Source organism: Rhizobium sp. BK008, from assembly GCF_014197345.1.
Classification (GTDB): Bacteria; Pseudomonadota; Alphaproteobacteria; order Rhizobiales; family Rhizobiaceae; genus Rhizobium; species Rhizobium anhuiense.
This window is the reverse complement of the sequence record NZ_JACIFK010000007.1, coordinates 1-221618: the sequence shown is the minus strand read 5'-3', so window position 1 is coordinate 221618 and position 221618 is coordinate 1. Positions and strand designations below refer to the sequence as shown.

The window sequence follows — 221618 nt, the reverse complement described above, 5'->3', positions numbered from 1 at the left end:
CAGAAACACTGACGCTCTAAGCCGCTGCCGAGCGACCATCCGTTGAAGAGACCATTCGTAGCGCATTTCAGGGTTTGTGCGGTTGCAACGAGCCGGCCAGCTAGGTTTCAATCTCGAAGTTACCGCTATCCGCGCCGCAGACTGCTTGCGAGATTCAACGCTCGACGCATTCAGGTAACCTGAAAGGCTTGACAAAACCGGCCAATGCCTCGGGCTTTGCGCAGGGCGGAAAGCCGGCAAGTCGCATGGTTTCGATCAGTCGCCGCCTGTCGTTTTCATTTGTATCAGGAAGGCTCACAAATCCCTCTATGGTGAGATCGGGAAACCATTTCAGTGCTTGTGTGAGAGCCGTTTTCGCTTCCGCCGTGCGGCCGGTGGCGGCTAGCGCGGCTGGACGATATACCCACATCCGTCGACCGTAGTTTTCCGGACCCATTTGACCCTGCATGCGAAGCGCATCTTCGTAGCGTCCGGCCATGAAATAGGCAGCAGCAAAGATTCTCGTACTCCACACCGGGTAGATCGGATTAAGGCGGATTGCCTGATCGACCATCTCCGCACCGCGCTGCGGCTCGCCGAAGGTGGATGCCAAGAAGGCGTAGAAGGTCAGAATTTCGAACTGGTTCGGCGCCATGCGCAGCGCCGTGTCGAATTCCGCTTTGGCGCGTGCAAGATCGTTCCTGTCGCCGAAACTAAAGCCCAGCACGGCGTGCGCCTCGGCGTCCATCGGATCGAGCGTGACCGCGCGCTCGGCGGCCTCGGCGGCCAGTCGGAAGTTGACCTCGAAATCGGCGCCAAAACTCGGCATGACGCTATACGCGTGATAAAGTTCAACCCAGGCGCGCGCCAGCCCCGGGTCCAGTTCCGCGGCGCTTTTGAGGAGCTTGATTGCCTCCTCGACATCAGCGCGATTCATCTTCGCAAGCTTCTCCGTGCCGAGCAGGTACAGCTCATAGGCGGTAAGGTCGCTTGGCGGCTTGCGATGGGCCGCGATCCGGCCTGCCTCCTGGATCACGCGGCCTCCGCCGCCGAGCCGGTTGGAGACCTGCCCGGCAATCTCCGTTTGAATCGCAAAGAGGTCCCGGTCCGGCCGGTCCCAGCGCTGCGACCAAAGGTGCTTGTTCGTTTTGGCGTCGATGAGTTGTGCTGTAACCCGCACCCGATCGGCTTGGCGTTGAATTGAGCCTTCGACAATAAAGTTCGCGCCAAGCGTCCTGCCCACCTCATTCGGCTCGGCTGGTTTGTCCCGGTATTGTTCAGTCGAGTTGCGGGCGATCACCTCGAATTCAGGGAACCCCGCCAGATCGGTGATTATGTCCTCGACGAGGCCATCGGCGAGGCGTCCGGTCGCCTCGTCACCGCGATAATTGTCGAAGGGCAGCACCGCGATGGATGGCAGCCCCGCCTCGGGACGCTTCTCGATTGCGGAACTTGTAAAGAGCCAGACTGCACCTGCCGCCAGAAAGACCACCAGGCCCAGACCCGCAGTCCATTTCCACCTTGCCGGCGCCAAAGGCGGGTTCGCGGCGGTGATCATCAGCCGGTATCCGCGTTTCGGTACGGCCTTGAGAACTGCCTGTTGCTCATCGTGAAGAGCGCGGCGTACATCGCGCACGCATTGGACCAGGCTGTCATCGGTGACGAACACGCCTGGCCACACCGCCTGCATCAGCTCATCTTTGGTGACCAGCCGATCGGCGTTTTCGAGGAGATACTTCAGGAGGTGGAAGGCCTGCGGCCTGAGAGCGATCTCGCGCCCTTCCCGGTCACACACAATCCCTCCGGCAATATCAACGATAACGCCGTTAACCGCGAACGTCCTGGCAGCCCGGGAATCCATCCTCCGCCTCCTGCCGCGGGGACATCCATTATCATATCAGACAGCTGCAACTCCGTGAATGCCGCCGCAGCGCCTTTGTTTTTCGGCAATTTTTCACCGAACGATCACCAGTCGTTCGGGACATTGGCATTGTGCGCGTCCAACGTCGCACCAAGCGCGCGTCGCGACCATCGTCCCCAAACCATATGCAAGGTTGAATCGGTAGGAGAACCACCATGAACCTGCGAACCCTCACAGAGAGCCTGATCGGAATACTGCTCATTTCGCAGGTTGCTTTCGGTCTTACGACGTCCGCCGCGACGGCCGAAAATGCCAAATTGCTCGTCGAACCAGTGGTCGAGAAGAAGGTGAAGGAACTGCCGCCCGGACCATTGTTCTGGCGGCTGGAGAATTTCCCAACGCTGGCCCAGGCCCAAAGCGCCGCAGGCCCGACGTCACTCGCGGCCGAGGTCGCAGGCAAGGTGTGGTTGTTCACGCTTGGACCAAAGGATGGCTCTACGCCAGGCGGAACCAGGGTCGCCGCGATTGGTCCCATCCCACCGGTCAGCGCAAGCGAATATTTGCTGCGCATCAACCGCGCCGGAGGCGTGCCGGGCGCCAAGACTTCGATCCATTCACATCCGGGGCCGGAGGCCTTTTATGTGCTGGCCGGCAAGCTGGGCCAGAGGACGCCGCACGGCATGGCCTATGCCGAAGCCGGAACGACCATGGTTGGTCATGGCGCGGATACACCGATGGAAGTGTTTAATGCCGGAACAAGCGATCTCGATGAGTTCGCCATCTTTGTGGTGGACGCCAATCTGCCGTTCTCGTCGCCGGCCAAACTCGACTGAGGCCATCTGGCGGCTTGGCATACGGCACCGATCCAGTAGGACGCGACGCGCCTCATAGGCATAGCTGCGAGCTTGCGCGCACCTAGAGGATGTGCATGGGAAATAACGAACTGAAGTGCGATCAGACCCAAATGGCCAGTCCGTAACCGGGGCCTGAAGACCGATGGCATGGTAATTGGGAAGAATGGCGCACCCGAAGAGATTCGAACTCCTGACCCCCAGATTCGTAGTCTGGTGCTCTATCCAGCTGAGCTACGGGTGCGTGCAAAATGCGGCGGTGCCGCTTGCGTGGCGATCCTCTAAAACGTCCTTCGGGACAATGCAAGAGCATTTCTGAAAAAATCGCGTCTTTGCCTGTTCGCGGCTGTGCCTTGCCGGGCGAGGTCACTTTTCCAAATGCGTCCGGCTGCGATAATCCTCCAGCGAAACCGGGCGATCGGGGATCTCGATGCGGAACTGGGTGCCGACCGTCGGCTTTTCCACCAGCGCGATCGTGCCGCCATGGGCCAGCACCAGCTCGCGGGCGATGGTGAGGCCGAGGCCGGTGCCGCCGGAGCGGGCGGAACCGCGGAAGGCGGCAAAGAGGTTCTGGCGGGCCTTCAGCGGCATGCCCGGGCCGGTATCGTCGACCGTGATGCTGACGACGCTGCCGACGCGCTGGGCGGCGACGGTGATGCGCCTCAAGGTACCCGGGGCGCCCTCGCCCGGCGCGGTCAGCGCCTGCAGCGCGTTGCGGCAGAGATTGTGGATGACGCGGAAGAGCTGTTCACCATCGGCATCGACCTTGAGATCGGCGCCGATCTGCTCGACGAATTCGATGCCGCTCTGCGGATCGATCGCCAGTATGTCCTTGACCTCCTGGGTCAGTTCCAAAAGCAGGATATGGCGACGGCGCGGCGCCGATTCGCTCGCCTTGCCGTAGGATAGCACCTCGGTGGTATAGCCGACGGCGCGGTCGATGGTGCGCAGCAGCTTCGGGGCGAAGCTCTTGACCATCGGATCGTCGACATCGACGAGACGGTCCGACATCAGCTGCGCCGACGCCAGGATATTGCGCATGTCGTGATTGATCTTGGAGACGGCAAGGCCGAGAGCGGCAAGGTTCTTCTGCTGCTTCAGCGTCTTCTGCAGCTCCATCTGCATCGAGGTGAGGTTGCGGCCGGCGACCGCCAGTTCGTCGCGGCCGCCGTCGCCGATATAGATATGGGCCGGGTTTTCCGGATCGGAGGAGAATTGCTGCATGCTGCCGGTCAGCCGGCGGATCGGGCCGATCAGGATGCGGTTGATCGCAAAGAAGATCAGCGTCGCGGTGAAGACGGAGATCAGCACCGACAGAAGGAGGACGTTGCGGGAATAGGCGAACATCGCCGTGCGCAACTGCCTGTCCCTCATCACCACCTCGACGCCGGTATTGGTGTCGCCGACGGGGCCATAGACGCGGATCATCCTGCTGCCGCCGAAGATCAGCGTGTCGAGCGCATCGCGTATCGCCGTCATTGGCGGCACGTCGGTGAGATCATAGGCTTCATCGACGGAGGTCGGCATATCGGTGGTCGCCAGCAGCCGCGAGGTGCCGTCCTTGCGCAGCACGATCGCCTTGGTGCCGGTTGCCTCCAGCGTTTCCTTCTGCAGTGCTCGCGGCAGCTCGACCGGCTGCAGCCCGTCGATGACGATGGCGGCGGCGGCGGCCGTGTTCAGCCTGTCTTCCAGCCAGCGTATGCGCATGCTGGCAACCGAGGGGAAGAAGATCAGGATTTCGGCGAGCATGATGAAGAAGACGGTGAGCCAGAGCAGCTTGCCGGAGAGCCCGCCGAACATGCGGGCAGACGGGCACGGCGCCCTCGCAGCCTCGCCGGCCGCCGGGGTCTCCGCCGAAGGATTGTCACCCTGGTCTTTCATCGGCATTCGCGTCTCGCCCGATCGGCAGCATTTGCGCCGCCCTTACCGCTGGAGCTTTATATTAGACCAAGATGGTCCGCTTTCAAATCTTTGCGAGCAGCGTCACGTCGTCACAAAGAAGCGTCCAGCTTGGAGAAGGAAGGCCCTTCCCCAACCTTTCCCCACAAGAGGGAGGGACCAATTTGCGGCGCCCACGAGGCAAATATCAGCCTTTCCGCGGGTGAAACGACGAAGTTGGAAGCGCCGGTGCGACAGGTTAGGCTTGGGGCGAGGTCTTCGCCCGGCGCGGACCGGGCAGAAAAAACCAACGCCGCCCGGAGGCGGCGTTGAAAGGCGCGTGATCAGTAAAGCTTAGAACTCTTCCCAGCTCTGTTCGGCGGGCGCCGCATTGCCGCCGAAAGCGCGGGCGACCTTGGCGATCGCCCGGCGGGCAGGCGAGGCGACGGGCCGGTGCGGCTCGTTGCGGACGAGCGCCACAGGCGCCGGCGCACCGTCCGACAGTTTGAAGCGGGCAATGAGGCTCACCAGCCCATTGGCTTCGGCCGACAGCCTGTGCGTGGCGGCGGAGGTCTCTTCGACCATCGCGGCATTCTGCTGGGTTACCTGGTCCATCTGATTGACGGCGGTATTGACTTCCTTGAGGCCGGTCGACTGTTCGGTCGCGGCTGTCGCGATCGAATGGATATGGTCGTTGATGGCGATGACGCGGGTGCCAATTTCGGCGAGCGCCTCGCCGGTCGCCTGCACCAGCTTGACGCCGACCTGCACCTCGTCGCCCGACTTGGTGATCAGCGCCTTGATGTCCTTGGCCGCGGTTGCCGAACGCTGGGCCAGTTCGCGCACTTCCTGGGCGACCACCGCGAAGCCCTTTCCGGCCTCGCCGGCGCGGGCGGCCTCGACGCCGGCATTCAGCGCCAGCAGGTTGGTCTGGAAGGCGATCTCGTCGATGACGTTGATGATCTGGCTGATTTCGCGCGACGCCTGCTCGATGCGGCCCATGGCCTCGACGGCATTGCGCACGACGACGCCGGAGCGGCCGGCATTCTCCTTGGCTTCGGACACCATGATGGTTGCTTCATGCGCCCGCTCGGTGGAATTCTGGACGACAGCGGTGATCTCATCGAGGGCGGCCGAAGTCTGTTCGAGGGCAGCCGCCTGCTGCTCGGTGCGCTTCGACAGGTCGTCGCTGGCATTGCGCAGTTCGGCGGTGTTGCCGTTCATCGCTTCCGTCGTCTCGCGCACTTCGCGCATCGTCGCCTGCAGGGTGACGAAGGTATTGTTGACGTTCTGCTGCAATTCGGCGAAGGCGCCCTGGAAGCTGCCGCGCATCGTCTGGGTGAGGTCGCCTTCGGCAAGGCTTGCGATGACGCGGCGGGTCTCGCCGATGCCGGCATCGACGCTCGCCAGCAGCGTGTTGATGTTGCCGGCGAACTGGTTGAGGTTCTCGTCCTCGTAGTCCTTATCGATGCGGTGGCCGAAATCGCCGGCCGCGGCCGCAGCCACGACGACGGACATGCTCGACTGCAGGTCGTCGCTCTTGGCGCGCATCGCCGCCTCCTGAGCGTTCAGGCGCTTGATGGCAAGGCCGTTCGCCTTGAAGACGGCGACCGCTGCGGCCATCTCGCCGATTTCATCCTGGCGTCCGGCGAAAGGAACCTCGGCCTCGAAATTGCCGTCGGCAACCTCCTTGATCGCATGGGTGACGCGCTTGATCGGGCGGCTCAGATGGCTGGTGCCGATGTAGAAGCCCATGCCGATGCCGGCCGAAATGCCGATGCCGGTGATGCTGAGGACGAGCATCAGCACCCAGGAGCGGAAGCTTTCGATCTCGGCGTTGACGGTCTGCAGCGCGGCCTTGTCGATGGCGACGACCGCGTCGATTTCCGCCTGGAACGCCTTGCGGTTGGCGCGGTTGGCCTCATTGTTGCCCTGTTGGCTGGCGGCCTCGGGGCCGACCTCGGTACCGAGGCGGGCCGTTTCCGCGCGGAAGGTGCGGAATTCCGCAGCGCGGGCGACAAGCTTGGCAAAACTGTCCTTCTCATCCTCGGGAACGAGCGGCGCCCAGCCCGCGATGACCTTGTCGATCTCGTCGAGGCCGGCCAGCAGGCCCTTGGCAAAATTCGGCGTATCCTTGATCGTCTTGGCGGCATAAATGCCGCGCGATTCCATCACCACCGCCGTCACGAAACGGTTGAGACGTTCGCCGGCATAGGCGCGGGTGGCGGCCTGTTCGTAAGCCGTCAGGTTGCGACTGTATTCGTGCATCGCGGACAATGCCGTTGCGCCGATCAGAAGCGCGACCGCGCCCATCACGCACACCAGCAGATTAATTTTGCCACGGATCTTCAATGCAATGCCCTCCTAGCTACGCCACTGCCTGGAAAGCAAATTCCAGCCCATGCGCTGAATATCGGCGACATTTATTAAAGTTAGATTTCCAATATTTACGATTATGCCGAGGGAAAATTATCCCTGTTGGACGCGGTCGCGGGACGTAACCCCCTGCAAACCAGGCTTATCGATCGCTTGTGGCACCAAATTACAACCGCTCGGAGCAAGCGGAAATTCTTAACACCAGAGTGCGAAAATTACTTCGGGCCGACGGCGCAAAGTGAAATTATCGGGTATAATTGACTTTCTAAGCCTTCATCCGTATAAGCCGCCGCACGTCCGGTCACTCAGCCTTTTTGGCTCGCCCGTTCGAAAAACAACGCTCCTTGCATTATGCAAATTCAAGAAGGGCCGCACTCCGCGGTATTCAAATAAATGAAGCGTACCTACCAACCATCCAAGCTTGTTCGCAAGCGTCGCCACGGCTTCCGTGCGCGCATGTCCACGAAGGGTGGCCGCAAGGTCATCGCTGCCCGCCGCGCGCAGGGCCGCAAGCGTCTTTCGGCTTAAGGCCGGATTGCCCGGTAAGAGATGGCGGGCGAATTGACGACCAGTGAGAAGAAACACACTGTCGGGCGGCTGAAGAGCCGCCCGCAGTTTCTTGCCGCGCGCGAGGGCGAAAAACGCCGGGGCGGCCTCTTCCTTCTCGAAGTCCTCGACCGGAAGGAACCCGACAGCCAAGCCCGTGTCGGTTTTACAGTCACCAAAAAACATGGCAACGCGGTCGAACGGAACCGTATGCGCCGCCGCCTGAAAGAGGCGGTGCGGCTTCATGCGGGGTTTGCAATGCAGCCCGGACACGACTATGTGGTTGTCGCGCGCAGGGACGTGCTTCAGGCGTCCTTCAAAGAATTGGCCGCGGAACTGAAATCCCGCGTGGAAACCAGGCCGAAACACCGGCGCTCCGGAGACGGACGCCCCAGGAACGTATGATGGAAAACAACCGCAATTACTTCATTGCGATCGCTCTCTCGGTGCTGATCGTCCTCGGCTGGCAGTTTCTCTATATGAATCCGCGCATCGAGACCCAGCGCAAGGCGCAGGAAGCCCAGAAGGCGCAGCAGCAGACCGAGCAGGCGCAGCAGCCCGCAGCAAGCGGTCAGGCGCCGGCCCAGCCGAGCGGTGCGGCCCCTTCCAGCCAGGCGGCCGCGACGGCGACGCTCGAGCAAGCGCTGCAGAAGTCGCCGCGCATTGTCATCGATACCCCGGCACTTTCCGGTTCGATCAACCTTGCCGGCGCCCGCCTCGACGATCTGAAGCTCAAGGGCTATCACGAGACCGTCGACGACTCGAGCCCGATCATCACGTTGTTCAGCCCGGCCGAAACCAAGGACGGCTATTTCACCGAACTCGGCTATATCGGCAGCGATGCGACGGGCAGCGTTCCCGGTCCCTCGACGCTCTGGACCGCACCTGAGGGCGCCAAGCTCACCGAAAAGACGCCGGTGACGCTGACCTATACGAACGACAAGGGCCTGACCTTCACCCGCACCATCTCCGTCGATGAACGCTACATGTTCACCGTCGCCGACAAGATCCAGAATGCCGGCCAGGCGCCCGCTTCGCTGAATTCCTACGGCCGCGTCACGCGCTACAACAAGCCGACGACGCCATCGGTCTACGTCCTGCATGAAGGCTTCATCGGCGTCATCGGCGATGACGGCCTGGTGGAAACCAAATATACCGCCGCCGAGAAGGAAGCCGTGAAGCCGGCCAAATCCACCGGCGGCTGGCTCGGCATCACCGACAAATACTGGGCCGCGACGATCGTCCCGCCGCAGGCCAGTCCCTATGAGGCAAGCTTCTCGCATTTTCCCGACGGTCAGCCGCGCTATCAGGCCGACTACAAGGAAGATGCCTTCACCGTTGCGCCGGGCCAATCGATCGAGCTGAAGAACCTCGTCTTTGCCGGCGCCAAGGAAGTGCCCGTCATCGACGGCTATGAGGCGAGCTACTCGATTCCGAAGTTCGACCGTCTGATCGACTGGGGCTGGTTCTATTTCATCACCAAGCCGATGTTCAAGCTGATGGACTTCTTCTTCCGCTACTTCGGCAATTTCGGCGTGGCGATCCTGTGCACCACCATCGTCGTCAAGCTCCTGTTCTTCCCGCTCGCCAGCAAGCAATATGCTTCGATGGCCAACATGAAGCGCATGCAGCCGAAGATGGAGGAGTTGAAGGCGAAATTCGCCGACGACCGCATGGGGCTGCAGCAGGCGACAATGCAGCTCTACAAGGACGAGAAGATCAATCCGATCGCCGGCTGCTGGCCGGTGGCGCTGCAGATCCCGATCTTCTTCTCGCTCTACAAGGTGATCTACATCACCATCGAGATGCGGCATGCGCCCTTCTTCGGCTGGATCAAGGATCTTTCGGCGCCCGATCCGACGACGATCGTCAATCTGTTCGGCCTGCTGCCCTTCGAGGCCCCGACCTTGCTGCATCTCGGCGTCTGGCCGCTGATCATGGGCATCACCATGTTCGTGCAGATGCGCATGAACCCGACCCCGCCCGATCCGACCCAGGCGATGATCTTCAACTGGATGCCGCTGGTGTTCATGTTCATGCTGGCAAGCTTCCCGGCCGGCCTCGTCATCTACTGGGCCTGGAACAACACGCTCTCGGTGCTGCAGCAGTCGGTGATCATGAGGCGCCACGGCGTCAAGGTCGAACTCTTCGACAATCTGAAGGGTCTGTTCCGACGAAAAGAGGCGCCATCGAAATGACGCCTGCCAAGCCCCGCTCCGGCGGGGCTTTTCTTTTCCGGGCGTCGGAGAAGGACGCAGGGTACGACCCTGCAAGCCGCCTCAAAGCTTGACATCTGCCCGCAAAACCATGAAGCCCGGTAAGACACCCAACCCAGAGATTGCAGAGCCCGCATGCCCGACACCGAAAAGCCGCTCTTCGGCCACCCATGGATCTTCATCCGCGGCGTGCCATCCCTAAACTTCCTGCCGCCGGAAGGGCCGCTGGAGGTGGCCTTCGCCGGGCGCTCGAATGTCGGCAAATCCTCGCTGATCAACGCACTGGTCGGCCAGAAGGGCCTGGCGCGCACCTCGAACACGCCGGGACGCACGCAGGAACTCAACTATTTCGTTCCCGACGGCTATTCCGGCGAAGGCGGCGACCTGCCGCCGATGGCGATCGTCGACATGCCGGGCTATGGTTATGCGCAGGCGCCGAAGGAGCAGGTCGACAAGTGGACCAAGCTGGTTTTCGATTATCTGCGCGGCCGCGCGACGCTGAAGCGCGTCTACGTGCTGATCGACAGCCGTCACGGCATCAAGAAGAACGACGACGACGTGCTCGACCTGCTCGACAAGGCCGCCGTCTCCTACCAGATCGTGCTGACCAAGACCGACAAGATCAAGGCGGCGGGCGTGCCGAAGCTGCTGGCCGAAACAGCCGACAAGATCCGCAAGCGCCCGGCCGCCTATCCCGGCGTGCTCTCCACCTCCTCGGAAAAGGGCGACGGGTTGGACGATCTGCGCCAGGCGATTGGCGAAACCGTCGGCATCGCCCGCTGGAAGTAGAAGGCGCACGCGCCCCGGACGCGGAGCCCTGTTTGGTGTAAAGGTCTCCGCTGCACCCATAAGTTGAAGACAGCGCAATCGGAAAACTAACGGTTGACGACGCAAGCTTGATGAGCTAGATAGCGAGCATCGAATTTTGCTTGCTGGCTTGGTTATCGCGCGATTGGCACCGCGCTCTGAACGAACTTCCTTTCAAAAATCGCTATCATCATCCGCATCGCCTTGGCGTTGCGGTTCTTCAATATTGCTATGAAAGGGTTCATCATCATGGCCACTGGCACAGTTAAATGGTTCAACTCCACCAAAGGCTTCGGCTTCATTCAGCCTGACAATGGCGGCGATGACGCCTTCGTTCACATCTCCGCCGTCGAGCGCGCCGGAATGCGCGAACTCGTCGAAGGCCAGAAGATCGGCTTCGATCTCGAGCGTGACAACAAGTCGGGCAAGATGTCCGCCTGCAATCTCCAGAACGCTTAAATCGGTATCTGCTTCCCTTTGACCACGGATGTACTGGCACTGCCGGAAGCACGTTATCAATCCAAGGCCAGGCGATTTGCCTGGCCTTTTTTGTTTTCGCTCGCGCGTCGAGCCCTCCAATATCGGAGCCAACATGACTGAGACATACAGCAAATCTCGCCAGCGGGCGGAGATTGCCTTCGGCAACGTCCAGACCCAATTCTTCGCGAAGAACCAGGCGGCCGAAGAGCTTGAATCCGACGCCCAATCGCAACAGGCGAAGACGTTGCGGCTTCGGGAAGCCCGGCTTGCTAGGGAACAGAGTGACCGGGTATCGGCAACCTCGGCCCTCATTGCCAAACGCGCCAGGGCCCGCTGAGATCACAACCCGATCGACAAGGCTCGGGATTTAAACCGCATCTGAAATGACGGGCTTGCAGATCGCGCGCTGCAGCATGCCGAAGGCGTGCTCGCATTCACTCGCACCAAGGAAGCGTCAATGGCAGAGACTGCGAACGAACTTCAATCGATCAATACGGCCTGGCAGATCGCCATTCAGGAGATCCTGCGCATGGTGATCAGAGACATGTATCACGGCGGCGGCGAAGCGTCGTTCAGGACCCATATCAAGCGTATCGAAGAAGCGGCCGTCGACAGCATCTACACGGATTTGCGGCTGCGCGGGACAGATGAATGGACGGAAGTGCTGGTCAAGGAAAGGGCGAGCAATTTCGTCACGACCCTGCTGACGTCATTTACCTATGACCGGGCCTAAATCATCCTGTGGCCGGCAATCGGCGGACGTGCCGCCGATCAACGCTTGCGTCCCCGCAGGTTTTAAAGCAACCCTAGTTCTCCTGCTGTGCGGGAGCAGCCGCGTCCAAGAGTAAGATTTGATGACCGATAGCAAAGACCAGCCGATTTCGCCGGAAGGCGTCGGCAACTTGCCCCATCTTGCCGAAGCCCTTGATGACGACCGGTTTCGACACTTTCTCGATCATGTGCCATTCGCAGTGGCTGTCTCCCAACTCAGTGGCGACGAGCTGCTGATTTACGTCAACCTCGAATTCGAACGGCTGACGGCGCTTGAGGCAATCGAGGTCCAGGGAAAACCTTGGCCGGAAATTAAACTGAACTCCACCGCTGTCTCCGGAGAGGCGTCGCTCACGGCCGCTGTGACAACTGCGGAGGATTATATTGGCGCCTTCTCGCTGGTGGCCGAACCCGACAGCACCGTCATTGTCGATGTCTGGTCGAATACGATCGTCGACGATGACGACACGCCACTCTTCCGATTGGTGGCCTTTGCTGCCCGCAATGAGGCGACGGCCGCTGAGAGCTTCAGCGAACTGCTGACGGAGAAAGATGTCCTTCTGCGGGAACTTCAGCATCGCGTGAAGAACAATCTTCAGATGATCACGGCGCTCATCCGAATGGAGGCGCGCAACGCTCAACAGAATGAGGAAAGCGAGAGGTTTGCACGGCTTGCCGGGCGGATTGAAGCCTTGGCCCTGCTCTATCGCTCGCTGTCAGACGAAGAGAAAGGCGCCACTGTCGATCTTGGCACCTATGTCAGCCAGATTGCCGCCTCGGTGATGGCGGCCCACGCGGTGGAAGGGATCCGGCTGGACATGAAGGTCGATACCTGGCCGGTTTCGGTCGATGTCGCCATGCCGGCCGGCCTCGTCATCAACGAACTCCTCACCAATACGCTGAAGCATGCCTTCGTGGGGCGTGATGGCGGCGAAATCACGCTCCGCTGTGTCGTCAGCGATACCGGGTGCAGGATCACCGTTGCTGATAACGGGGTCGGCCTTCCCCAAGATGTGACCTGGCCGCAGCCGGGAAAACTGAGCGCGATGATCGTACAGTCGCTGAAACAGAATGCCCGCGCCGAGGTTGAAGTAAGCTCGTCCCCTGGCACCGGCATGAGTGTCTCCCTCGTCTTCCCGAGAGCGGAAGCGGCCCAATAGCCACCTCGTCAATTTGCGTTAGGGGCGCCTCAACAGCGCCCCATGCCTTCGTCGATACGAGACTTACATCTTCGGCAGCAGCACCTTGTCGACGACGTGGATGACGCCGTTCGACTGTTTGACGTCGGCGATGGTCACATGGGAAACGCCGCCGTTTTCATCGGTCAGCGTGATCTTGCCCTTGCTTTCGCGGGCTTTCAGCACGCAGCCGCCGACGGTCTTGATGTCGTGCTCGCCGCCGTCATCCTTGATCATCTTGGCAACGGTCTTGGCCATCGCATCGGCGGCAACGACGTGGCAGGTCAGAACCTTGGTGAGCGTCGCCTTGTTTTCCGGCTTCAGCAGCGTTTCGACGGTACCCTTCGGCAGGGCGGCGAAAGCTTCGTTGGTCGGCGCGAAGACGGTGAAGGGACCCTTGCCCTCGAGCGTGCCGACGAGGCCGGCGGCCTTGACGGCTGCGACCAGCGTCGTGTGATCCTTGGAATTCACGGCGTTCTCGATGATGTTCTTGCTGTCGAACATTGCAGCACCGCCGACCATCGGGTTCTTGGCGGCAGCAAAGGCGACAGCCGACATGGCGGTGGCGAGCGCGAAGCCGCGCAATACGGACTTGATCATGATTTTCTCCTCACCGGACCCCATCCGCCGGCTTTATGCCTGAGCGTCGTCCGGACATTTCGAACTACGACGGTCCGCGCCGAAGAGTTTCAGACAGGAGAAAATGATTTTTACGGCCGGCGTGATTTTACGGCCGGTGCAGGGGGCCGCTTGCGATCACCGGGCCGGTCGCCTGGCCGGTCGGCGAGCCGCCGAAGGGCTCGAGGCTGACGGCGAGCGTTGCACCATCGGCGATATGGCTGCGCAGATCGGCGGGAATGACCAGTTCGCCGCTTTCGCCCGGCTGGAAGACGCCGAGCGATTTCGGCAGGCCGCTGCCGGGCACCAGCCAGAGTTCCAGCGACTTCTCTTCCGGCTTGCCGGCCGCGACCGGCACGATCTTCAGCCGGCCGCTCTGCAGCTCATAGGAGGCAAGAAGATTAATGGTGCTGTTCTGGCCCGAAAGCGACGCCACCAAAGGCGCCGGCCCCTGCGGCTGCGGCACCACGCCGGAGGCGAAGATGACGGCACTGACGGCGACGATGACGCAAGCAAAGCTCAGCGAGCGCCAGAAAACGGCGGAATTCCAGAGCCCATGCGAAAAGGATGCGGCCTTTTGGCTATCGCCGAAAAGCCGCGCCTCGATCTGCTTGAAGGTTTCCCGGTTCGGAGCAACACCTTCATACTCGTCATTGAAGGCGGAAAGATTGGTTTCCCAGCGGCTGACGATCGCCGCGAAAGGCCGATCGTGGCGCATGCGCTCTTCCACCACCCGGCGGTCCTGCAGCGACAGGACGCCAAGCACATATTCGCCGGCGAGAACCTCGTCGCGGGAGCGGTCTCCCTTGCTTTTGTCGGGCGATGTCATCGTTCCATGCACTCTCTCAGTTTCAAGAGGCTGCGCCTGAGCCAGGTCCGCATCGTGTTCAGCGGGACACCAAACTGATCGGCCAGTTCCTGATAGCTCAGCCCTTCGACATAAGCCCGTTTCACCGCGACCGCACGATCAGCTTCCAACTCTTCCATGCAGGTGTCAATCCGCCTTCCTTCATCCTTCGTCACCGTCTGCATTTCCGGGTCGGGTCCGGCATCGGCAAGATCGTAGGCACTGTCGAGTTCGTCGGCGACAGGCTTGCGCGCCCGCATCGCATCGATCGACCGGTTGCGGGCGATTGCGGCCAGCCACGCCGACGACGAACCCGTGGCTGGCTGGAAGCTCCGAGCGCGTTGCCAGATGCTGATATAAACTTCCTGCAGGGCTTCTTCGGCTTCCGTGCGATCCTTCAAGATACGCAGGCAGACCGCAAAAAGTTTCGGTCCGGTCTGGTTGTAGAGGGCCACGAAAGCCCTGCGGTCGCCGAGTGCGACGCGGCCGATCAGGTCTGCGATCTCATCGCCTTGCATGGCGTTCCTCATCTCAAGCTTGCGTGCGCCGGGCGGCGAAGTGCTCCGGCTCCGCGCCAGATACGAAAAACTATTACCCTCTGGATTATTCCCTCTGTCAGAAACTTGCGATAAAAGGCCGCGATCAATTCTGCGGGGTTCCCATGAACGAAACCGAAAGCGAACTGCAGGCACGGCTTCTGGCCAAGGCGCTGCCCTTCATGCAGCGTTACGAGAACAAGACGATTGTCGTGAAATATGGCGGCCACGCCATGGGCAATCCCGAGCTCGGCAAGGCCTTTGCCAGCGACATCGCGCTCTTGAAGCAATCGGGCGTCAACCCGATCGTCGTTCACGGCGGCGGCCCGCAGATCGGCGCCATGCTGAACAAGATGGGCATCGAATCGAAATTCGAAGGCGGGCTTCGCGTCACCGACCAGAAGACGGTCGAGATCGTCGAGATGGTGCTCGCCGGCTCGATCAACAAGGAAATCGTCGCGCTGATCAACCAGACTGGCGAATGGGCGATCGGCCTTTGCGGCAAGGACGGCAACATGGTCTTCGCCGAAAAGGCACGCAAGACCGTGAAGGATCCGGATTCGAACATCGAGCGCGTGCTCGATCTCGGCTTCGTCGGCGAAGTGGTCGAGGTCGACCGCACGCTGCTCGATCTGCTCGCCCGCTCCGAGATGATCCCGGTCATCGCGCCGGTGGCGCCTGGCCGCGACGGCGCGACCTACAATATCAATGCCGATACCTTCGCCGGCGCCATCGCCGGCGCGCTGAACGCCACCCGGCTGCTCTTCCTGACCGATGTGCCCGGCGTGCTCGACAAGAACGGCCAGCTCATCAAGGAGCTTTCCGTCGCCGAGGCGCATGCGCTGATCGCCGACGGCACGATTTCAGGCGGCATGATCCCGAAGGTCGAGACCTGCATCGATGCGATCAAGGCCGGCGTCCAGGGTGTCGTCATCCTGAACGGCAAGACCGCGCATTCCGTGCTGCTCGAGATCTTCACCGAGCACGGCATCGGAACGCTGATCGTTCCCTGATCGAGGCTTGCGCCCTTCGCTGCGAAGGGCGCATCGTCCTGATCTCGCGACTATCGCCAGGGATATCGGCGTCAAAGCTGGCTATAGATCGCCGCCGCTTCCTGCTTCAGCTTGTCCATCATCGACCGGTAAGGTCCCGGACCATAGCTGATGCGGCCGACGCCGAGCCCAGCCAACGTTTTCACGTCAGGGGCGCCCGTCCTCATCATGACGTTGACCGGCAGCGGCGATGCCGCACAGATTTTCTCGATCAAGTCGGGATCGATCAGACCCGGCACGAAGAAGCCGCTGCCGCCGGCCGCCGCATAGGCCCTGCCGCGCTCGATCGCCTCATCCACCAGACCGGCATGTTTGGCAAGATCGCTCTCGGCAAGGAAGAGGTCGGTGCGGGCGTTGATGAAGAAAGCTATGCCTTTGGCTTCGGCCATGGCGCGAATGGCGCGGATGCGGGCCGCCTGTCTGTCGATGGGATAGAGCCCGCTGCCGGTGACCACCTGATCCTCGAAATTGATGCCGACCGCACCGACCTCCACCAGTTTTGCCACATTGGCCGCAGCCCCCTCAGGCTCGGCCGAATAGGCGCCCTCGAAATCGACCGAAAGCGGCAGGTCGATGACCGAGGTGATGGATTTCGCGGTCTCGACCAGCACCGACATCGGCAACTTCTCGCCATCGGCATAGCCATGGGCAGCAGCGACCGACCAGCTTCCCGTCGCCAGCGCCTTGGCGCCGGCATCAGCAACCGCCTTGGCCGTCCCGGCATCCCAGATATTGTAGAGAACGACCGGGTCGCCCTTCCGATGCAATGCGCCGAATGCCTTGGCCTTTTCGTTCTGGTTCATGCTGTCTCCTCCATATCAGGTACTTGATCAGGTGCCTGGTCAGCTGCTTGCGCGCTGATTTTCTGTTCATGCCGCAGCAGCCATTGCTTGCGCCATAGTCCGCCGCCATATCCCGTCAGCGATCCGTCCGCGCCGAGGATGCGATGGCATGGCACGATGATGGCGAGCTGGTTGGCGCCATTGGCACGGCCGACGGCGCGCACCACTTCCGGCCGTTCCATCTCTCTTGCGAGATCGCCATAGGCGCGCGTCTGGCCGGCAGGGATATCAATGAGCTTTGCCCAGACATGTTTTTCGAAGGCCGTGCCGCCAAGCGCCAACGGCGTCTTGAAGACCGTCAGCCGCCCCTCGAAATAGTCCCTGATCTCAGCCTCGATCTGGTCGATCGCCGGCGTGCGGCCGATTGCGACCGAGGAGCGGACGCGCTTTTGCAACGCCTCGAGCTCGGTCGGCAGCGCCTTACGGTCATGAAATTCGAGGAGATGCAGGTGCGTCTTGTCGGCAACCGCGATCATCGGGCCGAGCGGCGTGTCGAACCAGTCGGCAAAAAGCAGTTCGCGGTTCTGCGACAGCGCCGGCGCCTTGCCGATGAGCCGCTGAAAAGCCGCTCGAAAACCACTTGGGGATTGATATCCCGCATCGAGCTGCGCATCGATGACACGCGCGCCGTCGGCCAGTTGCCGCGCCGCCTCGCCGAGCCTGATATAGCGGACGATATCGTGGAAGGTCATGCCGAGCGCCCGTTTGAAGGCGCGGCGCACGGTCGAGGGATCGTGACCCCGGCGCACGAGTTCATCCTCGCTCCAGCGCAGTTGCGGCGCGCGATCGAGCTCTGCCAGCAGTGCGTCGACGATCGGCTCCCTGCCCGGTTGCTCCAGCGGCCTGCAACGACGGCAGGGGCGGAAGCCGGAATGCATGCAGGCGGCGATCGTGTCGAAAAAGATGGTATTTTCCCGCTTCGGCTTGCGTGCCGGGCAGGTCAGCCGGCAGAAGATGCCCGTCGTCTTCACGCAGACATAGGCCTGGCCCTCATAATCGGCGCTGCGCGCGATCAGGGCGTCATAAAGCGTATCGTCATCGGGGCGTTCGAAAAGCATGCCGGCTTTCTAGCATCCTCGGCCGCGGCCGTCCGCCGAAAATCGGGCGTCTATTTCTTCTTGTCGATTTCCTTGGGCGAACAGCCGTGCCATAAGACCGCCATGACAAAGATCGACCGCAAACCTGATAAAGCCGATTTCGCGCACGTCACAGATTGGGTCTTCGACCTCGACAACACGCTCTATCCGCATCATGTCAATCTGTTCGCGCAGATCGACAAGAACATGACGGCCTATGTCGCGGCGCTCCTGCAGATGGAGCGGGAAGAGGCGCGCAAGCTGCAGAAGCAATATTATCTCGACCACGGCACGACGCTGCAGGGCCTGATGATCCATCACGGCATCGACCCGAACGACTTCCTCGAAAAGGCGCATGCGATCGACTATTCGGCGCTGACGCCGCAGCCGGAACTCGGCGAGGCGATCAAGGCGCTGCCGGGGCGCAAGTTCATCTTCACCAATGGCAGCGTCAGGCATGCCGAAATGACGGCGGAGGCGCTCGGCATTCTCGAGCATTTCGACGATATCTTCGACATCGTCGCCGCCGACTACGTGCCGAAGCCGGCGCAGGCGACCTACGACAAGTTCACGGCGTTGAAGCGCGTCGAAACCGGCAAGGCGGCCATGTTCGAGGATCTGCCGCGCAACCTGACGGTGCCCAAAGCGCTCGGCATGCAGACCGTGCTGCTGGTGCCGCGCAATCTCGAAGAGACGGTCGTCGAATGGTGGGAAAAGACCAGCGGCGAAGAGGATCATATCGATTTCGTCACCGACGACCTCGCCGCCTTCCTCAGCAAGATTACCGGCTGACAGCCAGTCTTTATTTGATGCATGTCGTTGTCCCAAAACCGCTGCACAGTTTTGGGCGACATGCATTGATTACGAAGTTTTCACTTAGCTTACCGATGTTTAACTGGGTCTTTCGGGGCTGCTGCCGTAGCTTCTTTCGTGAGGGGACACCTTACGAAAGGCAAACACGATGTACCGCAACAAGCTGATACTGGCAGCGCTTTCCTCCACCCTCATCTTCGGCGCAGCCGCCGGAGCAGGCTATGCCGCACCCGGTGACGGGCCGCGTCAGCATCCCGGCAGGCACGGTCCCATGCACGGTGGGGGACCTGCCGCCTTCCGCGAAATCACCTATGTCCGCATGCTCAAGCAGTTCGACACCAACAAGGACGGACAGATCTCCAAGGACGAGGCGACCGCCGGCATCGACAAGGTCTTCGCTGCGATCGACACCAATAATGACGGCTCGCTGACCCCGGGCGAAATCCAAGCGTACCAGAAAGCGCAGATGCAGGCGATGAGAGATCAGCGCAAGCAGGAGGCTGGGGAAAACAAGGATGCGAACGCCGCAGCCGAGACGGCGGACAATGACGACCAGGGACGGCCGCCTCGCGAAGGCCACGAGGGTCGCGACGGACATCGCTGGATGCGCCATGGCGGCAACATCATGCGTGCCTCGATCATGATGCACCGGGTCGACACCGATCAGAACGGCCAGATCTCCAAACAGGAAGCCGAAGCCGCCATCGACAAGCTGTTCACCCGGATGGACCGCAACAAGGACGGCGTCATCTCGATCGACGACATGCCGGACCGGCCGCTTCTGTAAGGCCGGACAAACCGATATCTTTCCCCGCTCCGGCGGGGAAAGAGTGGGAGGTTCGGCGAAACGCCGCGTTTCTTGTCCTTATTCGCGGTGTTCGTAGAAATCCTGGATGATCTTCCATGCGGCTTCGGCCGTATCGACGAAGCTGATCAGCTTGACGTCGTCGGGCGCGATCGTGCCGAATTCGGCCAAAGCATCGAAATTGATGATGCTTCGCCAGAAGGTCTCGCCGAAGAGGATCAGCGGCAGGCGCTCCATGCGGCCGGTCTGGATCAGTGTCAGGCATTCGAAGAATTCGTCGAGCGTGCCGAAGCCGCCGGGAAAGACCGCGATCGCCTTGGCGCGCACCATGAAATGCATCTTGCGGATGGCGAAATAGTGGAAGTTGAAGCTGAGCTCCGGCGTCACATAGACGTTCGGCGCCTGCTCGTGCGGCAGCACGATGTTGAGGCCGATCGACGGGGCGCCTTCGTCGGCGGCGCCGCGATTGCCGGCCTCCATCACGCCGGGGCCGCCGCCGGTGACGATGACATATTCGTGGAAATTCAAGGTGGCAGAATATTTCGAGCAGAGCCGGGCGAATTTGCGCGCCTCGTCATAATAGACGGAGGCCGCCTCCAGGTTGACGCGCTGGATATCGTTGCGGGCTGCCCAGGCGCTCTGGCCGGGGGCGGGAATGCGGGCGCCGCCGAACATAACGACGGTCGACTTGATGCCGCGTTCGGTCAGCATCATCTCCGTCTTCAGCAGCTCCAGCTGCAGGCGGATCGGCCGCAATTCCTCGCGGCAAAGGAAATCCTCGTCGACATAGGCAAGGCGGTAGGCCGGCGACATCGTCTGCGGCGTCTTCGGCACGGCTTCGGCACGCTGCCTGTCGGTCGAGCTGCTCTTCAGCGGGTCCCATACGCCATCCTTGCGCCGCGAACCGCCGTTTCGTCCCTTCGCCATATCGTAATGCCTTTCAGTATTGCCGGCCAAGAAGCCGGATATGTCGCTATAACGCCTTGAATCCAGATATGATCTTGTCGGAAAAATCATTCCGTTCTACGGGTTCATGCTGTAGAGCAGGATTGACCCCCGCCAACCGCAATTCCGGAGACTTCGCCGTCTCCACGATAAAGATCGAAGTTTAAGGAATTCTCATGAGCGCCACCGACCTCGCATCCCTCGAAAAGACCATCGAAGCCGCCTTCGACAATCGCGACAATGTGAACATGTCGACGAAGGGCGAGGTTCGCGATGCGGTCGAGACAGCACTCAATCTGCTCGATGCCGGCACGGTCCGTGTCGCGACGCGCGGTGCCGACGGCGCCTGGACGGTCAATCAGTGGCTGAAGAAGGCCGTGCTCTTGTCCTTCCGCCTCAACGACATGGAAGTGGTCAAGGGCGGCTCGGGCAATTCCACCTGGTGGGACAAGGTTCCTTCGAAATTCGAAGGCTGGGGCGAGAATCATTTCCGCGCCGCCGGCTTCCGCGCCGTGCCGAACTGCGTCGTGCGCCGCTCGGCCTATATCGCCCCGAATGCGATCCTGATGCCCTCCTTCGTCAATCTCGGCGCCTATGTCGGCGAAGGCACGATGGTCGACACCTGGGCGACGGTCGGTTCCTGCGCGCAGATCGGCAAGCATGTGCATCTCTCCGGCGGCGTCGGCATCGGCGGCGTCCTGGAACCGATGCAGGCCGGCCCGACGATCATCGAGGACAATTGCTTCATCGGCGCCCGTTCGGAAGTGGTCGAAGGCTGCATCATCCGCGAAGGCTCGGTGCTCGGCATGGGTGTCTATATCGGCAAGTCGACCAAGATCGTCGATCGCGCCACCGGCGAGGTGACCTACGGCGAAGTGCCGCCCTATTCCGTCGTCGTCGCCGGCTCGATGCCGTCAGGCAATGCGACGATGGGCAACGGCAAGCCGGCGCCGCATCTCTACTGCGCCGTCATCGTCAAGCGCGTCGATGAACAGACCCGCTCGAAGACCGGCATCAACGAGCTGCTCAGAGATTGATGACACCGGGACATTGATCCGGTAAACAGACGGCGTCTTTTTACGCGAGGCAGCCCTGCCTTGCCATGTCTTTGCCATTCCCGCCGGATAGTTCGACCGCCATGACCGCTACCGATCCCGTCGCCAATCTCCAGACGCTGATTCGCTGCCCTTCCGTGACGCCCGCCGAAGGCGGCGCGCTCACGGCGCTGGAGGCTATGCTTGCGCCGCTCGGCTTTGCCGTCGACAAGGTGAAGGCGAGCGAAGAGGGAACAGCCGATATCGAAAACCTCTATGCCCGCCTCGGCAAGGACGGCCCGCATCTGATGTTTGCCGGCCATACCGATGTCGTGCCGGTCGGCGACGAAGCCGCCTGGACGCATCCGCCCTTTGCCGCCGAGATTTCGAAAGGCGAGCTTTTCGGCCGCGGCGCCGTCGACATGAAGGGCGGCATCGCCTGTTTCGTCGCCGCCGTCGCCCGTCATATCGAGAAAAACGGGCCGCCGGCCGGCTCGATCTCCTTCCTGATCACCGGCGACGAAGAAGGGCCGGCGATCAACGGCACGGTCAAGCTGCTGCAATGGGCCGCCGAACGCGGCGAGCGCTGGGATGCCTGCCTGGTCGGCGAGCCGACCAATCCGGACAGGCTCGGCGACATGATCAAGATCGGCCGGCGCGGCTCGCTGTCGGGCAAGATCACCGTGCATGGCGTCCAGGGCCATGCCGCCTATCCGCATCTTGCCGACAATCCGGTGCGCGGCATGCTGCAGCTGACGCAGGCACTGATGGATCCGGCCTTCGATGGCGGCACCGACGACTTCCAGCCGTCGAACCTCGAGGTGACCACGGTCGATGTCGGCAATCCGGCGACCAACGTCATTCCCGCCAAGGCGTCGGCGAGCTTCAATATCCGCTTCAACGACAGCTGGACGGTCGAGACGCTGCGGGCCGAAATCCTGCGCCGGCTGGAAGCCGCCGCCGGGGACGGGGCGCTGCGACCGGGCCGCCAACCGGTGAAATACGACATCGTCTGGGCCGACCGGCCGAGCCATGTCTTCCTGACGCGCAACAATGCGCTGATCGCCTCGCTGTCCTCGGCCGTCGAAAGCGTTGCCTGCCAGTCGCCGAAGCTTTCGACCACCGGCGGCACATCGGATGCGCGCTTCATCAAGGATTATTGCCCGGTCGTCGAATTCGGCCTCGTCGGCCAGACGATGCACATGGTCGACGAGCGCGTCGCGGTCGCCGATCTGGAGATGCTGACGGCGATCTACGAGACCTTCATCGCCCGCTGGTTCGCCAATGCCGGGCTTTAGAGAAGTTCAATATTATCTGGCCGGCCTCTGGTTGCTGATCCGGCTGGATCCGCGCGGCTTCCGCTACCTCGACATGTCCGAGCGCGGCGTCAACCGCTCGTTCTGGGCAATAGCCTGGTGCCTGCCGCCGATGGGGATTTCCTGGCTCTGGTGGCGGCAGGCCTTCCTGCGGTCGATGCCGCCGGAAACCGATGTCGATGTTGCCTTCTATCTCAGGCTCGGCCTCGTCGAGATCGCCAACTGGTTCGTGCCATTGGTCTTTGCCGGGCTGCTCTTGCTTGCTTTCCGCATGGGCGAGCGTTTTGCCCCCGTCGTCGTCAGCGTCAACTGGCTCGGCGTGCCGCTCTCCTACATCAACGGGCTGCTGCTGGCGATGGTGGTCTTCCTGCCCGGCTCCGTCGGCCTCGTCTCGCTGCTGCTGCTGGCCTTCATGCTGGCGCAGGTCTTCGCACTGGCGCGCATTCTGCGGATGATCTGCCACGGTCACGCGCTGATGGTCGGGGCGATGACGCTGGTGCTGCTGGTGCCATCGATGATCCTTTCGGAATATCTTCAGCACTTCCTCGGCATCTATCCCGCCTGATCAGGCCTACGAAAGATCGGCATCATCATCGGTATCGCTGACCTGCCGGCGGCGGTCGATGATGACGTCGGGATAATCCACCTGCATGAAATAGAGCCCGTCGGGCGGCGCCACCGGGCCGCAGGCCTTGCGATCACGCGCCTGAAGCGCCGCCTCGACATCGTCGGGCGTCCATTTGCCTTCGCCGGCAAGCTTCAGCGTGCCGGCGAAGGAACGGATCTGGTTGTGGAGGAAACTCTGCGCCGTGGCGCGGATCTCGATCAATTCGCCATTGCGGGTCACATCCAGCCGGTCGAGCGTGCGCACCGGGCTGTTTGCCTGGCAATGGGCCGAGCGGAAGGTGGAGAAATCGTGCCGGCCGACCAGCCTCTGAGCGGCGGTATGCATGACCTCGTGGTCGAGCCCCTTCGGCACCCACCAGGCCTTGCCGGCGTCGAGCGCCAGCGGCGCCCGGCGGCTGACGATGCGGTAGAGATAATGGCGCCGCAGCGCCGAGAACCGAGCATCGAAGAATTCGGGAACCGCCTCGACGTCGAGAATGGAGACGCGCTCGCCGGCCAGCCGCAGATGCGCGTTCAAGGCATTCTGCAGCTTGTAGGGCGACCAGTCCTTCGAAAGATCGGCATGGATGACCTGGCCCATCGCATGGACGCCGGAATCGGTGCGGCCGGCGCCGCGCACCGACACCGTCTCGCCGGTCAGCGACAGCACCGCCGCTTCGATCGCGCCCTGCACCGAGGGACCATTTTCCTGGCGTTGCCAGCCGACATAGGGGCCGCCGTCATATTCGACGGTCATGCGGAAACGCGGCATCAGCTAAGCCTCGTGCCGGCCGCAAGCGGCGTGCCTCTCAAGAAATCGGCCGCGGCCAGCGGCTTGCCGCCGGCCTTCTGCAGCCTGGTCAGCCGCACCGCGCCCGAACCGCAGGCGACGACGAGATCGTCCGTCAGCAATTCGCCTGATGCGCCTTGCCCTTCGGCCAGCTCGGAGGCCAGCACCTTCACCCGCTCCGGCTTGCCGCCGATCGCAAGCTCGAACCAGGCGCCCGGAAACGGCGCCAGGCCGCGGATATGATTGTGCACGTCCCTGGCGTTTCTGGCGAAATCGATGCGGGTCTCGGCCTTGTCGATCTTGGCGGCATAGAGCACGCCCTCTTCCGGCTGCGGCGTCAGCGGCAGTTCGTTCATCTCGAGTTTCACCATGGCTTCCGCCATCGCCTTGGCGCCCACGAGCATCAGCCGGTCGTGCAGCTCGCCAGCCGTCATGTTCGGGCCGATCTCGACTTCGCGGGTCAGCGCCACGGCGCCGGTATCGAGACCCTTGTCCATCTTCATCACCATCATGCCGGTCTTTGCATCGCCCGCCATGATCGCCCGCTGGATGGGTGCAGCCCCTCGCCAGCGCGGCAGCAGCGAGGCATGGCCGTTGTAGCAGCCATCCCTCGTGCCGTTCAGAATCGCCTCCGGCAGCAACAATCCGTAGGCAACGACGACGCCGACATCGGCATTGAGGGCGCGAAACCTCTCGCGCTCCTCTGGGTCCTTGAAATTGACCGGGGTGAAAACCGGCAGACCGAGCAATTCGGCTGCCTGATGCACCGGCGATTTCTGCAGATCGAGCCCGCGCCGCCCGCCCGGCCGCGGCGGCTGGGTATAGACCGCAACGATCCGGTGGCCGGCATCGACGAGCAGGCGCAGGGTCGGAACCGAGAACTCGGGGGTTCCCATGAAGATGATGCGAAGAGACATTCTATCTCGCCAATTGAGGATCAGCCGTCTTCAAACGGGTTTACGAGCTTGAGATCAAGCCCCTCGAAATCTTTGACATTGCGGGTGGCGAGCGTCGCACCGTTGGCAAGGCAGATAGCGGCGATCATGGCGTCCTGGACCGAAATCGGCCGCCCGATGCTTTCGCGTTTCGCCCGCAAGCGACCAGTCACTATAGCCGTTTCCAAATCCCAGCCAACGATGCGGTCACGAAATTGGCCTTTTACCAAATTCTGGATAGCCCGGAAGAAGCGGTCCGATCCGGTCTTCAAGAAAACCCTTTCGGCTCCATAAATCTGCTCCATCAAGCCGACCGTGCAAAACCAGATTCGCGAGCTATCCTGCCGCAATATCCAAGCCTTCACCTTTTCACTTGGATATGGCCTGGCGAACTCGGAAACCACATTGGTATCGAGAACGATCATTCGAAATCCTCGAACGGCCGGCCGAAATCCTTTTTCCGCGCGGCCTCGATTTCGTCCATGATTGCAGCAAATTCATCGTCCACTGCGTTTTCGCTGACAAAAGCGGCGCGTATTGCTTCATAGGCCGACAAAGTCTCGGGCTTTGCTTCGTTTTTCCTTTTCAGCGCTTCCCGCAAAAGTTCCTTGGCCTCGTCAGAAAGGCTGTTTCCGCTCCGCTGCGCCGATTCCGCAATGTCTCGCTTCATCGCCTCGGAAATATTCCTGATCAGAAAATCACCCATGCGGCGCCTCCATCATGATATCACTGATATCATAGTGCTTTGCCGATAAGTTTTCAACGTGCTGCTCAGAGCGCCTTGGACTTCGCCGCCTTGGTGAACTTCTTGATGACCATCTCCCGCTTCAGACGTGAGATGTGATCGATGAAGAGCACGCCGTTCAGGTGGTCGATCTCGTGCTGCAGGCAGGTGGCGAGCAGGCCATCGGCTTCGACCGTCTGTTCCTTGCCGTTGCGGTCGAGATATTTGACCGAGACCACGGCCGGGCGCTCGACCTCGGCATAATAATCCGGAATCGACAGGCAGCCTTCCTCATAGACGGAGCGCTCGTCGGACGATGTGACGATCTCCGGATTGATGAAGACCTGCGGCTGCTTTTCCTCGCCCTCGCGCGAGACGTCGATGACGAGCATGCGGCGCGGCACGCCGATCTGGACTGCGGCAAGGCCGATGCCCGGTGCGTCATACATGGTTTCCAGCATGTCGTCGGCGAGACGCTGCAGGTCGGCATCCACCCGCTCGATCGGCTTGGACAGCTGGCGGAGAATAGGATCGGGAAGAATGATGAGTGGCTTGATGGTCATGGCGTTCCCATAACCCATCTTTTCCGACTATGGAATTATCCGGCAGGCGGGGAATACGCTTTTTTCCATCCCCGCCTGGAATTTTGCCATATTCTCCTCAGGCCGCCCGGCGGGCAGCGAGGGCGGAATGCCCCTCCGGCCGGGCGCGGAAGCGCCGCAGCAGCTCGATCAGCTTCTCCACCTCGTCCTTGAGGCGGCGGGTTTCGGCTGAGGAGTGCTCGACCATGTCCGAATTCTGCTGGGTGATCGCCCCCATGTTGCGGACCGCCACGCTGACCTCGTTGACGCCGGTCGCCTGATCGCGGGCGGCGGCGGCGATATCGGCGACGAAACGGTTGATGATGTCGATACGACTGATCATGTCGTTCAGCGCCTCGCCGGTGCTGGAGACGATGCCGACGCCCTGATTGACCTGGGTCGAGCTCTGCGAGATCAGGTTCTTGACCTCCTTGGCCGCATCCGCCGTGCGCTGGGCGAGCTGGCGGACCTCCTGGGCGACGACGGCAAAACCCTTGCCGGCATCACCGGCACGGGCTGCCTCGACACCGGCGTTCAGCGCCAGGAGGTTGGTCTGGAAGGCGATCTCGTCGATGACGCCGATGATCTTGGAGATCCCGGTCGAGGATTTCTCGATGCCGGCCATCGCCGAAACGGCGCTGGTGACGAGCTCACCGGAATTCTTCGCCTTCTCTTGCGTCTCGCGTACGGCGGCCGAAGCCTTCTCGGCATTGGCGGCCGTCTGGCCGACGCTGACGGAAAGCTGCTGCAGCGCCGCCGAGCTCTCCTCGACACCGGCCGCCTGCTGGGCGGTGCGCAGCGCCAGATCGTTGGTCGCATTGGCAATGACGTCGGCGCCGCTCATGATATGGCCCGAGGTCTCGCGCACGGAGGCGAAGGACTGGCTTAGCGCCCTGACGGCGCGGTTGTAATCCTCGGCCATCTGCCTGAAATTGCCCGGCAGGTCGGACGGCAGGGTGGCTTCGAGATCGCCGCGCGACAGCGCTTCCAAGCCGCGGCGCAGCTGTTCCAGCGCGACTGCCTGGTCGGATTCGGCCCGGGTGCGCTCCTCTTCCAGGGCCCGGCGCTTGGCTTCGAGCGTCTCGAGATAGACCGAGATGGAATAATCCATGTCGAGCATGCCGGCCTTGATGACGGCCGACAGCTTCTCGGCCAGCTGCTTGCCTTGCCGGCGCGCGAAGACCGACGGCCACTGTTTCTCCATGATGCCCTTGACGAGTTCGGACATGACGATGGCGTAACCGCCGATATACCAGCGCGGCTCCAGCCCGATGCGGGCATGCGTCCGCCCGACCGCCGTGACCCCGTCGACATAGCTCTCGTCGAATGCACCGCCGGCAAGATTGGCCCAATGATCCTGCTGGCGCTTCTTGGCATGGCCGACGTGGTTCTTATCGGCGAAAAAGCCTGCGACCGCAGGGGTCCTGACGATCTTGGCGTAGAATTTATCGAGGGCGCCGCCGATCAGTTCCGATATGACGGGGCGCAGATCCCGCATCGACCTGCGCGCCGCCTCATCCAGTTCGATGAAATCGAGGCGCTGCCTGAGGGCACTGTCGGTCTGCTGGGATGTCATGGAGGGTCTCTGTACTTGGCGCAAGGCGCGGGAAGGAATTTCTGCGCCACAGGTTTTGGCGAATATGGTTGAGCAATCGTTAAATCGGCCGGCGATTTCTTCTTCATCAGCTGGGAAGAGCAGCAGCCTGTGAAGATCGTAAGGGCCGGCAATTCTGTTCACGTTTTGATCTATATATTGCCGTGTCTTCTGTTATGCTCGCGGTATGACCGTCCATTCCGAATCGCTCGCCCTTTCCCTTGCCTCGATCAGTCCGGCCATGCTGGCGCTTGGCGGCGGGGTTCTCGCCGCCCTCGTCCTGCTGGTGATCGTGCTTCTGCTGCGCGGCGCCAGCCTTCGCCGCGAACAGGCCGAGGAGGCGAGCTTCCGCGCCGGGGAAACCGAAGCGCGCATGGCCGAGCTTTTGAAGATCCAGGCGGAGATGCAGGGCCGCATCGCGGCGATGACCGAGGTCTTCGGCGCGCGGCAGAGCGAACTCAACCAGACGATCAGCCAACGCCTCGACGGCATGTCGCAGCGCGTCAGCTCGACGATCACCGAACAGACGAAATCGACGCATGAGAACCTGCGGCGGCTGCAGGAGCGGCTGGCGGTCATCGATGCGGCGCAGAACAATATCCAGAGCCTCGCCAAGGATGTCGTCGGGCTGCAGGCCATTCTGTCCAACAAGCAGACGCGCGGCGCCTTCGGGCAGTCGAGGATGGAAACGATCGTCGCCGACGGCCTGCCGATGGGCGCCTACACCTTCCAGCAGACGCTCTCCAACGGCTCACGGCCGGACTGCACGATCCGCATGCCGAACGACGCGCCGCCGCTTGTCATCGACGCGAAATTTCCGCTCGAAGCCTGGAACGCGATCCGCGACGCCGGCAGCCCCGAGGCCGGCAAGATCGCCGGCCAGCAGTTCCGCCGCGACATGGAGATCCATATCCGGGACATTTCCGAGAAATATCTGATCCAGGGCGAAACCCAGGATACGGCCTTTCTCTTCGTGCCCTCGGAATCGATCTTCGCCGAGATCCACGAGCACTTCGAGGCCGTGGTGCAGAAGGCGCACCGGGCGCGCATCGTCATTGTCTCGCCGTCGCTGCTGATGCTGTCGATCCAGGTCATCCAGGCCGTGCTCAAGGACCAGCGCATGCGGGCGCAGGCGCATCTGATCCAGGGCGAGGTGGCAATACTGATGGACGATCTCGGCCGGCTCGACGAGCGGGTGCGCAAGCTGCAGGGCCATTTCGCCATGGCGCAGAAGGATATCGACATGGTGGTCACGTCAGCCGACAAGCTCACCAAGCGCGGCGCCAGGATCGAAGCGCTGGAATTCGAGGCGGGCGGCGGCGAGGCAAAGCCTGCCCGCGACAGCGAAGCCGCGGCCAAATCGATGGAAAGCCGCACCGGTCTTCTGAAGCTCCGGGTGGTTGACGAGGAGTGACCGCTTCGGGCAGTGTCTCGCCCGCATGAAACAGCAGGAGCATGACGCCGTCCGAAAACCGCGCCTAGTTTTCGCCATGACGTCGCTTGCAGGCTCCAAAAGACGGGACACCCTGATGATCACAGTTTTCGGGTCCATCAACATGGATCTCATCGCCACGACCGAGCGCCTGCCGAAGCCCGGCGAGACGGTGGCCGGCAACGGCTTTGCCACGGCCGCCGGCGGCAAGGGCGCCAACCAGGCGCTGGCAGCGCGCCGCGCCGGCCGCTATGTGCATATGGCCGGCGCCGTCGGCAAGGATGGCTTCGCCGCGGATGCGCTGGCCCTGCTCGATGATGCCGGCACCGACCTTTCTCTCGTCAAGCATGTCGACGGCCCCACGGGCACGGCGCTGATCCTTGTCGGCGGCGACGGCGAAAACATGATTGCCGTCGTTCCCGGCGCCAACGGCCTGGTCACGCCTGCCGATGCCGAGAAAGCGGTCGGCCGCATGAACGAAGGCGATCTCCTGATGCTGCAGCTCGAAGTGCCGGCGGCCGCCGTCGAACGCGCGCTGTCGGCAGCCCGCGCCAAGGGCGTCACCAGCATCCTCAACCTTGCGCCGCTCATCCCCGATGCGGCCCAACTCGGCCGGCTCGCCGATATCGTCATTGCCAACGAGACCGAGTTCGAGCGGCTGGCCGGCCAGGAGGGCATGGACGCTGAAGCGCGCGAGGCCGCCCTTACCCGCCTGCATGCGGAGACGGGCCAGACGCTGATCGTGACGCTCGGCGGCGATGGCGTCATCGCCATTCGCGACGGGGCAATTTCACGGGCACAGGGCCTCAAGATCGAACCCGTCGATACGGTCGGCGCGGGAGATACCTTCTGCGGCTATTTCACTGCCAGCCTCGACGACGGCCTCGATTTTGCCTCGGCGCTGCGCCGTGCGGCCGTCGCCGGTTCGCTCGCCTGCCTGAAGGCCGGCGCGCAACCTTCGATCCCCTGGAGCGAGGAAGTCGCAGACAGAATATAGGAAGCGTCCCTTTGCGAAGCCGCCGGCAAAACCCCCGGTAATTCAGGGTGTTCCGGCGGTTTTCCTTGCCTTGATCAAGCAAGTTTCATTCAAATTTAAGAGATCTCTGGCGATGTTGCCCGCGGTCGCAGGTTCCTCGCGCTTTCAGGAATCGGCAACCACGCGGCGGCTCCATGACGGGGCGATGCCTTCGCTCCTGCGCCGGAGAATGCCCGTTCGGCGCATCCTTGTCCGAGGACCTCATGTTCATTTTTCGAATGAAATCGCTTGCGGCGAAACTCATCGTCATCACCGGCATCGCCATCGCGCTTGTTCTCATCGTTTCGAATTTTTTCCTCATCGGTCAGACCCGGGATCGGGTCCAGATCCTGACGATGGATCAGGCCAACCTCGAGGCAAAATCGATCGCCAATGAAATCGCCGCCAATGTCGGCGAACTCGCCAGCGCCGCGCGCACCATGTCGGGCGTCGTCGGCCGCGGCCATGAAGGCAAGTCGCTCGATCGCAAGGGCATGATCAACGTGCTGAAGGCCAATCTCGAACAGAACGCCTTCGCCTTCGGCAGCTGGTTCTGCGAGCAGCTCGGCGCGCTGGATGGCAAGACCACCGAGATCGCCAACAATAATGACGAAGGCACGAGCAAGAACGGCGCCTTCACGCCCTACTGGTCGAAGACCAAGGATGGCGGCATCCAGTATTCGACCTTCGACAATGACTATACCGCCGAATGGTGGAAGCTCGCCGCCGACAGCGGCAAGGGCGCGATCACGACGCCCTATATGGCCGAAGGAACGGATGTTCCGACGCTGCTGACCTCGATCGCCTATCCGGTCATGTCGGGTGGCAAGATGATCGGCGTCGCCGGCGTCGACATTTCGCTGAAGTCGCTCACCGACAAGCTGCAGGCGCTGCATCCTTTCGGCTCGGGCCGCGTCACGCTGCTGTCGCAGGCCGGCAACTGGATCGTCGCGCCGATCCCCGACCTGATGACCAAGGAATATAGCGGCGAAGGCGCCGACATCGTCAAGACGGCGCTGTCGAGCAAGCAGCCCGGCCTCGTCAGCAACCTCACCTATGACGGCCTCGCTCCCTTCGACCGCGTCGTCTATCCCTTCGCGGTTCCCGGCGTCAACGCCACCTGGGTCGTGCTCGTCGACGTCCCGCACACGGCGATCAACGCCCCGGTGCAGGACCAGACCTACATGATGATCGTCAATGGCCTGATCGTGCTCGGCGCGGTCATGCTGGCGCTCTATTTCGCCGTCCGCTCTTTCGTGCAGCGGCCGCTCGGCGGTCTCGTCGCCAGCGTCAAGGCGCTCAGCGACGGCCAATATGCCGAACCGGTCGCCGCCCAGGAGCGCAGCGACGAAATCGGCTCGGTCGCCAAGGCGCTCGAAGGTTTCCGCTTCAAGCTCGCCGACAGCCGGCGCCTTGAGGACGAGGCGGCCCGAGAGCGTCAGGCTGCGGAAGCCGAGCGCGGCCGCTCGGAATCGGAACGCCAGGAATCGTTATCGCTGCAGCGCCATATCGTTTCGATCGTCGGCGCCGGCCTTTCCGAGCTGTCGCAGGGCAATCTCGCTCACCGCATCACCGACGACTTCCCCGGCGAATACGGCAAGCTGAAACAGGATTTCAACGCCGCCCTGGCGAGCCTGGAAGAGACCATCAACACGATGAACCTCAGCGTCGCCAATATCGGCTCCGGCACCGGTGAGATCAGCAGCAGCGCTTCCGACCTCGCCAAGCGCACCGAACAGCAGGCGGCAAGCCTGGAAGAGACGGCGGCCGCGCTCAACGAGCTCACCGCGCAGGTCGATTCCAGCGCCGAGAATGCGCGCACGGCTGCCGACAACGTCAACCTCGCCTGCCAGGATGCGGAAAAATCCGGCGAAGTGGTGCAGAAGGCGATTGCCTCGATGCAAGGGATCGAACAGTCTTCGACGGAGGTTTCGCGGATCATCGGCGTCATCGACGAGATCGCCTTCCAGACCAACCTCCTGGCACTCAACGCCGGCGTCGAGGCCGCGCGTGCCGGAGAGGCCGGCAAGGGTTTTGCCGTCGTCGCCCAGGAGGTGCGCGAACTCGCGCAACGGTCGGCCAATGCCGCCAAGGAAATCAAGACGCTGATCAACACCTCGGCTGTCCAGGTCAAGGAAGGCGTCGATCTCGTCGGGCGCGCCGGCGGCACGCTGCACAAGATCGCCGAACAGGTGATGGGCATCAACGACCTCATCCGGCAAATCTCGGCATCGGCCAGCGAACAGGCTGTCGGCCTGAAGGAAATCAACCAGGCCATGAACCAGATGGACCAGGTGACGCAGCAGAATGCGGCCATGGTGGAGGAAGCGACCGCCGCCAGCATGGTCCTCAATGACGAAGCGCAGACGCTGAAGACGCTCGCCACCCGCTTCAGCGTCTCGGGGGGTAACTCCGCCGCACTCGCCTCCGTCGCGCAAAGGATGCGTGCCCCTGTTGCCGCGGTCTCTTCGCATCGGGTGGCCGCGCCTGCGGTTCGCCACGCAGCCGCCCCGTCGCGCGGTTCGGCGGCCGTTGCCCAGGACAGCTGGGAAGAATTCTGATCGTTTCAGCCGCTCATCCTGAAAAAGGCGCCTGGGGAACCCGGCGCCTTTTCACATGTCAGCGTTCATCGATACGGCGTTAAGCGGCGTTCGACGTCTGCTCTTCGTTGAGGAAGGCATAGATCGCCGAGGCGGAATCGGTTGCGCGGAGCTTGGCGACCAGATCGTGATCGCGCAGGACGCGGGCGATACGCGACAGAGCCTTGAGATGGTCGGCGCCCGCGCCCTCCGGCGCCAGCAGCAGGAATACGAGATCGACAGGCTGGTCATCCAGCGCCTCGAAATCGACCGGCTGCTCCAGCCGGGCGAAGATGCCGACGATCGAATGGATGTTGACCAGCTTGCCGTGGGGAATGGCGATACCGTTGCCGACGCCGGTGGAGCCCAGGCGTTCGCGCTGCAGGATGACGTCGAAGATCTCCCGCTCGGAAAGCCCGGTGATCCTGGCGGCTCTTGCAGCCAATTCCTGAAGCAACTGTTTCTTGGAATTTACTCTGAGGGCGGGAATGATCGCATCCTGATGGAGCAAATCTGCCAATGCCATTTCTTTTTCCTTCTGTCGCCGGGATCAGATGATGCAAGGAGCGGCGGCAACACCGCCGCTCATCACCCTGATCTCAGCCTTTGATATTGGCTGAATCGATCCAGCCAATATTTCCGTCGTGCCGACGGTAAACGATGTTCAGATGTTCCTTGCCGGGGCTGCGGAACAGGAGAAGCGGCTCATCGGTCATGTCGAGCGCCATTACGGCGGTGGCGACCGACATGGTCTTCAGCTGCTTCGTGCTTTCGGCGACGATCGCCGGAGCGAAATCGTCGGCAATTTCATCTTCGTGATCAGGAACAGAATCCATGACCGTGTAGGCGACTTCTGCAAAACCATTCAGGTGGTTTCCGGCGTGATGGTCCTTCAGTTTGCGCTTGTAGCGGCGCAGGCGCTTTTCGATGCGCTCCGAAGCGGCGTCGAAAGCAAGCTGCGGATCGGTCGCCTCGCCGGCTGCATGCAGCACCACCCCGCTGTCGAGATGAAGCTTGCAGTCTGCGGAGAAACGAGAACTCGCTTTTTCCACGGTCACTTGGCCGGAATACCCCCCGTCGAAGTATTTCGTGATGGCCATACCAATTTGGTCCTCGATCTTTTGACGGAAGGATTCACCAATTTCCATATGTTTCCCGGATACACGCACACTCATGGAGTTTCCCTTCTTATGGTCGTTTGCGGGTATCAGTTTACGCCAAGCCTCAGGTTCATCCAAGCACTTCGCGCAATCTCAAGCAAGATCGGCTTAGGCCTGCGGGTCCTTGGTGCCTTGGGGATGATGGGGATAACTCCAGACGCCGTTCACGGCATCGATTGCGGCGCGCTTCTAGCCAGAGGTTACCAAAAAGTCAATAGCGTGGAAATTCCCGATAAGTGATGCTCGATAAACGTGCATGGAAGGCGCGGTGAGGCAGGTCCATCGCGAATCGCCATCTGATCGGCTTTAAGCACTTCGCGCTTTCGTTGTGCCCGCCTTTGCGGGGACCGTCATGGCGGCCACACCGGACATGACGCAGACGAGGCCGATCCAGGCTGTCGGGCTGAGGCTTTCGCCGAGGAAGACCAGGCCGATCGCAACACCGATCGGCACTCTGAGATAGGCTTGCGCGGTGGTGCCGACCGAACCCAGCGTCTGGACGAGGCGGAAATAGATCACAAAAGCCAGCGCCGTCGAAAAGGCGGAGAGGCCAAGCAGCGCCAGCATCGATGCCGCCGACGGATCGAGTTCCCACGGCCGGTCGACGACGAGGCTGACGGGCAAGAGGATGACCGCGCCTGAGATCAACGAGCCGGCGGCCGGCACGGCGGGATCGAGCCCCTTGAAGTTTCTGCCGAATATCGCGGCACCTGCATAACAAATGGTCGCCAGGATGATGGCAAGCTGCGCCATCAGGTTTTCGCCGAGACCGCCGAGCGCTTCGATGCCGATGACCAGGCAGATGCCGGCGAGCCCGGCCATGACCCCGCAAAGTTTTCGCGACGTCACCTGCTCATGGCGGGTAATCAGCACGGTCAACAGGAAGGTGAAGATCGGCGTTGCCGAATTCAGGATCACCGCCAATCCGGCATCGACGGATTGTTCCGCCCAGGCGATCAGCGTGAAGGGGACGACGCTGTTCAGGCAGGCCTGAAGCAGGAACCGGCGCCATGTCGCGTGATCGCGCGGCAGGCGGACACGCCGGTAGCGGAGGACGGCCAGCAGAAGACCGCCGGCAATCAGCGTGCGTGCGGCGATCAACGTCACGGGCGGAATCGTCTCGACGCCGATCTTGATGAAGGTATAGGAGGAACCCCAGAGGGTCGCCAGCACCAGCAGCAGGACAAGCTCTCTGGCAAAGCTGGAATTTTGCGGCTGCATGGTCGGCATTCGATGTTGGTTCAAGACATCAGCGTAATAGTGGGGATTTGGAGATGGATGCTTCGATCAAGCTCGAAGTATGCCGCCTCAGAAGCCAGCGACCTTGGCGAGCGCCCGCTTCTCGCGGCGACGCTGGACCGAGGAGGCGATGTTCATCGCTTCCCGGTATTTGGCAACCGTGCGGCGGGCGAGATCGACGCCGCCCTTCTTCAGCATGTCGACGATATCGTCGTCGGAAAGCACCGCGTCCGGGCTCTCCTGCATGATCAGCGCGCGGATCTTGTGGCGGACGGCCTCGGCCGAATGGCTGTCGCCGCCCTCGACGGCGCTGATCGAGACGGTGAAGAAATATTTGAGTTCGAAGAGGCCGCGCGGCGTCAGCATATATTTGTTCGATGTGACGCGGCTGACGGTGGATTCATGCATCTTGATCGCCTCGGCGACCGTCTTCAGGTTCAGCGGCCGCAGGTGGTCGACGCCGTGCAGCAGGAAGGCGTCCTGCTGGCGAACGATTTCGCTTGCCACCTTCATGATGGTTTTTGCCCGCTGGTCGAGGCTGCGCGTCAGCCAATTGGCGCTCTGCAGGCAATCGGCGAGAAAGGCGTGATCCTCGCCGTTCTTTGTCACGCGGGAAAAATAGGACTGGTTGACCAGAACGCGCGGCAGCGTATCCGGATTGAGCTCGACCAGCCAGCCGCCCTCCGAGGAGGACCTGACGACCACATCCGGCATGATCGCTTCGGAAACACCCGCCTCGAAACCGCTGCCGGGCTTGGGATTGAGCTGGCGGATCTCGCCGAGCATGTCGAGAAGATCTTCCTCGTCGACGCCGCATATCCGCTTCAGCGTGGCGAAATCGCGCCGCGCCAGAAGTTCGAGGTTTTCGACCAGCGCCTGCATGGCGGGATCGTACCGGTCCTTCTGTCTGAGCTGGATCGCCAGGCATTCGGCAAGGCTGCGGGCGAAAACACCCGGCGGATCGAGTGTCTGCAGGGCGGCAAGCACGCGCTCGGCCTGCGTGACGCTGGTGCCCAGCCTCTCGCCCGCCTCGACGATATCGGCGTGCAGGTAACCGGCGTCGTCGAGCTGGTCGACGAAATTCTGCGCGATCAGCCGGTCGGCCATGTCAGGCAGGACGAAGGGGATCTGCTGGCCGAGATGATCGCGCAGCGACACCTGGCCGGCGACGAAATCGTCGAGATCGTAATCGGCGCCCTCGCCGCTGCCCGGCATCGATTTCCACTGGCTGACGAGCTCCGGCGCATCGAGGCGCTGCGGGGCACCGTCATCAGGAAAGACATTGGTGTAGTTGGCGTCGAGTTCGTCGTTCAGCCGGCTGGTGCTGGCGCTGCCGCCATTGTCGTACCAGTCGCTGGAGAGCGCGTCGGTGCGGTTGTCGTAGCCGTCGTCGGAACCGGCATCCTCCGGCTGATGAGCATACTGCTCATCTTCGCTTTCGCCGCGTTCGCCGCCCGCCTCGCCGTCATTCGACGGGAATTCGAGCAGCGGATTCTTCTCCACTTCCTGGGCAATGAACTGGTTGAGTTCAAAATGCGTCATCTGCAGCAACTGGATGGATTGCATCAGTTGCGGTGTCATCACCAGGGACTGGGTCTGGCGCAGGAAAAGATTGGCGGACAGTGCCATGACGGACGCGAAACTCCCCTCAATTCCTCCGGGAAACCGCGTCTGATCAAGGCCTCAGGCCGCGGAAATCCAAGTTGGCCCAAAAATTGCTTTTTTATTCTATTTGGTCAAGCGGAACTATGCCAACAAGGTGAATTTCTGCGGCTGGAGACTTTCCTGGTCAGATTGAAGCAATCTGTTGGCTCAAACCGAGTCGCATGGGCGAGCGGCCGGGGCGTGTGAGCCGTTTTCGAACGACATCATACTCTCATTCCTGGATTTCGATCCAGATCCAGATTTCAGGCCGATCCGGGCCAAAATCATCCGGATCTGGCGTCAGAGGCTGAAATTGTCGCCGAGGTAAAGCCGCCGCACTTCCGGATTGTTGACGATGTCGTTGGCCCGGCCGTGGGTCAGCACCTCACCGGCATGGATGATATAGGCCCGGTCGATGAGGCCCAGCGTCTCGCGCACATTGTGGTCGGTGATGAGAACGCCGATGCCGCGCGCCGTCAGGTGGTGAACGAGGTTCTGGATGTCGGCGACAGAGATCGGGTCGACGCCGGCGAAAGGTTCGTCGAGCAGCATGAAGGTCGGATCGGTCGCAAGCGCACGCGCGATTTCAAGGCGGCGGCGCTCACCGCCCGACAGGGCGACGGCGGCACTCTTGCGCAGCTTCTGGATATGGAATTCCTCCAGAAGCTCGTTCAGCTTCTGCTCGCGCTCGGCCTTGTCCTTCACATGCACTTCGAGGACGGCGCGGATATTCTCCTCCACCGTCAGGCCGCGGAAGATCGAGGCTTCCTGCGGCAGGTAACCGACGCCGAGGCGCGAGCGGCGATACATCGGCATGGTCGTGACATCGTTGCCGTCGATCTCGATCGTGCCTTCATCCACCGGCACGAGGCCGGTGATCATGTAAAAACAGGTGGTCTTGCCGGCGCCGTTCGGGCCGAGCAGGCCGACGGCCTCGCCGCGGCGCACCACCAGCGAGACGCCGTTGACGACGCGTCGCGTCGCATAAGTCTTCGTCAGACCGCGCGCGATCAGCGTTCCTTGATAGCGGCTCTTGTCGGCGGCACCCGCAGCTTGTGGCCCGGGCTTGCCGAACATGGTGGATAGCGATGATAATTTCACGTGGGAGGCCGGCTTCTCAGTTCTGCTTCTGCTGCGTACTCGGCTGCGACTTCGGATCGAGCTGAATCTGGACACGCCCGCCGCAGCTTTCAAGCTCCGCCTGGCCGGTTTGCATGTGAACCGTGAGTTTGCAGCCGGTAAAGACGTTCGGCCCGTCCGACAGAATGACCTTATTCCCCTCATCCGCGGTGAGGATGAAGGTCTGCGAGGCCATGTCGAAATTGCCGTCATCGGCAGTCGCCGTCTGCGTGCCCGAGGTCAGGAGGACCTTGTCGGTCACCAGGATCTTGTCGATATCAGCACTTCCCGATGCAAGCGAGCCCGACTGCTGCGGCTGGGCCGCAGGTTGCGCCCCGTCAGCGGCCGGCTTTGCCGCCTTGTCCTTGTAATAGACGGTCATCTTGCCGGACTGCATCGTCGTCGTGCCCTGGACGACCTTGACCTTGCCGGTGAAGAGCGCGGTGTGCTCCTGGTCGTGGATCTCCAGCTTGTCGCTTTCGATCTGGATCGGCTGGTCGTTGGAAAGCTTCATGCCCGACATCGTGGCCGCCTGCTGCGCGGGCGCGCCCGAAGCCGTCAGGATAAGGGCAAATGCGCCGGCAATGAATGCCATGCCAGTCTTGCAAGTGGATATGCGACAATCTTTTGTCATGGTGACCCGGCTGGTTAAGTGCCCTGTTTATGGATGGTGGATGGATCGACATTCATGCGAACATTCCCCTCGAATGTGATCACCCGCCCCTTATCGGTTATCTCCATCGTCCGCGCAACAATGGAGGCATTGTCCTTGGTGATGGTGACGGGATCGTCGCTCCGCATGTTTCCGCCCTTGATGTCGAGCCGGGCGGACTGGAACTGCGCATTGAGGCCACTGCTCAGCACGAGGGTGAAGGGGGCCGTCATATGCAGATTGTCGGTGGCGCGATTGTAATCGGCGGTCGAGGCGACGACGCGCGCGATCAGCCCGTCATTCATCGGCACGGCGGCCTTGATGGTCTCGAGCGTGATGAGATCGGGATTGCGGATATCCTGCAGCGCCCTTTCGGCCAGCATCGAATAGTTGATGCCGTCTGAATTGCGTCCTGATATCGCCGGCTTCTCCATCACGACCTTGCCGTTTTCGATCTTGGCGCCTTCCATCTTGATGTTCTCGGGCAGATAGATGCTGATCAACGCCACCGCGGTGAGGCCTGCCGCGACGATGAGGGCGGCCACCGGCAGCAATATCTTCAGCCGGCGCACGCGGGCAGAATGGAACAACGCGTCGCCATAGGCGCTTCTGCCGGACCCTGTAAAGGCGGCATTTCCGTTGTTCTTCAGGGTGTCGAGCATAGGCCTCGTCCATGTGCGGTGATCGCCGCGCCTCTCTAACAAAGCCGGCCGCCAATCACAGTTCGTTTCGCATTATTACATTGGCTTGCCAATATGGAATTTTTTCTGCAACAAGCAACAAAACGGAAAAACATCAAAAAGTGGCATTCGTACGCGCCGCGGCCGCCTTATTTTACCGGACCTCTCGGCGGCATGCCGAAGCCGGGCCAGCGCTGGAGGTTTCTATGGACAGTTCGATCATCGCGGATCGCCGGCGGTTGCGCCGCAAGCTCGGCTTCTGGCGCCTCATTGCCGTTGCCCTCATCGTGGCGCTTGGTTTCGCCTTCTACCACTTCGCCGTCGGCGATGCCGGGACGCAGCGCCCACATATTGCCCATGTGACGATATCGGGACTGATCGTCGACGACGACGAGCTTCTGGAGCGGCTGAAGAAGGTCGAGACCAGCGACCAGGTGAAGGCGGCGGTGATTTCGATCTCCTCGCCCGGCGGCACGACCTATGGCGGCGAAAAAATCTTCAACGCCATCCGGGCAATATCAGCCAAGAAGCCTGTGGTCTCCGACGTGCGCACGCTTGCCGCCTCCGCCGGCTACATGATCGCCACCGCCGGCGATACGATCATTGCCGGCGACAGCTCGATCACCGGCTCGATCGGCGTCATCTTCCAGTATCCGCAGATCCAGCCGCTGCTCGACAAGATCGGCGTCTCGCTGCAGGAGATCAAGTCCTCGCCGCTGAAGGCCGAGCCCTCGCCCTTCCATGAGGCGAGCGAAGAGGCCAAGGCGATGATCCGCAACATGGTGGTCGACAGCTATAACTGGTTCGTCGACCTGGTCGCCGACCGGCGCAAGCTGCCGCGCGACGAGGTGCTGAAACTCGCCGACGGCACAATCTATACCGGCCGCCAGGCGCTGAAGGTGAAACTCGTCGATACGATCGGCGGCGAGCCCGAAATCCGCGCCTATCTCAAATCGCGCGGCGTCGATGCCGACCTGCCGATGGTCGACTGGGACAAGAAGAGCAATACGCCGTTTCTGCTCGCTGGGGCTGTTTCGCGGTTGATTACGATCTTCGGTTATGATGATCTCATGAAAACCCAGGATATTAATGGAATCCTGCCCCCAAAGTTGCTTCTTGACGGGCTGCTTTCAGTTTGGCAGGTTGGCCGCGATTGATAAGAAATCAATAATTTAAGGGGGCGACTGTGATCAAATCCGAATTGGTGCAGATAGTTGCGGCACGCAACCCGCATCTCTATCACCGCGACGTCGAAAATATCGTCAACGCGGTTCTCGACGAGATCACGGATGCACTGGCTGCGGGTAACCGAGTCGAATTGCGCGGCTTTGGGGCCTTTTCGGTCAAGAATCGCCCTTCCCGCTCCGGCCGCAACCCGCGGACCGGCGATACGGTGTTCGTCGAGGAGAAGTGGGTTCCCTTCTTCAAGACCGGCAAGGAGCTGCGCGAGCGGCTCAATCCCGGCCAGGCCGACGAAGAGGATTGAGCAGCGGCTGCCGCCTGCGGCGAAACCGCACTTGAATTCGAGAGCCGTTTTCCTATCCTGCCAAGCATCAAACGCGCCCTTCAAAAAAACCAGCGCAATATGCCGCGTGGAGACCTCAAATGGCCAAGAAGATCGTCAACCTGCTGATTCTGCTGCCGCTCGGCGTCATCCTCATCGTCTTCTGCGTCGCCAACCGGCAGAGCGTCACGCTCGCCTTCAATCCGTTCCGGCCGGAGGACCAGGTGCTTGCGGTTTCCGCGCCCTTCTTCGTCTTCCTGTTCATCGCGCTGATATCAGGCATGCTGATCGGCTCGGCCGCCACCTGGTTCAGCCAGGGCAAACACCGCAAGCGCGCCCGCACCGAGGCCAAGGAAGCCATCCGCTGGCAGGGTGAGGCCGATCGTCACAAGAACCGCGCCGAAGAAATCGCCGGGCAGCTGCCGTCGCGGTAAGATCGGCTCGATTTCAACGGCTTTGGGCGCCGTCAAACCGGAAAAAAACTCAGTTCCTCATAGTCGCCTTCCGGCGAGGCGCCATTGCCGGTCACCTGGAAGCCGTGGGAGAGGTAGAACGCCTTCGCCCGCCGGTTCTTCACCAGGCATTTCAGCCGGTACCGGTGCTGCGGCCATTCCGGCAGCGCCTGCAGCAGCGCCGTGCCGGCGCCCTTCCCTTGGAATTCCGGTCTCAGGTAGAGCATGTGGATGAAATCGTCCTCCGGCCAGAGCGACAGGAAGCCGGCGACACTGCCATCCGCATGCTCGCAGACCAAGACCGTCTCGCCGTTGGTATGGGCGGCGAAATCCTCGCGATGGAACTTGCCGGGATCGACCCAGACAAATGTTTCGCGGCGCACGGAAAGATAGATCTCCGCGAGCATTTCCTGGTCTTCCGCCCGCGGCGGCCTGATGGTCCACGTCATGACGTCGATTTAAACAAACCCTGTGCTCGCGCCAAGCCTACCCCGCCGTCATCTTCGCGATGACCGCGGCGTTGAAATCCGAAAAGAACCCTTCGGCGAGCTTCTGCGAGGTCGAATCGAGCAGGCGAGCGCCGAACTGGGCAAGCCTTCCGCCGAGCTCGGCCCTCGCCCGATAGTGCAGGATGGTCTCGACGCCGCTTTGCTCGAGTACGACATCGGCGCTGCCCCTGGCGAAACCGGCAAGACCGCCCTTGCCTTCGGCCGACAGCGTATAGCTCCTCGGCGCATCGACATTGGAAAGCGTCAGCAAGCCGTGGAAGGTGGCCGACAGCAGGCTGAACTTGACCTTGATCGTCGCCTCGAAGGCATCAGGCGACAGCCGCTCGATGCCCTGGCAGCCTGGAATGCAGCCGCGCATGATCTCGGGATCGTTGAGCGCTGCCCAGACGACGTCCCGCGGTGCGGCGATGCGTTCTTCGCCGGTGAAATCCATTCGGCAGCCCCATCTTCGATTCGCTCAACTTATCCAGCGGGAAAGCGCTTTGCCAAGGCGGAGGGGAATGTTATCTGCGTGACCATACCGAGCGAGGAATTGGCCGATGAACGAACTGAAGCCCTGGAGCGTGACGGCAAGCCGCATCACCTATGAGGACCGCTGGATCCGGGTGCGGAGCGACGATTGTGTCACCGCCGACGGAATCGTCATCGCGCCATTCCATGTGCTCGATTATCCCGACTGGATCAACGTCATCCCTGTCATGCCCGACGGGCGGGTGCTGCTGACGCGGGAATACCGGCACGGCCGCGGCGAGATCGTGCTCGGCCTCGTCGCCGGCGGCGTCGAACCAGACGATGGCAAGACTGGCCACGGCGAGACCGGCGACGCGGCGTTGGCGGCGGCACAGCGCGAACTGCGGGAAGAGACCGGCTATGAAGCCTCGACCTTCGTCAAGCTGCTCACCTCCTATCCGAATGCGGCCAGCCACAGCAACGCGGTGACGAGCTGGCTGGCGCTCGGTCTGAGCCGGGCCGGCGAACCGCGTTTCGACCCTGGCGAGAAGGTCGAGCTGCTGTTTGCCGATCTTGCCGCCATCCTCAGCGACCTGCAATCCGGCGCCGTCATCATGCAGTCGATGCATGTCGCTGCACTTTATGCGGCGGAAAGCTGGCTTCGAAGAGAGGCGTCCGAGGGCTTGAAATAGGCGCTGTGCCCGCAGAACCCGCCCTCTCGCGGGGGCCAGCCAGCGCGCAGTTGATCCGGCACGGTCTTCTGGGCTACTGCATAGCCTAAAGACACCCCGACAGAGACGCGGAAGAGCACGTTGAAACAAAGAGAACGCCGGCCGGGCCAGAAGAAGACATCCGGTCCCTCCGGTGAAAGCCGCAGGGACGATCGGGCCGGCCGGCCGCCAAAGCCGGTCGCGCGACCACCGGCGACCCGCGAGACTGTGCGCGAGGCTGCCGCGCAGGCTGCCGTCATGCGCCCCCTGATGACGCGCAGCGGCGAGCGTCCGGCTGAGCGCGTGCCTGTCATCCTCGAATCGCTCGGCGCCGGCGACTTTCACCTGATCGACAGCGGCAATGGCGAAAAGCTGGAGCAATACGGCCCTTACCGCATCATCCGTCCCGAGGCCCAAGCGCTGTGGCGGCCATCGTTGCCGGCCCATGTCTGGGAAAAGGTCGATGCCGTCTTCACCGGCGATACCGACGAGGAAGGCACCGGCCGCTGGCGCTTTCCGAAAGAAGCGCTCGGCGAGACCTGGCCGCTCAATCTGCTCGGCGTCGATTTTCTCGGCCGCTTCACCTCTTTCCGTCATGTCGGCGTCTTCCCCGAGCAGATCGTGCACTGGAGCTGGATGAAGGAGCAGGTCGAAAAGGCCGGTCGGCCGCTGAAGGTGCTGAATCTCTTCGGTTATACCGGAGTCGCCTCGCTGGTTGCCGCCGCTGCCGGCGCCGAGGTCACCCATGTCGACGCCTCGAAGAAGGCGATCGGCTGGGCGCGCGAAAACCAGGCGCTCGGGCGGATGGAGAAGCTGCCGATCCGCTGGATCTGCGAGGATGCGATGAAATTCATCCTGCGCGAGGAACGCCGCGGCAGCCAATACGACATCATCCTCACCGATCCGCCGAAATTCGGCCGCGGCCCCAATGGCGAGGTCTGGCATCTGTTCGAGCATCTGCCATTGATGCTCGACATCTGCCGCGAGATCCTGTCGCCGAAGGCGGTGGGCCTGGTGCTGACGGCCTATTCGATCCGCGCCAGCTTCTATTCGATCCACGAGCTGATGCGCGAGACGATGCGCGGCGCCGGCGGCGTGGTCGAATCCGGCGAGCTGGTGATTCGCGAAGCCGGCACTGACGGCAAGACTGAGGGCCGCGCCCTTTCCACTTCCCTCTTTTCCCGCTGGGTGCCGAAATGAGCAAGGACTTCCACGATCAGGGACCGCGCAGGGTCGGACAGGTGAAGGAAGTCACCTCGCTCGCCAATCCGATCATCAAGGACATCAAGGCGCTGACGAACAAGAAGTCGCGCGAGGAAAGCGGTACTTTCCTCGCCGAAGGACTGAAGCTCGTCATCGATGCGATCGAACTCGGCTGGACGATCCGCACGCTGGTCTATGCCAAGGCCGCCAAGGGCAAGCCGCTGGTCGAGCAGATGGCGGCCAGGACCGTCGCCTCGGGCGGGCTGGTGCTCGAAGTCAGCGAAAAGGTGATCGCCTCGATCACCCGCCGCGACAATCCGCAGATGGTCGTCGGCATTTTCGAGCAGCGCTGGAAGCCGCTGCGGGATATTCGGCCAAGGGATGGCGAGACCTGGGTGGCGCTCGACCGGGTGCGCGACCCCGGCAACCTCGGCACGATCATCCGGACAGCGGATGCGGCCGGCGCTTCCGGCATCATTCTGCTGGGAGAAACGACCGATCCCTTCTCGCTCGAAACGGTGCGGGCCACCATGGGCTCGGTCTTTGCCGTTCCGGTGGCGCGGGCGACCCCCGAGGAATTCATCGCCTGGCGGAAATCGGCCGGCGTTTCCATCGTCGCGACGCATCTGGCCGGCGCGGTCGATTACCGCACGATCGACTACCGGAAAAAGCCCGTCGTGCTCCTGATGGGCAATGAACAATCCGGCCTGCCGGACCAGTTGGCGAGGGAAGCCGATGCGCTTGCCCGCATTCCGCAGCAGGGCCGCGCCGATTCCCTGAACCTCGCCGTCGCCACCGCCGTCATGCTTTTCGAGGCGCGCCGCCATCTCCTCTCACTTGCCGAGGGCAAATGACCGAACAGACGCTTGCACGCCCCGCGCTGTTTTCGCGCCCGGCGCCGATTCTTTTCTTCATCGTCGTCGCCGTTCTTATCGACCAGATCGTCAAGATCGCCGTCGATCACTACCTGCCGCTGCAGGAGGTCGTGCCGGTCGTTCCGATGCTGGCGCTTTACCGCACCTACAATCTCGGCGTCGCCTTTTCGATGCTGTCGGGCATGGACGGCTGGTTCATCGTCGGCATGCGGCTCGTCATCGTCGCCTTCGTCATCTGGCTGTGGTACCGCACGGCGAAGGACCGCTGGCTCGCCCATCTCGGTTATGCGCTGATCATCGCCGGGGCGATCGGCAATCTCGTCGACCGCTTCGCCTATGGGCATGTGATCGATTACATTCTTTTTTACACCGAAAGCTGGTCCTTCGCGGTGTTCAATCTCGCCGACAGTTTCATCACCATCGGCGCCGGTTGTGTCATTCTCGATGAGTTGCTGCTGCCGAAAAAGACCGGCCGCTAAAATCTTATCGAATTCCTGAAGGCATTCGGAAGAGGCCTCATGTTATCCAGGTACCATGCACAACCTGGGACAGTTGCACGAAAGATTGTCCGCCGCCTTCGGTGGACCCGCCGCCAAGCCGCATGAAGAGCGGATCGGGGCCATCTTTTCACGACCGAAAGCATCGGCACCCCGGGGAACCGAAGACCGCCAGAACGGGCCTGCCGCGACGCGGCGCTTGCTGTTCTACTGGCTGGGCGGCGCCGGCCTGCTTGCCGCAACGATCCTGATGCTGCTTGCCCATGCCGGCGATCCGCTGCTGCTTTCGGGCGGTCTCGTCGTTCTTGGCCTTGCCGTCATCGCCAGCTACGCCCTGCTGATGGTACGGTCGCGCACGGCCGGACGGCGCAACGGCAAATCCACGGATTCGAACGATGGCGCAAAGCTGTTTGCCGACGTGCACGACGTGCTCGGCGACATCACCCTCGGCCGCACCATGGACCGGCGCATCATCTCCGCCAACGACACGTTTCGCCGCCTGACCGGGCGGCTGCGTCCGGAGGGCAAAACCTGTGAGGAGATCGGGCTTGCCTTCCGCCCCGGCCCGATCCCGCACTGCTACGACGTCGAGATCTCGACGCCGGAGGGCCAGCGCATCTTCCTCTGGCGCGACGTCGTCACCCGTGACCCGGCAAACGGTCGCCTGCTGCTGCAGAGCGTTGCCCGCGACGTCACCGACGAGCGGCTGATCGCACAGGGCCGCGAGGAGGCGCGGCAGAAGGCCGAATATAACAGCGCCGCCAAATCCAGGCTGCTTGCCACCGTCAGCCACGAGGTGCGCACCCCGCTTTCCGGCATTCTCGGCATGACGCATCTGATCGCCGAGACGCGGCTGACGCAGGAGCAGCAGGACTATCTGGCGAACATCCGCCAGTCTGGCCACGCGCTGACCCAGCTGGTCGAGGACCTGCTCGATTTCTCCACCATCGAAGTCGGCCGCTTCGCGCTGCACCCGCGCTCGGAATCGCTGCGCAAGCTTCTGGAAAGCGTCGTCGAGATGCTCGCCCACCGGGCGCATGAAAAGGGTATCGAGATCGGCGCCACCGTATCGTCCGACGTGCCGGAGAATATGAGCTTCGATCCGGCGCGGCTGCGCCAGGTTCTCTTCAACGTCATCGGCAATGCCGTGAAATTCACCCAGGTCGGCGGCGTTTTCATCCGCGTGTCGCTCGACGCCGGCGATCTGCTGATCACCGTGACCGACAGCGGTCCCGGCATGACGGCCGAGGAACAGGCGCGCGTCTTCGGCGAATTCGAGCAGGGCGGGACCTTTGCCGACAAGAGCAGCGGCACCGGGCTCGGCCTTGCCATCTCCGCTCGCATCATGCGCGAATTCAACGGCGCGCTGACGGTTGCCAGCGAAAAGGGCAGAGGCAGCGAATTCACCATCCGCTTCCCCGTCGACATCGGCAGCGAGCGCCCCGACCGGCGAAACACGCTGCTTGCCGGCAACAGCGTCGTGCTGCTGGCGCCGGCAGGTGCGGCCCGCACCGCCATTGCCGAGACGATCAGCACACTCGGCGGCTTCTGCCATCTCGTCGGCGATGGCGAAACGGCGCGGGCAACGCTGCTCGGCTTGGCAAAGAGCGGAAAGCGGCCGACGGATATCATCATCGACCACCGGATGTCGGCGGAATTTTCCACCCATCTTGCCGACCGCGCCGACATCGCCGCTCTTGGCCTGCGCAAGGTCCTGCTCGTCAATCCGGAAGAGCGCAGCGCCCATCCGCTCGACCTCTTCGACGCCTGGCTGATCCGGCCGCTGCGCGAGCAGTCGCTGATCGACGTGCTGCGCGGGCGCATGCGCGGCATGGAGAAACGCGACGCGCTGAACGACAACCAGCCGGGCTTCGGCCTTTCGGTGACGGAGACGCTGGTTGCGGCGAGCGGGCTCAGCATCCTGCTCGGCGAGGATGATCCGATCAATGCCATGCTGGTGCGCGTCGTCCTGGAAAAGGGCGGGCACAAGGTGCGCCATGTCGAGGATTTCGAGTCGCTGCTCGACTATGCGCTCTGCGAAGCGAATGCCCGGCCCGACATCATCATCAGCGACCTGTCGATGCCGGGCGGGAACGGCATCGACATGCTGGGGCGCCTGCGGGGCCATGAAAGACGGCTCGATCTTGCCCCGGTGCCGGTGATCGTTCTCACCGCCGACAAGAGCGACGAATCACGCCGGCAGGTCTTGCTCAACGGCGCCAACCGCGTCATGGTTAAGCCGGTCGACCCGGTGCGGCTGCTGACCGAAGTTCAGGCTGTCGCCGCACTTTCCGCCCGCCGTGCTGAGGCGCGGTAAGGCGCGTCGAAACCGGTACGCTCCTTGCGTTTGGGAAATTCAAAATGTCACTTTCCTGTCGTATAGAAGTGTTTTATGGCGTCGATAAGCCGGCAACGGGAGAATCGCCATGTCCGCCATCGACATCCTGAATCGTGACACCACGGCGGAGGCTGCGCGACCTTCGACGGCTGCTGCACAGAAGGACGGCGACATTCTCGGCCGCATCGGCAATCTGGAAACCCGCCTGGCCCGCACGGCACGAGAGATCGATGCCGCCCAGGCTGTGCGCTACCGCGTCTTCGTCGACGAAATGAAGGCGCAGCTGCCGCTGGAGGCCATGCGCCGCCAGCGCGACGTCGACGCGTATGACGCTTTCTGCGACCATCTTCTCGTTCTCGACCGTGCAATCGAGGGCGATCCGGAAGACCAGATCGTCGGCACCTACCGGCTGTTGCGCCAGGATGTCGCCATCGCCAATGGCGGTTTTTACTCGGCTTCCGAATTCGAGATCGAGGGCCTCATTGCCAAACATCCGGATAAGCGCTTCATGGAACTCGGCCGTTCCTGTGTGCTGCCGGAATATCGCACCAAGCGCACCGTCGAACTTCTGTGGCAGGGCAACTGGGCCTATGCGCTGAAGCACGGCGTGAGCGCCATGTTCGGCTGCGCTTCCTTCCCCGGCGTCTATCTGGAAAGCCATGCGCTGGCACTGTCCTTCCTCTACCACAATGTGCTGGCGAAGAACGAATGGGCCGTCGGCGCCCTACCGGACCTCGCCCGCAACATGGACCTGATGCCGGTCGAAGCCATCAACCCGAAGCGGGCGCTGATGGCCCTGCCGCCGCTGATCAAGGGCTATCTGCGCCTCGGCGCCATGGTCGGCTCCAGCGCGGTCATCGACCATGCCTTCAACACGACCGACGTGCTGATCGTGCTGCCGATCGCCAGCATTTCCGACCGCTACCTGAATTATTACGGCGCCGACGCCGGCCGCTTCGCGAGCTAACTTGGTCTACTTCGAGTGACGATCGTCCGTCACAGATCGGCTCGCCTTCTGGTGTCCGACGGGTTCTCTCCATAGGCCGCCCGATAGGTTGCCGCAAAGCGGCCAAAGTGAAAGAATCCCCACTTCAAGCAGATGTCCCGCAATGGCTGCCGGTTTGAAGGATCGCGCAGATCCTCTCGCACCGCCTGCAAGCGGATCGTCCTGAGGTAGGCAGCCGGTGTGGTTCCCTTGAAGGCACGAAAACCGCTTTCAAGCGCGCGAATAGAAATGCCGGCCGCCTCCGCGACGCTCTGCATCGTCAACGGCTGTGCGATGTTCGCATGCATGAATTCAACTGCCCGACGGACATGCCGGGGTGCGATCAGGTGGATTTTCCTGTCGAGAAGGTGCGAGAGCCGATGAGGAACCGAGCGCACCAGCAGATCGGCAAACCCCTGGGTCAGGTTCAACATGGCGATTGGCGAGTGAAGGAGCGGCCCGTTGTTGCGCATGCCGATGATGATCGTTTGGGCGAGGCTGCCGATCAACTGTCCGGCTGCGGTGGAAAGATCGACGAGCGGCGCCAGGTCCATTGGCCCGGTCAGGGGTGTCTCCAGTATGGAGGCGACGGTTTGAGCGATGATCGTCCAGTTCAGGCTCAGTGTATCCGACCGGTGAGGCGCTGCCCGTACGGAAACCCGTTCCGGCTCGAGATTGTTCATCAACAAGAGCCGCCCAGGTGTCCCTTGGATCACGTTCCGACCCAGCGTTACATCCAGAGCGCCCCTCCGCGGCATGATGATTGCCAGCGTTTCCGGCGTTCCATGGGCCGTTCTTGCACCCCAGCCGCCGGAATCCTGGTTGCTGACCAGCGACAATCTTTCATCACCCCAGAAGCCAACCTTCCAGTCGAGCGGTTTCTCCCGACCATTGCGCCATGCATCGAACGAACCGAACCCCCTGGTCAGAGCCTCGACCATATCGTCGAAGGTTGCCCCCTGAAATCGGGCGATGAAATTGGCGGATGCGTTTTCTGGCATGGGACACCAACCGGCTGATATCAAACAACTGAGCTGCAAAACCGCATCGATTGCCCGCGGTCTTTCAATGTCCCTGCGGGCAAATTATGCCGCCCCCTACAGGCCTATTGTATCAAAAGTATGACTTATCGGAAGAGCAGACTTCATCAGCTGCCACGAAAACTTGTGCCCGGCCGACGGGCAGTCGGCCGGGCACGGAATGCCGTCTCATATGTCGCAAGAGGCGCGTTTACGAACCCGCCCCATAGGCGGCGATCGCCGCCATGTTGACGATGTCGGAATCCTTGGCGCCCATCGCGGTGATCTGCACCGGCTTGTCGACGCCGACGAGGATCGGACCGATCACCGTGGAGCCGCCAAGTTCTTGCAGCATCTTGGTCGAGATCGAGGCCGAGTGGAAAGCCGGCATGACGAGCACGTTGGCCGGGCCGGACAGGCGGCAGAAAGGATATTGCTCCATCACCTTGCGGTTCAGAGCGACGTCGGCCGCCATCTCGCCGTCATATTCGAAATCGACGCGACGCTTGTCGAGGATCTTCACAGCCTCGCGCACCCGCTCGGAGCGTTCGCCCGAGGGATGGCCGAAGGTGGAATAGGCAAGCAGGGCGACGCGTGGCGAATAACCCATGCGCCGCGCCAGACCCGCGGCCTCCTCGGCAATATCGGCAAGCTGCTCGGCCGTCGGCATGTCGTGCACCGCCGTATCGGCCACGAAGACCGTGCGGCCGCGGCAGAGCGCCAGCGACACGCCGATGATGCGGTGGCCGGGCTTCTCGTCGATGCAGCGGCGTACATCCTCGAGCGCCGTCGAATAATTGCGGGTGATGCCCGTCACCATGCCGTCGGCGTCGCCGAGCGCCACCATGGTGGCGGCGAAGTGGTTGCGGTCGTTGTGGATCAACCGCTGGGCATCGCGATAGAGATAACCGTGCCGCTGCAGCCTCGCATAGAGATAATCGACATAGGCCTCAATGCGGGTGGAGATACGGGCATTGACGATCTCGAGGCCGGGCCGGTTGAGATCGATGCCGGCGCGTTCCGCCGTCGCCCGGATCAGATCCTCACGGCCGAGCAGGATGGCGGTGCCGAGCTGCTGGTTGGCATAGGAAAGAGCTGCGCGCAGGACCTGTTCTTCCTCGGCCTCGGCAAAGACGATCCGCTTCGGGCGGCGGCGGACACGCTCGTAGAGGCTGGCGAGCGTCGAGGCGATCGGATCGCGGCGTGCCGACAGCTCGCGGGCATAACCCGCCATGTCGGTGATGACCTTGCGGGCGACGCCGCTTTCGATCGCAGCCTGCGCGACTGCCACCGGGATCGCCGAGATCAGGCGGGGATCGAAGGGAACGGGAATGATGTATTGCGACCCGAAACGCGGCCGGTTGCCCTGATAGGCGGCGACAACGTCATCGGGCACGTCCTCGCGGGCCAGGTTTGCCAGCGCATTGACAGCGGCGATCTTCATCGCATCGTTGATTGTCGAGGCACGGACATCGAGAGCGCCGCGGAAGATATAGGGAAAGCCGAGGACGTTGTTGACCTGGTTCGGATAGTCCGACCGGCCCGTCGCCATGATGGCGTCGTCGCGGATGCGGGCGACCTCTTCCGGCGTGATCTCGGGATCGGGATTGGCCATGGCGAAGATGATCGGCCGCTCGGCCATCGAGCGGATCATCTCGGCCGAAAACGCACCTTTCTGCGACAGGCCGAAAACGACGTCCGCGCCCTGCATCGCCTCTTCCAGCGTGCGTGCGTCGGTCTTTGCCGCATGCGCCGATTTCCACTGGTTCATACCCTCGGTGCGACCCTGGTAGATGACGCCCTTGGTGTCGCAGAGGATGACATTGTCAGGGGCAAACCCCATCGCCTTGATGAGTTCGACGCAGGCGATCGCCGCAGCACCGGCACCATTGCAGACGAGCTTTGTCGTCTTCAGGTCGCGGCCGGTCAGCTCCAGCGCGTTGATCAGGCCGGCAGCGGCGATGATGGCCGTTCCATGCTGGTCGTCATGGAAGACGGGAATGTCCATCAGCTCGCGCAGCCGGCTTTCGATGACGAAACAATCCGGTGCCTTGATATCCTCGAGGTTGATGCCGCCGAAGGAAGGACCGAGGAAGCGCACGCAGTTGATGAACTCGTCGACATTTTCCGTATCGATCTCGAGGTCGATGGAATCGACGTCGGCGAAGCGCTTGAAGAGCACCGCCTTGCCTTCCATGACGGGCTTGGAAGCCAGCGCGCCGAGATTGCCGAGACCGAGGATTGCCGTGCCGTTGGATATGACGGCGACCATATTGCCGCGCGCCGTGTAATCATAGGCCGTCTGCGGATCGGCGGCGATCGCCTTCACCGGCACGGCAACACCCGGCGAATAGGCCAGCGAGAGATCGCGTTGCGTCGCCATCGGCTTGGTCGGGTTGATCTCCAGCTTGCCGGGCCGGCCCATGGCGTGAAATTCGAGCGCCTCCTGGTCGGTAACAGAGGTCACCGGCCGGTCCTTCTTATCGATATCGGGCATAAATCCTCCAACGTCCTGTGGGCGACGCTTTGCTCTTCCTCAAATGCTGTTGTCATCTATAGCGGCGGGCGGATAGGGTTGGCACCTGTTTTTTTGGGAAAAACTCCACCTCCGTGAACGCACGAATAGACACAGGGAATGAAGCCTTTTCGGCTGCCGAGCTCGCCACGGCGGAAAGCCGTGCCTCGGCGACGCCGATGATGGAGCAATATATCGAGATCAAGGCGAACAATCCGGGTTCGCTGCTCTTCTACCGGATGGGCGATTTCTACGAGCTGTTCTTCGAGGACGCGCTGGAAGCGTCGCGCGCGCTCGGCATCACGCTGACGAAGCGCGGCCAGCACATGGGCCAGGATATCCCGATGTGCGGCGTTCCGGTGCATGCGGCCGACGATTATCTGCAGAAGCTGATCTCGCTCGGCTTCCGCGTCGCCGTCTGCGAGCAGATCGAGGATCCGGCCGAAGCGAAAAAACGCGGCGCGAAATCCGTCGTCAAGCGCGACGTCATCCGCCTCGTCACCCCCGGCACGATCACCGAGGAAAAGCTGCTTTCGCCCTCGGAGTCCAACTATCTGATGGCGCTGACCCGCATTCGCGGCGGGGCCGAGCCCTTGCTGGCGCTTGCCTGGATCGATATTTCCACGGGCGTCTTCCGGCTTGCCGAAACCGAAGCCTCTCGGCTGCTGGCCGATATCCTGCGCATCGATCCGCGCGAACTCATCCTGCCCGACACGATCTTCCACGATCCAGAGCTCAAGCCGGTCTTCGACGTGCTCGGCCGGACAGCCGTACCGCAGCCTTCCGTGCTCTTCGACAGCGCCAGCGCCGAGGGCCGGATTGCCCGTTATTTCGGCGTCGCGACGCTCGACGGCTTCGGCACCTTCTCGCGCGCCGAACTCGCGGCAGCGGCAGCTGCCGTCGCCTATGTCGAGAAGACGCAGATCGCCGAGCGCCCGCCGCTTGGAAAACCGGAGCGGGAAAGTGCGGCTTCGACGCTGTTCATCGACCCCGCCACGCGCGCCAATCTGGAACTTGCCCGCACGCTTTCGGGTGATCGCAATGGTTCGCTCTTGAAAGCGATCGACCGCACCGTCACCGGCGGCGGCGCCAGGCTTCTCGCCGAGCGGCTAATGTCGCCGCTGACCGACCCTGCCCGTATCAATGCGCGGCTCGATTCGATCGGTTTCCTGATCGACGAACCCCTGTTCTGCGGCAATCTGCGCGACACGCTGAAACATGTGCCCGACATGCCGCGTGCGCTGTCGCGCCTCGCACTCGACCGCGGCGGCCCGCGCGATCTCTGGGCGATCCGCCAGGGCCTGGAAGCGGCGGCGGGACTTGCAGGCCTGCTCGACAAGGCGATGCTGCCCGAAGAGCTCGGCCAGGCATTGTCCGGGCTGCAGGCGCTTCCCGCAGCCTTGGAAAAGCTGCTTGCCGAAACGCTTGCCGATGAATTGCCGCTGTTGAAACGCGACGGCGGTTTTCTGCGCGACGGCGCCAGCGCCGAACTCGACGAGGTCCGGGCGCTGCGCGACCAGTCGCGCCGGGTCATCGCCGGCCTGCAATTGCAATATGCCGAGGAAACCGGCATCCGGTCGCTGAAGATCAAGCACAACAATATCCTCGGCTATTTCATCGAGGTCACCGCCGGCAATGCTGCGCCGATGACCGATACGGCGGAGGCCAAGGCGCGCTTCATCCACCGCCAGACAATGGCGAGCGCGATGCGCTTCACCACCACCGAACTTGCCGATCTCGAAAGCCGCATCGCCAATGCCGCCGACCGGGCGCTTTCGATCGAACTTGCAGCCTTCGACAGGATGACGGCGGCCGTGGTTGCGGAAGCCGAGGCGATCAAATCGGGCGCGAAGGCGCTTGCCGTCATCGACGTCGCCGCGGGCCTGGCGCTTCTCGCCGAAGAGCAGGCCTATTGCCGCCCGCAGGTCGACGGCTCGAAGATGTTTGCCATCGAGGGCGGGCGCCATCCGGTCGTCGAGCAGGCGCTGCGGCGGCAGGCGGGCGGGCCCTTCGTCGCCAATCATTGCGATCTGTCGCCGAAGACCGGCGACCGGGACGGGGCGATCTGGCTCTTGACCGGCCCGAACATGGGCGGCAAGTCGACCTTTCTGCGCCAGAACGCGCTGATCGCTATCCTGGCGCAGATGGGCTCCTTCGTGCCGGCGACATCAGCCCATATCGGCATCGTCGACCGGCTTTTCTCCCGCGTCGGCGCCTCCGACGATCTGGCGCGCGGGCGCTCCACCTTCATGGTCGAGATGGTGGAAACGGCTGCGATCCTCAACCAGGCGAGCGACCGTTCGCTCGTCATCCTCGACGAGATCGGCCGCGGCACCGCCACCTTTGACGGCCTGTCGATCGCCTGGGCGGCCGTCGAACACCTGCATGAGGTCAATCGCTGCCGCGGCCTCTTCGCCACGCATTTCCATGAGCTGACCGTGCTTTCGGAAAAGCTTGGCCGGCTGTCGAACGCCACGATGCGCGTCAAGGAATGGGACGGCGACGTCATCTTCCTGCACGAGGTCGGGCCGGGGGCGGCGGATCGCTCCTACGGCATCCAGGTCGCGCGCCTTGCCGGGCTGCCGGCCTCGGTCGTGGCGCGGGCCCGCGACGTGCTTACCCGTCTGGAAGATGCTGACCGCAAAAACCCGGCGAGCCAGCTGATCGACGACCTGCCGCTCTTCCAGGTGGCGGTGCGCCGCGAGGACACGGCCCGCGGCCCGTCCAAGGTCGAGGAGGCGCTGAAGGCGATGAGCCTTGACGATATGACGCCGCGCGAGGCAATGGACGCACTTTACGACCTCAAGAAGAAACTGAAATAGGAGCGGCGCGCCATGTTCATGGAAAAACTGGTTCGCGAAACCGAGCGCCTCTCGCTCATCTGCTCCATGCTCGACACGATGCGGCGCGCCGATAAGGACCGCAATGCGCGTGGCTGGACCTCGCCGATCGGCATGCTGAAAATCACCCGCTGCTGCGCCGTGATCTGCGAGCTCGGCTCCGCGATCGCCAAGGCGGGTTATCGCGAATGCGACAGGCAGACGATCGAGGAGATCATGGGCGAGACACGCCAGGTGCTGCATTTGCTGAATGCGCGGGCCGCCAGCTGAAGTTTTCGCAAAAAGCCCGCGCCTTGCGTCAAAGCGCCCTCGCCTCTTGCCGTGAACCAACACCATTTCGCCAAATTTAAAGGTTCTTGCAGTATGAAAGCCCGTGTCAATCGCCGGGCAAAGGGGCTATAGCGCATGCAGACGAAACAAGCGGCAGACCGTGAACCGGCAGTCCGGCATGAACAGGAAACCGCCCCGGCGACAGCGATGCGCGACCTCGATTTCTCCAATATCCTCGATGTCGAATTGCTGCAGAAGCAGTGCGACGCCGTTGCCGAGGCCAACAGCAACCGGCCCGACCTCCTGCGCGCCGATCTTCTGGCGGTGCTGAAAAAGGCGAGCGCGGAAGGCCGGCAGAAGGCGCGCGCCGCCCTCTTGGCCGACGGCGGTGGGCTCAATTGCGCCTACCGGATTTCCTGGCTGCAAGACCAGATCATCACCGTCCTCTACAATTTTGCCACCGCCCATATCTTTCCGCGGCAGAAGGACAAGTTCGCGGTCACCGCCGTTGGCGGCTATGGCCGCGACACGCTGGCGCCGGGTTCGGATATCGACCTGCTCTTCCTCTTCCTGCCGAGACCGGCCGAAGAGACGCACAAGGCGGTCGAATTCATGCTCTACGTGCTCTGGGACATGGGCTTCAAGGTCGGCCACGCCACCCGCACGGTGGAGGAATGCATCGCGCTTTCTAAATCCGACATGACGATCCGCACCGCTATCCTCGAGATGCGCTATATCTGCGGCCTGCAGCGGCTGGAAACCGAACTCGAGACCCGCTTCGACAAGGAGATCGTCACCGGCACCGGCCCGGAATTCATCGCCGCCAAGCTTGCCGAGCGCGACGAGCGCCACCGCAAGGCCGGGGACACACGTTATCTCGTCGAACCGAATGTCAAGGAAGGCAAGGGCGGGCTTCGCGACCTGCACACGCTGTTCTGGATCTCGAAATATTATTATCACGTGCGCGACCAGGCGGAGCTGGTCAAGCTCGGCGTGCTGTCCAAACACGAATACCGTCTGCTCGAGAAAGCCGACGATTTTCTCTGGGCGGTGCGTTGCCATATGCACTTCCTGACCGGCAAGGCCGAGGAGCGCCTGTCCTTCGACATCCAGCGCGAGATCGCCGAAGCCTTCGGCTATCACACCCGCCCGGGCCTTTCGGCCGTCGAGCGCTTCATGAAGCACTATTTCCTGGTCGCCAAGGATGTCGGCGATCTCACGCGCATCCTCTGCGCCGCGCTCGAAGACCAGCAGGCGAAGACGATCCCCGGCCTGACCGGCGTCATCAGCCGCTTCACCCATCGCAACCGCAAGATCGCCGGCAGCGTCGAATTCGTCGAAGACCGCGGCCGCATTGCGCTCGCCGATCCGGAAGTCTTCAAGCGCGATCCGGTCAACATCATCCGGCTCTTCCACGTCGCCGACATCAACGGGCTGGAATTCCATCCGGACGCGCTGAAACGCGTCACCCGGTCGCTTGCCCTGATCGATAATAGCCTGCGGGAAAACGACGAGGCGAACCGCCTGTTCATGTCGATCCTGACGTCGAAGCGCGATCCGGCGCTCATCCTGCGCCGCATGAACGAGGCCGGCGTGCTCGGCCGCTTCATCCCCGAATTCGGCAAGATCGTCGCGATGATGCAGTTCAACATGTATCACCACTATACGGTCGATGAACATCTGATCCGCACCGTCGACATTCTCTCCGAGATCGACAAGGGGCGCGCCGAGGAGCTGCATCCGCTTGCCAACAAGCTGATCTCGGGCATCGAGGACCGCGAGGCGCTTTATCTCGCCGTTCTTCTCCACGACATCGCCAAGGGCCGCCAGGAGGATCATTCGATCGCCGGCGCCCGCGTCGCCCGCAAACTCTGCGCCCGCTTCGCCCTGTCGCAGAAGCAGACCGAAATCGTCGTCTGGCTGATCGAGGAACATCTGACGATGTCGATGGTGGCGCAGACCCGCGACCTCACCGACCGCAAGACGATCACCGATTTCGCCGACCGGGTGCAGTCGCTCGAGCGGCTGAAGATGCTGTTGATCCTGACGATCTGCGATATCCGCGCCGTCGGTCCGGGCGTCTGGAACGGCTGGAAGGGCCAGCTGCTGCGCACCCTCTATTATGAAACTGAATTGCTGCTCGCCGGCGGCTTTTCCGAGGTTTCCCGCAAGGAGCGGGCCAATGCCGCCGCCGAGGCGCTGCATGCGGCCCTTGCCGACTGGAGCCAGAAGGACCGCAACACCTATACGAAGCTGCACTACCAGCCCTATCTGCTCTCCGTGCCGCTGGAAGACCAGATTCGCCACGCGAATTTCATCCGTCAGGCCGACAAAGCGGGCCAGGCGCTCGCCACCACGGTGCGGACCGACAGTTTCCATGCGATCACCGAGATCACCGTGCTGTCGCCCGACCATCCGCGGCTGCTCGCCGTCATCGCGGGCGCCTGTGCCGCGGCCGGCGCCAACATCGTCGACGCGCAGATCTTCACGACATCGGACGGGCGGGCGCTCGACACCATCCATGTCAGCCGCGAATTTCCCGACGATGCCGACGAGCTGCGCCGGGCCGCGACGATCGGCCGGATGATCGAGGATGTGCTTTCCGGCCGCAAGCGGCTGCCCGAGGTCATCGCCACGCGCACGCGCAACCGCAAGAAAAGCAAGGCCTTCGTCATTCCGCCGTCGGTCAACATCACCAACAGCCTGTCGAACAAGTTCACGGTCATCGAGGTCGAATGCCTCGACCGGCCGGGATTGCTGTCGGAAATCACCGCCGTGCTCTCCGATCTGTCGCTCGACATCCAGTCGGCCCGCATCACCACCTTCGGCGAGAAGGTGATCGACACCTTCTACGTCACCGATCTGGTCGGCCAGAAAATCTCCGGCGACAGCAAGCGCGCCAACATCACCGCCCGGATGAAGGCGGTCATGGCCGAGGAGGAAGACGAGCTGCGCGAGCGCATGCCTTCCGGCATCATCGCGCCGGCCGCCACCGCCCGGACCCCGACTTCCGCCGAAAAGAAAGCCGGTTCCCCCATATGAGCATGAGCCCCAACGCATGAGCCTCGTCAAGAAATTCGCGACCGTCGGCGGCGCCACCCTCGGCAGCCGCATCTTCGGCTTCGCCCGTGAAACGCTGATGGCGGCGGCGCTGGGCACCGGACCGATGGCCGACGTCTTCTACGCCGCCTTCCGCTTTCCGAACCTCTTCCGCCGGCTGTTTGCCGAGGGCGCTTTCAACGCCGCCTTCGTGCCGCTCTTTGCCAAGGAGATCGAGGCGAACGGCACGGAGGGCGCCAAGCGCTTTTCGGAAGAAGTCTTCGGCGTGTTGTTTTCGGTGCTGCTGCTCATCACCATCGTGATGGAGCTTGCCATGCCGCTCTTGGTGCGCTTCGTCATCGCGCCGGGTTTTGCCGACGATCCCGACAAATTCTCGATCACCATCCGCATGGCGGCGGTGATGTTTCCCTATCTGATGTGCATGTCGCTGACGGCGATGATGAGCGGCATGCTGAATTCACTGCATCATTTCTTCGCCGCCGCCATCGCGCCGGTTTTCCTCAACGTGGTGATGATCGGGGCGCTGTTTTATGCGCTCTATACCGGCGCCGATCCGCTGGCGACGGCCTGGTATCTCTCCTGGGGCGTTCTTGCCGCCGGCGTGCTGCAGCTCGCCGTCGTCTATGTCGGCGTGCTTGCGGCCGGCATGAGCATCGGCTTCCGCTTCCCGAAGATGACGCCCAACGTCAAGCGGCTGCTGATCCTGGCGGTGCCGGCCGCGGTGACCGGCGGCATCACCCAGATCAACCAGCTGATCGGCCAGGCGATCGCCTCCTCGCGCGACGGCGCCATCGCAGCGCTGCAATATGCCGACCGCATCTACCAGCTGCCGCTCGGCGTCGTCGGTGTGGCCGTCGGCGTCGTGCTTCTGCCGGAGCTTGCCCGGGCGCTGAAGGGCGGCAATTTGCGCGAGGCTGGAAACCTGCAGAACCGCTCGATCGAATTCGTGCTGTTCCTGACGATTCCCGCCGCCTTCGCGCTCTGGATCCTCTCCGACGAGATCATCCGCGTGCTCTATGAGCGCGGCGCCTTCCATCAGGAAAACACCGCCGTCGTCGGCGCGATCCTGGCGATTTACGGCATCGGCCTGCCGGCCTTCGTGCTGATCAAGGCGCTGCAGCCGGGGTTTTATGCCCGCGAGGACACCAAGACGCCGATGCGCTTTTCGGCCATCGCAGTCGCCACCAACTGCGCCACGGCGCTGACCCTCTTCCCCTATATGGGCGCGCCCGGCATCGCCGTTGCCGAAGCCACCGCCGGCTGGATCAGCACCGTGCTGCTGTTCACCACGCTGTTGCGCCGCGGCCATCTGACATGGGAATGGGCGCTGGCAAAACGCGCCGCCCTGTTGGTCGTCGCCGCAGCCGTCATGGGGGCGGCCATCGTCTTCCTCAAGCAATATTGGGCGCCGTGGCTCGCCTCCGGCGCGCCGCTTCTCACCAAGATCGGCGCCCTCGGACTGCTGATTGCGATCGCCATGCTGGTCTATTTCGCCGCCGCCTTCCTGATCGGCGGGGCGGATCTCGGCATGATAAGGCGCAATCTGAACCGCAAGCCGGCCCCGGCAGAAGACGCGTAATCGCGCTGTAGCGCATCGGCCCGAAAATCGGAATCGATTTTCGGAAAGCGCGATGCGAAGATTGAAAGTGTTAGAGCGTCCTTTGTGCGTCCGAAAGGACGCACGGCGCTCTAGCAGTCGACCCAGCGCCTTTGCGGTCCGACGTCGACATGGACGATGCCATTGCAATAGGTGCCGATGCCGCCGATGCCGGGCGCACTTCTTGCCGCCGCGATGATGGTGCGTTCCGAGAGACCGGGCATCCTGATATCGGCCGCCAGGCATTTCCCATGTAGGGAGCCATGGCGGCGGGGATGCGGTCTGTGGCCAGAGGTTATTACCGGGCGTCGCCCGGTCTTTGCGGCAATATGCGACAGGATCGCCCGCAGCCGTTCGGGAAAGCAGCCGGCCCGGACGCTGACGGTCTGCACGGTGTAGGCGGTGCGCGCCTCATGTTGGGGAAGATGGACGGCGTGCCTTTTGATCTCTTGACCGACAGCACCCGTTGCTGATTGTAGGGCGAAAAGGCCTGCCATGGCGAGCAAAGTTGCGTTCTGCATGGTCGCTCCGATCGGCTATCCGGCGACCCCAACGGCACCGGCATCAGGCGGAGGATTTTCAGTTCAAAAAAAGCTTTTCTGTGAAATTTTATACTCAATTGTGAGTAAATAGCTTGATCAATTCGGCTTAAAATAACGGATATTTCCGATCCAAAATGGAATAAACGTCTCAATCGGGAGATAGACATGACGATCCAGTCGCTTTTCCTCGTCACCCTCGTGGTCGACGACTACGACCGCGCCAAGACCTTTTATTGCGATGCCCTCGGCTTCGACTGCCTGCAGGATGAGCGACAGCCAGAGGGCAAACGTTGGGTGGTGGTGAAGCCCAAGGGCGAAGACGGAGCGGCGTTTCTGCTGGCGCAGGCGGCAAATGCGGCGCAGCGGGCGGCAATCGGCAATCAAACGGGCGGGCGTGTCGGCTTCTTTCTGAAGACCGACGATTTCATGCGCGACCATGCCGCGATGCTGGCCGCCGGCGTGCGTTTTCTGGAGGCGCCGCGCCATGAGCTCTACGGCACGGTCGCGGTCTTTGCGGATCCCTACGGCAACACCTTCGATCTGATCCAGCATCACGCGGCCTGAACCCCTTGATTGCGACCGGGCGGCCGTGCATAAGCCGCGGCGTTAGCAACATGGGTGAAAACCCTGCCGCATAACGCAGCAATTTGAACTGTTACAGCGTCCTTTGCGCGCCTGAAAAGACGCGCGGCGCTGTGGGCCCTCCACCAGCCTATTGAGGACGACATGAGCGAATTCAAGAAACTCGTATTCTCCGGCGTGCAGCCGACCGGCAATCTGCATCTCGGCAATTATCTCGGCGCGATCCGCCGGTTCGTGGCGCTGCAGGAAGGCAATGACTGCATCTATTGCGTCGTCGACATGCATGCGCTCACCGCCCAGCTCGTGCATGAGGACATGCCGAGCCAGACGCGCTCGATCGCCGCCGCCTTCATCGCCGCCGGCATCGATCCGGAAAAACATATCGTCTTCAACCAGTCGGCCGTGCCGCAGCATGCCGAACTCGCCTGGATCTTCAACTGCGTCGCCCGCATCGGCTGGATGAACCGCATGACGCAGTTCAAGGATAAGGCCGGCAAGGACCGCGAGCAGGCCTCGCTCGGGCTTTACGCCTATCCGAGCCTGATGGCGGCCGACATTCTCGTCTATCGCGCCACCCATGTGCCAGTCGGTGAGGACCAGAAGCAGCATCTGGAGCTTGCCCGCGACATCGCGATGAAGTTCAACCTCGATTATGCCGAGCATATCGGCAGGACCGACTACGGCATCGACATCACCGTCGGCAACGAGCCGGTGCACGCCTATTTCCCGATGGTCGAGCCGCTGATCGGCGGACCGGCGCCGCGGGTCATGTCGCTGCGCGACGGCACCAAGAAAATGTCGAAATCCGATCCTTCCGACCTGTCGCGCATCAACCTGATGGACGACGAGGACGCGATCTCGAAGAAGATCCGCAAGGCAAAGACCGATCCGGACGGTTTGCCGAGCGAGGTCGACGGGCTGCAGGGCCGTCCGGAAGCCGACAATCTGGTGGCGATCTATGCCGCACTTGCCGACAAGTCGAAGGCGGATGTGCTGGCCGAATTCGGCGGCCAGCAATTCTCCGTCTTCAAGCCGGCGCTGGTCGACCTCGCCATCCAGGTGCTGGCGCCGATCACCGGCGAAATGCGCCGGCTGATGGACGACACCAGCCATATCGACGCGATCCTGCGCCAGGGCGGCGAGCGCGCCAGGGCACGCGCCGAGGTGACGATGCGCCAGGTGCGCGACGTCATCGGCTTCCTCTACTGAGATAGATCTCCTCTTCTCCCCGCCGCGGGAGAAGAGGATTTTGTTCTCGGACATCAGGGCAAAAACTGGGCTTGCAAATTTCCCGCTTCGGGTGTCAGAGTCCGCGCCATGGTATCGAAACGACTCTCACGGCTCGAAGGTCATCGCCGCAAATTCATGGCGGTGATCGACGGTACACCCGAATGCCAACGCGCCGTTCATTATGCCGGCCGGCGCGCGAAGAATTCCAATGGCGGGCTGGTGCTGCTCTACGTCATCCCCGACGGGGATTTCCAGCAATGGCTTGGAGTCGAGGAGATCATGCGGGCGGAAGCGCGCGAGGAGGCCGAGGCGGTCGTTGCCAAGATCGCCCAGATCGTGCGCGAAACGATCGGTATCGAGCCCGAGATCGTCATCCGCGAGGGCAGTGCGGCCGAACAGATCAATACCGTGATCGAGGAAGACCGCGACGTGGCGATCCTGGTCCTGGCCGCCGGTTCGGCCAAGGAAGGCCCGGGGCCGCTGGTCTCGTCGGTCGCCGGCCGCGCCGCCGCCTTTCCGATCCCGGTCACCGTGCTGCCGGATACGCTGACCAACGAGGAAATCGACGCCCTCTGCTAGCTTTTCTTGAGTACAAGTCTCTTGATTAGCTCAGGCAATGGGCTTATCTTCTTTTGAAGAATTCTAAAGACGGCGGAGCCGACGGGCCGTCCGCATGGAGAACCAGATGTTCATTCAGACCGAAGCCACGCCGAACCCCGCCACGCAGAAGTTCCTGCCGGGCAAGGTGGTGATGGAAAACGGCACGGCCGAGTTCCGCAGCGCGCAAGAAGCTGAAGCGTCGCCGCTCGCCGCCCGCCTGTTCGAAATCCCCGGCGTCACCGGCGTCTATTTCGGCTATGATTTCATATCCGTCTCCAAGGACAATGCCGAATGGCAGCATCTTAAGCCGGCTATATTGGGCTCGATCATGGAGCACTTCATGTCCGGCAAGCCGGTTATGGGCGATGCCTCCATCCTCTCCGAAGACGCCGATGCCGGCGACGAATTCTTCGACGAAGGCGATGAATCGATCGTGCTGACCATCAAGGAGCTTCTGGAGACCCGCGTGCGCCCGGCCGTTGCCCAGGACGGCGGCGACATCACCTTCCGCGGCTTCAAGGACGGCAAGGTCTATTTGAACATGAAGGGTTCTTGCGCCGGCTGCCCATCCTCGACGGCAACGCTGAAGCACGGCGTGCAGAACCTGCTGCGCCATTTCGTTCCGGAAGTGCAGGAAGTGATTGCCGCTTAAAAATCTTGAATTCGTCCCTGTCGTTCATCTCAGGTTCGGCCAGGCGAATTTATCGATAGGCGACACTGGTTTATTCGGAAATTGATGGCATGATCATTCTGGCGCTCGACACGGCAGGTGTAGATTGCGCTGCCGGCGTCTACGACAGCGGCAGGAATACGATGCTGGGGGAGGCATCGGACATGATCGGCAAGGGGCATGCTGAACATCTGATTGGTATCGTCGATCGCGCGCTGGATCAGGCGGGACTTGCCCTTTCTGATATCGACCGGCTTGCCGTCACCATCGGTCCCGGCTCCTTTACCGGTATCCGCGTCGGTGTTGCCGCAGCCCGCGGTTTTGCGCTTTCCCTCAATGTGCCGGCCGTCGGCGTTACCACGCTCGAAGTCATGGCCGCTGCCCAGCGCGACAAGACGCCTGATCGCGCGGTGCTCGCGGCAATGGACGCCAAGCGGGACGAAATCTATCTCCAATCCTTTGCAGCCGACGGTTCTCCGCTCGACGCCCCCCGGGCGGTCAGCATTGGGGAGGCCCAGGCTTTTGCCGCCGGCTTCGACGGCGAGATCACCGGTTCGGCAACACCGCTGCTGAAGGCGGATGCCGGCGGCGATCACGCCAACCGATTCCCGATCTCCGTGGTGGCGCGCCTCGGTGCTGCCGCCTCCCCCGATTCCGGAAAGCCGAAGCCCCTTTATCTGCGCGGACCCGATGCCAAGCCGCAGGCCGGGTATGCGATTGCCCGACGAGTATGACGATGCTGGAAGCCTATCTGACGCTGAAACCGGAATTCGAAATCATCGCCATGGAGCGCGAGGATTGCCGCGATGTCGCCATCCTGCACGGCGAGCGCTTCGCCCGGCCCTGGGGCGACGGTGAATTTCACGGCCTGCTGATGCAGGACACCGTGTTCGGCTTCGTCGCGCGCCAGACCAACGCCATCCTGAAAAAGCCGCTTCCGGGGTTCATTCTTGCCCGCCATGTCGCCGGCGAGGCGGAGATCCTGACGATCGCCGTGCAGGCGAAGGTCGCCCGCGCCGGGCTTGGCTGGCGGCTGATGCAGGCGGCGATGCGCGAGGCGCGCGCCCGCGGCGGCGAGAGCATGTTTCTCGAGGTCGACAACGGCAATACCGCAGCGCTTGGCCTCTACCGCAAGCTCGGCTTCGAAAAAGTCGGCGAGCGCCAAGGTTACTACAAGCAGGAAAACGGCGCCCTCTCCACGGCGCTTGTCATGAAGCGCGTTCTTCGGTAGTTCCCTGTCAGCGAGATGACATGCAGGCCGGCGCGAACGCCGTGCGGCGTTGTCGAAACACGAATTTCTTTAAAGGCGGGCCATGTCTGATGTAGCCAAGACCCTTGAGGAGCTTTGCACCGAACGCGGCATGCGCATGACCGAGCAGCGCCGCGTGATCGCGCGCATCCTGGAAGACTCGGAAGACCATCCCGACGTCGAAGAACTCTACCGCCGCTCGGTGAAGGTCGATGCGAAGATCTCGATCTCGACCGTCTACCGCACCGTGAAACTGTTCGAGGACGCGGGCATCATCGCCCGCCACGATTTCCGCGACGGGCGCTCGCGCTACGAAACGGTGCCGGAAGAACATCACGACCACCTGATCGACCTGAAGACCGGCACGGTGATCGAATTCCGTTCGCCCGAGATCGAGGCGCTGCAGGAGCGTATTGCCCGCGAGCATGGGTTCCGGCTGGTCGACCATCGTCTGGAGCTCTACGGCGTTCCGTTGAAGAAGGAAGACCTCTGAAGCAATGGCAGCCCGGGAGACCAGCATTTGATCGCCTGGCTGCGCATCGCCTTGGCCGCTGTCGTCATTCTCGCGGCCAGCATCGTGCTGATGCCGCTGCAGCTGCTGGCGCTCTATTTCGACTGGCGGCTGCGCCGCAGGCTCCCGCGCATCTGGCACCGCATCGTCTGCTATTGCCTCGGCATCCGCGTCCGCGTGACCGGCAGGCTGGAAGACCGCCGGCCGCTGATGCTCTGTTCCAACCATTCGTCCTGGATGGATATCATGGTGATGTCGGCCGTTGCCGACGTCGCCTTCATCGCCAAGATCGAGGTGCGCGACTGGCCGATCTTCGGCACGCTCGCCAAGCTGCAGAAGAGCGTCTTCGTCGTGCGCGAGGAGAGGCGCAAGACCGGTCACCAGGCAAACGAGATCGCCGGGCGCATGGCCGACGGCGAGATCGTCGTGCTCTTCCCCGAGGGCACGACCTCGGACGGCAACCGGCTGCTGGAGGTCAAGTCTTCGCTGTTCGGCGCCGCCGCGATGGCCGTGCCCTATTCGCCAACGGGAACCGTCGTGGTGCAGCCGGTGGCGGTTGCCTATACCCGCGTGCACGGTATCGCCATGGGCCGCTATCACAGGCCGCTCGCCGCCTGGCCGGGTGATATCGAACTCCTGCCGCATCTCCTCGATATCGTCCGATGCGGCGCCATCGACGCCGAGGTTTCCTTCGGCGAGGCGGTGGATTACCGCACCGAGACCAATCGCAAGGAGGTGAGCGCGACGATCGCCTTGCGCATCCGCAACCTCCTGAACAGCCGCCTGCGCGGGAGGGAAATCTCCTGAAACAAGATTTCGATTTTCTCGGGCGGCAAAAACCACTAAATAGCGCGCCATGACACAGGACAGCGCCCTTCTCCAGGCCCCGGAGGCAATCCCCGACGGCAGCAACAGCCGCAAGGTCTTCATCAAGACCTATGGCTGCCAGATGAACGTCTACGATTCGACGCGCATGAGCGATGCGCTCGCCCGTGACGGCTATGAGCCGACCGAAGACATGGAAGAGGCGGACCTCGTTCTGCTCAACACCTGTCACATCAGAGAGAAGGCGGCCGAGAAGGTCTATTCGGCGCTCGGGCGGCTGCGCGAGATGAAAAAGAAGAAGGCGGCGGATGGCCGGGAGATGATGATCGGCGTTGCCGGCTGCGTCGCCCAGGCCGAAGGCGAGGAGATCCTGCGCCGGGCGCCTGCCGTCGACGTCGTCATCGGCCCGCAGACCTATCACCGCCTGCCGGAGGCGCTGCGCCGGGCCAAGCAGGGTCAACGCGTCGTCGATACGGAATATGCGATCGAGGACAAGTTCGAGCATCTGCCGATCGCAGAGAGCCGAAAAATCCGCGCCCGCGGCGTCACCGCTTTCCTGACGGTGCAAGAGGGCTGCGACAAGTTCTGCACGTTCTGCGTCGTGCCCTATACGCGCGGCTCGGAAGTGTCGCGGCCGGTTTCCCAGATCGTCGAGGAAGCTGAAAAGCTCGTCGAGGGCGGGGTGCGCGAGATCACCCTGCTCGGGCAGAACGTCAATGCCTGGCACGGCGCCGGGCCGGGTGGCGAGGCGTGGAGCCTCGGCGACCTGCTCTACCGCCTTGCCGAGATCCCCGGCCTGGCGCGGCTGCGCTATACCACCAGCCATCCACGCGACATGGACGACCGGCTGATCGACGCCCATCGCGACTTGAGAGCGCTGATGCCCTATCTGCACCTGCCGGTGCAATCGGGGTCGGACCGTATCTTGAAAGCGATGAACCGACGCCACACGGCGGCCGAATATCTGACGCTGATCGAGCGCATCCGCACGGTGCGGCCCGACATCGCCCTGTCTGGCGATTTCATCACCGGCTTTCCGGGGGAGACAGACAAGGATTTTGAGGATACACTCAGGCTTGTGGAGGAGGTTCGTTATGCACAGGCCTTCTCGTTCAAATACTCGACACGGCCGGGCACTCCCGGCGCGGAACTGAAGGACCAGGTGCCGGAAGAGATCAAGGCAGAACGGCTGGAACGCCTGCAAACGCTTCTCCTGAAGCAGCAGCAGGAATTTGCCGAATCCTGCATCGGCAAAGAGATCGACCTGTTGCTCGAAAAGCCCGGTCGCATGCCGGAACAACTGATCGGACGTTCTCCCTGGCTTCAATCCGTGAATGTTGATGCAAAAGCATCGCAAATCGGTGACATTATTAAAGTGCGAATCACCGGAACCGGAACGAACAGCCTGTTTGCCGAACGCGCAGAGGCTGCGGTTTAACCCAAGGAGCCCGACCGCTTGAACGGACAAGAATTGGTTTCTTCTTCACCGCGCCACCCCCGCACGCCGAGCGATACCAATCACTTCGTCCTGACGTTCGAGAACAACCGCTTCGCTAGCGAGCTCTTCGGTCAATTCGACCAGAACCTCAAGCTGCTCGAGGAACGGCTCAATATCGATGCGCGGGCGCGGGGCAATTCGGTCGTCATCACAGGCGATATCGTGACCACCAACCAGGCGCGGCGCACGCTCGACTATCTCTATGAAAAGCTTCAGAAAGGCGGCAGCGTGGAAAGATCCGATGTCGAGGGCGCAATCCGCATGGCGGTCGCCGCCGACGATCAGCTCAGCCTGCCCACAATGGAGCGCAAGGCAAAGCTGACGATGGCACAGGTTTCCACCCGCAAGAAAACGATCATCGCCCGCACCCCGACCCAGGACGCCTATATCAGGGCGCTGGAGCGTGCCGAGCTGGTCTTCGGCGTCGGCCCGGCCGGCACCGGCAAGACCTATCTCGCCGTCGCCCATGCCGCCCAGCTCCTGGAGCGCGGGGCGGTCGAAAAGATCATCCTGTCGCGTCCGGCGGTCGAAGCCGGCGAGCGCCTCGGCTTCCTGCCCGGCGACATGAAAGAAAAGGTCGATCCCTATCTTCGCCCGCTCTATGATGCGCTCTATGACATGATCCCGGCCGACAAGGTCGATCGGGCGATCACCGCCGGCGTCATCGAAATCGCGCCGCTCGCTTTCATGCGCGGCCGGACGCTGGCCAACGCCGCCATCATCCTCGACGAAGCGCAGAACACGACATCGATGCAGATGAAGATGTTCCTGACGCGTCTCGGCGAAAATGCGCGCATGATCGTCACCGGCGACCCGAGCCAGATCGACCTGCCGCGCGGTGTCAAATCCGGCCTCGTCGAGGCGCTGCAGCTTCTGAACGGCGTCGAGGGCATCTCGATCGTGCGCTTCAAGGATACCGATGTCGTGCGCCATCCGCTGGTCGGGCGCATCGTCAGGGCCTATGATTCCACCTATGCCGTCGAAGCCGAAGACGTCAGCCGGCAGGACTGATGGCCGAACTCGACATCCAGATCAGCGTCGAGGATATCGGCTGGCCCGGCGAGGAGACGCTGCTGTCGTTTTGCGAACGCGTGCTCAGCGCCGCGGCAATCTATCTCCGCGACAGCGAGAAGCAGCCCTTCCCCAAGATGCCGCCCGAGGTTTCGCTCGTCTTTACCGACGATGCCTCGATCCAGGACATCAACGCCGAATGGCGCGGCAAGGACAAGGCGACCAATGTGCTGTCGTTTCCGGCCTTTCCGGTGCAGCCCGGCAAAATGCCCGGTCCGATGCTCGGCGACATCATCATCGCCCGGGAGACGGTGGAGCGGGAAGCCCACGAGCTCGAAAAGAGTTTCGACGACCACCTGACCCATCTTCTGGTGCACGGTTTCTTGCATCTTCTCGGCTACGACCATATGAATAGTGCTGAAGCCGAAATTATGGAGGGGCTGGAGACTCGCATTTTGGCGCAGCTCGGCCTATCTGATCCCTACGAGGGTCAAGACCTTAAAATGGAACCATGAGCGACTTTACGACGAAGCCGGCGGCAGACGCCAAGGACTCCGAGCCATCCTCCTCTTCGGACGAGGCGGGCAGTAGTAGTCGGCCATCCGGCCGATCCCAATCCTTCTGGTCGCGCGCCGCGCGCATCCTTCGCCCGCAGCAGGGCTCGCGACTGCGCGAGGATCTCGCCGACGCGCTGATGACCGATGCGGCCGGCGACGACGCCTTTTCGCCCGACGAACGGGCGATGCTGCACAATATCCTGCGCTTCCGCGAGGTGCGCGTCGCCGACGTGATGGTGCCGCGCGCCGATATCGAGGCGGTCGACCAGAACATCACCATCGGCGAATTGATGATCCTGTTCGAGGAATCCGGCCGCTCGCGCATGCCCGTCTATGCCGATACGCTCGACGATCCGCGCGGCATGGTGCATATCCGCGACCTGCTCTCCTATGTCGCCAAGCAGGCGCGCAACAAGCGCCGCGGCCCGGCGAAACCGGCCGCTGGCGTACCGGCGATCGAGGTTGCGCCTGAGAACATCCAGAAGCCCACGCGTTCGGCCAAGCCAAATTTCGATCTCGCCCGCGTCGACCTGCAGAAGACGCTGGCCGAGGCCGGCATCATCCGCAAGATCCTGTTCGTGCCGCCGTCGATGCTGGCGTCCGACCTGTTGCGCCGCATGCAGGTGAACCGCACCCAGATGGCGCTGGTCATCGACGAATATGGCGGCACCGACGGGCTCGCCTCGCACGAGGACATCGTCGAAATGGTGGTCGGCGACATCGACGACGAACATGACGACGAAGAGGTGATGTTCAAGCGCGTCGCCGAAGACGTCTTCATCGCCGATGCTCGTGTCGAACTGGAAGAGATCGCCGAAGCGATCGGGCCGGATTTCGACATCAGCGAGCAGGTCGACGAGGTCGATACGCTGGGCGGGCTGATCTTCTCGGCGCTCGGCCGCATCCCGGTGCGCGGCGAGGTCGTCCAGGCATTGCCCGGCTTCGAATTCCATATTCTCGACGCCGATCCGCGCCGCATCAAGCGGCTGCGTATCACCCGCAAGCGCCATGCGATGCGCCGCCGCGCCAAGGCGGATGGCGACTCCACTCCCGGCTCCGAGACCGGCGACGACCGGCCGGCGGAATCGGCTGCCAACTAGCGCTTCGGCCCGAAAATTGGAATCGATTTTCGGAAAGCACGATGCGTGAAGGTTGGAGCGTCGCATTCCATTTGATTGATGCGATGCCCTTCAGTTGTTGGTTTTTGTGCCTGTCGTTGTCCCGGCACCGCCGCACATCTCCGGGCGACATGCATTAACATCCATTAACAGGACAAAGAGCCGCTTTTTTGAAAGACTGCGAACGGGTTGATTCGCGGTTTGATGGGAGTGCGCATGGAGCGGCTTGCGGACAGGGTTATCCTCGTCTGGGGTTTCAAACGGTCGCTGCTGGCCATCGCCGCCGGAGCATTTGCGGTTCTGGCGCTGCCGCCCATCGGCTTTTTCGCGGCAATGTTCATCTCCTTCGCGCTGCTCGTCTGGCTGATCGACGGGGTGGCGGCTTCGCCTGAAAGCGGCTTGGTCGGCAGGCTGTGGCCGGCATTTGCAACCGGCTGGCTGTTCGGCTTCGGCTATTTCGTCGCGGGCCTGTGGTGGCTCGGCCATGCGCTGCTGGTCGATCAGGAGGAATTCGCCTGGGCGCTGCCCTTAGCCATCCTCGGGCTGCCGGCCTGTCTGGCGATCTTCTACGGGCTGGCGACCGCCCTTGCCCGCATCTTCTGGTCGGATGGCATGGGGCGGATCGCCGCGCTGGCGGCCGGCTTCGGGCTGATGGAATGGCTGCGAAGCGTGATCCTCACCGGCTTTCCCTGGAACGCCATCGGCTACGGCATGATGCCCGTTCCGCTGATGATGCAGTCGGCGCATGTGATCGGGGCGATGGGGGTGACGGCGCTTGCCGTCTTCATCTTTTCCGCCCCGGCGCTTGCCGGGACACGCCAAGATGCACGCGGCGGCATCGCGCTCGCCGTGGCGCTGTTTGCCGCCCATCTCGGTTACGGGGCCTATGCCCTCCATCTCGCGCCGCGGCCGGAAGCCTTGCCCGAGGACAAGCGGCCGGTGGTGCGGCTGGTGCAGCCTGATATCGATCAGGCGGCGAAGATGGACAACGACGCCGACCGCAATGCGATCTTCGAGACGCATCTGAAGCTGTCGGCCGAAGCGCCGAGGAATGGCGGACGCAAGCCCGACATCATCGTCTGGCCGGAAACCTCGATCCCCTTCATCCTGACAGACAATCAGGATGCGCTGACGCGGATCGCCGATACGCTCGACGACAACCAGATCCTGATCGCCGGCGCCGTCCGCGCCGAGGAGATGGGACCGGGCACGCCTGCGCGCTACTATAATTCCATCTACGTGATCGACGGCCGCGGCCAGATCATCGCCGCCTCCGACAAGGTGCATCTGGTGCCCTTCGGCGAATATCTGCCGTTCGAGGACGTGCTCACCGAATTCGGCATCCAGAATGTCGTCGAGATACCGGGAGGATTTTCGGCCGCGGCAAGCCGGCACCTGCTGGCGCTGCCCGGCGGGCTCAATCTCTATCCGCTGATCTGCTACGAGATTATTTTCCCCGATGAAATGACCGGCGACATCAAAGACGCCAATGCGATCCTCAATATCACCAATGATGCCTGGTTCGGCGCGACACCCGGACCCTATCAGCATTTCCAGCAGGCGCGGGTCCGGGCTGTCGAAACCGGCCTGCCGTTGATTCGTGATGCCAATAGCGGCATTTCGGCGCTGGTGAACGCACATGGGGAAATTATCGCCGGTCTCGATCTCGAGCAAACCGGCTTTATCGATGCAACTCTTGATAGGCTCGGCGAAGGGGACGGAACGCCAATCCCCCGGCAAACATACTTCTGGTTGACCGAGTCGCTGCTCATTTTGATTGCGCTAATTTCTCGTAGAGGTTTTATTTCCGGGTTGAATTGACCAAAAACCCCTAAAATTGCATAGTGATGACAATCGGCGTTCTTAGCGTATGTTTGAAGGTGGGTTCTTACCGCCTGCAACGTGGCGTTTTGGGATGGATCAGGGGCATGCCGGTTAGAAACAGTTGAAATTCTTAGCTAGGGCACGACCATGATTGAAAACAAGAAGAAGCCAAATCCCATCGACATCCACGTTGGCAGCCGTATTCGTCTCCGCCGAACGATGCTTGGCATGAGCCAGGAGAAACTGGGCGAAAGTCTCGGCATTACATTCCAGCAGATCCAGAAATACGAGAAGGGAACCAACCGCGTCGGCGCAAGCCGCCTGCAGAACATCTCGAACATTCTCAATGTTCCGGTTTCCTTTTTCTTCGAGGACGCGCCCGGCGAACATACCGGCTCCATGGGCGGCATGGCCGAGGCCTCCAGCTCGAATTACGTCGTCGATTTCCTGTCTTCCTCGGAAGGCCTGCAGCTCAACCGCGCCTTCGTCAAGATTTCCGATCCCAAGGTTCGCCGCAAGGTCGTGGAGCTGGTGAAGGCGCTTGCGGCTGAAGCCGACGCCGACTGAACCACATCAGGCGTGGAATTCGAAAGGCGGTCGAAAGGCCGCCTTTTCTGCGTTTTTGGGGCAAAATTTGTCACTTTGCCGCAGATATAAAGATATATTTATGTCCTTCTGCGCTTGTCATCAAGCCTCGAACTGAGTACCTACTAGCTGGCTTTTATTCTTTGAGGGGAATCCCGAAATGCGCGCGAATTATCTCTTTACCAGCGAATCTGTTGCCGAGGGTCATCCGGACAAAGTCTGTGACCGCATCTCCGACGAGATCGTCGATCTGGTCTACCGCGAAGCGGCCAAGACCGGCGTCAATCCGTGGGGCGTGCGCATTGCCTGCGAAACGCTGGCGACGACCAACCGCGTCGTCATCGCCGGCGAAGTCCGCCTGCCGCCGAGCCTGATGAAGAAGGACAAGGACGGCAAGGACGTCATCAACCCGTCGAAGTTCAAGGCCGCCGCGCGCCGCGCCATCAAGGATATCGGCTACGAGCAGGACGGCTTCCATTGGAAGAAGGCCAAGATCGACGTGCTGCTGCATTCGCAGTCGGCCGACATCGCGCAGGGCGTCGACAGCGCCGCCGACCAGCAGGGCGACGAGGGCGCCGGCGACCAGGGCATCATGTTCGGTTACGCCTGCCGCGAAACGCCGGACCTGATGCCGGCCCCGATCTATTATTCCCACAAGATCCTGCAGCTGCTGGCAGTCGCCCGCAAGAAGGGCGACGGCGAAGTCGCCAAGCTCGGCCCCGACGCCAAGAGCCAGGTGACCGTGCGCTACGTCGACGGCAAGCCGTCGGAAGCAACCTCGATCGTGCTGTCGACCCAGCATCTTGACGAGAGCTGGGATTCGAACAAGGTTCGCGCCGTCGTCGAGCCCTATATCCGCGAAGCGCTGGGCGAGCTGAAGATCGCTGACGATTGCAAGTGGTACATCAATCCGACCGGCAAGTTCGTCATCGGCGGACCGGACGGCGATGCGGGCCTCACCGGCCGCAAGATCATCGTCGACACCTACGGCGGTGCCGCTCCGCATGGCGGCGGCGCATTCTCCGGCAAGGACACGACGAAGGTCGACCGTTCGGCCGCCTATGCCGCCCGTTACCTTGCCAAGAACGTCGTCGCCGCCGGCCTTGCCGACCGCTGCACGATCCAGATCTCCTACGCGATCGGCGTCGCCCAGCCGCTGTCGATCTATGTCGACCTGCACGGCACCGGCAAGGTTACCGAGGATCAGATCGAGGCAGCGATCCGCAAGAACATGGACCTTTCGCCGACCGGTATCCGCCGCCATCTCGACCTCAACAAGCCGATCTACGCCAAGACCTCCGCTTACGGCCATTTCGGCCGCAAGGCCGGCCGCGACGGCTCGTTCTCCTGGGAGCGCACCGACCTCGTGAAGGCGCTCAAGGAAAGCGTAAAGGCCTGAGATAAAGCATGACGGATATGGAACGTCGCGGCCGGGCGACCGAAGCCTTTTTCGGTCGCCGCAAAGGCAAGGCTCTGCGCGAACAGCAGGCCGAGACGCTGAACAGCCTGCTGCCGGCATTCCTGATCGATCTCTCGGCGGCGCCCCCGGCGCCGCTGACGTCCCTCTTCCCGGTTCCGGTCGAGCGCTTGCGGCTGGAAATCGGTTTCGGCGGCGGCGAACATCTGATCCACCGCGCCCTGGAGACGCCGTCGACCGGCTTCATCGGCGTCGAGCCCTTCGTCAATTCCATGCAGAAGCTGCTGTCGCGCATCGGCGAGACCGGCACGTCCAATATCCGCGTTTATAATGACGACGCGACACAGCTGCTCGACTGGCTGCCGGACGCCTCGCTCGATCAGATCGATCTGCTCTATCCCGATCCCTGGCCGAAGCGGAAGCACTGGAAGCGGCGCTTCGTCTCGAAGACCAATCTCGACCGCTTTCATCGCGTGCTGAAGCCCGGCGGCCTGTTCTGCTTCGCCTCCGACATCGACACCTATGTGAACTGGACGCTGCTCAAATGCCGCGACCATGGCGGCTTCGACTGGGTGGCCGAGAATGCAGCGGATTGGCTCACCCCCTATGCGGGCTGGCCGAGCACGCGCTACGAGACCAAGGCCCGGCGCGAGGGCCGCTCTTCGGCCTATCTGACGTTCAGGAAGATCTGAGGCTCAAGGAAAGTCGGCGGACAGACGCAATGTTCGGCGGCGCGAAGGATTGCCCGGGGCTGCTGGAACTTTCTGGTATTCCGTCACGTCACAAGTGGCACCAATGACTGCTGATGGCTCTCAGCTGCCGTTGGCGCTCTCTGCATTCATGACCGCTTTGCGCCTCATTTCAGCCGTTCAGACACTATGGTCAGTGTTCCAAAAGCTGCCATCGAGCTGAGCGCCTATAATGAGCACTTCGGAAGCCGGTGGTACTTCCGACATTAAATCGACGGACATCCCCCCGCTCTTAATTCCCAGATGTCGAAGCCGAGACGCCGAGCCATTTCGGCCGGTGGAGTAATCGGCCACCGCAACGAAAAATTTAAGCGCGACAAGTTGCATCTTTCACTACGCGCCAAGCAAATTGCCACTGTCGGAAGCACCCTCCGGGGACGCTCCACGTACCAGCACCAACAGGTGTCACCCGGCACTGCCGGGTGACAGATCGTCCGGCCGACGTTGGATGAAGGCCGCGGTCCGGTCGATGTCGTCAAGACCTGATGAACGAGAGCAGGTCGGGGTTGAGGACATCTGCATGTGTGGTCAGCATGCCATGGGGGTAGCCCGGGTAGGTCTTCAGCGACCCGTTCTTGAGCAGGTCGACCGCACGCGGCACGGAACTTGCGAAGGGGACGACTTGATCGGCCTCGCCATGCATCACCAGCACCGGCACGGTGATCTTCTTGAGGTCTTCGGTATAATCTTCCAGCCAAGAGTCGACAGTCGCGTAGTGAGCCAGGGCACCACCGGCCATGCCCTGGCGCCACCAGTTCGCAATGATCGCCTCCGAAGGCTCGGCCCCGTCGAGGTTGTAACCGTAGAACGGGTTCTCAGGGACGAACCGGAAGAACTGCGACCGGTTGCCCAGCACGCCCGCTCGGATCGCATCGAACCACTCCGGCGGCTGACCGGACGGGTTTTCCTCGCTCCGGTACATGTTCGGCGTCAGGGAAGCGACCAGTACCGCCTTCGAGACGCGCTCCGGGTGGCGAGCGACATAGCGAGCCACCTCACCGCCACCTGTGGAGTGGCCGATGTGGATCGCGTCGCGCAGGTTGAGGTGCTCGGTCAGGGCCGCGAGGTCGGCAACCCAGTGGTCCATGTCGTTGCCGGTGCCGGGCTGGTCGGATCGGCCGTGGCCGCGCCGGTCGTGGGCGATCACCCGGTAGCCCTGGCGAAGGAAGAAGGTCATCTGGGCGTCCCAATCGTCCGCCGACAGCGGCCAGCCGTGGCTGAAAACGATCGGCTGGCCTGAGCCCCAGTCCTTGTAGAAGATGTTTACGCCGTCCGTGGTAGTGATTGTAGGCATCGAGTCTCTCCCTCTGCGCTGTTAAACATTCCTTTGAAGGTCAAAATAATCAATTAGAGCCATCCATCCACGCGCCACTGCAATAATCAACGCAATATTGCCACGCATGCCTCATCTTTCTTTTCGAAGCGCAGGCGAAATACTCCGGTGAGGCGCGTTCGATTGTATCCCGAAATTGCGACGTTAATTAAATCCCCCTTCTATCGAAGACAAATACCTTGTACGTTCGAGCTATGCCTTAAAGGTATAGCGAGGATCCGATGGAGCTGAGGCATTTGCGCTATTTTGTTGCTGTTGCGGAGGAGGGAAGCTTACTGACCGCAGCAGAGCGGCGGCTTCACACGTCCCAGCCCTCACTCAGCAGGCAAATTCGCGATCTGGAAACCGAAGTCGGTGTAAAGCTGCTGGAACGGCAGTCGCGCGGCGTGACGCTCACCGCCGCCGGTAAAGTGTTTCTTGATCACGCGCGGCTGGCGTTATTGCAAGTCGAGGCGGCTGCGGAAGGGGCCCGGCGGGCAGAACGGCCAGAAAAGCAGTCGTTCACTATCGGTTTTCTCGCAGGGCAAGAGGTCGTGTGGCTACCCCATGCATTGCGCATTATTCGTGAGGAAGCGCCGGAGGTTGAAATCATATTGTCCAGTCAGTCTTCCCCGGACCTTGCTCTGGCACTGATGCGAGGCAAGCTGGACGTCGCGTTCCTTCGCCCCGAGACGCAGAGTGTTGGTGTGTCCTTCAAGTTTTTAGCCAAGGAGCCACTGATCGCCGTACTGCCGGCGGACCATCGCTTGACGTCGCGCAAAAAGATCCGGCCGCAGGACCTTGCCCGCGAAACTTACGTCAGTTCGGCTAGAATTTCTCCCGTATTGCAATCCGTGATCCAAGATTACGCGTCGAACGTTGGGATCACCCTCAAGGCAGAGTACGAAGGCGAAGGCCTGCCGTCAGCAATGTCGCTCGTCGTGTCTACAGGTGGAATAACGCTTATTCCGCTTTATGCGCAAAATATGCTGACGCCAAATGTCGTTGCTAGAGCACTTGAGGGTGTGCCTCCGACAATTGATCTCACCTTAGGATACAACGATTCAAATTCCTCACCTTTGCTCCGCCGATTTTTGTCTCGCTCTGATGAATTAGTCGCCAACGTCCAAAATCAGAGCATCATCCGCTATGCTGAAATTCCATAGCAGAGATCAAGCTCATGCGATTTCTGCTTGTTGGCGTGCTCCCGAATCTTGTTCAGCATTCTCGAATTTCGGGTATCGACCCATCTCGACTTTTCCGATCAAGGAGCGCGAGGCAAAAGTGGACGGCAGGCTTCACCACTATCAGAGGTCGACGCTATTCAAGGGCTGTGACACCGATTCCTCGCAACCAAGCGGCAACGTCCACACCAGCTCTCCTGTGGCTGAATTCGGTTCCTCAGTCGCAATACTAACTCAGATGTCGGGGAAATGCTCTCTAGACCCAAATCCGTCGAAGCTGAAGATCTTACTCGAACAGTTGGTGTTTGGTCGCATAGTTACCGCTTGCTCACCGCTTTTGGCCGCAAAGCGGAAGAAACGCTCATAGTGATCAAGCGTCCGCATCGGTCAGGGATGGCGCTGATCTTTCCTCGCTGGATGTCTGTTATCGCGTGTGAGCGCCAAAAAGCTGCCAGTCGGCTTACGGCCCCAATGCGGTCACTAATCCAACCCGACGCCAATCTCTCCTACTGGCGCACAGTTGCCATAACCCTGTCAGTCTGGTGGGATTTGATACCGAATCCTGGAGCTTCCAACATCATCGCACGGAAAACGTCGAAAGCAGGCTACGCGCATATATCGTGACATCAGCCCCGACCGCAGCAAAATCGGATAAGCGACCGCGCACTGCAAGAGCGGTGAAACGCGACGGACACCATCTGACGGTCAGTGCAGGCTGACCGTCTTCAGTTCGTCCTCGGCAGCCTTGAAAAAGGTGCTGGAGCGGTTGTCCGTCAAGAGGATCGGCGTGCCGTCGGCGCCGAAGAGTGCCCAGAGATCGACGTTCGGATCGATATCCGGCGCCTCGGGAAAGCACTTGGCGACCTCTTCGGTGCGCATTTTTCTGATGTAGGCGACCTCGCCGTTGCCGATGTGGGCAAGCTCGGATTTGGTCAAGTGAGACGTGGCTTCTTTCATCAACATTCCTGTTCCTCCGGAAGAAGGGACCAACGGTTCGACAAACCGTTGTGCTACTGTGAAACCGAAATGTTAATTTTCTTGACCATGCGCGCGGGTTCCGGACGAATTAGATCGACGGAGAGCAGACCGTTCTTCAGGCCGGCGCCGAGCACCTGCATGCCGTCGGCAAGAACGAAGGTGCGCTGGAACTGGCGGGCGGCGATGCCGCGGTAGAGATAGTCCCGTTCGCCCTGTTCCACTTGGCGGCCGCGGATCAGAAGCTGGTTCTCCTCAATGGAGACATCGAGTTCCTCCTCGCTGAAACCGGCGACGGCAAGGGTGATGCGCAGACGTTCCGGGGCGCCGTTGTCGGCGGCGATGCGCTCGATATTGTAGGGCGGATATCCGTCGCTCGCCTTGGAAATGCGCTCCAGCGTCTTTTCCATGGCATCGAAGCCCAGAAGCAGCGGGCTGGCGAAAGGGGTAATGCGGCTCATCTCTTTTCAAGTCCTTGATGCAAGCGACCATCCCGGACCTTAAACGCAGCGTCCGGATGCCGCTAATATGGGGAGAGCAGTCCAGTGCTGCAAGGCACGGTGCGACGTGCCGGCGCCACCTCACAATTTTAAAGCGGTGCCGCCGGCTGCTTGCTTGACAAAGCGGCGGCTGCCTCGCATCAAAACATGCCCGCACGGACTGTGCTGATTTGTGACGGGAAATGAACAAATCGGTGCATGCCGAGGCAAAGCGCACCCGCGAGGATGGAACGATCGGAATGGCAAGCGCAAGAAAGATCATCATCGACACGGATCCCGGCCAGGACGATGCGGCCGCCATCATGCTGGCCTTCGGCAGTCCCGAGGAGCTGGAGGTGCTGGGGATCACGACGGTCGCCGGCAACGTGCCGCTTTCCTTCACCAGCCGCAATGCGCGCATCGTCTGCGAGCTCTGCGGCCGGCGGGAGACAAAGGTTTTCGCCGGCGCCGACGCGCCGATCGCCCGCAATCTGGTGACGGCCGAACATGTGCACGGCAAGACCGGCCTCGACGGGCCCGACCTCAGCGAGCCGACGATGGCGCTGCAGCCCGACCATTCGGTCGATTTCATCATCGAGACGCTGCGCCGCGAGCCGACAGGCACGGTGACGCTCTGCACGCTCGGGCCGCTCACCAATATCGGCCTGGCCTTCCAGAAGGCGCCCGACATCGTTCCCCGCATCCGCGAACTGGTGATGATGGGCGGCGGCTTCTTCGAGGGCGGCAACATCACGCCGGCCGCCGAATTCAACATCTATGTCGATCCCGAGGCCGCCGATATCGTCTTTCGCTCAGGCGTGCCGATCGTGATGATGCCGCTTGACGTCACTCACCAATTGCTGACCCGCAAGGACCGGGTGAAGCGCATGGCCGAAATCGGCACGGCGCCTGTTAAGGCCATGGTCGAGATGCTGGAATTCTTCGAGCGGTTCGATATCGAGAAATACGGCTCCGACGGCGGGCCGCTGCACGACCCGACCGTGATCGCCTATCTGCTGAAGCCGGAGCTCTTCAGGGGTCGGGACTGCAATGTCGAGATCGAGGTCCGGTCCGAACTCACCGTCGGCATGACCGTCGTCGACTGGTGGCATGTGACCGAGCGCAAGCGCAATGCCAAGGTCATGCGCCATGTCGATGCGGACGGCTTCTTCGATCTGCTGATCGAACGTTTCGCCCGCATCTGAAGCTTTGGTTTCCCTTCCTGAGCGGAAGGGAAACGTCCTTAAGCGTCCTTCTCGTCGAAGACGGAATTGGTTTCGGCTTCGGCCGGCTTGGGGCCGCCCTTGGCGACGCCGACCATGGCCGGGCGCAGCACGCGTTCGCCGATGGTGAAGCCTGCCTGCACGACCTGGACGACCGTATTGTTCGGCACGTCGGGGTTGGGCACCTCGAACATCGCCTGATGGAAATTCGGATCGAACTTCTGGCCGACCGGCTCCAGCTTGCGAACGCCGTGGCGCTCAAGAGCCGACAGCATGGCGCGCTCGGTCATCTCGACACCTTCGATCAGGGTGCTGAGGCCGGCATCGGCCGCGGCCTTGGTCTCCGGAGAGATGGCATCAAGCGCGCGGCGCAGATTGTCCGAGACGGCGAGCATGTCGCGCGCAAAACCCGCGACGGAATAGGACTTGGCGTCCTTCACTTCGCGCTCGGTGCGCCGGCGCAGATTGTCCATCTCGGCGGCAAGGCGCAGATAGCGGTCGCGCAGCTCACCGTTTTCGGCTTTCAGAAGCTCGAGCGGGTCCGGCTGGGCAGCCTCTTCCTGCGCAATATCGTTCTCGACGTAGGCGGCAGCGTCGGCTGCGGCATCGGCCGCAGTTGCGTCAGGTCCGTTTTTCGTCGTGTCATCGGTCATGACGGTCTCCGGTTGGTGTCTTCAGATGCGCCCGATATCGAGGTTTGACCGAAAAAAATCAAGTCTGCGTGACAAAGAAGCGAAAATTCCGCACGTTCGCCAGTTGCGGCGTCAAAGCTGATTGCGCGAAAGGCGGGAGACGAGCTGGGCGGTGTAATCCACCATCGGCACGATGCGGGAATAATTGAGCCGCGTCGGGCCGATGACGCCGACGGCACCGACGATGCGATCGTCATCGTCACGATAGGGCGCGACGATCAGCGACGAGCCGGACAGCGAGAAGAGCTTGTTTTCCGAACCGATGAAGATGCGCACGCCGGAACCGGTTTCGGCGAGATTGAGAATCTCGATCAGGCTGTCCTTCTTCTCGAGATCGTCGAACAGCAAGCGCAGCCGGTCGAGATCCTCGGCGCCGGCCAGCCCCTCGAGCAAGTTGGCGCGGCCGCGGATGATCAGTTGCGCGGGCTTGCCCTCGTCCGGGCTGCCGGCCCAGACAGCGATGCCGCGCTCGACGAGATCGCGCGACAGGGCATCGAGCTCGTGGCGGACGTCATCCTTCAGCCGGCTCAACTGCTTGCGGAGTTCCGGCAGCGTCTGGCCGGACATATGGGCATTGAGAAAATTCGCCGCCTCGGTCAGTTGCGAGGAGGTGACGCCCGCCGGCAGCTCGATGATGCGGTTTTCCACCTGATCGTGATCGCCGACGAGCACGGCCAGCGCCTTGGTCGGTTCGAGCCGGATGAACTCGACATGTTTCAGCACCGGATCGCTTTTCGAGGTGATGACGAGGCCGGCGCCGCGCGAAATGCCGGACAGCATGCGGCTTGCCTCGTTCATCATCGATTCCACCGGATTGCCGCCGCTTTCGGCCCGCACCTGCCGGTCGATGTTGGCGCGCTCCTCGGCGGAGAGGTCGCCGACCTGCATGAAGGCATCGACGAAGAAACGCAGGCCGATCTGGGTCGGCAGCCGTCCGGCGCTGACATGCGGCGAATAGATCAGGCCGAGCTCTTCGAGATCGCTCATGACGTTGCGCACCGAGGCCGGCGACAGCGACATCGGCAGAAGACGGGACAGGTTGCGCGAACCGAGCGGCTCGCCACTTTCCAGATAGCCTTCGACGATGCGCCGAAAAATTTCCCTGGAGCGCTCGTCCAGTGCGGCAACAGCATCCGAAACCGACGTCGACCTGATGCCCATGAAGCTTAAGAACCCGCGCTGATGATACTTCCCGAAAAGTAAGTCAAACTCGCACCCGTGGCAAAAGGGAATTTGCAAATAGGCGCCGCCAATCGTAGAAGCGGTCAACAAACCCCAGGAGATAAGAATGCGGCCTTCAGGCAGAAAAATCGACCAGATGCGCAAGGTCTCGTTCGAGCGCAATTTTTCCAAGCATGCGGAAGGCTCCTGCCTGGTCAAGTTCGGCGATACGCATGTGCTCTGCACGGCCAGCCTTGAAGAAAAGACGCCGCCCTGGCTGCGCAATACCGGCAAGGGCTGGGTCACCGCCGAATACGGCATGCTGCCGCGGGCAACCGGCGAGCGCATGAAGCGCGAGGCCGCCGCCGGCAAGCAGGGCGGCCGCACCCAGGAAATTCAGCGGCTGATCGGCCGGTCGTTGCGCGCCGTCGTCGACCTGCAGGCGCTCGGCGAACGGCAGATCACGCTCGACTGCGACGTCATCCAGGCCGATGGGGGTACGCGGACCGCCTCGATCACCGGCGGCTGGATCGCGCTTTACGACTGCCTGAAATGGATGGAAAGCCGCAACATGATCAAGGTCGACCGGGTCCTGAAGGATCATGTCGCCGCCATCTCCTGCGGTATCTTCGCCAGCCAGCCGGTGATCGATCTCGATTACCTCGAGGATTCCTCGGCCGAGACCGATGCGAACTTCGTCATGACCGGCACCGGCGGGATCGTCGAGATCCAGGGCACGGCCGAGGGCACGCCGTTCAGCGAGGGCGAATTCACCTCGCTGATGCAGCTTGCCAGAAACGGCATCGGCGAACTGGTGGCGCTGCAGAAGCAAGCCGTCGAAGGATGAACCCCATGCTGGAAGGCATGTTGGAAACGGCGCTCTATGCGCGGGATCTCGATCAGGCCGAGGCGTTTTACGAAGACGTCCTCGGACTGGAGAAGATCGCCCGCGCCGCCAACCGGCATGTCTTCTTCCGCTGCGGGCCCGGCGTTCTGTTGATCTTCAACCCCGAGGAAACGGTGAAGCCGCCGGCGCCTGATGCCCTGCAGGTGCCGCCGCACGGCACGACCGGCCAGGGCCATGCCTGTTTCCGGGTATCCGGCCGCAATATCGACGCCATGGCCGAGAAGCTGACGGCGGCGGGCGTGGCGATCGAATCCGAGGTGCGCTGGCCGAACGGCGGCCGCTCGATCTATTTCCGCGATCCGGCCGGCAACAGCCTGGAATGCGCAGAGGCTAAAATCTGGGGCATCGAACAGGATATCTGAATGCGCAAGCTTGAAACGAAGACCATCGTCGTCGCCAGCCACAATGCCGGCAAGATCCGCGAGATCCAGGAATTGATCGGGCCGCTCGGCTTCACCGCCAAATCGGCGGCGGAGCTGAATTTCGTCGAGCCTGACGAGACCGGCACGAGTTTCGAGGAGAATGCGACGATCAAGGCGGTCGCCTCGGCCAATGCCGCCGGCATGCCGGCGCTTTCGGACGATTCCGGACTGGTGGTCGACGCGCTCGGCGGCGATCCCGGCGTCTACACCGCCAACTGGGCGGAGAGGGCCGACGGCACGCGCGATTTCGACATGGCGATGGCCAAGGTGGAAAAGGCGCTGCAGGATGCCGGCGCGACGAAGCCGGAACAGCGCACCGCACGTTTCATCAGCGTGCTCTGCCTCGCCTGGCCGGACGGGCACACGGAGCTGTTCCGTGGCGAGGTGGAAGGCAGCGTCGTCTGGCCGCCGCGCGGCACCCAGGGCTTCGGCTACGATCCGGTCTTCCAGCCTAAGGGTTACGACATCACCTTCGGCGAAATGAGCGGCGAGGAAAAACACGGCTGGAACGTCGGCAAGCCGCAAGCGCTGTCGCACCGGGCCCGCGCCTTCAAACTCTTCGTCGAAACCTGCCTGGAGGCATAAGGTCGGTACGTGGGCACATCAGACACGCCAAGCAGCTCGCGCGATGCAGCACTTTTGCCCGATACCGGTGAGCCCGGCTTCGGCGTCTACGTGCATTGGCCCTTCTGTGCGGCGAAGTGTCCCTATTGCGATTTCAACAGCCATGTGCGCCACCAGCCGGTGGATCAGGAGCGCTTCACCGCTGCCTTCTTGAAGGAGATGGCAACGGTGCGGGCGATGAGCGGGCCGAAGACGGTCACCAGCATCTTCCTCGGCGGCGGCACGCCCTCGCTGATGAAGCCGGAAACGGTCTCGGCCATTCTCGACGGCATTGCCCGGCACTGGCACGTGCCTGCCGGCATCGAAATCACCATGGAGGCCAACCCTTCGAGCGTCGAGGCCGACCGCTTCCGCGGCTATCGGGCCGCCGGCGTCAATCGTGTCTCGCTCGGCGTGCAAGCGCTGAATGATCGGGACCTGAAATTCCTCGGCCGTCTGCATGATGTCGCCGACGCGCTGAAAGCAATCCGGCTGGCGCGCGACATTTTTCCCCGCATGTCCTTCGATCTGATCTATGCCCGGCCGCAGCAGACGGTCGAGGAATGGGAGAAAGAGCTGAAGGAGGCTATCTCCTATGCGGTCGACCATCTCTCCCTCTATCAGCTGACCATCGAGGAAGGCACGCCCTTCTACGGCCTGCACAAGGCGGGCAAGCTGGTCGTGCCGGACGGCGAGCAATCGGCATTGCTCTACGAGGCGACGCAGGAGATCACCGCGCGCGAGGGCATGCCGGCCTATGAGGTTTCCAATCACGCCCGGCCGGGTGCCGAAAGCCGGCATAACCTGACCTACTGGCGTTACGGCGATTATGCCGGCATCGGCCCCGGCGCCCATGGCCGGCTGACACGCGGCCCGGAGAAGATCGCCACGGCGACCGAGCGCAAGCCGGAAGCCTGGCTCGACATGGTCGAGCGCGACGGCCACGGCATTCTCGACGAGGAGCGGCTCGGCTTCGAGGAACAGTCCGACGAGCTCTTGCTGATGGGGCTGCGGCTCCGGGAAGGTGTCGATCTTGCCCGCTGGCAGCAGCTTTCGGGCCGCGACCTCGACCCGAAACGCGAGGAATTCCTGCTGGAACACAAATTCATCGAGCGGATCGGCAATTCGCGCCTGCGCTGCACGCCGTCGGGCATGCTGATCCTCGATTCCGTCGTCGCCGATCTCGCCTGCTGACCTCAATACGACGAGCGAATTTACAACGCGGCGGCATCGATATCGCCGCCGCGCTGGAGCGCATTTATCAGCCGTGGCTGGTCGCGCCTGATTTGAACAGGCTGCCGGTCGGCGTCTTCAAGAACATCTCCAGCGGAATATGCTCCTGGTGCAGGAAGCCGGTCGCCGGCAGCAGGCCGTCGCGGACCATTTCGATGACGGCCACGACCGAGGCCGAGGTCGTCCAGGCAATTGCGGTGCGGCGGGCGCCGGCAATCTCGATCGGGTAATAGGCGCGCACGAATTCCTTGCGGCGCAGGCTGCCATTCTCCGTCCCCTCGGCGGCGACATGGACATAGACGACATCGTCTTCAACCGGCGGCTTGGCGTTGGTCAGGATCTCGCCGGCGAGCTTGCGCTTGTCGCGCATCAGCAGTTCGTGGAAGAAGAAGTTCATCAGCTCCATATGGCCGGGATAACGCATCGTCTTGTAATCGAGATTGTCGATCTTGCCGAGCATGGTGTCGCACATGGTGCCAAGACCGCCCGAGGTGGTGAAGGCTTCGAGCTTGACGCCGCCGACATAGACGGTCTCGTGCCATTCCATCGGCGAGACCAGCTTGCGGACACCGCCCTCGATCACCTCGCAGTCGTTCAGATATTCGTTGACGACGCCCTCGGGCGACCAGTTGAAGGCGTAGCCGAGCAGCCCGGTCGGGTGCTGCGGCAGGGCGCCGACGCGCATGCGGATCGAACGGCAGCGATCGAAGCCGTCGGCCAGGCTCGCGCCGACGATACCGACGAAACCCGGCGCCAGGCCGCATTGCGGCGCCATCAGGCCGCGGGCGGTCTTCGACAGTTCGATGATGAAATTGGTTGTGGGAACATCTTCGGTCAGATCGAAATAATGAATGCCGGCAAGATGGGCGGCGCGCGCCAACTCGATGTTCAAATGATAAGGCAGGCAAGACAGCACCGCCTCGACACTGGAGAGCAGTTCGCCGATCACCGCGGGATCTGAAATATCGCCGGTGCGGCACTTGAAGGGGACGTCGCTCAGCGGCAGCTGCGCATCGACGCCGATCACCTCGAAGCCGCCTTCATGCAACAGCGTCGCCGCCAGCCGTCCGACCTTGCCCAGGCCGAGAACGGCGATCTTTTCGAAACTCATTCATTCCTCCCACGCGCTCATTTCAGCGCTTCAGTCTTTGACATGCACTGGATGCGCCGGAGGTATAGAATAAAAAACTTATAAAGGAAAACGGCCGGAATCGCTTCCGGCCGTCGAATTCAGAAGAGAATCGTCGATTATTCGTTGATCAACCGCTTCAGAAGCTCGACTTCGTGCGAAAGCTTGGTGTCTCCCGAAATCAGTTCCTCGATCTTGCGTACGGCATGCAGCACGGTCGTGTGATCACGACCGCCGAAACGGCGGCCGATCTCCGGGAAGGAGCGCGGCGTCAGCGTCTTCGACAGATACATGGCGATCTGGCGCGGCTTGACGATGACGCGGGTGCGGCGGTTCGAGACCAGTTCCTGGCGCGAGACGTTGTAGTGCCTGGCGACGATGCGCTGGATATCCTCGATGCGCACCCGGCGGGGCTCGCCGGAGCCGACCAGATGGGCGAGCAGTTCGTCCACGCGCTCGATCGACAGGTTCGGCTCGAAGGAGCGGCGGAAGACCAGCTGGTTGAAGGCGCCTTCGAGTTCGCGGCCGCTGGCCGTGACGTTGCGGGCGACATGCTGGAGCAGTTCGGCCGGAATTTCGAGTGATGGATCTTCGAGCCGGGCTGCAGCAAGGCGACGCCTGAGGATTTCGAGACGCATCTCGTAATCCGGCGCGTCGAATTCGATCGCGACACCGCCTTGCAGGCGCGAACGGACGCGGGGATCGAGCGACTCCAACTCCCAGGGCGCACGATCGGCAGCAACGACGACCTGCTTGGCGCTGTCGAGCAGCATGTTGAGGAGATGACAGAATTCATGCTGGATCATCTTGCCCTGCAGGAACTGCATGTCGTCGATGATCAGGAGATCGATGTTGCGCAGCGAATCCTTCAACGTCAGCGCATCATTGTCGCGGATTGCGGTGGCGAAGCGCCACATGAAATATTCGGCCGTCAGATAGACGACGCGCAGCGCCCTCGGGTTCTGAACCGCCGCATTGGCGACCGCCTGCAGCAGATGGGTCTTGCCGAGGCCGACCGTCGAATGGATGAAGAGCGGATTGAAGCGCACGGCGCCGGAACCGGCTTCCGCGATCGTCTTGGCAGCCGCAAGCGCGACCCGGTTCGAGCTGCCTTCCACGAAGGTATCGAAGGTGAAGCGGCTATCGAGCGGCGAGCCAAAGAGCGGCGAACCGAAGCTTGCGGGCCTTGCCGCAGCAACAGCCGACACCGCCTGCTGGACGGCCTGACCGGCCGGCTGGGCGCTCGTCGGGCGGCGCATCTGGGGGGCAACGACCGGCTCGGGCTGAACCGCCTCGTCGAGCGCCTTGGTGCCGCTGCGCGTTGCCGTGCGCACCAGGACTTCGATCTTGAGAATTTCCGGGTCCTCGGCCTGGAACAGACCGGTGATGAGATCGAGATAACGATTGTTGATCCACGACTTCAGGAAGGTCGTGGGAACCGAGAGACGAACGACGCTCTTCGATACCGAATGCAGCTTCAGCCTGGCGAACCAGCTGGCATAGACGTCAGGACCGACCTGGGCCTTCAAGCGCGCGCTGACGCGCTCAAACAAGATGCTGTGCTTCATGTCCGCCTTTGCTTCCCCCACTTCCAGGCGAATGGTGCCGAACGTCTGCGGTGCCGCATCCCCATTGTCGAGCCCGCCCGTCGTCATCGTATTCATGTGCATAATGCCGCCTTTCAATTCCACCGGGCGGCTTCCGCTAAAATAGCCGCCCGATCATTCCCCGCTTTGGCGGGCTGACGGCATCCTCATGAAGCCGCTCACCTGCCGGTTCACTCAAACACTGCCCCCGAAGGGACCGGCAACAGAATTCCGTTGCAGGGACCGCATTCATGCGGAACCTTCAGCGGCTTTCCGTGCCAGGCTGGCGGTCGATCCTCGTTTTCGGCCGACCAGCCCGAACGCAATATCACTTTAACCCTCTCCTGCGGTCTCGCCTTAAACGTGTGGCCGCTGAAGGCACAAAACATCCCCGCTCCGTAACAGCCACGTTACGGCCCAAATCCGTCAAGTGCTTGAAAAAACGGAAACGCAATGCTCCGTAACAAAGGGCACAAACTTATCGCCCTGCCGACGTGGCAGTTAAGACCGAGCCTCTGCAGGTGATGTCCGCGCCCTTTGTTGAAAGCCATTTAGGCAGGATCAAAAGGCAATATCAACGATGAATTTTACGCAAAATTAAGAAGCGGCCATTGACTCCGCCTGCCCTTTTCGGGCGTCACACCAGCGTCAAAAAAGAATCGCTTTTGAATCAAGGAGATTCCCCGTTCGGGCTATTTTGACACGCATGGAAAGAAAAAAAATAAAAATCTTCTTGACTCACCCCTGACCCCGAAAGCGTGGGGTAGAGTCGCGCGGCGTGAAAGCATCCTAGCGCAAGCCATTGTTTTTGAACAATTTTTCCTGTCATGGCACTGACACGAAACAGTCGTGAGATTAACCATGCAGGGGCTGATTGGCGGAATCGAAAAAGCCCGGTAAAATTACCGGGCTAATCATAAAGAGGAAGTCGTTAAAGGAAGATTATGCGGTCGTGGTGACCGAAAGAGCCTTCACACGAGCAGCCAGGCGCGAAACCTTGCGCGATGCCGTATTGGAGTGCAGCACACCCTTGCTGGCGGCGCGGGCAAGCTCGGGCTGAGCCGCCAGGAAAGCTTCCTTCGCCTTGGCGGCGTCACCGGATGCGATGGCCTCTTCGACCTGGCGAACGAAAGTACGAACGCGCGAGCGACGAGCCTTATTGACGTCGGTACGGCGGGCGATCTTGCGGGTCGCTTTTTTCGCCGAAGTTGTATTGGCCATGGATGCCTCTCTCAAGAATTCGAACAAACTCCGCCATTACCGCGGGCCCTGCGGCCACAAAATCCAGCAATGCGGGAGCAATCGCGGAAAACCAAACCGGCTTTCCGAACCGTGGGCGGGCATATAACTCTAAAGCCGGCCCACGTCAACGCGGATTTTCAAGCTTTACCACCGGCAAGCGCCGAAAAGCATTCAACGGTGCGTAAAAGCCGGTTTGCGCTTCTCGACGAAGGCCGCCATGCCTTCTTTCTGGTCGTCGGTGGCAAAGAGACTGTGAAACAGCCGGCGCTCGAAACGCAAGCCCTCCTCCAGCGTCGTCTCGAATGCGCGGTTGACTGCCTCCTTGGCCATCAGGACCGAGGGACGCGACAGCGAGGCGATCTTTTCGGCCGCGGCAAAAGCCTCGTCGAGCAGACGCTCGGGCGCCACCACACGCGAAACGAGTCCCGATCGTTCGGCTTCCGCCGCATCCATCATCCGGCCGGTCAGGATGAGGTCCATCGCCTTCGCCTTGCCGACGGCGCGGGTCAGCCGCTGCGAGCCGCCCATGCCGGGAATGACGCCGAGGGTGATTTCCGGCTGGCCGAACTTCGCCGTCTCCGAGGCGATGATGAAATCGCACATCATGGCGAGTTCGCAGCCGCCGCCGAGCGCAAAGCCGCTGACGGCAGCGATGACAGGCTTGCGCGCCTTGGCGACATCATCCCAGCCGCTGATGAAATCACTCTTATAGATGTCGGCAAACTGAAGCGCCTGCATTTCCTTGATATCGGCGCCGGCGGCAAAGGCGCGCTCGGAACCGGTGAGCACGATCGCGCCGACCGTCTCATCGGCGTGGAAGCCGGCATAGGCCACCTTCAGCTCCTTCAGCACGGTGGAGTTCAGGGCATTCAGCGCCTGCGGACGGTTCAGCGTGACGAGGCCGACATTGCCTCGGGTTTCGACGATCAGGGTCTCGTAGGTCATGCTGTTCTCCCGGTTTCTCACTCTTACTTCTGGCAGGCGGCGCAATAGAAGGTGGAGCGACCCGCCTGGACGATGCGGGCGACCGTACCGCCGCAGCCGGGCATGCGGCAAGCCTGACCTTCGCGATCGTAGACGGAGAAGGAATGCTGGAAATAGCCGAGCGATCCGTCGGTCTGGATATGGTCACGCAGCGACGATCCGCCGGCCGCGATCGCATCGGCGATGACGTCGCGGATCGAGGCGACGAGCAGGTCGAGCTGCGCCTTCGGCCTGCCGGCCGCCGTCACCAGCGAGCCGGCGGCGCGGACCGGCGAAAGATGCGAGCGCCACAGCGCCTCGCAGACATATATATTGCCGAGACCGGCAATGTTCTTCTGGTCGAGCAGCGCGCTCTTCAGCGGCTGCGCCTTGTCGCGGAAGCGGTCGGCGAGATAGGCGGCGCCGAGTTCGTTTCCCGTCGGCTCCGGGCCAAGTTCGCGGAAGAAGGGATGGGCGGCAAGATCGGCCCGCCCCACCATATCCATGAAGCCGAAACGACGCGGATCGTTATAGACGACGCGGCGCGGGCCGCTTGCACCCTGCAAATGGAAGACGACGTGATCGTGCTTCTCGTCCTTCGAGCGGGCATGATGGAATTCGCCTGGCGCAGCGGAGGCACCCCCCTCCTCGATGCGGCCCTCCTCGATGCGAAAGGAACCGGACATGCCGAGGTGGGAAATCAGCGTGTTGCCGTCGTCGAGGTCGACCAGCAGATATTTGGCGCGGCGGCCAAGGCCGACAATAGTGCGGCCGGAAACCCTGTCGGCGAAAGCGTCGGGAAAGGGGAAGCGCAGATCGCCGCGCCGCAGTTCCAGCCTGGTGATGAGCGTGCCTTCCATCGCCGGCGTCAGGCCGCGTTTCACCGTTTCGACTTCTGGCAATTCCGGCATCTTAACCCATCTATATCTAACGTGTTTCAACCGACGACGATGTGCGCTATAGCGCCAGTGTGCCGCGGAGAACGCGGTCCATAGATAACGTCGCGCACGGTCTTTCGCTATGGCCGCCGCGCCCGAATCTTCAGGAATGGAGCAGTCTGATGTCAGAAAGCCGCACTTCCGCCGATGGCGGCATGGAGACCTCCTACGGCTTCCGCGAGGTGCCTGACGGCGAGAAGCAGGGCCTGGTCAACCAGGTGTTCCACAAGGTCGCCAAGCGCTACGACATCATGAACGACGTCATGTCGATGGGCATGCACCGCGCCTGGAAGGATGCGATGATTTCGGCGCTGAACCCGCGCAAGGAGCCGGGTTACAAGGTGCTCGACGTCGCCGGCGGCACGGGTGATATCGCCTTCCGCATCGTCGAGGCTTCGGGCCGGCAGGCGCATGCCACCGTGCTCGACATCAACGGCTCGATGCTCGGCGTCGGTGCCGAGCGGGCGGAAAAGAAGAAGCTTTCCGGCAATCTCACCTTCGTCGAGGCGAATGCCGAGGAACTGCCTTTCGAGGCCGGCAGCTTCGATGCTTATACGATCGCCTTCGGCATCCGCAACGTGCCGCGGATCGACGTCGCGCTGTCGGAAGCCTATCGCGTCTTGAAACGCGGCGGACGGCTGCTGGTGCTGGAATTTTCCGAAGTCGATATGCCGCTTCTCGACAAGATCTACGACGCCTGGTCGTTCAATGCCATTCCGCAATTCGGCAAGGCGATTACCGGCGATGCCGAACCCTACCAATATCTGGTGGAATCGATCCGCAAGTTCCCGAACCAGGAGAATTTTGCGGCCATGATCCGCCAGGCCGGCTTTTCGCGCGTCACCTACACCAATTATACCGGCGGCATCGCCGCTCTCCATTCCGGCTGGAAGCTCTGACGCATGACGCCGAAAAATGTAGAGCGGTTTTCGGATAGCGTCGCGCGAGAATCACACAGGACATGAGCACTTTCGGGGCATATTTCAGGCTCATTCGGGTCGGCTGGATTCTTGTGCGCGAAGGCGTGATCTCGGCGCTGCCGTCGGAGGGCCTGCCGCCCCCGATCAGCCTTGCCAAATCCTTCGTCGGCGTGTTTGCGCGCAACCGCGCCAAGGCGATTGCGCGCAGCGACCGGCTGGCGCAGGCGGTCGAACGGCTCGGCCCCTCCTATGTGAAGATCGGGCAGTTCCTGGCGACGCGGCCGGATGTCGTCGGCGTCGAATTTGCCAACGACCTGTCGCAGCTTCAGGACCGGATGGCCTTCTTTCCCTCGGCCGCCGCCAAGGCCAATATCGAAGGCTCGCTTGGACGGCCGATCGGCGAGCTCTATGCGAGCTTCGGCGAGCCGATCGCCGCCGCCTCGATCGCCCAGGTGCATCCGGCCGAGGTCGAGACATCGGCGGGCCGCAAGAAGGTCGCCGTCAAGATCGTGCGGCCGGGCGTGCGCCAGCGCTTCGCCCATGACATCGAGGCGATGTATCTCGTTGCCCATATGCAGGAGCGTTTCCTGCCTTTCAGCCGGCGGCTGCGGCCGGTCGAGGTGACGAAGACGCTAGAGCAGACGACCAAGGTGGAGATGGATCTTCGCCTGGAGGCGGCCGCCCTTTCCGAGATCGCCGAGAATACCGAAAAAGACCCGGGCTTCCGGGTGCCGAAGGTCGACTGGGAGCGCACCGGGCGCGACGTCATCACCATGGAGTGGATCGACGGCACGAGAATGTCCGACGTCGAGGGCCTGCGGGCGGCCGGCCACGATCTCAACCTGCTTGCCGATACGCTGATCCAGTCGTTCCTGCGCCACACGCTGCGCGACGGCTTCTTCCATGCCGACATGCATCCGGGCAATCTCTTCGTCGATGCCGACGGCATGATCGTCGCCGTCGACATGGGCATCGTCGGGCGGCTGGGCAAGAAGGAGCGGCGGTTCCTCGCCGAAATCCTCTACGGCTTCATCACCCGCGACTATATCCGCGTCGCCGAGGTGCATTTCGAGGCCGGCTATGTGCCCGGCCATCACAATGTCGAGAGCTTCGCCCAGGCGATCCGGGCGATCGGCGAGCCGATCCACGGGCAGCCGGCCGAGACGATCTCGATGGGCAAGCTGCTGACGCTGCTGTTCGAAGTGACCGAACTGTTCGACATGGCGACGCGGCCGGAACTGGTGATGCTGCAAAAGACCATGGTCGTGGTCGAAGGCGTGTCGCGCATGCTCAATCCGCGCTTCAACATGTGGAAGGCCTCCGAGCCCGTCGTCGGCGACTGGATCCGCACCAATCTCGGGCCGAAGCGGATCGCCACCGATATCAAGGACGGGCTGAAGGCAGCGGTCAAGCTCGCCGAAGCCGTGCCGGAAATTGCGGCGAAGACCGAAAAATTCCACCACCAGCTTCTGCATATGAGCGAGCACGGGCTGCGCTTCGATGCGCAGACGGCGGATGCGATCGGCAAGGCCGAGGCGCGCCACAATCGCTCGGCCAGGATCGCGCTGTGGATCATCGCATTGACGCTTCTCTATATTGCCTGGATGCTGAGCTGACCGTCTGCCAAAAACATGCTGTGTTCGGCATTTGGGATATCCCATGTGACGGAGGGCTCGCTTAGTCTCATTTTCAAGGAGATAGGCACATGAAGCACGAACGCCTTGGCATCGAACTTTCCGGACGACCGCTCGGTTTTGCCGAGATGGTGACGATTGGTGCGGGCAAGGCTGCGATTTCGGCTTCGGCGACAGGCATGGCCCGCATCGCGATCGCCCGCGAGATCGTCGAGGATGCGATTGCCTCCGGCATGCCCGTCTACGGCTCGACGACAGGCGTCGGCGCCATGAAGGATGTGGAGTGGTCGGCCGACGAACTCGACACTTTCAATCTCGGCCTGGTGCGCGCCCATCATTTCGGCACCGGCACACCCTTTTCCTGCAACATCGTGCGCAATGCCATGGCGATCCGCATCAATACGGCGCTGACCGGCCAGGTCGGCTGCACGCCGGAGCTGATCGAGGCCTATATCCGGATGCTCGAGGCCGATCTCATCCCGGTCGTGCGCCGCACCGGCTCCATCGGCTGTGCGGATATCGGGCTGATGGGACAGATCGGCGCGGTGCTGACCGGCGTCGGCGAAGCGATCTACCGCGGCAACCGGATGCAGGCGGCCGAGGCCTTCCGGGCGGCCGGGCTGGAACCGATGCGGATGGCGCCGCGCGACAGCCTCGCCTCGCTCAGCATCAATGCAGTGAGCTTTGCCTCGGCGGCGGAAACAACGCGCAATGCCGCGGCCTCGATCCGCATCCTGCTGGCGACGGCGATGATGGCGGCCGGCGCGCTCGGCGCTTCCCGCGATCCCTGGAAGGCGGTCCGCCATGTCGGCACGGCGCGCGAAGCGCTGATCGGCGCCTGGCTCTGCAATGCCTCCGAGGAATGGAACTGGCCGGTCGCAACCCATGTGCAGGATCCGCTCAGCCTGCGCATGATCGCCCAGGTGTTCGGCGCGGTGATCGAAAACCTTTTGTCGACCGGCCACAAGATCCTTGCCGCCACCGGCCGCTCGGACGACAATCCCGTCGTCGTCGAGGGCCGGGTGATGACGTCGGGCGGTTCGCTGCCGCTCGATGTAACGATCCTGCTCGAATCGGCCGCGCTCTGCATGGCGCATGCGGCGCGCAACGCCTTCAATCGCTGCGTCATTCTCGGCAACGGCCAGCGGCGCGACCTGCCGGTCAATCTCGTGCCGCCGGGGCGGATCGCCACAGGTTTCGGGCCGATCATCAAGCTTGCCGGCGAGATCTTCTCGCGCGTGCTGTCGATGTCCAATCCTGTTTCGGCCCAGTCGCTGGTCGTCGCAGCCGGGTTGGAGGACGAGGCGGCCTTCCTGCCGCTCGTCATCGAGCGCTTCGACCGGCAGATGCGGGCGCTGAAACGCCTCGCAGCCCTCGAGGCGCTGCTGTCGGCTCAGGCGATCGACATACTCGGCGATGAACCGAAGGGTGTTGCCGCCATGCTCTACGAGGTCGTGCGCAAACATGCGGATTTCTATGTTGTCGACCGGCCGCTTTCGGCGGAAGTGGAGGCGATCGAGGAGGAGCTCGGTTCGGACGACTTCGTCTCGAAGCTGACCGAGCAGGTTCCGATCGCCTCCTTCGACGACTTCTTCGCCCTCGGCTCGCTGGAGCGTGTCGAAGAGCGGCTGACCCATCACGAGCCGGCAGCACTCTGATTTCAGTTTAGGGAGGAAGCGGCATGGACTTCGATCTCGTTCTGCAGGGCACGGTGGTGCTGCCGGACCGCATTCTTGAACAGGGCTATGTCGCCGTGCGCGACGGCAAGATCGCCGAGGTCGGCCTCGGCGTGCCGCCGGCGGGCCGCGAACGGCATTTGCTCGGAAAAGCGCTGATCCTGCCCGGCGCGATCGACGCGCAGGTGCATTCACTCTCGCAGAAGGACCAGGAGGATTTCATCTGGTCGACGCGTTCGGCGGCGGCCGGCGGCGTGACAACCCTCGTCGACATGCCCTATGACGAGGGCAATCTCGTCTGCTCGGCTGCGGCGCTACAGCGGAAGATCGACCATGCCGGCCCGCAGGCGCGCGTCGACTTCGCGCTTTACGGCACCATCGATCCGGAAGAAGGTCCGGCGCGGATCCCCGAGATGGTGGAGGCAGGCGTTGCCGCCTTCAAGTTTTCGACCTTCGGCACCGATCCCAAGCGCTTTCCGCGCATTCCGCCGGCCCTGCTCGACGCCTGCTTTGCCGCGATCGCGCCGACAGGGCTGACGGCGGGCGTGCACAATGAAGACGACGAGGCGGTGCGAACCTATATGGAGCAGGTGAAGGCGAGCGGCATCATCGACTGGCGGGCGCACGGCCTGTCGCGGCCTGCGATTACCGAGCTGCTGGCGATGCACACGATCTTCGAGACGGGTGCGGCCACCGGCTGCCCGGCGCATGTGGTGCACTGCTCGCTCGGGCGCGGCTACGATATCGCCCGCGCCTATCGCCGCGACGGATTTGCGGCAACGGTCGAATGCTGCATCCACTACCTGACGCTCGACGAGGAAAACGACGTGAAGCGCTTGGGCGGCAAGGCGAAGATCAATCCGCCGCTGCGGGCGCGCGCCGAGGTGGAGACGCTCTGGCGGAAGGTGGCCGAGGGTAATGTCTGGCTGGTCTCGACCGATCACGTCAGCTGGTCGGAAAACCGCAAGATCAATCCCGACATGCTCGCCAACGCATCCGGCGTTCCCGGCCTGGAGGTGATGGTGCCGCTGTTCGTCAAAGGCGCCAGCGAGCGCGGCATCCCCTTGACATGGGCGGCCCGGCTGATGGCGGAGAACCCGGCGAAGCATTTCCGGCTCGACCATGTCAAGGGCGCGCTGACACCGGGCAAGGACGCCGATATCACCGTGCTGGAGCCGCGCGACAGCGTCTATGATGCCGCCGCGAGCGGCAACAACGTCGTCGGCTGGAGCCCCTATAACGGCATCCGCCTGCCCTGGACCGTCTCGGCCACCTATCTGCGCGGCGAAAAGATCGCCGAGGGCGGAAAGGTGCTGGCCGAGCCCGGCACCGGCCGGTTCGTGCGGCCGCTGCCGCGCCAGGTCATTGCAGGAACTGCCGCATGAGCCGCAATCTTCCCGTCAATGCCGGCCGGATCGCTGGCGATATCGAGGCGCTGGCCGCAATGACCGAGCCGGGGCGTCCCTGGACGCGGCGGGCCTTCTCGCCGCTCTTCCTCGAGGGCCGGGCCTATATCGAAGCGCGGATGAAGGCGGCGGGACTGGAAACGCGGATCGATGCCGCCGGCAATCTGGTCGGCCGGCGGACCGGCCAGAAACCATGGCTCGGCACGATCATGATCGGCTCGCATTCCGACACCGTGCCGGACGGCGGCCGCTTCGACGGCATCGCCGGGGTGATCTCGGCGCTGGAGGTGGCGCGGGCGCTTGCTGAGCAGGATATCAAGCTCGATCACGATCTCGAAATCGTCGATTTCCTGGCCGAGGAGGTCAGCATCTTCGGCGTGTCCTGCATCGGCAGCCGCGGCATGACCGGCCAACTGCCGGAGGCCTGGCTTTCGCGCGTCAGCGACGGGCGCGACCTGGCCGAGGGCATCGCTGAGGTCGGCGGCAGGCCCGATGTGCTGATGCAGCAGAACAGGCCCGATATAGCAGGCTTTCTCGAGCTCCATATCGAGCAGGGTCCGGTGCTCGAAGCCGAGAGGCAGGATATCGGCATCGTCACCGCGATCTCGGGCATCACCCGGATCGAGATCACCGTCGAAGGGCGGGCCGACCATGCCGGCACGACGCCGATGGACCGACGGGCGGATGCGCTGGTGGCGGCATCGCAGCTGGTGCTCGACATCCGCAACGCCGCCGCAGAGCTTGCCAAAACGCCGGGGCATTTTGCAGCGACGGTCGGGGAATTCCGGATCGAGCCGAATGCCGCCAATGTCGTGCCGTCGAAGGTCACGCTGCTGATCGATGGGCGCGCGGAGATCCGCGCCGACATGGAGGCTTTCTGCCGCTGGCTCGACGGCCATGTCGAAAAGCTGGCAGGAGCCTACGGCGTGACGATCAAGACGCCGAACCGGGTTTCCGACAATCTGCCGACGCCAGGCGATGCCGGACTGCTGTCGATACTGGAGGCGGCCTGTGAGCGGGTCGGTGCAAAAAGCCGGCGCATGGCCTCAGGCGCGGGACACGATACGGCCTGGATCGCCAAGGTGGCGCCGGCGGCGATGATCTTCGTGCCCTGCCGGGAAGGCCGCAGCCATTCGGCCGACGAATGGGCCGAGAATGACGATATCGCCCTCGGCGCCGCCGTGCTGTTCGAAGCGGTGCGCGAGATGGACACGAGCTTGAGGTAGGAGAGGACCGATGGGACGCATACTCGTTGAGAAGGACGTGGAAGCTGCCGTCAAGGGCGGTTCCGTCTATGCCGCCGGCGGCGGCGGCTGGGCCGATCATGGACGGATGCTTGGGCTTGCCGCCGTCAATGTCGGCAAGCCGGAGCTGGTCTCGATCGACGAGTTGCAGGATGAGAACTGGATCGCCACCGCTGCCGCGATCGGCGCGCCGGCCTCCACCACCCCCTGGGAAATGCAGGGCATCGACTATGTGAAAGCGGTGCAATTGCTGCAGGAGGCGCTTGGGGAAAAGCTTTCCGGGCTGATCATCGGCCAGAACGGCAAATCCTCGACGCTGAACGGCTGGCTGCCGTCGGCCATCCTCGGCACCAAGGTGGTCGATGCGGTCGGCGACATCCGCGCGCATCCCACGGGCGACATGGGTTCGATCGGCATGGCCGGTTCGCCCGAGCAGATGATCCAGACCGCGGTCGGCGGCAATCGGGCGGAGAATCGCTATATCGAACTGGTGGTGAAGGGCGCGACGGCGAAGATCTCGCCGGTGCTGCGCGCCGCCGCCGATCAATCCGGCGGCTTCATCGCCAGCTGCCGCAATCCGCTGAGGGCTTCCTATGTCCGGAGCCATGCGGCGCTCGGTGGCATCTCAATGGCGCTGGCGCTCGGCGAGGCGATCATCGCGGCGGAGAAACGCGGCGGATCAGCTGTCATCGACGCGATCTGCAAGACGACGGGCGGACATATCCTTGCCGAGGGGATCATCAACCGCAAGGACGTCGTCTACACCAAGGAAGCCTTCGACATCGGCACGATCACCGTCGGCACGGGCGAAAAATCGGTGACGCTGCATGTGATGAACGAATATATGGCCGTGGACGATGCGGATGGCGGGCGGCTTGCCACTTTCCCGGCCGTCATCACCACGCTTTCGCCGGAGGGCGAACCGCTCAGCGTCGGCCAGCTTCAGGACGGCATGCACGTCTTCATTCTGCATGTGCCGATGGACATCATTCCGCTCTCGGCAAGCGTGCTCGATCCGACCGTCTATCCCGTCGTCGAAAAGGCGATGGGGATCGAGATCGCACGTTATGCGCTGGCAACGAAAGCCTGAGCCATGGCGCGCGATCCCGGTCTCGAAGAACTGATGCGCGAGGAACTCGGCGATCGGCCGGGCCTTACCGAAAAATCCATGTTCGGCGGCTGGGCCTTCATGCTGAACGGCAATCTCCTCTGCTGCGCGCGCCATGACGGCATGCTGATCCGTCTCGGCAAGGGCAATGACGGCTGGGCGCTGGCATTGCCAGGCGTGATCCAGATGCTGTCGGGCGAGCGGGTGATGCATGGCTGGGTGCGCGGTGGTGCCGAGGTTTACGGCGACGATGCCCTGAGACGGCGTTTGCTCGATGCGGCACTTGCCTATGTGGAATCGCTGCCGAGTAAGTGACGATCGAAGGCAGAGCAAAACGAGGAACCCACGATGCCGAAGGCCAATCCACGTCATCCGAAATTTCCGATTCCCGGCGGGCCGGAGCTGCGCGCCAAGGGCTGGCGGCAGGAGGCGCTGCTGCGGCTGCTCGAAAACGTGCTCTCCGTCGGCGAGGATCCCGACAACCTCATCGTCTATGCCGCGCTCGGCAAGGCGGCCCGCAACTGGGCGGCCCACAAAGGCATCGTCAAGGCGCTGACTGAAATGGACGAGGACCAGACGCTGCTTATCCAGTCCGGCAAGCCGATCGGGCTCGTTCGGACACATGCCAAGGCGCCGCTCGTCATCATGGCGAACTGCAATATCGTCGGGCAATGGGCAAAGGCCGAGGTGTTCTACGAGCTGCAGCGCAAGGGGCTGATCTGCTGGGGCGGGCTGACGGCCGGCGCCTGGCAATATATCGGCAGCCAGGGGGTCATCCAGGGCACCTACGAGATCTTCATGCGCATTGCCGAGCGGCGCTTCGGCGGCGATCTCAACGGCCGCTTCGTGCTGACCGCCGGCCTCGGCGGCATGGGCGGGGCGCAGCCGCTGGCCGGCCGCATGGCGGGGGCGGCAATCCTCTGCGTCGACATCGATCCGGAGCGCGCCCGCAAGCGACAGCAGGTCGGTTATCTCCAGGAAATCGCGCCTGATCTCGATACCGCCCTGCAGATGATCGATGCGGCAGTGAGGGAGAAACGGGCGCTGTCCGTCGGGCTGGTCGGCAATGCGGCGGAGGTCTATCCCGAAATCGCCCGGCGCGGCATCGTGCCCGACATCGTCACCGACCAGACCTCGGCGCATGACCTCGTCTATGGCTACGTGCCGAAAGGCATGAGCCTCGATCAGGTCAAGGGCCTGCGCGACGATGGCCAGGGGCAACTGATGGCGGCAAGCCGCGCCTCGATCGTCGAACATGTGACGGCGATGCTGGAATTCCAGAAGAAGGGTTCTGAAGTCTTCGACAACGGCAACCTGATCCGCACGCAGGCCAAGGAGGGCGGCGTTGCCAATGCCTTCGACATTCCGATCTTCACCGAAGCCTATCTCAGGCCGCTGTTTGCCCGGGCGATCGGCCCGTTCCGCTGGATGGCGCTATCGGGCGAGGAGAGCGATATCGCCCGGATCGATGACCTGCTGCTCGAGATGTTCCCCGACAACAAGATCATCACCAACTGGATCCGGCTGGCGCGCGAGCATGTGCCCTTCGAAGGGCTGCCGGCCCGCATCGCCTGGCTCGGCCACGGCGAACGCACGGCACTCGCGAGGCGCGTCAACACGCTGGTTGCGAGCGGCGAACTCAGAGGCCCGGTCGCCTTCTCCCGCGACCATCTCGATGCCGGCGCCATGGCGCACCCGAACATCATGACCGAGCGGATGAAGGACGGCTCCGACGCGATCGCCGACTGGCCGCTGATCGATGCGATGATGCTCTGCTCGTCGATGGCTGATCTCGTCGTCATTCATTCCGGCGGCGGCGGCTATGCCGGCTATATGACGAGCTGCGGCGTCACCGTCATCGCCGACGGCACGGATGCCGCCGACGAACGGCTCGACCGTGCGCTGACCAACGATACTGCGCTCGGCGTCATGCGGTATGCCGATGCCGGTTACGAGGAGGCGCTGGATGAAGTGGCGAAGAAAGACGTGCCCTATCTCCGGCTTGGCTGATGTGCGGGAGCAGACATCCAGACCCTTTCCAGAATTATCAGGCATCAGGCAATCAGATTGGAGACTTCGAGGAGATTGCCGTCGGGGTCTCTGAAATAGACCGAGCGCAGACGCCCGGTCGCTCCGGTGCGTTCGACCGGACCCTCTTCGATCGCAACGCCGGAGGCCTGCAGATGCGTGATGACATCGGCGAGCGTCGTCTCGGCGATGAAGCAGAGGTCGCCGGAGCCGGCTGTGGGATGACTCGCCTTGGGATCGAATTCGCGGCCGACTTGGTGCAGGTTGATCTTCTGCCGGCCGAATTTCAGCGCCTTGCGGCCTTCCGCGAAGGTTTCGACCGACATGCCGAGGATGCGGGCATAGAAATCGCAGGTGACGGCAATATCGGCGACGGTCAGCACCAGATGGTCGAGGCGGTCGATGCGGATCATGCTGTTCTCCTCGCGAGATGCTTTGCAAGACAGGCGGAGACAAAGGCCAGCGCCAGCATGGCAAGCGTGAAGATAACGACGGCGGTCCAGCCTTCAACCGCGAAGAACCAGCCGCCCGCCGAACCCATGAGGCTGGAGCCGACATAATAGGCGAGCATATAGAGCGACGAGGCGTGGCCTTTGGTGCCATGCGCCAGTCTGCCGACAAGACCGCTGGCAATGGAATGGCTCATGAAGAAGCCGGTGGTGAGCACGATGATGCCGAGGATGATGACCGGGAGCGAGGCGAACAGCGTCAGCGCGCTGCCGGCGGCGGTGAGTGCCAGACCGAAGAGAAGCACGGAAAAATGGCCGATCCGGTCTCCGAGGAGGCCGCCGATCGAGGAGGCGCCGATGCCGAAGAGATAGACGGTGAAGATCAGGCCGAGTTCGGTCTGGTTGAGGCCGTAAGGCGGCGCCACGAGGCGGAAGCCGGCATAGTTGTAGATCGTCACGAAGGAGCCCATCGCCAGGAAGGCGATGGCGAAGAGGAAGGGCAGCGCCGGACTGCTGAGATGGCCGCGCCAGGCCTTGGCATGGAAGTGCGGATCGAAGCCCGGCCGGCGGATGAAATTGCGTGACGGCGGCAGCAGGGCGATGAAGCCGATCGCGGCGGCAAGACCGACGGCGCCGATCAGAAAAAGCGCCGGACGCCAGCTGAGATATTCGGCGAAGATACCTGTCAGCACGCGGCCAGACATGCCGCCGAAGGCCGTGCCGGCGACATAGAGGCCCATGGTGGCGCCGAGGCCGCGCGGATCGATTTCCTCGGCGAGATAGGCCATGGCGACGGCCGGCACGCCGCCGAGAACGAGGCCCTGCAGGGCGCGGATGACAAGCAGCAGGTGCCAGCTCGGGGCAAAAGCGGTGGCAATGGTCAGCAATGCCGCGCCGACCAGCGATATCGACATCAGGCTGCGGCGGCCGAGACCTTCCGAGACGGCGGCGGCACAGACGATGGCGACCGCCAGGAAACCGGTGGAGAGGGAGAGCGACAGCGAGCTTTCGGCCGGGCTGACGGAGAATTGCTGCGAGAAGATCGGCAGCAGCGGCTGGACACAATAGAGCAGCGAGAAGGTGGAAAAACCGGAAAGGAAGAGCGCCAGGCTGGCGCGGCGATAGGCGCCGGTGCCACGGGTGAGATAGTGCTTCTGCCTTGGGGTCGCTGATATCTCGGAGGTCTTTAATACATGCGCTGACGTCGGCATCTCTTCATCCTTCCGGTCTCCGATCTAGTCAACGCCGCTCCATTTGTCCAATATATGAAACTGGCGATTTCGATATGTTTTGGAGATGACGATGGAGCTGCGGCACTTGCGATATTTCCTGGCGGTGGCGGAGGAATGCAATTTCACCCGTGCGGCCGCCAAGCTCGGCATCGGGCAGCCGCCGCTCAGCCAGCAGATCCGCGACCTGGAGAGGGAAGTGGGTGCGGCGCTGTTTCACCGCGTGCCGCACGGCGCCGAATTGACGGCGGCGGGCGCTGCCTTCCTCGGCGAGGCAAAGGCTTCGCTGGCGGCTGCCGAAAAGGCAAAGCTTGCGGCGCAAAGCGCCAATCGCGGCGAGACCGGCCGGCTGTCGCTCGGCTTCACCGCATCCTCCGCCTTCAACCCCGTGGTCAGCGCGACGATCCGACGATTTCGTGCCCGCTGGCCCGATGTCCGGCTGGCGCTGACGGAAATGAATACGCTGGCGCTGATGCAGAAGCTGGAAGGCGGCGAGCTCGACGCCGCCTTCATGCGCCCCAGCCTCGACGACCCCGCCGGCGTCCGGCTGCGGCGATTGCCGGATGAGCCGATGGTGATCGCCCTGCCCGCCAGCCATCCTCTGGCACGGCGCAGCAAACTGCCGCTTGCGGCACTGGCGGACGAACCCTTCATCCTCTTTCCCCGGCTCGTCGGCTTGAGCCTCTACGACGATGTCGTGCTGGCCTGCCGCAAGGCGGGATTCGAGCTGACCGTGGCCCAGGAGGCGCCGCAGATTTCCTCCGTCGTCAATCTGGTGGCGGCAGAGCTCGGCGTCTCGATCGTGCCGGCCTCGATTTCGCAGATCAGGCTCGAAGGCGTCGCCTACCGGCCGATCGAGGGGCCGCCGGCTGTGGCGCGCCTGGCGCTGGCAATGTTGAAGACACATCGCTCGCCGGTCACCGAGAACCTGATGAGCCTGCTGAGCTAAAGCGCGTCGCGATCCTTCAGATTCGCTCTTCGCGCTTTAGAGCCTTTCCGGGTTAGATTGCAGCATTCTGCCGGAGCAGGTTTTCGTCAGGGCAGAGGCGATTGGCGAAGGGCATACCTCTTGGTACGGTCGAGCCGATCGCCTTTGCCCTGGCGGAAAGATGCCCGGCCCTTCGGGTTGGCTGAAACGGGCCGGCTGATCGACCGGCCGGCTTGGCCGTAGAGCTGGGCTACGACGCGCGCCGGCCGGTCGACCATCCGACTCCGTTTGAGCCAACAGAATGCTGCAATCTAACCCGGAAAGGCTCTGGTCTTTGTTCTTGCTCATGTCGTTTTGCAAAAGCGCTGCACACTTTTGCGCGACATGCTCTAGCCCGCCGGATCCCAATAGGGCGGATCGCCAAAACTCTTCTTCAGGTGATCGGCGATGGCGCGGAGCTTGGCGGAGGGGTTTCGGCCCTCGGGATGGGCCATGTAGATGAATTCGGCCTCCGGCCTGTGACCGACATCGATTTCGGCAAGCCGGCCTTCGCGAATGGCGGGGCCGGCGATGAAGGCGGGCAGCAGCGCGATGCCGAGACCGGCAATGGCGGCGTCGCGGAGCATGTCGCCATTGTTGATGCCGAGCGCCAGTTTCGCGCGGACGACGACCGCGCCCTCCGGCGTTTGGAAGCGCCAGTCGGCAACGCCGCGATTGGTATAGAAGATTCCGCGATGGCCGTTGAGATCATCAAGCGACGACGGCACTCCCTGGCGCGCGAGATAATCCGGCGAGGCGCAGACAAGACGGCGGCTGCGCGCGAGCTTCCAGGCGACCAGCCTGTTATCGGCGATCGGACCGTTGCGGATGATGGCGTCGTAGCCGTCCGAAGCGGCATCGACACGTCGGTCGTCAATATCGAGGGTGAGTTCGATCTCGGGATGTTCGGCAAGGAAGGGATAGAGCGCCGGGCCGAGATGCATGCGGCCGAAGGTGACCGGAGCGGCGATGCGGATCGGGCCGGACAGGCTTCCGCGCCGCTCCGCCATATCGGCCGCAGCCTCCTCGATCTCGCGCACGATGCGCGCGGCACGCTCCAGGAAGACCGCGCCATCCTCCGTCAAACTCAGCTTGCGCGTCGTTCGGTGCAGCAGCACGCCGCCGAGCGACTTCTCCAGCTCGGCCAGCCTTTCGCTGACGACGGATTTCGACAGCCGCAGGCGCCGAGCCGCCTCGCTGACCGAGCCCGCCTCGACGACGGCGACGAAAGCCGTAATACCTTCGATCCTGATCATCGTTCGGCTTTTCCGAATTCGAGTTCCCCAATCTGGAGACTAATCCGAACGAGAGGAAAATGCCATCTTCCCTTCATCGAAAGAGACGGCAGGGGCCGCCTCACCTCAAGATCAGGAGATGGAACCATGAACCGCTTGAACAACAAGGTCGCGATCGTCACCGGCGCAAGCTCCGGCATCGGCCGCGCCACGGCAAAGCTCTTCGCCGCCGAAGGCGCCAGGATCGTCGTCGGTGCCCGCCGCGAGCGTGAACTCGACAGCTTGGTCGCGGAGATCAAGGCAGAGGGCGGCGAGGCCATCGCCATTGCCGGCGACGTGCGCTCGGAAGATTATCACAAGGCGCTGGTCGCGGCCGCCGTGACGCATTACGGCAAGCTCGACATCGCCTTCAACAATGCCGGCACGCTGGGCGAAGCCGGCCCGAGCACCGCCGTTTCCGAAGCAGGCTTCAGCGAGGCGCTGGCGATCAACCTGACGGCCTCCTTCCTCGCCGCCAAACACCAGATCGGCGCGATGGTGGAAAATGGCGGCGGCTCGGTGATCTTCACCTCGACCTTCGTCGGCTACAGCTTCGCCTTCCCGGGCGTTGCCGCCTATGCCGCCAGCAAATCCGGCCTGATCGGACTAACGCAGGCGCTTGCCGCCGAGTTCGGCCAGCAGGGCGTGCGGGTCAATGCCATCCTGCCGGGTGCTGTCGATACCGACATGTATCGGGACATGAACGATACGCCCGACAAACAGGCCTTCGTCACCAACCTGCATGCGCTGAAGCGCGTCGCAACTCCCGAAGAACTTGCCCGCTCGGTTCTCTACCTCGCCTCCGACGATGCGAGCTTCGTCACCGGCACGGCTTCGCTGGTCGACGGCGGCGCCTCGATCACCCGCACCTGACGAAAGCCAAGCGCGATGACCCGCTCCGGATTGTCGCGCCGCCTTTTCCGGAACATTCTCCCACTGACCCCGGGCCGCGGCCCCACATCCGATTGAAGGAACGCATCATGTCACGTCTTCCGAACAAGACAGCCCTCATCACCGGCGGCACCAGCGGCATCGGCATCGAAACCGCCCGTCAATTCATTGCCGAAGGCGCCCGTGTCGTCGTTACCGGCAGCAGTGCCGCAAGCGTCGAAGCCGCCCGTCGCGAACTCGGCGACCAAGCGATCGTCATCCAGGCCGATGCCGGCGATGCGGCCGGCCAAAAGGCCGTCGCCGATACCGTGAAAGAGGCTTTCGGCACGCTCGACATCCTCTTCGTCAATGCCGGTGTCGCCGAATTCGGGCCGCTGGAACAGTGGAGCGAAGCCGCCTTCGACAGGTCGGTAGCGATCAATGTCAAGGGGCCGTTCTTCCTGATCCAGTCGCTACTGCCGATCTTTTCGAAACAGGCCGCGATCGTGCTCAATACCTCGATCAACGCCCATATCGGCATGCCGAACTCCAGCGTCTATTCACTGACGAAGGGCGCATTGCTGACGCTTGCCAAGACCCTGTCGGGCGAACTCATCGGCCGCGGTATCCGGGTCAACGCCGTCAGCCCGGGGCCGATCGCCACGCCGCTCTACAGCAAGCTCGGGGCGTCGGAAGCCGATTCCAAGGCGATGACCGCGCAGATCCAGTCCCAAATCCCTGTCGGCCGCTTCGGGAGCCCCAGCGAAGTCGCGAAGACGATCATCTTTCTCGCCTCCGATGAGGCCGCCTATATCGTCGGCAGCGAACTCGTCATCGACGGCGGGATGAGCAACCTCTGACCCCACGAAAATGGCGGCTGACGTCCATGAACGGGGCAGCACCCGCCGACTGCGGCCGATGCCTGTCGCCGCGTGATTGCATGTTCTCCGCCAAAGGCTTAGGGTCGGGGCCGGTCAGAAAAGGCGACGGGTAGAAAAAGCCATGGCTCTCAGCGGAAAACGCATCCTCCTCATCATCTCCGGCGGCATCGCCGCCTATAAGAGCCTGGATCTGATCCGCCGGCTGCGCGAGCGCGGCGCCAGCGTGCGCCCGGTGATGACCCGCGGGGCGCAAGAATTCGTCACGCCGCTGGCCGTCGGTGCGCTGGCGGCGGACCATGTGTTCCTCGATCTGTTTTCGCGGCAGGACGAACAGGATATCGGTCATATCAGGCTGGCGCGCGACTGCGATCTCGTGCTGATCGCCCCTGCCACGGCCGATCTGATGGCGAAGATGGCGAACGGGCTTGCCGACGATCTTGCCTCGACCGTGCTGCTGGCAACCAACAGGCCGGTGCTTGCCGCACCGGCAATGAATCCGGCCATGTGGGCGCATCCGGCGACCCGGCGGAATGCCGCGATGCTCAGGGCCGACGGCATCCGCTTCGTCGGGCCGATGGCCGGCGAGATGGCGGAAAGCCGGGAGACGGGGCTCGGCCGGATGGCGGAGCCGCTGGAGATCGTGGCGGCCGCCGAAACCCTGCTCGACGACGGAGAAAAGCCGCTCAAGGGGCGCAAGGCAATCGTCACCTCAGGACCGACGCATGAGCCGATCGATCCGGTGCGTTACATCGCCAACCGCTCCTCCGGCCGGCAGGGGCATGCGATCGCCGCAGCCCTTGCAAAGCTCGGGGCGGAGGTGACGCTGGTATCGGGACCGGTGACGATCGCCGATCCGGTCGGCGTCAACGTCATCCACGTCGAGCGGGCCGAGGAAATGCGTGATGCGGTGCTTGCAGCGCTGCCGGCCGACGTCGCCGTGATGGTGGCGGCGGTAGCGGACTGGCGCGTCGCCTCGGCGGCAGACCAGAAGCTGAAGAAACATCCCGGCGAATCCATTCCGACGCTGGCGCTGACCGAAAATCCGGACATCCTGAAAACCGTCGGCCATCATACGATGCGGCCGAAGCTGGTCATCGGCTTTGCCGCCGAGACGCAGGACGTGGAAAGCAATGCGAAGGCGAAGCTCGAGAGGAAGGGCGCCGACATGATCGTCGCCAATGACGTCTCTCCCGCCACCGGGATCATGGGCGGCAGCCGCAACAGCGTCAAACTCGTTCGCCGCGACGGCGTCGAGCAATGGCCCGACCTGGCGAAGGAAGAGGTTGCCGAAAGGCTCGCGGCGCTGATCGCCCAGCGGCTCCGCTGATCGCGCGGCTCGGCTGACGTCGAGTGGCTCAGCTAATCGCGAGCGGCTCAGGCAGGAATAGCCAGGCGCTGCGGCTTGACCGCATTGCGCTTCTCCGGCCGGAAGTCGGCGACGTCGATGCCGTCTTTGCCGATGGTGACGGCGCTGCCGTCCGGAATTTCCGCCCAGGCGTCGACATCATCGTTCAACGGCTCGGAGACGAGGCAATAACCGGCGCTGACGGGTGAGGCATAGAGCGTCGGCGCCTTGCGATCGGTGGCATAACGGATCGCATAGAGCGTGCTGCCATCGGAGAAGGCAGCGGTAAAGCGCAGCAGGATCGAGCCGATGACACTTTCGGCAAGGTTCTCGACGACACCGATCATGTGAGCCATCGCGGCGACCGGCGCCTCGCGCAGACCGAACTGCAGCGCCAGCAGGAACATCAGTTCGGAATCGGTCGTGCCGCCGCGGGCATTGAACAGATCGTCGTCGAGCATCGCCTCCATCGGCCGGCGCAGCCGCTCGAAGCCGGAAATCTGGCCGTTATGCATGAAGGACCAGGTGTCATGGGTGAAGGGGTGGCAATTGTCGCGGCGCGTGCCGCCGCCGGTCGCAGCGCGGACATGGGCGAGAAAGAGCGGCGAACGGATCTGGCGCGCCAGGCTCTTCAGATTGCAATCCGACCAGGCCGGCAGGATATCGCGGTAGCGGCCGGGCTCGGGCCGGTCACCATACCAGGCGATGCCGAAGCCATCGCCATTGGTCGCCGTCTTGGCGCGGGTGGCGCAATGGGACTGCTCGATCAGGGAATGGGCAGGCGAGGATACCAGTTCCTCGAGATAGAGAGGGTCTCCACGATAGGCTGCCCAGCGACACATGGCTTTCTTGCTCCGGAACCCGCCGCCGCACCGGCGGGAATACTCTAAATTGTCTGATCTCGCGGCTAATAACAGCTTAACGCGCCGCCGGTTTGCAAGCGCAAGATGACAGTTTCGTGGCGTCCGGCATCTTCAAATTCTGCGAAACACTGTGTTCTCTCGTGAACATCCGCATTGCCCAGGGTTGCGTCCTATGTAGAATTTCTTCTTGCATCTGTGAAGAATCAGCCTAACTTTAAGTCATCAGCAACAGAACGAAAGGAAGGTGATCCAATGTCTAATGAGATTTCGGACCTCGTAACGGGCATGGAAGAGGTGAAGAAGGCGAGGCAGCCCTCGCTCTAATCCCCGCCTTCCTGGGGCTGCATAGACAGTCCAGGCCAGTTCGAGGCCAAACTCATGGAAAGGGTCGCTGAGGCGACCCTTTTTTAATGCCCGGATTTCAAATTGACGGAATTTCGAAATTCCATTACTCATAAAGTCATCGGATGACTTTATGAGTAATGGAATGCGGGCACTCAGCAAGACCAATCTCGCCGATGAGGCGATCGAGGCGATTCGCGGCGACATTCTCGGCAAACGCTGGGCGGTCGGCGAGAAACTGCCGAATGAAGCCTCGCTGTCAGCCATGCTGTCCGTCAGCCGCGGCACGGTGCGCGAGGCAGTGCGCGTTCTCGTCTCGCAAGGTTATCTCGAAACCCGCCAGGGCTCGGGAACTTATGTCCGTTCGACCCGCGATGCCGGCCGGCCGCTGACGATGGCACGGCGCGCCAGCCTGCGCGACCAGTTCGAGGCGCGATGCGCACTCGACGTCGAGGCAGCCCGTCTGACGGCGATCCGCAAGACCCCGGAAACGGTGGCCGAGCTGCGCAGGCTGCTTGCCGAACGCGGCAATTACGATGGCGGCAATCAGGCCGCCTTCATCGAACGCGACCTCGCCTTCCACAAGGCCGTCATCGCCGCTTCCGGCAACCGGGCGATGATCGAGATCTATGATTTCTTCTCGGCCTCGATTGCCGACACCATCGCGGCAACGCTCGGCAAGGATATTCCGGAACCCGATATGCAGGCGCATGCCAATATCGTCGACGCCATCGAGACCGGCGATGCCGACAAGGCGGACGCGGCGGTGCGCCGTTTCATGGCGCCGGTTCTTGCCGCACTCGACCGGATGATCCTGTCATGAACACGCCTTTCAACCATGCTGCCAGCACGCTCGAGGCGGCCGACGAACTGCTGATCGACGCCGAGACCGGCAGCCTTCCGCCGCCGCAGGCAATGTCGAAGCGGGGAGCTGCGGGTCGTTTCCTGCTCGGCGCATGCCTGGTGCTGATCGCCTTCAACCTGCGCCCGGTCTTTTCGAGCGCCTCGGCGCTGCTGCCGGAAATCCGCTCGGAGCTCGGCCTCAGCGCGCTGGGCGCCAGCCTGCTGACGACGCTTCCGGTCGTCTGCCTCGGCGCCTTTTCGCCGCTTGCGCCTCGTCTTGCCCAGCGCCTCGGGACTGAGCGCACGCTGCTCGGCGTTCTGCTGCTTCTCGCGCTCGGCACTGCATTGCGCGGACTTTCCTCGGTGCCGCTGCTCTTCATCGGCACGGCCCTTGCGGGCGCCTGTATCGCTGTCGGCAACGTGCTGCTGCCGGGGCTGGTGAAGCGGGATTTCGCCGGGCGCGCCGCGCTGATGACCGGTTTCTACACGATGGCGCTTTGCGCCGGTGCGGCAAGTGCGGCCGGGCTGACGCTGCCGATCGAGCATGGATTGGGCGGGTCTCTCGCGGGCGCGCTCGCCATCTGGGCGCTGCCCGCCCTGATCGTCAGCCTGCTCTGGCTGCCTGAGGTTCTTCGCAGCGGCCGGCAGGCAAGACGAAATGGCTTCCACGTCAAAGGCCTCTGGCGCGACCGGCTCGCCTGGCAGGTCACGCTGTTCATGGGGCTGCAATCGGCACTTGCCTATTGCGTCTTCGGCTGGCTGGTTCCGATCTTGCGCGAACGCGGACTCGACGGCGTCACCGCCGGGGCGATCGTTTCCCTGTCGGTGATGGTGCAGGCCGCATCCTGCCTGATCGTGCCGCATATCGCGGTGCGCGGCCGCGACCAGCGGCTGATCAATGCGAGCCTCTGCGGCGTCGCCGTCACCGCCCTGCTCGGCCTGCTCTTTGCGCCGCTGTCGACAGTCTGGCTGTGGGCAGTGCTGCAGGGCATCGGTCAGGGTGGGCTGATCGCGGCGGCCATGACGACGATCGTGCTGCGCTCGCGCGATCCCGATGTCGCCGCCCATCTTTCCGGCATGGCGCAATGCGTCGGTTACCTGCTTGCCGCCATCGGCCCACTCATCGTCGGTCTCATCCGCGGCTGGACCGGAAGTTTTTCCTGGTGCGCCGCCCTCTTCGTCGCGCTCGGGCTCGGCGCGGCGATCAACGGCTGGAAGGCCGGCCGGGCAATCGAAGTGAACGTCCATGCGGTCGAGAAGACAGGCTGAGCCGCACGCTCAGCTCACTCGTTCACCGGTTCGTTCATTGGTTCATTCACTGGCCCATCACCATCTCTTGATGCCCGTCGCCGGCCGCGGATGCTACGCTATCTCAGCCTCTCATTCCCATCGCCGGAGGAGACATCTTGCGCATCCGAACCCTGTTTCTGCTTGCCGCGCTTGCGGCAATGCTGGCCCCTGCCCTTTCTCATGCGCAGGAAAGCGGTCAGCCGAGGGCCAATATCCAGAGCGGCGCGCGCGACGGCGTGCTGAAGCTGCTGCCGGCCGATTCCGTCACCGAGCACGAGCTGACGATCGGCGGCCGGAAACTCGCCTATACCGCCACCGCCGGCACGCTTGAACTCTTCGGCCAGGACGGCGCGCAGACCGGCGCGATCTTCTACACTGCCTATGTCGCTGGGGATGGCGGGGCCAACCGGCCTCTGACCTTTGCCTTCAATGGTGGGCCGGGTGCGGCTTCCGCCTTCCTGCATCTTGGGTTGGTCGGGCCTGAAGTGCTCGATTTCGGGCCGGATGGACGCGACGGCGCCAATGCGAAACTCGTCGACAACAAGCAGAGCTGGCTCGATTTCACCGATCTCGTGCTGATCGATCCGATCGGCACGGGCTGGAGCCGGACGGTCAAGGCGGACGACGCCTCCAACTATTACAACGTCAATGCCGATGCTGAGAGCATCGCCAAGGCGATCGCGCTCTATGTCGCGCACAACAACCGCTCCAACTCGCCGAAATATCTTCTCGGTGAAAGCTATGGCGGCTTCCGCGCCGCCAAGGTCGCCTCGGCGCTGCAGGAAAGCCAAGGCATCATCGTCGCCGGCGCGGTGATGCTTTCTCCCTTGCTCGAAGGCCAGCTGATGTTCAATGCCGACCAGTTCGCGCTCGGCGCAGCCCTCGAACTGCCGTCTTTGGCGGCCGCCGAACTCGACCGGCATAAGGCTTTCGACGAAGAGACGCAGAAGCAGGCCGAGACCTTCGCGCTCGGCGACTATCTGACGACGCTGGCCGGACCGCCGCCGACGGGCGCCGAGGCCGCCGCCTTCTATGGCAGGGTCGCCAAGCTGACGGGCATTCCCGAGGATATTGTCACCCGCAACCGCGGCTTCCTCGGCAATTCCTTCGTCAAACATTCCGACGCGGGCAGCGGCGAGGTGATGAGCGCCTACGACGCCTCCTTTGCAGCTCCCGATCCCTATCCGGAATCGGACTACGATCGCGGCAACGACGCCATCCTCGATGGCTTCACCCGCGCCTATGGCGGCGCCTTTGCCGACTATGCCCGCAACCAACTCGGCTTCAGGACGGAGATGACCTATACGCTGCTCGAAGGCGATATCAGCCGGCGCTGGGAATGGGGCGGAGGACGCAGCGGCGGATCCCGCCTCCAGGCCAGCGCCACCGACGACATCCGGCAGCTGCTCGCCTCGAACCCGGCATTCCATCTGCTGATCGCGCATGGCTACAGCGATCTGGTGACGCCCTACAGCGTCAGCCGCTATGTCGTCGATCATCTGCCGCCGTCGCTCGCCGGCGGCCGCGTCGGGCTGAAACTTTATCGCGGCGGCCATATGTTCTATACCAAAGCCGATCAGCGGGCCGCCTTCACGGCCGATGCCAAGGCCTTCTATGCCACACGGCCAGGCGCGCAGCCGGCGGACTGAGGCGTGGGGCGATCTTTCAGGTTCGCCTGCCACGCTTTGGTTCTTTGTTTATCGCATCTCATGATCGCAAAACCGCAGTACATTTTTGCGCGACATGCTTTGAGGAAGTAACCGATGCATATCACCGGGGGATGCCATTGCGGCGCAATCCGCTATAAGGCGGAGATCGATCCGGAGCGGATTTCGATCTGCCATTGCACCGATTGCCAGCGGCTGACCGGCTCGGCCTATCGCGTCACCGCACCGGCGCGGCCGGACAGTTTGACGCTCCTGTCGGGCGAACCGAGAGGCTACGCAAAATATGGCGACAGCGGCGGTCTCAGCCGGCAATTCTTCTGCCCGAATTGCGGATCGCCGCTTTACCGCACCGACGGCGAAGGCGGCGCGATCGGCATCCGCGTCGGCAGCATCGACCAGCGGCGGGAACTGACGCCCAAGAAACAGATATGGTGCCGCTCGGCCCTGGCAGGGGTGGAGAATATCGAGCACCTGCCGCGCTTCGAGGGCGAGGATTAAAGCGGCAGGACGCTTAGCCGGGAAACCAGAGCGCCTGTCTATCCCGGCCGCGGCATATCAGGCCAGCTGTCGGTGACGCCGGCCTGGACCGGACGTTCCAGATAGGTGGAAAGGGCGATATAGCTGCGGGTGCCGGTGACACCGGGAACGGCATGGATCTGCGCCAGAAAAGCCTCCAAGTCCTGCGGGCTCGCCGTGCGGACCTTGAAGAGAACGCTGGCATCGCCGGCGACCGAATGCATCTCCTCGACCTCGGGAAACCGCAGGACCTGCATCAGCCGCTCGCTCTTGCCCCAGCCGGCCGCCTCCACATGCACGAAAGCAAGCAACGGTTTGCCAAGCGCGGCGCCATCCAGCGCGGCATGCACGCCTTTGATCGCGCCGGATTGCCGGAGACGGCGCACGCGCTCATGCACGGCCGGCGCCGACAGGCCGACCGCTTCGCCAAGCCTAGCATAACTCTGGCTGCTGTCGGTGGCGAGCGCCGCTAATATTTTTCGGTCGAAGACATCGATGGCCGGCTGCCGTGCACGTCTTTGCCGAAGATCCTCTGTATTTTTCGCCATTCGGTAAAATCCCCTTCTTGCCGAAAAATAATCGTCAATACTGGCATTCTTCAACAGAATATTAGGGGAGGCAAATCGCATGCAGATGATCGAGCGCAATCCGGCAAGCGGGATCTATCCGGCGAGCCCCGACTACATCCATGCGCTGGAGGTCAGGCATCCCACGCGGCTGCTCTTCGTCAGCGGCACGATGGGTCTCGATCAAGAGGGAATGGCGGGCGTCGACCTGGACGGGCAATTGGAGCTCATCTGGTCCAATCTGCGCACCATCCTCGCCTCGGCTGATATGACCGTCGACAATATCGTGCGGCTGACGAGCTATCTGCGCGACGGTGCCTTTGTGGAGGCGAACCAGAATGCCCGCCTTCGGGCACTTGGCGGCCGCGCCGTACCGACCACAGCCATCATCGTCGAAACGCTCAGCGACGACTGGCTGGTCGAAATCGAGATCGTCGCTGCCGGCTGATTGAACATTGGCCATCGCACCCGAAGATGCGATGGCCATGGTTTTCAGGCCGCCTGTTTCAACAGGCCGAGCGCCTCGGCCAGATCGACCTCGCCGCGGAAACCGCCGCTGCTTTTCGCCTCCTGCCGATGCTCGATCGCATGGGCAAAACGCACGGCCGGCTCCTGCTGCATGCGCTCATAGAGACGGTGCAGGCCAGGAAACTGTCGGCGGTCGACGACCTTGTGGAAATCGTTCCAGCGAGCGATCCCGACGAAATAGGCATCCGCCAGGCTCGGCCCGTTGCCGAGAAGCCATTCACGCGCATCGAGCAGACGCTCCAGCGTCTGATGCGCCTTTTCGACCGCTGCGATGCCATAGGCGGTGAGGGCCTGCTTTTGCTGCGGCTCCAGCGGGTGTTCGAACGCATACCAGAGCGGGCCGAAGGCCTTGAAGAAGGTGGTGTTGAGAAAGGCGAGCATCTGGTTCAGACGATCGAAATCCTCCGACCCCTGCGCAAAGCCCAGACCGTTGCCGATCGCTCGAGCGCCGATATGGTGGAGGATCGCCATGCTTTCGCTGATCGTCCTGCCATCCTCGAGCAGCAGCGACGGCGTTTCGCCGACTGCGTTGATCCTGACGTAGTCATCGGTGGAGACCATTTCCGGCATCTCGACGCGGCAGAGCCGATAAGGCAGGCCCGACCATTCCAGTGCGACGATCGAGCCGAAGGAGCAGCCTTCCGGCACGCCGTAAAACAATATGGGTGACATCAATCGTTCCTTTCAGAATTGACCCGTTTTTGACATGATCAATGTGCTGATGTGGACGATCTTGCGATAGAGGCTATAAATGCATCGCAATGTCTACATTGATGGAAGATGATCATGGCGCTTTTCAACCTCAACGATCTTCATCTCTTCGTGCAGGCCGTCGACAGCGGCAGTTTTACCGCCGCGGCCAGGCATCTCGGCATTCCGAAATCGACGGTGAGCAAACGGGTTGCCGAGCTGGAGGGGCGCCTCGGCGTCCGGCTGATCCAGCGCACGTCGCGCAGCTTCGCGCTGACCGAGCTCGGCCGGGAATTCTTTCAGCATGCCCAGGCCTCGATCATCGAGGCGGAGATGGCCGAGGGCATCGTGCGGCGGCATCTGGCCGAACCGGCCGGCAGCGTTCGTCTCACCGCCTCGGTGCCGACGGCGCAGTTTACCCTGACGGAACATCTGCCGGCGCTGGCGGCACGCTATCCGAAGCTCCGGCTTTCCGTGCATGTAACCGACCGCTTCGTCGATATCGTGCAGGAAGGCTTCGATATAGCGCTGCGCAGCCACCGCGGGCCGCTGCCGGATTCGGCGCTGGTGCAGCGCAAGCTCGCCAGCCACCCTTTCCTCATTCTCGCTTCGCCGGATTATATCAGCACGCACGGGCAACCGCACCGGCCGGAGGAACTGGCGGAGCACGCAACGATCATGACCAGCCTGACCGAAAATCAGTGGCGGCTCTACACCGATCACGGCGATGAGGCGCTGGTCTCGCTGCAATCCGTCATGGCGGCGGATGAGCCCTATGTCCTGATGGAAACGGCCGCTGCCGGGCTTGGCATTACCTGCCTGCCGACATCCGTCTGCCGGAAGGCGCTGGCAGACGGGCGGCTGGTGCGGGTGCTGCCGGAATGGACGGCTGGCAGTATCGAGACGACGATCCTGATGCCGCACCGGCGCGGCCAGCTGCCGGCAGTGCGCGCCGTCGTCGATTTCCTGGCGGAACAGCTCGGCGGCTAGAGCCGCTTCGCACTTTTCCTGGGATTGCCGTGATCTTTTATCCTTCCGCAATCCCGGACGGAAAACCGTTTCACACTTTTCCTGGGATTGCTTTGGCGATCACGCCGCCTTGGCGGCGTGATATTCCTTGATGGCGACCATCTTGAGCGCCGGATAACGCTCGGACTCATAAAGCAGCGAGAAACCGTCCTACGCGAGGAACACAGACCGCCGACGAGCCGTCTTCCGGCGAGACTGTAAGTCGCTGCTCGCTCCCGAGGTCACTTTAGCTTCTTCTTATCCCAACTTACCTTTCTTATCACAACCAGAAGACTGTCTTGTGTTTTCGACTATCCGTGACGCCGCGGGTACTCGGCAGATACGGATGCGATGTATTCCGCCGTGAACACACAGAAAAAGGCGCAACGCGGCTCATTATCGCTTTGCTTGCAGCTCAAACTGTCTAAGTGCATTTCAGATGAATTTGCAGTATATATAAAGTTGAGAAGAAATTCTCGCGTGGGCACGAGGGGTTGTCGCCAGTCTTTCTTAGATTTATTCCGAACCTTACCAACTATCTCTTGTATTTTTTGAGAAAGTAAGATTTGGAGTTGTTTTCAACCTCTCGATTGGGACTTTGGTCTTAATACACACATGGACTTTGGTCTTAATGCCCTCAAGCTGAAATGGACTAGTGCTCTCGATCGCCGAGACAGCGGCAGTCAATTGAGCGCCGTAAGTTCAATGCGCAAGGGGTAGACCCGGGCGGGTGCATTTTTGCACCTAAGGATTGTATCCCTCCTCTTAATGCGATCCAATCTGAGGGAGAATCTCCATGGCACTCGACATCACGACCCAAGACATCATCATCGATGAAACCGCCGGTCTGACCGACGACGATATCAGCCCCTCTGCTCCGCCGCACGTCGGCAACACCACGCTGCAATATCTGTTGGGTCTCGACGCTGCGGGCGGGCTAGCCTCACCGGAGGTCGCCTACCAGAGCAACTTCGTGGTCGCATCGGCGAGCGCTGGAGAAACCATCACCTCGGTCGTTCTCACACAGAATTCTTCCGGGACCCCGTTTTCCACCACAGTCGGCGTCAACAGCGGCATCCGGACGGTGGATGGCAATTATGTCTGGCTGTTCCAGGATCCGACGCATCCAAACGTCGTGATCGGCGTCATTGGTACTGCCAACCCGCTCGCCGAACCCGCAGAGACCGGGCCGCTTGCCTTCTCGCTCGCACTGATCAGCACCAGCGCCACCAATGCGGACCTCTATACGGTTCAATACGTGCCCTTGCTCCATACCGATGCGACCAACCCCGACGACCGCATCGATCTGACCAACAAGGTATTCGCCTCGGTCACCGGAACGTCGGTGGTGAATTTCAGCCAGCTTGACGACGCCCCGTCCGGACACAACAACTGGTATATTCTCGACGCCGATGCAGCGAGTCCGCAGAAGATTCTCGTCACGGCTCACGACGCCGACGTGCAAGCGGAAGTCAATGTCAGCACGCAAGGCTTCGGTGTCGCATCGCAAGACGTCCGCTTCGGCCGCGAGCTTCAAATCGACTTGATCACCGGCGGCACCCAGAGCGCGGGCAAAGACTTTACCGACACGCCAACCGCGCCTGACTACGGCTCTCACCTCGAGAACGTCTCCAGCGCGGGTTTTACGATCTCGCAGTCCACGCCGACCGACAGCCTGGCTGACATCGAAATCCATGCCTATAACAACAACGACAATGTTGAAGGCGCGGCGTTCCCCGGTGACGACAATGATACCGAGATCAATATCACCGGCGTGACCTTCAAACTGAACGGCGTCGCAACGACTGCCGCGGCGCTCGGCATCACCGTCAACCTCACCGGCAATGGCCTGATCCTGGAGAATGTCGGCGAGGGCGTGACGATCGATTTCACCACCGCGGGCGGGGCTGGCGGAACCTTTGACCGCTTTACCATCGCGAATATCGACACCGAGCATGACTTTTTCGATGTCAAGGAAGTGCATTATGGCGGTGAGGTCAGCAACGCTTATAACGAAGAGGTCGGCTCCTTCATCAACTTCGACGACGACGGACCGACGATGACGGCAACCGGCGTCCCCCCGGAGCTGACGGTCGACGAGACCAACCTGGCCGGCAACGACAGCGCCGACTTCTCGACCTTCTTCACCTCCAATGCCGGTGCAGATGGCGACGACATCACCTATGCGCTCGGCATCAACCAGGTCACCAATGTCAGCGGTCTCACCGACACCGAAACCGGCCAGTCCGTCCTGCTCTTCATCGAAGGCGGCAACGTCGTCGGCCGTGCCGGCTCGGCTGCTGGTGCGATCGTCTTCACCGTCAGCGTCAGCGCTGCCGGCGTCGTCACCCTCGACCAGGCCCGGGCGGTCGTTCACGCCGACGCCACCAACCCGGACGATAGCAGGACCTTGGCTGCCGCCGACCTCGTCACTCTGACGGCGACCATCACCGACGGTGATGGCGATCAGGCCACAGCCACCCACAATATCGGCCAGAACTTCAACTTCGAGGATGACGGACCGACGATCACCGTGCCGTTCGATGGCAACCCCGCTATCACGGGCATCCAGCATGAGACCCTGGCGAATGTGCTCAACGCATCGGCCAGCGGAGCCTTCGGCTACAACATCGGCGCGGATGTTCACACGGCCGCATTCTACACCGGCGGCGGTTCCGACTTCGTCGATCAGAATGGCGCGGCCGGCGTCCAGATCGGACTGACCGGCACGATCACCGGCGGCGGCGGAGGCAACCTCCTCACCTCGAATGTGACGCTTGCGTCGGAGAACCTCACCTCCGCGACGTTCAACTTCACCTTCACCTATGACAAGGACCCGGCGGCGGGCGTCCAGACGGGCACCGCAGGAGGCACCCTGGTCTTCGACAAGGTCGCCGACACCTATACCATCAACCTGACCGACCCGCTCGAAGGCTTCACCTTCGACGTTCTCCACACCAGCGAGCTCTTGTCCAAGGAGCCCACGGGCAATACCGGCCATCCGCAGATCGTGGTGGAACGGCTGCAGGCGGACGACCCGAACACGGCTGCCGATGAAGACTTCTACGTGCAGTTCACGGGCAACGCGATCGACAGATCCAACCCGTTCCGCCTGACGAACAATGGCGAAGGCACATCGGCCGACGCCACCTTCACCATCGGTGGCCACGAGATGGTCAGCAACAACAATGAGACGTGGGTGTCTGCGACGCAGAGCACCAACGGTGTCGCCGGCGACACGATCCAGAAAGACGAACTGCTCACATTGCGGTTCTTCAACAGCAATGTCGGCATTGCCAACGAGGCCACCGCCCCGACAGCGACCGCCGGCACCATGGCCATCAAGTTCGACGGCATCGGCAACAGCGAGGACCTGATGCTGATCCTCAACCTGATCGACATGAACGGCGCCGACAACATCGCCGGCACTGCGGACGACAACGCGACGATCACCCGGGCCATGTATGTGTCGAATGCCGACATCTACAGGACGGGTCAGGTGCCGGCCCCGTACAATAGCGAGTTCACGCTCGACAATAATGACGGCCTCGTGATCGTCGAGCAGAACGACTACAACGCCGCCGGCGAAGACTACGTGCTGCAGGGTGTCCAGATCATGCAGTCGGGCAACGGGATCACCGGCAACAATACGGCGATCGACCTGAACAGGACGACCGGCTCTGGCGGCGGCAGCAATGCGACCACCAGTCTGGTGAACTTCGACGCCACCGATAACGACGTGCTGAAGATCACGGATATCGGCTTCACCTCGACGGTGACCGAGACGCCGAATGCCAATCTCGACTTCGCCTTCCAGGTGGCGGACGCGGATGGGGACCAGACAGCGATGCAGCACATCCTTGTCGACGTCGCCTGACACTTGAGCAAACGGGGGCAGCCGAGGCTGCCCCCGTACTGTCTTTGCATGCTGTGTAATCTCGTACACCAGAGACATAGTGATGAAAACAAACCAACAGCCCCCTGCCCTGCAGGTGGTGATGAAAGAAGCCAGACGCGCCATCCGGCCGCTGGTCTGGTTCAGCGCCGGCATCAACATGCTGATGCTGACCGGGGCGCTTTATATGCTGCAGGTCTACCACCGCGTCTTGTCCAGCCACAGCCTGGAGACCTTGCTGATGCTGTCGCTGATGGCGGCGGCGGCCCTGGCGACAATGGCGGGGCTGGAGGTGGTGCGCGGGCGTCTTCTGGCAACCGTCGGATCGTGGATGAACGCGCGCCTGGCGCCGGTTCTCCTGACCGCATCGGTGGAATATGCCGCCACGGCGCCCGGCCAGGCCAATGCCCGGCCGCTGCGCGACCTCGACCAGGTGCGGAATTTCTTCACCAGCCCGAGCATCTTCCCTATCCTTGACGCACCTTGGGCGCCGCTGTTTTTCGCCGCCATATTCTTCATGCACCCTTGGCTGGGCTGGCTGGCGCTGTGCGGCGGGATCGTCCTGTTTGCGTTGGCGTTGCTCAACGAATACCTCACACGCAAGCCGTTGACCGAGGCTGCAAGCGCGCAGTCGCGGGCATACGTCCAGGCCGAGGCGGCAATCCGAAACGCCGAGGTCGTGCAGGCAATGGGCATGTTGAAGCCACTGCTGGAGGGTTGGAAGGTCCAGCAGGACGAGGCAAACAAAGGACAGGTTCTTGCTGCCAACCGTGGCGGCGTCATCGCAGCCCTCGCCCGTTGCCACCGGCTGGCCCTGCAAATGGCCATACTGGGCCTTGGGGCTTATCTCGTCCTTCGGAACCAGGCTTCACCCGGGATCATGATTTCCGCCTCAATCCTGATGGGCCGCGCATTGTCCCCGGTCGAACAAGCGATCGGAACATGGAAGGCGACGGTCGGAGCGCGCGCCGCTTACAAGCGTCTCACCGCCGTCGCCGGGCAGCACCCGGAGGCCACGCCGGTTCTGCCACTACCGCGACCGAAAGGCAGGTTCGAGGCCGACAATATCGTGCTTGGCCGGCAGGGCGGCGAGCCTATCCTGAAAGGCATCAGCTTCCACCTCGAGCCGGGTGAAGCAATGGCGCTGATCGGCCAGAGCGCGGCCGGCAAGACGAGTCTGGCGCGAATACTGGCCGGTGCCTGGCGCCCATCCGGAGGGCGTGCCTTGCTCGACGGCATGGACGTTGCCCAATGGGCAGCGGAGGACCGTGGTCATTATGTCGGTTATCTGCCGCAGGACATCGAGCTCTTCGCCGGTACCGTCTCCGAAAACATCTGCCGTTTCGCAAAGCTCAGCCCGGTGGTCTTCGACAAGGTGGTCAAAGCCGCGCAGCTGGCGGGCGTTCACGAACTGATCAAAGGACTGCCGAAGGGTTACCTCACCGAGATCGGCGAATCCGGCGCGGTCCTCTCAGGCGGGCAGCGCCAACGCATCGGGTTGGCGCGGGCGCTTTACGACGACCCGGCCCTCATTATCCTGGACGAGCCCAATTCCAACCTCGACCGCGACGGTGAGGAGGCGTTGATCGCAGCCCTCGGCACGGTCAAGGCGGCGGGCACGACCGTTATCCTGATCGCGCACCGACCGAACATCATGGAGACGGTCGACAAAATACTCGTGCTCAACCGAGGCCAACAGGACCTCTTCGGCCCACGCGACTATGTCTTCAATGAACTCGCCGCGCGGGTCCACAAGGTCACCCAGATGCCGACCATCGTGGCAAAATAGGCATGAAAATGAAAACAGACATGAAGGACATGAAGGTCGTCCCCTTACCCGTTTCGCCACCCGCTGCGCCGGTACCGTTGCGTCTTGCGGGCGTGACCTTCGCCGGATTCGCGATCATGTTCCTGTTCTTCGGCGGGGCCCTGGGTTGGGCAGCGCTTGCACCGCTGGACAGCGCCGCAGTGGCGCCTGGCGTCATCAAGGTTGCCGGCGACCGCAAGCTCATCCAGCACCTCGAGGGCGGCATCATCGCGGAGTTGAATGCCGCCAACGGCGATATCGTCGAGACGGGTAAGGTCCTCATCCACCTCGACAGCACACAGGCAAAGGCGAAGCTTGATCTGATCCAGAACCGGATAGCAACGCGCGAGGCGCTGGCCGCTCGCCTCAAGGCCGAGCGTGATGGCAAGGCCGAGATCGAGTTTGATCCCGCCTTGCTCGCAAACTCCGCCAAAGCGGCAAAGGATGCGGTGGCCTCACAGCGTGACGTCTTCGCGGCGAAGCACCACAATTTGCAGGACGAGCGGGAAATTCTCAGCCAGCGCCGTCGCCAGACCGCGGAAGAGATCACCGGACTGGAGGAACTTATCATCACCGAGGACAAGCAGATCGAGGCGCTCGAGGGCGAAACCAAAGACCTCGACAGTCTGCTCAAGCGGGGGTTGGTCACGCGCGAACGGAACCTGCTGCTCAAACGGCAACAGCGGGAGATCGAGGGAGAACGCGCCACCAACGTCGCGGCCATCGCTCGCGCCAAAAGCGCCATGGCCGAGATCGACATGCAAAGCTTGAACCTCGGCACGGTGCGGCTCAACGAGGCCGTCGAGGAGTTGAGCAAGGTCGAGGCGGAGTTGTTCGACCTCAGACAGGAGGAACGTACCGCCAGGGACGTGCTTGCCCGCACCAATGTGGTCGCACCCGTTGACGGCATCATCATGGACCTGAAGGTCCACACGGCGGGCGGTGTCGTGAAACCCGGCGAGACACTGATGACGGTCGTGCCGCTCGGGCAGCAGCTCGTGGTCGAGGCCATGGTCAGACCGGAGGACGTCGAGACGATCGCCCCCGGCCAGGCCGCGCGCGTCAGTTTCCCGGCCTTTGCCCGCTACAACCTCCCGCCACTCGACGGCGTCGTGGAGATCATCTCGGCTGACCGGATGGGGGAGGAGCGCAGCGGCGCGCCCTATTTCGCCGCGACCGTGCTGATCGACAAGAGCGAACTCGCCAAGCTGGAGGGCCGCAAACTGCTGCCCGGCATGTCGAGCGAGGCGATGATCCGGACGGGGGCCCGCACCGTGCTTGCTTATCTGGCTGAGCCGATCACCCAGAACTTCCGTCGGGCGCTGCGGGAAAAATAGCCCCAGGCCGCCAACCGATCACGCCGCCTTTGCGGCGTGATATTCCTTGATGGCGACCATCTTGATCGCCGGATAACGCTCAGACTCATAACGCAGCGAGAAACCGTCCTGGGCGAGGAAGACCGGATCGCCGTCGAGATCGCGGGCGATATCGCCGCGCTTGACGGTGAGGAACTTGTCGAGATCGGCCGGCTGATCGGCCGAGATCCAGCGGCAGACGGAGAAACGCGACATTTCGAAGGAGACGGGCAGGCCGTATTCGGCCATTAGCCGCTCCTTCAGCACGTCGAGCTGCAGGGCGCCGACGACGCCGACGATCGCCGGCGAGCCGTCTTCCGGCGAAAACAGCTGGACGACGCCTTCCTCGGCCATCTGCTGCAGGGCTTCCTTGAGCTTCTTTGCCTTCATCGCGTCTTCCAGGCGCACGCGGCGCAGGATTTCCGGCGAGAAGTTCGGCACGCCCTGGAAGACCAGGGATTCGCCTTCGGTCAGCGTATCGCCGATCCGGAGCGTCCCGTGGTTGGGAATGCCGACGACATCGCCGGCATAGGCGGTGTCAGCGAGCTGGCGCTGCGAGGCGAAGAAGAATTGCGGCGCCGTCAGGCCAAGCTGCTTGCCGGTGCGGGCGAGCCTGGCCTTCATGCCGCGCTCGAGCTTGCCGGAGCAGATGCGGGCAAAGGCGATGCGGTCGCGATGGTTGGGGTCCATGTTGGCCTGGATCTTGAAGACGAAGGCCGTCATCTTGTCGTCCGTCGCATGCACCGTCCTGGTATCGGCGACCTGGTCACGCGGCGGCGGCGCGAAATCGCCGAGCGCGTTGATGAGGTCGCGAACGCCGTAATTGCGCAACGCCGAACCGAAGAAGACCGGCGTCATATGGCCTTCCAGGAAGGCCTGGCGGTCGAAGGGGCGGCAGGCCTCGATCGCCAGCTCCGTCTCCTCGACGAATGCCTGGCGCTCGTTTTCCGGCAACCGGCCGGCAACGCTCTGCGGGCCGTTGACCGGCGTTCCCTCGATTTCGGTATCCGACCCGCGCACCGTGTTGGCGGCAATATTGTAGGAACCGCAGAAGGTCTTCGAGCGGCCGACCGGCCAGGTGATCGGCGCCGTATCCAGCGCCAGCTTCTCTTCCACCTCGTCGAGGATCTCGAAGGGATCGCGGCTTTCGCGGTCCATTTTGTTGATGAAGGTGATGATCGGAATATCACGCATGCGGCAGACTTCGAAGAGCTTCAGCGTGCGCGGCTCGATACCCTTGGCGGCGTCGATGACCATGACGGCGGCATCGACGGCCGTCAGCGTGCGATAGGTGTCGTCGGCGAAATCCTCGTGACCCGGCGTGTCGAGGATGTTGAAGACATTATCGTTATATTCGAAGGTCATCACCGAGGTGACGACCGAGATGCCGCGTTCGCGCTCGATCTTCATCCAGTCGGAGCGCGTCTGCATTCGATCCTTCTTCGCCTTGACTTCACCGGCAAGCTGAATGGCGCCGCCGAACAGCAGCAGCTTTTCGGTGAGCGTCGTCTTACCCGCGTCCGGGTGGGCGATAATAGCGAATGTGCGGCGGCGGGAGACCGCCTCGGCGAGACTTTCGGCCATACTTGTGAATCCTGTGGAATTGCCGCGTATCTAGCGATTAAAGCCCGGCAATGCAATTGACCTTGCCCTTCCACGCGCAAAGTAATGGCCCATGACCATTCATCACGATCTCAGCCCGACGCTGAACCTCATCCGCCTGCCGAATGGCGAAGGCCTCGACCTGCCCGCCTATGAAAGCAAGGGGGCGGCCGGCATGGACCTGCGCGCCGCCATCGACGAGGCGACACCACTGACGCTTCTGCCGGGCAAACGGGCGCTGGTGCCGACCGGCTTCATCTTCGAAATCCCCGAGCATTTCGAGGGACAGGTGCGGCCGCGCTCCGGCCTCGCCTTCAAGAACGGCATCACCTGCCTGAATTCGCCGGGTACCGTCGACAGCGACTATCGCGGCGAGGTGAAAGTGCTGCTCGCCAATCTCGGCGAGGAGCCCTTCGTCATCGAGCGCGGTATGCGCATCGCCCAGATGGTGATCGCACCGGTGACGCAGGTGCGGGTGGCGGAGATCACCGAGGCCAGCGAAACGCTGCGCGGCGCAGGCGGCTTCGGCTCCACCGGCGTGTGATGACCAGGCGCTTCGACAGCGCTGGCCTGACCTTCCGGCAGGATTATTTCGGCGATCCCGCCGGCTGGGCGGCGCTGGTCAACCTGCTTCAGGATATTTTCGGCATCGATATCGGGCCGCTGCAACAGCTCGGCGGACCCGATCCCTCCAGCATGCCTTTCGGCTGGTTTGACGGCAATGGCGAGCTTGCGGCGAATATCTCAGCCTTTGCGCTGCCCTTCGTCATCAACGGCAGGATCGTCCATGCCGCCGGGCTTCAATCAGGCGCCGTGCGGCCACGATGGCGTGGCCGCGGGCTCTATCGCGACGTGACGGTAAAGGCGCTCGACTGGTGCGAGCGGCAGGGCTTTGAAGCCGTCATCCTCTATACCGACAAGCCGTCTCTCTACGAACCTTATGGTTTCCGTGCGATACCGCTGCACCGATACGAGGGAGCGGCACCCGCCCCTTCGGCATCAGCCGCACCCGCCCGGCTGCTTGCGCCGACGCATGCGGATGATCTTGCCCTGCTGCAATCGCTGCTGAAAAGACGAAGCCCGGTTTCGACATCGCTTGGTGTCACCGTCAATGCGGCGATGTTTCTGATCAATACCCAGCTCGATCCCGATATCCGCCTCAGCTTCCTGGAAGACCGGCAGGCGGCCATCGCCTGGAAGATCGACGAGACGGGCCGCTTCCGTCTTCTCGACGTGGTGGCGGCGGAGATGCCCTCGCTTGCAGCAATCCTCGGCGGGTTGGAGATCGTGCCCGCCACGGTCGAGGTGCTTTTCTGTCCCGACAGGCTCGGCTGGGCAGGCGTCCCGCAACCGTTGGAAAGCGGCACGAGGCTGATGCTGCGCGGGCTTGGCGATACTATCCCGAATTTCCCGGCGATGCTGTCGCCGATGGCGGATTTTTAGAGCAGCTCCAGCAAAGGGACCGGTTCTGTCGACGTTTACTTTTTCCGGGAAAGCGGCGGCAGGCGGCGTTTGACCGGTGAGGCCTTGATCATCGAGGTGTTGGTTTCTGCCCTTTCGGCAACCCGGTCGAGCAGGCCGTCGAGCTCCGCCATCGAGCGGATGACCAGGCGGGCGATGAAACAATCCTCACCGGTGACCTTGTCGCATTCGACGATTTCGGGAATGTCCTGGATGATGCGCTCGACGATGTGCAGCTGCCCCGGCAACGGACGCACGCGCACGATCGCCTGCAGGGGATAACCGACGGCGGCGGGATCGAGATCAATGGTGAAAGCCTTGATGACGCCGCGCTCCTCCAGCCGGCGCAGGCGCTCGGCGGCACTCGGCGAGGACAGGCCGACCTGCTGCGCCAGCTCCTTCAGCGAGATCCGGGCATTGCCGGCCAGCGCTTCGAGGATGGCCTGATCGACCTCGTCGAGCGATTGCACATCATTAGCCATGGCGATCCACTTTCCTATGATGATTAGGCGATATCGATCATCTTCCTTTTTATCCTTATATAAAATCGCCTCCGGCCGCAATATTATCATGCCATCAAAGGCGGAGGTTATCATGGGTAGCGACATCAGACGGGGCACGGTGGAAATGACGGCAGCGATGCTGATCTCGGGGACGATCGGCTGGTTCGTCGTCATGTCGGGACAGCCCGTCAGCGGCGTGGTCTTCTGGCGCTGCCTGTTCGGCGCGCTCACCTTGCTTGTCATCTGCGGCGCTCTCGGGCTGCTGCGGCCCGGTATCATCACGCTGCGCGCCTTCGGCATCGCCATTTTTGGCGGCGTCGCCATCGTCTTGAACTGGCTGTTGCTGTTTGCCTCCTATTCGCATGCGACGATCTCGATTGCGACGACCGTCTATAACACCCAGCCTTTCATGCTGCTGGTGCTCGGTGCGCTCTTCCTCGGCGAGAAGATCACCGCCACCAAGCTGTTCTGGCTGACGCTCGCCTTCGCCGGCATGATTGCCATCGTCGAGGCAAAACCGGAGGCGGGCGGAGCGATATCGGAGGGCTACGGCCTCGGCATCCTGATGGCGCTCGGCGCCGCCTTCTTCTACGCCTTGGCAGCGCTGGCCGCGAAATGGCTCAAAGGCACGCCGCCGCATCTGATCGCGCTTATCCAGGTCGCCACCGGCATGCTGATGCTGGCGCCGATGACCGACTTTTCAAATCCGCCGCAAGATGTCGGCGGCTGGGCGATCCTCGTCACCGTCGGCGTCGTCCATACCGGGCTGATGTATGTGCTGCTCTACGGCGCGATCCAGAGGCTGCCGACGCATCTCACCGGCGCGCTGTCCTTCATCTATCCGATCGCCGCAATCCTCGTCGACCGGCTGGCTTTCGGCCACGCGCTGCAGCCGATGCAGATCGCCGGTGCGGCGATTATCCTGCTTGCCGCCGCCGGCATGAATCTCGGCTGGACGCCGCGCTGGCTGCGGCCGCGGGCGCTCGAGGGCTGAGAGCTGGGCGTCCCGACAGCGACGGCTGAGACGTCCGGTTGCCGATGTTACCTCTGCGGGCGTGTCGTTTCGAACAGGAACCAGGTGCGGCGCTCGCCCTCGTCGATCCAGTTCTCGATCAGGCTGGCGGTCGCGACGTCATTATGCTCGTCGCAAAGGCCATGCACCTCGCGCAGCAGCGAAACGAGCTGCGCATTGTCCTCGCGCAATTCCGACAACATGTCTTCGGGCGTAACGAAATCGGCGTCATTGTCCGAAAGGCGCTGCTGGCGGGCGATCTGGCCAATGGAGCGCAGCGTCGTGCCGCCGATCTTGCGGGCACGTTCGGCAATGTCGTCGGTCATGGCGAAGATCTGCTCGGCCTGTTCGTCGAGCAGCAGATGATAGTCGCGAAAATGCGGGCCGGACATGTGCCAGTGGAAATTCTTGGTCTTCAGATAAAGCGTGAAGACATCGGCAAGCAGGGCGGTCAGCGCCGCCGAGATATCGGTAATGGCGTTGGTCGACAGGCTGGACGGCGTCTTGAGCGGCGAAAGCCTGCGGGTTTCGGCTGAGCTGGGGGACATTCATTTTCTCCTTGGTGATGAAAATCTCCGCGGCGTTGCGCTCCCTTTCGGGAGACGCGGAGGACGCTGATCGCGCATTTGCAGAGGGAGAGATAGCAAGGCGGGGTCGCTTTCCAAGTAGATCATGGTTCAGCAGACCTATTCTTTATGGTTATGGACGGATCAGCGCCAAAGCATTGATGCGGCAGCAAGGCTTGCCTATAGAGGGCGGCAGAAGCCCTGTGGGTTAAGAAGATGAGCCTCACCGTCCTGATCACCTATGCCGGAGCGCTGTTGATCGCCGCGGCCATTCCCGGACCTGGGATCACCGCGATCGTCGCACGGGCGCTCGGCTCGAATTTCCGCGAGACCTTCTTCATGGGCCTCGGCCTGGTGCTCGGCGACATGACCTATCTCACCGCGGTCATTCTCGGCCTCGCCTTCGTGGCGCAGAGCTTCACCGAGGTGTTCATCGCCATCAAGATCGCCGGCGCCCTCTATCTCGGCTACATCGCCTGGAAGCTCTGGACGGCGGGATTGCTGCCGCAGGATATCGCGGCGCGCAAATCGAGCAATATCGGCCTGTCCTTCCTCTCCGGCCTGCTGGTGACGCTCGGCAATCCGAAGACGATGCTGTTCTATGTCGCCCTGGTGCCGACGCTGATCGATATCGGCCATATCGGCTTGTCAGACTATGCGCTCCTGCTCACTGTTACCTTCGTGGTGCTGATCGTCGTGCTGGTGCCCTATATGCTGCTTGCCTCGCGAGCCCGGACGATGCTGAGAGAGCCGCGGGCCTTGCAGGCGCTGAACCGGGTTGCGGCCGGTATCCTGGCGGGCACGGCGGCCTTCATCGCCACGCGGGCTGCCTGAAATAAACATTCGACAAGAAACGGTTTTCAAAGGTTTTTTTCTCCGCGGACCGCATCTCCGGGCCGAACGCGCTCTGGCCTAGACCGGCCTTTGACCCTATTCTCCCCTCGATTCCAGGGGCAGGATTTCAAAGGGAGAGCACCCATGTCGCACAAACCCGGCCGCGGCCGCATCTATTCCTCGATCACCGAAACCATCGGCGATACGCCGCTCGTGCGCTTCGACAAGCTGGCGCGGGAAAAGGGCGTCGTGGCGAACCTGATCGGCAAGCTCGAATTCTTCAACCCGATCGCCTCGGTCAAGGACCGCATCGGCGTCGCGATGATCGAGAGCCTCGAAGCGCAGGGCAAGATTACTCCCGGCAAGACGGTGCTGATCGAGCCGACCTCCGGCAACACAGGCATCGCGCTTGCCTTTGCCGCCGCCGCCAAGGGCTACCGGCTGATCCTCACCATGCCGGAAACGATGTCGGTCGAGCGCCGCAAGATGCTGGCGCTGCTCGGCGCCGAGCTGGTGCTGACCGAGGGCCCGAAGGGCATGAAGGGCGCCATCGCCAAGGCCGAGGAACTGGCGTCGTCGCTGCCCGATGCCGTCATTCCACAGCAGTTCGAAAACCCGGCCAATCCGGAGATCCACCGCAAGACGACGGCCGAGGAAATCTGGAACGATACCGACGGCACGGTCGATATCGTCGTCTCCGGCATCGGCACCGGCGGCACGATCACCGGCGTCGGCCAGGTGCTGAAGAGCCGCAAGCCCGAGATCAAGATCATCGCCGTCGAACCCGCGGATTCGCCGATCCTGTCGGGCGGCAACCCAGGCCCGCACAAGATCCAGGGCATCGGCGCCGGCTTTGCGCCGAAGATCCTCGATACCGGCATCTATGACGAGGTCGTCACCGTCACCAATGACGAAGCCTTCGAACAGGCGCGCCTCGTCGCCCGGCTCGAAGGCGTACCGGTCGGCATCTCCTCGGGGGCAGCGCTGACCGCCGCCATCAAGGTCGGCAGCCGTCCCGAAAACGCCGGCAAGAACATCGTCATCATCATCCCCTCCTTCGCAGAGCGTTATCTCTCGACGGCGCTGTTTGAGGGGCTGGGGAGCTGAGGCAGAGCTTGGCCGGGCATTCATCTTCGTACGTGGCGCGGCGCTTCGGTCATGCTCGGGCTTGTTCTGCAGCCGGTTGATATCCAGCGGATCCTCGCATCAGGCTACGGCAGTCCGGTTTGCGCCGAATGACTGCCCCTCACCCTAACCCTCTCCCCGTAAACGGGGCGAGGGGACGTGCCCTGAGAGGCGGGAGAGGAACGGAGAGGTTACGGCTATCCCCCTTCGCCCCGCGAGCGGGGAGAAGGTGGCGGCAACCGGATGAGGGGCTGGCCTCGGCAATCTCCTTGACCGAGGTGTCGAAGATGACCACACCGATCATTTTCGGTTGGCCCTCTGAGGCGGCTGCGTTCCAATCGTAATGGCATCAAGACCACGGCGAGAAGTCATGCAAGGGATCGAATTATCACGCGGTTTCTATACTGATATCGTTCGGCCCTGGTTGAGCGAGGCTGCGCCAGAGCTCCGCTATTCCGCCGCACTGATCGGCTATGGTTCGGAGCTCATCGGTTTTGACGACGAGGTTTCCAAGGACCACAATTGGGGGCCACGCGTCCACATCCTCCTGAGCCGAGATGATTTCGGCAATTGTGCACGGCGATTGGTCGATGAATTTTCCAAATTTGCGCCGGCTGACTATCTTGGAGAACCTATCGGCTGGCGCAGCCGACCACATCCGGCGTCAAATAGCGTCGAGGCAGCCGGAGCGCTTGAACACGGACTGGAATTTCATACGCTCGAAGCGCTACTGGAAGGCCACTTCGCCGTTCGGTCGGTGGGAAACCTCAACGCTCTTCAATGGCTGGGCTTCGCAGAGCAAAAGCTTCTCGCCTTCACATCAGGCGCCGTCTTTCATGATGACGACAGCCGCTTGAGCCAGGCCCGTGATCGCCTGGGATATTTCCCAGAAGACGTGTGGCTCTACAAGATTGCGTGTCAGTGGCGGCGCATCTCTGAAGAGCAGGCATTTGTCGGTCGCGCGGGGCAAGTCGGAGACGACCTGGGTTCGCGGGTCATCGCCGCGCGGCTGGTGCGGGACGTGATGAGAATGGGGTTCCTGCTCGAGCGCCGGTACGCCCCCTATTCGAAATGGCTCGGCAGCGGCTTTGCCAGGCTCCCGATCGCAGAGGCGCTCTCACCCCACCTGAAGCGGGCCTTACATTCGAATGCATGGACAGCGAGAGGACGCGCTCGCTTGGGCTTACCTGGAATTGGCGCACAGGCAAAATGCGATCGGCATCGCCTCCTTCGAGCCAATCGTGGGTCCATACCATGACCGGCCATTTACGACCATCAACGCTGACGATGCGGTAGAGACCACGTGTTCAGCGATAGCGGACGCGTCGATCAGACAGTTGCCGATTGTCGGCTCTTTGGATCAGGTCAGCGACCTTACGCCCTTGCTTGAAGACGCCAAGCTCTCTCAAAGGATGATGAGCCAGTTACGCAGTTGATCGCTCTGTCATTCCGAAAGCGGGCCGTTGCACAGCGTGTGTTACTATCCTGCGCATGACGAATTGAAATTCATTTTACAGAGTATTTGAGTGCTTCGGCGCCCCTTTTCCTACGCCGCCGCCGTCAGCCTCTCCCCGGCGATCCTGTAGGAGATCGCTTCGGCGAGATGGATGCGGCCGACCGTCGGTTTGCCGTCGAGATCGGCCAGGGTGCGGGCGACCTTGAGGACGCGGTGGTAGCCGCGGGCGGAGAATTTCATTTTCTCGGCGGCGTCGCGCAGCAGCTGCAGGCCGCCAGCATCGGGCTCGGCCAGTTTCTCGATCATGGCGGTGGAGCAGCGGGCATTGGTACCGATGCCTTTTGCGCCGGCGCTTTCGAAGCGCTCCTGCTGGATCTCGCGGGCGCGGGCGACGCGGCGGGCGACGTCGGCGCTGCTTTCGGCCGCCATCGGCCGGATGAGATCGGCGGCGGAGACGGCCGGCACGTCGATGCGGATATCGATGCGGTCCATCAGCGGGCCGGAGATGCGGGCCTGGTAGTCGCTCATGCAGCGCGGGCCGCGGGCGCAGCTATGACCGGGCTCGCCGGCCATGCCGCAGCGGCAGGGGTTCATTGCCGCGATCAGCTGGAATTTCGCCGGATAGGAAACGCGGTGATTGGCACGCGCGATGACGCACTCGCCGCCTTCGAGCGGCTGGCGCAGCGCATCGAGCGCCTGCGGCGTGAACTCTGGAAATTCGTCGAGAAACAGCACGCCGTGATGGGCAAGCGAGGCTTCGCCCGGACGGGCGCGCAGGCCGCCGCCGACGAGGGCGGCCATGGTGGCGGAATGATGCGGGGTGCGGAAGGGCCGGCGGTCGGAAAGCTTGCCGCCGGAGAGCTGGCCGGCGATCGAGTGGACCATCGACACCTCCAGCAGTTCGGCGGCCGAAAGCGGCGGCAGGATCGACGGCAGCCTGGCCGCCAGCATCGACTTGCCGGAGCCTGGAGGCCCGACCATCAGGAGATTATGGCCGCCGGCGGCTGCGACCTCCAGCGCCCGCTTGGCGCTTTCCTGGCCCTTGATCTCGGCAAGGTCCGGCAGGTTGGCGGCATTGGCGCGGATCGATGCCTCCGGCCTGGAGAGGACCTGCGTGCCGCGGAAATGATTGGCAAGAGCGATCAGGCTCCGGGGCGCGAGGATATCGACATCGGCGCCCGCCCAGGCAGCTTCGGCGCCGCTTTCGGCCGGGCAGATCAGCCCCTTGCCGAGCGCATTGGCGCCGATCGCGGCCGGCAGCGCACCTGCGATGGCGGCGATCGTGCCATCGAGGTTGAGCTCGCCGACAACGACAAAATCCGACAGCGCATCGGCGGGAATAGCGCCGAGGGCGGCCATCAGCGCAAGGGCGATCGGCAGATCGAAATGCGAGCCTTCCTTCGGCAAATCGGCGGGCGCCAGATTGACGGTTACCCGCCTGGCCGGCAGCGCCAGGCCGGAGGCATGGAGGGCGGCCTGCACCCGCTCGCGGCTTTCGGCAACCGCCTTGTCGGGCAGGCCGACGATCTGCATGCCGACCTTGCCGGGCGCGACCATGACCTGAACCTCGACCGGCACGCCTTCGATGCCCTGGAATGCCACCGTGCTGACACGCGCGACCATAAACCCATCCCCTTGCCGCAAACTCTTATACCGCCCCCGGCCCTTGAAAGCCAGCGGTTGCAATCTGGCATGGAATCGGGAATAAAACAAGAACAATCAAGGAACGTATCTGGATATCCGCGGCGACCGGGTTGTACCCGGCCGCGGGATCAAAACGGGCATGATTTGCCGGTCAGCCGCGTTTGCGTTCGATCGCATCCCAGAGCAGGCTTGATATATCGGCGCCGCCGAACTTCTTGACCTCGCGGATGCCCGTGGGCGAGGTGACGTTGATCTCGGTCATGTAATCGCCGATCACGTCGATGCCGACGAGCAGGAAGCCGCGTTCTCTCAGCGCCGGGCCGATGCGGGCGCAGATTTCCTGCTCGCGCGACGTTAGTTCGGTCGCCTCGGCGCGGCCGCCGACATGCATATTGGAGCGGCTGTCGTGCTCGGCCGGGACGCGGTTGATGGCGCCGGCAAATTCACCGTCGACCAGGATGATGCGTTTGTCGCCCTTGCGCACATCGGGCAGATATTGCTGGGCGATGAAGGGTTCGCGGAACAGCTGGCCGAACATCTCCAGCAGCGAGGAGAGGTTGCGGTCGTCGCGGGTTGAATGAAAGACGCCGGCGCCGCCATTGCCGTAGAGCGGCTTCAGGATGATATCGCCCATCTCGTCGCGGAAACGGCGGATCTCGGCCGGGTCCTTGGTGATCAGCGTCTTCGGCATCAGGTCGGAAAATTCGGTGACGAAGATCTTCTCCGGCGAATTGCGCACCCAGGCCGGATCGTTGACGACCAGCGTCTTCGGGTGAATGCGCTCGAGCAGATGCGTCGAGGTGATATAGGCCATGTCGAAGGGCGGGTCCTGGCGCAGCAGCACGACATCCATGGTGGCGAGATCGACGCGCTCCGGCGCACCAAGCTCGACGTGATCGCCCTTGACGTCGCGCAGCAGCATCGGCTCGACGCTGGCAAAGAGCTTGCCGTCGCGGAAGCTCAGGCGGTCGGGCGTATAATGGAAGAGCCGGTAGCCGCGCGCCTGGGCTTCCAGGCTCATGGCGAAGGTGGAATCACCTGCGATATTGATGCCGGCGACATGATCCATCTGGACCGCTACATTGGTGATCTTGGCCATTTCCGTCCCTTCCTGACTGCCGGACAGATGTAGGTCGGCCAGATTTCAAACGCAACGGCCAATCAAGGCCTTCCGGGGCACCCTGATCATCGCGTCTCAAGGATCCGCATCAGCCGGCCGCGATAGCTGTCGAGAATAACGGCGAGCACGATGACGGCGCCGATGACGATCGGCTTGATATTGTCGTCGGCGCCGAGCAGCTGCAATCCCGTCGACAGCACCTGCAGAATGCAGGCGCCGACCAGCGTGCCGATGATCGAGCCTTTGCCGCCGGAGAGGCTGGTGCCGCCGATGATGACGGCGGCGATGGCGTTCAACTCATAGCCGATGCCGGCAACCGGGCTGCCGACATTGAGGCGGAGCAGATAGACCATGGCGGCAATGCCGGCGGTCAGCCCGGAGATCGTGAAGACCGCGATCTTGTATCTTTTCGGCTGATGCCCCGACAGCCGCACAGCCTCTTCATTGGTGCCGATGGCAAAGACGAAGCGCCCGAAGACGGTATAGCGCAGCACGAACCAGCCGATCAGGACGACGACGATCGCAATCAGGAAGATCGACGGAAAGATGCCCCAGAAGATCAGGTTGCCGAAATCGACGAAAGGCTGCGGCAGGCCTGTTATCGTGGAGTTGTCGCTGACCACGCGGGCCAGGCCGCTGGCGACGTTCAGCATGCCGAGGGTGACGATGAAGGACGGAAGCTTCCACTTCTCGCAGATCCAGCCATTGACCGCGCCAAGGATGGCGCCGGTGCCCATCGACGCCAGACAGGCGAGAACAATCGCCTGCCATGGCGAAAACGCCGGATTGATCATGATCGTCGCACCGATGACCGTGCAAAGGGCAAGCAGCGAGCCGACGGAGAGATCGATGCCACCGACGAGGATGACGAAGGTCATGCCCGCGGCCAGCACGGTGTTGATGGCGATCTGCACGAAGATCTTCAGAAAATTCTCCGGCGTCGCGAAATAGGGCGCCGTCGCCGAGAAAAACGCCAGGATCAGGATGAGGGCGATGGCGACGCCCGCTTCCTTCATCGAGATCCGGATCAGCTTGTCCCAGACGCTCACCTCTTTCGCCCCAGTTTTCGCCTCGGTCTGTTCTTCAATGTTGGCGGACACGGCTGTACTCCTTGTAGGCGAGCGAAAGGATCCTGCTCTCGTCGAATTGGTCCCGGGCTATTTCCCCTGCGATCTTGCCGTCGGAAAAGACGATGATGCGATGGCAGATGCCGATCAGTTCCGGCAGATCGGAAGACACGACCAGGACACCTTTTTGCTCGGCCGCAAACTTCCACAGGAGCTCATAAATCTCGGCCTTGGCACCGACGTCGATCCCGCGGGTCGGCTCATCGAAAATCAGCACCTTGGGACCGCGGAACAGCCATTTGGCAATGACGACCTTTTGCTGATTGCCGCCGGAAAAGGTCCTGACGGCCTGACGGATGGACGGGGTCTTGATCCGCAGCTCACGCACGAGGCGCTGCGCGTGATCCTCCTCGGCCCTTCGCCTGATCAGGCCGTTGCGGGAGATCTTGGCGAGATCGGTGATGGTGGTATTTTCGGCGCAGCTCATATCGAGCATCAAGCCCTGCATCTTGCGATCTTCGGTCGCCAGGCAGAGCCCGGCCGCAACGGCATCCTGCGGCGAGTGGATCTCGACCGGCTCGCCATTCAGGCGAATTTCGCCGGCCGCCTTGGCGTCGGCGCCGAATATGGCGCGAACCGCCTCCGTCCGGCCGCTGCCGACGAGACCGGCAATACCGACAATCTCGCCCTTTGCCACGGAAAATGACAGTTCCGGGCTATGGCGCGTCACCTTCAGGCCGGAGACGCCGAGCGCCTCGCCTGAGACCACGCTGTCGCCGCGGAAAATGCCGTGATCCGAAAGCTTGCGCCCGACCATGAGCTCGACGATGTCGGGAATAGCCAGCCCTGCCAGCGGCCGGGTGATCACGTGTTGGCCGTCGCGCAGCACCGTCACATCGTCACCGACTTCGAAGATCTCCTCCAGCCGGTGCGAGATATAGAGCGTGGTGACGCCTCGCTGCTTCAGGCGTTTCAGAATTTCAAAGAGGCGATCGACCTCCTTGGAGGTCAGGGTTGCCGTCGGTTCATCGAGAACGAGAAGCTTGCTTTCGTAACAAAGCGCCTTGGCGATCTCGACCAGCTGAAGCTGCGCGACGCTGAGGCGGCTCGCCAGCGTGGTCGGGGCCACATCGAGGCCGACCTCCTCCAGGAGTTCGGCTGCCCTCTTATTCATTTCCTTGTAGTTCACCAGGCCGTAGCGGCGCGGCAGATGCTCGAAGAGCAGGTTTTCGGCAACCGTCAGGTTGGAAAGCGGATGCAGCTCCTGGTGAATGACCCGGATGCCCGCCTTGAACGCCTCCAACGGCGAGGCAGGATGGTATGGCTTGCCGTCAAACAGGATGTGGCCGTCATCCGGCCTGAAGACGCCGCCGAGCAGATTGATCAGGGTCGACTTTCCAGCCCCGTTCTCGCCCAGAAGAACGTGCCCCTTGCCGCGGCCGATCCGCATGGAGACATCCTTGAGCGCCACAACGCCGGGGAAGCGCTTGCCGATCCCCTCCAGCCTCAGAATGTCGTCATCTGCTGTGTCTGACACGTCGACCTCATGCATGGTCTCTTCAAACCTCGGCGCAACGCGCATCGGAGAGGCCCGAACGAGCCTCACCCGGAGCGATCAACGCGTCAATCGATTGGTGGAAATGGCGTCGGCCGCAGCCGGCGCCACATTCGCTTTTGGGGCCGGCAATCCGACTATTTCAGATCGGCTGCCGTGACCAGCTTGACGTCGGTCTTGACCCAGCCGGTGAATTTTTCGCCGGCCAGTTCCCGCATGCCATAGTCGATGCCCATGACCGCCATCTGCGCGCCATACTGCTCGACGGTGGCAAGCATCTTGCCGTCCTTGATCAGCGGCTGAACCGGCGGGATGTTGTCGAAGCCGACAACCTTGATCTTGCCGGCCTGGCCGGCCGCATCGAGCGCCTTGACGACGCCGAGGGCCATGGAGTCATTGGCCGCCATCACGCCCTGAATATCCTTATATTTCGTCAGGAAATTCGTCATGACGGTATTGGCTTCCTCGGTCTCCCAATGGGCCGTCTTGCTGTCGAGAAGCTCAAGCTTTCCCGACTTGACGGAATCCATGAAGCCTTCCTTGCGCTCCTTGGCATTGTCGGCCTCGGGATTGCCCTCGAGGATGACGACCTTGGCGCCCGGCCCCAGATCCTTGGCCAGTGCATCGCCAGCAAGCTTTGCCCCTTCCTGATTGTCGGGGCCGAAGAAAGCGAGATCGATCCCCGCCTTCTTCTTGGCATCGGCATCGAGCGGCACGTCGATGTTGATGACCTTGACGCCGGCCTTCACAGCCTTTGCCAGCGGGGTCGCCATCGCCTTGGAATCGGCGGGCGCCACGACGATGATATCGTATTTCTGCGTGACGAAGTTTTCGACGGCATCGACCTGCGAGGCGAAATCGCGCTCGTCCTTCATGCCGACGGCCTTGAAGTCGAACTTGTCCTTGTTCTCGGCCGCATATTTGTCGGCGCCGGCCTTCATCTGCTTGAAGAACTCATTGGACAAGGACTTCATGATCAGGCCGACCTTCGGCTTGCCGGCGGCAAAGGCGGGCGACACGCCGCAGGACAGCGCCAGCGCCAGGGCGCCGGCAAGTCCGACCTTCAACGCCGTACGGCGCGGCGCACTGATCAAGACGGATTCACGCTTCATAGAATGGGACATTTTTCTCCTCCCGAACGGTTCTGGGCTCAGCTCCATCTGAGTTGCCCGCGGCAATGAACCGTTTCCAACGCCATCTGGGTAACACGCTCCAAAAAATTGTCAAGCTGCCGAATTCGGGCCGGATGACCTCAAAGATGACCCCGTCGAAAACATCTAAAAGCGTGAATGATGAACCGTTTCCATTGCGCGTGGCGGTGCTCATGCTATGGATGATGGGCCGTCCCAATGAAATTCGGCCCTTTGACGAGAGCCGCAAAGACCATTAGCTGGAAGCCTCGATCAGACGCCCCGGGCGTGTTGTGAAGGCGAAGATGAAGGGCCACTGTTTCCGTTATGTCAAAGGTCGGAATTAGAGACGTTGCCAAGCTTGCGGGCGTTTCCACCGGGACCGTTTCCAGGGTTTTGAACGATCATCCCTCGGTGACGAAGGAATTGCGGGCGCGCGTTACCGGGATCATCAAAGAGCTCGGCTATATGCCGGACCCGTCGGCGCGAAGCATGCGCAGCAAGGTCAGCCGCCTCATCGGCATCATCATTCCGGATCTGACCAATCCGTTCTTCTCGGAACTTGTCCAATCCGTGGAACAGGCAGCGGCCAATCACGGCTATAATATCATCGTCATGACGTCGCTCGATCATGCGGCCAAAGAGGCTGATCGCATCAAGCAGCTGACAAGCCGAAAGGTCGACGGGATCATTCTGGTTCCGAGCATCGATTTCCATACGATCAAGCTGCCGAAAGGATTGCCGATCGTCGTCATCGACCGTCTCATGCCAGGATATTCCGGCATTGCCGCCGATCACCGCAATGGCGTTCGCCTTGGCGTCGAGCACCTTCTGCAGCTCGGCCATCGCCGCATCGGCTTCATTTCCGGGCCCAGCCACTCCGTCCCCGCCAATGATCGCCTCAGAGGCTACCTCGATGCGATCGAGCGGACTGGCGAGCAGGCTGGCGAGCAGGCGGACGGCCGCGCGGCAATGGCGGGATCACCGCTGATTGCCGAGGCGGCTTTCGACTATGAGAGCGGCCGTTCGGCAGGAAATTATCTTCTGGCGCGGGCGCGCAACGAGCGGCCGACGGCGATTTTTGCAAGTTCCGACCAGCAGGCGATCGGCTGCATGCGGGCGGCGCATGATCTGGGAATCCCGATACCGGCAGCCCTTTCCGTCATGGGCTTCGACGGCATCCCGCTCGCCAGCATGACCACGCCGCGCCTGACGACCGTGAAGCAGCCGATTCAAGACATGGCTGCAGCGGCGGTCGCCGTTCTGTTGAACAAGCAGACTGCGCCTGATCTCGACAATCCGATCCTGTTTGCGTGCGAGATTCTCAAGGGGGAGACGACCGCCCCGCCCCAGCCCGATAAGCACTAACCTCGAAAATCGAAATCGATCTTCAGGCGGCGATGCCCTGGTTGCCGCCATTGCGCAGCATGTTGCGGAGGCGGTAGGCGATCGCCAAGGGCTTTGGGAAAGGCTTGCGCAGGAAGGCGACTTTGCGGACGTAGTTGTCGACCCGCCAGCTCGCCCAGGTTCCACCGGCGAAAAAGGCGACGTCGCCGGTGCTGAGGGTTCGTTCGGTGCCGTCCTCGGCGGTGATATGGACCTCGCCCTCGAGGATCATTACCGTCTCGTCCCAGCCGAAATACCAACGGAATTCGCCCGCCGTGCAATCCCAGATCGCCGTCAGCGACGCCTCGTCATGACCGCGGGAATGTTCGGCGGTGCGGGCCTGCGGGTTGCCGCTGACGATCCAGTCCGGGTTGATCGGCGTGGACTTCAGCGGCAGCAGGCCGCTCGCATGGGCAACGAAGGATTTCCCGGCCGGCTTCGCCACGGCATAAGGCACCGAGCGCGCGGCCATGGCGACCGCACTCGCAAGCATCAGCTTCCAGGCCATGAAACAATCCCCAATTGTTATCCCTACCGAGATTTGGGGTAGCAGAGAGTCGTAAGAAGCTGGTTCACGCGGGAACTAAAAGTTTAACGATCCGGAAATCCGATGGGTCGAAAGAGGTCAGAAGGCGTCAATGAAGTGCCGCGGCAGCCGGCCCGGCATGATCGCCACGATATCGTAGCGCAGGGAAAGGCGGGCCTGATCCGCCTGGCGGGCGAGCCAGAGATCGCTTGCCGCCCTTATCCGCTTCTGCGCGGCGATGGAGACGGCGTCGACCGCCGCAGCTTCGCCCCGCCGGGCCTTGACCTCGACGAAGACGGCGAGATCGCCCTTGCGGGCAATGATGTCGATCTCGCCGAGCCGGGTGCGGTGGCGCAGCGCCAGGATGCGGTAACCCTTCAGCATCAGGAAGGCGGCCGCGACATATTCTGACATGCGGCCCCGGCGCAGCGCCTTCCTCCTGATGGCGGTGAGGTCGCTATCGGCCATCGGCGTTCTTGATCTCCAGCAGGCGCTGATAGAGCACCTTGCGCGGCAAGCCGGTGAGGCGGGCCGCCTCGGTCGCGGCGCCTGCCGTCGGCATTGATTTCGACAGGTCGGCGAGCACGGCGTCGACGTCGGCCTCATCCGTCTCGACCGGCTCCGGCGGACCGATGACGAGAACGATCTCGCCCTTGACGTTTTCCACCTGCTGATAATGGGCGGCAAGGTCGGCAAGCGTGCCGCGGCGGAACTCCTCATAGGTCTTGGTCAGTTCGCGGCAGACGGAGGCGGATCGCGTGGCTCCGAGCACGTCTGCAGCGGCGACAAGCGTAGCGCCGATGCGATGCGGCGATTCAAAGAAGATCAGCGTCGCGGGGGCTGCGGCAAGCTCACCCAGACGATCGCGGCGGGCCTTGTCCTTTGCCGGCAGGAAACCGGCGAAAAGAAACGCATCGTTCGGCAGGCCGGAGCCGACAAGGGCTGCGAGCGGCGCGGAGGCGCCAGGAATGGGAATGACGCGGTAACCTGCCGCTATCGCCTGCTGCGCCAGTCGGTAACCGGGATCGGACACCAGCGGCGTGCCGGCATCGGACACCAGCGCCACCGACCGGCCGGCTTCGAGCGCCTGCAGCAGCCGCGGGCCGGCCTCGTCGGCATTGTGCTCATGATAGGCGAAAGGGCGGTTCTGGATGCCGTAGCGGTCGAGCAGCACGCGGGTGACGCGCGTATCCTCGCAGGCGAGCACATCGGCGCCGGCCAGCGTTTCCAGCGCACGCAGCGTGATGTCGCCGAGGTTGCCGATCGGGGTGGCGACGAGATAGAGCGCCGGCTCCAGCGGCCGCGCCGGCACCGTCGCATTGTGCAGGCGGAAGCTTCGCCGGGTGGCGGCATCCGCTGTGGTTTCCTCATTCATGCCATTTGCTTTCGTCCCGCCGTCATCGAACCCTTATGGGCGAGCGGCACCACTTCGGCAAGGGTTCGGATTTCTGTGAGCATTGCTCTGGAAAACCGCAAATGCAGGCGCCCGACCGTGCATGCCTCTTGCAAAGCCATGCTGAAGTCTGCCATTTTGCCCGTCCACTCCCCCGACCTCAAGTCGGGACAGCATTCTTCGGGTGCTCGATGCGCCCGGACAGTCACGGTCGAAAGCGGTAGCATCCCATGCGTATTACTATTGAGCGGTCAAACCTGTTGAAATCGCTGAACCACGTCCACCGCGTGGTCGAACGTCGCAACACGATCCCGATCCTGTCCAACGTATTGCTCAAGGCCGATGGCCAGAACCTCGACATGAAGGCGACCGACCTCGACCTCGAAATCACCGAGGCGACGCCGGCAAGCGTCGAGCAGCCCGGCGCCACCACCGTTCCGGCCCACCTGCTCTACGACATCGTCCGCAAGCTTCCCGACGGTTCGGAAGTGCTGCTTGCCACCAGCACCGATGGCGGCGCAATGACCGTGCAGTCCGGCCGCTCGAAATTCTCGCTGCAGTGCCTGCCGGAATCGGACTTCCCTGATCTCACCGCCGGCACCTTCACGCATAGCTTCAAGCTGAAGGCGGCCGACCTGAAGATGCTGATCGACCGCACCCAGTTCGCGATCTCGACGGAAGAGACGCGCTACTATCTCAACGGCATCTTCTTCCACACGATCGAGAGCAAGGGCGAGCTGAAACTTCGGGCGGTCGCCACCGACGGCCACCGGCTGGCGCGCGCCGATGTCGACGCGCCCTCCGGCTCCGAAGGCATGCCCGGCATCATCATTCCGCGCAAGACGGTCGGCGAATTGCAGAAGCTGGTCGACAATCCCGAGGCTGTCGTGACGGTCGAGGTCTCCGACGCCAAGATCCGGCTGACGATCGGCTCGATCGTCATGACCTCGAAACTGATCGACGGCACTTTCCCGGATTACCAGCGCGTCATCCCCACAGGCAACGACAAGGAAATGCGCGTCGATTGCACGAGCTTCGCCCAGGCCGTCGACCGCGTCTCCACCATCTCCTCCGAACGCGGCCGCGCCGTGAAGCTGGCGCTTTCCGAGGGCCAGTTGATGCTGACCGTCAACAATCCCGATTCCGGCAGTGCGACCGAGGAAGTCGCCGTCGGTTACGACACCGATGCGATGGAAATCGGTTTCAACGCCAAATACCTGCTCGACATCACCGCGCAGCTTTCCGGCGAAGAAGCGATCTTCCTGCTGGCCGATGCCGGCTCGCCGACGCTGATCCGCGACACGGCAGGCGACGATGCGCTCTACGTGCTGATGCCGATGCGCGTCTGACCGGAACGAAGGCCGCCCGCCTCCGTTTTTCCTCCTGTCAAAGCGGAGGATCCGATGACGAAAAAGACGGGAACGGTGCGTATCGGCATATCCGGCTGGACCTATGCGCCCTGGCGCGGCCAATTCTACCCGGAAGACCTGCCGCAGAAGCAGGAGCTTTCCTACGCCGCCCGGCATTTCCGTTCGATCGAGATCAACGGCACATTCTACAGCTTGCAGCGGCCTGAAAGCTTCGGCCGCTGGCGCGACGAAACGCCGGATGATTTCGTCTTTGCGGTCAAGGGACCGCGCTTCATCACCCATATGCTGCGGCTGCAGAATATCGAGACGGCGCTCGCCAATTTCCTCGCCTCGGGTCTGCTGCGGCTTGGCCCCAAGCTCGGGCCGATCCTCTGGCAATTCCCGCCGAACATGGCTTTCGATCCCGATCTTTTCGAAAATTTCCTGGCGTTGCTGCCGCATAACGGCGAAGCGGCGGCAAACCTGGCCCGGCGGCACGACGGACACGTCAAGGGGCGAGCCTGGCTTGAAATCGACGGACGACAGCCGATCCGCCATGCCCTGGAGATTCGCCACGAGAGCTTCCGATCACCCGCCTTCATCGACATGCTGAGGCGCCAACAGATCGCCCTCGTCTGCGCCGATACGGTGAAATGGCCGCTGCTGATGGATATCACCGCCGATTTCATCTATTGCCGCCTGCATGGTTCCGAACAGCTCTATGTCAGCGGCTATGAGGACGAAGCCCTCGACATCTGGGCGCAACGCATCCGCGCCTGGGCAACCGGCGGAGAACCGGAGAATGCGACGCGGGTGCTGGCGCCGCTTGCGGCGCGCAGCAAGGGCCGCGACGTCTATCTCTATTTCGACAATACCGACAAGAAACTGCGCGCGCCCGTCGACGCCGATCACTTAAGCCAGAGGCTCGCCGATCTCATGCCTCGCTCCCACCCAAAAGCGGCATGAGTTGTTGATGCCGATGTCCTTGTTGCGAAAATCCTTGTCCCTTCAGCGACAAGCGGCATATTAAGGGCATTCGATCAACATGCGGATGGGTGGAGAATGAGCTTACGGGTCAAGGTGAAGGAACGGCTGGGCAAGAAGTTCGATGACGAAATCCGCTTCTTCCGGGGCATGATGCAGGGGCCGAAAACGGTGGGCTCGATCGTGCCGACCTCCTCGATCACCGCCAAGCGCATGGCAAGCGTTGTCGACATCCATTCCGGGCTGCCGGTGCTCGAACTCGGACCGGGCACAGGCGCCATCACCAAGGCCATCCTCGGCCGCGGCGTCCGGCCGGAAAATCTCGTCGCAATCGAATATTCGACGGATTTCCACAAACATCTGCTGCGGACCTATCCCGGCGTGCACTTCATCAATGGCGATGCCTTCGATCTTCAGGCCACGCTCGGCGACTACGGCGACCGGACCTTCGATTGCGTCATCTCCTGCATTCCGCTGCTGAACTTCCCGATGGCGATGCGGGTGTCGCTGCTCGAAAGCCTGCTCGACCGCCTACCGGCCGGACGGCCGGTGGTGCAAATCTCCTACGGCGCGATCTCGCCAATCGCCGCCAATCCCGACCGCTATCACATTCAGCATTTCGACTTCGTCGTCCGCAACATTCCGCCGGCGCAGCTGTGGATCTACAAGCGAGGCTGAGATGTTCGGGATCTATGTCACCCATCCGCAGGTCAAGATCGACGCGAACGTGCCTGTGCCGAAATGGGGGCTTTCCGATGTCGGCGTCGAACGCACTCGTAAGGCTGCGTCGAGCGATTGGGCCAAGCGGCTGACCCGCATCATTTCCAGCGACGAGACGAAGGCGATCGAGACGGCTGAGATCCTGGCAGTCGCCTCCGGTCTAAGCATCGAGGTCGTGCCCGCCATGCACGAGAACGACCGCTCGGCCACCGGCTTCCTGCCGCCGCCGCAATTCGAAGAGGCGGCCGACTGGTTCTTCGCCCATCCGGAACAGAGCTTCAAGGGCTGGGAGCGCGCCGTCGATGCGCAGGCCCGCATCGTCGAGGCATTCGACGCCGTTCTTGCCACGCATGATGCGGCTGCACCCATCGCCTTTGTCGGCCATGGCGGCGTTGGCACGCTGCTCAAATGCCATCTGGCCGGCCGACCGATTTCGCGCGACCGCGACCAGCCGGGCGGCGGCGGCAATCTCTATGCTTTCGGCCTTGCGGATCTCGGCCTAACATGCGACTGGACGCCCATCGAAGACTGGCGGGGGTGACTTCACATGGACGCACGCGAGCGATTGATCGTCGGCCTGGATGTTCCAACGATCGGCGAGGCGGAAAGACTGGTTTCGACGCTCGGCGACGACATTCTCTTCTACAAGATCGGCTATCAGCTGGTCTTTGCCGGCGGCCTGGAATTCGCCCGCGATCTTGCCGCAAGCGGCAAGAAGATCTTCCTCGACATGAAGCTGCTCGACATCGACAACACGGTTGCCTCCGGCGTCGAGAACATCGCCAAGATGGGCATGTCGATGCTGACGCTGCATGCCTATCCGAAAGCGATGAGGGCGGCGGTCGAGGCGGCCGCCGGCTCCGGCCTCTGCCTGCTTGGCGTCACCGTGCTGACCTCGATGGACGCCGACGACCTTGCCGAGGCCGGCTACAGCCAAGATCCGCACAGCCTGGTGCTGCGCCGCGCCGAACAGGCGCGCGCAGCCGGCATGGGCGGTATCGTCTGTTCGGCGGCGGAAGCGGCCGAGGTGCGCGAGATCGTCGGCCCCGACATGGCGATCGTCACCCCCGGCATTCGCCCGGCCGGCAGCGACAAGGGCGACCAGAAGCGGGTGATGACGCCTTTCGACGCACTGAAGGCGGGGGCGACGCATCTCGTCGTCAGCCGGCCGATCGTCAAGGCGCCCGATCCGAAAGAGGCCGCCCGCGCCATCCTCAGCGAGATGGTGAGTGCGCTCTGGCCGGCAAACCGCTAATCGTTTCAACGACAAAAGGGAGAAGACCATGGCCAAGGGATACTGGATCGCCCGCGTCGACGTTCGCGATGCCGAGCGCTACAAGGATTATGTGGCGGCCGCCAAGCCGGCCTTCGAAAAATATGGGGCGAATTTCTTGGCGCGGGGCGGCGCCTTCACCGAACTCGAGGGAAAGGCGCGCGTGCGCAACGTGGTGATCGAATTTCCCTCGCTGCAGCATGCGGTCGACTGCTATAATTCGCCGGAATACCAGATCGCCGCGAAAATCCGCCAGGAAGTGGCCGATGCGGAAATGGTCGTCGTCGAAGGCGTCTAGAGCAGCTTCGCATCCCGCAAAACTGACGGTACGATGGGCCTTCCCGTCGCGTCGGGATTGGGCTAAGACGAGAGCCAATTAAGCATCCCGCCAAGCCTCTCGAGGAGCCTGCCATGACCCTTGCCAACCTGCCGCCGCTCGTCACCGTGTTCGGAGGGTCCGGCTTCGTGGGCAGGCACGTGGTCCGGGCGCTGGCCAAGCGCGGCTACAACATCCGCGTCGCCGTGCGCCGTCCCGATCTCGCCGGCTTCCTGCAGCCGCTCGGCAATGTCGGCCAGATCTCCTTCGTGCAGGCGAACCTGCGCTATCGCAACTCGATCGACCGCGCCGTCGACGGTGCGAGCCATGTCGTCAACTGCGTCGGCATTCTGCACGAGGCCGGCCGCAACACTTTCGACGCCGTGCAGGAATTCGGCGGCCGTGCGGTCGCCGAAGCTGCGCGCGGGGCAGGCGCGACGCTGACCCATATTTCGGCGATCGGCGCCGACGCGAAATCCGATTCGGACTATGGCCGCACCAAGGGTCGCGCCGAAACGGCCATCCTCTCGGTCAAGCCCGATGCAGTGATCTTCCGTCCGTCGATCGTCTTCGGACCAGAGGACAGCTTCTTCAACAAATTCGCCGAGATGGCGCGCATGTCGCCGATCCTGCCGCTGGTCGGCGGCGGCAAGACGAAATTCCAGCCTGTCTATGTCGAGGATGTCGCCGAGGCCGTCGCCCGCGCCGTCGACGGCAAGGTCGCCGGCGGCAAGATCTATGAGCTTGGCGGGCCCGAGGTGCTGAGCTTCCGCGAATGTCTCGAGACGATGCTGAAGGTGACGTGCCGCAAGAACCCACTGGTATCCCTGCCTTTCGGCATCGCTTCAATGATCGGCAGCATCGCCTCGCTGGTCCCCTTTGTGACGCCACCGATCACGCCGGATCAGGTGCGCATGCTGAAGCGCGACAATGTCGTCTCCGGGGAAGCCGAGGCGCAAGGCCGCACTCTGAAGGGCCTCGGTATTACGCCCACCATGGTGGCATCGGTGCTCGGCTCCTACCTCGTCCACTATCGCCCGCACGGCCAGTACACCGGCACCGGCAAGGCCGCCTGACCAATTTTACAGCCTTCTGACAACGCCGTTCGCAGACAATGCGGACGGCGTTTTGCCGTCGTGGCTTCACGCAAAGCTGGCGCAAGTTTGAAATGATTGTTTGCCGGTCATATTACGCGGCGTTGCATAAAAGACGCATCGGAAATTTTGTGGAATTAACGCCAAATTTAGCAGGAACGTTTATTGCTATTTGTCATTCCACTGACTACCAAACCCGCGCGTCTTCGGACGGTTTCAACGCCTGCGATAGCGTGCGGCAATCACTGTGAAAGGCATTTCTCGATGGGCAAGTCAATCGCGCTCCTTTTTGCGTGTGCGGCGCTAATTATCCTGGCAGGCTCCTTCGTTGCGCCCGGTTCGGTCGCGGCGGTAAAGGGTGACTGCTCGCCGGCCTATGGCGTCGATCCTTGCTCGACGGCTTCGATCAGCCATTGACGAAAAGGTCGGCCCTCTGCGCCGGCATCTCATAACGACAAGCCGTCGGGAACGCCGAACAAGGGCGCTCCACAATGAACGCTCGGTATTGCCTGCTTCAAAAGCAGCGGCAGACGCCTATTCTCAATATAGCTATCTGAAAAATCGACGCTTGGCGGGGCGCGGGTATTCGTTCGCCACCTTCCGACAGGCACTGCATTCGCGCCGGGACTTGCGCGAATGCAGACTCGTAAGGAAGCCTCAACCGATCAAGCCGGTCGCAGCCATGCCGAGCAGCAAGACACCGAGAATGATGCGGTAGACGGCAAACAGCGTGAACCGGTTGCTTCTGATATAGGCAAGCAGCCATTTGACCGCGACGAAGGCGACGATGGTGGAAACGACGAAGGCGATGCCGAGCGCCGTCCAGTCTTCGCCAGCCGCGCCGCCATCCTTGAACGTCTTCAGCAATTCATAGCCGCTTGCGGCATACATTGTGGGGATGCCGACGAGAAAGGCGAATTCGGTTGCCGCAGCACGATTGCCCGTGCCGGCCAGCATGGCGACGAAGATGGTGGCGCCGGAGCGCGACGTTCCCGGGAACACGCCCGCAACGATCTGGGCGATGCCGACCAGGATGGCGACAAGCCAGGTGATCTCCTTGTGCGGTGGCCTGCGTGCGGCCGCCCATTCGGCAAAGATCATCCAGATACCGCCGATGATCAGCGCCCAGGCGATCGGCGTTGCAGTCTCGGGAAGTTCGAAGCCGAGCTTCTTGACCACAAGGCCGAGAATTGCGGTGATGAGAAATGCGACGATCAGCTTGGCGGCATAATCGCGATTCTCAGGCTCGCGCCAGCCGAGCACCAGATCCAGCAGACGACGCCAATAGATGATGGTGACGGCGAGGATGGCGCCCGCCTGAATGACGATATTGAACATGTCCGACCGGTGTCCGAGCCATTGCTCGGCGATGATCAGGTGGCCGGTGCTCGAGATCGGCAGAAATTCGGTGATCCCCTCTATGATACCGAGAATTGCAGCATTTATATAATCCATACATCGTCTCCGGTTTAAAGTTCGGCCGGGCCTGAGCGCTTGGGTCGATCAGGCTGCCGCTTCCATTCGTTCGTTAGACCGTGTTTCGCCATCGTCAGATGGGGTAAAATCCGATTCGCTTGTATTGGCGGGGCCAAGCTCCTATAGCTTCAACCAATGAGTCATGACTAGGGCGCTATAATTGAGCTGCCACACAGTCCTGTAACAACAATCACAAAGCCCGAGTATCGATGCCCACGCTTTATCATCATCCCATGTCATCCGCATCTCGCTTCGTCCGGCTGATCCTGGCGGAATACGGCTATCAGGCGGATCTGATCGAGGAGCAGACATGGGAGAAGCGCCGGGATTTCCTGGCGCTCAATCCGGCCGGCACGCTGCCGGTCTATGTCGACGACAGCATGCGCGCGCTCTGCGGCGCGAGCGTTATTTCCGAATATCTGGACGAGACCCACGGCGTGTTGAAACGCGACCGGCGGCTGCTCGCCGAAGACCCCTTTCAGCGGGCGGAAATCCGCCGGCTGACCGAATGGTTCATGCAGAAGATGGAAAACGACGTGACCAAGCCGCTCGCCCGCGAGCGTGTCTACAAGTTGCAGATGACCGCCGATCAGGGCGGCGGAGCCCCGGATTCGAAGATTTTGCGCACGGCCCGCGCGAATATCCGCCAGCATATGCGTTATCTCACCTGGCTTGCCGGCTCGCGTCAGTGGCTGGCGGGCGAGCGGATGAGTTATGCCGATCTTGCCGCTGCGGCGTCGATCTCAATCCTCGACTATCTCGGCGAAATCGAGTGGGCGGACGCGCCCGTCGTCAAGGACTGGTACCAGCGGCTGAAGTCGCGTCCCTCTTTCCGGCCGATGCTGACCGAGCGCGTGCGCGGCCTGACACCGGTTTCACACTATGCCGATCTGGATTTCTGACGAGGGCTCTTCATGCCCGAACCGAAGAATGACGACAAAGAGCGCCGCCGCCGCGACAATTTGACCGAGTTCGTTCGGGCGGAATCTGCCGCCAAGGGCTTCGATCTCTGCCGCATCACGCGCCCGGACGCGATCCCCGAAGCCAAGGAACGGCTCGGCCAGTTCATCGATGCCGGGCGCCACGGGACGATGGACTGGATGGCGGAGACGCGCGACCGGCGCGGCGATCCGCGCACACTGTGGAGCGAGGTGCGCTCCGTCGTCGTCTTCGGCCTGAATTACGCTCCGGAGGAAGATCCGCGCGGTATCCTCGACAAGTCTGATAAGGCAGCTATCTCAGTCTATGCCCGCAACCGCGATTATCACGACGTCATCAAGGGCCGGCTGAAGGAGATCGCCACGCGCTTTGCGGCGCGCGCCGGCGCCGATGTGAAAGTCTTCGTCGATACGGCGCCTGTCATGGAGAAACCGCTGGCGGCGGCCGCCGGGCTCGGCTGGCAGGGCAAACATACCAATCTCGTCAGCCGCACGCACGGTTCCTGGCTGTTCCTCGGCACGATGTTCACCACTGCCGATCTTGCCGTCGACGCGGCGGAGAACGATCATTGCGGCTCCTGCCGCGCCTGCCTCGACATCTGTCCGACGGCTGCCTTCCCGGCGCCTTACCAGATCGACGCGCGGCGCTGCATCTCCTATCTCACCATCGAGCACAAGGGACCGATCGACGCCGATCTGCGCGTGCTGATCGGCAATCGCATCTATGGCTGCGACGACTGTCTTGCCGCCTGTCCCTGGAACAAGTTCGCAAGCTCCGCCTCCGAGATGAAGCTGCAGGCGCGGGAAGAGCTGAAGGAACCGTCGATCGCCTTTCTGCTGACGCTTGACGATGCCGCCTTCCGCACCTTCTTCAGCGGCTCGCCGGTGAAGCGGATCGGCCGCGACCGCTTCGTCCGCAACGTGCTGATCGCCGCCGGCAATTCCGGCGAGACGGCGCTGATCGGGCAATGTCGCATGCTCGCGAGCGATCCCTCGCCTGTCGTGCGCGGCATGGCGGTCTGGGCGCTTTCACGGCTGATGGAGGCTGGCGAATTCTCTGCCTTTGCCGCACAAAGGGCTCACGAGAGAGATGACGACGTCTTGAACGAATGGCGATTGGCGGGAGTGGGCTGATGCATGTGATGATTTTTGGCTGCGGTTATTCCGGCACGGCGATCGCCAAGGCCTTATCAGGCGACGGCGTGCGTATTTCCGGCACGACGCGTTCGCCAGACAAGATGGACGTGCTCCGCCAGAACGGCATCGACGCATTCCTTTTCGACGGCGAGACCATGGAAGAAGGGCTGCGCCGGGCTTTGGCCGATGTCACGCACCTCGTGCAGTCGATCTCGCCCGGGCAGGCCGACCCGCTGCTGCGGCTGCTTGGCAAAGATGGCGCAAGCCTGCTGCCTCGTCTCAAATGGATCGGTTATCTCTCCACCGTCGGCGTCTATGGCGATCATAAGGGCGCCTGGGTGAACGAGGAAACGCCCTGCCTGCCCGTTTCCGGGCGCTCGAAGGAGCGGCTCGAGGCGGAAGAGGGCTGGCTGGCGATGGGCCGGGAGCGCGGTGTGCCGGCGGCCGTGCTGCGCCTTTCCGGCATTTATGGGCCGGGCCGCAACGCCTTCTGCAATCTGGAAAAGGGCACGGCGCGCCGGCTGATCAAGAAGGACCAGGTATTCAACCGCATCCGCGTCGAAGATATCGGCGCGGCGACCCGCTTCCTGTCGGAGCGCGGGCTCGGCGGTATATATAATGTCACCGACGACCGGCCCGCCCCGCCGCAAGACGTGATCGTCGAGGCAGCCCGCCTGATGGGTGTCGAACCGCCACCGGAGCAGGCTTTTGAGACCGCCGAACTATCACCGATGGCACGCTCCTTCTACGGCGAGAACAAACGCATCTCGAATGCGAAACTCAAGGCCACCGGCTTCCAATTCTCCTTCCCGAACTATCCCATGTCGCTTGCGCAATTGTGGCAGGACGGACGCTGGCGCGGCTAGAGCCTTTCCGGGTTAGATTGCAGCATTCTGTTGGCTCAAACGGAGTCGGATGGTCGACCGGCCGGCGCGCGTCGTAGCCCAGCTCTACGGCCAAGCCGGCCGGTCGATCAGCCGGCCCGTTTCAGCCAACCCGAAGGGCCGGGCATCTTTGCGCCAGGACAAAGGCGATCGGCTCGACCGTACCAAGAGGTATGCCCTTCGCCAATCGCCTCTGTCCTGACGAAAACCTGCTCCGGCAGAATGCTTCAATCTAATCCGGAAAGGCTCTAGATCAGGCTGCTGTTTGCAAACAGGGGTTACTCACCCAAAATGAGTAGGAAATTCCTACTTTCGCGCTTTGGTGGGACAATTTTCGCCGCATACTATGGTTAACGGCCTTTGAATTTGCCCAAATGTGGCAACAAATATGGCGAAATCGGAAAAATATTTTTGCGATTTTCGTGAACGCCAGGGCGTTAACTACTTCTTCGGAAAATTCGTTCGTATTTTAACTGATTTCATTATGTTTTTTCCACATTGACGATTGCCGTCGATTTCTAAAATTTCGCCGAAACACTCACGAATGTTACAGATTGTAATATTCCGTGAACGATGGCGGCACTTTTTCGCCACTTTTTAACAGATTTAAGCCCCGCCGCCTGCAAGGGCGTGAGTTCAATAGTTGAGGGATACTCTGTTTTGAAGAAAATACGTCGTTCTATTATCGCCGCGGCAACTATTGCAGCCTGTTCTTCCATGCTTCCGGCGGAAGGTTTTGCTGGCAATGGTTGCGGCGGTGCTTCATGGTACGCACTTCGCTCCAAAACTGCTTCCGGGGAACGTATGAATCCTGCCATCTTGACTGCCGCACATCGTTCGCTTGCCTTCGGCACCAAGGTGAAAGTCACCAACCGCAACAATGGCCGCACCGTCGTCGTTCGCATCAACGATCGCGGTCCGTTCATCCGCGGCCGCGTGCTCGATCTGTCGCGCGCCGCCGCCCAGAATATCGGCATGGTGAGCTCCGGCACTGCGAAAGTCTGCTACCAGGTCATCAGCTGAGCCCAACCCTTGCTCTTGCCGTCAATCGCGGCTACCACGCGGTTGAGACTTGTGAACAATCCGCCCGCGACTGTCGCGCCTGTTGCGGATCATCGCACGCCACGGCAACAGGAGACATGTGAATGCGTTTGGGCGGCCGCCTCGAAGGGGCGATTTCTGTGCTCGCGGACATCGATGCCCGCAAGCGCCCTGTCGCCGACGCGCTGAAGGACTGGGGCCTTGCGCACCGCTTCGCCGGCTCCGGCGATCGTGCTGCGATCGGCAACATCGTCTATGACGCCCTGCGCATGCGGCTTTCCCATGCCTGGCTGATGGACGACGACAGTGCTCAGGCCATCGCCCATGCCGTCATGTTCCGCCAATGGGGTTTTACCCCCGACAGTCTTGCCACCGAGCTGGCGGATGACAAATTTGCGCCGCCGCCGCTTTCGGCCGAGGCCGTCTCGGCCTTTGAAAGCCGCTCGCTTAGCGATGCGCCGCCGCATATCCGCGGCGATATTCCCGAATGGGTCCAATCCTCCTTCGAACAGGCCTTCGGCGCCGACTGGCTGGCCGAGGCACAGGCGCTTGCCGCCCGCCCGACGCTCGATCTGCGCGCCAACAGCCTCAAGGCGTCCCGCGACAAGGTCGTCAAGGCGCTCGACAGGGCCGGCGCGCATGCAGCCAGGATCGCCCGCTACGGCATCCGGATTGCCGCCGGCGAAGGCGCCTCGCGTCTTCCTAACGTCACAGCCGAGCTTTCGTTCCAGAAAGGCTGGTTCGAAGTGCAGGACGAGGGATCGCAAATCGTCGCCGATCTGGTGCTGGCCAGCGACGGCGAACAGGTTCTCGACTATTGCGCCGGCGGCGGCGGCAAGACGCTCGCCATGGCGGCGGCCATGCAGAACAAGGGACAGGTTCACGCCTATGACGCCGACCGCAAACGGCTGGCGCCGATCATCGAACGGCTGAAGCGGGCGGGCACGCGCAATGTCCAGGTGCATGACGACGCCAGGGCGCTTTCCGGCCTTGCCGGGCGCTGCGACAAGGTGCTGGTCGACGCGCCCTGCACCGGCACCGGCACGTGGCGCCGCCGTCCCGATACGAAATGGCGGCTGACGGCAAAGAACCTCGACGAGCGCACTGCCCAGCAGCAGGATGCGCTGACGCAGGCGAGCGGCTTCGTCAAATCGGGCGGCGAGCTGATCTACGTCACCTGCTCGGTCCTGCCGCAGGAGAACGAGGAACAGGTGCGCCGCTTCACGGCCGACAATCCCGATTTTCAGATCGTCAGCGCCCTGCCCGCCTGGGATCAGCTCTTTGGAAAAGACGCCCAGCGTCCGCATTCTTCCGACGGCCTGACAGTGACGCTGACGCCGGCCTCCACCGATACGGACGGCTTCTTCTTCTGCCGCATGCAGCGCAAGGGCTGAGGCGGCTCGGCCAAGGCCAATAGCGGATCGTGACGCCCGCGGCGGAATGACGCTGCCCAGCACGGCGAGACGGCGCAGATGCTGCCGACTTTTCAAACAGATGCCGTTCAAGACGGGCAGCTTTGCCAACACCTGCCCATCCTTAAAACCATTCCAAACTAGAGCGTTTGACACCAGTTTACTTTTGCGCGAAGAGACGAAGCCCGATTAGACGGAAGATCCCGTCACAGGAGAGGATCATGAAGCTCAACCGCACATTCCGCGCAGCCGTACTGGCGATTGCCCCCGCCGCCCTGCTCGCCCTTCCCGCACATGCCGAGACCGATGCTGCCGCCGTGGTGAAACACTATGCCGACGTGGCGCATGCGAAATACGAGGATTCGCTGACGACGGCTAAGACGCTCGACGCCGCCATCGACGCCTTCCTGAAGGCGCCTGATGACGCGACGCTGAAAGCCGCCAGGGACGCCTGGATCAAGGCGCGCGTTCCCTATCAGCAGACCGAAGTCTATCGCTTCGGCAATCCGATCGTCGACGACTGGGAAGGCAAGGTCAACGCATGGCCCCTCGATGAAGGCCTGATCGACTATGTCGCTGCCTCCTACGGCAGCGAGAGCGACGAAAATTCTCTCTATGTGGCCAATGTCATCGCCAACAAGACGATCAAGATCGACGGCAAGGATGTCGACGCTTCCAAGCTGACGCCGGAATTCCTCTCCGGCACGCTGGCCGAGGCCGGCGGCATCGAAGCCAATGTCGCGACCGGCTATCACGCCATCGAATTCCTGCTCTGGGGCCAGGATCTGAACGGCACAGGCCCCGGCGCCGGCGACCGCCCGGCAACGGATTACGATCTCAAGAACTGCACGCACGGCAATTGCGACCGCCGCGCCGAATATCTGAAATCCGCCTCCACCCTGCTCGTCTCCGACCTGCAGGAAATGACCGACAATTGGAAGCCGGACGGCGCTGCGACGAAGAACGTCGAAGCCGATCCGAAGGCCGGCCTGGTGGCGATCCTGACGGGCATGGGTTCGCTGTCCTACGGCGAGCTTGCCGGCGAGCGCATGAAGCTCGGCCTGCTGCTGCACGATCCGGAAGAAGAACATGATTGCTTCTCCGACAATACCTACAACTCGCATCTCAATGACGCGATCGGCATCGCCGCCGCCTATACCGGCAACTATACCCGCGTCGACGGCACCAAGCTCAGCGGCCCGTCGCTGCACGATCTGGTGGCCGCCAAGGACAAGGCGCTCGATGCCGAAGTGGAAGGCAAGCTCAACAAGACGCTCGACGCGATGAACGCCATGGCTAAGCGCGGCGAGACGGTCGAGAAGTACGACCAGATGATCGGTGAAGGCAACAAGGAAGGCAACGCCGTCGTCCAGGCTGCCATCGACGGGCTGATCGACCAGACGAAATCGGTGCAGCGCGTTATTGCCGCACTCGATCTCGGTACGGTTCAGCTTGAAGGTTCCGACAGCTTGGATAATCCTAACGCCGTCTTCAAATAAGCAAAAAGGCGGGCCGCTTCGAAGCCGGAGCGGCCCGGACCCTGAAATGTCGCATGCCCCGGCCCGCCGATTGATCGCCAGCGCAGCCCTCTGCGCCACGCTTGCCGGTTTTTCCGCAGCCATCGCCGCCGGTTTCGATCTGCCGGCGCAACGCACCGATCTTTCCGAAACCGATCTGAAACGTGTCGCCGACGTGACCCGACCGACGACGGATTTTTCCAAGGCAGAACAATACGAAGCGATGCAGGCGGGTGCGACCACCTCGATCGACCCTGTCACCGAGGACAGCTTCTCGCATATTTCGGCCAACATCCCTTTCGAGGAAGAGCAGAATTTCAAGCTCGGCAACGCGCTCTTCCGCAAGCTCTGGGTTTCCGCTCCCTCCTCGACGCAAGCCTCCGATGGTCTCGGGCCGCTGTTCAATGCCCGCTCCTGCATGAGCTGCCATGTCAATGATGGCCGCGGCAAACCGCCGGAAGGAGGCCCGAGCGCCACTTCGATGCTGCTGCGGCTTTCCCGCGCGGCCAGGACGCCGGCGGAAGAAAAGGCGATTGTCCAATCTGATGTCGTCAATTTCCCCGATCCGGTCTACGGCCACCAGCTGCAGGACCTCGCTGTTCCCGGCCTAGCCGCCGAAGGAAAGATGGCGATCAGCTACCAGGAAGAACCGGTGACGCTGAGCGACGGCGAGATCGTGTCGCTGCGCCGGCCGAGCTATGCGGTCGTCAATCCCGCCTACGGGCCGCTTGATCCGGCGACGACGATTTCGCCGCGTGTCGCCTCGGCGATGATCGGCCTCGGGCTGATCGAGGCCATTCCGGAGGCTGACATCCTGACCCATGCCGATCCCGACGATGCCGACGGCGACGGCATTTCGGGAAAGGCGGCGATCGTGCGCGATCATCGCAGCGGCAAGATTGCGCTCGGCCGGTTCGGCTGGAAGGCGCAGAACGCCACGGTGCGCGACCAGAGTGCGGATGCCTTCGCCAACGATATCGGCATCTCGACACCCGATCAGCCGAATGCGCAGGGCGACTGCACCAAGGCGGAAGAAAAATGCCTTGCTATGCCGACCGGTGTGCAGAAACGTCTGGGCAAAGAAGAGGCGCCGGGTTCCATTCTCGACCTCGTGACCTTCTATTCCGAAAATCTCGCCGTCCCGGCGCGCCGCAAGGCGAGCTTTCCCGAGACGCTGCAGGGCAAGCGGATCTTCTACGAAAGCGGCTGCATTTCCTGCCATGTGCCGAAGTTCGTCACCCGCCGCGATACGCCCGAAAAGGCCCAATCCTTCCAGCTGATCTGGCCCTATTCCGACTTCCTTCTGCACGATATGGGCGACGGCCTTGCCGACGGACAGCAGGTCGGTCTTGCAAGCGGACGTGAATGGCGCACGCCGCCGCTATGGGGTATAGGACTGACCCGGACTGTCAGCGGACACAGCTTTTTCCTGCATGACGGCCGTGCGCGGAGCCTCACCGAAGCGATCCTCTGGCATGGCGGCGAAGCTGAAAAGGCCCGCAACGCTTTCTCCTCCCTGTCTAAAGACGACAGGGTGGCCCTGATTACATTCCTGGAGTCACTTTGATGCGCCTTTGGCACCCCCTGCTCTGCCTCACTCTGATCGGCCTCGCCACATCGGCGGCCGCCCAGACCGCGGCTCCCCCGGCGGGGCTGAACGAGGATGCCGTTCCCGCCGTCATGCAGCGCGCCGTCGACGAGGTGATCCGCCCGGGCTATCGCAACATGCAGCAATCTGCCGCCCGGCTGACGACGGCGATGAAGGATCTTTGCGCCGACGGCACGCAACAGACGCTCGACAAGGCGAAATCCGCCTTCGACGATACGATCCGCTACTGGTCGATCGTCGAGATCGTCCAGACGGGACCCGTCATCCAGGACAATCTCTTCGAGCACATCCTGTTTTATCCCGACCGCAAGGGTGTCGGCCTCAAGCAGGTGCAGGCGCTGATCGCCAAGGCCGATCCGAAGGATGCGACAGTCGATGCGATCGCCGGCAAGAGCGTCGCTTTGCAGGGCCTGACGGCGCTGGAATATGTGCTCTACGGCAACGGCTCCAACGATCTCGTCGGCCAGAAAAATGGATTCCGCTGCCTTTACGGCCAGGCGGTTGCCGGCAATATCCAGCGTGAGGCCGGCGAAGTCGTCGCCGCCTGGGAAAAGCCCGACGGCGTGCAGGCGAGCTGGAAACATCCCGGACCGCAGAGCGACGATTTCATGGACAACAAGGAAGCGGTGACGGCGCTGCTCGGCATTCTCGTCCATGGCGCCGAGAATGTCCGCGACCAGCGGCTGGAGCAGTTCTACAAGGGCAAGGACACTGCGCCGCGCCCGCGCATGGCAATCTACTGGCGTTCCAAAAATACCTGGAAATCGATGGCCGCCAATCTGGAGGGCCTGCGCACGCTCTGGCAGAAGGCCGGCATGGCCGAGCTTCTGCCGCCGGACAAACAGCCGATCGCCGCCGCGATCGACGAGGACTTCAAATCGCTGCTCGACAGCGTGCCTAAGCTCAATCCCGACATCGACGTCGCGACAAGCGATGCGGAGAAAGCCAAGCTCGATACGCTGCTTGCCGAGAGCCGTGACCTGATCACCCGGATCAGCGACGAATATGGCGCAGCGATCGGCCTTTCGGCCGGCTTTTCCTTTTCGGACGGAGATTGAGACGATGATACGAAGTGCCGCGATCAACCGACGCAGTTTCGTCAAGGCAGCCGGCCTCGGCTTCCTTGCGGCCTTGACGCCAAGGGCGCTGATGGCGCTGGAGCGGACTGACGCGGTCTATGCATCGGGCATTCGTACAGCCGACGGCGCCTTTGCCGTTGCGACCGTGACCGAGCGCGGCGAGATCGTCGATCAGGTGGCGCTTCCCGCCCGCGCCCACGGCATGGCCTTCAGCGCTGCCACCGGCAAGACCGTCGCCTTCGCGCGCCGGCCCGGCACCTTTGCGATGGTTTTCGATCCGTGGAACAAAGGCGAGCCTGTTGTCATCACCTCCAGGGAAGGCCGGCATTTCTACGGCCACGGCGCCTTCTCGCCCGATGGCCGCCTGCTCTATGCCAGCGAGAACGACTTCGACGGCAATCGCGGCATGATCGGCCTCTACGACGCCACCGACCGCTTCACCCGCATCGGCGAATTCGAGAGCTACGGCATCGGTCCGCACGACATGACCGTGTCCGACGACGGACGCCTTCTGATCGTCGCCAATGGCGGCATCGAGACACACCCGGATTTCGGCCGCACCAAGCTCAATCTCGGCGAGATGCAGCCGTCGCTGACACTGATCGATGCGGCGACCGGGGCCTTGGTCGAAAAACATGTGCTGCCGGCGGAATGGGCCGAACTCTCCACCCGCCACGTCGATCTCGACGGCGACGGCCGCATCTGGTTCGCCTGCCAGTATGAAGGCCACCGCAAGGATTTGCCGCCGCTTGTCGGCCATTTCGCCAAAGGCGAAGATCTCTCCTTCATCGATCTGCCGGAGGAGACGACGCGCCGGCTTGCCAACTACGTCGGGGCGATCGCCGTCAATCGCAGCAAGGGCCTCGTCGGCATCACCTCGCCGAAGGGCGGCGCCTCGGTGACCCTTGACGCAAAGTCGGGCAAGGTGCTGGCCGAGACCGTCGTTCCCGATGCGGCGGGCATCGCCCCGGCAAGAAGCGGCTTTGCCGTTTCTTCCTATGATGGCGATTTCCTGTCGACCCGCAGCGACGTCGCCTGGGATCAGCACATCGTGCGGATCTAAATCAGAGAAGCGCAATTCCGGACGCGAAACCGCTGCACACTTTTGCAGGAATTGCTAGCCGGCGCGGGAATAGGCTTTCTGCTCGGCGCTGACGCTCGATGCCGCGGCCCTGGCCGCCTCGTGCAGCCATTCGTTTCCCCGCACCGCCAAGTCCTTCAGGATCGCCGCAACCGCCGCCGCATCGTTGGAATGGCAATTGGCGATCTCGAAGCCCATCAGTTCCAGCATCGTCGGCGACAGCAGGATCTCGGGATGCCGGTCGATTTCGATTTTGCAGCTGTTCGGCGAGAGCCTGCGCACGAGGATGCGGCCGGAGACCCGGTAGTGAGGATCGGCTGAGCGCGCCCGTCCATTGGCGATCTCGTCCGCATGGATCGCCACGTCCTGCTTCCTGTGGCGAAGCGACCAGACGGACGGCAGCAGCGCCTTTGCCTCGCGCAGCACCGGCCCACCCTGCCACTCGGCATAAGCGACGAAACGCGGCCGGCCGAGACTGCCGGTGCCGCCGCTGCGCGGCTTCGGCACGAAGGGCCCTGTCCCGGACGGCAGCGCGCCGGTGAGCGCCATGACATAGGCTGATGGCGGCGGCTTGCTGCCGGGACGCAACATTTCATATTTCTCCCAGAATTCCCGGCGTTCGGAATTCGGCAGCATCAGCGCCTTGCGCAGCCATTTGTGGTCGCGCTCGAGGATGACGGGCAATGGATTTTCAAGGCCCCTGCGATAGCCGCTCAAGATCAATTCGCCGATCATGCGAGCCGAGGGACCGTCGTCGCCGCGGGCCAGGATGGCGCTTGCCGCGAGACGAACGAGATCAAATGCATAGGGCATCACCGCCGCGTCGTCGAAATCATTGACGCCCCAGACGAGCCGGCCTTCGACATCTCGCCAGGTGCCGAAATTCTCCAGATGCGTATCGCCGATCGCCAGCACCTCAGGCGCGCCTGACAGTTCCGGGCAGATATCGAGGATGATCTCGCACCAGCGCCAATAGGTGGCGCGCAGGAAGACGAAATCCCCGCTTCGCATCTTCTCGTGCTTCTCGCGCAGATCGTCCTTGACGAGATCGTCGCCGAGTTCGCCGGCCAGCCAGGTCTCGAAATTCCGGACCGATTGCGATATCGTCGTCATGCCGGCGCTCCATCATTTCGCGATCCGATGCGGAGAATACGCGCACCGCGCGAAGCTGCAATCGTCTTCGCATCGGATCGCCACAATCCAGCGGTACTGGCCAGCGGTACTGGCCAGCCGTACCGACTTGCACGGCAAGGGAAAGGTGAAAGGTTGCCCCGGCGACACGGACGCAGCTTTCCATCGCCGCCCGGACCGATTTCAGCAATGTCCAGCTTGTCGAATCCGGCGCACCATGCCACTTTCGCGGCTGCAAGAGGGGCAGACATGAGCGAGACTGACAGGGGCGATTTCCGCGCGCGAATTCGCCGCAATTTTGCGCGGCAGGCGGCGATGGAGACGATCGGCGCGGAGTTGACGCGCGTCGAGCACGGCGTCGTCGAGATCGAGCTTCCCTTCGACGTCAAACTGACACAGCAGCACGGCATCCTGCATGCGGGCATCATTTCCGCGGCGCTCGATTCGGCCTGCGGCTTTGCGGCCTACAGCGTCATCGACCCCGAAGCCTCGATCCTGACGATCGAGTTCAAGGTCAATCTCATGTCGCCGGGGCGTGGCGATCGTTTCCTGTTTCGCGGGGAAATCACCAAACCCGGCTCCACCATCATCGTCGCCGACGGGCGAGGCTACGCAATCAGCGACGGGCCGGCCAAACTCATCGCCTCCATGACCGGAACGATGATGGTGATCCGCGGTAGGGAAGGAATAACGGGATGAAGTTCGAACTGAAATCGGTCGCGGGGAAATCCATCCTGTTCGTCATGGCGGCCGAGGCCGAATACGGTCCCTTCCTGCGTTCGCGCATCGAACCTTTGATGACCGGCGTCGGCCCGGTCGAGGCGGCGGTGGCGCTGACCAAGGCGCTGGGGCGGCTGGATGCCGCCGACGACCTGCCCGATCTCGTCGTTTCGCTCGGCTCAGCCGGCTCGGCGAAACTGGAGCAGACCGAAATCTATCAGGTGACCTCGGTTTCCTACCGCGATATGGACGCCTCGCCGCTCGGCTTCGAAAAGGGCAAGACCCCCTTTCTCGACCTGCCCGCGGTGCTCGAGCTGCCGTTGCGCATTCCCGGCATTCCGGAAGCAAGCCTTTCCACCGGCGGCAACGTCATCTCGGGCGCCGCCTATACCAATATCGACGCCGACATGGTCGACATGGAGACGTTTGCGGTGCTGCGCGCCTGCCAGGGCTACAAGCTGCCGCTGATCGGCCTTCGCGGCATTTCCGACGGCGCAGTCGAACTGCAGCATATTTCCGGCTGGACCGAATATCTGCATATCGTCGACCGCAAGCTCTCCTACGGCGTCGACAGCCTGTTCACGGCGCTGGAGGACGGCGTTTTCTGGTTCTAGGCTTAAATTCTGGGACAATCGGAACAATAAAAACCCGATGCCGCCGATTTCCCGCATTGCAAGGCGAAGCGCTTTTCATTAAAGCCTCGCCATGACCCAGACAGCACATCCCGACTCCGTTCTCATCGTCGATTTCGGCAGCCAGGTGACCCAGCTCATCGCACGGCGTGTGCGCGAGGCTGGCGTCTATTGCGAGATCGTTCCCTTTCAATCGGCCGAAGAGGGCTTCCAGCGCCTGCAGCCCAAGGCCGTGATCCTGTCCGGCAGCCCGGCTTCGACGGTGGACGAGGGATCGCCGCGAGCGCCTGACATCATCTTCGACAGCGGCTTGCCGGTCTTCGGCATCTGCTACGGCCAGCAGACGATGTGCATGCAGCTCGGCGGCAAGGTCGAGAGCGGCCATCACCGCGAATTCGGCCGCGCCTTCCTCGATGTCGACAAGGATTGCCAGCTGTTCGAGGGCCTCTGGTCCTCCGGGTCTCGTCATCAGGTCTGGATGAGCCATGGCGACCGCGTCACGGCGCTGCCGGATGGTTTCGAGGTGGTCGCCACCTCCTCCAACGCGCCCTACGCCTTCATCGCCGACGAGAAGCGCAAATATTACGGCGTGCAGTTCCATCCCGAGGTTGTGCATACGCCCGATGGGGCCAAGCTGATCGGCAACTTCATTCACAACATTGCCGGCATTAGGGGTGACTGGTCGATGTCGGCCTATCGCCAGAAAGCGGTCGAGCAGATCCGCGAGCAGGTGGGCGACAAGCGCGTCATCTGCGCGCTTTCGGGCGGCGTCGACAGTTCGGTCGCAGCCCTGTTGATCCATGAGGCCGTCGGCGACCAATTGACCTGCATCCTCGTCGACCACGGGCTGATGCGCAAGGACGAGGCGGCCAACGTCGTCGCCATGTTCCGCGAGCACTACAATCTGCATCTGCTGCACGTCGATGCTTCCGACCGCTTCATCGGCGAGCTCGAAGGCGTCAGCGACCCGGAAACCAAGCGCAAGATCATCGGCCGGCTGTTCATCGAGACCTTCGAGGAAGAGGCCAAGAAGCTCGGCGGCGCCGATTTCCTCGGCCAGGGCACGCTTTATCCCGACGTGATCGAGAGCGTCTCCTTCACCGGCGGCCCGTCGGTGACGATCAAATCGCACCACAATGTCGGCGGCCTGCCGGAGCGCATGAAGATGCAGCTCGTGGAGCCGTTGCGCGAGCTCTTCAAGGACGAGGTGCGCGCGCTCGGCCGCGAGCTCGGCCTGCCCGACAGCTTCATCGGCCGCCACCCTTTCCCGGGCCCCGGCCTGGCGATCCGCTGCCCCGGCGGCATCACCCGCGAAAAGCTGGAGATCCTGCGCGAAGCTGATGCGATCTACCTCGACGAAATCCACAAGGCCGGCCTCTACGACGCCATCTGGCAGGCCTTCGCCGTGCTGCTGCCGGTCCAGACGGTCGGTGTCATGGGTGACGGCCGCACCTATGAATTCGTCTGCGCGCTGCGCGCCGTCACCTCGGTCGACGGCATGACGGCGGATTTCTACCACTACGACATGGAATTCCTCGGCCGCGCCGCCACCCGCATCATCAACGAGGTGCGCGGCATCAACCGCGTGGTCTACGACGTCACGTCGAAGCCGCCCGGTACGATCGAGTGGGAGTGATGCCGAGCCGATCCGACCGCCGCCCAATTGCCTCAGGAAACGGAACGACTTCTCCATGACAGCCGGCAATCGCATCGTGCTTTCCAGCGATCACGCCGCCATTCAGCTCCGACAGGCCATTGCCGCTCATATCGCGGCGCAGGGCTGGGTGGTGGTCGACATCGGACCGACGACGCCGGAGAGCACACACTATCCTGAGCACGGCGAGGCAGCGGCGCGGCTCGTCGCCTCCGGCGATTGCCGGTTTGGCGTCATCCTATGCGGCACCGGCCAGGGCATCATGATGGCGGCGAACAAGGTAAAGGGCATCCGTTGCGGCGTCTGCGCCGACACATTCTCAGCCCGCATGATCCGCCAGCACAACGATGCCAACATGCTGTCGATCGGCGTGCGCGTAGTGGGCGAAGGGCTGGCGCTCGATATCGTCGATGCGTTCCTGACCGCCCAGTTCGAGGGCGGCCGGCATGCGACGCGGGTGGAGATGATCGGGGCACTGGAAGGGTAGCGCTTTTTTGCTTCTTCCTTGGAAGAAGATGCTTTCAGGACCCACCCCCGGTGCTATTTCAGCGGCAGAAACAGGTCCGCCACCGCCTCATGCTCCGACACTTCGGGGAAGAAGCTCAGCCGCTGGCAATAGATCGGGAAGTCGCGTGCTTCTTCGCCGCTGGCCGGAAGCCAGTTGCGATAAAGATAGAGCGCGGCAGGCTCCAGATTGTCGGTGTTGCCGACGACACGCAGCACCGCGCAGCGTCCGCCAGGAATCACGCCGGCTTTGACCTCTCCGCCGTCCGCCTCGATCGGTTGGCCGGTCCCGACACAAAGATCCACGCTGTAATCGGCAGGCGACGCAGGGCGCCGCTCGGAACGCCAGACATTGAACGTTGGACTTGTTCTGGGATGCAGGCCAGCGGCCGTGCGCCAGGCGATGAACCGCTGGATGGTGGCGCCGAGCGTCGCCGGGTCGCCCCGGTGCTCCATGATCGCCACCGGCGTGGGAGGCACATCGCGAATTTTCACATCGTCTGTAGTAAAAGTCTTCTGCATGAGCTTGCTCCTTGCGTTGTCGAGAGGCCCGAAGGCCGCAAGCCACGGCTCCCAGTCGGGAGACTTCCGGAACGATGAAGGCGATTGCCCGAACCGTTGCCGAAAGGCGCGGGCGAAGGCATCCGGTGCGTTGTAACCGGCATCCATCGCTATCTCGGTGACGCTTTGGGCGTCCCTGTAGGCCAGCCGGTGCGAAGCGCGCTTCAGCCGGGCAAGCTGGACATAGCGATGCACTGACAATCCGAAGGTCGCCGCAAACTGCCGGTGGAAATGAAACTTCGAAAAGGCCGCAACACGGCTCACCGTTTCCAGGTCCAGATCACAGTCGAGATGCCGGTCGATATAGTCCAGCACCCGCCGCATCCGGGCCTGATAGGTTTGAAGCGTCGCCTTCATCGTCCCTCCTCCGTGGCGGCTCCATCTAGCCGCTGACGGCCAGGAGGTGCTCGACCGATCTTGCGGTTTGGCATGGACTAGCGAAAACTTCCAACGACCGCTTACACGCAAGTCTTATCTAGGGCAGACGGCAATAATGATCATGAGCTGTCGGACCTTGTCGATCTGGCGCGTTCTTGTGCGAGCGCGGCCACGAAGGCCTTTCCAGGTGGCACGGTGGCACAGATCTATCGGCCGGCTTGAGAGGTCGCCGAATATCTTGCGGTCCTCGCATCGGACTGCTATTCGCATTTAAGTCTTAGAGGAGAATGCCTTTGTTTGCCGTCGCAACGATCCAGAACTCACCGGCTGTGGCGGCAGGGATGAAGGCGCTCGGCATCGTGACCGAGAGCTGATCCTCACTCTACCGCTCGGCCTTAGCGCGCCCAATGCTGGCGCATGTCTAATGTCGAGAAGACCATGATCATCGAACTAACCACTCATGACTTCGAAGCGCTGCTGAAGGGCATTGCGCCCCGTCATCTGCGCCTTGTCCCGGACAGTGCGATTGCGCCTCCGGAGATACTGGGGATGTTGAACCGCCTCGCGACGGAGATAAACGCTGAATTTTCGCCGTCGGCCTGGATGATCGTCGAGGATGGCGAGATCGTCGGCCTCTGCTCCATCGTTCGGGTTCCGCAAGATGGAAACATCCATATCGGCTATGGGGTTGCGCCGTCCCGCCAGGGTCTTGGATCCACCACGCGGGCCATTGCGCAATTGCTGGAGTGGGCGTGGAACGACCCTCGCGTGGCGCTGATCTCTGCAGAGACCGGGTTGGAGAATATCGCCTCACAGCGTGTCCTCCAACGCAATGGATTCATCCGCACCGGCGAGCGTATCGATGCCGAAGACGGTCCGTTGATTTGTTGGGAAGCAGTGACGGCCTAGGTTTGCAGAATAAGCCCGCATAGGAACGACCGGCCGAGGTTCAGTTACCTCGGCCGGCGATCCTGAGCCGGCCTCAGCGGCCGTAGGTGACCTCGACGGAAGCCTTGTCGAGCGTGTTTGCCCGGACATAGAAGCCAACCATGGCGGCCGGCGCAGTATCGGGAAGCGGGAGCTTGTCGACCGAGAGCGCGTAGACGGTGAACTGGTAGTGGTGCGGCTTGTCGCCGGCCGGCGGGCATGCGCCGCCATAGCCTGATGTCCCAAAGTCGGTGTGACCTTCGATAGTGCCGACGGGAAGCTTTTTGTCACCGCTGGCGCCGGTGGCGATCTCGGACGCATTTGCGGGAATGTTGAACACCGACCAATGCCACCAGCCCGAGCCGGTCGGCGCATCCGGATCGTAAGCCATGATGGCGAAGCTCTTGGTTCCCTGAGGAGCGCCCGACCAGGTCAGTTCCGGCGAGACGTTTTTGCCCGAGCAGCCGAAGCTGTTGAAGACCTGTGCATCGGCCATCGCCTTGCCGGGGGTCAAGTCCTTCGAGGTGAGCTTCATTTCGGCCTGTGCGGCCGTCGCGCCGAAGACGGACGCGGCGAGAAGTGCTGCTGTGATGAAACGCATGCTGTTTTCCTGCGGTTGATGATGCAGGAGAATTACCGTCAGCGTGCGACCATATCTGCCCCGGTATGCTCAACTTCTGCCCCAATCCGCTCAAAACGCTCGGAGCCGCCGCGCACATGGCGTGGATTGACGCCAAACCGCTCCTTGAACCGCGCCGCGAATTGAGACGGCGAATCGTAACCGACCTCAAAGGCAATCTGCGCCATCGGCAGGGTTGTGGTTTGAATGAGGCCCAAGGCGCGGTTCATCCTTGTATCGCTCAGGATCTCACTGAAGCCGGTGTTCTCGGCGGCCAGTTTGCGCCTCAGCGTCGCTTCGCTCATGTTGAACGAGCGCGCCGCCTGCCCCAGCGTCCAAGCAAAGGCGGTATCGCTTTCGATCATCTGCCGCAGCCGATCCTCGATCCGAGGACTTTGGTTCTGGCCGAGCACCGCTCCACAGAGCGCAAACCAGGTGATCAGCTCCATCAAACGAGCCTTGGCAATCGCGCCGGGAAGCCTCGTCAGATTGCCGGGCTGACAGCAATAGTCAAACAATGCCGCGGCTTCCTCCGGCAGCTTCGAGGTGCCTGCCGGTACAGGCCTCGATGGAACGGCGATCGATCCCATCCTGCTATAGGCTTCCTCGAAGAGCTGGCGCGGAACGGGCAGCGCCAGGGTCTGATACTTCTGCGGCGCCTTGGGAATGTTCTCCATCGTCAGGGGACGATAGTCGGGCAGCAAGCCATAGGCGCCCGCCTCGAGGCGCAGAGCCTTATCATCGGCCATGACGATCTTCGTTCCCGATTGCACCTGTATCAACAAGGGGCTGGTATTGACGAGGCGAAAAAAGCAGGCCCGCCCACCCTGGCGGATCAGGGCCCTGGTCGGAATGGGAAAGACCGCGTCCAACATATGTTCTCCGACAACAGGATGGATGATCGTGAAGTCTGGGCTGCCATGTCGGGAGACTGGTGCCATGACCGGTAGAACCGATATGAAGGCGCCCGCCTCGCCACCACCGATCCCTTGGGGTCGGGAATAGCAAAACCGCGTGTCCTGGGCAATCTTGAGCGTCATTTAGATGTTCGACATCACAAAGTGGCTTGGATCCATCCAGTCCGCGCTTGCCGCCTCAGCGTATTTTCGTGGCCGGTGTTTGCTCACCACCGATGTGAATTCGGCTTTTGTCGGCAGTGTCCGCCCGGCTTGTCACGTGATCGATGAAGGCCCGCAGCTTCGGCATCACTTGATGACGGCTCGGATAGTAGAGGAACACACCCGGCGCCATCGGCGCGAACGCCTCCAGGACGCGGATGAGTTTTCCCGCCTTCACCGGTCCGGCGGCGATTGGCTCCGGCACCTGAGCAAGCCCCATGTCTTCGACGGCGGCCCCCAGCATGGTGGGAAAGTCGCGGGCGATCAGCGGCCCGGAGACAACAGCCTCGATCGGTTTTTTGCCGCTGACAAACGACCACGGCGCGATTGAGCCGTTCGAGCGACGCATGCGGATGCAGGCATGTTGACGCAGATCGTCGATACGCTCGGGCCGCCCTCTCCGATGCAGATAGTCGGGGCTGCCGACGACCACCAGCGGGAAGGACGGCGTCAGCCGGATGGCGACCATGTCGGCTGCGATGAACTGGCCGAGCCGGATACCGGCATCAAATCCCTCGGCCGCGATGTCGACCAGTTCCTCATTCACGGCGACCTCCACCTCGATCTCGGGAAAGGCCCGGCAGAAGGATGCGATCAGTGGCTCCAGCAGGATCGGCACCACGGCAGGCGGCACCGTGAGACGCAACAGTCCAGCCGGTCTTTGCCCGAGCTCACGCGCAAGTTCGCTTGCGGCGATCAGTTCCTCGAAAGCAGGCTTTGCGCGCGTAACGAACCGCTCGCCGGCTTCTGTCAGGCCGACACTGCGCGTCGTGCGGATGAAGAGTACCGCGCCGACACGCTCCTCAAGAGCGCGTACGGCCTGGCTGATCGCCGATGGGGTCACCCCGAGTTCCGCGGCTGCCCTGCGAAAACTGCGGTGCCGGGCAACGCTCAGAAACGCCTCAACGCCGTCGAGCGCGCCTTGCCTGACTGTGAAGTTCTGCTTCATACCGCATCGATATTATCGCCAATAGTCGATCACGGGAAGCGGCGGTACATCTGGACCCCACAAAGCAGGAGTGCCCCGATGTCGACCGAATCCATCTTTCAAACTCATCTCGTGCTCGGCTATGTCGCCTGGCTGCTTTGCTTCGGCGCATATATTCTGCCCTGGCTCAAATCGATGGAAAGGATCAAGGCGCACCGCGCCATCGCCACTCTACACAGCTTCCGCTTCTTCGGGCTCGTCTTCATTCTGAGCGACGTCGTCGGTCCCAACCTGCCCGCCAGCTTCGCTACCTTCGCTGCCTATGGCGACCTCGCGGCCGGGCTGCTCGCCATGCTGGCGCTCGTCACAATCAGAATACGCCAGGTCTTCTGGCTGTTCGTCGTCGCCTTCAATCTCGTGGGAATGGGCGACCTCGTCCTCGACTACTATCACGCGATCCGGGCCGGTCTGCCGGCGCGGGCGGGGGAATTGGGCGCCGCATACGCGATCCCGATCATCTATGTGCCCTTGTTGATGATCACCCACGTCTTCGCATTCTATTTGCTGATGCGTCCTCAGCTTAAGGCGGCTCAGGCCCTCGCCTGAGATGGCGGCGGTGTCTTAAATTCCCCTATATCAGGTGTCTCGCACCCGGCAAAAAGCTTGAACTAGTTCTCCGACGCTTCCCGGGGCACGGATCAAATCTGGCGCCCGTCAAATCTGCGCACATAATCGACCAATGCGCGCAGCTTCAGCGGCTGCCTCTGACGCCTGGGATAGTAGAGATAGAAGCCCGGGAAGGGCGGACTGAAATCTTCCAGCAGCGGCAGGAGTTCGCCGCGTTCCACATAGGGCTGGAAGGTTTCCACCATGCCGAAGGTGATGCCGGTTCCGGCGCAGGCCATGCGGATCATCATTCCCATGTCGTTGGTGGTGACTGTGGGATCGACGGAGACGTCGAAGTCGCGATCATTCTCGGTGAACTCCCAGCGATAGGGTGCGGTATCCGGGCGTGGCCGCCAGCCGATGCAGGCGTGGTCCTGCAGTTCGCGGGGATGGCGGGGATGGCCGCGGCGCTCGAGATAGCTGGGGGATGCGGCCGCACATTGTCGCTGCTCTTCGGAGACGGAGATTGCGATCATATCCTGTTCGATCACTTCGCCGAGCCGGACGCCGGCGTCGAAGCCGGCCTCGACGATATCGAATTCGTCATCGGTGATGGTGATATCGAGTTTGATGTCGGGGCAGGCTTCCATGAAGCCGGCCAGCAACGTGCCGGACAGGAAGTTCTCGGCGATCGAGGAAACGGTGATCCTCAGCAAGCCGCTCGGGCGCGCCTGCATTTCCCTGACCGTTTGCATCGCATCCCTGACCTGGCGGACCGATGGACGAACCGCGTCGAAAAACACCTCGCCGGCCTCCGTCAGGCTGACGCTGCGCGTCGTGCGCTGGACCAGGGCAACGCCGACCCGATCCTCCAGGCGCTGCAGGGCCTGGCTGACGGCGGAGCGGGTGACGCCAAGCCGCTCGCCGGCGAGCCGGAAGTTCCGCGCCTCCGCCACCGCAAGAAAGACTGAAATGCCTTCGAGATCATCGGCCATTGGTTAGCATATCTAACCAAGGCATCCTGGATTGGCAACTTAATCACCGCGGATGGCCACGCTATCTTTCAAGTCGAGGTCAACGGAGGTTTCGAGAGGAAAATCGATGCGCAACATTTCCAACAGTCCTGTTCTGCATTTTTTCGCCGCAACCACCTTAGCCGGCACGGCGATCGGTTCGTCTGCCGCCGATGCCGTGAATGACCGAGCCCCTCAGCAGCAACAAACAAGCGAGAACAGAATGCAGCAGCATCCCTATGTCGGCATGTGGGTGACGGATGACGGCCGTATCCGCCACGAACTTCTGCCCAATGGCCGTTACGACGAAGCCCGCGGAAACCGTGAAAGCGCCTACCGAGGACGTTACGAAGTCACCGGAAGGCACATCGAATACTGGGATGACACGGGCTTTACGGCCGACGGCGATTTCGTGGACGGCAATACCCTCCATCACGCCGGCATGGTGCTTCGCCGCAAATGACGCGCCGTCTGACAAGGAAACATCACAAGGAGTAAGGCCGCATTTACAGGCCGGAAAGGATGACGATCATGTCTTCCCCAACACCCATCTGGTTCATAACAGGCGCATCGTCCGGCCTCGGCCGGGCACTCGCCGAAGCCGTCCTCGCCCGAGGCTGGCGCGCCGCCATGACGGCGCGCAGACCCGAGACCCTGGCAGATCTCACGACAGAATACGGGGACCGTGCGCTTGCCCTTGCCCTCGATGTGACGGACAGCAACTCCGTCGCCGGCGCGGTTCGTAACGCCGAAACGCATTTCGGGGCGATCGACGTCCTGGTCAACAATGCCGGCTACGGCTACCTCTCGGCGATCGAAGAGGGCGAGGATGCCGAAATACGCGCCCAGTTCGAAACCAATGTCTTCGGATTGATCGATGTCACCAAGCAGGTTCTGCCGGGCATGCGTGCACGCCGGCAAGGGCATATCTTCAATGTCTCCTCGCTTGGCGGGCTCGTCGCGTTTGCGGCGACCGGCTACTACCACGCCACCAAGTTTGCGGTCGAAGCCCTGTCGGAATCGCTTTCGCATGAGGTCAAACCGCTTGGCATCGATGTGACGATCCTCGAACCCGGCGCCTTCCGAACGGATTGGGCCGGCCGGTCGATGGTCGAATCCGCCACGATCATCGACGATTACGCCGAGACCGCAGGCAAGCGGCGCCAGGCCACCCGTTCGGTCTCCGGCAAGCAGCCGGGTGATCCCACCCGAGCCGCAACGGCAATCCTATCGGCATTCGAGGCGGACGAGCCGCCGCTTCGCCTCCTGCTCGGTGCACCCGCCCTGAAAATCGCCCGCGAACGGCTCGATGCGCTGCGCGCAAATTTCGACACCTGGGCGGAGACGACGCTCAGCGCCGATTTCCCAAGCTGACCGCCACGAAAACCTCAACCTGCAATGGAGCTTGAAATGTCTGATATCAAAGGAAAAGTCATTGCCATCACCGGGGCCAGCAGCGGCATCGGAGAGGCTACGGCCAGGGTGCTGGCTGCGGCCGGCGCGCATATCGTGATCGGCGCACGTCGTACCGATCGGCTGAAGGAACTTGCCGACGACATCGCCGCAAAGGGCGGGACGGTGCGCCTGCGACAGCTTGACGTCACCGACCGCTCGCAGGTGGAAGCCTTCGCAGGCTTTGCCAGATCCGAATTCGGACGGCTGGACGTGATCGTCAACAATGCCGGCGTCATGCCGCTCTCGCCGCTCGATGCCCTCAAGGTCGACGAATGGGACCGGATGGTCGACGTCAACATCAAGGGCGTTCTCTACGGCATTGCCGCAGCGCTTCCGATCATGAAAGCGCAGGGGTCGGGGCAGATCATCAACCTGTCTTCGATCGGGGGCCACAGCGTCTCTCCGACGGCTGCCGTCTATTGCGCGACGAAATTCGCGGTGCGGGCGATCTCGGACGGATTGCGACAGGAGACCGACCGCATCCGGGTGACCGTCATCTCTCCCGGCACAACGACATCGGAACTGGCCGAGACGATCACCGATCCGACCGCGCGGGATGCGATGAAGGCTTTCAGGGCGATCACGATCAGCCCCGAGGCGATCGCCAATTCGATCCTCTACGCCGTCAGCCAGCCTGATGACGTCGATGTCAGCGAGATCATCATCCGGCCGACAGCCAGCCCGCATTGAGCGGCTGAGATTGCTGCCAAAGCAATTCCCGCAAAAGTGTAGCGCGGTTTCGCGTCCGGAATTGCGGAAACGAAAAGCCTCCGCCGCCTAAAAACCCAGGGACTGCTGGGCGGGCGGCGGCGGTGCGAGATTGACGCCTTCGAGTTCCAGCATGCGGGCCTTCGATGTCGAACCGCCGGGCGCGGAGAAGCCGCCGATCTTGCCGCCGGCCGCAAGCACCCGGTGACAGGGGATGATCAGAGCGACCGGGTTTTTCGCCATCGCCTGGCCGACGTCGCGGGCGGCCTCGGGCCCGGCGCCAAGCTCCTTCGCCAGCGCGCCGTAAGTGGTCGTGCGGCCCCAGCCGACACGCCGTGCCGCCGCATAAATATCCCGGAAGAAGGCATCCTGGCCGGCAAGATCGAGTTCGACTCCGGAAAAATCCGTCTCCTCGCCCTGGAAATAGCGCTTCACGGCGGCAACCGTCTCTAGCACAGCTGGCGTCGGCGCGCCGGGTTCGGCATCCGGTAGGCGGCGCAGCAGCAGCCGTTCGGTCGCTTCCGCTGATTTGGTCGGCAGTTGGAAACGGGTGATGCCGGCATCGCTCCAGGCGATGCCGCAGAAACCGCCCGCGGTTTCGAAGATGAGATAGTGGTGCGTTGTCTCAGCCATGACAGCCTCCGCATGTTCGATTGCCTTCAAAATCGTATGAGACGGCCGCTGTTTCAACCCGTTTCTTGCGCGTACCGGGCTTTTCGAAAGTCCACTTCATCCGGCGCCGGGCAAGGGTTCGGATGAATTTAACGCCAAGCATATCGGGACATTATGTTCTCTTTTTGTTCTTGAGGTGCGGTCCTGTTGAGAATATCCTCCGTCGCGTTTTGGAAACGACGCGTCAGGTCATGACGACCGTGAGGGCCTATGAACCAGATTTCCCTCGATTTCGAGTGTGACAAGAATCGTCGCGAGCGGCCGAACGAAAGTTACACCGGCAGACACCGGCTTTTCTTCGCTCTCTGCCCTCCCGATGCCGTCGAACGGCAGGCGGCCGCGATCGCCGATGACCATGGCAAAGCTTTCTCTCTTTCCGCAAGACCACGCCTGACGACGCTGCACGTGACGATCATCGGCATCGATGACTATGAAGAATTACCGGAGGACGCGGTCTTTGCGGCGCGCCAGGCCGGCGCGACGGTGGAGAGCGCACCGATCACGATCACCTTCGACAGGATCATGAGTTTCAAGCGGGAGGGCAAGGCGCGGCCACTCGTGCTTTGCGGTGAAGGCGGACGAAAGCCGCTCACACGGCTGCATGTCCAACTCGGTGTCGGCATGCACAATGCCGGATTGCGGCACAATACAAGCCGGCATTTCACGCCACATATGACGCTGCTCTACGACCGCAAGGCCGTGCCGCCGACAAGCCTCGACAGACCGGTTTCATGGACGGCCGCCGAATTCCTGCTCGTCCACAGTGTTCTCGGAAAGACCGAACATCGGGTCATCGATCGCTGGCCGCTGCTCGGCTGCGGGCAATGATGGATCGCGGCTTGCGCTTGCCTGATTTCCGCGCATAAAGCTCTGAAGGCCTGTTCCGGCATTGACGCAAACGGGAGCGAAAGCGGCATGGACATTTCAGAGATCATCATCCCGGGCGATACGCCGGGAACGGAGTGGCGGCTGCCGGTGCTGCGCTTTACGGGCCACGATCCGGAGGCGCCCAAGACCTATATCCAGGCGGCCCTGCATGCCGGCGAGCTGCCTGGAACGGTGTTGCTGCATTTCCTCTGCGAGCGGCTGCGGCAGGCGGAAAGCCAGGGCGGGATCGCCGGCGATGTCACCATCGTGCCGCAGGCCAATCCGATCGGTGCGGCGCAGTCGCATTTCGGCGAATTGCAGGGCCGTTTCGACCTGGGCTCGCGCACCAATTTCAACCGGGATTTCCCGCTGATCTCCCTTGTCGATCGGGCCTCACTGATCGAGGACCTCGATGACACCCCGGCTACCGACAGATTGAAGCGGCAACTGCTGCATATGGCGCTCGGTGCCGACCTCGTGCTCGACCTGCATTGCGACGACGAATCCCTGCAATATGCCTACATCGACGAGGCCTTCTGGCCTGAGGCGGCCGATCTCGCCAGCGCGCTCGACATGGAGGCCGTGCTGCTTTCGGATGGCGAAAGCTCGGCCTTCGAGGAGGCCGTCGGCTTTGCATGGAAATATGAAGTCCCCGGCGAGCGCCGCTCCCGATTGCCCGGCAAACTCTCCGTCACCGTCGAACTGCGCGGCAAGCGCGACGTCGATCCGGTGCTGGCGAAAAAGGATGCGGACGGGCTCTGGCGCTTCCTGGAGGCACGGGGGATCGTCGGCGACAGGAAGCAAGCGTCAACGACGTTTTACGGGCCGGCCGTGCCGCTCGACAATGTCGAGATCATTCGCGCTGGAGAAGGTGGCGCCGTGCTCTTCCATCGCAATATCGGCGAGAGGGTTGCGGAAGGCGATCGTCTTGCGACGATCCTCACCCGGCCGGGGCAGCCGGGCGGCAGCATCGAGCTCACCGCGCCGCAGGACGGGCTGATCCTGACCCGAACCTCCGACCGGCTGGTGCGGCGGCGCGGCGACCTGATGAAGATCGCCTGCGAGAACCCAAGCCAGGCGTCGCGCAAGGCCGGGACGCTGGAAAATTGAGCGGGGTTTTGCCTGCGGTGACCATCGGCGCGCAGGGGATAAAACGTCGCACGGCGTTTGCGCCGGCCGGCCTGCATGTTATCTCGCTGTCATCACAGGGAGATCGATCGGGCATGGCCGTCACCATCTATGGCATCAAGAATTGCGACACGATGAAGAAGGCCCGCAGCTGGCTGGAAGAACATAGCGTCGCCTATGAGTTTCACGATTATAAGGCGCTCGGTATCGACCGTGCCCATCTCGAAGCCTGGATCGACAAGGCCGGCCTCGATACCGTGCTCAACCGCGCCGGCACCACCTTCCGCAAACTGCCCGATGCCGAGCGTGAGAACCTGACCCGGGAAAAGGCGATCGCCCTGATGCTCGACCAGCCGTCGATGATCAAGCGGCCGGTGCTGGAGGCTAGAGGCAAGCTGCTGGTCGGCTTCAAGCCGGAGATTTACGCCGGTACGTTCGGCGGCTGACAGACGGCTCGCTGAGCTCAGGGGGAGAGATGTCCAAGACCACGCGCGCGACACAGCTTCTTTCGCAGGCAGGTATCGCCTTCACGGTCCATGCCTATGATTACGATCCCAATGCCGAGCGCGTCGGGCTGCAGGCGGCCGAAGCGCTCGGCGAGGCGCCGCACCGGGTGCTGAAGACGCTGATGGCGGAGGTGGACGGCAAACCGGTCTGCGTCGTCGTACCGTCGGACCGCGAGGTCAGCATGAAGAAGCTCGCCAACGCCTTTCACGGCAAATCGGCCAACATGATGAAGCCCGCCGATGCCGAGCGGTTGACAGGTTATCATGTCGGCGGCATCAGCCCGTTCGGCCAGAAGAAGACGGTGCCGACGGCGATCGAGGAAGCCGCCCTTGCCGAGCCGCTGGTCTTCATCAATGGCGGGCAGCGCGGGCTGCAGGTGCGGATCGATCCGAAGGATGCGTTGACGGTGCTCAAGGCCGTCGCCGCGCCGCTGATTGCCTGATCAGAACAGGATGCCGATGCTCTGGCGATTGAAACTATAAGAAGCGGTCGAGCAGGCCGGCGATCGTCTTCGCCTCGCTTTCGGCAAGCCTGCAGCCGATATGGGTCTCGATCGATCTGGCATAGACGGCCCACATGCGCTCGCGAAGCTTTCGGCCGGCATCCGTCATCACCACCCAGCGGCCGCGGCCATCGCTGGCGAAGGTTTCGCGCCGGACCAGGCCCTCGCTTTCCAGCCGGTCGATCAGCCGGGAAAGATTATACTGCGCCAGCAAGGTCCGCTCCTCGATCTCGTAGGGGCGCAGCCTGCCGTCTTCCGAGCGCGCCAATTCCCACAGCACGTCGTACCAAGCAAGCGGCGGGAGGCCTGCCGCTTTCAGGTCGGCTTCAATCGCGCCAAGCAAGCGCTCGCGGGCGCGCATGATGCTCGTCCAGGCAGAAGTGACAGCTTCGCTCGGATTCGGCGTTTTTTCGGACATAAATGCAATTACATCTACCTTGAATTCAGCCGCAAGTGATATTACATGCAATTACATCTATTATCATCCCGTGGAGACCGCCATGAGCAAGCTTACTCTCGTCAGCCATCACCTCTGCCCCTATGTGCAGCGTTCCGCGATCGCGCTTCTCGAAAAGGGCGTGCCCTTCGAACGCATCAACATCGATCTTGCCGACAAGCCGGACTGGTTCCTGAAGATCTCTCCGCTCGGAAAGGTACCGCTGCTCAGGATCGAAGAGGAGGACGGCAGCGAGGCCGTGCTGTTCGAAAGCAGCGTCATCTGCGAATATCTCGAGGAAACGCAGATTGGCGTCGCCTTGCATCCCAAAGACGCGCTGACGCGTGCCCGCCATCGCGGCTGGATGGAATTCGGCTCGTCCGTGCTTTCCGATCTCTGGGGCTATGAAACGGCCGAGGATGCCTCGCAGCTGGAAATCAAACGCAAGGCGCTCATCGCCAAATTCGCGACAATCGAGACGGTGCTGACGGACGGGCCTTATTTCGCCGGCAACGGCTTCAGCCTGGTCGACGCCGTGTTCGCGCCGGTCTTTCGTTATTTCGATCTCTTCGACACGCTCGGCGACAGCGGCATCTTCGAAGGGCTGGAGCGGGTGAGGCACTGGCGCAAGGCGCTGTCCGAACGGGCAAGCGTCAAGGCCGCCGTCAGTGCGGACTACCCGCAGCGGCTGGTCGAATTCCTCGAAAAGCATAACTCGATCCTGCTCAGGCTGGAGGCGGCCGCCTGAAGCCCGCGCTGCGGCCGGACGTCCATCCGACCGCTTGCAATTTGGCGGCGATACGCTTCATTTTCGCCGCAAACGGGTCTAAGTCTTCCAGCCTCTCACCGTTAATGACAGAAGGCAGGTTGAACCATGACTTTCATGCCCCAGAGCCAGAACACCGTTGATCCCGACAAGCTGGAAAAGCTTGCGGAAGTCGCCGTCAAGGTCGGGCTGCAGCTGCAGAAGGGTCAGGATCTGGTGGTCACCGCGCCTGTCGTGGCGCTGCCGCTGGTGCGCCTGATCACCAAACACGCCTATCAGGCCGGCGCCGGGTTGGTCACCGCCTTCTATTCCGACGAGGAAACGACGCTGGCGCGCTATCAATATGGCGGCGACGAGAGCTTCGACCGCGCTTCCGGCTGGCTCTACGAGGGCATGGCCAAGGCCTATGCCAACGGGGCGGCCCGTCTTGCCGTCGCCGGCGACAATCCGATGCTGCTTTCCGAGCAGGATGCCGGCAAGGTCGGCCGCGCCAATCGCGCCAACTCCACCGCCTACAAGCCGGCGCTGGAGAAGATCTCGAATTTCGACATCAACTGGAACATCGTCTCCTATCCCAACCCGTCCTGGGCCAAGGTGGTCTTCCCCGACGATCCGGAACCGATCGCGATCGCCAAGCTTGCCAAGGCGATCTTTGCCGCCTCGCGCGTCGATGTCAGCGATCCGGTCGCCGCCTGGGCCGAACACAATGCCAATCTCGCCAAGCGCTCCGCCTGGCTGAACGGCGAACGTTTCGCCTCGCTGCATTTCCAAGGACCGGGGACGGACCTGACGGTCGGCCTTGCCGACGGGCATGAATGGCATGGCGGCGCTTCCACCGCCAAGAACGGCATTACCTGCAATCCGAACATCCCCACCGAGGAAGTCTTCACCACGCCGCATGCGTTGCGCGTCGAAGGCCATGTTTCCAGCACCAAGCCGCTTTCGCATCAGGGCACGCTGATCGACAATATTCAGGTGCGTTTCGAGGGCGGACGGATCGTCGAGGCCAAGGCATCGCGCGGCGAGGAGGTGTTGAACAAGGTGCTCGATACCGACGAGGGGGCGCGCCGGCTCGGCGAAGTGGCGCTGGTGCCGCATTCCTCGCCGATCTCGGCCAGCGGCATCCTGTTCTACAACACCCTGTTCGACGAAAACGCCTCGTGCCACATCGCGCTCGGCCAGTGCTATTCCAAATGCTTCCTGAACGGTGCGACGCTCAGCCAGGAGCAGATCAAGGCGCAGGGCGGCAATTCCAGCCTGATCCATATCGACTGGATGATCGGCTCCGGCAAGGTCGATATCGACGGGATCAAGCCGGATGGTTCGCGGGTTCCGGTGATGCGGCAGGGCGAATGGGCCTGAGCGGCGTCATCCTACGCTGACAGTATGAAGCGCTGACCGCAGGACCGTGCTCATCACGCTGACTGAAAGGGCTCGCGACGGTGCCTGCCGCGCAAGTTCCTTTCGGACGCCGAGTCATCGGATCGCCGATAGCAGCTTGCGCACGCGATCGAGATGCGCCGTCCGCTTTGCATTGGTGGCACGGTCCATGTCGTGCAGGCTGAGCATCCGGAAATTCAACCGCTTCGAGCAGAAGGCGGCGATGCCGCGCTTCAACAGCCGGCGCACCGGATCGCCCATATAGAGACGCACCAGCCACCAGGGCGAACCTGTCGTCGTCAGCGCGTAGAGCAGCCTGATATTGGTGAGCTGCGGCACAATACGGCCTCCGGCGGCATCATGGGTGAAGGCGACCCCCGGCGCAAAGATGCGATCGAAGAAGCCCTTCAGGACAGCAGGGAAATTGAACCACCATTGCGGAAAAACGAGAACGAGGCCGTCGGCGGCCTTCAGTCGGTCCACGATGCCGGCCACGGCTGAACTATCGTAGGGCACGTCGAAATAGCCGCGGCGCTCGGTCTCGGACAAACGCGGATCGAAATTCTCGGCGTAGAGATCGAGCAAATCGACGGCATGCCCGGCGGCTTCCAATGCTTGGCGGGCGGTGCGCGCCACGGAGGCGGCAAAACTGTCCGGCAATGGGTGGGCAAGCACCAGCAGGATCCGCATCGTCAGAACAGGCTTCCCTGTTTCTGCGGTTCTGCGGGTTTTGCGCTGCGCTTCTTGGCACCGGCCGGCGGTGTGCCGCCTTCCGTGGTCATCGCGCCGACACGACCGTCGGCGAATTCGATGGCGATGCCCATGCCGGCGGAAATTTGAGCAGCCTGCGAGACCGGCCTGTTATCCTCATCGCGAATGACGGCGTAACCGCGCTTCAGCACATTCTTATAGGAGAGCGACTGCAGCACGCGGTCCTGCGAAGAAAGCTCGGCGCGCGCACGGGTCAGCTGGTGACGGATCGCCGTATCGGCATGGCGCGAAAGATTGCCGAGCCGTTCGCGGCCGCGGTCGGTCTGGGTCTTCAGCCGGGCAGGCAGCGAGGCGAGGATTGCTTCGGCGCGCTCAACGCGCGATTTCGAACGGTCGATCAGCCGTTCGACCATACGCTCGGCCCGCACGATCCGCTCGTTCAGCGTCTGGCGGCGTTCGGCGATGCGATTGGAGAGCACATCGGGGCGCAGATGCGCGGCGACGCGCTCGAAGCCGCGGCGCTTGTTGATGGTGTTGAGTTCCAGCCCGCGGCCAAGGCCGGCAGCCGCTTCGTCGAAACGCCGGCGTGGCAAGGCGAGAAGCTGATCGAGCGACGGCAATGCCCGCATCAGGGCACGGACGGACTGACGGCGTTGATCCATCTGCCGGTTCATGCAGCCTTGCAGGCGTGCGGCGAGAGCGGCGGCCTGCGCCTCGAGCTCCGCCTTGACCGGCACCGCCATTTCCGCGGCACCGGTCGGCGTCGGGGCGCGGACATCGGCGGCATAGTCGATCAGCGTCCAGTCGGTCTCATGGCCGACGGCCGAGATCAGCGGTATCCGGCTTTCGGCCGCAGCACGCACGACGATTTCGTCGTTGAAACTCCAAAGATCTTCCAGGCTGCCGCCGCCGCGCGCGACGATCAGCACATCGGGGCGCGCAATGGTACCTGCCGGCTCCAGCGCATTGAACCCGCGGATGGCGTTCGCCACCTCCTCGCCGGACCCCTCGCCCTGTACCTTCACCGGCCAGACGAGGACATGTACGGGAAAACGATCGGAGATGCGGTGAAGGATATCGCGGATGACCGCCCCGGTCGGCGACGTGACGACGCCGATAACCCTCGGCATGAAGGGCAGCCGCTTCTTGCGGGCGGCATCGAACAGGCCCTCGGCGCCCAGCTTGCGCTTGCGCTCCTCGATCAGCGCCATCAGCGCGCCGGCACCGGCCGGCTCCAGCGTCTCAATAACGATCTGATATTTCGAAGAACCCGGAAAGGTGGTGACCTTGCCCGTGGCGATGACCTCCATGCCCTCTTCCGGACGGAACTTCAGCCGCGAGAAGGTGCCCTTCCAGATGACGGCGTCGATGCGGGCGCGGTCGTCCTTCAACGCGAAATAGGCATGACCCGAAGAATGCGGCCCGCGATAGCCGGAGATTTCGCCGCGCACACGAACCTGGTCGAAGGCGGTTTCGACGGTGCGCTTGATCGAGCCGGAAAGCTCCGAAACCGAATACTCGGCAAGGTTGGTCGGCGAATCGCCGTCGAAGACGTTGCTCATCTCACCTTTTTATGTCGATCAGCAGCAAACGGGAAGCTCGGCATCGATGCAGAGGCCGTTTTCCCGGCTTTGAACTCGGCAACGGGCCGACGTCATCGCCGCTCCGCTGAGTTCGGCCGCGATGGCGGCCGACACCGAACGCGATAAATCCGTTTTGTTGCGGAACGGATAGGTACAATTCGCGTTTTACCCGAAAGGGATTGCTAACCACCGCAATACAAAGGCTTTTCGGGCAAGATCGCCGGTAAATCTTTGTTAGTTGGCGCTTCCTATTCTTCCCCTCGTTATCTCTGGGAAGGTGCTGAAATGATTATTCTCACAGCAGCAGCATTGGGCATCAGCGCCGGGCAAACGCGCTCGGCCAGCGCAATCGCGTTGGTCGCGGCGCTGATCGGAATGACATTCGCGCTGGCGGCGATAACCTCGCCCGGTCCGGTGTCCATTCTGGCATTCGTCTATGCCGTGCTCGGCTATAATGGCGGCCTCATGCTCTTCGTGCTTGGCCTCTATGCCAACCAGCGTCTTCGTCGCGCCATGCGCGTCTCGAACTAACAATCATCCATGCTGAGGACGGCCCGCGTCAATTCGTCGTCGGCCGATAGCGAAAGAACTGCACGCCTGCGTCGGCCGGTTTCGGCAGCGGTTCCAGATAGCGCGGGATATTGCCTTTGCCGAGCGCAGCATAGAGCCCATCCGGCTTCAGCTTGGCGATCTCGCGCGTCTGCGGGTCTTTGGGGCAGAAGGCTAGCACGGTCACCCCAGCCCCCTTCAAGAAAGCTTCCGCCTCCTGCGGCTCCGCCAGGCCGATATGCAACTCCGTCAGCATGCCGCCCTGATTGCGATGATAGGGCGCCGAGAGAACCCGGTTCTGGGTGAAGCGGAGAATGGGGACGCCCATTTCCGATGGTGCGGAGACCAGCCCGGCCGGAAGCCCGGCAAGCGGGGCCAGCGCCTCCTGCGATGTGCAGGAAATCTTCTTTGCCGGCTCGGCCGTCTTCTTCTGCGCGGCATTCTCCGTCTGCATCGAGATAAGCCCGCCGCCGACGGCCCAGGCGGCCGGAACACTTGCGAGCACGGTCACGATGTAGACGAAGGCGGCGGCGACATTCTCGCTGTCGCCGTTCGAAATGCGCCTGATATCGATGATCAGCAGCGCAAGCGGCAGGATGGAGATGAGGTTCGAGAAGGTCGCGCCGCGCACCTGGACCAACGCGATTGCCCAGCTCGTCGTCAGCAGCAGGAGCAGGACCAGATGGATTTGCACGCGGTCACGCTGAACGATGCGGAAGATGCAGACGGCGATGCCGAAGAGGCCGGCCGCATAGAAGGCGCCGAGAGAGAAAGGATCGGTGCGCCCGAGGACGAAAACCGACTGCGCTTCCGAAACATTCTTCAGCCAGAGCTCGACCAGCATCGGATCGAGACTGGCCAGCGGATCGCTCAGGCATTGCGGTGCGATCACGATCGCCGAACCGAAAACACCGGCGCCGACGACGGCGAGCGCTGCAAAACGCAAGGGACGGGTGAGGCGGCTGGCAAAAACCGCCGAAAACAACAGCAAACCGCCGCCGATCGCCGCCAGGCTGTAATAGCCGAGCGAGAGATTGTCGCAGGTGACCATCGAATAAAGCCGGGGCGGTACCGTTGCGAAGAACAGGATGCTGATCGCCAGCGCCAAAGCCAGCCCGAAGGCCTTCGCAGCAGCGGCAAAATCTTCGCCCTCCCAGGCCCAGAACAGAGCGACGGTCAGGCAGACGGCGGCGACAAAGGGGGTCGTCTCGGCGCCGATGGCAATGGCGATGGCTGCCGCGACGCCGGCGACCGCGTAGCTCCAGGCGCGACGCTCGGGATCCAGCAGCATCGCTATCATCGTGGCGACCAGCGCCAGCTGCGCATTGTGATGATCGATGGCGCCCGGCGCGAAACGGTTGCCGGCGTAGATGACAAGGCCGGTCAAGCCGAGGCTGATGTGCATGCCGGCGACACCGCCAATGCGCCGACCGGCCACGGCCATGGCGAGCATGGCGGGCAGGATGAGCGATACCGGCCAGACAGCGAGCGCCAGCGCCTCGGCCGTCTCGCGGGGTGCAAACAGACCGAAGAACCAGATCAGCGAGGCGATCGGCAGATCGATCAGCCGCGACCAGTGCATCAGCGTGCCGCCGGTGAGACCGAGCCGGTATTGCATCAGATCGAACCAGCCCTGCCCGGCGAGAAAATCGCGAACCTCGACGAGACGCATTCCGTCGTCATTGTCCGGGCCGACATAATCGGTGGCGCCGGAAAGCCTGGTGACGAGAATGACGGCGGCGAAAATGACGCTATAAGCGATGACAGTTGGCCAGAGACGCGTCAGCAGGTCGCGTATCCTGCCCCGAGGGGTATCGATCGCGGATGATGCATGGGTGATCGGCTGCACAGCGTTCATTGTGGTTAGCGGTTCGTTTCCGGATGAGGCAAGCTTAGCCGCCGCCGATCAAGAAAGTGTAAAGCCGTTGCGACGACCGCCGATTTTGCCTGCGTCATAGGGTCTTATTAACGCCGGATGATTTAGGCTGAGCGCGGCTTTTAAGTGTAACGAGTAGAGTCATGGCCCGATCGCGTACCGACAATCTGAATATTGCCGTCCTGCTTCCCTGCTATAATGAAGCCGCGACGATCGGCCCTGTCGTCCGGGGCTTCCGGGCAACGCTGCCGGATGCCGCGATCCACGTCTACGACAACAATTCCACCGACGGCACCGCGCTGCAGGCAATGCTTGCCGGGGCGCATGTCGTGCGCGAGCGGCGCCAGGGCAAGGGCCATGTCGTGCGCCGCATGTTCGCCGATATCGAGGCCGACATCTACATCATCGCCGACGGCGACGGGACCTATACGCCTGATGATGCCGAAGAACTGGTGCGCACGCTGCTGACCGAGCGCGCCGACATGGTGGTCGGCACCCGGCGCGGCGTGCACGACGATGCTGGCCGTCAGGGCCATGCGCTCGGCAACCGGCTTTTCAACCTGCTCTACCGGACGATCTTCGGACCCGACTTCACCGATATCTTTTCCGGCTACCGCGCCTTTTCGCGCCGCTTCGTCAAGAGCTTCCCGGCGGTATCCGGCGGCTTCGAGATCGAAACCGAAATGTCCGTGCATGCCTCCCGGCTGAAGCTGCCGGTCAGCGAACTGGAACTCGACTATGGCCGCCGGCCGGAAGGTTCGCATTCCAAACTGTCGACCTTCCGCGACGGCGCCAAGATCCTCTGGATGTTCGCGATGCTGATGAAGGAAACCCGGCCCTTCGCCTTCTTCAGCGCGATCAGCGCCACCTTCATGCTGGCGAGCCTCGGCTTCATGGCGCCGGTGCTGGCGGAATATTTCCAGACGGGTCTCGTCAGCCGCATGCCGACCTGGGTGCTGTCGACGGCGCTGATGATGATTTCCTTCATGCTGTTCACCGCCGGCGTCATCCTGGATTCCGTTGCGCGCGCCCGCGCCGAACAGCTTCGTATCCATTATATCGGCCTGGAGACGCCGAGCGCGATGAAGACGCCGCTGAGCGACACCGCGCCGGTGTCGCGCGCCGGCCGCGGCAAGGCGGATGCGGCATGAGAAAGCTCATCCGCTTCGCGATTGCCGGCGGCATCGGCTTCCTCGTCGATGCCGGCACCCTGTCGGCGCTGCTCCATCTGACGCCGCTCGGGCCTTTTCTGGCGCGGCTCATTGCGATCGCCTTCGCCATGGCGGCGACCTGGGCTTTCAACCGGACCTTCACCTTCGATCGCTCCGGCCATTCGCTTGCCGCCGAAGGCTTCCGCTACGGTTCGGTCGGAGTGACGGCAGCGCTCGTCAATTACGGGCTCTATTCCGCGCTTCTGCTGTCGCTGCCATCCCTGCAGCCGCTTGCGGCGATGGTGATCGCCACCGCCGCCTCGATGGTCTTCAGCTTCTTCGGCTATTCGCGCTTCGTCTTCCGCGCTGAGTGATTAGAGCGCCGCGCGTCCAAAAGGACGCGCAAAGGACGCTCTAACACTTTAAATTGGCGCATAATCCTTTCCGAAAATCGATCTCGATTTTCGGGGTTATGCGCTAAACTGCTTCCCAGCCATCCTTCTCGCTGGCCCGGTAGATCGCATCGATCACCTTCTGGTTCAGCTTCGAATTTTCGAGCGTGACGATCTCTTCCTTGCCGTTCGTCACCGCCCGGGCGAAGGCCTCGACCTCCCGCCTGTACTGGCGGCTGTCCTGGAAGCGGAAGATGCGCGATTCGGTGTGGCTGCGGTTGGCAAGCTCGATCTCCTCGGGCCCCCAGCGATTGGCGTTGAACGGCGACTTGACCTCGATGTAGCCGTCGGTGCCGTGGAAGACCATGACCTGGCGGTTGGCCATCTGCGTCGAGATATAGAAGCTCAGATCGAAATCGCCGAAATCGGCCTTGACGCTCGAATAGATATCCGTGCCGAAATCCGCATCGCGCTCGGTGACCGCCTGGATCCTGAGCGGCTCCTTGCCGGTGGAAAAACGCGTGCCCATGACGGGATAGACGCCGATATCGGGCAGGCCGCCGCCGCCGAGTTCGGGAACGTTGCGCATATTGGCGGGGTCGCGGTTGAAATAGGTGAAGGCGCCCTGCACATGGCGGAGCGAACCGATCGCGCCCTCGGCGATCAGCGAGCGCACCTTCTGCCAGACCGGGGAATAGGTGATCATATAGGCTTCGGTGATCACCACCCGGTTACGGTCTCGGGCGGCGATCACCTCGTCGATATCGTCGGCTTTCAGCGCTATGGGCTTTTCGCAGAGCACGTGCTTGCCGGCATCGGCGGCTTTGATCGACCATTCGATGTGCTGCGAGGTCGGCAGCGGGATGTAGACGGCATCGATGACGTCGGAGGCCAGCATCTCCTCGTAGGAGCCGAAGGCATGCGGCACGGAGAAGCGGTCGGCCACCTCCCTTGCGCGCGTGAGATCACGGCTCGCAATCGCCGTAACGACGCAATTCTCCGCATCCTGGATCGCGGGAATGACATTGTCGCGGCCGATCCTCGCCGTTGAAATGATACCGAAACGCAGCATGATCCAAGCCTCCCAGAACTGATTTCGGCGAACCATATGCAGGCCTTCGCTGCGGCGCAATGGCGAGACCTCAAATCACGGAAGTTTGCCTTTCCTCACGCGCCGATCGCGCTAAGTTTGGGCGAGGGCGGCGTTCTGCCGTATCCGCGATTTCAATCACATCACCTTACTGGAGAGCGTCATGGAAATGCGCCGGCTTGGAAAAACAGGTCTTTCGGTCGCGCCGATCGTCATCGGCGGCAATGTGTTCGGCTGGACGGCCGACGAGAAAACATCCTTTGCCATTCTCGACGCCTTCTTCGATGCGGGCCTGAACACGATCGATACGGCCGATGTCTATTCCGCATGGGTTCCGGGCAACAAGGGCGGCGATTCCGAGGAAATCATCGGGCGCTGGCTGAGGCAGGCAAGGGTTTCCCGCGACAAGGCCGTCATCGTCACCAAGGTCGGCTCCGACATGGGACAGGGAAAGACGCTGAAGGAGACCTATATCCTGAAGGCGGTCGAGGATTCGCTGCGCCGGCTGCAGACGGACTATATCGACCTCTATCTCTCGCATTGGCCGGATGCCGATACGCCGCATGAGGAAACGCTCGGCGCCTATGCCAAGCTGAAGCAGCAGGGCAAGATCCGCGCCATCGGCTGCTCGAATTATGATGCAAAGTTGTTCCAGGCGTCCTTCGACGCGGCCGAAAAGGCCGGCCTGCCGCGTTACGACGTCCTGCAGCCGGAATATAATCTCTATGAGCGCGCAAGCTTCGAAGGGCCACTCGCCGAGCTCTGCATCGCCCAGGATATCGGCGTCATCACCTATTTCAGCCTCGCCGCCGGCTTTCTCACCGGTAAATACCGCAGCAAGGCCGATACGGAAGGCCGCGCACGCGAGGGCCGGGTTTCGAAATATCTCGACGACAAGGGCCTGCGCATCCTGGCCGCGCTCGACAAGGTTTCGACCGAGACCGCCGCCAGCCCGGCGGAAATTTCGCTCGCCTGGCTGCTGCGTAAGAAGGGCGTGACGGCACCGATCGCCAGCGCCACCAGCCTTTCGCAGCTTGAAAGCCTGGTGAAATCGGCGACACTGGCGCTTTCCGATGATGCGATGGCGCTGCTCGACGAAGCCGGCGGCTGAAGAAAGGGAGAGCCCATGACCGCGACCATACGCGATGCCCGCCCCGAGGACGAAGCCCGTTGGCGCGAGCTCTGGGCGGCCTATCTCGCCTTTTACGACGTCACGGTCGATGCCGATATCACCGATCAGACATGGCGCCGGGTCTTCGATCCGGCGTCGGCAATTTCGATGCGCGTCGCCGAGGTCGATGGCAGGATGATGGGCTTTGCACTCTATCTCACGCATGAGGGCACGTGGATCCGCGGCAGAGACTGCTATCTCGAAGACCTGTTCGTCGATGCCGATGCGCGCGGCAAGGGCCTTGGGCGGGCGCTGATCGACGATCTCATCGCCACCTCGAAAGCCAAGGGCTGGTCGCGGCTCTACTGGCATACGAGCGAGCAGAACAAGACGGCGCGGGCACTCTACGACAGCTATGTCGAAAGCGACGGCCACATCCGCTACCGCATCAGTTTCTGAGCGGGGCATCAGTTTCTGAGCGGGGGAAAACCTTCGTAGACAGCGGCGTGATCGCCTTCCCAATTGGCCATGCCCGGTTTGGTGAGGATGCCGCGTGGCCTGACATAACTCTGGATCACCCGCTTCGGGCGTTCGTGCCACTGGATATTGAAGGCCCAGAGCTTCGGGAAGAAGCAGAGCGAGGCATAAGGCAGGTGGTCGTGAATCCACCAGGCGAGCCGCTGCCAGTCGCTTTCATCGCGGTAGCGGTCGAGCATCCATGGCACGACAATGCAGACCGCAGCACCCATGCAGCCGTCAAAATCCCTCATATCCCAGATGTGATGCGCTGATGTGGCGGCATTGGTCGAGCAGTTCAGATTGTTCTCGTTGCCAAACCTGTTCACCCCCGGCGAGCGATAGCCGGAGCGGATATGCAGGCGCCCGAACGTCGCCTGCAGCGGCTCCAGCAATTCCTCGCAGAGCCTCTTGCCTGCCTCGATCGCCAGATCGGGATCCTCGGGGATGTTGGGGATGCGGTAGAAATCGGCGATTTCGGAGTGCAGGAAATCGCGAAGGAAGAAGTTTTGCGACAGCCTTACGCGGCCAAGATCTTCCAGCCCCTTCATCGAACCCGGCTTTCGCATGACGTTATCTTCCTCCCATACCGATGGCCGGAATCATCGCCTGGAGCCCTTTTCCAGTCCACCCGAAATCGATCGGGAACAATTAGCGCGATCCTCGCTTCTTAATGTGTCGCCGCATTCGCGGTTTTTCCCAAAACAAGGATCGAGAAAATGGCCAAGGAAAAGACGTTGGAAGATCTATTCCACGACACACTCAAGGACATCTACTTTGCCGAACGGCAGATTTTGCGCGCCCTGCCAAAGATGGCGCGCGCCGCACAATCCACCGAACTGAAGGCGGGCTTCGAAAAACACCGTGAGGAAACCGAAGCTCAGGTCGAGCGGCTGCAGCAGGTTTTCGAACTGATCGGCAAACGCGCACAGGGCAAAACCTGCGAGGCGATCCAGGGCATTCTGGCCGAGGGCGAAGAAATCATGGAGGAATTCAAGGGCACATCGGCCCTCGATGCCGGTCTGATCTCGGCTGCCCAGGCCGTCGAACATTATGAAATCGCTCGCTACGGCACGCTGAAGACCTGGGCCGCAACGCTCGGCCTCAAGGATGCCGTCCGCCTGCTCGACCAGACGCTGCAGGAAGAAACGGCCACCGACAAGACCCTCTCCCAGCTCGCCACGACAGCAGCAAACCAGAAGGCGAAAGCTGCCTGATGACATGATGCCAACGGGCGGCTGTCCCAATATTTATCGGCCGCCCGAATCCTTCTCGGCAAGCTTGAAGAAATCGATGAAGGCGCGCAGTGCCGGGCGCATCTGCCGCCGGGTGGGATAGTAGATAAACGGGCCGGGATAGGGCGCGCACCAATCCTCCAGCACCCGCACCAGACTGCCGGCCGCCAGCTCGGCGTGCACCCGCATGTCGAAGAGATAGGCAAGACCGGCGCCGTTCAGCGCTGCCAGCAAGGCGAGGCGATCCTCGCTGACGATCAGCGGCCCGTCGACCGAAACGACCAGTTCCTGCCCATCCTTCTCGAATTCCCAGCGATAGATCGAGCCATTGGTGAAGCGCCGCTTGATGCAGCGGTGACGGACGAGATCGCGCGGGTGCTCCGGTTTCGGATAGCGCTCGAAATAATCGGGCGAAGCGGCAATCACCGTCGTCAGATGGGGAGAGATCCTGACCGCGATCATATCGGCCTCCAGGCTCTCCTCCAGCCGGATGCCGGCATCGAAACCCTCCTTGACGATATCGGTGAAGCCGTCCTCGTTGGCGATCTCCAAAGTGATATCGGGATAGAGGTTGAGGAAGTCGCCGAGGCGAGGGGCAAGCAGGATATCGGAGGCGAAACGCGGCGCAGTGATGCGCAGATTTCCGGCGGGCTTGCCGCGCGTGTCGCGGACGGCCTCCAAGGCAATGCCGATCTCTTCGAGCGCCGGCCGCAGTCTTTCGAGCAGCAGGCGACCCTCCTCGGTCGGCGCGACGCTGCGGGTGGTGCGCGCCAGAAGCCTGACACCCAGACTTTCCTCGAGGCTGGAGATCGCATGGCTGACGGCCGAGGGCGCGACGAGGAGTTCCTTCGCCGCAGCTCGGAAGCTGCGATGTTCCGAGACGGCGGCAAGAACGGCGAGTTGCGAGAGCTGTGTTCTGTTCATTGATCGAAATGATAGAACAGCCTGTTAGAAACTGCATGTATTTTCTGATTGATGCGCCAGGAATATGGTCTGCCCGTACCGCAAGCGATCAAGCGGTTCACAATCAGCTCAAAAGGAGCGCATCATGAAAACCCGGAAACTCGGAAACGAACTGACGGTCTCTGCCGTCGGCCTTGGCTGCATGGGCATGAGCTTTGCCTATGGCGCCAGCGACGATGCGGAATCGATCAGGACGTTGCATCGCGCCATCGATCTCGGCGTCACCTTCTTCGACACCGCCGAGGTCTACGGCCCCTTTACCAACGAGGTTCTTCTCGGCAAAGCGCTGAAGCCGTTCCGCGACCGCGTGGTGATCGCCACCAAATTCGGCTTCAAGATCGATGCCAGCAAGCCGGGCACCGCTGCCATCACCGGCGTCGACAGCCGCCCCGAGCATGTGCGTGATGTCGCCGAGGCCTCGCTGAAACGCCTCGGCATCGAGACCATCGACCTCCTCTACCAGCACCGGGTCGACCCCAACGTGCCGATCGAGGAGACCGTCGGCGCCATGGCGGAACTGGTCAGGGAAGGCAAGGTCCGCGCCCTCGGGCTTTCGGAAGCCGGCAGCGCCACCATCCGCCGCGCCCATGCGGTCCATCCGATTGCCGCCCTGCAGAGCGAATATTCGCTCTGGACGCGCGATCCCGAAGAGGAGGTGCTTGCGACATGCCGCGAACTCGGCATCGGCTTCGTGCCCTACAGTCCGCTTGGCCGCGGCTTCCTGACCGGAGCGATCCGCAAGGCGGAGGATCTCGACGCGGACGATTTCCGCCGCCAGGTGCCGCGCTTCCAGGCGGAAAATTTCGACGCCAATGCCGCCCTCGTCGCAACACTCGAGCGGCTTGCCGGCGAAAAGGGCGTGACGGCGGCGCAACTGGCGCTGGCCTGGGTGTTAAGCCGGGGCGACGACATCGTGCCGATCCCCGGCGCCCGCAAGCTTCACCATCTCGAACAGAACGCCGCGGCCGCCGATATCGTGCTCAGCCCGGCGGAACTTGCGCGGCTTGAAGAGATCATCCCGGCCGGGCAGGTTGCCGGCAAACGTTATTCGGACGCCTCGCTTGCGATGACAAACCTGTGAGCGGGCAAGCCCGGCCTGATGCAACCGGCCGGGCTTGTCTTCGGGATTGGCGAAACTATCTAACGCCATCTCGGAGAACGGGATGAAAACATGTCGGACAGGCAGGCAGTCGAACAGACGGTTCATCTCTATGTCGAAGGCATGGCCTTCGCCAATGAGGCAGCCTTGAAAAAGGCCTTTCATCCGCAAAGCGCGATCATCGGTCATTATGAGAATGCCGTCGAATGGCTGACGCGGGACGAGTTCATCGCTGCGATCCTGGCGGAGGAGCCGGCGCCGCCCGGCACGCAGCCCTACATGGATATCCAGAGCGTCGATGTCGAAGGCGATGCGGCAAGCGTCAAGGTGACCGACGATTTCGCCGGAATGCGCTTTACCGACTATCTCTCGCTGCTGAAGATCGACGGCCGCTGGATGATCGTCAGCAAACTCTTCCATCTGCATCTGTGAAAAGACCGGCCGCTATCGCGACCGGTCCATTGTCTTTTGTCGAAGGCTGTAAAGCTCAGCTTCTGAGGACGCCGCCGGTGAATTTCGTGACGCTGGCGACGATCTTCTGCGTCAGCGCCTCGAAATCCTCATCCGTCAGCGTGCGCTCGACCGGCTGGATCTGAACCTCGATCGCCACCGACTTCTTGCCGTCGCCGACCGATGCGCCCTCGAAAATGTCGAAGACATTGACGCCGGTCACCAGCTTGCGGTCGGCGCCGGTCGCCGCCTTGACGATGGCGCTGGCTTCAACAGTCTTGTCGACGACGAAGGCGAAGTCGCGCCGCACCACCTGGAAGGGCGACAGTTCGAGCGCCGGCTTGGTGCGCGTCGCCTTGCGCTTGGCGTCCGGCATGGCGTCGACATAGACTTCGAAGCCGCAGAGCGCGCCGGAGACATCGAGCGCTTCCAGCGTCAGCGGATGGAATTCGCCGAAATAGCCGAGCACGACCTTCGGCCCCATCTTGATCGTGCCGGAGCGGCCCGGATGATACCATTCCGGCCCGCCCTGCTCGATCTGGATATTGCCCATCGGCAGGCCGCAGGCTTCGATGACGGCGAGCGCGTCGGCCTTGGCGTCGAAGACATCGACCGGCTTGCCGCCGCCCTTGGCGGCGTTCGACCAGGCGCGGCCTGCGCCGGCAAGCGAGGCCGTGCCGCGGCGGATGCCGCCGGCCACCCGGCGCTGGCCGTCCGGCCTGTCGTTCTCATAGGTGCCGGAGACCTCGAACAGGGCGACGTCGGCATAACCCTTGTCGGCATTGCGCTGGGCAGCGGTCAAGAGGCCCGGCAGCAGCGAGGGACGCATATCCGACATTTCGGCAGCGATCGGGTTGGCAAGCTTGAGGGCAGGCGAACCGCCGCCGAACAGCTTGGCCTGGTCTTCCGGAATGAAGGACCAGGTGACGGCTTCGAGCATGCCGCGCGCCGCCAGCGCCCGCTTGGCGAGGCGGGTGCGGATCTGCAGCGTCGTCAGGATCTTGCCGTTGACGGCCGCATGGCTTTCGAGCGGCGCCGGCTTGATATTGTCGACGCCGTGAATGCGCATGACCTCCTCGACGAGATCGGCCTTGCCGTCGACATCGGGACGCCAGGACGGAACGGCGACTCGGACAGACGAAGAGCCGATATCGCTATTCCCAAGAACCTTGAAACCAAGACGGGTGAGGATCGTGTCGCTTTCGTCATTCGAAACGTCGAGGCCCGTCAGGCGCTTGACCTCGGAATAGGGGAAATCGACGATCTTCGGCTGGTAACCCTCGTAGCCGACGACCTCGGCCTTGGCAGCCGTGCCGCCGCACAGCTCCAGGACCAATTCCGTCGTGCGTTCGAGACCGGGGACCATATATTCCGGATCGACGCCGCGTTCGAAGCGGTAGCGGGCATCGGTGATGATGCCGAGGCTGCGGCCTGATTTGGCGATGTTCATCGGGTCCCAGAGAGCGGATTCGATCAGCACGTCGACGGTGTTTTCGTCGCAGCCGGAATGTTCACCACCCATGATGCCGCCGATCGATTCGATGCCATCGTCATCGGAGATGACGACGTTGTTCGGCGAGAGCTTGTATTCGCGCTGGTCGAGCGCCAGCACCGTCTCGCCATCGACGGCGCGGCGGACGGTCAGGTTGCCGTTGATCTTGGCGGCATCGAAGACGTGGATCGGCCGGCCCTGATCGAAGGTCATGTAATTGGTGACATCAACAAGCGCGTTGATCGGCCGCAGCCCGATGGCGATCAACCGCTGCTGCATCCAGCGCGGGCTTGGGCCATTCCTGACGCCACGCACCAGGCGCAGCGCAAAGCCCGGGCAAAGCTTGAGATCGTCGAGATCGAGCGTCAGCTTCACCGGCGTCTCGCCTTCGACGGCGAAGGACGGTGCGGGCCGCGTCTTCAACGTGCCAAGGCCGGAAGCGGCGAGATCGCGGGCGATGCCGTGGATCGAGGTGCAATCCGGCCGGTTGGGCGTCAGGTTGATCTCGATGACCGGATCGTCGAGATGGGCATAAGCCGCATAGCTCTGACCGACCGGCGCATCCTCGGGCAGATCGATGATGCCATCGTGGCTGTCGGAAATCTCAAGCTCCTTTTCGGAGCACATCATGCCACGGCTTTCGACGCCGCGGATATTGCCGACGGCGAGCGTCACATCGATGCCGGGAACATAGGTTCCGGGTGCTGCGAAGGCGCCGAGGAGACCGGCGCGCGCATTCGGCGCGCCGCAGACGACCTGCACCGGCGCGCCGGAACCGGTGTCGACCATCAGCACCTTCAGGCGATCGGCCTGCGGATGTTTTTCCGCCGAGACAACTCTGGCGATGACGAAGGGCTTGAATGCCGCCTTGTCGTCGACATCCTCGACCTCCAGCCCGATTTCGGTGAGGCGCGTGCAGATTTCATCGAGGCCGGCATCCGTTTCCAGATGCTCTTTCAGCCAGGAGAGCGTGAATTTCATCGTCCCAATTCTCCGTTCAAGCGCTGAGGCCGCCGAACAGCGTCGGCATGTCGAGCGGGCGGAAGCCGTAATGCGTCATCCAGCGGACGTCGGCGTTGAAGAAGTCGCGCAGGTCGGGCATGCCGTATTTCAGCATGGCGATGCGATCGAGGCCCATGCCCCAGGCAAAACCCTGATATTCGTCCGGATCGAGGCCGCCGTAACGCAGCACGTTCGGGTGAACCATGCCGCAGCCGAGGATCTCCATCCAGTCGGTGCCTTCGCCGAATTTGACGATCGGGCCGGAACGGTCGCACTGGATATCCACCTCAAAGGATGGCTCGGTGAACGGGAAGAAGGACGGGCGGAAACGCATCGTCACGCTGTCGACCTCGAAGAAGGTCTTGCAGAATTCCTCGAGCACCCAGCGGATATTGGCGACATTGGCCTTCTTGTCGATGACCAGGCCTTCGACCTGATGGAACATCGGCGAATGCGTGGCATCGCTGTCCTGGCGATAGGTCTTGCCGGGAATGATGATGCGGATCGGCGGCTTCTGCGTCTCCATGGTGCGCACCTGCACCGGCGAGGTATGGGTGCGCAGCACCTTGCGCTCGCCATTCTCATCCGGGTTGAAGAAGAAGGTGTCGTGCATCTCGCGGGCCGGATGGCCTTCGGGAAAATTCAGCGCGGTGAAATTGTAATAATCGGTCTCGATGTCGGGACCTTCGGCGATCGAGAAGCCCATGTCGGCGAAAATCGCGGTGATCTCGTCGACGATCTGGCTGATCGGATGGATGCGGCCGCGTTCGGCCGGCGAAGAGCGCACCGGCAGGCTGACGTCGACCGTCTCGGCCTTCAGCCGGGCATTGATCGCCGCTTGCTTGAGCGTTGTCTTGCGGGCGGCGAGCGCCTCGGTCACCGCATTCTTCAGAACGTTGATCGCCGCGCCCTTGGTCTGGCGCTCTTCCGGCGTCATGGCGCCGAGCGTCTTCAGGAGTTCGGAGATCGAGCCCTTCTTGCCGAGGGCGGAAACGCGCACGGCTTCGAGCGCCATCTCGTCATTGGCGGCGGCGATTTCGGCGAGCAGCGATGCGTTGAGCTGGTCGATATCTGACATTGTCACTTCTTTCCGTCCAGTATCAGGCGGGCGATCGGGAGGCAGGCGGCGCCGGCCGGCGCCAGGAATATAAAGAAAGAAAAACCCGCGCTAGCCCAAACCAGCGCGGGTTTCCCAAAATCAAAAATTCAAAGCTTGGGAAGCGCTGGTTACTTGACCGCGCCTTCAAACTCGTTCGCCGTGCCGGCTTCCTTGAGATACTCAAGAGCCTTCTTGGCAGCGTTGACCAACGCGCCGAATGCTTCCGGCTCGTGGATCGCCATGTCGGAGAGAACCTTGCGGTCGACTTCGATGCCAGCCTTGTTCAGGCCGTCGATGAAGCGGCCGTAGGTCAGGCCGAATTCGCGCACAGCGGCGTTGATGCGCTGGATCCAAAGCGCACGGAAGTTGCGCTTGTTGACCTTGCGGTCGCGGTAGGCGTACTGCTTCGAACGGTCGACAGCGGCCTTGGCGGTACGGATGGTGTTCTTGCGGCGGCCGTAAAAGCCCTTTGCGGCCTTCAGAACCTTCTTGTGCTTGGCGTGAGAGGTGACGCCTCTTTTTACACGTGCCATATCATGATCTCCTTAAATCTAGCGTTCGCGGACGAGTCTCAGAGACCGTTCGGCAGGTAATTCTTGATAACCTTGCGGCCATCCGGTTCTGCGAGAACCATGGTGCCACGTGCATCGCGAATGAACTTGTTGGTACGCTTGATCATGCCATGGCGCTTGCCGGCAGCGGCAGCCTTAACCTTGCCGGTTGCGGTGATCTTGAACCGCTTTTTGGCAGAGGACTTCGTCTTCATCTTGGGCATTTTGCTACTCCTTCTGTCCTCCCTGCGCGCTTTATCAAAAAAGCCCTTCTCGCGAAGTCCGGTTCTCCGGCCGTCGCAACAAGGTGCGGGAGCGTTTGTTGTTGATCCGCGGCATCGGCGACGAACCGTTCCGCAAGCATTCGAAACTGCCACGGCATGCCCTGCCGGTCAGTTCGGACGCGCGCTTATAACCGCAGCGTCCTGAAAGTGCAACGGGGCCGCGGAGGAATCTTCGCAACCTCCGAAAACACCCTTCTTGAAGCAATAAGGGCAGAAAGCGCAAAAGCCGCCCTTGCGGACGGCCTTGGGCGAAAAAGTGCCTGGCGCTTACTTCGGCGCCAGCACCATCATCATCTGACGGCCTTCAAGTTTGGGCTCGGCTTCGACCTTGGCGAACTCGATCGTATCGGCCTTGACCTGCTGCAGAAGCTTCATGCCGAGTTCCTGGTGGGCCATTTCACGGCCGCGGAACTTCAGCGTCACCTTGACCTTGTCGCCTTCATCGAAGAAGCGACCCATCGCCTTCATCTTCACCTCATAATCATGGGTGTCGATGTTCGGGCGCATCTTGATTTCTTTGACTTCGACGATCTTCTGCTTCTTGCGCGCCTCGGCAGCCTTCTTCTGGTTGGCATATTTCAGCTTGCCCAGATCGAGGATCTTGCACACCGGCGGTTCGGCATTGGGGGAAATTTCGACGAGATCGAGGCCGGCTTCTTCCGCCATCTTCAAGGCCTGGTCGGTAGGCACGACGCCCATATTCTGTCCGTCAGCCGCGATCAGCTGAACTTTGGGAATGCGGATTTCACGGTTCGAGCGCGGTCCGTCCTTCACGGGCGCGTCGGTTTTAAAAGGTCTGCGAATGGTCGTATTCTCCTCGCGTTGTTTCGGAACGTTGCAGCATCGCGCTCCCAATCAGGGTGCACAAACGTGTCGCGTCATCGCTGCAACGGAGTCAATATCATCCTTTAGCGGAAAAATCACCCGCTGTCAGCCTGCCAAGAATCTGTTTTATAGGCCAAAACAATAGGAGTTTCGCCGATGTCCGATCAGATGCCCGATGCCCAGCCGCAGTTCTTGACGGTCGGCGAGGGCGAAGCAGCGCGTGAGATCGCCATGATCGTCCGCCCGGCGCAGGCCGGCAATGGCGCGCCGACGCTCGTCTGGCTGTCCGGCTACCGCTCCGACATGAGCGGCACCAAGGCGGTGGAACTCGACGGGCTGGCGGCGGAACTGGGCGTCGCCTGCATCCGCCTCGACTATTCCGGCCACGGACTTTCCGGCGGCAGCTTCGGCGACGGCACGATCTCGCGCTGGCTGGAGGAGGCGCTTGCCGTCATCCACCATATCGCCCCCGATCGGGTGATCCTCGTCGGCTCCTCGATGGGCGGCTGGATCGCGCTCAGGCTGGCGCAGGAGCTTGCGCGGCAAGGCGGCCCAAAGCTTGCAGGCATGGTGCTGATCGCACCCGCACCCGATTTCACCTCCGAGCTGATCGAACCGAACCTCAAGGCCAAGGAGCGCAAGTCGCTAACCGAGCGCGGTTATTTCGAAGAGCGTTCGCCATACAGCCCGGAGCCGAATATCTATACCAGGGCGCTGATCGAGGACGGCCGCGCAAACCGGGTGCTCGACGGCATCATCGAGACAGGCTGCCCGGTGCACATCCTCCAGGGCATGAAGGACCCCGACGTGCCGCATGCACATGCGATGAAACTGGTCGAACACCTTCCCGCCGACGACGTGGTGCTGACCTTCATCCGCGACGGCGACCACCGCCTGTCGCGCCCCGGCGATATCGCGCTTCTCTTGAGCGCCGTCAAAGGCATCATCCGTTCATCAACAAATAGGCAGATGCCCGCCTGAAGGGCATCGGCGTATAAATTCGCCTGATGCAGGTTCCCAACCCGTTGCATTTTAACCATGTCGGCGGGTCGCAAGGTCCTCCCAATAAGTAACGATTGACTCTTTCCGGCCCTCTCCATTAACACTTTGTTAATAAATAAGGGGCGATGCAAGGAAAGAGCGGGCGTGCGGATCAAGGGTGTCTTTGTGGCCATGATGGCCGTATTTGCGATGGCAACGGCCGCCATACCGGCCCCAAGCAGAAATGCTTCAATGGTAACGGGCAATGCCACTTCACAGCCCATCGGGCACTATGATTTCTGTCAGATCCACCGCAATGAATGCGGCGCAAACCGCAACGCCGGCCCGGTTGAAATGACCCCGGCAAAGTGGTCGCTGGTGCGTTCGGTCAACGCCACGGTAAACCGCACGATCACGCCGATGACCGACAAGGAAATCTACGGCAAGGACGAAGTCTGGGCCTATCCGACCACCGCCGGCGACTGCGAGGATTTCGCGCTGCTGAAGCGTCGCATGCTGATCCAGCGCGGCTTTTCAGCCGCCGACCTGCTGATGACCGTCGTGCGCAAGCCGGATGGTGAGGGCCATGCCGTGCTGACGCTGCGCACCGCCGAGGGCGATTTCGTGCTCGACAACCTCGCCTCCGAAGTCAAGCCGTGGTTCGGCACGCCCTATTCCTTCGTCAAGCGCCAGTCGAGCTACAATTCCGGCCGCTGGGTCACCATCGAGAACGGCCGCGACGTTCTGGTCGGCGCGCTGCGCTAAGGGTCAACAGAGAATATGGAAAGGCCGGCGGTTTGCCGGCCTTTTTCGTTTTGTTGGTTTGGGATGCCACACCGTCTCCCGGCCCTTCGCTTTGGGCTCAGGGCGTTCGTCGCTGCGATCGATTCGCTGAATCGATTGCTCGGCTTCGCCGATCGCAACTCACCCGTTGCCAATCAATATCCCCGCGCCGAGCACTAAACCGCCGCCGAGCACCACCTGGAAGGCGGCGCGCAGGAAGGGGGTTTCCATGTAGCGGTTCTGGATGAAGGCGATGGCCCAGAGTTCGAAGAAGACGATGATGGCGGCGGTGATCGTCGCCGTCCAGAAATGCGGGATCAGATAGGGCAGCGCGTGGCCGAGGCCGCCGAGCGCGGTCATGATGCCACAGGCAAGGCCGCGTTTGACCGGCGAGCCTCTGCCGGAAATCTTGCCGTCGTCATGGGCGGCTTCGGTGAAGCCCATCGAGATACCGGCGCCGACGGAGGCCGACAGGCCGACGAGAAAGGTCTGCCAGGTATCCTGCGTGGCAAAGGCGGCGGCGAAGATCGGCGCCAGCGTCGAGACCGAACCATCCATCAACCCGGCAAGACCCGGCTGCACATAGGTCAGCACGAATTGCCGATGCACGGTCTCGTCCTCGCCGCGCTTGACGTCTTCAGGCGTATGTTTGTCGCCCAGCATGCGGGCGATATCTTCATGCCCCTGTTCGGCAAGGGCGAGATCGCCGAGAAGCTCACGCGTCGAGGCGTCCGAGGTCCGCTTTGCCGCCTCGACATAGAAACGATAGGCCTGCTCCTCCATCGCCTCGGATTCCTGCCGCATCGCGTCCAGCGAAAGATTTGCCCGGAGCCAGTCGGGCTTGCGCTCGTAGAAGCCCTGCACATGTTCGCGCCGGATCAGCGGAATGCGCTCGCCGAAACGCTGGCGATGGATTTCGATCAGCGACTTGCGATGCGTATCCTCGACCTCGGCCATATCCTCGAAGACTTTGGCCGAAGCCGGAAATTCGCGGCGCAGCCTGTCGGCATAGGCGAGATAGATGCGGGCATCGTCTTCCTCGGAGGCAATCCCGAGGGCAAGGATCTCCTGCTCGGACAGTGATTCGAAAGATCGTTTCGAGGATCTGAAAAATCGCGCCAGCATGACTTTCTCCAAAATTTAGAATTATTCTAAATCTAAAGAAGCAGGCGATGACGGTCAAGGGCGTGGGAAAGGATGCTGACAGATTGCCGCAAGCGGGCACGGACGACTTTGGCTCGTTGCGATAAACACCTATATGAGGGCTGCCGCATCACGCGGCGCCGGGGTTTTCGAATGGACAATGACATTCAGGGCCGCCCCGCCCATATCGCGGCGATCCGCGAAAGGGCGGAGGCCGAAATGCGGGAAATGGGCGTCGACGAGGCCTTCATCGACAGGCTGGTCGAGACTTTCTACGCCCGCGTGCTGGCGCATCCCGATCTCGGCCCGGTGTTCGACGCCAGGCTATCCGGCCGCTGGCCGCAGCATATGGCGAAGATGAAGAGCTTCTGGTCGGCCGTCGCCTTCCGCAGCGGCGCCTATGGCGGCAAGCCGGTGCAGGCGCATACAGGTGTTGCAAACCTGACGCCTGAGCTCTTTCCGAAATGGCTGTCGCTGTTTGCCGCAACGCTGGACGACATCGCTCCATCGCCGGAGGCCAAGGCTTGGTTCATGGCGACGGCGGAGCGGATCACCAAGAGCCTGACGCTTTCGCTGTTCTACAATCCGGCGCTCGACGATCCCAAGCGCACACCCGCCTGATCTATATTCTAAATCTTTATGCTAAGTTTTCGCCGCCGAGGCGGTGGCGCCGGCGCTGGCCGCCACCACGAGCGCGGTACCCAGCATCTGCAGCGCGGTCATCGGCTGGGCCAGGATCAGAAAGCCGGCGAGCGCGCCGAGCGCCGGTTCGAGGCTCATCAGGATGCCGAAGGAGGCCGACGGCATGCGCCGCAGCGCCACCATCTCCAGCGCATAGGGCAAGAGCGGTACGAGGATGGCGAGGCCGAGAACCTCCGCCAGCCCCTTCAACGTGAAGGCGCCGCCTGTCTCGGCAAGGCCGAAGGGGGTTGCGACGAGGCCGGCAACGATCAGCGACATCGACAGGCCTTCCAGCCCCTTGAAGGCAGCCCCGACCTTCTTCGTCAGCAGGATATAGACCGCCCATCCCACAGCCGAGCCGAGAGCGAAGAGGACGCCGGGGAGATTGCCGACCCAGCCTTCGCCGTCATGGGCGAGGAAGAGGATGCCGGCCGCAGCAATCAACGGCCAGAGCAAGCGCCAGGTCAGGCCGTAGCCGAAGACGGCGACCGAGAGCGGCCCGAGGAAATCGATGGCGATCGCCAGGCCGAGCGGCAGCCGCTGGATCGCCGCGAAGAAACACAGCGTCATTGCGGCGGTCGTCGTGCCGAGCAGCAGGGTCGCCCGCCACTGGGCGCCGCTATAACGCAGGAGTGAAGGCCTGACGACAACGGCCAGGATGATCGCCGCGAAAGCAAGCCGCAGCCAGGTGGCGCCGGCAACGCCATAGATCGCAATGGCCGGGGACGACAGCGCCGCGCCGAACTGGATCGAAGACATCGACATCAGGCACATCGCGACACCGGCCGCCAGGCCGCCCGAAGACGACGCCATACCCGGCTGCGGCATCAAAGCTGCGCCATCCGTCCCGGTCTCGATAGTCTTGATGTCCATGTGGCCCCCGATCCTGGCGCGGTTCTAAGCCGAAGACGGGGGAGAACCAAATTCAAACTTTTCATGCCGGGATCAAGAGCGCTGATGCTGGGGAATGCCAGGAAACGACAGGTGATGCGGGAGATCGAGTTCACGCTTTAACCAGGCGATCGCCGATGGTGATGCAATATCACCGGCGGCCAGCAAGGATGACTTCTTCGGCGTCTTCGAAGCTCATGTCGAAGACCCTCCTGCCGATGTCGAAGCTGAAGCCGTTGCGGGCGAAGGCTGAAAGCTCTTTAGCCTTTCGCTTGTCGTCGAGCTCGACCCGGCGGAAAGGGCCGAAGGCGCGTTTGCGGGCAAATATCGCGGCCGCATAGAGATCGTCGGCCTGCTCAAGTGCTGCCTCGACCTTGTCGCTGGAGACGCCCTTGACGGCAAGTTTCTGGGCGATCGCGCGTTTTGATTTGCCGCCGCGCACGGCAGAGCGGGTGCTGATCTCCGCATAGGCGCTATCGTCGAGCACCTTGTTGTCATAGGCAAATTTGACGGCGAAATCGGCAACGGCTTTCACTTGCGCCGCGCTGATATCTTCGAATTTCTCCTTCGCCTTGCGGGTGATGGCGTCAAACAGCTGCTTTTCCGTCATCATCCGCCGCTCCAGGCGATAGATGGCGGAATTGCGCGCCCAGCTCAGCATGCGGGGTGTCGGGATGTAGGAGGGAACTGTCTCATCGGTCATCGGCAGTGATCAGGCTTCCAGACCCTTGAGGACGTTGGCGACGTTGATGCCGATTTCCGGCACGCCGTAACCGCCCTCCATGCAGGCCAGCACCGGCAGGCCGGCGGCTGATATCATCGCGCCCATGCGGGTGAAATCATCGGAAGTCAGGCTGAAAAAGGAGATCGGATCGCGCTCGAAGGTATCGACCCCAAGCGCCACGACGATCGCCTCGGCGCCGAAGTCTTTGATCCGCGCCAGCGCATCGTTTAGCGCCGAAGACCAGACATCAAAGGGCGTGCCCGGTGGCATTGGATAGTTGCGGTTGGCACCAACGCCCTCCCCCTCGCCTTCCTCGTCGGCATGGCCGAGGAAATAGGGAAAGGCGTGCATGGGATCGCCATGCAGAGAGGCGGTGAAGACATCGCCTCTGTGATAGAAGAGATCCTGGGTGCCGTTGCCATGATGGAAATCGACATCCAGCACCGCAACCTTCGCCGCACCATGATCGCGCAGCCGCTGTGCGGCGACGCCCGCATTGTTGATGAAGCAGTAGCCGCCGAAGAGATCGATGCCGGCATGGTGGCCGGGTGGGCGGCAGAGCGAAAAGGCGAAACGATTGCCCTCGGCCAGCCAGTCGGCGCCGGTGACGGCACAGCGCATGGAGGCGATCGCCGCCTCGTAGGACCCCTTGGTGATCGAGGTGTCGGCGGCATTGGCATAATGGCCGATCGCGCCAACGATATTGTCGGGCACGCGCTGGCTGGTGCGGCGAACGGGAAAGGAATTGGCGATCGCCTCGCCGGTGAAGCCGGCGGCCACCCAGCGATCCCAGACGCTGGCGAGAAAATCCAGATAGGCGGGATCATGCACCTTCAGCGCCGTTTCCAGCCCGTGCGCATCGGGCGCCACCACGTCGGTAAAGCCCGCCTCCTTGACCGCCGCCAGGATCCATTCGGCACGGAACGGCGCCTCGAAGGGCGTCACCAGTTGGCCGGCATGCAGTTCCGTTTTGGCATCGCGCAGCTTGTGGTCTTCGGAATAGATGACGCGCATTTCAGATCCTGCCCCTTGATTGACAATCGAGACTTACACGGCTCGGCCGCGACAAAAAAGCGGAACGGCGCTCTTGATCGTCAAGCTATATGACGCCACCTTCGCCGGTGTTTTGAGAACGAGGAAATTTTCCGCATGAAAGTGCTGATGGTCGATGTCGACGGCGTGCTCATTCATGGTCGACCGACCGACGGGCTGCCGCACTTCACCTATCTGGAACGCGATCTCGGCCTGCGTGTCGACCTGCTGCAGCAGGAATTCTTTCAGACCCACTGGCGTGAGATCATTGTCGGCCGCGCGGCGCTGGAACCCAGGCTCACCGGCGTGCTCGCAAAGATCGCGCCGCATCTCAGCGCCGAAACGCTGATCGACTATTGGTTCGAAAACGATTCCCGCCTCGACCGCAATCTGCTGGAAGAGCTCGCTATCCTCCGGCAAAGCGGCATCACCCTTTTCCTGGCGACCAACCAGGAGCATAGGCGGGCGCGCTACCTGATGGAGCAGGCCGGCCTGGACGCGCATTTCGACGACATCATCTATTCCGCAGCACTCGGGCACAGCAAGCCTTCGCCCGATTTCTTCCGGCTGGCGACCGAACGCGCCGGCGTGGCGCCCGGCCAAATCGCCTTCATCGACGATATGGCCGAAAATATCGAAGCGGCGCGGCAGTTCGGCTGGAATGCTGCGCAATGGACGGCGGGCGCGACGCTTGGCGGCGCGCTTCCCGTCTTCGCCAGGCCGGCCTGAGCGAGGCCGGCGCAATCAGGCAAGCCGCTTGTAGAACAGGGTGGTGGCGCAGAAGCCGCCTTCCGGCCACAGCGCATAATCGGGAATGACGCCGACACGCTGCCAGCCCAGGCGCGGATAGATCGCCTCGGCATCGCTGCCGGTTGCCGTATCGAGGACGAGCAGGGTCTTGCCACGCTTGGCCGCCTCGCGCTCGGCGGCATCCATCAGCAGCCGGGCGAGGCCCTTGCCGCGGGCGGAGCGATGCACCAGCAGCTTCTTCAGATCACCGCGATGCGGCTGGTTCGGCATCTGCGCGGCGCCCACCTGCACGGTCCCGACGATCCTGCCGTCGAGTTCGGCGACCAGCAACAGGTTGCCGCCGGAGGCGACGGCATCGGCGACATCGCGCCAATAGGGCTCGGCATCTTCAGGCCCATAGGGCTGCATGAAGCCGACGGAGGCGCCGCCTGCGACGCAATCGGCCAGCACCTGCGACAGCGCCGGCACGGCGGCCCGGGCCTCGTCGGCGGAAAGGGTACGAATATCGGGCATGCTGCTCTCCTGAATAAATGCTGTTATCGGCCGCCGCGATCGAGCACGACGCAATAACGCGCCGGCGCGTTGCCGGGATTGTGGAAGATGTGACCCTCGCCGACCGGCATGAACAGGCAATCGCCCGGCCGCAGCCGGTAGACCGTTTCACCCGCCGTCATTTCCAGCTCGCCATCGAACAGCCAAATATGCTGCGTCATGCCGTGGGAGGCGGCATGCGGGGGAAAGCTGACACGCGCGCCAGCGGGGAATTCGACCTCGACGATATCGACATCGGAGGCAGTGCCGGGTGCGGAGATGGAGCGCCTAATATAACCGGTCTCCGGGTCGCGCCAGACCTGCTGCTCCTGCCGGCGAACAAGCGGCGAGGCCTGCTGTCCCTCCTCCGCGAAGAAGGCCGACAGCGACAGGCCGAGCGCCGCACAGATCCTTGCCAGCAGCGAAGCGGTCGGGCTCGCCTCCGCCCGCTCGATGCGCGATATCATCGCGCGGCTGACGCCGGAGGCCGCGGCAAGATCATCCAGCGTCAGACCTTTTTTGAGCCGCAGCGTGCGGATGCGGATGCCGATCGCCTGTTCGAGTTCCGGTTCCATCTCTCAATCCATGATTCTACTATAAGAGAAATACATTATCCGATGATGGAATCAAGTCTCCTCGCGCGGCGAAACCCGCCTTGCTTTCACCACGGCAGCGTCGATATATGACGGCGCAATCGAGGATAGGAGACAATGATGGACGCCAGCACGCAGAGCCCGGACCTGACGGGAAGCTTCACAGCTGCCGCCTGGGACAGGATCGCCCCTGTTATGGCTGAAATCGAGGCCTTGCCGCTGCTGCAGCGCCTTTCGGACGGCACGCTGCCGCCGGAGGTCTTCCGGCACTATATCCTGCAGGATGCGCTCTACCTGAAGCATTATGCGCGATGCCTCGCCATCGTTGCGGCCAAGGCGCCCGACAATGCGCAGGTGCTGCGCTTCCTCGGTTCGGCGCAGAAGGCCATCACCGTCGAGCAGGGCCTGCATGCCGGCTTCCTCACCCAGTTCGGCATCACGTCGGCGGATGTTTCAGCCGCAGAACCCTCGCCTGCGGGCTTTGCCTATACCAACTTCCTGCTTGCCACCGCCTATCACAGTTCCTACGCGGTTGCGCTTTCCTCCATCCTCCCCTGCTTCTGGATCTACTGGCACGTTGGCGAAGCGATCAAGAACCGGCCTGCTATCGAGGGCAATGCCTTCCAGGCCTGGATCAACACCTATGGCGATCCGCAATTTGCCGCCGGCGCCCGTGAAGTGATCGCGCTGACCGACATCGCCGCCCGCGCCGCATCGCCGGTGGAGCGTGCCCAGATGACCGATGTCTTCGTGCGGGCCTCGCAATATGAATGGATGTTCTGGGATTCGGCCTGGCGGCTGGAGACGTGGCCGGTCTGACACGCGTCCGACAAGCTGCAAAATAGCGTAAACAGCGGGCTAATTACCGCTTTGCGGCAAGGGGCGGCGCTGCTATATGGCGCGCATGAGCACCAATTCGACCACTCCGCTTTCCCATATCCGCAATTTTTCGATCGTGGCCCATATCGACCACGGCAAATCGACGCTGGCCGACCGCCTGATCCAGACGACGGGCGGGCTTGCCGAGCGCGAAATGTCCGAGCAGGTGCTCGACAATATGGATATCGAGCGCGAGCGCGGCATCACCATCAAGGCCCAGACCGTGCGCCTGCACTACCAGGCAAACAATGGCGAGAAATACATTCTCAACCTGATCGACACGCCCGGCCACGTCGACTTCGCCTATGAAGTCTCGCGGTCGCTGTCGGCCTGCGAGGGTTCGCTGCTCGTCGTCGACGCCAGCCAGGGCGTCGAAGCGCAGACGCTCGCCAATGTCTATCAGGCGATCGACAACAACCACGAGATCGTCACCGTTCTCAACAAGATCGACCTGCCGGCCGCCGAACCCGACCGCATCAAGGAACAGATCGAGGAAGTGATCGGCATCGACGCCTCGGAGGCGGTGCTGATTTCGGCCAAGACCGGCCTCGGCATTCCCGATGTGCTGGAAGCGATCGTCCACAAGCTGCCGGCGCCGAAGAGCCCAGGCGGCGACAAGGCGCCGCTGAAGGCGCTGCTCGTCGACAGCTGGTACGACACCTATCTCGGCGTCATGGTTCTCGTGCGCATCATCGACGGCGTGCTGACCAAGGGCCAGACGGTGCGGATGATGGGCACCGATGCAAAATACCAGGTGGAGCGCGTCGGCGTGCTGACACCGAAGATGGTCACTGTCGACAGCCTCGGCCCCGGCGAGATCGGCTTCATCACCGCCTCGATCAAGGAAGTGGCCGATACCCGCGTCGGCGATACGATCACCGAGGACAAGCGGCCGACGGCCGCAGCGCTGCCGGGCTTCAAGCCGGCGCAGCCGGTGGTGTTCTGCGGCCTGTTCCCGGTCGATGCCGCCGATTTCGAGGATCTGCGCGCCGCCATGGGCAAGCTTCGCCTCAACGACGCCTCTTTCTCCTTCGAAATGGAATCGTCGGCCGCCCTCGGCTTCGGTTTCCGCTGCGGCTTCCTCGGCCTGCTGCATCTCGAAATCATCCAGGAACGGCTCGAGCGCGAGTTCGACCTCGACCTCATCGCCACCGCACCCTCCGTCGTCTACAAGATGTACATGACCGACGGCACAGAGCGCGAACTGCACAATCCGGCCGACATGCCCGATGTCGTCAAGATCTCCGAAATCCATGAGCCGTGGATCCGCGCGACGATCCTGACGCCGGACGATTATCTCGGCGGCATCCTGAAGCTTTGCCAGGACCGGCGCGGCATCCAGATCGAGCTCACCTATGTCGGCACGCGCGCGATGCTGACCTACGACCTGCCGCTCAACGAAGTCGTCTTCGATTTCTACGACCGGCTGAAGTCGATCTCCAAGGGCTATGCCTCCTTCGATTACGCGCTGACCGACCACCGCGAGGGCAACCTCGTGAAGATGTCGATCCTCGTCAACGGCGAGCCGGTCGACGCGCTGTCGATGATGGTGCACCGGACGGCCGCCGAAAAGCGCGGCCGCGACATGTGCGAGAAGCTCAAGGAGCTGATCCCGAAGCACATGTTCAAGATCCCGATCCAGGCGGCGATCGGCGGCAACGTCATTGCCCGTGAGACAATCTCGGCGCTGCGCAAAGACGTGACCGCGAAATGCTACGGCGGCGACGCCACCCGCAAGCGCAAGCTGCTCGACAAGCAGAAGGCCGGCAAAAAGCGTATGCGCCAGTTCGGCAAGGTGGAGATTCCGCAGGAAGCGTTTATTGCGGCGCTGAAGATGGGCGACGAATAACGCTTCTCAACGACATTTTATGCGCATATGATCTGCGCATAAAATTGAGGAGATCGCTGTGGCTCAGCGGCCAAGAAAAGCAGCAAACCTGTCCCTCGATGAAGGTCTCCTCTCCGAGGCGCGCGAACTCCAGATTAACATATCTCGGGCGGCGGAAGATGGCATCGCACAGGCAATAAAGGCCGAGCGCGAGCGGCTATGGCGTATCGAGAACGCCGAGGCTATCCGGCTGGAAAACGAATATGTTGAAAAGCACGGCTTGCCATTCGCCAAATACCGTCAGTTTTAATGGCACGCTTTCACGTCTATCGCCTCAAAAGCGGGAATGTCCTGGCCATCGATCTTCAAGCCAATCTGCTTGACGATCTGCCTTCGCGAGTCATGGTCCCGCTGCATCCGGTGCAAGAGCTGAGCTGGTCGATCTCGCGACTGAACCCACGCTTTGCCATCGAGGGTGAAGCCTATGTCATGGCCACCCAGCGCATGGCATCGATCCCGACGGCGGAAATAGGAAAAATAGTCGCAGATCTATCGGGCAAAAGCGATGCCATCACCAGCGCCGTAGATTTTCTCTTCCAGGGCTTCTGAGCGTTCACCCCCTGCCCATATATTCCTTCACCAGCCCCTCATAGGCGTTCATCTCCGGCAGCGCCGCGTAGCTGTGCACCGCGCCGGTCTCGGCGAAGGACAGCTTCTCGCTCGTCCATGTCTCGATGAAGGGCGTGAACCAGCTGGGGTCGTCGAGCATGGTCGCGCGCAGATTGACGAACCAGTCCATGCCTTCCGGCCGGGTGAACATCCAGCTCATGCAATGCGGGCAGAAATAATGTTTCGTAACGCCGTGCAGGCCGCCGATCACCGGCTCGCCTTTCGTGACCTCGAAGCCTTCGCTGGGAATGGCGGCGCTCAGCGAATAGGCGCTCGCGGTCATCCTCTGGCAGCCCGTGCAATGGCAGGCCATGGTCAGCAGCGGCGGGGCGCTGATCTTCAGCCGCACCTGGCCGCAACGGCAGCCGCCTTGCATGGGTAGATTCAGTTCGCTCATGATTTTCCTCCCGTTTTGCCCTTTGATCTAGCGGAGCTTTCGCCGCTGTCGAGATGACAAGGCCACTGCGGACGGCAAGGCCGCCGCGAAATGGGTGGCCTTGTCGAGCGCCTTAAGCGACGGCTTCGCGGCGGGAGCCGTCACGGCCGCGCAAGCCCGTCGCCATCACCAGCGCGCCAAGCGCGGCGGCGGCGAGCGGCACCAGAAGGGCGACACGCAGGGATTCCAGCCGCGCTTCTGGAGAGACTTCGTCACCCAGCATATAGGCGCCGATCGCGCTGACGCCGGAAAGCCCGAGTGCGGCTCCGAACTGGATTGCTGTATTGACCAACCCGCTGGCAAGCCCGTGCTCGTCCTCGGCAATGCCGTCGGTCGCGACGATGGTCAGCGGGCCATAGCCGAGCGCGAAGGCAAGGCCGAGCAGCAGCATCGACGGGAACATGGCGGCATAGGTCCAATCGAAGCCCATGCGCAAGAACAGCCCATAGCAGGCAAGCGCCAGCAGGAAACCGGCGAGGATGACGCGGACATTGCCGAAGCGGTCGACAAGCCGCGGCGTCAGGATCGGCGCGACCACCGCATCGATGCCGATCGCCATCAGCGCCAAGCTCGTCTGCATCGGCGTCCAGCCGAGCAGTTCCTGCAGATAAAGCGAGGCGATGAACTGGAAGCCGAAAAAAGAGCCGGCAAACAGCAGGGCGCCGAGATTGGCGCGGATCAGCGCGGCCGAACGCAGGATCCCAAGGCGCACCAGCGGAGCGGACGAGCCGCGCTCGATCAGGATGAAGGCAAGCCAGAGCAGCGCGCTCACTGCAAAGGCGGCGATCGTCCATTCCGTACCCTCGCCCGGATGCTCGAGCCGGATGACGCCATAGGCGGCCAGCAGCATGGCGCCGGTCAGCGCGATCGCGCCTGATATATCGAATTTTCCCCGGGCGGTTCCCGCATCCCTGTCTGTGATCAGCCGAGGGCCGACGGCAAGCAGGATCGCCGCCAGCACCACCGGCGCGAAGAATACCCAGCGCCAGTCGATGGCAGCAAGCAGGCCACCGGCGACGAGGCCGAGCGAGAAGCCGGCCGAGGCCGTCGATGCATAGATCATCACCGCCCTGTTGCGCTGCGGCCCCTCCGGGAAATTGGCGGTAATGAGCGCAAGGCCTGCTGGCGTCATGAAGGCGGAGGCGGCGCCGGTGACAAAACGCGCGACAAGCAGCATCCAGCCCTCGCTCGCGAAACCACCGAGGCCGGAGAAGGCGAGGAAGATCGTCAGCGCCGTCAGGAAGACCCGCTTCTTGCCGAAGATATCGGCGGCCCGGCCGCCCAGCAGCATGAAGCCGGCATAACCCAGCACATAAGCGCTGACGACGGCGCTGAGCGTCGTTGTCGACAGGCCGAGATCGGCGCGGATCGCCGGCAGCGCGATATTGAGCATGGCGACATCGATGCCTTCGAGGAAGATCGCGCCGCAGAGCACGATCAGCGCACCGGCTACGCGGGCGTTCATGCGGCCTTCACTTGTCTTGGTCTGGGAAGATGGGTTGGACATGAAATCCGTTCCTTCGGTTGACACGCTGAAACAACGGGGCGAGGCATGAAGTTACTTTTCATGCCTTAGTTCCCTCTTGTAACCAAAGCTTAGTTAAGACATGATCCGGCCCCATGGAAGAAGGCACTTCAAACTCACCGAGTGACATTTGCAGCACCGGCAAGGACGACAACGTCCTGCCCGGCAAGGACGACAACGTCCTGCCCGGCAAGGACGATAGCGTCCTGCCCGGCAAGGACTACGACGTCCTGCAATGGGATGCGCGCGAGGAGTGCGAGGTCCGGCAGATCCTCGACCGGATCGCCGACAAGTGGTCGCTGCTCGTCATTGCGCTGCTCGAAAAACGCACGCTTCGCTTCACGGAATTGAAGAGGAATATCGACGGCATCAGCCAGCGCATGCTGACGACGACGCTCAGGCACCTGGAGCGAGACGGCATCATCGAGCGCACCGTCTATCCCGTCGTGCCGCCGAAGGTCGACTATGCGTTGACGCCGCTCGGCTGCACCCTGCACGAGACGATCCGTTCGCTGGTGCTGTGGACCGAGCAGAACCAGGCCGGCATTATCGCCGCGCGGCAACGCTACGACGAACGGGCCAGCGATGGTCTGTAGCCGGCGAACGAATTCTGTCGACCGTTAGGGATAGTTAATGTTGCATCGTCCGAACTACCGGATGCGGGCCGGGTTGCCGACCACGGTGGCGCCGGCCGGCACATCCCTGGTCACCACCGCGCCAGCACCGACGATCGCGCCCTCGCCGATCGTGATGCCGCCGAGGATGACAGCGCTTCCCCCGATCCAGACGTCGTTGCCGATCGTGACCGGCCGGGCGATCTCGATGCCGGTGCTGCGAAGTGCAGCATCCTTGTGGTGCTCGGCGCAATAGATCTGCACGCCGGGGCCGAACATGCTGCGATCGCCGATCGTCACCCGGCCGGAATCGAGGATAGTGCAGCCGGCATTGAAATAGACGCGCTCGCCGAGGGTGATGTTGATGCCGTAGGAGCAGTGAAACGGCGCTTCGATGAAGACATCCGATGCTGCCTGCGCAAACAGCGCCCTCAGGGCCGGCGCCATCGCGCCGCGCTCATCCGGCGGCATTGTATTGTGTGCGTGGACGGCCAAGCGCGCCTGCCGGCGCAAGTGATCGAGCTCGTCATCGAGGCAGCAATACCATTCACCTGCCGCCATTTTCTCGCGTTCGCTCGCCGGCATGACATCACTCCCTCACGCCGAAGCCTGCGACAGAATTTCGACCTCTTGCCGTTCGATCAGGCTGACCCAGGCCCGCGCAATGGCAAGGCCGGCGGCATCGGCTGCACGCCCATGTCTTGCTGCCAGTTCGGCGTGGCTCTCCAGCCAGCCGGGGGCGATGCGCGCGATCGTCTCGGGGAATTCAGCCTTCCATTGTTCGACGACCGCTGAATTGGCCTCGAAATGGAACTGCGTGCCATAGACGGCGCGGCCGATGCGGAACGCCTGGTTTTCGGCGACGGGGCTCGAGGCAAGACGGACCGCCGCCTCGGGCAGGGAAAACGTGTCGGCATGCCATTCGAAGATGGTGAACTCGCCGCCCAGCGAAGACAGCAGCGGATCGGCCCGGCCCTCGGCGGTAACGCCGATCTTATGCCAGCCGAATTCGCGGGCGGTTCCCAGATGATTGTCGGCGCCATAGGCGCGGGCGAGGATCTGGCTGCCCAGGCAGATGCCGAGCACCGCCTTGCCGGCATCGCCGAAGCGCCGCGTAAGCCGAACGAGCTCCGGCAGATAGGCGTGTGTCTCATCATCCAGCGCGCTCTGCTCGCCGCCGAGAACGACCAGCGCGTCATGGCCCACTACATCCCGCGGCAGGATGCCATCCTGCCACACCCGGAACCACTCGATGTCAGCGCCCGCCTCGTCGAGGGCCTGGGCAAGCGCGCCGAGGCCGGTATTCCTCATGTTTTCGATGACTGCGACGCGCATGGACTTTCCCTGATATGGCCGACGACGGGAAGAGATCATGCCGGCGGGCAGCACGCAAGACGCTTGTGTAAGGGGCGATTGCGCATGCCCACCACAGAGCTTAAATCTCGTCAAACGAAAGGAAATCGCCATGACCGAAAAAGCCCGTGTCTCGATCCTCTACTGTACCCAGTGCAACTGGCTGCTGCGCGCCAGCTGGATGGCGCAAGAGCTGCTGTATACTTTTTCCGACAGCCTCGGCGAAGTGGCGCTGATCCCCGGCACCGGCGGCAATTTCGAGATCCGCGTCAACGGCGATCTCATCTGGGAGCGCAAGCGCGACGGCGGCTTTCCCGGGCCGAAGGAGCTGAAGCAGCGGGTCCGCGACATCGTCGAGCCCGGCCGCGATCTCGGCCACGTCGACCGAGCCTCGCTCGAAAGCTGAGCAGAGCTCGGCGCCAGCGCGAGCGGCCTCAGCGAAAAGGCGAGCGGCAGACCCTGTAGACACCCTCATAGGTGAGGAAGTGATCCGTCCTCGGATTGTAGGAGCGGTATTCGTTGGTGCACCAGGCGATATGCTTGTTCGGATCCTTCGGCTGCACGCGGCGCACCGGCGGCGGATCATAGGTCAGTTGCGGCCGTCCGGCAGCGCCCGGCAGGTAATAGGTCGGCCCCGCGCCCCTCGGCCGGTAATTCGGCTGGACATAGGCCGGACGATGCCATTGCTGCGGCCCGAAACCGAAGCAGCCGCGAAAATCGCAAAGCGTGGAGCCGGTGTTGAGCGGACCGACCCCTGGCTTGCCCAGCTTCAGCGAATCGGCCCCGGCGATGGCGGGTGCGAGAACAGCCAAAAGACCGGCGAGCAGAAGCGTGCGAGAAACGGCCATGATGCAATCCTTTCGGTATTTCCTTTATATAGGGCGCACCAACCGGAGCGCTATGCCTATCCTGCGGCTCTCTCCCGCATGTGATCGGCTGCTTTTTCGCCAACTGTCAGGAAAACTTCAAAAACCCAGTTGACAGTCAGGAGCCGCCCCCTTACATCGCTCTCCGTCGCCCAGATGGCGGAATTGGTAGACGCGCCAGCTTCAGGTGCTGGTACCCGAAAGGGTGTGGAGGTTCGAGTCCTCTTCTGGGCACCATTCCATTCTTGATCGCTACCAAGATCAAGGAGTTAAGCCTTTTCAGATAGGTTGCGCATTTGATGCCTTGTCACAAAGGCCAATCACGATGCGCTTAGGGCTTGGCCGCTAGATAGCTCCCAAGAACGCGCCGAAATCCTCAATTCCAGAATGCATATCCTGCCGCTCTGGAGAGCTGCCCTCCATTGACTCCCTCATCCCCAAATGCGAACATAAAGCGAACAAAATGGAGTCTTGCCGATGATCCGATACGCCGCATCCGCTGACAGCCGCCCTGAGCCTCCACAGGCCCGCGTGGTGTCAGCCGCCAAGCCGGCCCTTGAAATGCGATCCCTCACGCCGATCATTGATGCAGCGGTTACCGCACCTGCGGCCGGTCTGCTACCGCCCAGCCCCGAGTCAGACGAGATCGGCTCCGACACTCGACCGAAAACCCCCAAGCCGCCGCGCCGTGCGGCAACAAAACGCAAGCCTAAGGTCGAAGCGGACGACACTTCGCTCCAGCTTAGTTTAGATGCCTAGTCCCATGTTGCCGATGCCGGAAGCGCCGGCGCTGGAAACCTCGCGGTTGCGAACTCAAGCCGCGACCCGAGGGCGAACCGCGCTCTTTTGATCTGTCGGAAATCATCAAGCCCGACAGGACATTCGCACCGCGATCATGGGAACTCCCACCATAATCTATAGAGCACTTCGGAATCCCGAAATTGGTTGCCGGATTGAAATTATTGAATATTTTCTCACGGCGAGGCCGCTGAAAATGCGACGAATTTCGGAATCCCGAAGCGGGGGAATTTCGGGAATCCGAAGTGGTATTTTTTCTTGGTGCGAGGCGCCAGCCTCTGTCGGCAACCATCGGCCATCGGTATCCAGCACCGTCCTATCGGGATCAGTCGCTTCTGTTCGGATCAACTGCGCCTGCTTGGCGCCCTTCGTAAAGCGGAAGGATGCACCTTCGGCACTCGGGAGACGCTCGAACGGCGGAGAGCGCAGTCTACGAACCAGGGATGCGAGGGCCGTTTCCCTTATCGGGCGATTCGCTGTAGCGGCATCCGGATAGGCATCAGCGCGGCTTCGACCAACGCATGGCGGCGTGGTTCCGGCTTTTCAGGCGGCCATGTGGGGCGTCGTCTTCCCGCTGTCGGGAATAACGGTCAAAACGCCCAGGCCGGCTTCTCTGGCGGCGCTGAGGAGCAATTCCCTCAGCTCGCCCGTCTCGATCTGCCCGGTGATGGCATCGGCGCAGGCCTTTACGGCCACGACGTATTCCTCTCCATCTTCAAACGGCCAGTCCATCATCAGAACTTCGGCTGCGTCCCGGATCGTCCTGACGATCTTGTACTTTTGCCGGCCGCCGAGAAAGAGAACAAGAGGCGCAAAATCCGCCGATGTGTTCCATTGCATGGCATTTTCTCCCTGAGAGTTAGAATATTAGTAACAATGCAAGAAGAATGCCAGTGGAGGCGGAGGCGGTTTTTAGAGGTTTTGCGCGCCAGTCGCCGGGATCATCGGCAGAGGCCGCGCATTCGCGGCCTTTGGCTTCACAACCAGGACATCTAATAAGGAGCTTTCGGCCCTGCCCGGCAGCACCCGCGAGTTGGCCGAGAACGTCAACGCCTGGAGTATTCCGAAGCGGGCGATCAACCCGTCGAGCTATCACGACATGAGCGAGGCCGATATCGAGCGAATGGCGGCGATGCTGATCGATCTTGCGTCGACGCGGATCTGACACAACGGCACGACATTGCCGCCCGAGGAGATCCCCTCAGCGCACTGGCTGATAATGGCCGCGCAGCGGCACCTTGTCGTCCATCGAGATGAAGCCGTCGCGTTCGCAGACATACATCAGCGTCGGCATGCCGCCCGAACGGAAGATCTCATCATAACGGCGGCGGACCTGAACGGTTTCGGTGCGGCAATTATACGATTCTTCCTCCTTCTTCTCCGGCTGCGCCTTGACGCCGGGAAGACCCTTGTAGGGATAGAGGGGTTGAACGCCGGAATCGACGGATTTCGTCCAGTCGACGGCAGAGGCGGATGCCGGGGCGAGGCTCGACACGGCAACGAGCGATATCAGAATCATCAAAAGCCGCACGGAGCTCTCCTGCCGACTATGGGCGCTCTCCAGATGTAGGAAAACCGAAGACCGTCATCAAGCGGCCGAAGCCGGCGACTTCCTGAAATAACTTCTGATGACGGGATGGCCGAAGAGGCCGGCAAGGATGGCAAACCCGGCACCGACGACGAAACCGGCGAGAAAACCGCCGATGATGCCGGCAACCAGCAGGATCATCTTCCCCGGACCATCGGCCTTAACAGGCGGCTCGGCCGGCGAGATGACGCGAATGTTACTCTGGCTGAGGTTCTGCTCCTCGCTCGTCTGGCTGGAGCGTTTCAGAACCGTCTCGTAGATATCGCGCGCCGCAGTCGCCTTGCGCTGCAATTCGTTCAATTCCACCTGCTTGTCCGAGGTACTCGCCTGCAGCGCCTTCTGCACCGCAAGTTCCTTGGCGATGCTGTCTTCGGCGGCCTTTGCCTGCTCGTATTCACCCCGTGCCGAGGTGGCGAGCCGCTGCAATTCGCCCTTGATTTCGCCTGATATGCTCTGGAGCGAGGAGCGGGCCGCCTGCAGGCGCGGATGACGCGTGCCCATCTGGCTTTCGAGGCTGCCGACGGCGGCCGCCTGGGTGGCATATTGCTGACGCAGGCTGACGAGCGGCGAGGTGACGCCGCCTTCCGTCTGGTTGCCGGCGACGATGTCCTCGACGCGGAGATTGGCGACGGCATCGGCGCGCGCTTTCGCCTGGATGGTCTTTTCCTGTGCCGTCACCAGCATCGTGTTCAACGAGACGAGCCGCTGATCGGAAATCAGATTGCCCTCGGTCGCAGCCATGTCGTTGTCGGCGCGGAAGGTTTCGACGGCCTGCTCGGCTTCCAGCACCTTCTGGCGCAGATCGTCGAGGCGTCCGTCGAGCGTCGAGGAGGTGTTTTCGTAAATGCCGTTCGAGGCGTTGTTCTCCTCCTCGGTGAAGGCGGTGACGACCTGGTTGGCAAGCCTTGCGGATTTTTCCGGATCATTCGTCGTGGCGGCAAGCGTGACGACATAGGTGCTGGCCTGGCGGGTGATCACAAGTGCTTTCTGCAGGGCGCCGATCACGGCGGCGCTATCGGTGCGGCCGCCGGTGAATTCCGGATCCTGGTCGAGCTTCATCGTCTCGACGACGCGGCGCAGCACATTGCCCGAGGTCAGGATCTGCACCTGGCTGTCGATCAGAGTCGAGATCATTTCCGGCGAGGGTCCGGAGGATTGCGCGCCGGCATCGGCAAGGCCGATCTGGCGCGGATCGAAATAGAGGCTGCTGACGGCGGTGAATTTCTGAGCGATCCGTGGTGCCACCACAGCGCCGGCAGCGGCGCCGAGCAGTGCCAGACCCAGCACGACCAGCCGCCGGCTCCAGATCGCGGCGATGCTGGAGCGGAGGTCGAGAAGCGGTGCGGCAGGTGGGGAGGCTGCGTTCGACGGCGCGTCGACGACGGGCTCTCTTGCCGGCGGAGGCGGAGGCGCCGGACGCTCATATTGACGGCTTTCCGCCATGCTTGCCGGCGGCACAAAAGGGGGCGGGGTCGGTTCAGGCGCCGGACGGGCGTAATCATCCGGGCGGACGACAGGACTGCGCATGCGTACGCCTTCCGGCGCAGTCTGAGACGGCTCATAACTGCGCCAGCCAGGGAGCCGGCTTACCCTGTTCCTGTCATACTGGTTCATACGCGCACTCGTGTCCCGCCCAGCGTGAAAGACTGAAGCCGAGGTGCCGAGACTTTAGAAATTCTTAGCTAACGGACCGTTAAGATAATCTCAGCGACGCCGATGTTGCGATTTTCCGCGATTGCGAGGATGCCATGAGGACGACACGACATCTGACAGCGCTGCTGCTTGCGGCGGCTCTCGTCCCGTCGCCGGCCCTTGCGGCCGGGGCGCCCTGCTACCGCGGCGTCAATCTTTCCGGCGGTGAATATGGCGAGCGCGGCGGTACCTACGGCACCAACTACACCTATCCCAGTGAAGAGACGATCGGCTATTTCGCCGAAAAGGGCATGACGATCATCCGGCTGCCCTTCCGCTGGGAACGGCTGCAGCCCGCACTCGGCGGGCGGCTCGACGAGGACGAGCTCCAGCGGATCAAAGGCACGATCGGCCTGATCCGCAAGCGCGGCATGGCCGTTCTGCTCGACCCGCATAATTTCGGTTATTACGACAAGACCCAGGTCGGCACGGCGCCGGCAACGGATGCCGCCTTCGGTGACTTCTGGGCAAGGCTCGCCGTCGAATTCGCCAATCAGGAGGGCATTGTCTTCGGCCTGATGAACGAACCGCACGACATCAAGGCGACGGACTGGCTGGATGCGGCCAATGCCGCGATCCGCAGTATCCGCGCGGTCGGCGCGCGCAACCTCATCCTGGTGCCCGGCACTGCATGGAGCGGCGCGGCAAGCTGGGAGAAGGACGTGATCGGCGGCGCCAACGGCACTGTGATGCTCGGCGTGCGCGATCCGCTGGATTTCTACGCCTATGAGGTCCACCAGTATCTCGACGCCGATTCCTCCGGAACCCATCCGACCTGCGAAGGTGCCGATGCCGCAGTCGAGGCGATCGCCGGGGTCACCGCCTGGCTGAAGCGGAACCACAAACGCGGCTTTCTCGGCGAATTCGGCGCCTCCGCCGACAAGGACTGCATGAGCGGGCTGACCGAAATCTATGCCACCATGACAGGTAATGGCGACGTCTGGCTCGGCTGGTCCTATTGGGCGGCGGGCGATTGGTGGCCCGCGAACGAGCCGTTCAACGTCCAGCCGCGAAAGGGGCCCGCGCGGCCGCAGATGCGGCTTCTCGCCCAATCGGCAAAAGCCGATGCCGGCACTTGTTCCGCCGTCAAGCCTGTGGGGAATTGACCATGGCGGTCGTCGACCAGAAGGCAGCGCCTTTTACTGCCGCCGGCAACCGGCTCGATGCTGCCGGGGCGGCGTCGCGCACCGATTACCTGGTGCTCTGGCTCGGCCTGCTCTCGGTGCTCTACAACGGCATTCTCGCCTTCATCAACCACAACATCATGCCGCTGTCGTTGACGCATGTCGCTGCCAGCGAAGGCCTGATCATGGCGAGCGCCATCATCTACATCCTGCACAAGGGGATCTACGAAACCGACCTGCCAGCCTTCCTGTTCCTGCTGTTCACGCTCGTGGTGACCATCTATGTCAGCGTCCTCAACCGCATGCTGTTCATCGATCATTTCCGCAACGTGCTGATCATCTTCTGCTTCACCGGGCTCGGCGGCTGGAGCAACGAAAGGACGATGAAGCTCGTCTTTCGCTGGGCAAGCCTCGTCGTCATGATTTTCCTGATTTTCGAGATCGTCAGCGTGCCGTTCTATGTCAGCATCGTCCATCCGTCCGACTATTTCGCCAATACGCGCGGGCTGCTGCCGCTGAGCTACAACACGACAGGCCTTTTCCAGAATGCGCTCGGCTTTCCCGAACGCTTCTCCTTCGGCATCATAGACCATCGTTCCTCCTCGATCTTCCTCGAACAGGTGTCGCTGGCCAATTTCTGCGGGGTGATCGCGGTCTACCTGATTTCGATGTGGGAGAGGCTTGGCCGCTGGGACCGGTTGCTGATGATCAGCACGGCAGTCCTGATCCTGGTGACGAACGACACGCGCACGATGCTGATCTTCTGCTTTGCCTGCATCGTCGGCTATTTCGTCTTTCCGAAGATCCCGAAGAATTTCAATCTGGCGCTGATGCCGCTGATCGTCGCCGCGGGCTTCCTCGTCTACGTGCTGAAACCCAACGCGACCGGCGACAATTTCACCGGCCGCATCAACCTGACGATGAAGAAGATCATGGAACTCGATCCGCTCGCCATCCTCGGACTTTCGGTCGACCGGGTCGCCGAGTTCGCCGATAGCGGTTATGTCTACCTGATCTATGCCGCGACGATCTTCGGCGTCATCGCCCTGTGGCTGTTCGTCTGCCTCTTTCCCGCCGGACGCACGGCGGCGCAGCGGCGCTGCGCCCATTCACTTTCTCTTTTCATTTTTCTGAATATGATGATCGGGGGAACCGCAGTCTTTTCGATGAAGATCGCCGGTCTCCTGTGGTTCGTCGTCGGATATATGCGTTTCCACGACAACCCGCGCATCCGGCAGGGTCGTCCGACAAATGTATTGAGTTGACCGCAGCGGCGCGGCTGAGACCGGCGCCGCGCGAGCCCTAGAACAGGATGATTTTAGGCCGGATTGGCCTAAAATCTGAATCCTGTTCTAAATCAAAGAAATAGAGCATGATGTCGTCCGAAAACCGCCCACACTTTTCGGCATCATGCTAGGGAGCAAGACGCTCGATGCTTGTCCAGCTTCAATATCTGCGCGCCATCGCGGCGCTGATGGTGGTCTATTTCCATGCGATATTGCAGCTCGCCAAGGTCAATCCGGCCGTCGACGCCACCGCCTTCATCTATGGCGAAACCGGCGTCGATATCTTCTTCGTTTTAAGTGGTTTCGTGATGTGGCTGACGACGAGCGGTCGCGCAATGAGCCCGATCGATTTCGCCCGCCGGCGCATCAGAAGGATCGTGCCGCTCTACTGGCTGGCGACATTGTTTTCGGCCGCGGTGGCGCTGGTGGCCCCGTCATTGCTGAAATCGACGGTGTTCGACCTGCCGCACCTCGTCGCCTCACTGTTCTTCCTGCCATGGAGCAATCCCGCCGATCCCAGCACGATCACTCCAGTCGTCGTTCCGGGCTGGACGCTGAATTACGAGATGTTCTTCTATTTCGTGTTCGCGCTGCTGCTGCCGCTTTCGGAAGTCCGCCGCATCCCGGCGATGTTTGCCGTCTTTACCGTCATTCTGGTGGCCTGCCGGCTGCTGCCGGAATCGACGGTGACCCGGTTCTACGGCGAGCCGATCATCCTGGAATTTCTCGCCGGTGTCGTGCTCGCCTGGCTCTATGGGCAGAAGATGCTTCTGCCGAACCGCTGGGCTTGGGCGGCACTCGCCATGGGCTTTGCGTTTCTCTTCATCAACGAGGCGCTGATGCAGCCGGAAAGCCGGTTCTATGCCTGGGGAATCCCGGCGATCTTCATCATTTACGGCGCCGTCTCCATCGATTTTTCCAGGCTGCCGGTCCTGGGATGGCTGAACTATCTCGGCGACTGCTCCTACAGCATCTATATCACCCACGCCTTCACGCTCGCCTTCTTGAGGGTGGCAGCAGATCGCCTGCCGATCGGCATCCTGCAGCAGCCGGTGCTCTTCGTGATCCTCTCATTGGTGCTCTCGTCGATCGGCGGCGCGATCATCCATGAAATCACCACGCCGCGCCGGAAAGCGGCCGTGGCGAGCCGCCCGCCGGCCTAACGCGCATCGATTCTGTCAGATTCGTTTGCCGCGCTTTAGCGCTGTTTCCGTACCGAAGGCGAGAATACGCATCCAAGCGGCGCTGACGGTACAGTTTTTTGCGCAACTTCTCCTAAGCTTCAGACTTGGCAATGAGAGAACTTGCAGAAGCGTGATGGTTTCTCTTGCAATTTGTCGCAGGAATGAAAGCGCGCCGGCCTATTCGCGGCCCGGGCTTTGATCTAAGCACGGCTGCGGCCTTGAAGAAGGAAGAGGGAGAGACATGAGAAACTATGTATTGACGGTATCCTGCAAATCGACGCGCGGCATCGTTGCGGCGATTTCGAGCTATCTGGCGGAGAAGGGCTGCAACATCATCGACAGCTCGCAGTTCGACGATCTCGATACC

General features: G+C 62.3%; 225 protein-coding genes and 2 tRNA genes. 136 read left to right on the top strand and 91 right to left on the bottom strand.

Annotated features, from left to right (window positions below):
• Positions 1–154 precede the first annotated feature (154 nt).
• Positions 155–1840 (bottom strand): winged helix-turn-helix domain-containing protein, encoded by a 1686-nt coding sequence (locus FHT69_RS25205; RefSeq protein ID WP_183906114.1) that lies wholly within the window; start codon positions 1838–1840, stop codon positions 155–157.
• A gap of 215 nt (positions 1841–2055) precedes the next feature.
• Between FHT69_RS25205 and FHT69_RS25200 the strand changes: the two genes are divergently transcribed.
• Positions 2056–2673 (top strand): cupin domain-containing protein, encoded by a 618-nt coding sequence (locus FHT69_RS25200; protein WP_168332453.1) that lies wholly within the window; start codon positions 2056–2058, stop codon positions 2671–2673.
• 185 nt (positions 2674–2858) lie between these two features.
• On the opposite strand, the gene FHT69_RS25195 is transcribed toward FHT69_RS25200, so the two are convergent.
• The 3 genes from FHT69_RS25195 to FHT69_RS25185 all read right to left on the bottom strand — a co-directional run bounded on the left by FHT69_RS25195 (position 2859) and on the right by FHT69_RS25185 (position 6921).
• A tRNA-Arg gene (locus tag FHT69_RS25195) sits at positions 2859–2935 on the bottom strand.
• Positions 2936–3057: 122 nt separating this feature from the next.
• Complete coding sequence (locus tag FHT69_RS25190; RefSeq protein WP_047617134.1) at positions 3058–4578, bottom strand: ATP-binding protein; 1521 nt, start codon at positions 4576–4578, stop codon at positions 3058–3060.
• Between the two features lie 345 nt (positions 4579–4923).
• The gene (locus FHT69_RS25185) at positions 4924–6921 is read right to left on the bottom strand and encodes a methyl-accepting chemotaxis protein (RefSeq protein WP_028755456.1); all 1998 of its coding nucleotides are present in this window, start codon (positions 6919–6921) and stop codon (positions 4924–4926) included.
• Between the two features lie 417 nt (positions 6922–7338).
• Here FHT69_RS25185 and rpmH point away from each other — a divergent pair, with 417 nt between their 5' ends.
• The 8 genes from rpmH to FHT69_RS25145 all read left to right on the top strand — a co-directional run bounded on the left by rpmH (position 7339) and on the right by FHT69_RS25145 (position 12925).
• Entirely contained in the window at positions 7339–7473 is a 135-nt protein-coding gene (rpmH, locus tag FHT69_RS25180; protein WP_008524438.1) for a 50S ribosomal protein L34, read from the top strand.
• Positions 7474–7494: 21 nt separating this feature from the next.
• A complete protein-coding gene (rnpA, locus tag FHT69_RS25175) occupies positions 7495–7896 on the top strand; it encodes a ribonuclease P protein component (RefSeq protein WP_028755457.1) in 402 nt (133 codons plus the stop codon).
• Entirely contained in the window at positions 7896–9689 is a 1794-nt protein-coding gene (yidC, locus tag FHT69_RS25170) for a membrane protein insertase YidC (protein ID WP_047617137.1), read from the top strand. Before rnpA ends, yidC begins: the two co-directional genes overlap by 1 nt.
• A 153-nt stretch (positions 9690–9842) precedes the next feature.
• The gene (gene yihA / locus FHT69_RS25165) at positions 9843–10496 is read left to right on the top strand and encodes a ribosome biogenesis GTP-binding protein YihA/YsxC (RefSeq protein ID WP_028755459.1); all 654 of its coding nucleotides are present in this window, start codon (positions 9843–9845) and stop codon (positions 10494–10496) included.
• A 267-nt stretch (positions 10497–10763) separates the two neighbouring features.
• On the top strand, positions 10764–10973 hold the full coding sequence (locus FHT69_RS25160; RefSeq protein WP_003545000.1) for a cold-shock protein: 210 nt from the start codon (positions 10764–10766) through the stop codon (positions 10971–10973).
• A 133-nt stretch (positions 10974–11106) separates the two neighbouring features.
• Positions 11107–11331, top strand: coding sequence for a hypothetical protein (locus FHT69_RS25155; RefSeq protein WP_003556111.1), 225 nt, complete (start codon positions 11107–11109; stop codon positions 11329–11331).
• Between the two features lie 120 nt (positions 11332–11451).
• On the top strand, positions 11452–11727 hold the full coding sequence (locus FHT69_RS25150) for a hypothetical protein (RefSeq protein ID WP_024323874.1): 276 nt from the start codon (positions 11452–11454) through the stop codon (positions 11725–11727).
• Between the two features lie 121 nt (positions 11728–11848).
• Positions 11849–12925, top strand: coding sequence for a sensor histidine kinase (locus tag FHT69_RS25145; RefSeq protein WP_047617141.1), 1077 nt, complete (start codon positions 11849–11851; stop codon positions 12923–12925).
• A gap of 63 nt (positions 12926–12988) precedes the next feature.
• On the opposite strand, the gene FHT69_RS25140 is transcribed toward FHT69_RS25145, so the two are convergent.
• The 3 genes from FHT69_RS25140 to FHT69_RS25130 all read right to left on the bottom strand — a co-directional run bounded on the left by FHT69_RS25140 (position 12989) and on the right by FHT69_RS25130 (position 14926).
• The gene (locus tag FHT69_RS25140; RefSeq protein WP_028755461.1) at positions 12989–13543 is read right to left on the bottom strand and encodes a fasciclin domain-containing protein; all 555 of its coding nucleotides are present in this window, start codon (positions 13541–13543) and stop codon (positions 12989–12991) included.
• Between the two features lie 127 nt (positions 13544–13670).
• Entirely contained in the window at positions 13671–14390 is a 720-nt protein-coding gene (locus FHT69_RS25135) for an anti-sigma factor domain-containing protein (protein ID WP_028755462.1), read from the bottom strand.
• The gene (locus FHT69_RS25130) at positions 14387–14926 is read right to left on the bottom strand and encodes a sigma-70 family RNA polymerase sigma factor (protein ID WP_183906162.1); all 540 of its coding nucleotides are present in this window, start codon (positions 14924–14926) and stop codon (positions 14387–14389) included. Before FHT69_RS25130 ends, FHT69_RS25135 begins: the two co-directional genes overlap by 4 nt.
• Positions 14927–15069: 143 nt before the next feature.
• On the opposite strand from FHT69_RS25130, the gene argB reads away from it, so the two are divergent.
• Complete coding sequence (argB, locus tag FHT69_RS25125) at positions 15070–15957, top strand: acetylglutamate kinase (protein WP_025554810.1); 888 nt, start codon at positions 15070–15072, stop codon at positions 15955–15957.
• Positions 15958–16028: 71 nt separating this feature from the next.
• Here the strand turns inward: argB and FHT69_RS25120 are convergent, their stop codons facing one another.
• Both FHT69_RS25120 and FHT69_RS25115 read right to left on the bottom strand, forming a co-directional pair.
• Entirely contained in the window at positions 16029–16799 is a 771-nt protein-coding gene (locus tag FHT69_RS25120) for an isocitrate lyase/phosphoenolpyruvate mutase family protein (RefSeq protein ID WP_183906113.1), read from the bottom strand.
• The gene (locus tag FHT69_RS25115) at positions 16796–17896 is read right to left on the bottom strand and encodes a bifunctional transcriptional activator/DNA repair enzyme AdaA (RefSeq protein ID WP_183906112.1); all 1101 of its coding nucleotides are present in this window, start codon (positions 17894–17896) and stop codon (positions 16796–16798) included. The genes FHT69_RS25120 and FHT69_RS25115 overlap by 4 nt, the downstream gene beginning before the upstream one ends.
• Before the next feature lie 102 nt (positions 17897–17998).
• Here FHT69_RS25115 and FHT69_RS25110 point away from each other — a divergent pair, with 102 nt between their 5' ends.
• Positions 17999–18706, top strand: coding sequence for a pyrimidine 5'-nucleotidase (locus FHT69_RS25110; RefSeq protein ID WP_028755463.1), 708 nt, complete (start codon positions 17999–18001; stop codon positions 18704–18706).
• A 169-nt stretch (positions 18707–18875) separates the two neighbouring features.
• Complete coding sequence (locus FHT69_RS25105; RefSeq protein WP_025554967.1) at positions 18876–19514, top strand: EF-hand domain-containing protein; 639 nt, start codon at positions 18876–18878, stop codon at positions 19512–19514.
• 78 nt (positions 19515–19592) lie between these two features.
• Here the strand turns inward: FHT69_RS25105 and FHT69_RS25100 are convergent, their stop codons facing one another.
• Entirely contained in the window at positions 19593–20459 is an 867-nt protein-coding gene (locus tag FHT69_RS25100) for an LOG family protein (RefSeq protein ID WP_025603433.1), read from the bottom strand.
• A 194-nt stretch (positions 20460–20653) separates the two neighbouring features.
• On the opposite strand from FHT69_RS25100, the gene dapD reads away from it, so the two are divergent.
• From dapD to FHT69_RS25085, 3 genes are all read left to right on the top strand, one after another.
• Complete coding sequence (gene dapD, locus FHT69_RS25095; protein WP_048338222.1) at positions 20654–21514, top strand: 2,3,4,5-tetrahydropyridine-2,6-dicarboxylate N-succinyltransferase; 861 nt, start codon at positions 20654–20656, stop codon at positions 21512–21514.
• Positions 21515–21615: 101 nt separating this feature from the next.
• Positions 21616–22809 (top strand): succinyl-diaminopimelate desuccinylase, encoded by a 1194-nt coding sequence (gene dapE, locus FHT69_RS25090; protein WP_183903709.1) that lies wholly within the window; start codon positions 21616–21618, stop codon positions 22807–22809.
• Positions 22796–23392, top strand: coding sequence for a hypothetical protein (locus FHT69_RS25085; protein ID WP_047617155.1), 597 nt, complete (start codon positions 22796–22798; stop codon positions 23390–23392). Before dapE ends, FHT69_RS25085 begins: the two co-directional genes overlap by 14 nt.
• Positions 23393–23398: 6 nt before the next feature.
• Here FHT69_RS25085 and truA read toward each other — a convergent pair whose 3' ends face one another.
• The 6 genes from truA to FHT69_RS25055 all read right to left on the bottom strand — a co-directional run bounded on the left by truA (position 23399) and on the right by FHT69_RS25055 (position 28039).
• A complete protein-coding gene (gene truA, locus FHT69_RS25080; protein WP_183903708.1) occupies positions 23399–24205 on the bottom strand; it encodes a tRNA pseudouridine(38-40) synthase TruA in 807 nt (268 codons plus the stop codon).
• Positions 24205–25140, bottom strand: coding sequence for a methionyl-tRNA formyltransferase (gene fmt, locus FHT69_RS25075; protein WP_047617159.1), 936 nt, complete (start codon positions 25138–25140; stop codon positions 24205–24207). Before fmt ends, truA begins: the two co-directional genes overlap by 1 nt.
• Positions 25141–25160: 20 nt before the next feature.
• On the bottom strand, positions 25161–25583 hold the full coding sequence (locus FHT69_RS25070; protein WP_047617160.1) for a type II toxin-antitoxin system VapC family toxin: 423 nt from the start codon (positions 25581–25583) through the stop codon (positions 25161–25163).
• Entirely contained in the window at positions 25580–25864 is a 285-nt protein-coding gene (locus FHT69_RS25065; RefSeq protein ID WP_025554648.1) for a FitA-like ribbon-helix-helix domain-containing protein, read from the bottom strand. Before FHT69_RS25065 ends, FHT69_RS25070 begins: the two co-directional genes overlap by 4 nt.
• 65 nt (positions 25865–25929) lie before the next feature.
• On the bottom strand, positions 25930–26445 hold the full coding sequence (gene def / locus FHT69_RS25060; RefSeq protein ID WP_025554647.1) for a peptide deformylase: 516 nt from the start codon (positions 26443–26445) through the stop codon (positions 25930–25932).
• A gap of 97 nt (positions 26446–26542) precedes the next feature.
• A complete protein-coding gene (locus FHT69_RS25055) occupies positions 26543–28039 on the bottom strand; it encodes a globin-coupled sensor protein (protein ID WP_183906111.1) in 1497 nt (498 codons plus the stop codon).
• A 205-nt stretch (positions 28040–28244) separates the two neighbouring features.
• Here FHT69_RS25055 and FHT69_RS25050 point away from each other — a divergent pair, with 205 nt between their 5' ends.
• From FHT69_RS25050 to FHT69_RS25040, 3 genes are all read left to right on the top strand, one after another.
• Positions 28245–29471, top strand: a complete 1227-nt coding sequence (locus tag FHT69_RS25050; protein ID WP_183906110.1) for a DNA recombination protein RmuC — start codon at positions 28245–28247, stop codon at positions 29469–29471.
• A 115-nt stretch (positions 29472–29586) separates the two neighbouring features.
• A complete protein-coding gene (locus tag FHT69_RS25045) occupies positions 29587–30486 on the top strand; it encodes a ribokinase (protein ID WP_025554389.1) in 900 nt (299 codons plus the stop codon).
• A 242-nt stretch (positions 30487–30728) separates the two neighbouring features.
• Positions 30729–33065 carry a methyl-accepting chemotaxis protein gene (locus FHT69_RS25040; protein WP_183906109.1) on the top strand — a complete coding sequence of 779 codons (2337 nt, stop codon included), beginning with the start codon at positions 30729–30731 and terminating at the stop codon, positions 33063–33065.
• 79 nt (positions 33066–33144) lie between these two features.
• Here the strand turns inward: FHT69_RS25040 and ptsN are convergent, their stop codons facing one another.
• From ptsN to lptC, 7 genes are all read right to left on the bottom strand, one after another.
• Entirely contained in the window at positions 33145–33609 is a 465-nt protein-coding gene (gene ptsN, locus FHT69_RS25035) for a PTS IIA-like nitrogen regulatory protein PtsN (protein ID WP_003570770.1), read from the bottom strand.
• Between the two features lie 73 nt (positions 33610–33682).
• Positions 33683–34258 (bottom strand): ribosome hibernation-promoting factor, HPF/YfiA family, encoded by a 576-nt coding sequence (gene hpf, locus FHT69_RS25030; RefSeq protein WP_025554397.1) that lies wholly within the window; start codon positions 34256–34258, stop codon positions 33683–33685.
• A gap of 291 nt (positions 34259–34549) precedes the next feature.
• Entirely contained in the window at positions 34550–35473 is a 924-nt protein-coding gene (locus FHT69_RS25025) for a DMT family transporter (protein WP_183906108.1), read from the bottom strand.
• Between the two features lie 78 nt (positions 35474–35551).
• Positions 35552–37111, bottom strand: a complete 1560-nt coding sequence (gene rpoN, locus FHT69_RS25020; protein ID WP_047617170.1) for an RNA polymerase factor sigma-54 — start codon at positions 37109–37111, stop codon at positions 35552–35554.
• A 315-nt stretch (positions 37112–37426) separates the two neighbouring features.
• Entirely contained in the window at positions 37427–38203 is a 777-nt protein-coding gene (gene lptB / locus FHT69_RS25015) for an LPS export ABC transporter ATP-binding protein (protein WP_003556077.1), read from the bottom strand.
• Positions 38204–38243: 40 nt separating this feature from the next.
• Complete coding sequence (locus FHT69_RS25010) at positions 38244–38879, bottom strand: LptA/OstA family protein (RefSeq protein WP_047617172.1); 636 nt, start codon at positions 38877–38879, stop codon at positions 38244–38246.
• Between the two features lie 14 nt (positions 38880–38893).
• Positions 38894–39559: an LPS export ABC transporter periplasmic protein LptC gene (gene lptC / locus FHT69_RS25005; protein ID WP_025554407.1), complete on the bottom strand. Its 666-nt coding sequence runs from the start codon at positions 39557–39559 to the stop codon at positions 38894–38896.
• Between the two features lie 224 nt (positions 39560–39783).
• Between lptC and sppA the strand changes: the two genes are divergently transcribed.
• The 3 genes from sppA (at position 39784) to FHT69_RS24990 (ending at position 41515) form a co-directional block, all read left to right on the top strand.
• Positions 39784–40734: a signal peptide peptidase SppA gene (gene sppA / locus FHT69_RS25000; protein WP_028755465.1), complete on the top strand. Its 951-nt coding sequence runs from the start codon at positions 39784–39786 to the stop codon at positions 40732–40734.
• A gap of 29 nt (positions 40735–40763) precedes the next feature.
• Entirely contained in the window at positions 40764–41063 is a 300-nt protein-coding gene (locus FHT69_RS24995) for an integration host factor subunit beta (RefSeq protein WP_003544934.1), read from the top strand.
• Between the two features lie 119 nt (positions 41064–41182).
• On the top strand, positions 41183–41515 hold the full coding sequence (locus tag FHT69_RS24990; RefSeq protein WP_028755466.1) for a LapA family protein: 333 nt from the start codon (positions 41183–41185) through the stop codon (positions 41513–41515).
• A 32-nt stretch (positions 41516–41547) separates the two neighbouring features.
• Here the strand turns inward: FHT69_RS24990 and FHT69_RS24985 are convergent, their stop codons facing one another.
• Together FHT69_RS24985 and FHT69_RS24980 are read right to left on the bottom strand one after the other, a co-directional pair.
• A complete protein-coding gene (locus FHT69_RS24985) occupies positions 41548–41982 on the bottom strand; it encodes a GNAT family N-acetyltransferase (RefSeq protein ID WP_028755467.1) in 435 nt (144 codons plus the stop codon).
• A 37-nt stretch (positions 41983–42019) separates the two neighbouring features.
• Positions 42020–42475, bottom strand: a complete 456-nt coding sequence (locus FHT69_RS24980) for a carbon monoxide dehydrogenase subunit G (RefSeq protein WP_183906107.1) — start codon at positions 42473–42475, stop codon at positions 42020–42022.
• A gap of 106 nt (positions 42476–42581) precedes the next feature.
• Between FHT69_RS24980 and FHT69_RS24975 the strand changes: the two genes are divergently transcribed.
• From FHT69_RS24975 to FHT69_RS24950, 6 genes are all read left to right on the top strand, one after another.
• Positions 42582–43184 carry an NUDIX hydrolase gene (locus FHT69_RS24975; protein WP_097543232.1) on the top strand — a complete coding sequence of 201 codons (603 nt, stop codon included), beginning with the start codon at positions 42582–42584 and terminating at the stop codon, positions 43182–43184.
• 120 nt (positions 43185–43304) lie between these two features.
• The gene (locus FHT69_RS24970) at positions 43305–44402 is read left to right on the top strand and encodes a class I SAM-dependent methyltransferase (protein ID WP_028755470.1); all 1098 of its coding nucleotides are present in this window, start codon (positions 43305–43307) and stop codon (positions 44400–44402) included.
• Positions 44399–45259, top strand: coding sequence for a TrmH family RNA methyltransferase (locus tag FHT69_RS24965; RefSeq protein ID WP_028755471.1), 861 nt, complete (start codon positions 44399–44401; stop codon positions 45257–45259). Before FHT69_RS24970 ends, FHT69_RS24965 begins: the two co-directional genes overlap by 4 nt.
• Positions 45256–45759, top strand: a complete 504-nt coding sequence (lspA, locus tag FHT69_RS24960) for a signal peptidase II (RefSeq protein WP_028755472.1) — start codon at positions 45256–45258, stop codon at positions 45757–45759. Before FHT69_RS24965 ends, lspA begins: the two co-directional genes overlap by 4 nt.
• A 55-nt stretch (positions 45760–45814) precedes the next feature.
• Positions 45815–48094 (top strand): ATP-binding protein, encoded by a 2280-nt coding sequence (locus FHT69_RS24955; protein ID WP_183906106.1) that lies wholly within the window; start codon positions 45815–45817, stop codon positions 48092–48094.
• A gap of 109 nt (positions 48095–48203) precedes the next feature.
• Complete coding sequence (locus tag FHT69_RS24950) at positions 48204–49082, top strand: GNAT family N-acetyltransferase (RefSeq protein ID WP_028755474.1); 879 nt, start codon at positions 48204–48206, stop codon at positions 49080–49082.
• 29 nt (positions 49083–49111) lie between these two features.
• Here the strand turns inward: FHT69_RS24950 and FHT69_RS24945 are convergent, their stop codons facing one another.
• Together FHT69_RS24945 and FHT69_RS24940 are read right to left on the bottom strand one after the other, a co-directional pair.
• Positions 49112–50101: a helix-turn-helix transcriptional regulator gene (locus FHT69_RS24945; protein WP_028755475.1), complete on the bottom strand. Its 990-nt coding sequence runs from the start codon at positions 50099–50101 to the stop codon at positions 49112–49114.
• A gap of 229 nt (positions 50102–50330) precedes the next feature.
• The gene (locus FHT69_RS24940; protein ID WP_028755476.1) at positions 50331–52616 is read right to left on the bottom strand and encodes an NADP-dependent malic enzyme; all 2286 of its coding nucleotides are present in this window, start codon (positions 52614–52616) and stop codon (positions 50331–50333) included.
• A gap of 113 nt (positions 52617–52729) precedes the next feature.
• Between FHT69_RS24940 and mutS the strand changes: the two genes are divergently transcribed.
• From mutS to murJ, 4 genes are all read left to right on the top strand, one after another.
• The gene (gene mutS / locus FHT69_RS24935) at positions 52730–55456 is read left to right on the top strand and encodes a DNA mismatch repair protein MutS (RefSeq protein WP_028755477.1); all 2727 of its coding nucleotides are present in this window, start codon (positions 52730–52732) and stop codon (positions 55454–55456) included.
• Between the two features lie 12 nt (positions 55457–55468).
• A complete protein-coding gene (locus FHT69_RS24930; RefSeq protein ID WP_028755478.1) occupies positions 55469–55744 on the top strand; it encodes a hypothetical protein in 276 nt (91 codons plus the stop codon).
• Positions 55745–55879: 135 nt separating this feature from the next.
• Positions 55880–58786 carry a [protein-PII] uridylyltransferase gene (locus FHT69_RS24925; protein WP_028755479.1) on the top strand — a complete coding sequence of 969 codons (2907 nt, stop codon included), beginning with the start codon at positions 55880–55882 and terminating at the stop codon, positions 58784–58786.
• A 16-nt stretch (positions 58787–58802) separates the two neighbouring features.
• Positions 58803–60383 carry a murein biosynthesis integral membrane protein MurJ gene (gene murJ / locus FHT69_RS24920; RefSeq protein ID WP_028755480.1) on the top strand — a complete coding sequence of 527 codons (1581 nt, stop codon included), beginning with the start codon at positions 58803–58805 and terminating at the stop codon, positions 60381–60383.
• Between the two features lie 110 nt (positions 60384–60493).
• Here the strand turns inward: murJ and FHT69_RS24915 are convergent, their stop codons facing one another.
• Positions 60494–60922, bottom strand: coding sequence for a YcbK family protein (locus FHT69_RS24915; RefSeq protein ID WP_049810846.1), 429 nt, complete (start codon positions 60920–60922; stop codon positions 60494–60496).
• Between the two features lie 186 nt (positions 60923–61108).
• Between FHT69_RS24915 and FHT69_RS24910 the strand changes: the two genes are divergently transcribed.
• The 16 genes from FHT69_RS24910 to FHT69_RS24835 all read left to right on the top strand — a co-directional run bounded on the left by FHT69_RS24910 (position 61109) and on the right by FHT69_RS24835 (position 75312).
• Positions 61109–61507, top strand: a complete 399-nt coding sequence (locus FHT69_RS24910) for a VOC family protein (RefSeq protein ID WP_028755482.1) — start codon at positions 61109–61111, stop codon at positions 61505–61507.
• Positions 61508–61669: 162 nt separating this feature from the next.
• A complete protein-coding gene (gene trpS / locus FHT69_RS24905; protein WP_028755483.1) occupies positions 61670–62734 on the top strand; it encodes a tryptophan--tRNA ligase in 1065 nt (354 codons plus the stop codon).
• 108 nt (positions 62735–62842) lie between these two features.
• Complete coding sequence (locus FHT69_RS24900) at positions 62843–63334, top strand: universal stress protein (RefSeq protein WP_028755484.1); 492 nt, start codon at positions 62843–62845, stop codon at positions 63332–63334.
• Between the two features lie 106 nt (positions 63335–63440).
• Positions 63441–64007, top strand: a complete 567-nt coding sequence (locus FHT69_RS24895) for a NifU family protein (protein ID WP_028755485.1) — start codon at positions 63441–63443, stop codon at positions 64005–64007.
• An 89-nt stretch (positions 64008–64096) separates the two neighbouring features.
• A complete protein-coding gene (gene tsaB / locus FHT69_RS24890) occupies positions 64097–64759 on the top strand; it encodes a tRNA (adenosine(37)-N6)-threonylcarbamoyltransferase complex dimerization subunit type 1 TsaB (RefSeq protein WP_063474773.1) in 663 nt (220 codons plus the stop codon).
• On the top strand, positions 64756–65256 hold the full coding sequence (locus tag FHT69_RS24885) for a GNAT family N-acetyltransferase (protein ID WP_174824480.1): 501 nt from the start codon (positions 64756–64758) through the stop codon (positions 65254–65256). Before tsaB ends, FHT69_RS24885 begins: the two co-directional genes overlap by 4 nt.
• Positions 65257–65338: 82 nt before the next feature.
• On the top strand, positions 65339–65767 hold the full coding sequence (locus FHT69_RS24880; protein WP_007633774.1) for a Fur family transcriptional regulator: 429 nt from the start codon (positions 65339–65341) through the stop codon (positions 65765–65767).
• 27 nt (positions 65768–65794) lie between these two features.
• A complete protein-coding gene (locus FHT69_RS24875) occupies positions 65795–66592 on the top strand; it encodes a lysophospholipid acyltransferase family protein (RefSeq protein ID WP_047617195.1) in 798 nt (265 codons plus the stop codon).
• A gap of 49 nt (positions 66593–66641) precedes the next feature.
• On the top strand, positions 66642–68048 hold the full coding sequence (gene miaB, locus FHT69_RS24870; RefSeq protein ID WP_063474774.1) for a tRNA (N6-isopentenyl adenosine(37)-C2)-methylthiotransferase MiaB: 1407 nt from the start codon (positions 66642–66644) through the stop codon (positions 68046–68048).
• 18 nt (positions 68049–68066) lie between these two features.
• A complete protein-coding gene (locus FHT69_RS24865; RefSeq protein ID WP_028757284.1) occupies positions 68067–69119 on the top strand; it encodes a PhoH family protein in 1053 nt (350 codons plus the stop codon).
• On the top strand, positions 69119–69634 hold the full coding sequence (gene ybeY / locus FHT69_RS24860) for an rRNA maturation RNase YbeY (protein ID WP_028757285.1): 516 nt from the start codon (positions 69119–69121) through the stop codon (positions 69632–69634). The genes FHT69_RS24865 and ybeY overlap by 1 nt, the downstream gene beginning before the upstream one ends.
• Positions 69631–70776, top strand: coding sequence for a hemolysin family protein (locus tag FHT69_RS24855; protein ID WP_047617198.1), 1146 nt, complete (start codon positions 69631–69633; stop codon positions 70774–70776). Before ybeY ends, FHT69_RS24855 begins: the two co-directional genes overlap by 4 nt.
• Positions 70777–71010: 234 nt before the next feature.
• Positions 71011–72615, top strand: a complete 1605-nt coding sequence (gene lnt / locus FHT69_RS24850) for an apolipoprotein N-acyltransferase (RefSeq protein ID WP_063474775.1) — start codon at positions 71011–71013, stop codon at positions 72613–72615.
• 150 nt (positions 72616–72765) lie between these two features.
• Positions 72766–73185, top strand: coding sequence for a helix-turn-helix domain-containing protein (locus FHT69_RS24845; protein ID WP_028757650.1), 420 nt, complete (start codon positions 72766–72768; stop codon positions 73183–73185).
• Positions 73186–73363: 178 nt separating this feature from the next.
• On the top strand, positions 73364–74602 hold the full coding sequence (gene metK, locus FHT69_RS24840) for a methionine adenosyltransferase (RefSeq protein ID WP_018485328.1): 1239 nt from the start codon (positions 73364–73366) through the stop codon (positions 74600–74602).
• Between the two features lie 8 nt (positions 74603–74610).
• Positions 74611–75312: a tRNA (guanine(46)-N(7))-methyltransferase TrmB gene (locus FHT69_RS24835; protein WP_047617202.1), complete on the top strand. Its 702-nt coding sequence runs from the start codon at positions 74611–74613 to the stop codon at positions 75310–75312.
• 532 nt (positions 75313–75844) lie between these two features.
• Here the strand turns inward: FHT69_RS24835 and FHT69_RS24830 are convergent.
• Positions 75845–76663: an alpha/beta fold hydrolase gene (locus FHT69_RS24830; RefSeq protein WP_047617206.1), complete on the bottom strand. Its 819-nt coding sequence runs from the start codon at positions 76661–76663 to the stop codon at positions 75845–75847.
• Positions 76664–76923: 260 nt separating this feature from the next.
• Here FHT69_RS24830 and FHT69_RS24825 point away from each other — a divergent pair, with 260 nt between their 5' ends.
• Positions 76924–77847, top strand: coding sequence for a LysR family transcriptional regulator (locus tag FHT69_RS24825; protein ID WP_063474776.1), 924 nt, complete (start codon positions 76924–76926; stop codon positions 77845–77847).
• Positions 77848–78570: 723 nt separating this feature from the next.
• Here the strand turns inward: FHT69_RS24825 and FHT69_RS24820 are convergent.
• Together FHT69_RS24820 and FHT69_RS24815 are read right to left on the bottom strand one after the other, a co-directional pair.
• On the bottom strand, positions 78571–78828 hold the full coding sequence (locus FHT69_RS24820; RefSeq protein WP_008524631.1) for a DUF1150 family protein: 258 nt from the start codon (positions 78826–78828) through the stop codon (positions 78571–78573).
• A 47-nt stretch (positions 78829–78875) separates the two neighbouring features.
• Positions 78876–79301, bottom strand: coding sequence for an Hsp20 family protein (locus FHT69_RS24815; protein WP_047617210.1), 426 nt, complete (start codon positions 79299–79301; stop codon positions 78876–78878).
• Between the two features lie 278 nt (positions 79302–79579).
• On the opposite strand from FHT69_RS24815, the gene FHT69_RS24810 reads away from it, so the two are divergent.
• Positions 79580–80524, top strand: a complete 945-nt coding sequence (locus FHT69_RS24810) for a nucleoside hydrolase (protein ID WP_063474859.1) — start codon at positions 79580–79582, stop codon at positions 80522–80524.
• Between the two features lie 38 nt (positions 80525–80562).
• Here FHT69_RS24810 and grpE read toward each other — a convergent pair whose 3' ends face one another.
• Both grpE and hrcA read right to left on the bottom strand, forming a co-directional pair.
• Entirely contained in the window at positions 80563–81195 is a 633-nt protein-coding gene (grpE, locus tag FHT69_RS24805; protein ID WP_047617212.1) for a nucleotide exchange factor GrpE, read from the bottom strand.
• Positions 81196–81306: 111 nt separating this feature from the next.
• Positions 81307–82395 (bottom strand): heat-inducible transcriptional repressor HrcA, encoded by a 1089-nt coding sequence (gene hrcA / locus FHT69_RS24800; RefSeq protein WP_047617213.1) that lies wholly within the window; start codon positions 82393–82395, stop codon positions 81307–81309.
• A 127-nt stretch (positions 82396–82522) separates the two neighbouring features.
• On the opposite strand from hrcA, the gene rph reads away from it, so the two are divergent.
• From rph to hemW, 4 genes are read left to right on the top strand one after another with little or no spacing between them, the layout of a single operon-like run.
• Positions 82523–83242, top strand: coding sequence for a ribonuclease PH (gene rph / locus FHT69_RS24795; protein ID WP_011650181.1), 720 nt, complete (start codon positions 82523–82525; stop codon positions 83240–83242).
• Positions 83239–83664, top strand: coding sequence for a VOC family protein (locus FHT69_RS24790; protein WP_047617215.1), 426 nt, complete (start codon positions 83239–83241; stop codon positions 83662–83664). The genes rph and FHT69_RS24790 overlap by 4 nt, the downstream gene beginning before the upstream one ends.
• Positions 83665–84309 (top strand): RdgB/HAM1 family non-canonical purine NTP pyrophosphatase, encoded by a 645-nt coding sequence (rdgB, locus tag FHT69_RS24785; protein WP_047617217.1) that lies wholly within the window; start codon positions 83665–83667, stop codon positions 84307–84309.
• A gap of 9 nt (positions 84310–84318) precedes the next feature.
• Positions 84319–85521, top strand: coding sequence for a radical SAM family heme chaperone HemW (hemW, locus tag FHT69_RS24780; RefSeq protein ID WP_047617219.1), 1203 nt, complete (start codon positions 84319–84321; stop codon positions 85519–85521).
• A gap of 67 nt (positions 85522–85588) precedes the next feature.
• Here hemW and FHT69_RS24775 read toward each other — a convergent pair whose 3' ends face one another.
• From FHT69_RS24775 to mutM, 5 genes are all read right to left on the bottom strand, one after another.
• Positions 85589–86671, bottom strand: coding sequence for a saccharopine dehydrogenase family protein (locus FHT69_RS24775; protein ID WP_047617221.1), 1083 nt, complete (start codon positions 86669–86671; stop codon positions 85589–85591).
• A gap of 137 nt (positions 86672–86808) precedes the next feature.
• Positions 86809–88359: a chromosomal replication initiator protein DnaA gene (gene dnaA / locus FHT69_RS24770; RefSeq protein WP_047617290.1), complete on the bottom strand. Its 1551-nt coding sequence runs from the start codon at positions 88357–88359 to the stop codon at positions 86809–86811.
• Positions 88360–89217: 858 nt separating this feature from the next.
• Positions 89218–89496 (bottom strand): 30S ribosomal protein S20, encoded by a 279-nt coding sequence (gene rpsT, locus FHT69_RS24765; RefSeq protein WP_003544819.1) that lies wholly within the window; start codon positions 89494–89496, stop codon positions 89218–89220.
• 192 nt (positions 89497–89688) lie between these two features.
• The gene (locus FHT69_RS24760; protein ID WP_047617292.1) at positions 89689–90462 is read right to left on the bottom strand and encodes an enoyl-CoA hydratase; all 774 of its coding nucleotides are present in this window, start codon (positions 90460–90462) and stop codon (positions 89689–89691) included.
• 23 nt (positions 90463–90485) lie between these two features.
• Positions 90486–91391, bottom strand: a complete 906-nt coding sequence (mutM, locus tag FHT69_RS24755) for a bifunctional DNA-formamidopyrimidine glycosylase/DNA-(apurinic or apyrimidinic site) lyase (protein ID WP_183906105.1) — start codon at positions 91389–91391, stop codon at positions 90486–90488.
• 149 nt (positions 91392–91540) lie between these two features.
• Between mutM and ubiE the strand changes: the two genes are divergently transcribed.
• From ubiE to FHT69_RS24715, 8 genes are all read left to right on the top strand, one after another.
• Positions 91541–92317 carry a bifunctional demethylmenaquinone methyltransferase/2-methoxy-6-polyprenyl-1,4-benzoquinol methylase UbiE gene (gene ubiE / locus FHT69_RS24750; protein WP_063474780.1) on the top strand — a complete coding sequence of 259 codons (777 nt, stop codon included), beginning with the start codon at positions 91541–91543 and terminating at the stop codon, positions 92315–92317.
• A gap of 62 nt (positions 92318–92379) precedes the next feature.
• On the top strand, positions 92380–93954 hold the full coding sequence (gene ubiB / locus FHT69_RS24745) for a 2-polyprenylphenol 6-hydroxylase (protein WP_063474781.1): 1575 nt from the start codon (positions 92380–92382) through the stop codon (positions 93952–93954).
• Between the two features lie 89 nt (positions 93955–94043).
• Positions 94044–95630, top strand: coding sequence for an aromatic amino acid lyase (locus FHT69_RS24740; protein ID WP_097543222.1), 1587 nt, complete (start codon positions 94044–94046; stop codon positions 95628–95630).
• A 23-nt stretch (positions 95631–95653) separates the two neighbouring features.
• Positions 95654–97033, top strand: coding sequence for a dihydroorotase family protein (locus FHT69_RS24735; protein ID WP_183906104.1), 1380 nt, complete (start codon positions 95654–95656; stop codon positions 97031–97033).
• The gene (locus FHT69_RS24730; RefSeq protein WP_097543220.1) at positions 97030–98280 is read left to right on the top strand and encodes a Zn-dependent hydrolase; all 1251 of its coding nucleotides are present in this window, start codon (positions 97030–97032) and stop codon (positions 98278–98280) included. The genes FHT69_RS24735 and FHT69_RS24730 overlap by 4 nt, the downstream gene beginning before the upstream one ends.
• A 10-nt stretch (positions 98281–98290) precedes the next feature.
• Entirely contained in the window at positions 98291–99388 is a 1098-nt protein-coding gene (locus tag FHT69_RS24725; RefSeq protein WP_168332467.1) for a DUF917 domain-containing protein, read from the top strand.
• Between the two features lie 3 nt (positions 99389–99391).
• Positions 99392–99721 carry a TfoX/Sxy family protein gene (locus FHT69_RS24720; protein WP_097543218.1) on the top strand — a complete coding sequence of 110 codons (330 nt, stop codon included), beginning with the start codon at positions 99392–99394 and terminating at the stop codon, positions 99719–99721.
• A gap of 33 nt (positions 99722–99754) precedes the next feature.
• Positions 99755–101416, top strand: coding sequence for a urocanate hydratase (locus FHT69_RS24715; RefSeq protein WP_097631021.1), 1662 nt, complete (start codon positions 99755–99757; stop codon positions 101414–101416).
• A gap of 44 nt (positions 101417–101460) precedes the next feature.
• On the opposite strand, the gene FHT69_RS24710 is transcribed toward FHT69_RS24715, so the two are convergent.
• Positions 101461–101847: a VOC family protein gene (locus tag FHT69_RS24710; RefSeq protein ID WP_183906103.1), complete on the bottom strand. Its 387-nt coding sequence runs from the start codon at positions 101845–101847 to the stop codon at positions 101461–101463.
• On the bottom strand, positions 101844–103094 hold the full coding sequence (locus tag FHT69_RS24705) for an MFS transporter (RefSeq protein WP_183906102.1): 1251 nt from the start codon (positions 103092–103094) through the stop codon (positions 101844–101846). The genes FHT69_RS24710 and FHT69_RS24705 overlap by 4 nt, the downstream gene beginning before the upstream one ends.
• 91 nt (positions 103095–103185) lie before the next feature.
• Between FHT69_RS24705 and FHT69_RS24700 the strand changes: the two genes are divergently transcribed.
• Positions 103186–104061 (top strand): LysR family transcriptional regulator, encoded by an 876-nt coding sequence (locus FHT69_RS24700; protein WP_097543215.1) that lies wholly within the window; start codon positions 103186–103188, stop codon positions 104059–104061.
• 368 nt (positions 104062–104429) lie between these two features.
• Here FHT69_RS24700 and FHT69_RS24695 read toward each other — a convergent pair whose 3' ends face one another.
• Complete coding sequence (locus FHT69_RS24695; protein ID WP_183906101.1) at positions 104430–105335, bottom strand: LysR family transcriptional regulator; 906 nt, start codon at positions 105333–105335, stop codon at positions 104430–104432.
• A 126-nt stretch (positions 105336–105461) separates the two neighbouring features.
• Here FHT69_RS24695 and FHT69_RS24690 point away from each other — a divergent pair, with 126 nt between their 5' ends.
• From FHT69_RS24690 to coaBC, 3 genes are all read left to right on the top strand, one after another.
• Positions 105462–106226 (top strand): SDR family oxidoreductase, encoded by a 765-nt coding sequence (locus FHT69_RS24690; protein WP_025570545.1) that lies wholly within the window; start codon positions 105462–105464, stop codon positions 106224–106226.
• Between the two features lie 107 nt (positions 106227–106333).
• Entirely contained in the window at positions 106334–107083 is a 750-nt protein-coding gene (locus tag FHT69_RS24685) for an SDR family oxidoreductase (protein WP_063474791.1), read from the top strand.
• Between the two features lie 142 nt (positions 107084–107225).
• Positions 107226–108431, top strand: coding sequence for a bifunctional phosphopantothenoylcysteine decarboxylase/phosphopantothenate--cysteine ligase CoaBC (gene coaBC, locus FHT69_RS24680; RefSeq protein WP_025570540.1), 1206 nt, complete (start codon positions 107226–107228; stop codon positions 108429–108431).
• 47 nt (positions 108432–108478) lie between these two features.
• On the opposite strand, the gene FHT69_RS24675 is transcribed toward coaBC, so the two are convergent.
• Positions 108479–109291: a class II glutamine amidotransferase gene (locus FHT69_RS24675; protein ID WP_063474792.1), complete on the bottom strand. Its 813-nt coding sequence runs from the start codon at positions 109289–109291 to the stop codon at positions 108479–108481.
• Between the two features lie 508 nt (positions 109292–109799).
• Here FHT69_RS24675 and FHT69_RS24670 point away from each other — a divergent pair.
• The 4 genes from FHT69_RS24670 (at position 109800) to FHT69_RS24655 (ending at position 113952) form a co-directional block, all read left to right on the top strand.
• Positions 109800–110477: a FadR/GntR family transcriptional regulator gene (locus FHT69_RS24670; RefSeq protein ID WP_063474793.1), complete on the top strand. Its 678-nt coding sequence runs from the start codon at positions 109800–109802 to the stop codon at positions 110475–110477.
• Positions 110474–111766 carry a CynX/NimT family MFS transporter gene (locus FHT69_RS24665; protein ID WP_097631018.1) on the top strand — a complete coding sequence of 431 codons (1293 nt, stop codon included), beginning with the start codon at positions 110474–110476 and terminating at the stop codon, positions 111764–111766. The genes FHT69_RS24670 and FHT69_RS24665 overlap by 4 nt, the downstream gene beginning before the upstream one ends.
• Before the next feature lie 137 nt (positions 111767–111903).
• Entirely contained in the window at positions 111904–113436 is a 1533-nt protein-coding gene (locus FHT69_RS24660; protein WP_183906100.1) for a S10 family peptidase, read from the top strand.
• A 114-nt stretch (positions 113437–113550) separates the two neighbouring features.
• Positions 113551–113952, top strand: coding sequence for a GFA family protein (locus FHT69_RS24655; protein ID WP_183906099.1), 402 nt, complete (start codon positions 113551–113553; stop codon positions 113950–113952).
• A 38-nt stretch (positions 113953–113990) separates the two neighbouring features.
• Here the strand turns inward: FHT69_RS24655 and FHT69_RS24650 are convergent, their stop codons facing one another.
• Positions 113991–114572: an Lrp/AsnC family transcriptional regulator gene (locus tag FHT69_RS24650; RefSeq protein ID WP_183906161.1), complete on the bottom strand. Its 582-nt coding sequence runs from the start codon at positions 114570–114572 to the stop codon at positions 113991–113993.
• Positions 114573–114597: 25 nt separating this feature from the next.
• Here FHT69_RS24650 and FHT69_RS24645 point away from each other — a divergent pair, with 25 nt between their 5' ends.
• Positions 114598–114984 (top strand): RidA family protein, encoded by a 387-nt coding sequence (locus tag FHT69_RS24645; protein ID WP_063474796.1) that lies wholly within the window; start codon positions 114598–114600, stop codon positions 114982–114984.
• Between the two features lie 44 nt (positions 114985–115028).
• Here the strand turns inward: FHT69_RS24645 and FHT69_RS24640 are convergent, their stop codons facing one another.
• The gene (locus FHT69_RS24640) at positions 115029–115736 is read right to left on the bottom strand and encodes a glutathione S-transferase family protein (protein ID WP_183906098.1); all 708 of its coding nucleotides are present in this window, start codon (positions 115734–115736) and stop codon (positions 115029–115031) included.
• Between the two features lie 114 nt (positions 115737–115850).
• Here FHT69_RS24640 and FHT69_RS24635 point away from each other — a divergent pair, with 114 nt between their 5' ends.
• The 4 genes from FHT69_RS24635 to FHT69_RS24620 all read left to right on the top strand — a co-directional run bounded on the left by FHT69_RS24635 (position 115851) and on the right by FHT69_RS24620 (position 123801).
• Positions 115851–116744: a LysR substrate-binding domain-containing protein gene (locus tag FHT69_RS24635; RefSeq protein WP_183906097.1), complete on the top strand. Its 894-nt coding sequence runs from the start codon at positions 115851–115853 to the stop codon at positions 116742–116744.
• An 814-nt stretch (positions 116745–117558) separates the two neighbouring features.
• A complete protein-coding gene (locus FHT69_RS24630) occupies positions 117559–120639 on the top strand; it encodes a DUF5801 repeats-in-toxin domain-containing protein (protein ID WP_183906096.1) in 3081 nt (1026 codons plus the stop codon).
• An 82-nt stretch (positions 120640–120721) separates the two neighbouring features.
• Positions 120722–122446: a type I secretion system permease/ATPase gene (locus FHT69_RS24625; RefSeq protein ID WP_183906095.1), complete on the top strand. Its 1725-nt coding sequence runs from the start codon at positions 120722–120724 to the stop codon at positions 122444–122446.
• 2 nt (positions 122447–122448) lie between these two features.
• Positions 122449–123801 (top strand): HlyD family type I secretion periplasmic adaptor subunit, encoded by a 1353-nt coding sequence (locus FHT69_RS24620; RefSeq protein ID WP_246780758.1) that lies wholly within the window; start codon positions 122449–122451, stop codon positions 123799–123801.
• An 18-nt stretch (positions 123802–123819) separates the two neighbouring features.
• Here the strand turns inward: FHT69_RS24620 and FHT69_RS24615 are convergent, their stop codons facing one another.
• Positions 123820–125403, bottom strand: a complete 1584-nt coding sequence (locus FHT69_RS24615; RefSeq protein WP_063474801.1) for a peptide chain release factor 3 — start codon at positions 125401–125403, stop codon at positions 123820–123822.
• Positions 125404–125494: 91 nt separating this feature from the next.
• Between FHT69_RS24615 and dut the strand changes: the two genes are divergently transcribed.
• Positions 125495–125965 (top strand): dUTP diphosphatase, encoded by a 471-nt coding sequence (gene dut, locus FHT69_RS24610; RefSeq protein WP_097594975.1) that lies wholly within the window; start codon positions 125495–125497, stop codon positions 125963–125965.
• Positions 125965–126864 carry a GNAT family N-acetyltransferase gene (locus FHT69_RS24605; protein WP_183906094.1) on the top strand — a complete coding sequence of 300 codons (900 nt, stop codon included), beginning with the start codon at positions 125965–125967 and terminating at the stop codon, positions 126862–126864. Before dut ends, FHT69_RS24605 begins: the two co-directional genes overlap by 1 nt.
• 35 nt (positions 126865–126899) lie before the next feature.
• Here the strand turns inward: FHT69_RS24605 and FHT69_RS24600 are convergent, their stop codons facing one another.
• A complete protein-coding gene (locus FHT69_RS24600) occupies positions 126900–127364 on the bottom strand; it encodes an Lrp/AsnC family transcriptional regulator (RefSeq protein ID WP_028757687.1) in 465 nt (154 codons plus the stop codon).
• A gap of 112 nt (positions 127365–127476) precedes the next feature.
• Between FHT69_RS24600 and FHT69_RS24595 the strand changes: the two genes are divergently transcribed.
• Complete coding sequence (locus FHT69_RS24595; protein ID WP_028757397.1) at positions 127477–128379, top strand: DMT family transporter; 903 nt, start codon at positions 127477–127479, stop codon at positions 128377–128379.
• Positions 128380–128426: 47 nt separating this feature from the next.
• Here FHT69_RS24595 and FHT69_RS24590 read toward each other — a convergent pair whose 3' ends face one another.
• Positions 128427–128945, bottom strand: a complete 519-nt coding sequence (locus tag FHT69_RS24590) for a Dps family protein (protein WP_028757396.1) — start codon at positions 128943–128945, stop codon at positions 128427–128429.
• 234 nt (positions 128946–129179) lie between these two features.
• Here FHT69_RS24590 and FHT69_RS24585 point away from each other — a divergent pair, with 234 nt between their 5' ends.
• From FHT69_RS24585 to FHT69_RS24575, 3 genes are all read left to right on the top strand, one after another.
• Positions 129180–129797, top strand: coding sequence for a LysE family translocator (locus FHT69_RS24585; protein WP_183906093.1), 618 nt, complete (start codon positions 129180–129182; stop codon positions 129795–129797).
• Between the two features lie 144 nt (positions 129798–129941).
• Positions 129942–130904 (top strand): cysteine synthase A, encoded by a 963-nt coding sequence (cysK, locus tag FHT69_RS24580; RefSeq protein WP_125841891.1) that lies wholly within the window; start codon positions 129942–129944, stop codon positions 130902–130904.
• 388 nt (positions 130905–131292) lie between these two features.
• Positions 131293–132180, top strand: a complete 888-nt coding sequence (locus tag FHT69_RS24575) for a DUF4037 domain-containing protein (protein WP_246780757.1) — start codon at positions 131293–131295, stop codon at positions 132178–132180.
• A 288-nt stretch (positions 132181–132468) separates the two neighbouring features.
• Here FHT69_RS24575 and FHT69_RS24570 read toward each other — a convergent pair whose 3' ends face one another.
• The 5 genes from FHT69_RS24570 to FHT69_RS24550 form a co-directional block, all read right to left on the bottom strand.
• Positions 132469–134001 (bottom strand): YifB family Mg chelatase-like AAA ATPase, encoded by a 1533-nt coding sequence (locus tag FHT69_RS24570; RefSeq protein WP_183906092.1) that lies wholly within the window; start codon positions 133999–134001, stop codon positions 132469–132471.
• A gap of 172 nt (positions 134002–134173) precedes the next feature.
• Positions 134174–135121 carry a glutathione synthase gene (gene gshB / locus FHT69_RS24565; RefSeq protein WP_183906091.1) on the bottom strand — a complete coding sequence of 316 codons (948 nt, stop codon included), beginning with the start codon at positions 135119–135121 and terminating at the stop codon, positions 134174–134176.
• Positions 135122–135207: 86 nt separating this feature from the next.
• Positions 135208–136242 (bottom strand): ABC transporter permease, encoded by a 1035-nt coding sequence (locus FHT69_RS24560; protein ID WP_028757442.1) that lies wholly within the window; start codon positions 136240–136242, stop codon positions 135208–135210.
• Entirely contained in the window at positions 136226–137761 is a 1536-nt protein-coding gene (locus FHT69_RS24555) for a sugar ABC transporter ATP-binding protein (RefSeq protein ID WP_183906090.1), read from the bottom strand. Before FHT69_RS24555 ends, FHT69_RS24560 begins: the two co-directional genes overlap by 17 nt.
• 140 nt (positions 137762–137901) lie before the next feature.
• Positions 137902–138888: a sugar ABC transporter substrate-binding protein gene (locus FHT69_RS24550; RefSeq protein ID WP_028757440.1), complete on the bottom strand. Its 987-nt coding sequence runs from the start codon at positions 138886–138888 to the stop codon at positions 137902–137904.
• 333 nt (positions 138889–139221) lie between these two features.
• Here FHT69_RS24550 and FHT69_RS24545 point away from each other — a divergent pair, with 333 nt between their 5' ends.
• Positions 139222–140262, top strand: a complete 1041-nt coding sequence (locus FHT69_RS24545) for a LacI family DNA-binding transcriptional regulator (RefSeq protein WP_097543191.1) — start codon at positions 139222–139224, stop codon at positions 140260–140262.
• A gap of 22 nt (positions 140263–140284) precedes the next feature.
• On the opposite strand, the gene FHT69_RS24540 is transcribed toward FHT69_RS24545, so the two are convergent.
• The 4 genes from FHT69_RS24540 to FHT69_RS24525 all read right to left on the bottom strand — a co-directional run bounded on the left by FHT69_RS24540 (position 140285) and on the right by FHT69_RS24525 (position 142336).
• A complete protein-coding gene (locus tag FHT69_RS24540) occupies positions 140285–140788 on the bottom strand; it encodes a cupin domain-containing protein (RefSeq protein ID WP_028757730.1) in 504 nt (167 codons plus the stop codon).
• A gap of 117 nt (positions 140789–140905) precedes the next feature.
• Positions 140906–141274 carry a YraN family protein gene (locus tag FHT69_RS24535; protein ID WP_097543189.1) on the bottom strand — a complete coding sequence of 123 codons (369 nt, stop codon included), beginning with the start codon at positions 141272–141274 and terminating at the stop codon, positions 140906–140908.
• Complete coding sequence (gene rsmI / locus FHT69_RS24530; protein WP_097543188.1) at positions 141264–142181, bottom strand: 16S rRNA (cytidine(1402)-2'-O)-methyltransferase; 918 nt, start codon at positions 142179–142181, stop codon at positions 141264–141266. Before rsmI ends, FHT69_RS24535 begins: the two co-directional genes overlap by 11 nt.
• The gene (locus tag FHT69_RS24525) at positions 142178–142336 is read right to left on the bottom strand and encodes a hypothetical protein (RefSeq protein ID WP_164735984.1); all 159 of its coding nucleotides are present in this window, start codon (positions 142334–142336) and stop codon (positions 142178–142180) included. The genes rsmI and FHT69_RS24525 overlap by 4 nt, the downstream gene beginning before the upstream one ends.
• 93 nt (positions 142337–142429) lie before the next feature.
• Between FHT69_RS24525 and dnaN the strand changes: the two genes are divergently transcribed.
• From dnaN to FHT69_RS24490, 7 genes are all read left to right on the top strand, one after another.
• A complete protein-coding gene (gene dnaN / locus FHT69_RS24520; RefSeq protein ID WP_028757665.1) occupies positions 142430–143548 on the top strand; it encodes a DNA polymerase III subunit beta in 1119 nt (372 codons plus the stop codon).
• Between the two features lie 54 nt (positions 143549–143602).
• Positions 143603–144514: a DUF72 domain-containing protein gene (locus FHT69_RS24515; RefSeq protein WP_097543186.1), complete on the top strand. Its 912-nt coding sequence runs from the start codon at positions 143603–143605 to the stop codon at positions 144512–144514.
• A gap of 96 nt (positions 144515–144610) precedes the next feature.
• A complete protein-coding gene (gene pmtA, locus FHT69_RS24510; RefSeq protein ID WP_028758385.1) occupies positions 144611–145210 on the top strand; it encodes a phospholipid N-methyltransferase PmtA in 600 nt (199 codons plus the stop codon).
• 1 nt (position 145211) lies between these two features.
• The gene (locus FHT69_RS24505) at positions 145212–145793 is read left to right on the top strand and encodes a histidine phosphatase family protein (protein ID WP_183906089.1); all 582 of its coding nucleotides are present in this window, start codon (positions 145212–145214) and stop codon (positions 145791–145793) included.
• A gap of 6 nt (positions 145794–145799) precedes the next feature.
• Complete coding sequence (gene pyrF, locus FHT69_RS24500) at positions 145800–146507, top strand: orotidine-5'-phosphate decarboxylase (protein WP_028758383.1); 708 nt, start codon at positions 145800–145802, stop codon at positions 146505–146507.
• A gap of 28 nt (positions 146508–146535) precedes the next feature.
• The gene (locus FHT69_RS24495) at positions 146536–146823 is read left to right on the top strand and encodes a DUF1330 domain-containing protein (RefSeq protein WP_028758382.1); all 288 of its coding nucleotides are present in this window, start codon (positions 146536–146538) and stop codon (positions 146821–146823) included.
• Between the two features lie 113 nt (positions 146824–146936).
• Complete coding sequence (locus FHT69_RS24490) at positions 146937–147917, top strand: complex I NDUFA9 subunit family protein (RefSeq protein ID WP_028758381.1); 981 nt, start codon at positions 146937–146939, stop codon at positions 147915–147917.
• A gap of 675 nt (positions 147918–148592) precedes the next feature.
• On the opposite strand, the gene FHT69_RS24485 is transcribed toward FHT69_RS24490, so the two are convergent.
• Positions 148593–149390 carry an undecaprenyl-diphosphate phosphatase gene (locus FHT69_RS24485; RefSeq protein WP_097543185.1) on the bottom strand — a complete coding sequence of 266 codons (798 nt, stop codon included), beginning with the start codon at positions 149388–149390 and terminating at the stop codon, positions 148593–148595.
• Positions 149391–149620: 230 nt separating this feature from the next.
• Between FHT69_RS24485 and FHT69_RS24480 the strand changes: the two genes are divergently transcribed.
• From FHT69_RS24480 to FHT69_RS24470, 3 genes are read left to right on the top strand one after another with little or no spacing between them, the layout of a single operon-like run.
• Positions 149621–150313: a glutathione S-transferase family protein gene (locus FHT69_RS24480; RefSeq protein ID WP_028758378.1), complete on the top strand. Its 693-nt coding sequence runs from the start codon at positions 149621–149623 to the stop codon at positions 150311–150313.
• A gap of 12 nt (positions 150314–150325) precedes the next feature.
• Positions 150326–151483, top strand: a complete 1158-nt coding sequence (queG, locus tag FHT69_RS24475; protein WP_063474812.1) for a tRNA epoxyqueuosine(34) reductase QueG — start codon at positions 150326–150328, stop codon at positions 151481–151483.
• Positions 151483–152352 (top strand): SDR family oxidoreductase, encoded by an 870-nt coding sequence (locus tag FHT69_RS24470; protein ID WP_063474813.1) that lies wholly within the window; start codon positions 151483–151485, stop codon positions 152350–152352. The genes queG and FHT69_RS24470 overlap by 1 nt, the downstream gene beginning before the upstream one ends.
• A 536-nt stretch (positions 152353–152888) precedes the next feature.
• Here FHT69_RS24470 and FHT69_RS34350 read toward each other — a convergent pair.
• Entirely contained in the window at positions 152889–153188 is a 300-nt protein-coding gene (locus FHT69_RS34350; protein WP_244604869.1) for a hypothetical protein, read from the bottom strand.
• Here FHT69_RS34350 and FHT69_RS24465 point away from each other — a divergent pair.
• The 6 genes from FHT69_RS24465 to FHT69_RS24440 all read left to right on the top strand — a co-directional run bounded on the left by FHT69_RS24465 (position 153088) and on the right by FHT69_RS24440 (position 160091).
• A complete protein-coding gene (locus tag FHT69_RS24465) occupies positions 153088–153393 on the top strand; it encodes a septal ring lytic transglycosylase RlpA family protein (protein WP_244604868.1) in 306 nt (101 codons plus the stop codon). The two genes, FHT69_RS34350 and FHT69_RS24465, sit on opposite strands and share 101 nt — an antisense overlap.
• A gap of 122 nt (positions 153394–153515) precedes the next feature.
• Positions 153516–154805, top strand: a complete 1290-nt coding sequence (locus FHT69_RS24460; RefSeq protein ID WP_063474814.1) for an RsmB/NOP family class I SAM-dependent RNA methyltransferase — start codon at positions 153516–153518, stop codon at positions 154803–154805.
• Positions 154806–155044: 239 nt separating this feature from the next.
• Positions 155045–156322 (top strand): imelysin family protein, encoded by a 1278-nt coding sequence (locus FHT69_RS24455; RefSeq protein ID WP_183906088.1) that lies wholly within the window; start codon positions 155045–155047, stop codon positions 156320–156322.
• Between the two features lie 46 nt (positions 156323–156368).
• Positions 156369–157907: a di-heme oxidoredictase family protein gene (locus FHT69_RS24450; protein ID WP_097543183.1), complete on the top strand. Its 1539-nt coding sequence runs from the start codon at positions 156369–156371 to the stop codon at positions 157905–157907.
• The gene (locus FHT69_RS24445; protein WP_183906087.1) at positions 157907–159007 is read left to right on the top strand and encodes an imelysin family protein; all 1101 of its coding nucleotides are present in this window, start codon (positions 157907–157909) and stop codon (positions 159005–159007) included. The genes FHT69_RS24450 and FHT69_RS24445 overlap by 1 nt, the downstream gene beginning before the upstream one ends.
• 4 nt (positions 159008–159011) lie before the next feature.
• Positions 159012–160091, top strand: a complete 1080-nt coding sequence (locus FHT69_RS24440) for a DUF1513 domain-containing protein (protein WP_183906086.1) — start codon at positions 159012–159014, stop codon at positions 160089–160091.
• A gap of 54 nt (positions 160092–160145) precedes the next feature.
• Here the strand turns inward: FHT69_RS24440 and FHT69_RS24435 are convergent, their stop codons facing one another.
• A complete protein-coding gene (locus FHT69_RS24435) occupies positions 160146–161222 on the bottom strand; it encodes a DUF2252 family protein (RefSeq protein ID WP_097543181.1) in 1077 nt (358 codons plus the stop codon).
• A 267-nt stretch (positions 161223–161489) separates the two neighbouring features.
• Here FHT69_RS24435 and FHT69_RS24430 point away from each other — a divergent pair, with 267 nt between their 5' ends.
• The 4 genes from FHT69_RS24430 to rpiB all read left to right on the top strand — a co-directional run bounded on the left by FHT69_RS24430 (position 161490) and on the right by rpiB (position 164733).
• Positions 161490–161939: a PaaI family thioesterase gene (locus tag FHT69_RS24430; RefSeq protein ID WP_003544704.1), complete on the top strand. Its 450-nt coding sequence runs from the start codon at positions 161490–161492 to the stop codon at positions 161937–161939.
• The gene (locus FHT69_RS24425; protein ID WP_047617570.1) at positions 161936–162574 is read left to right on the top strand and encodes a 5'-methylthioadenosine/S-adenosylhomocysteine nucleosidase; all 639 of its coding nucleotides are present in this window, start codon (positions 161936–161938) and stop codon (positions 162572–162574) included. Before FHT69_RS24430 ends, FHT69_RS24425 begins: the two co-directional genes overlap by 4 nt.
• A 91-nt stretch (positions 162575–162665) precedes the next feature.
• Positions 162666–164228 carry a glutamine-hydrolyzing GMP synthase gene (guaA, locus tag FHT69_RS24420; RefSeq protein ID WP_183906085.1) on the top strand — a complete coding sequence of 521 codons (1563 nt, stop codon included), beginning with the start codon at positions 162666–162668 and terminating at the stop codon, positions 164226–164228.
• A 55-nt stretch (positions 164229–164283) separates the two neighbouring features.
• Entirely contained in the window at positions 164284–164733 is a 450-nt protein-coding gene (rpiB, locus tag FHT69_RS24415; RefSeq protein ID WP_168332480.1) for a ribose 5-phosphate isomerase B, read from the top strand.
• A gap of 53 nt (positions 164734–164786) precedes the next feature.
• Here rpiB and FHT69_RS24410 read toward each other — a convergent pair whose 3' ends face one another.
• The gene (locus FHT69_RS24410) at positions 164787–165668 is read right to left on the bottom strand and encodes a GyrI-like domain-containing protein (RefSeq protein WP_168332481.1); all 882 of its coding nucleotides are present in this window, start codon (positions 165666–165668) and stop codon (positions 164787–164789) included.
• A gap of 438 nt (positions 165669–166106) precedes the next feature.
• On the opposite strand from FHT69_RS24410, the gene FHT69_RS24405 reads away from it, so the two are divergent.
• The gene (locus tag FHT69_RS24405) at positions 166107–166598 is read left to right on the top strand and encodes a GNAT family N-acetyltransferase (RefSeq protein WP_168332482.1); all 492 of its coding nucleotides are present in this window, start codon (positions 166107–166109) and stop codon (positions 166596–166598) included.
• A gap of 73 nt (positions 166599–166671) precedes the next feature.
• Here FHT69_RS24405 and FHT69_RS24400 read toward each other — a convergent pair whose 3' ends face one another.
• The 3 genes from FHT69_RS24400 to FHT69_RS24390 all read right to left on the bottom strand — a co-directional run bounded on the left by FHT69_RS24400 (position 166672) and on the right by FHT69_RS24390 (position 169302).
• On the bottom strand, positions 166672–167217 hold the full coding sequence (locus FHT69_RS24400) for a YbhB/YbcL family Raf kinase inhibitor-like protein (RefSeq protein WP_168332483.1): 546 nt from the start codon (positions 167215–167217) through the stop codon (positions 166672–166674).
• A gap of 38 nt (positions 167218–167255) precedes the next feature.
• Positions 167256–168110 (bottom strand): helix-turn-helix domain-containing protein, encoded by an 855-nt coding sequence (locus tag FHT69_RS24395; protein WP_168332505.1) that lies wholly within the window; start codon positions 168108–168110, stop codon positions 167256–167258.
• Between the two features lie 220 nt (positions 168111–168330).
• Entirely contained in the window at positions 168331–169302 is a 972-nt protein-coding gene (locus FHT69_RS24390) for a LysR family transcriptional regulator (protein ID WP_047617560.1), read from the bottom strand.
• 78 nt (positions 169303–169380) lie between these two features.
• Between FHT69_RS24390 and FHT69_RS24385 the strand changes: the two genes are divergently transcribed.
• Entirely contained in the window at positions 169381–169887 is a 507-nt protein-coding gene (locus FHT69_RS24385; RefSeq protein WP_168332484.1) for a hypothetical protein, read from the top strand.
• A gap of 92 nt (positions 169888–169979) precedes the next feature.
• Here the strand turns inward: FHT69_RS24385 and FHT69_RS24380 are convergent, their stop codons facing one another.
• Positions 169980–170882 carry a LysR family transcriptional regulator gene (locus tag FHT69_RS24380; RefSeq protein ID WP_168332485.1) on the bottom strand — a complete coding sequence of 301 codons (903 nt, stop codon included), beginning with the start codon at positions 170880–170882 and terminating at the stop codon, positions 169980–169982.
• Between the two features lie 106 nt (positions 170883–170988).
• On the opposite strand from FHT69_RS24380, the gene FHT69_RS24375 reads away from it, so the two are divergent.
• The 3 genes from FHT69_RS24375 to FHT69_RS24365 are packed head-to-tail and all read left to right on the top strand — an operon-like array spanning position 170989 to position 173045.
• Entirely contained in the window at positions 170989–171363 is a 375-nt protein-coding gene (locus FHT69_RS24375; RefSeq protein ID WP_080759945.1) for an Atu4866 domain-containing protein, read from the top strand.
• A 59-nt stretch (positions 171364–171422) separates the two neighbouring features.
• Complete coding sequence (locus tag FHT69_RS24370) at positions 171423–172274, top strand: oxidoreductase (protein ID WP_174824514.1); 852 nt, start codon at positions 171423–171425, stop codon at positions 172272–172274.
• Positions 172275–172310: 36 nt separating this feature from the next.
• Positions 172311–173045, top strand: a complete 735-nt coding sequence (locus tag FHT69_RS24365) for an SDR family oxidoreductase (RefSeq protein WP_047617653.1) — start codon at positions 172311–172313, stop codon at positions 173043–173045.
• Positions 173046–173132: 87 nt separating this feature from the next.
• On the opposite strand, the gene FHT69_RS24360 is transcribed toward FHT69_RS24365, so the two are convergent.
• The gene (locus FHT69_RS24360) at positions 173133–173696 is read right to left on the bottom strand and encodes a methylated-DNA--[protein]-cysteine S-methyltransferase (RefSeq protein WP_063474863.1); all 564 of its coding nucleotides are present in this window, start codon (positions 173694–173696) and stop codon (positions 173133–173135) included.
• 249 nt (positions 173697–173945) lie between these two features.
• On the opposite strand from FHT69_RS24360, the gene FHT69_RS24355 reads away from it, so the two are divergent.
• The 4 genes from FHT69_RS24355 to ybaK all read left to right on the top strand — a co-directional run bounded on the left by FHT69_RS24355 (position 173946) and on the right by ybaK (position 176679).
• Complete coding sequence (locus FHT69_RS24355; protein ID WP_183906084.1) at positions 173946–174563, top strand: 2'-5' RNA ligase family protein; 618 nt, start codon at positions 173946–173948, stop codon at positions 174561–174563.
• An 87-nt stretch (positions 174564–174650) separates the two neighbouring features.
• Positions 174651–175712 (top strand): succinylglutamate desuccinylase/aspartoacylase family protein, encoded by a 1062-nt coding sequence (locus FHT69_RS24350; RefSeq protein WP_063474829.1) that lies wholly within the window; start codon positions 174651–174653, stop codon positions 175710–175712.
• A 113-nt stretch (positions 175713–175825) separates the two neighbouring features.
• Entirely contained in the window at positions 175826–176176 is a 351-nt protein-coding gene (locus FHT69_RS24345; protein WP_063474830.1) for an ArsC family reductase, read from the top strand.
• 29 nt (positions 176177–176205) lie between these two features.
• Positions 176206–176679: a Cys-tRNA(Pro) deacylase gene (gene ybaK / locus FHT69_RS24340; RefSeq protein ID WP_063474831.1), complete on the top strand. Its 474-nt coding sequence runs from the start codon at positions 176206–176208 to the stop codon at positions 176677–176679.
• Positions 176680–176713: 34 nt separating this feature from the next.
• On the opposite strand, the gene FHT69_RS24335 is transcribed toward ybaK, so the two are convergent.
• On the bottom strand, positions 176714–177157 hold the full coding sequence (locus FHT69_RS24335; RefSeq protein WP_063474832.1) for a MarR family winged helix-turn-helix transcriptional regulator: 444 nt from the start codon (positions 177155–177157) through the stop codon (positions 176714–176716).
• An 82-nt stretch (positions 177158–177239) separates the two neighbouring features.
• On the opposite strand from FHT69_RS24335, the gene FHT69_RS24330 reads away from it, so the two are divergent.
• A complete protein-coding gene (locus tag FHT69_RS24330; protein ID WP_063474833.1) occupies positions 177240–177923 on the top strand; it encodes a glutathione S-transferase family protein in 684 nt (227 codons plus the stop codon).
• A 126-nt stretch (positions 177924–178049) separates the two neighbouring features.
• Positions 178050–179303 carry an aminopeptidase gene (locus FHT69_RS24325; RefSeq protein ID WP_063474834.1) on the top strand — a complete coding sequence of 418 codons (1254 nt, stop codon included), beginning with the start codon at positions 178050–178052 and terminating at the stop codon, positions 179301–179303.
• Between the two features lie 114 nt (positions 179304–179417).
• Here the strand turns inward: FHT69_RS24325 and FHT69_RS24320 are convergent, their stop codons facing one another.
• Positions 179418–180011, bottom strand: coding sequence for an NAD(P)H-dependent oxidoreductase (locus FHT69_RS24320; RefSeq protein WP_063474835.1), 594 nt, complete (start codon positions 180009–180011; stop codon positions 179418–179420).
• Between the two features lie 2 nt (positions 180012–180013).
• Positions 180014–181594: an exodeoxyribonuclease VII large subunit gene (xseA, locus tag FHT69_RS24315; protein ID WP_063474836.1), complete on the bottom strand. Its 1581-nt coding sequence runs from the start codon at positions 181592–181594 to the stop codon at positions 180014–180016.
• 306 nt (positions 181595–181900) lie between these two features.
• Here xseA and FHT69_RS24310 point away from each other — a divergent pair, with 306 nt between their 5' ends.
• Entirely contained in the window at positions 181901–182146 is a 246-nt protein-coding gene (locus FHT69_RS24310; protein ID WP_063474837.1) for a hypothetical protein, read from the top strand.
• Between the two features lie 28 nt (positions 182147–182174).
• Here the strand turns inward: FHT69_RS24310 and FHT69_RS24305 are convergent, their stop codons facing one another.
• On the bottom strand, positions 182175–184022 hold the full coding sequence (locus tag FHT69_RS24305) for a hypothetical protein (protein ID WP_183906083.1): 1848 nt from the start codon (positions 184020–184022) through the stop codon (positions 182175–182177).
• A 161-nt stretch (positions 184023–184183) separates the two neighbouring features.
• Here FHT69_RS24305 and FHT69_RS24300 point away from each other — a divergent pair, with 161 nt between their 5' ends.
• Entirely contained in the window at positions 184184–185191 is a 1008-nt protein-coding gene (locus tag FHT69_RS24300; RefSeq protein WP_183906082.1) for a glycosyltransferase, read from the top strand.
• Positions 185188–185565, top strand: a complete 378-nt coding sequence (locus tag FHT69_RS24295) for a GtrA family protein (protein WP_183906081.1) — start codon at positions 185188–185190, stop codon at positions 185563–185565. The genes FHT69_RS24300 and FHT69_RS24295 overlap by 4 nt, the downstream gene beginning before the upstream one ends.
• Positions 185566–185668: 103 nt before the next feature.
• Here the strand turns inward: FHT69_RS24295 and FHT69_RS24290 are convergent, their stop codons facing one another.
• Positions 185669–186655 (bottom strand): Gfo/Idh/MocA family protein, encoded by a 987-nt coding sequence (locus tag FHT69_RS24290; RefSeq protein WP_183906080.1) that lies wholly within the window; start codon positions 186653–186655, stop codon positions 185669–185671.
• Positions 186656–186836: 181 nt separating this feature from the next.
• Here FHT69_RS24290 and FHT69_RS24285 point away from each other — a divergent pair, with 181 nt between their 5' ends.
• Positions 186837–187784, top strand: coding sequence for an aldo/keto reductase (locus FHT69_RS24285; protein ID WP_048338482.1), 948 nt, complete (start codon positions 186837–186839; stop codon positions 187782–187784).
• A gap of 15 nt (positions 187785–187799) precedes the next feature.
• Positions 187800–188243: a GNAT family N-acetyltransferase gene (locus FHT69_RS24280; RefSeq protein ID WP_048338481.1), complete on the top strand. Its 444-nt coding sequence runs from the start codon at positions 187800–187802 to the stop codon at positions 188241–188243.
• 8 nt (positions 188244–188251) lie between these two features.
• On the opposite strand, the gene FHT69_RS24275 is transcribed toward FHT69_RS24280, so the two are convergent.
• Positions 188252–188869 carry a hypothetical protein gene (locus FHT69_RS24275; RefSeq protein ID WP_048338480.1) on the bottom strand — a complete coding sequence of 206 codons (618 nt, stop codon included), beginning with the start codon at positions 188867–188869 and terminating at the stop codon, positions 188252–188254.
• 150 nt (positions 188870–189019) lie between these two features.
• On the opposite strand from FHT69_RS24275, the gene FHT69_RS24270 reads away from it, so the two are divergent.
• On the top strand, positions 189020–189517 hold the full coding sequence (locus tag FHT69_RS24270) for a ferritin-like domain-containing protein (protein WP_028757863.1): 498 nt from the start codon (positions 189020–189022) through the stop codon (positions 189515–189517).
• 33 nt (positions 189518–189550) lie between these two features.
• Here FHT69_RS24270 and FHT69_RS24265 read toward each other — a convergent pair whose 3' ends face one another.
• A complete protein-coding gene (locus FHT69_RS24265; protein ID WP_047617531.1) occupies positions 189551–190459 on the bottom strand; it encodes a LysR family transcriptional regulator in 909 nt (302 codons plus the stop codon).
• 124 nt (positions 190460–190583) lie between these two features.
• On the opposite strand from FHT69_RS24265, the gene FHT69_RS24260 reads away from it, so the two are divergent.
• Complete coding sequence (locus FHT69_RS24260) at positions 190584–191579, top strand: aldo/keto reductase (protein WP_063474841.1); 996 nt, start codon at positions 190584–190586, stop codon at positions 191577–191579.
• Positions 191580–191669: 90 nt separating this feature from the next.
• Positions 191670–192029: a nuclear transport factor 2 family protein gene (locus tag FHT69_RS24255; RefSeq protein ID WP_028757866.1), complete on the top strand. Its 360-nt coding sequence runs from the start codon at positions 191670–191672 to the stop codon at positions 192027–192029.
• Between the two features lie 55 nt (positions 192030–192084).
• Here FHT69_RS24255 and pheT read toward each other — a convergent pair whose 3' ends face one another.
• From pheT to infC, 5 genes are all read right to left on the bottom strand, one after another.
• On the bottom strand, positions 192085–194520 hold the full coding sequence (gene pheT / locus FHT69_RS24250) for a phenylalanine--tRNA ligase subunit beta (RefSeq protein WP_183906079.1): 2436 nt from the start codon (positions 194518–194520) through the stop codon (positions 192085–192087).
• A 16-nt stretch (positions 194521–194536) separates the two neighbouring features.
• Positions 194537–195619 carry a phenylalanine--tRNA ligase subunit alpha gene (gene pheS, locus FHT69_RS24245; RefSeq protein ID WP_063474843.1) on the bottom strand — a complete coding sequence of 361 codons (1083 nt, stop codon included), beginning with the start codon at positions 195617–195619 and terminating at the stop codon, positions 194537–194539.
• A gap of 149 nt (positions 195620–195768) precedes the next feature.
• Positions 195769–196173: a 50S ribosomal protein L20 gene (gene rplT / locus FHT69_RS24240; protein WP_027682113.1), complete on the bottom strand. Its 405-nt coding sequence runs from the start codon at positions 196171–196173 to the stop codon at positions 195769–195771.
• Positions 196174–196211: 38 nt separating this feature from the next.
• A complete protein-coding gene (gene rpmI / locus FHT69_RS24235) occupies positions 196212–196415 on the bottom strand; it encodes a 50S ribosomal protein L35 (protein WP_003570998.1) in 204 nt (67 codons plus the stop codon).
• Between the two features lie 327 nt (positions 196416–196742).
• A complete protein-coding gene (gene infC, locus FHT69_RS24230; protein WP_080759946.1) occupies positions 196743–197279 on the bottom strand; it encodes a translation initiation factor IF-3 in 537 nt (178 codons plus the stop codon).
• 177 nt (positions 197280–197456) lie between these two features.
• Between infC and FHT69_RS24225 the strand changes: the two genes are divergently transcribed.
• Together FHT69_RS24225 and FHT69_RS24220 are read left to right on the top strand one after the other, a co-directional pair.
• Positions 197457–198281 (top strand): alpha/beta hydrolase, encoded by an 825-nt coding sequence (locus FHT69_RS24225; RefSeq protein ID WP_127431544.1) that lies wholly within the window; start codon positions 197457–197459, stop codon positions 198279–198281.
• Positions 198282–198446: 165 nt separating this feature from the next.
• Positions 198447–199046 (top strand): transglutaminase-like cysteine peptidase, encoded by a 600-nt coding sequence (locus FHT69_RS24220; protein ID WP_028757871.1) that lies wholly within the window; start codon positions 198447–198449, stop codon positions 199044–199046.
• Positions 199047–199205: 159 nt separating this feature from the next.
• Here FHT69_RS24220 and mbfA read toward each other — a convergent pair whose 3' ends face one another.
• Positions 199206–200189, bottom strand: coding sequence for an iron exporter MbfA (gene mbfA, locus FHT69_RS24215; RefSeq protein WP_028757872.1), 984 nt, complete (start codon positions 200187–200189; stop codon positions 199206–199208).
• Between the two features lie 171 nt (positions 200190–200360).
• Between mbfA and FHT69_RS24210 the strand changes: the two genes are divergently transcribed.
• Positions 200361–200828: a group III truncated hemoglobin gene (locus FHT69_RS24210; RefSeq protein WP_183906078.1), complete on the top strand. Its 468-nt coding sequence runs from the start codon at positions 200361–200363 to the stop codon at positions 200826–200828.
• Positions 200829–200849: 21 nt separating this feature from the next.
• Here the strand turns inward: FHT69_RS24210 and FHT69_RS24205 are convergent, their stop codons facing one another.
• From FHT69_RS24205 to FHT69_RS24195, 3 genes are all read right to left on the bottom strand, one after another.
• Positions 200850–201761 (bottom strand): EamA family transporter, encoded by a 912-nt coding sequence (locus FHT69_RS24205; RefSeq protein ID WP_097543158.1) that lies wholly within the window; start codon positions 201759–201761, stop codon positions 200850–200852.
• A gap of 169 nt (positions 201762–201930) precedes the next feature.
• Positions 201931–202482, bottom strand: a complete 552-nt coding sequence (gene recX / locus FHT69_RS24200; RefSeq protein WP_183906077.1) for a recombination regulator RecX — start codon at positions 202480–202482, stop codon at positions 201931–201933.
• 9 nt (positions 202483–202491) lie between these two features.
• A complete protein-coding gene (locus FHT69_RS24195; protein ID WP_097594986.1) occupies positions 202492–203517 on the bottom strand; it encodes a histone deacetylase family protein in 1026 nt (341 codons plus the stop codon).
• A gap of 135 nt (positions 203518–203652) precedes the next feature.
• Here FHT69_RS24195 and FHT69_RS24190 point away from each other — a divergent pair, with 135 nt between their 5' ends.
• On the top strand, positions 203653–204264 hold the full coding sequence (locus FHT69_RS24190) for an HAD family hydrolase (protein WP_047617519.1): 612 nt from the start codon (positions 203653–203655) through the stop codon (positions 204262–204264).
• 15 nt (positions 204265–204279) lie between these two features.
• On the opposite strand, the gene FHT69_RS24185 is transcribed toward FHT69_RS24190, so the two are convergent.
• Positions 204280–204798, bottom strand: coding sequence for a GNAT family N-acetyltransferase (locus FHT69_RS24185; protein WP_028757878.1), 519 nt, complete (start codon positions 204796–204798; stop codon positions 204280–204282).
• Between the two features lie 23 nt (positions 204799–204821).
• Entirely contained in the window at positions 204822–205391 is a 570-nt protein-coding gene (locus FHT69_RS24180; RefSeq protein WP_183906076.1) for a helix-turn-helix domain-containing protein, read from the bottom strand.
• A 138-nt stretch (positions 205392–205529) separates the two neighbouring features.
• Between FHT69_RS24180 and tenA the strand changes: the two genes are divergently transcribed.
• The 4 genes from tenA (at position 205530) to FHT69_RS24160 (ending at position 208725) form a co-directional block, all read left to right on the top strand.
• Entirely contained in the window at positions 205530–206228 is a 699-nt protein-coding gene (gene tenA, locus FHT69_RS24175; RefSeq protein ID WP_127431540.1) for a thiaminase II, read from the top strand.
• Between the two features lie 76 nt (positions 206229–206304).
• On the top strand, positions 206305–208137 hold the full coding sequence (lepA, locus tag FHT69_RS24170; RefSeq protein ID WP_028757881.1) for a translation elongation factor 4: 1833 nt from the start codon (positions 206305–206307) through the stop codon (positions 208135–208137).
• A 58-nt stretch (positions 208138–208195) separates the two neighbouring features.
• Positions 208196–208426, top strand: a complete 231-nt coding sequence (locus FHT69_RS24165; protein WP_063474849.1) for a type II toxin-antitoxin system CcdA family antitoxin — start codon at positions 208196–208198, stop codon at positions 208424–208426.
• Positions 208426–208725: a CcdB family protein gene (locus FHT69_RS24160; RefSeq protein ID WP_063474850.1), complete on the top strand. Its 300-nt coding sequence runs from the start codon at positions 208426–208428 to the stop codon at positions 208723–208725. The genes FHT69_RS24165 and FHT69_RS24160 overlap by 1 nt, the downstream gene beginning before the upstream one ends.
• A 4-nt stretch (positions 208726–208729) precedes the next feature.
• On the opposite strand, the gene FHT69_RS24155 is transcribed toward FHT69_RS24160, so the two are convergent.
• Both FHT69_RS24155 and FHT69_RS24150 read right to left on the bottom strand, forming a co-directional pair.
• Positions 208730–209182, bottom strand: coding sequence for a GFA family protein (locus FHT69_RS24155; RefSeq protein WP_028757882.1), 453 nt, complete (start codon positions 209180–209182; stop codon positions 208730–208732).
• A gap of 112 nt (positions 209183–209294) precedes the next feature.
• On the bottom strand, positions 209295–210728 hold the full coding sequence (locus tag FHT69_RS24150) for an MFS transporter (protein ID WP_048338495.1): 1434 nt from the start codon (positions 210726–210728) through the stop codon (positions 209295–209297).
• Between the two features lie 113 nt (positions 210729–210841).
• Here FHT69_RS24150 and FHT69_RS24145 point away from each other — a divergent pair, with 113 nt between their 5' ends.
• A complete protein-coding gene (locus FHT69_RS24145; protein WP_183906075.1) occupies positions 210842–211342 on the top strand; it encodes a winged helix-turn-helix transcriptional regulator in 501 nt (166 codons plus the stop codon).
• Positions 211343–211396: 54 nt separating this feature from the next.
• On the opposite strand, the gene FHT69_RS24140 is transcribed toward FHT69_RS24145, so the two are convergent.
• A complete protein-coding gene (locus tag FHT69_RS24140) occupies positions 211397–211945 on the bottom strand; it encodes a sugar O-acetyltransferase (RefSeq protein ID WP_047617510.1) in 549 nt (182 codons plus the stop codon).
• A 12-nt stretch (positions 211946–211957) separates the two neighbouring features.
• Positions 211958–212695 (bottom strand): type 1 glutamine amidotransferase, encoded by a 738-nt coding sequence (locus tag FHT69_RS24135; protein ID WP_127431537.1) that lies wholly within the window; start codon positions 212693–212695, stop codon positions 211958–211960.
• 130 nt (positions 212696–212825) lie between these two features.
• On the opposite strand from FHT69_RS24135, the gene FHT69_RS24130 reads away from it, so the two are divergent.
• A complete protein-coding gene (locus FHT69_RS24130) occupies positions 212826–213119 on the top strand; it encodes a SelT/SelW/SelH family protein (RefSeq protein ID WP_028756410.1) in 294 nt (97 codons plus the stop codon).
• 28 nt (positions 213120–213147) lie between these two features.
• On the opposite strand, the gene FHT69_RS24125 is transcribed toward FHT69_RS24130, so the two are convergent.
• The gene (locus FHT69_RS24125) at positions 213148–213561 is read right to left on the bottom strand and encodes a BA14K family protein (RefSeq protein WP_063474852.1); all 414 of its coding nucleotides are present in this window, start codon (positions 213559–213561) and stop codon (positions 213148–213150) included.
• Between the two features lie 168 nt (positions 213562–213729).
• Between FHT69_RS24125 and FHT69_RS24120 the strand changes: the two genes are divergently transcribed.
• A tRNA-Leu gene (locus tag FHT69_RS24120) sits at positions 213730–213816 on the top strand.
• 1104 nt (positions 213817–214920) lie between these two features.
• Here the strand turns inward: FHT69_RS24120 and FHT69_RS24115 are convergent.
• On the bottom strand, positions 214921–215217 hold the full coding sequence (locus FHT69_RS24115; RefSeq protein WP_028756405.1) for a DUF982 domain-containing protein: 297 nt from the start codon (positions 215215–215217) through the stop codon (positions 214921–214923).
• 193 nt (positions 215218–215410) lie between these two features.
• Between FHT69_RS24115 and FHT69_RS34595 the strand changes: the two genes are divergently transcribed.
• Positions 215411–215542: a hypothetical protein gene (locus tag FHT69_RS34595; RefSeq protein ID WP_254960412.1), complete on the top strand. Its 132-nt coding sequence runs from the start codon at positions 215411–215413 to the stop codon at positions 215540–215542.
• Positions 215543–215578: 36 nt separating this feature from the next.
• On the opposite strand, the gene FHT69_RS24105 is transcribed toward FHT69_RS34595, so the two are convergent.
• A complete protein-coding gene (locus FHT69_RS24105) occupies positions 215579–215908 on the bottom strand; it encodes a hypothetical protein (protein WP_028757897.1) in 330 nt (109 codons plus the stop codon).
• 57 nt (positions 215909–215965) lie between these two features.
• A complete protein-coding gene (locus FHT69_RS24100; RefSeq protein WP_183906074.1) occupies positions 215966–217579 on the bottom strand; it encodes a GumC family protein in 1614 nt (537 codons plus the stop codon).
• A 134-nt stretch (positions 217580–217713) separates the two neighbouring features.
• Between FHT69_RS24100 and FHT69_RS24095 the strand changes: the two genes are divergently transcribed.
• The 4 genes from FHT69_RS24095 to FHT69_RS24080 all read left to right on the top strand — a co-directional run.
• A complete protein-coding gene (locus FHT69_RS24095; RefSeq protein ID WP_063474853.1) occupies positions 217714–218763 on the top strand; it encodes a glycoside hydrolase family 5 protein in 1050 nt (349 codons plus the stop codon).
• Between the two features lie 2 nt (positions 218764–218765).
• Positions 218766–220046 (top strand): hypothetical protein, encoded by a 1281-nt coding sequence (locus FHT69_RS24090; RefSeq protein ID WP_063474854.1) that lies wholly within the window; start codon positions 218766–218768, stop codon positions 220044–220046.
• Between the two features lie 167 nt (positions 220047–220213).
• A complete protein-coding gene (locus tag FHT69_RS24085; RefSeq protein ID WP_028757900.1) occupies positions 220214–221230 on the top strand; it encodes an acyltransferase family protein in 1017 nt (338 codons plus the stop codon).
• A gap of 262 nt (positions 221231–221492) precedes the next feature.
• The coding region (locus FHT69_RS24080) for an ACT domain-containing protein (protein WP_246780759.1) at positions 221493–221618 on the top strand (126 nt) is incomplete at its 3' end.

Coding starts and splice junctions, on each gene's coding strand:
- FHT69_RS25205 (WP_183906114.1), bottom strand. CDS start 1,840: ATGGATTCCCGGGCTGCCAGGACGTTCGCGGTTAACGGCGTTATCGTT.
- FHT69_RS25200 (WP_168332453.1), top strand. CDS start 2,056: ATGAACCTGCGAACCCTCACAGAGAGCCTGATCGGAATACTGCTCATT.
- FHT69_RS25190 (WP_047617134.1), bottom strand. CDS start 4,578: ATGCCGATGAAAGACCAGGGTGACAATCCTTCGGCGGAGACCCCGGCG.
- rpmH (WP_008524438.1), top strand. CDS start 7,339: ATGAAGCGTACCTACCAACCATCCAAGCTTGTTCGCAAGCGTCGCCAC.
- rnpA (WP_028755457.1), top strand. CDS start 7,495: ATGGCGGGCGAATTGACGACCAGTGAGAAGAAACACACTGTCGGGCGG.
- yidC (WP_047617137.1), top strand. CDS start 7,896: ATGGAAAACAACCGCAATTACTTCATTGCGATCGCTCTCTCGGTGCTG.
- yihA (WP_028755459.1), top strand. CDS start 9,843: ATGCCCGACACCGAAAAGCCGCTCTTCGGCCACCCATGGATCTTCATC.
- FHT69_RS25160 (WP_003545000.1), top strand. CDS start 10,764: ATGGCCACTGGCACAGTTAAATGGTTCAACTCCACCAAAGGCTTCGGC.
- FHT69_RS25155 (WP_003556111.1), top strand. CDS start 11,107: ATGACTGAGACATACAGCAAATCTCGCCAGCGGGCGGAGATTGCCTTC.
- FHT69_RS25150 (WP_024323874.1), top strand. CDS start 11,452: ATGGCAGAGACTGCGAACGAACTTCAATCGATCAATACGGCCTGGCAG.
- FHT69_RS25145 (WP_047617141.1), top strand. CDS start 11,849: ATGACCGATAGCAAAGACCAGCCGATTTCGCCGGAAGGCGTCGGCAAC.
- FHT69_RS25140 (WP_028755461.1), bottom strand. CDS start 13,543: ATGATCAAGTCCGTATTGCGCGGCTTCGCGCTCGCCACCGCCATGTCG.
- FHT69_RS25135 (WP_028755462.1), bottom strand. CDS start 14,390: ATGACATCGCCCGACAAAAGCAAGGGAGACCGCTCCCGCGACGAGGTT.
- FHT69_RS25130 (WP_183906162.1), bottom strand. CDS start 14,926: ATGCAAGGCGATGAGATCGCAGACCTGATCGGCCGCGTCGCACTCGGC.
- argB (WP_025554810.1), top strand. CDS start 15,070: ATGAACGAAACCGAAAGCGAACTGCAGGCACGGCTTCTGGCCAAGGCG.
- FHT69_RS25120 (WP_183906113.1), bottom strand. CDS start 16,799: ATGAACCAGAACGAAAAGGCCAAGGCATTCGGCGCATTGCATCGGAAG.
- FHT69_RS25115 (WP_183906112.1), bottom strand. CDS start 17,896: ATGCTTTTCGAACGCCCCGATGACGATACGCTTTATGACGCCCTGATC.
- FHT69_RS25110 (WP_028755463.1), top strand. CDS start 17,999: ATGACAAAGATCGACCGCAAACCTGATAAAGCCGATTTCGCGCACGTC.
- FHT69_RS25105 (WP_025554967.1), top strand. CDS start 18,876: ATGTACCGCAACAAGCTGATACTGGCAGCGCTTTCCTCCACCCTCATC.
- FHT69_RS25100 (WP_025603433.1), bottom strand. CDS start 20,459: ATGGCGAAGGGACGAAACGGCGGTTCGCGGCGCAAGGATGGCGTATGG.
- dapD (WP_048338222.1), top strand. CDS start 20,654: ATGAGCGCCACCGACCTCGCATCCCTCGAAAAGACCATCGAAGCCGCC.
- dapE (WP_183903709.1), top strand. CDS start 21,616: ATGACCGCTACCGATCCCGTCGCCAATCTCCAGACGCTGATTCGCTGC.
- FHT69_RS25085 (WP_047617155.1), top strand. CDS start 22,796: ATGCCGGGCTTTAGAGAAGTTCAATATTATCTGGCCGGCCTCTGGTTG.
- truA (WP_183903708.1), bottom strand. CDS start 24,205: ATGCCGCGTTTCCGCATGACCGTCGAATATGACGGCGGCCCCTATGTC.
- fmt (WP_047617159.1), bottom strand. CDS start 25,140: ATGTCTCTTCGCATCATCTTCATGGGAACCCCCGAGTTCTCGGTTCCG.
- FHT69_RS25070 (WP_047617160.1), bottom strand. CDS start 25,583: ATGATCGTTCTCGATACCAATGTGGTTTCCGAGTTCGCCAGGCCATAT.
- FHT69_RS25065 (WP_025554648.1), bottom strand. CDS start 25,864: ATGGGTGATTTTCTGATCAGGAATATTTCCGAGGCGATGAAGCGAGAC.
- def (WP_025554647.1), bottom strand. CDS start 26,445: ATGACCATCAAGCCACTCATCATTCTTCCCGATCCTATTCTCCGCCAG.
- FHT69_RS25055 (WP_183906111.1), bottom strand. CDS start 28,039: ATGACATCCCAGCAGACCGACAGTGCCCTCAGGCAGCGCCTCGATTTC.
- FHT69_RS25050 (WP_183906110.1), top strand. CDS start 28,245: ATGACCGTCCATTCCGAATCGCTCGCCCTTTCCCTTGCCTCGATCAGT.
- FHT69_RS25045 (WP_025554389.1), top strand. CDS start 29,587: ATGATCACAGTTTTCGGGTCCATCAACATGGATCTCATCGCCACGACC.
- FHT69_RS25040 (WP_183906109.1), top strand. CDS start 30,729: ATGTTCATTTTTCGAATGAAATCGCTTGCGGCGAAACTCATCGTCATC.
- ptsN (WP_003570770.1), bottom strand. CDS start 33,609: ATGGCATTGGCAGATTTGCTCCATCAGGATGCGATCATTCCCGCCCTC.
- hpf (WP_025554397.1), bottom strand. CDS start 34,258: ATGAGTGTGCGTGTATCCGGGAAACATATGGAAATTGGTGAATCCTTC.
- FHT69_RS25025 (WP_183906108.1), bottom strand. CDS start 35,473: ATGCCGACCATGCAGCCGCAAAATTCCAGCTTTGCCAGAGAGCTTGTC.
- rpoN (WP_047617170.1), bottom strand. CDS start 37,111: ATGGCACTGTCCGCCAATCTTTTCCTGCGCCAGACCCAGTCCCTGGTG.
- lptB (WP_003556077.1), bottom strand. CDS start 38,203: ATGTTCGGCAAGCCCGGGCCACAAGCTGCGGGTGCCGCCGACAAGAGC.
- FHT69_RS25010 (WP_047617172.1), bottom strand. CDS start 38,879: ATGACAAAAGATTGTCGCATATCCACTTGCAAGACTGGCATGGCATTC.
- lptC (WP_025554407.1), bottom strand. CDS start 39,559: ATGCTCGACACCCTGAAGAACAACGGAAATGCCGCCTTTACAGGGTCC.
- sppA (WP_028755465.1), top strand. CDS start 39,784: ATGGACAGTTCGATCATCGCGGATCGCCGGCGGTTGCGCCGCAAGCTC.
- FHT69_RS24990 (WP_028755466.1), top strand. CDS start 41,183: ATGGCCAAGAAGATCGTCAACCTGCTGATTCTGCTGCCGCTCGGCGTC.
- FHT69_RS24985 (WP_028755467.1), bottom strand. CDS start 41,982: ATGACGTGGACCATCAGGCCGCCGCGGGCGGAAGACCAGGAAATGCTC.
- FHT69_RS24980 (WP_183906107.1), bottom strand. CDS start 42,475: ATGGATTTCACCGGCGAAGAACGCATCGCCGCACCGCGGGACGTCGTC.
- FHT69_RS24975 (WP_097543232.1), top strand. CDS start 42,582: ATGAACGAACTGAAGCCCTGGAGCGTGACGGCAAGCCGCATCACCTAT.
- FHT69_RS24965 (WP_028755471.1), top strand. CDS start 44,399: ATGAGCAAGGACTTCCACGATCAGGGACCGCGCAGGGTCGGACAGGTG.
- lspA (WP_028755472.1), top strand. CDS start 45,256: ATGACCGAACAGACGCTTGCACGCCCCGCGCTGTTTTCGCGCCCGGCG.
- FHT69_RS24955 (WP_183906106.1), top strand. CDS start 45,815: ATGCACAACCTGGGACAGTTGCACGAAAGATTGTCCGCCGCCTTCGGT.
- FHT69_RS24950 (WP_028755474.1), top strand. CDS start 48,204: ATGTCCGCCATCGACATCCTGAATCGTGACACCACGGCGGAGGCTGCG.
- FHT69_RS24945 (WP_028755475.1), bottom strand. CDS start 50,101: ATGCCAGAAAACGCATCCGCCAATTTCATCGCCCGATTTCAGGGGGCA.
- FHT69_RS24940 (WP_028755476.1), bottom strand. CDS start 52,616: ATGCCCGATATCGATAAGAAGGACCGGCCGGTGACCTCTGTTACCGAC.
- FHT69_RS24930 (WP_028755478.1), top strand. CDS start 55,469: ATGTTCATGGAAAAACTGGTTCGCGAAACCGAGCGCCTCTCGCTCATC.
- FHT69_RS24925 (WP_028755479.1), top strand. CDS start 55,880: ATGCAGACGAAACAAGCGGCAGACCGTGAACCGGCAGTCCGGCATGAA.
- murJ (WP_028755480.1), top strand. CDS start 58,803: ATGAGCCTCGTCAAGAAATTCGCGACCGTCGGCGGCGCCACCCTCGGC.
- FHT69_RS24915 (WP_049810846.1), bottom strand. CDS start 60,922: ATGCAGAACGCAACTTTGCTCGCCATGGCAGGCCTTTTCGCCCTACAA.
- FHT69_RS24910 (WP_028755482.1), top strand. CDS start 61,109: ATGACGATCCAGTCGCTTTTCCTCGTCACCCTCGTGGTCGACGACTAC.
- trpS (WP_028755483.1), top strand. CDS start 61,670: ATGAGCGAATTCAAGAAACTCGTATTCTCCGGCGTGCAGCCGACCGGC.
- FHT69_RS24900 (WP_028755484.1), top strand. CDS start 62,843: ATGGTATCGAAACGACTCTCACGGCTCGAAGGTCATCGCCGCAAATTC.
- FHT69_RS24895 (WP_028755485.1), top strand. CDS start 63,441: ATGTTCATTCAGACCGAAGCCACGCCGAACCCCGCCACGCAGAAGTTC.
- tsaB (WP_063474773.1), top strand. CDS start 64,097: ATGATCATTCTGGCGCTCGACACGGCAGGTGTAGATTGCGCTGCCGGC.
- FHT69_RS24885 (WP_174824480.1), top strand. CDS start 64,756: ATGACGATGCTGGAAGCCTATCTGACGCTGAAACCGGAATTCGAAATC.
- FHT69_RS24880 (WP_007633774.1), top strand. CDS start 65,339: ATGTCTGATGTAGCCAAGACCCTTGAGGAGCTTTGCACCGAACGCGGC.
- miaB (WP_063474774.1), top strand. CDS start 66,642: ATGACACAGGACAGCGCCCTTCTCCAGGCCCCGGAGGCAATCCCCGAC.
- ybeY (WP_028757285.1), top strand. CDS start 69,119: ATGGCCGAACTCGACATCCAGATCAGCGTCGAGGATATCGGCTGGCCC.
- FHT69_RS24855 (WP_047617198.1), top strand. CDS start 69,631: ATGAGCGACTTTACGACGAAGCCGGCGGCAGACGCCAAGGACTCCGAG.
- lnt (WP_063474775.1), top strand. CDS start 71,011: ATGGAGCGGCTTGCGGACAGGGTTATCCTCGTCTGGGGTTTCAAACGG.
- FHT69_RS24845 (WP_028757650.1), top strand. CDS start 72,766: ATGATTGAAAACAAGAAGAAGCCAAATCCCATCGACATCCACGTTGGC.
- metK (WP_018485328.1), top strand. CDS start 73,364: ATGCGCGCGAATTATCTCTTTACCAGCGAATCTGTTGCCGAGGGTCAT.
- FHT69_RS24835 (WP_047617202.1), top strand. CDS start 74,611: ATGACGGATATGGAACGTCGCGGCCGGGCGACCGAAGCCTTTTTCGGT.
- FHT69_RS24830 (WP_047617206.1), bottom strand. CDS start 76,663: ATGCCTACAATCACTACCACGGACGGCGTAAACATCTTCTACAAGGAC.
- FHT69_RS24825 (WP_063474776.1), top strand. CDS start 76,924: ATGGAGCTGAGGCATTTGCGCTATTTTGTTGCTGTTGCGGAGGAGGGA.
- FHT69_RS24820 (WP_008524631.1), bottom strand. CDS start 78,828: ATGTTGATGAAAGAAGCCACGTCTCACTTGACCAAATCCGAGCTTGCC.
- FHT69_RS24815 (WP_047617210.1), bottom strand. CDS start 79,301: ATGAGCCGCATTACCCCTTTCGCCAGCCCGCTGCTTCTGGGCTTCGAT.
- FHT69_RS24810 (WP_063474859.1), top strand. CDS start 79,580: ATGGCAAGCGCAAGAAAGATCATCATCGACACGGATCCCGGCCAGGAC.
- grpE (WP_047617212.1), bottom strand. CDS start 81,195: ATGACCGATGACACGACGAAAAACGGACCTGACGCAACTGCGGCCGAT.
- hrcA (WP_047617213.1), bottom strand. CDS start 82,395: ATGGGCATCAGGTCGACGTCGGTTTCGGATGCTGTTGCCGCACTGGAC.
- rph (WP_011650181.1), top strand. CDS start 82,523: ATGCGGCCTTCAGGCAGAAAAATCGACCAGATGCGCAAGGTCTCGTTC.
- FHT69_RS24790 (WP_047617215.1), top strand. CDS start 83,239: ATGAACCCCATGCTGGAAGGCATGTTGGAAACGGCGCTCTATGCGCGG.
- rdgB (WP_047617217.1), top strand. CDS start 83,665: ATGCGCAAGCTTGAAACGAAGACCATCGTCGTCGCCAGCCACAATGCC.
- FHT69_RS24775 (WP_047617221.1), bottom strand. CDS start 86,671: ATGAGTTTCGAAAAGATCGCCGTTCTCGGCCTGGGCAAGGTCGGACGG.
- dnaA (WP_047617290.1), bottom strand. CDS start 88,359: ATGCACATGAATACGATGACGACGGGCGGGCTCGACAATGGGGATGCG.
- rpsT (WP_003544819.1), bottom strand. CDS start 89,496: ATGGCCAATACAACTTCGGCGAAAAAAGCGACCCGCAAGATCGCCCGC.
- FHT69_RS24760 (WP_047617292.1), bottom strand. CDS start 90,462: ATGACCTACGAGACCCTGATCGTCGAAACCCGAGGCAATGTCGGCCTC.
- mutM (WP_183906105.1), bottom strand. CDS start 91,391: ATGCCGGAATTGCCAGAAGTCGAAACGGTGAAACGCGGCCTGACGCCG.
- ubiE (WP_063474780.1), top strand. CDS start 91,541: ATGTCAGAAAGCCGCACTTCCGCCGATGGCGGCATGGAGACCTCCTAC.
- ubiB (WP_063474781.1), top strand. CDS start 92,380: ATGAGCACTTTCGGGGCATATTTCAGGCTCATTCGGGTCGGCTGGATT.
- FHT69_RS24740 (WP_097543222.1), top strand. CDS start 94,044: ATGAAGCACGAACGCCTTGGCATCGAACTTTCCGGACGACCGCTCGGT.
- FHT69_RS24735 (WP_183906104.1), top strand. CDS start 95,654: ATGGACTTCGATCTCGTTCTGCAGGGCACGGTGGTGCTGCCGGACCGC.
- FHT69_RS24730 (WP_097543220.1), top strand. CDS start 97,030: ATGAGCCGCAATCTTCCCGTCAATGCCGGCCGGATCGCTGGCGATATC.
- FHT69_RS24725 (WP_168332467.1), top strand. CDS start 98,291: ATGGGACGCATACTCGTTGAGAAGGACGTGGAAGCTGCCGTCAAGGGC.
- FHT69_RS24720 (WP_097543218.1), top strand. CDS start 99,392: ATGGCGCGCGATCCCGGTCTCGAAGAACTGATGCGCGAGGAACTCGGC.
- FHT69_RS24715 (WP_097631021.1), top strand. CDS start 99,755: ATGCCGAAGGCCAATCCACGTCATCCGAAATTTCCGATTCCCGGCGGG.
- FHT69_RS24710 (WP_183906103.1), bottom strand. CDS start 101,847: ATGATCCGCATCGACCGCCTCGACCATCTGGTGCTGACCGTCGCCGAT.
- FHT69_RS24705 (WP_183906102.1), bottom strand. CDS start 103,094: ATGCCGACGTCAGCGCATGTATTAAAGACCTCCGAGATATCAGCGACC.
- FHT69_RS24700 (WP_097543215.1), top strand. CDS start 103,186: ATGGAGCTGCGGCACTTGCGATATTTCCTGGCGGTGGCGGAGGAATGC.
- FHT69_RS24695 (WP_183906101.1), bottom strand. CDS start 105,335: ATGATCAGGATCGAAGGTATTACGGCTTTCGTCGCCGTCGTCGAGGCG.
- FHT69_RS24690 (WP_025570545.1), top strand. CDS start 105,462: ATGAACCGCTTGAACAACAAGGTCGCGATCGTCACCGGCGCAAGCTCC.
- FHT69_RS24685 (WP_063474791.1), top strand. CDS start 106,334: ATGTCACGTCTTCCGAACAAGACAGCCCTCATCACCGGCGGCACCAGC.
- coaBC (WP_025570540.1), top strand. CDS start 107,226: ATGGCTCTCAGCGGAAAACGCATCCTCCTCATCATCTCCGGCGGCATC.
- FHT69_RS24675 (WP_063474792.1), bottom strand. CDS start 109,291: ATGTGTCGCTGGGCAGCCTATCGTGGAGACCCTCTCTATCTCGAGGAA.
- FHT69_RS24670 (WP_063474793.1), top strand. CDS start 109,800: ATGCGGGCACTCAGCAAGACCAATCTCGCCGATGAGGCGATCGAGGCG.
- FHT69_RS24665 (WP_097631018.1), top strand. CDS start 110,474: ATGAACACGCCTTTCAACCATGCTGCCAGCACGCTCGAGGCGGCCGAC.
- FHT69_RS24655 (WP_183906099.1), top strand. CDS start 113,551: ATGCATATCACCGGGGGATGCCATTGCGGCGCAATCCGCTATAAGGCG.
- FHT69_RS24645 (WP_063474796.1), top strand. CDS start 114,598: ATGCAGATGATCGAGCGCAATCCGGCAAGCGGGATCTATCCGGCGAGC.
- FHT69_RS24640 (WP_183906098.1), bottom strand. CDS start 115,736: ATGTCACCCATATTGTTTTACGGCGTGCCGGAAGGCTGCTCCTTCGGC.
- FHT69_RS24635 (WP_183906097.1), top strand. CDS start 115,851: ATGGCGCTTTTCAACCTCAACGATCTTCATCTCTTCGTGCAGGCCGTC.
- FHT69_RS24630 (WP_183906096.1), top strand. CDS start 117,559: ATGGCACTCGACATCACGACCCAAGACATCATCATCGATGAAACCGCC.
- FHT69_RS24625 (WP_183906095.1), top strand. CDS start 120,722: ATGAAAACAAACCAACAGCCCCCTGCCCTGCAGGTGGTGATGAAAGAA.
- FHT69_RS24620 (WP_246780758.1), top strand. CDS start 122,449: ATGAAAATGAAAACAGACATGAAGGACATGAAGGTCGTCCCCTTACCC.
- FHT69_RS24615 (WP_063474801.1), bottom strand. CDS start 125,403: ATGGCCGAAAGTCTCGCCGAGGCGGTCTCCCGCCGCCGCACATTCGCT.
- dut (WP_097594975.1), top strand. CDS start 125,495: ATGACCATTCATCACGATCTCAGCCCGACGCTGAACCTCATCCGCCTG.
- FHT69_RS24605 (WP_183906094.1), top strand. CDS start 125,965: ATGACCAGGCGCTTCGACAGCGCTGGCCTGACCTTCCGGCAGGATTAT.
- FHT69_RS24600 (WP_028757687.1), bottom strand. CDS start 127,364: ATGGCTAATGATGTGCAATCGCTCGACGAGGTCGATCAGGCCATCCTC.
- FHT69_RS24595 (WP_028757397.1), top strand. CDS start 127,477: ATGGGTAGCGACATCAGACGGGGCACGGTGGAAATGACGGCAGCGATG.
- FHT69_RS24590 (WP_028757396.1), bottom strand. CDS start 128,945: ATGTCCCCCAGCTCAGCCGAAACCCGCAGGCTTTCGCCGCTCAAGACG.
- FHT69_RS24585 (WP_183906093.1), top strand. CDS start 129,180: ATGAGCCTCACCGTCCTGATCACCTATGCCGGAGCGCTGTTGATCGCC.
- cysK (WP_125841891.1), top strand. CDS start 129,942: ATGTCGCACAAACCCGGCCGCGGCCGCATCTATTCCTCGATCACCGAA.
- FHT69_RS24575 (WP_246780757.1), top strand. CDS start 131,293: ATGCAAGGGATCGAATTATCACGCGGTTTCTATACTGATATCGTTCGG.
- FHT69_RS24570 (WP_183906092.1), bottom strand. CDS start 134,001: ATGGTCGCGCGTGTCAGCACGGTGGCATTCCAGGGCATCGAAGGCGTG.
- gshB (WP_183906091.1), bottom strand. CDS start 135,121: ATGGCCAAGATCACCAATGTAGCGGTCCAGATGGATCATGTCGCCGGC.
- FHT69_RS24555 (WP_183906090.1), bottom strand. CDS start 137,761: ATGCATGAGGTCGACGTGTCAGACACAGCAGATGACGACATTCTGAGG.
- FHT69_RS24550 (WP_028757440.1), bottom strand. CDS start 138,888: ATGTCCCATTCTATGAAGCGTGAATCCGTCTTGATCAGTGCGCCGCGC.
- FHT69_RS24545 (WP_097543191.1), top strand. CDS start 139,222: ATGTCAAAGGTCGGAATTAGAGACGTTGCCAAGCTTGCGGGCGTTTCC.
- FHT69_RS24540 (WP_028757730.1), bottom strand. CDS start 140,788: ATGGCCTGGAAGCTGATGCTTGCGAGTGCGGTCGCCATGGCCGCGCGC.
- FHT69_RS24535 (WP_097543189.1), bottom strand. CDS start 141,274: ATGGCCGATAGCGACCTCACCGCCATCAGGAGGAAGGCGCTGCGCCGG.
- rsmI (WP_097543188.1), bottom strand. CDS start 142,181: ATGAATGAGGAAACCACAGCGGATGCCGCCACCCGGCGAAGCTTCCGC.
- FHT69_RS24525 (WP_164735984.1), bottom strand. CDS start 142,336: ATGGCAGACTTCAGCATGGCTTTGCAAGAGGCATGCACGGTCGGGCGC.
- dnaN (WP_028757665.1), top strand. CDS start 142,430: ATGCGTATTACTATTGAGCGGTCAAACCTGTTGAAATCGCTGAACCAC.
- FHT69_RS24515 (WP_097543186.1), top strand. CDS start 143,603: ATGACGAAAAAGACGGGAACGGTGCGTATCGGCATATCCGGCTGGACC.
- pmtA (WP_028758385.1), top strand. CDS start 144,611: ATGAGCTTACGGGTCAAGGTGAAGGAACGGCTGGGCAAGAAGTTCGAT.
- FHT69_RS24505 (WP_183906089.1), top strand. CDS start 145,212: ATGTTCGGGATCTATGTCACCCATCCGCAGGTCAAGATCGACGCGAAC.
- pyrF (WP_028758383.1), top strand. CDS start 145,800: ATGGACGCACGCGAGCGATTGATCGTCGGCCTGGATGTTCCAACGATC.
- FHT69_RS24495 (WP_028758382.1), top strand. CDS start 146,536: ATGGCCAAGGGATACTGGATCGCCCGCGTCGACGTTCGCGATGCCGAG.
- FHT69_RS24490 (WP_028758381.1), top strand. CDS start 146,937: ATGACCCTTGCCAACCTGCCGCCGCTCGTCACCGTGTTCGGAGGGTCC.
- FHT69_RS24485 (WP_097543185.1), bottom strand. CDS start 149,390: ATGGATTATATAAATGCTGCAATTCTCGGTATCATAGAGGGGATCACC.
- FHT69_RS24480 (WP_028758378.1), top strand. CDS start 149,621: ATGCCCACGCTTTATCATCATCCCATGTCATCCGCATCTCGCTTCGTC.
- queG (WP_063474812.1), top strand. CDS start 150,326: ATGCCCGAACCGAAGAATGACGACAAAGAGCGCCGCCGCCGCGACAAT.
- FHT69_RS24470 (WP_063474813.1), top strand. CDS start 151,483: ATGCATGTGATGATTTTTGGCTGCGGTTATTCCGGCACGGCGATCGCC.
- FHT69_RS24465 (WP_244604868.1), top strand. CDS start 153,088: ATGCTTCCGGCGGAAGGTTTTGCTGGCAATGGTTGCGGCGGTGCTTCA.
- FHT69_RS34350 (WP_244604869.1), bottom strand. CDS start 153,188: ATGGCAGGATTCATACGTTCCCCGGAAGCAGTTTTGGAGCGAAGTGCG.
- FHT69_RS24460 (WP_063474814.1), top strand. CDS start 153,516: ATGCGTTTGGGCGGCCGCCTCGAAGGGGCGATTTCTGTGCTCGCGGAC.
- FHT69_RS24455 (WP_183906088.1), top strand. CDS start 155,045: ATGAAGCTCAACCGCACATTCCGCGCAGCCGTACTGGCGATTGCCCCC.
- FHT69_RS24450 (WP_097543183.1), top strand. CDS start 156,369: ATGTCGCATGCCCCGGCCCGCCGATTGATCGCCAGCGCAGCCCTCTGC.
- FHT69_RS24445 (WP_183906087.1), top strand. CDS start 157,907: ATGCGCCTTTGGCACCCCCTGCTCTGCCTCACTCTGATCGGCCTCGCC.
- FHT69_RS24440 (WP_183906086.1), top strand. CDS start 159,012: ATGATACGAAGTGCCGCGATCAACCGACGCAGTTTCGTCAAGGCAGCC.
- FHT69_RS24435 (WP_097543181.1), bottom strand. CDS start 161,222: ATGACGACGATATCGCAATCGGTCCGGAATTTCGAGACCTGGCTGGCC.
- FHT69_RS24430 (WP_003544704.1), top strand. CDS start 161,490: ATGAGCGAGACTGACAGGGGCGATTTCCGCGCGCGAATTCGCCGCAAT.
- FHT69_RS24425 (WP_047617570.1), top strand. CDS start 161,936: ATGAAGTTCGAACTGAAATCGGTCGCGGGGAAATCCATCCTGTTCGTC.
- guaA (WP_183906085.1), top strand. CDS start 162,666: ATGACCCAGACAGCACATCCCGACTCCGTTCTCATCGTCGATTTCGGC.
- rpiB (WP_168332480.1), top strand. CDS start 164,284: ATGACAGCCGGCAATCGCATCGTGCTTTCCAGCGATCACGCCGCCATT.
- FHT69_RS24410 (WP_168332481.1), bottom strand. CDS start 165,668: ATGAAGGCGACGCTTCAAACCTATCAGGCCCGGATGCGGCGGGTGCTG.
- FHT69_RS24405 (WP_168332482.1), top strand. CDS start 166,107: ATGTCTAATGTCGAGAAGACCATGATCATCGAACTAACCACTCATGAC.
- FHT69_RS24400 (WP_168332483.1), bottom strand. CDS start 167,217: ATGCGTTTCATCACAGCAGCACTTCTCGCCGCGTCCGTCTTCGGCGCG.
- FHT69_RS24395 (WP_168332505.1), bottom strand. CDS start 168,110: ATGTTGGACGCGGTCTTTCCCATTCCGACCAGGGCCCTGATCCGCCAG.
- FHT69_RS24390 (WP_047617560.1), bottom strand. CDS start 169,302: ATGAAGCAGAACTTCACAGTCAGGCAAGGCGCGCTCGACGGCGTTGAG.
- FHT69_RS24385 (WP_168332484.1), top strand. CDS start 169,381: ATGTCGACCGAATCCATCTTTCAAACTCATCTCGTGCTCGGCTATGTC.
- FHT69_RS24380 (WP_168332485.1), bottom strand. CDS start 170,882: ATGGCCGATGATCTCGAAGGCATTTCAGTCTTTCTTGCGGTGGCGGAG.
- FHT69_RS24375 (WP_080759945.1), top strand. CDS start 170,989: ATGCGCAACATTTCCAACAGTCCTGTTCTGCATTTTTTCGCCGCAACC.
- FHT69_RS24370 (WP_174824514.1), top strand. CDS start 171,423: ATGACGATCATGTCTTCCCCAACACCCATCTGGTTCATAACAGGCGCA.
- FHT69_RS24365 (WP_047617653.1), top strand. CDS start 172,311: ATGTCTGATATCAAAGGAAAAGTCATTGCCATCACCGGGGCCAGCAGC.
- FHT69_RS24360 (WP_063474863.1), bottom strand. CDS start 173,696: ATGGCTGAGACAACGCACCACTATCTCATCTTCGAAACCGCGGGCGGT.
- FHT69_RS24355 (WP_183906084.1), top strand. CDS start 173,946: ATGAACCAGATTTCCCTCGATTTCGAGTGTGACAAGAATCGTCGCGAG.
- FHT69_RS24350 (WP_063474829.1), top strand. CDS start 174,651: ATGGACATTTCAGAGATCATCATCCCGGGCGATACGCCGGGAACGGAG.
- FHT69_RS24345 (WP_063474830.1), top strand. CDS start 175,826: ATGGCCGTCACCATCTATGGCATCAAGAATTGCGACACGATGAAGAAG.
- ybaK (WP_063474831.1), top strand. CDS start 176,206: ATGTCCAAGACCACGCGCGCGACACAGCTTCTTTCGCAGGCAGGTATC.
- FHT69_RS24335 (WP_063474832.1), bottom strand. CDS start 177,157: ATGTCCGAAAAAACGCCGAATCCGAGCGAAGCTGTCACTTCTGCCTGG.
- FHT69_RS24330 (WP_063474833.1), top strand. CDS start 177,240: ATGAGCAAGCTTACTCTCGTCAGCCATCACCTCTGCCCCTATGTGCAG.
- FHT69_RS24325 (WP_063474834.1), top strand. CDS start 178,050: ATGACTTTCATGCCCCAGAGCCAGAACACCGTTGATCCCGACAAGCTG.
- FHT69_RS24320 (WP_063474835.1), bottom strand. CDS start 180,011: ATGCGGATCCTGCTGGTGCTTGCCCACCCATTGCCGGACAGTTTTGCC.
- xseA (WP_063474836.1), bottom strand. CDS start 181,594: ATGAGCAACGTCTTCGACGGCGATTCGCCGACCAACCTTGCCGAGTAT.
- FHT69_RS24310 (WP_063474837.1), top strand. CDS start 181,901: ATGATTATTCTCACAGCAGCAGCATTGGGCATCAGCGCCGGGCAAACG.
- FHT69_RS24305 (WP_183906083.1), bottom strand. CDS start 184,022: ATGAACGCTGTGCAGCCGATCACCCATGCATCATCCGCGATCGATACC.
- FHT69_RS24300 (WP_183906082.1), top strand. CDS start 184,184: ATGGCCCGATCGCGTACCGACAATCTGAATATTGCCGTCCTGCTTCCC.
- FHT69_RS24295 (WP_183906081.1), top strand. CDS start 185,188: ATGAGAAAGCTCATCCGCTTCGCGATTGCCGGCGGCATCGGCTTCCTC.
- FHT69_RS24290 (WP_183906080.1), bottom strand. CDS start 186,655: ATGCTGCGTTTCGGTATCATTTCAACGGCGAGGATCGGCCGCGACAAT.
- FHT69_RS24285 (WP_048338482.1), top strand. CDS start 186,837: ATGGAAATGCGCCGGCTTGGAAAAACAGGTCTTTCGGTCGCGCCGATC.
- FHT69_RS24280 (WP_048338481.1), top strand. CDS start 187,800: ATGACCGCGACCATACGCGATGCCCGCCCCGAGGACGAAGCCCGTTGG.
- FHT69_RS24275 (WP_048338480.1), bottom strand. CDS start 188,869: ATGCGAAAGCCGGGTTCGATGAAGGGGCTGGAAGATCTTGGCCGCGTA.
- FHT69_RS24270 (WP_028757863.1), top strand. CDS start 189,020: ATGGCCAAGGAAAAGACGTTGGAAGATCTATTCCACGACACACTCAAG.
- FHT69_RS24265 (WP_047617531.1), bottom strand. CDS start 190,459: ATGAACAGAACACAGCTCTCGCAACTCGCCGTTCTTGCCGCCGTCTCG.
- FHT69_RS24260 (WP_063474841.1), top strand. CDS start 190,584: ATGAAAACCCGGAAACTCGGAAACGAACTGACGGTCTCTGCCGTCGGC.
- FHT69_RS24255 (WP_028757866.1), top strand. CDS start 191,670: ATGTCGGACAGGCAGGCAGTCGAACAGACGGTTCATCTCTATGTCGAA.
- pheT (WP_183906079.1), bottom strand. CDS start 194,520: ATGAAATTCACGCTCTCCTGGCTGAAAGAGCATCTGGAAACGGATGCC.
- pheS (WP_063474843.1), bottom strand. CDS start 195,619: ATGTCAGATATCGACCAGCTCAACGCATCGCTGCTCGCCGAAATCGCC.
- rplT (WP_027682113.1), bottom strand. CDS start 196,173: ATGGCACGTGTAAAAAGAGGCGTCACCTCTCACGCCAAGCACAAGAAG.
- rpmI (WP_003570998.1), bottom strand. CDS start 196,415: ATGCCCAAGATGAAGACGAAGTCCTCTGCCAAAAAGCGGTTCAAGATC.
- FHT69_RS24225 (WP_127431544.1), top strand. CDS start 197,457: ATGTCCGATCAGATGCCCGATGCCCAGCCGCAGTTCTTGACGGTCGGC.
- mbfA (WP_028757872.1), bottom strand. CDS start 200,189: ATGCTGGCGCGATTTTTCAGATCCTCGAAACGATCTTTCGAATCACTG.
- FHT69_RS24210 (WP_183906078.1), top strand. CDS start 200,361: ATGGACAATGACATTCAGGGCCGCCCCGCCCATATCGCGGCGATCCGC.
- FHT69_RS24205 (WP_097543158.1), bottom strand. CDS start 201,761: ATGGACATCAAGACTATCGAGACCGGGACGGATGGCGCAGCTTTGATG.
- recX (WP_183906077.1), bottom strand. CDS start 202,482: ATGACCGATGAGACAGTTCCCTCCTACATCCCGACACCCCGCATGCTG.
- FHT69_RS24195 (WP_097594986.1), bottom strand. CDS start 203,517: ATGCGCGTCATCTATTCCGAAGACCACAAGCTGCGCGATGCCAAAACG.
- FHT69_RS24190 (WP_047617519.1), top strand. CDS start 203,653: ATGAAAGTGCTGATGGTCGATGTCGACGGCGTGCTCATTCATGGTCGA.
- FHT69_RS24185 (WP_028757878.1), bottom strand. CDS start 204,798: ATGCCCGATATTCGTACCCTTTCCGCCGACGAGGCCCGGGCCGCCGTG.
- FHT69_RS24180 (WP_183906076.1), bottom strand. CDS start 205,391: ATGGAACCGGAACTCGAACAGGCGATCGGCATCCGCATCCGCACGCTG.
- tenA (WP_127431540.1), top strand. CDS start 205,530: ATGGACGCCAGCACGCAGAGCCCGGACCTGACGGGAAGCTTCACAGCT.
- lepA (WP_028757881.1), top strand. CDS start 206,305: ATGGCGCGCATGAGCACCAATTCGACCACTCCGCTTTCCCATATCCGC.
- FHT69_RS24160 (WP_063474850.1), top strand. CDS start 208,426: ATGGCACGCTTTCACGTCTATCGCCTCAAAAGCGGGAATGTCCTGGCC.
- FHT69_RS24155 (WP_028757882.1), bottom strand. CDS start 209,182: ATGAGCGAACTGAATCTACCCATGCAAGGCGGCTGCCGTTGCGGCCAG.
- FHT69_RS24150 (WP_048338495.1), bottom strand. CDS start 210,728: ATGTCCAACCCATCTTCCCAGACCAAGACAAGTGAAGGCCGCATGAAC.
- FHT69_RS24145 (WP_183906075.1), top strand. CDS start 210,842: ATGGAAGAAGGCACTTCAAACTCACCGAGTGACATTTGCAGCACCGGC.
- FHT69_RS24140 (WP_047617510.1), bottom strand. CDS start 211,945: ATGCCGGCGAGCGAACGCGAGAAAATGGCGGCAGGTGAATGGTATTGC.
- FHT69_RS24135 (WP_127431537.1), bottom strand. CDS start 212,695: ATGCGCGTCGCAGTCATCGAAAACATGAGGAATACCGGCCTCGGCGCG.
- FHT69_RS24130 (WP_028756410.1), top strand. CDS start 212,826: ATGACCGAAAAAGCCCGTGTCTCGATCCTCTACTGTACCCAGTGCAAC.
- FHT69_RS24125 (WP_063474852.1), bottom strand. CDS start 213,561: ATGGCCGTTTCTCGCACGCTTCTGCTCGCCGGTCTTTTGGCTGTTCTC.
- FHT69_RS24115 (WP_028756405.1), bottom strand. CDS start 215,217: ATGCAATGGAACACATCGGCGGATTTTGCGCCTCTTGTTCTCTTTCTC.
- FHT69_RS24100 (WP_183906074.1), bottom strand. CDS start 217,579: ATGAACCAGTATGACAGGAACAGGGTAAGCCGGCTCCCTGGCTGGCGC.
- FHT69_RS24095 (WP_063474853.1), top strand. CDS start 217,714: ATGAGGACGACACGACATCTGACAGCGCTGCTGCTTGCGGCGGCTCTC.
- FHT69_RS24090 (WP_063474854.1), top strand. CDS start 218,766: ATGGCGGTCGTCGACCAGAAGGCAGCGCCTTTTACTGCCGCCGGCAAC.
- FHT69_RS24085 (WP_028757900.1), top strand. CDS start 220,214: ATGCTTGTCCAGCTTCAATATCTGCGCGCCATCGCGGCGCTGATGGTG.